This is a genomic window from Bradyrhizobium sp. GW821-FHT13H06 (assembly GCF_058803975.1).
This window is the reverse complement of record NZ_JBXAPN010000011.1, coordinates 56,234-230,464: the sequence shown is the minus strand read 5'-3', so window position 1 is coordinate 230,464 and position 174,231 is coordinate 56,234. Positions and strand designations below refer to the sequence as shown.

Here is a 174,231-nt window from a genome sequence, read left to right as displayed (position 1 = left end):
ACGCAGCACAAAGAACGTGGATGCCCGGGACAAGCCCGGGCATGACGACCTCTGCAATATTCATATGCGATTGCCCTGCCCGCTCGCGGGGGAGGGGGCGGACCTTTTGTGTGGCTGCAGCTGGGCTCATCTGACTAGCCCCGCTTGATGCGCGGGTCGATCGCGGCTTGGGCGATGTCGACCAGCAGATTGAGGAACACAAAGAACAGCGCCAGGATCAGGATCGTACCCTGCAGCAGCGGCAGGTCGCGCTGGAAGATCGCGGAGTTGAGCAGGAAGCCCGATCCCGGCCAGGAGAATACGGTCTCGATCAGGATCGAGCCGCCGAGCATGTAACCTAGCTGAAGACCCATCACGGCAAGCGCAGTGGGCGCGGCGTTCTTGACGACGTGGCGGAACACACCGCGCTCGTGCAGACCCTTGGCCCGCAAGGCTTCGACGAAGTCCTGCGAGAGAATGTCACCGGTGAGGGCACGCACCGTGCGGGTGACGATGCCCATGGGAATCACCGATGTCGTGATCGCCGGCAGCACGAGATATTTCAGATGCGCCCAGTCCCAGGCCCAGGAATTGGAGCCGCTGGGCCCGGCGCCGACGGCGGGCAGCCAGTTCAGCTGAACCGAGAAGATGATGACGAGCAGCATGCCGAGCCAATAATGCGGCACGGAGACGCCGGCGATGGCAAAGGACGTTGCGACCTTGTCGATCCAGGTCTCGCGAAAATAGCCGGCGATCAGGCCGAGCAGGATGCCCATGGTGAAGCCGATGATGGCCGCGGCAATCGCGAGCGTGACGGTGTTGCCGACCGCGCGCATGACCTCGGCGAGCACGGGGCGTCCGGTCGCGATGGAATTGCCGAGATCGCCATGCAGCGCGCGCAAGAGCCACAGGCCGAACTGCACCGGCAGCGGCCGGTCGAAGCCATAGGCGGCGCGGAGCTGCGCGGCGAGTTCCTGCGAGGCATCGGCCGGCAGCACCGCAACGAGCGGATCGCCCGGCGTGATGTGCACGAGCAGGAAGCACACCAGCGCCACGCTGATGACGATCGGGACGACATAGACGATGCGTCGGGCGATATAGGCGAGCACGTTGTCTCTTTTCTTCCCTTCTCCCCTAGTGGGAGAAGGTGGCGCGAAGCGCCGGATGAGGGGTTGTTTCCGCGGTTACAGCATTTCAAACGAGAGATAGAGTCCCCTCGCGGAGAGAGACCCCTCACCCGTCTCGCCGCTGTCGCGGCGATCCACCCTCTCCCACATCCGCCTTCGCCAAGGCTTCGGCGGACAGGAGGGGAGAGGGTGCACTGAGCAAGTCGAGACTATTGCTTGATCGATACCGGCGAGAAGTCGATGAACCAGCTCTTCGGCTGCACGACGCCCGTCACCTTCGGGCTCATCGCGCGCGGGCCGACGTCGTGGGCGACGTAGAGGAAAGCCGCGTCATCGACGGAGGCCGCATGCAGTTCGGCGAGCGCGGCATCACGTGCGGCGGGATCGAAAGTCTGGCGCGCCTTCTTCACCAGCTCGTCGAATTTGGGGTTGTTGATGAAGCCCCAATTGTTCGAGACCGGCGGCGCCATGCCCGATTGCAGGAAGCGCACCAGGGCGAAGAACGGGTCCATCGCCGCGTAGGTGACGTTGGTCGCGTTCGAGCCGTTGGCCGAGGGGTCCTTGGCGCCGCGGCGCCAGTTGGTGAACAGCGTGTTCCACTCGATGACGTCGAGCTTCACATCGAAATAGCATTCGGCGAGGGCCTGCTGGAGATATTCGTTCATCGCCAGCGGCTGCATCTGTCCCGAGCCCGACGCGGACGTCTGCGTCTTGACCGTCAGCTTCTTGTTGGGACCAAAGCCCGCCTCCTGCATCAGCTTTTGCGCTGCCGCCTTGTCGTACTTGATCTCGAAGGTCGGCTTGCCGCGCCAGGGATGGCCGGGCTCGAAGGTGCCGGTCGCGGGCACCATCAGGCCGGCGAGCAGGCCGTCCCTGAGGCCTTCGCGATCGACGCAGAGGTTCGCCGCCTTGCGCACGCGGATGTCGTTCCAGGGCGAGCCCTCGACGCGCGAGAATTGCCATGGCCAGACGTGCGGCTGCTCGTTGGCGTAGAGCTTGAAGCCGCGCTGCTTGAGCTCGGGCAGCGCGTCGGGTGCCGGCGCCTCGACCCAGTCGACCTGGCCCGAGAGCAGCGCTGCGGTGCGCGCATTCGCCTCCGGCATCGGCAGGAGCACCATCTTGTCGATCTTGGGCACGCGCGCCTTGTCCCAATAGTTCGCGTTCTTGACCAGCTCGAGCCGTTCGCGCGGCGTGAAGCTCGACATCTTCCACGGGCCGGTGCCCGAGGCGTCCTTGGCGAACGCGGTCCAGGCGGCCTGCGACTTCGCCTTGGCATCGGCGCCTTCGGCCTTGTCGTAGAAGGCCTGCCACTTCGCCGGGCTCGCCATGAACAGGTTGGTGAGGTTGATCGGCAGGAAGCTGTCGGGCTCCTTGGTGGTGAGCTCGACCGTCATGTCGTCGATCTTCTTTGCCGAGGCCAGCGTCGGCATGCGCGAGGCGGTGACGCCGACCTGGCTGGCGTCGAATTGCGGCGCGTCCTGCTTCAGCACCTTTTCGACGTTCCACACGACGGCATCGGCGTTGAACGGCGAGCCGTCATGGAAAGTGACGCCGGGGCGCAGCTTGAAGGTCCACTTGGTCTTGTCGGCATCGTCGACCTTCCACTCGGTGGCAAGACCGGGGATCACGACGCTCGCCTTGTCGGCAGAGGACAGGTCCCAGCCGGTCAGCGCGTCGTACATGGTGAGGCCGGTGAAGCGATTGCCTTCAAAGCCCTGATCGGGCTGACCCAGGGTGCGCGGAATATCGGCAGCGGTCATGCCGATGCGCAGCACGGTCTCGGCGCTGACCGCCCGCGGCCATGCGGCCACGCTCCCGAGCGCCAACAGCGCGATCAGCGCCGCGCGGGTCTTGTTGTTCTTGATAAGCATCGCCTCAGTCCTTTTCCGGCTTTCGATGATTAATTTTGATGCACTCGTATGCAATGGCTATGCCAAGGAGAAACTTATTCTGCAAATTGCCTCCGCGACGACAAGTACTTGTGATGACGCACCGGCGAAATCGGCGCACTGCCTATTCTGGCATCAAGATTGCAGGTTCGGCCCCAGATCCTCCCTGGAGCTTTGATTCATGCGTATTCGTCTGTCGACCTGTCTCGCCGTGCTTGCGCTGGCAGTTTCCGCAATCTCGGCGCGCGCCGAAACGGTGGTGCGTTACGGCATCTCGATGGCGGACATCCCGCTGACGACAGGCCAGCCCGATCGCGGCGCCGGCGCTTACCAATTCACGGCCTACACGATCTACGATCCCTTGGTCGCCTGGGAGATGGACGTCGCCGATCGCCCAGGCAAGCTGGTGCCGGGCCTCGCCACCGAATGGAAAGTCGACGATGCCGACAAGACCAAGTGGCGCTTCACGCTTCGCAAGGGCGTGAAGTTTCACGACGGCAGCGAGTTCAACGCCGATGCGGTGATCTGGAATCTGGACAAGGTGCTCAACGACAAGGCGCCGCAATTCGACAAGCGGCAGAGCGCGCAGGTGAAGACCCGCCTGCCCTCGGTCGCCAGCTACGCCAAGATCGACGACTTCACCGTGGAGATCACCACCAAGACGGTCGATTCCTTCTTCCCGTATCAGATGCTGTGGTTCCTGGTGTCGAGCCCGGCACAGTATGAAAAGCTCGGCAAGGATTGGGACAAGTTCGCCAGCCAGCCCTCGGGCACCGGCCCGTTCAAATTGACCAAGCTGGTGCCACGCGAGCTCGCCGAGCTGACCAAGAACCCCGACTACTGGAACAAGAAGCGGATTCCGAAGGCTGACAAGATCGTGCTGGTGCCGATGCCGGAAGCGTTGACGCGCACCAATGCGCTGCTTGCGGGACAAGTCGACCTGATCGAGACGCCGGCGCCGGATGCCGTGCCGCAGCTGAAAGCGGCCGGCATGAAGCTCGTCGACAACGTCACGCCGCATGTCTGGAACTATCATCTCAGCGTGCTGCCCGGCTCGCCCTGGACCGACATCCGCCTGCGCAAGGCGCTCAACCTTGCGATCGATCGCGAGGCGGTGGTCGGCCTGATGAACGGGCTGGCCAAGCCAGCCAAGGGCCAGGTCGACCCGTCGAGCCCCTGGTTCGGGAAGCCCACTTTCGAGCTGAAATATGATCTCGCAGCAGCCAAGAAGCTGGTCGAGGAAGCCGGCTACTCCAAGGCGAAGCCGCTCAAGACCACCTTCATCATTGCGCAGGGCGGCACCGGCCAGATGCTGTCGCTGCCGATGAACGAATTGCTGCAGCAGAGCTTCAAGGAGATCGGCATCGACGTCGATTTCAAGGTCGTCGAGCTCGAGACGCTCTATACGCATTGGCGCAAGGGCGCGGCCGACGAGATGAACGCCGGCATCACCGCCAACAACATCGCCTATGTCACCTCGGACCCACTCTACGCCATCGTCCGCTTCTTCCATTCCGGGCAGATCGCGCCTGTCGGCGTCAACTGGGGCGGCTACAAGAACCCGAAGGTCGATGCGCTGATCGACGAGGCCAAGCAGACCTTCGACAGCGCCAAGCAGGACGCATTGCTGGCCCAGGCGCATGCGCTGATCGTGGACGATGCCACGCTGGTCTGGGTGGTCCACGACACCAACCCGCACGCGCTGTCGCCGAAGATCAAGCAGTTCGTGCAGGCGCAGCACTGGTTCCAGGATCTGACGACGATCGGGATGGAGTGAGGGCGGCGGGCTGAGCGCCAGGCTCAATGAACGCGGTCGTCGCGGCTTTCGCCGGGACGATCGCCCGGAATGATCGCGCGCAATCGCCTCGATACTCGTCATTGCGAGCGGAGCGAAGCAATCCAGAATCTTTCCGCGGAGGGATTCTGGATTGCTTCGTCGCAAGGGCTCCTCGCAATGACGGAGTGTGGGTGACTGCACAACCCACTCACTTGCAGCCTACTTCGTCAGCAGCGCATACGCGCCGGTCCAGCCCTCGGGCGGTGGATTGACCTGGAATTCCTTGATCCGCACCTCGTAGAGCCTGAACAGCTTCTCGAGCGTGTCGGCGTCCTCGCTGCGGCGGCCGCGCTCGATCGCGTCCAGTGCGCCCTGCCAGTTGCGGCTGCGGTAGCAGCCGAGCATCTCGATGGTGATGTTGCGCAGGCGCTGGAATGCGCCCGAATGCATCACGTCTTCACGGCCCGCGATGGCATAGATGACTTCCGGCTCGGTCTTGCCCTTGACCATGATGAAGTCGAGCTCGAGGATCGCGAACTTCTCCTTGGCCGCGAGCGCGGTCCTGGATCCGACGATGATCGGGAAGCCGTATTCCTTGGTCTGCCCTTCCAGGCGCGAGGCCAGGTTCACGCTGTCGCCAAGCACCGAATAGTTCTTCTTCAGGTCGGAGCCCATGTTGCCGACGACGCCGATGCCGGTATTGAGACCGATGCCGACGTTGAGCGGGATGTAGATGTGGCCGCCGTCGGCGGCTTCCTGCTCGCGCTCCTTGTTGACCACGTCGATCTGCTCCAGCATCTGGATCGCCGCCTCGCAGGCGTTGACCTCGTGCTCGGCATCGTCGAGCGGCGCGTTCCAGAACGCCATGATGGCGTCGCCCATGTATTTGTCGATGTAGCCCTTGCGCTCGATGATCACGTCGGTCAGCGGCGTCAGGAAGCGGTTCATCAACGCGATCAGCCCTTGCGGATCGTGCTTGTAGCTCTCGGAGATCGTGGTGAAGCCGCGCACGTCGGAGAACATGATCGTCATCTCGCGCTCCTCGCCGCCGAGCACGAGCTTTTCCGGCGACTGCGCCAGCTGCTCGACCAGCACCGGCGACATGTATTGCGCGAACATGCCGCGGATCTGCACGCGCTGGCGCTGCTCGCGCACGAAGCTGGCGAAGATCAGCGTCAGATAGATCGCCGTGGTCGAGAGCAGCGGATAGGTGAAGTCGATGAGGTAGCGGCGCTGCGCGTAGAAGAACCAGGACGTGCCGACCAGGATCGCTGCGAACGTCGCACCGGCGAGCACGAGGCGCACGGGACCGAGATTCGGGGTGAAGATGATGACGAGCAGGCCGATGACGAGCGCAGCGATCAATTCGATGCCGAGCGCGTAGTTCGGCTGGGAAATCACCGCGCCGCTCAGCAGGCTCTCGAGCACCTGGGCATGGATCTCGACCCCGGGCATGGTCGAGGACACCGGCGTGGTCTTGATGTCATTGAGCCCGACCGCGGAGGTGCCGACCAGCACCAGCTTTCCGGCGAGCTTGGCTGGCGGGACGGTGTTGTCGAGGACGTCGGCCGCCGAGACGTAGATCGAGGGGTCCTGGCGCGCATAATGCACCCAGAGCTGACCGTTCTTGTCGGTCGGAATCTCGACGCCCTTGAGGCGAATGGCCCGCACGCCGGTCTTGTCGGTCCGGATCAGCAGCGTCGGCGTGCCCGTGGCGACGCGGAGGATCTCGAGGCTCAGCGAGGGCATGATGTTGCCCTGGGCGCGCATCACCATCGGCACGCGGCGGATCAGGCCGTCGCGCTCGGTCTTGATGGTGAACAGGCCGCGGCCGGCCGCGACCTTCTCGATGACCGGCACGTTGCGGAGCAGGCCGGGGAATTCGAACAGGAAGCGCTCGGCGCCCTCCTCACCAACCGTCGCGATGCCGGTGAACGGCAGCGACTTGTCGATCTCGGAGGAGATCGCCGACTGTCCGGTCTCGCCCAGCACCACGCGCGAGCGCTTGATCGCATCGGCAAGGATCTGGTCGTTGGTCGGCAGTTCGCGCAGCTTGGCGCGGGTGGCATCGTCGAGAGAGCGCATCTGGCCCGCGACCAGATCCGGATTGAGCCGGTCGGGCTCAGAAAACACCACGTCGAAGCCGATCGCCACCGCGCCGTTGCTGGTGAGGTTCTGGATCATATCGGCGATCCGCGTCCGCGGCCACGGCCACTGGCCGAGCCTGGCGAGGCTCTTGTCGTCGATGTCGACGATGGTGACCGGCCGCGCCGTCTTGTGGCGCGGATCGATCAGCTGGAACATGTCGAAAGTGCGCAGCCGCAATTCCTGGATCGGCGGCGGATCCCAGAGGCGAACGCCGGCAAACAGAACCAGCAGCGCAAGGCACATCAGCCGCGCAAGGCCGAACTTCCGCGCAAACCACCGCCGCAGGATCTTGAGACGTTTCATGGGGGTTGGATATCACGCTTTGACGGCGAGCGGCAGCGCAGATCGGCTTGCAGACGATCGTGGCCCATCGCGCCGCGATCAGGCATGGACGATGAAGTCGCTCGCCTGGACCTGGGCGATGCCCTTCAGGAGGATGGTGTCCGTCGCATTGATCGTGATCAGGGTGTCTGCCCCTGAGGCCGCCGCGTGCTGGGCTATCCATGCCGAGTCGATATCGGTCGCCACAACCGCCGTCAGATTGATGTGGTCCTGACCGTGCTCAAAATCGAGGATCGTGTCGTGGTTAGAGTCGGCGGCGAATACGAACTGATCCTGATAGCCGGTCCCGAACAGCACATCCTTGCCGTTGGTGCTGGCGAGGGTCACCGGGCCTTGTTCGGTCAGGTTGAAGATCAGGTTGACCGTATCGGTCGCGCCGTGGCCGTCGGTCACCGTGACCGCCAACTTATCCGTCGCAGCCCCGCTCTGGCTCGGCTCCGTATAGGTCAGCCCCTGGAGTGCTGAATTGACGCTCGCCAGCGTATCGGACGTCGGTTCAGGCTCCACATACGTGCCCGAATCCGCCGCCACGGTGAGTGCGAAGGTTTCATCGGGAGTAGCGTCGGCGTCGGTGACCGTGATGCCGTGGATGAAGACCTGGACGCCTTCCTGCGATACGCTGATCTGGTTCACGTCGATCACCGGTGCGACGTTCCCGTCGTCCGCGCCGGTCACGTCCACCGTGAGCGTTGCCGTGCCGGTCGCGCCATGAGCGTCCTTGGTCTGGACGGTGAACGTATCCGTATAAAATCCTTCCGGCAGCGCGTCGATCGCCGTCGCGTTGGGAACGTAACTGTAGCTGCCGTCGGGGTTGACCGTCAGCGAGCCGTACAGTCCTGCAACCGTCGTCACCGCATGATGATCTGCGTTCAGAACGGCATAGGTCAGCGTCGCCGTCTCGCCGCTGTCGACATCCGTTCCGGACAAATGGCCAGCGAGATTGGCGAAGGTGTCGGCCGCGGCAGTATCCGTGAGCGGACCAATGTCGAGATCGGCGAGCACCGGCGCGTCGTTCGTGCCGGCAATCGTGACGGTGACATCCTGGCTCACCTTGCCGCCATGCTGGTCGTCGAACGTGACGGTATAGACCTGGATGATGGTCTGGCCCTGCGCCAGCGACTGCAGCACCGCATTGCTGTTGTCGAGGCAGAAGTGCCAGCCCAGCGTCGCGCCGTCACTGGTATCGGTGTTGCATTCGAGCACCGACGGATCGATCGTGAAGCTGCCGATGTTCGCGCCGGCACCGAACCCCGGCAGAGCCGAGCTGACGGACGATGACTTGAACACAGCCTGCGCGGTGTGGGTATCGATCAAGTCGAGATCCTGGATCGCCAGCGTACCGCAGATCGCCAACGTCGCACTGGCATCCTCGGTCACCGCTCCAGTGGCATCTGCGGCGCTGCTGGTGACGGTCGGCGCGTCGTTGACGCCGTTGATCGTGACGGTCACGTCCTGCGAGACCTCGGCACCGTGATTGTCGATGACCGTGATCGTGTAGACCTGGGTGATGGTCTGGCCCTGCGCCAGCGACTGCAGCACCGCATTGCTGTTGTCGAGCGTGAAGTGCCAGCCCAGCGTCGCACTGTTGTTGGTATCGGTGCTGAATTCATGCACCGACTGATCGATCGTGAAGGTGCCGAGCGTCGTGCCGTCGTCGAAGCCCGGCAGATATGCGCTCGACGTCGACGACTTGAACACGGCCTGCGCGGTATGAGTGTCGATCAGGTCGAGATCCTGGATCGCCAGTGTGCCGCAGATCGAGAGTGTCGGGCCCGCGTCCTCGGTGACACAGCCCTTCGCCGCGTCTTCATCGCTCGTGATGGTCGGGGCGTCGTTGGCCCCCGTGATGGTGACCGTGACGTCTTTGGTGACCGTTCCACCGTGGAGGTCGTCGACCGTAACGGTGTAGACCTGGGTGATAGTCTGGCCTTCGGCCAGTGACTGCAGCATCGGATCGCTGGCGTCGATCGTGAAGGTCCAGCCCACGGCCCCTTCCGTGCCGGCGCCCGGGTTCTCGCTCACCGGTCCAAGCACGAACGTGCCAATATGCGAGGTACCATCGCCGAATCCGGGCAGATGCGCGCTCGACGTCGTCGACTTCAGGATATAACTCGCGGTGTGCGTATCCGTGAGGTCAGGATCGCTGAAGGCAATGGTACCGCTCGCCGTCAGGACTTCCGTATCCTCCGTCACCGCGCCGGTCGAGATCGTGTCGTCCTCGATGATCGTCGGTACGTCGTTGGTGCCCTCGACATTGACATCGGCACCATTGATGGAAACCGTGAGCGGCGTGCTGACGATGCCGCCGTGCCCGTCATCGACCTGCACCACGTAATTGAGGATCAGCTTCTCGTCCTCGGCAAGGAAGTCGAAGAGATGGTCGGGAACGCTGTAGGTCCAGGCGGCCGAGCCGTTGTTGCCGTTCCCTGCACCCTGCACCACCGTCAGCGGCACCTTGACGGCCGCGATCGCGGCGAGTTGCTGCGGCGTCAATGTCGCGGTGATGTCGTTGCCTTCGGCATCGAGATATTTGAACGGCTGGGTGGAAGAGAGCGCCGCGCTCACGATCGGCCGGTCCGTCAGATCGACGTCGGTGAAGGTGACGGTGCCCGTGATGGTGTCCAGAGCCTCATTGCCGGTCCCGACCTTCTCGATGACGATTCCGCCCGACGTCGCCACGGTGGGCTTGTCGTTCGTACCCGTGATCGTGATGGTGATCGGTATGAACCTGGACTCTGGGTTCACCACGAAATTGGTGTCGACGCGCACCATATAGGTCAGCGTCAGGGTTTCGCCGGCCGCGAGGAAGTCGAAGACTTTGTCGGGGATCGTGTAGGTCCAGACCGCCGAGCCATTGTTCTCGTTGGCGGGGTCGGCAACGACGCTGATCTGGATCTGCGTCGCTGCGATGCCCTGCTTCTGGAGCTCGGTGAGCGAGCCGGTAACGTCCTGCTGACCGGCGCTCTTGTAGACGTAGTTCGGCGCTTCGGCGAGGCTCACCGACACCGTCGGCCGGTCGCCGAGGTTTTGATCGACGAATCTGATCAGGCCGGTGACAGTATCGGCCGTCGTGTCGCCCGTTGTGGCTGCGCGCTCAGTCAGCGCGAAGGCCGTCTTTAGATTCCCGCCGGCGTCGAAGCTTTGCACGATCGGCTGGCCGGGAACACGGGTGGCCTGCTGCGTTGAATTGCCGGAGCCGTCGCGTTGCGGCGCACTGAGAGTGACGAATGTCGCGATTGCGGCAGTGCCGGACCCCGACTTGAACACGAAGTCCAGGCTGATCGGCGTGATCGTGTCGGTGAAGTTCGTGGTCAGCTTGGTATTGGTGTTGTTGTCGGTGAACTTCAGCGAGAACACGTCCGTGATCAGCTTCTGCACCTCCGGCGACATCAGCGCGTTGGTGACGGAGACGTTGCCGCCGCTGATCTGGATCATCTGGCCGGCCTGGTTCACCGTCGCGATCGGCAGCAGCGTGATCTTGTCGAACAGGATGTAGGAGCCGGTCGTGCCGTTCGGCTCGACCAGCACCTGGAAGCTCGCCTGCGGCTGCGGATCGCCGCCGCCGGCGGGAACGACGAAGTTGATCTGGGTCAGCACCGCCGTGCCGCGGATGCCCAGGGTGGCGACCGGCGTGTCGACCTTCATGTCGCCATGCTTGGCGGTCTCGCCGGCGACGAAGGTGATGGTGCCCGCAACCAGGCTGAGCAGCGAGGAGTTGCTCGACCCGTTGGGGTCGTAGACCATCTCGTTCAGCACCATCCGCGCATTGGAGGACAGGCCGAACACGGTGCCGTCGATGAAGGTGATGCCGAGCGTCGAATCGGCGCCGGTCGAGACCACGTCGCCCTTCTCGACATTGTCGCCGTTGTTCAGGATGACCGAGACGCCGTTGCGAATCGCGGTCGCACTGCCGGAGAGTTTTGTGACGTGGCCGATGACCTGGGCCGCAGCGGCGCCGGGCGCGGCCTGGGCAACCTGGACGTGGCCGGTGAGGGCATTGACGATGTCGCCGGTGAGGTGGGCGCCGTCAGGCGAGGCAATCGCGGCGCGCTTCTCGCCCCTGAAATAATCGTGAACCACGAACTCCTGACCTTCGTGGGACAGCACGAGATCAAGGCCGGCGCGCTTGAACTCGCCGTTGAAGATCAGGTTGGGATCGGGAACAACGAACGCGCCATCAGGCACATGGCCCTGTCCCTTCGCGATGAAGGGCTTGGCCGCAAGGGAATCGGCATGGACGTGGCCAGACGTACCGGAAACCTGGCCGTCCAAGGACGTCGCGGCGTCGAATTTGCCAGCGTAATTCAACCGGGGCACCGCAAAAGGGTTAAAATTTAAGTAAGTATCATTGCCTAAGCTTGCTTAGCATTACCAAGTCCTTAGCGAAACCATCTATTGCTTGTGTGATTTCGCGTCACTTGGCCGTAAGAGCCCCGCAGGCCGGCGCCTTCCCAGAGAAGCTGAAGTAACACTCCAAGCATTCTGAAGTCGAAACGAGCTTAGATGCACGCATTCCCCATCATCCCAAGTCGTTTTTGGTAAAATTGGTCGAAGAGATACTTGCGTCATCTTCATTGCTTGATGCCCTGCAACATCCTGCGCCAAATATGGAACAAGATCTGTGACCTAGCTAACAGAACCCGTGAAATAGCGCGCCGTTAGCCATAGGACGCAGAATCAGCCACCTCGCAACTCCTGCCTGCAACCGGATCCATATCACGACAGCGCCCTCCTAGCTCCGGGATCGTAAAATTTTAGGCAATTTAGGCAGGCCTGTTTCAGCCTGTCCCACGGTTCTGGGACCCCTGCCGGGCGCGTTAAGCAGAACAAAACGGCCCGCCTCGCACTATCTCCAGGAAAGCAACACAGCCCGGCACGTCGAGATCGAGGGGGATCTCGCGAAGCCTGGGAAGGGGATGTCAGATGGAGACCGCTGCTCGCTCGCGCGCCTGGCGCGCAATCCTGATCTTGTGCGGCTTGATCCTGCTCGGATCGGCCGCCGAGCTTCGCGCCGGCACGCTGCTGTCGCCCGGCGCCGGCCTCCTCGTACGCAAATCCGCCGAACCGTTCGGCGTGTTCGCCTTCGCCATCTCATCCGGCGGCCTCCAGCAGAAATGGTCCACGCTGAAGGACAGGCTCGACGACGACATGGTGCAGCTCGCGCTGTGCGACGGCGACCGGGACAATTGTGCATCCCCTGCGGCCCTGAAGCTGCTCGCCATCGTCGACCAGGCCCGCGCCCGTGAGGGCCGCGCGCGCCTCGGCGAGACCAACCGAGCCATCAATCTCGCCATCCACGCCGCCAATGACGGCATCGACGACGCCTGGAGCTCGCCGCTCGCGACCTTCGCGCGCGGCGCCGGCGATTGCGAAGACTACGCCATCGCCAAGCTCGCCGCGCTGCGGCTGGCGGGCGTAGCTGCGGAAGACCTCCGCATCGTCGTGGTGCGCGACACCCGCGTCGGCGAGGAGCACGCGATTGCTACTGCACGGCTCGACGGCCACTGGCTGATGCTCGACAATCGCCGCATGGCGATGGTCGAGGACGACGCTGAGCGGAGCTATCAACCGCTGTTCGTGCTCTACCAGTCGGCCGTGATGAAATATGTCGACGAGCCGGTAATGGCCTCAGTGCACTAAGCGATGAGATCGGGATAAATCATCGCGCTTTAGCTTCTTGATCGCGCATGATCTTTTCAGAAAACCGCTGCACACTTTGCGCTAGCGCGGCGCTTCGGGTCCGGATCATGCACCACGCGTTCACTCGCATCGCTCATCGGAGCAGCTCGACCTTTGCCGCCATGTCCGGGGCACGCGAGACCCTGTAGGTCGCGTTGCTGCATTTGAGGACCCAGACAGCGTAGTCCGGCCGGGAGCGCTTCTCGTCCCGTGTTGCACCAAGCGCCTTTTCGCAGGCGAAACCTTGCAAGCGGATCTGGGCGGACAGCTCATCCTTCGGCGTTTCGGCCGCGACCTGTTGCGCCCTCGCTGGGTAGCCGCAAACAACAGCAATGATGGCCAACGACAACAGTGATGCAAGTGTCTTGTGCATGACTCCGAACCCCAAAACAGGCACCTCGCGCGCGCGTAGAACTATACACAAGAATACCGGTGTTGTCCGCCGACAGTCAGAATCAGCGATGCTCTGATCAGGCACGGGATTTCTGCTTAACGCCCGACGGCCGGCTTTGCCCATCGCCGCGCCGCCCTTTTCCTGCGACAGCTTCTCGCCCACAACAGCCGGCTGTAGGGCGCCTCACTCTTTACTTCCTTCTCCGTTTTGGGAGGTGGCGCGCGCACTGCGCGCGCCGGATGAGGGGTTCTATCGGCGCGCTCGAAGGACAACGCCTCGCGGAGAGAACCGCTCACCCGGCTTCGCGTTGCGCGAAGCCACCCTCTCCCGCAAGGGGCCCGCAAGGGGAGAGGGTGCACCGAGTTCTCCGCAAGAGAGCATCAGAACATCAGATTGTCCTTCACCAGCACCCAGCGGCCGTTCTTGACCTGCTGGACCTGTGTGATGGTGGTGGCGAGATGGTTGGTCTTCGAGAACACCGTCGGCGGCGAATTGAAGATGTCCTGGAACTTGTCGCCGGACTCCAGCGCGTCGAGCATCTTCTGGCCAGTGAGATCCTTACCAGCCTTGTTGGCATAATGCGCGAACGTCATCACCGCATTGTAGCCAATGATCGCCTGGGTGTTGGCATCGGCGTTAAACATCTTCTTGTAATTGACTAGCCAGTCCTTCACCTTTCCTTTCGCGGTGTCTTCATAGGGAATTTCGAAGTTCGAAGCGGAATACAAGCCCTCCACCACTTCCTTGCCGAGCGCCGGCACTTCGAGCACGTTAACGGGCGTGGCGCCGAGGAAGGTGACGTCCCATCCGAGCTTCTTCGCTTCACTCATCGTGCCGATCGGCTCACGGAGGACCGCGCCGAGCACGACGAGGTCGCAGCCGTCGGACTTCATCTTGGCGACCTGCGCCGAGAAGTCGGAGGCGCCGCGCTTGTAGCTCGTGATCGAGGCCGGCTGCACCTTCATGGCAGCGAGCTGCTGGTTAAAACCATCGAGCACGTTCTTCCCGTACTCGTCGTCCTGATGCATGATGCAGGGCTTCTTGAAATTCTTTGCCTCAATCATGTATTTGAGCGCGGCCCGCGTGCTCTCGACATAGGGCAGGAGGTTGTTGAACTTCAGCCGCTCCTGCGGCTTGGCCGGATCGAACTTGAAGGTGAACTCGGCCGCCGTCAGCGGAAAGAGCTGCAGCACGCCGGCGTCGAGCAAGATATCCTGCGCAGCAAGCACGGTCGGCGATCCCATCGGCCCCACCATCGCGAAGATCTTGTCGCGCTCGATCAATTTCTGCGAAGCCAGCACGGCCTTCTTCGGATCGTAGCCGCTGTCTTCGACCACCAGGCGGATCTTGCGGCCGTTGATGCCGCCGGCGGCGTTGACCTCCTCGACCGCCATCTTCATGCCGTTGGAGACGGGGACGCCCCAGCCCTTGATCGGACCCGACAGGTCCTGATGGGTGCCGATGACGATCTCGGTCGCCGAGATGCCTTCGTTGGTGACCTTGGTTTGCGCCGCGGCTGGCAAACAGGTGAGCACCACGGCGCCCAAAGCAAGGCCGAATGCGCTGAACGATTTCGACATTGACGTCTCCTCTCCTAAAGGCCCGTGTTGGACGAAGGGCGAGGGCCACGGCTCCTTCGCTTTCTCGAATCGACTGGCTCGTCACGCCACTGCACGCTCGCGATACATCGCCTCGATCTCGGCGGCGTAGCGCTTGTTCACGAAGCCGCGCTTCAACTTCATGGTCGGCGTCAGCTCCTCGTCCTCCGGGGTGAGCTGGCGTTCGATCAGATAAAACCTCTTGATGGTCTCGACGCGGGCAAAATTGCCGTTGACCTGTTCGATCTCGCGCCAGATCAAGTCCTGGATTTCGCTCGCCCGGCACAGGCTGGCGTAATTGGTGAAGGGGATGTCGTGATCCTGGGCGAACTTCTCGACGTTCTCCTGGTCGATCATCACGAGACAGGTGAGATACGGCCGCTTGTCGCCGATCACCACGGCGTCGGAAATGTAGGGCGAGAACTTGAGCTGGTTCTCGATCTCGGACGGCGTGATGTTCTTGCCGCCGGAGGTGATGATGATGTCCTTCATCCGATCGGTGATGCGGACGAAGCCTTCATTGTCGATGGTGCCGACGTCGCCGGTGTGCAGCCAGCCGCGCGGATCGATGGTTTCGGCCGTCTTCTCCGGCTGGTTCAGATAGCCCATGAACAGGAAGTCGCCCTTGATCAGGATCTCGCCGTCGGGCGACAGCGCGACCTCGCCCCAGGGCACCGCGGTGCCGACCGAACCGAGCTTGATCCTTTCCGCCGGCATCATGGTGGCGACCCCGCAATTCTCGGTCTGGCCGTAGACCTCGTGCATGTCGATGCCGAGCGCCAGATACCAGCGGATCAGCTCCGGTGCGATGGGTGCCGCGCCGGTGAACGCGATGCGGCAACGATCGAGCCCGATCATGCGGCGAATGTTGCGGAACGCGACCTGGTAGGCGATGCGATTGGCTATCCGCAGCGACAGCGGCGGGGCCCTGCCCTCGAGCCGGCACTCGACCATGCGGTAGCCGATGCCGATCGCGCGCCGATAGACCCATTGCTGCAGCGGCGTCGCGTCCTTCAGCGCGATGGTGATGGCGGAATAGAACTTTTCCCAGATGCGCGGCACCGCGAGGAAGACGGTCGGCTGCACCTCGCGCAGATTGTCCGGCACGGTTTCCGGGCTCTCGGCGAAATTCATCACCGAGCCGAGCGCGACCGAGATGTAGTAGACGCCGATTCGCTCGGCGACATGGCAGAGCGGCAGGAAGATCAGCCGGTCCTCGTCCTCTCGCGCCGGGATGAAGTCGTTGGCGTGCCGCATCTGGTGCGTGACGCTGCGGTTGGCATGCATCGCGCCCTTGGGCGGACCGGTCGTGCCGGACGTGTAGACGAGGATGGCGAGATCGCCGGCGCTGCGGCTGTCGATCATCTCCTGCCACAGTGCTTCGCGGCCGACCATGTGGTTGCGGCCGAGCGCGCGAAGCTCGTCGAGCGACAGCACCATGTCATCGCAGAAGCCGCTGAGGCCCTCCATGTCGAACACGATGATCTTCTGCAGGGACGGACAGCGTGCGCGGCAGGTGAGAATCTTGTCGAGCTGCTCCTCGTCCTCGGCGAAGATAACCCTGGTGCGGGAATCGTTGACGAGATACTCGACCTGGGACGAGGAATCGGTCGGATAGATTCCGGAGGAGACGCCGCCGGCGCACAGGATGCCCATGTCGGCATGGACCCATTCCGGGACGGCGTTGGCGACGATGGAGGCGACGTCGCCGGGCATGAAGCCGATCGCGCGAAGCGCGTAGGCGATCTCCTTCGAGATCTCCAGCCATTCGCGCCAGCTCGTCGGCTGCCAGATGCCGAACTTCTTCTCGCGGATCGCCGGCCTGTCGCCCCGCGTCTCGGCGGCGCGCAGGAAGCTCTTCGCGATCGTATCAGCGACCGTCAGCACCGCCGGTCGGGCCATGCGCCTCTCCTCCCTCCTTGTCGCCAGCCTCCGCTGCCTGCCTTGCCGGCGGTCTATGTTGCGGATGGCAGGCTCATCTTACTGCCAGCTCTTCCTCACCGCCACGTCTTCTTCTTTTTCCAGCGCCGCTCGCCGCGCGCGCCCGCTTCCTTGGCGCCAAGGTAGAACTCCTGAATGTCCTGGGAATGCATCAAGCGGTCGCAGCTGTCGTTCATCACGATACGGCCGATCTCCAGCACATAGCCGTAATGTGCCGTCTCCAGCGCCACCTTGGCGTTCTGCTCGACCAAGAGGATCGACATGCCCTGCTCCTCGTTGACCCTGCGGATGATGGTGAAGATCTCCTTCACCAGCAGCGGCGACAGACCGAGCGAGGGCTCGTCGAGCAGCAGCAGCGTCGGCCGGTTCATCAGCGCGCGCCCGATCGCGAGCATCTGCTGCTCGCCGCCGGAGAGCTGCCCGGCCGGCTGGTTGATGCGCTCCTTCAGCCGCGGGAAATAGCCGTAGACACGCTCCAGATCCTCCGCGACACCGTCCCGATCCTGGCGCGGATAGGCGCCCATCATCAGGTTCTCGCGCACGGAGAGGAACGGGAACACCTCGCGCCCCTCCGGCACATGGCTGAGACCAAGCCGCACGATCCGGTCGGCCTCCATGCGCTGGATCGGCCTGCCCAGAAACTCGATCGTTCCCTTCTGCGGATCGAGGATGCCCGAGATGGTCTTCAGCACCGTGGTCTTGCCGGCCCCGTTCGCCCCGAGCAGCGTGACGATTCGGCCGCGCGGCACTTCCAGCGAGATGCCCCGGATCGCCATGATCGGCCCGTAATAGCTCTCGACGTTGGAGAGCTTCAGGATGGTGTCCGGGGTCGTGGCGGCATCCATCGGTCAGGCTCCCAGATACGCGGCGACGACGTCGGGGTGCTGCTGCACCTCGGCGGGCGAGCCCATCGCCAGCACCCGGCCGTAGTTCAGCGCAATGACCCGATCGGAGACGCGATTGACCAGCGACATGTCGTGTTCGACCATCAGCACGGTGACGCCGAGCTCGTTCTTCAGGTCGCGGATCCAGAACGACATGTCGCCGGTCTCCTCGACATTGAGGCCGGACGACGGTTCGTCGAGCAGGATCAGTTTGGGCTCCGAGCACAGGGCGCGCGCCAGCTCGATGACCTTGCGCACGCCGTAAGGCAGCCCCGAGATCAGCTTGTCGCGATAGGGTTCGAGATCGAGGAATTCGATGACCTGCTCGACCCGGCGGCGATGCACCTTCTCGTTGGCCCGTACGCTCGGCAGGAACAGCAGTTCCTGCCAGAGCTGCGTGGTCGAGTGCCGGTGGCGGCCGACCAGGAGATTCGACAACACGGTCGCATTCTCAAACAACTCGATGTTCTGGAAGGTGCGGGCGATGCCGAGCCTGGCGATGTCGTAGGGCGGCTCCTCGGTGATGTCCTGGTCCTCGAAGAAGATGCGCCCCGACGTCGGCCGGTAGATCCGCGAGATCAGGTTGAAGATCGAGCTCTTGCCGGCGCCATTCGGCCCGATGATAGAGAGAATCTCGCCCTTCTCGACCGCGAACGAGACCGCGTCGACGGCCTTGAGGCCGCCGAAATGCAGCGACAGGTTCTCGGCACGGAAATAGCTCATCGATTGCGCTCCGACTTCACGTAGATCTTCTGCCGCTTGAAGGTGGCGCGCTTGTAGAGCGGGAACAGCTGGAAGAAGAGCTTGATCTTCAGCCAGCGGCCGTAGAGCCCGAGCGGCTCGAACAGCACGAACAGCACGATGATGATGCCGTAGATCGCACCCTTCAGGCCGTTGAGCGAGGCAAAGGCCGCGACGTTCGACTGGATGTTTCCCGCAGTCGCCGTGCTCGCCCCGAAGGCTGCGGCGATGCCGGCGATGATGCCGGGCATGTCGTCCTTGAGATAGGTCAGGAACGGATCGATCATCACGATGAAGATCGCCCCCAGCACCGCGCCGTGCAGGCTGAAAGTGCCGCCGATCAGGATCACGATGATGAACTCGATCGAGAGCTGGAGCGTGAACATCTCCGGCGAGATGAAGGAGAGCTTGTGCGCGAACAACACGCCGGCAAAGCCGGTGATCGCCGCCGAGATGGCAAAGGACTTCACCTTGTAGAGCGCGACATTGACGCCCATGCTGCGCGCCGCCGTCTCGCTGTCGCGGATCGCGACGAAGGCGCGGCCGGTCGGCGAGCGCAGCAGATTGAGCGTGCCGACGATGGTCAGCACCAGCACGGCAAGGCAGAGGTAATAGAAGGTCGGGCTGTCGCGCGGCACCGCGACGCCGAGCAGCGACAGCGTCTTGACCCGCATGCCCTCATTGCCGTGGGTCACGCTCTCCCAGCGCGCCAGGATCTCCTCGACGATCAAGGCAAAGGAGATGGTGGCGATGACGAGGTAGATGCCGGTGAGCCGCAGGGCAGGAAAGCCGACCATCGCGCCGATGATGCCGGTCAAGAGCCCGGCGGCGAGGAAGTAGACCGGGAACGGCACGTTGTATGTCTGCAAATAGGCCGCGGTGTAGGCCCCGATCGCGAGGAACGCGGCGTGCCCGAGCGAAGCCTGGCCGGTGAAGCCGGTCAGGATCAAGAGCGCCACGCCGACGATTGCATAGATGCAGACGAAGACGAGCTGGCTCATCAGATAGCTGGACAGCACATGCGGTGCGATCAGCAGCAGGGCGAGCAGGACGCCGTAGGTGACGACGTAGCCCGAATGCGGAAACAGCCTGATGTCGTCTTCATAATCGGTCTTGAACATGAAGCGCATGGCGTTCAGACCTTCTTGCGGACGTGGAGGCCGAACAGGCCTTCGGGCTTCAGGAGCAGCACCGTCAGCAGCACGACATAGGGCGCGACGTCCTTCCAGCCCTCCGGCAGGTAGAAGCCGGCCATGCTCTCGATCACCCCGATCAGGACGCCGCCGACCACTGCACCGGGGATAGAGCCGAAGCCGCCGAGCACGGCGGCGGGAAACGCCTTCAGGCCGAGCACGAGGCCGACATTGGAGTGGATGAAGGTAATCGGCGCCAGCAGCACGCCGGCGCAGGTCGCGACCGCCGCGCTGATCGCCCAGACGACCGACACCACGCGCTTGACCGGAATGCCCATATAGTAGGCTGCCAGCATGTTCTCGGAACTGGCGCGCATCGCAGTGCCGAGCATGGTCTTGTTGAAGAACAGCCAGAGCAGCGCGCACAGGATCATCGTCGCCGCGATCACCGAGAGCTTGTCATAGGCGAGCACCAGCGAGCCCATGCGCAGCACGCCCTGGCTGAACGGCGTCTCGATCTTCAGGTCGTCGGTGCCCCAGATCATGCCGGCGACCGAGCGCAGGAAATAGCCCAGCCCGATCGTCGCCATGATGATCGAGAACTGCGGATAGCCGAGGATCGGCCGCACCACCACGCGCTCGGCCACCATGCCAAACAGCGCCATCGCGGCCACCGCACCGGCAAAGCCGATCCAGTAGTTCAGGCCCATCATGCCGATGAAGGTGAAGGCGAAGAAGCCGCCCAGCATCATCAGATCGCCCTGGGCGAAGTTGACGACCTCGGTAGCCTTGTAGACGAGCACGAACCCGAGCGCGATCAGGCCGTAAACGCAGCCGAGCGCAACACCGCTGACCAGCTGCTGAACAAAATCCAGCATCGACGCGTGTCCTCCCGATGCAACCCGCGGTTCTTCCCGACCGCCTTGCCGCATCTTGTGTCCAGTCGCTACGCAGTCGTTTCGCTGCGTCAGCGCCATTTGTCCCGGCGCCAATTCAGCCTGAACGCCCGCGCGCTGTCAACAAACGGTGACTTGCCTTTGGTCGATCCCGGATGAGGAATTTGAGGCAAAGCGATTCACCGTGCCGAAATATCTTCGGGTCATGGTCTCGGACGATGCAAAACCGGATGGTGTGGCCGTCATGAAGCCGGACAACTCGGCACTGGAAGTCCGAGGGTTAACGAAGCGTTTTGACCGTCCGGCGGTCGACGGCCTCGATCTCACCATTCACGCCGGCGAATTCTATGCGCTGGTCGGCCCCAACGGCGCCGGCAAGACCACCAGCCTGCGCATGGTTGCGGGCCTGCTGCGCCCCGATGCCGGCGCGATCTCGATCTTCGGCGTCGATGCGTTACAGAGGCCCGCCGCCGCCAAGCAGGTGATGGCATGGGTCTCCGACGAGCCCATGATCTACGACAAGCTGACCCCGCTCGAATACCTCGAATTCGTCGCCGGCCTCTGGGGCATCGCCCCCTCGGCCTCGGAACCGGTCGCGCAAGAGCTGCTCTGCTCGCTCGGGCTCGCGCCGCACCGGCACGAGCGCTGCGAGGGCTTTTCCAAGGGCATGCGCCAGAAGGTCGCTCTCGCAGGGGCACTGGTGCACGATCCCCGCCTCATCATCCTCGATGAGCCGCTGACGGGGCTCGATGCCGTCTCCGCACGCCACGTGAAGGCCCTGCTCAGCGAGCGCGTCCGCGCCGGCTGCACCGTCATCATGACCACGCATATTCTCGAGGTCGCCGAGCGTATGGCCGACCGGATCGGCGTGATCGCGTCCGGGCGCCTGGTCGCCGAGGGCACGCTGGCGGAGCTGCGTCAACAGAACGGCCATGCCGACACCAGCCTTGAGGATCTCTTCATCGCGTTGGTGACGCTTCAGGCCGCAGCATGAGCTCGGCAACGGCGCTGTCCTGGTTTGCCCGCCACGAGCTGCGGCTCGCCTGGCGCGAATGGTTCGCCATGATGACCGGCGGGCGGCGCAAGCGGACGCGCGCTGCCGTTATCGGCCTGCTCTGCTTCGCCGCGCTGCTGCACCTGCCCGCCTGGGCGGTGATCGGCCGTTTCGCCGACCTGCAGCTGCCGCTCGCCAAATCCTCGCTGATCGTGATTTCGACGACGATTTTTCTCGCCTGGACCTTGATGCTGTCGCAGGCGATCGAGTCAGTGACGCGGGTATTCTACGCCCGCGCCGATCTCGACCTGATCATGTCCTCGCCGGCGACGCTGACCAATCTGTTCTCGGTCCGCATCGCCGCGATCGCGCTGACCGTCACCGTGCTGGCGCTGCTGTTCTCGACGCCCTTCATCGACGTGCTGGTGATCGGCGGTGGCGCGCGCTGGCTTGCCGCCTTCGGCGTCGTCATTGCGATGGGCCTGTCGGCCGCGGCGATCGCGATCGCCGTAACCATTCTCTTGTTCCGCCTGATCGGGCCGGCGCGAACGCGCCTGATCGCCCAGGTCCTCGCTGCGATCATCGGCGCGGGCTTCGTGATCGCGCTGCAGGTCGCTGCGATCATGTCCTACGGCACGCTGTCGCGCTTCACCATCCTGACGTCAGGCAGCCTCGCCGCCTACGCGCCCGACGTGGACAGCATCTGGTGGTGGCCGGCGCGGGCGACCATGGGCGACACCGAGGCGCTGCTGCTGTTTCTCGCGCTCGCCCTGGTGCTGCTCGGCAGCGTGATGGCGATCTTTTCGCACCGCTTCGCCGACACCGCGATTGATGCGGCGGCGTACGGCACGTCCGGCCGCGCCCGCGCGAAGGAGCGCCCGTTCCGCGGCGGATCGCACCAGCAGGCGCTGCGGCGCAAGGAATTCATGCTCCTGTGGCGCGATCCCTGGCTGATCTCGCAGACGTTGATGCAGCTGCTCTATCTGGTGCCGCCGGCACTCCTGCTCTGGCGCAACTTTGCCGACAGCTCCGCGGCGCTGACGCTGATCACACCCGTCATCGTGATGGCGGCCGGACAGCTTGCCGGCGGGCTCGCCTGGCTGACGATCTCGGGCGAGGACGCTCCCGATCTCGTCGCCACCGCGCCGCTGACGTCGTCCAGCGTCATCCGCGCCAAGATCGAGGTGGTGCTGATCGCAATCGCCGTGATCTTCAGTCCGCTGGTCGCGGCGCTGGCCTTCGCCTCGCCATTCCAGGCGGCAATCAGCGCCGGCGCGATCATCGTCGGCGCGGCCTCGGCGACCGCGATCCAGCTCTGGTTCCGGGTGCAGGCCCGTCGCAGCCAATTCCGCCGCCGCCAGACGTCTTCACGTCTTGCGACCTTCGCCGAAGCGTTCTCCTCGATCGGCTGGGCCGCGACTGCCGCTCTGCTGCTCGCCCTGCCGCTTGCCGGCCTCATCAGCGGCCTGATCACAGCCAGCCTCGTCGCCGCCACCTGGAGGTTCAGCCCCAGGCGGGCGTGAAGGTGCGACACTGACGCGCTGTTGATCGCGGCCCATTGGCCACGCACCGCGTTGCGCGCTAGACTTGTTCCGAAGTCATCGGGGACGGATTCATGCGGCGACTGGTTTCGGCGGCCCTTGCGCTGTTCGGCGTATCCCTCGCACCTGCGCTCGCCCAGCAGCCATCTCAACGCAGCGAATGCCTGGCGATGGCCAACGCGGCGCCCCGCGTGATGCCGGCCGCGTTCCGACAGGCGGCAGCCGCGGCCGAGGTCCAAATCACCTATGCCGGCCATTCCACCTATTTCATCGACACGCCCTCCGGCTTGCGCATCGCGACCGACTATAGCGGCGCGTACCAGGTGGGACGGCTGCCCGATGTCGTCACCATGAACCGGGCGCACAGCACGCACTATTCTTTATATCCCGACAAACGAATTCCCCATGTGCTGCATGGCTGGAGCGAGGACGGCAAGCCGGCGATCGTGTCGGAGCGCATCAGCGATACCTTCATCCGCAACGTCACGACGGACATCCGTCGCTATTTCGGCGACGATGCCGGCAGCGACATGATCCGCGACGGCAATTCCATCTTCATCTTCGAGGCGGCCGGGCTCTGCATCGGCCATCTCGGCCACCTTCACCACAAGCTCGACGACAGCCATTTTGCCCAGATCGGGCGGCTGGACATCGTGATGGTGCCGATCGACGGCACCTACACCATGTCGCTGGACGGCATTTCCGAGATCACCAAGCGGCTTCGCGCCTCGGTGGTGCTGCCGATGCACCGCTTTGCCACCCCGCTCGACGACTTCATGCGCCGGATCGGCCAGCAATTCGAGATCGACCGGCGCCTCGAGCGATCGTTCCGGATGTCGCGGGATGCACTGCCGCCGAAGCCGACAGTGATCATCCTCGACGGGGTCTGAGGCGCAATTTTCTCCAAGCCGGCTGTTGGCTTTTGGTGTTGATCTCCCCGCGACAGGAGCTCGACATGACCGAATTTGCGAGATTGTTGCACGCGGACGGACCGAATCCCGAGCACGCGGCGGCGCTTCAGCTTTACGGCCGCTTCGTCGGCGACTGGGAGGCCGAGATCACGGCCCATGGACCCGGCGGAACGAAACACGTAGCGCCAGGCGATATCCATTTTGGCTGGGTGCTGGAAGGGCGCGCCGTGCAGGACGTCTGGATCATCCCCCGCGCTGCAGGCGGGGCGGCCTTCCCGATCGCCGGAAACTGGTACGGCACGACGCTGCGCGTCTATGACCCCACCATGTCCGCGTGGCGGATCTCCTGGTTCGACCCCGGCCGCAGCGTGTTCCGCCAGCAGATCGGCCGTCCGCGCGGTGAGGACATCGTGCAGGAAGGCACGACCGAAGCCGGCGAACTGACGCGGTGGAGCTTTACCGAGATCACGGACGATTCCTTTCACTGGCTCGGCGAGTCCAAAGCGGCCGCCGCGGCCGATTGGCGACTCGTCGTCGATGTGAGGGCGAAGCGGCGCAAGGGCTGACGACAGCGCCGCTGTGCTCGCGACGACGGACGCGGTTGCAGAACGCGCGCTGCTGCGTGAAGAGATCAGATGCTAGGTTCGTCCCACAAGAACATAGAGGGAGCGAACGCCGATGGCCGCGAGCGGTCTGCCTGCCAACACGAGCGGGCTATTCGTCGAGCCGCGCGAGGACTGGCTCGCGCTGCACCAGGAGGAGATCATCGATCCGGCCCGGCCGATCGTCGATCCCCACCACCATCTCTGGAATCGCGGCCATCGCTATCTGATCGAGGAGATGGCCGCCGACATCGCGTCCGGCCACAACATCATCGCCACCGTCTATGTCGATTGCCGCTCGATGTATCGCGCGCACGGACCTGAGGCATTCCGGCCCGTCGGCGAAGTCGAGTTCGCCAACGGCGTCGCGGCGATGAGCGCCAGCGGAGCTTACGGCCCGGCCGCCATCTGCGCCGGCATCGTCAGCCACGCCAATCTTCTGCTGGGAGACGCCGCCAAGCCGGTGCTGGAAGCCGAGATCGCGGCGGGCAATGGCCGCTTCCGCGGCATCAGGCATTCGTCGGCCTGGGACGAAGACCCTGTCGTCGCCGGCATGTATGCGAACAGGCCGAAGGGGCTGCTGCAGGATCCGGGCTTTCGCAAGGGCTTTGCCTGTCTGGCGCCGCTGAACCTCAGCTTCGATGCCTGGCTGTTCCATCCGCAGATCGGCGAACTGACCGAGCTGGCGCGCGCCTTCCCCGATACCAGGATCGTGCTCGATCATTGCGGCGGCCCAGCCGGCGTCGGTCGCTTTGCGGGCCGGCGCGACGAGGTGTTTGCGCAATGGCGCGCGTCGATCCAGGCGATTGCGACGTGCGAGAACGTGGTAGTGAAGCTCGGCGGGCTCGCAATGTGCCTGCTCGGCTACGACTTCCATCTGCGCGAGAGACCGCCGTCATCCGAGCAGCTTGCCGCGGCATGGCGCCCCTATATCGAGACCTGTATCGAGGCATTCGGCGTGAAGCGGGCGATGTTCGAGAGCAACTTCCCGCCGGACAAGGGCCAGTGCAGCTACCAGGTGATCTTCAACGCGTTCAAGCGCATCGCCTCGCCCTCAAGCGAGGCCGAGAAGACGGCGCTGTTCTCGCAGACCGCGACCGACGTCTACCGGCTCGAGCTGCCGTCATGACGAAAAGAGGGGCCGGGATGTTGATCCCGCCCCCTCTTCATCGTGGCCGCTGGGAAGCGTCCTTGAAACCTTATTGTCCGCTTTAGCCGGCACCCATCAGCGAGGCCGGCCGGCGTTCGCCGGTGGAGGCGAACATCTTCTTCAGCTTGTTGACGACGCGGATCAGGAAGCCGATCATCACCGGATTGGTCTTGCGGCAGAACGCGATCTTCTTGACGTGCCCTTCGACATGCCATTTGGCATGCGCGCCGTCGCGGAAGAAAATGACATCGCCGGGGCCGTAGCGCTTGGGCGGCATGCCGTCGCTTTCGAGCACGATCGATCCTTCCATGATCATGATCGTCTCGTCGATGTCGTAGTACCAGTTGAAGCGCCCTTCGGTGCAGGACCAGATGATCGTCTGGGCGGTGCCGTCGGCGCTGGTCGACAGGACGCGGGAGCGGGAAACCGGATCGCCTTCGATGATCCAGGACGGCTCGATCGGCCGCAGCTCGAGGTCCACATTGCAATTACCGACTTCAATCAATGCGCGCGACATCTGCTTCCTCGGGAAATGATATTTGCGGCCGGATCCGGGCCCGGATTGTTTCGAAAGATGCCCGGACGCTAGTGTTCCGTTTTTAATTCTTTCTTACGCCGGCTTCGAGAATCAGCCGGAAGCGGCCAGTGCAAACCGGTTAACGTCCCGATTCCCTTGCAAATCCGCCCACATGCCCCGGTCCTCTCCCGGGTGCGACAAAATGCGCGAAGACACTGGAGCGGAGCCCGCCAATGACTCAACGCCCAAGGCTCTGGTAGCCGGCTCCGGCGGCGGGCTCGTGTTGCGTCCGCCGCAGGATGCGCACCAGCGCTCTCGAACGAACCGCGCAGGAGTTAAGGCCGGTAGATGGGCGCAGCGAGAACCTGTCGCCGTCGCGCTCACCTTCTCCCTTCGAGGAGAGTCACGCCGGCTATTTCGCCCATTCGCCCTTGCGGAACACGGGCACCTTGCTGCCGTCGGCCTGAATGCCGTCGATGTCGGTCTCGGCCGAGCCGATCATCCAGTCGATATGGATCAGGCTCTGGTTGCCGCCTTGCGCCGCGATCTGCTGCGGCGTGAGCTGGGCGCCGTTGACGAAGCATTTCGAATAGCACTGGCCGAGCGCGATGTGCGACGCTGCGTTCTCGTCGAACAACGTATTGTAGAACAACAGGCCGCTCTGCGAGATCGGCGAGGAATGCGGCACCAGCGCCACTTCGCCGAGACGCCGCGCGCCCTCGTCGGTGTCGAGCACCTTGTTCAGCACCTCCGCGCCGCGCGAGGCTTTTGCGTCGACGATCTTGCCGTCCTCGAAGCGCACGGCGATGTTGTCGATCAGCGTGCCCTGATAGGACAACGGCTTCGAGCTCACGACATGGCCGTAGACGCGACGGCAATGCGGCGTGGTGAAGACCTCTTCGGTCGGGATATTGGCATTGCAGCTGATGCCGTTCTTGGAGAGCGACGCGCCGCCTTCCCATTCGTGGCCGTCGGCAAGTCCGATGGTGAGATCGGTGCCGGGACCCGAATATTGCAGCGCGCGAAAGCGCTGGCCGTTGAGCCAGTTGGTGCGCTCGCGCAGCACCGCATTGTGGCTTGCCCAGTTGCCCATCGCGTCCTCGCGATCGACGCGGGACGCTGCGAAAATAGCGTCCGCGAGCTTGCCCACCGCGACGTCCTCGGGATCATCCGGGAACACCAGCTTCGCCCAGGACGGGCTCGGATAGGCGATGATGTTCCAGTTGGTGTCGAAGTTGACGATCTTCTCCAGCGCGGGCTGATAGGCCATCGAATTCGCCTTGCTCGCGCGCGCCACCTTGGAGGGATCCTCGCCCGACAGGAGCATCGGGTTGTCGCCGACGATGGCGAGCCGTGCGGTGTTGTCCGAGAAGGCCTTGGCCATGCCCTCGTAGAGCCAGCCGGCGGCACGATCGAAACTGGCGTCGTGGCCATGGCGGTAGCGCGCCAGCGTCATCTCCTCGTCCGACAGGATCGGCGTCACGAGGCCGGCGCCGGCCTTGTAGGCATGCACGGCGATCCGCCGCACCAACGGCAGCGCAATCGCGGGCGCCGTCAGAAGCAGATCCTGTCCCGGCCGCAAGCCCAGGCCCACCTTCACCGCCACCTCGGCCAGCCGGTCGAGCTTCGCGGGATCGATGGGAGTGGAGGTGTTGCGTTGATCAGTCATGCCGGGCCCTCTGCCGAAAGTCTCTCGCTCAATCTAAGTCTAGCATCGCGAGACACAAGTGTGCGAGCGTCTTGCAACGCACGAAAGATACGCAGTTTCACGCATTTTGGTTTTCAACGCGTTGCCGATTTCAGCACCCGGTCGACCATGGCGGGCGCGAGTCCGAGGTAATTTTTTGGTGAGGTGAGCGCCTCGATCGTGGCACGGTCGATGCGGCTCGATATCCGTGAATCTGCGGACAGCGCATCGGCAAGGCTGATTCCCTTCTCATTGGCCTGACGGCATGCATCATAGACCACGTCGTGCGCCTCCTGCCGCCCGATCTGCGGCGCCAGCCCCATCATGACCGCTTCGGCCACAATCAGGCCGCGGCTGATGGCGAGATTGTCGTTCATCTTCGCCTCGTCCACGATAAGGCCTGCGAGCGCGAACTTCGCCTGGTGCAGCGCGCCGGCGGTCAGGACGAAGCTTTCGGGGATCGCCATCCATTCGGCATGCCAGGGCCCCGTGGCGCGCTCGAAATCCTGTACCATGGCGTCGAGCATCAGGCCTGCGTGCTGGCGCACCGCCTTGGACGCCGCAAGCATCAGTTCGGAGGAGATCGGGTTGCGCTTCTGCGGCATGGTCGAGGAGGCGCCGCGCCCCTTGACGAAGGGCTCGTAGACCTCGGCGAACTCGGTCGAGGCCATGATCATGATGTCGAGCGCGATCTTGCCGAGCGAGCCGGTGACCAGGGCGAGGAAGTTCACGGACTCCGCAAAGCCGTCACGCGCGACGTGCCAGGTCGAAGCGGGAACGCCGAGCTTCAGCTCGGCACAGAGCGCCGCCTGCACCTCGAATCCCTTGTCGCCAAGCGAGGCCAGCGTGCCGGCGGCGCCGGCGAACTGGCCGACCAGAACGCGCGGCTTCATTTGCGCCAGACGCTCGGCATGGCGATCGAACATCGCGAGCCAGATCGCGGTCTTGTAGCCGAAGGTCACCGGCAGCGCCTGCTGGAGATGGGTTCGGCCCGCCATCGCCGTGTCGCGATGGCGCTTCGAAAGATCGGCAAGGATCCTGCGCAGCTCGGCGATGTCGCGTTCGATGATCTCGATCGCGGCGCGCAGCTGCAGCACCACAGCCGTGTCCATGATGTCCTGCGTGGTCGCGCCCCAATGCACGTAGCGGCCGGCCTCGCCGCATTGCTTCACCATCTGATGCACCAAAGGCAGGATCGGATAGCCGACGACATCGGTCTCCTGCCTGAGCAGATCGAAATCGAACGCAGCGACGTCGGTCCGCGCCGCGATCGCTGCGGCCGCCTCCAGTGGGATCACGCCGCACTTCGCTTCCGCCTTCGCCAACGCCACCTCGACCTCGGCATAGCGCGCGACCGTCGCGACGTCGGAGAACACCTCGCGCATCTCAGGCGTGCCGAAGGCGTCGCGAAACAGCATGGAGTCGAGCACAGTAGTGGAGGCGGGGAAAGCTGGCATGGGCGTTTCTTCGTGGTTGGTGTTTTGCGTGGGCGGCAGCTTACGCAGGCCGCGCATTTCGGCAATGGACATTCACCGTTCGCCACATTTGCCGCGTCACGACATTATGACGGCACGTCATCCCGTGACTCCGTCATCCCAAGGTGCGAGGCGTGCGATGCGCGGCAGCGCGGGAAGCCTCGGTATGACGGTGAGCGGCGAGCATGGTCCCAGCCCCGCGGCGATCCGCCGGCCGCAACATTCCAGCTGCGGTTGTATTCCCCGCCGGAAAGGGCATGGCTGCCCTCACGCAATCGCGATGAACCAAGCGCCGCCTTCGAGAGACACACGGTTTTCGACCTAAATTTCATTTAGTCATTTTGCTTGCCCGATTTCACAATGAGGCCTGAGTTTTCGACGTGCAGTTTCTGTTCCGGGACCACCTTCTGGATACCGACCGGCGCGAGCTGAGCCGCGAGCAGGTTCCCATTGCCGTGGAGCCGCAGGTGTTCGATCTCGTCGTCCACCTGATGCAGAACCGCGACCGGGTGGTCAGCAAGGACGAGCTGATCGACAAGATCTGGCACGGGCGTAGCGTGTCCGAATCCACCCTGACCAGCCGGATCAACGCGGCGCGCAAGGCGATCGGCGACAATGGCGCAAGCCAGACGCTGATCCGCACCATCGCCCGCAAGGGTTTTCGCTTCGTCGGTGATGTCCAGACACAGCTCAGCGCGGTCACGCCGGAGCCGGTTCGTGTCACCCAGACCCAGGCAGCCTTCGCGCTGCCCGAGCGGCCCGCGATTGCCGTGCTGCCCTTCACGAATATGAGCGGCGAGGCCGGGCAGGATTATTTCTCCGACGGCATCAGCGAGGACATCATCACCGCGCTGTCGAAGCTGCGATGGTTCTTCGTCGTCGCGCGCAATTCCTCCTTCGTCTACAAGGGCCGCGCCGTGCACATCCACGAGGTCGCGCGGGAACTCGGGGTGCGCTACGTGGTCGAAGGCAGCGTGCGGCGGAGCGGCGAGCGGGTGCGCATCTCGGCCCAGCTCAACGACGTCTCGACCGGCAGCCATCTCTGGGCCGAACGCTACGACCGGGAGCTCGCCGACATCTTCGCCGTGCAGGACGAGATCACCGAGGCGATCGTCGCCGCGATCGAGCCGCAGCTCTATGCCGCCGAAAGCTTCCGAGCCCAGCAGAAGCCGCCAGGCAGCCTGGATGCATGGGACCTCGTGATGCGCGCCCTGTCGCATTACTGGCGCATTACCCGCGAAGACAATGCCGCCGCGCAAGGGTTGCTGGAACAGGCCGTCAAGATCGATCCCGCCTATGGCAAGGCGCTGGGCCTTCTTGCGACCAGCCATATGTTCGGCGCGCATATGGGCTGGGCCGACATGGCCGCGACCGTGCCGGTCGCCGAACGAGCGGCGCTCGCGGCGGTGGAGGCCGATAGCGAGGATGCCTGGGCCCATCACGGCCTCGCTTACACCTATCTGTTCCGCCGCCGCTTCGACGACGCGCTGGCAGAATTCGAATTGGCCCTGAGGCTCAATCCGAATTTCGCGATGGCGCATGCCTTTCACGGCGTGACGCTTTGCTATGCCGGACGATGGCAGGACGGCGATGCCGCCGCCCGTCGCGCGCTGCGGCTGAGCCCGCGCGACCCGCTCGCGGCGATCTATTGCGGGGTTGCGGCCTATGCCCGGTTCGTCGGCCGCGACTACGAGGGAGCCGTCCAGATGGCACGGGAATCGATGCGCCAACGCGGAGATTTCGTCGGCGCGCACCGCGTGCTGACGGCCGCCGCCGGCATGCTGGGCGATCCGGCGCTCGCGGCGTCCGCCCTGGAAGGCCTCCTCCGCGCCCAGCCGGAGGTCTCGCTTGCCTGGATCACCCGCGAGCTGCCGATGCTGCGGGAAGAGGACCGTGCGCACTATCTCGAAGGCTTGAGGCGCGCGGGCATCAAATAATAGCGGCGCGACGAGGCGAACGCCCGAGCGCTGAAGCGGTCAGCGATCCCGAGATCGCCGATCTATATCCGCGGCCATTGCAGGACGCTCGATCACGCCGCCTCGACCTGCCGGACGGGCACGGACGATCTGGCCATCGTCGATCCCAAGCCATTGCAGGTGCGCGGCATCAGGGGTCTGCATGTCGCCGACGCCTCGGTGATCCCGGTCATGATCTCAGGCAATGTCCAGACGTCGACCATCCTGGTCGCGGAGTGCGCTGCAGCTTGCGATCCTGGGCCAAGTGCTAGTCGTCATCAGATCCGAACAGCCTGATCTGCGGAAAGCCGCTGCGTGGCCGGCCTGCATAGTCGCGCGCATCGGAATCTTCGCGGACGTTGCGCGCGACGTCGTCCCAATCGGTGCGGTCGCGCATGCCGCGCGGTTCGCGCAAGTCATAGTGCCGGCGCTCGGCCCAGCGCTCGCGGCGCTCCGCCCGGCGCCGTTCGGTCGCGGCGCGCTTCACGTCGGAATCCCTCGCCTTGGCATAGGCATTGTTCGAAGAGGATGACGGCTCGGTCGAGGCCTGCTGCTCGGCAGGTCTTGCTGCCTGCGCGGACGCTGCCGGTGCCGGCCTGGGCGGCTCGACTGCAGCGGCTTGCGAAGGCTGCGGCGCCGGCGGTTCAGCATTCGCCTGCGTGGTTTGCGTGTCAGACTTTGCTTCGGCCCGCGCTGGCGCAGCGATCATCGCCCCGAAGGCTTGCGAGCCGGTGAGATAGTTCACGCGCTCGGACGGCGCATTCGTGGTCGCCGGCGTGGCGCCCTCGGTGCGCTGTGCCATCTTGCTGGTGTCCGGGCCCTGCCTGGATGCGACCGGATGCATGATGTTGCCGGCAACGATACCGCCACCGAGACCAATGGCGATGGCCGCGATGATGGTTCCGGCACCGACAAAATAGGCTGTCGAGGCGCGCATTCATCCACTCCCTCTTTGGAGCGGGCAACGCCTGGGGATTGCCGGATGTTCCTGATGGCCGCGGCTCCTGAAACAGGAAACCGCGCGGATCAGATCTGCTGCGCGACCTTCTCGAGCCCGATGAGGCGAGCGAGCTTGCGCACTTCTTCCTTCTGGTCGTCACGCAGCTGGAACAACAGCGGCATCGCGGCCGACTTCAACTGCTGCACCTCGTCGCAATTCGGGTCGATCTGCGAACTGGGCGGCGCGTTCGGATTCGACAGCTTGTTCGCCTGGATCTTGCGGGCGACGTTGCGAAGCGCGGTCTCGACCGAGGGCCAGTAATATTCCTGCGACGACGACAGCTTCAGGCGATCCCTGATGCCCGCGATCTGCACGTCGGACAGCAGCGAATAGGCCTTCTGCGGCTTGGCGACGACCTTCGGCTTGGCCGGAACCTCGACGGCAGGAACCTCCGTCGCGGCGGGCGCCTCATGTGCGCTTGCCTTCGGCATCGGGAAATCGGAGGGCGTGGCGGCGGCGAAGGCCTGACGCAGCGGCTCGGTCAGGACGGGCGCCTGGGAAAGCTTGTCGGCGGCCACCTGGACCGGCTCGATCGCGGCCGAGGCCAGCGCGAGCGTCGGAACCAGACGGTCGGCCTTGGCGGCGCGGTTGGTTGCGAGCGGCTTGGCCGGGGGCGTCTGGGCAATCATCTCGGCGCTGACGCTGGGCACGCTGTCGCGGCCAAGAATGGCGGTGGTGGCGGCGCCGAGGACGAGGAAACAGGTCAGCGCGACGATGGTGATGGCTTTGGACAAACGTCTCTCCGCGTCCGACTTCAAGTCCACGTGATCACTGCCCCGAAACTGGGCGATAAATAAGGCTTAACCGTGTAATTGCAGCGGCAATCGCGCGGACTGCAGCGACACCGCCTGAAAAGTTCAAGGAAATCAAGCCGCTGCCGCGAGGTCATAGGCGTCCTGGATGTCGGCCACGATCTCCGAGGCCTCCCAGACCGCGCGCGGCTCGACCGATTGCAGCGTCACCGTCCAGTTGCCGCCACGGCGGGTCCGGGGGACGCTGACGACGTCGAAGCGGACGTTGCGGCACAGCGGGTGGCGGGCCAGGGCATGGGCGACCCGGACGCGGATTTCATCCATCGTCGCAGCTGTCTTGCTGTTGAGAAAATCGAAGTCCATCGCCTGTCCCCTCTCGGTCCTGGTTGGCGGCCGTGAAGGGGATTCTTGGCGGGCGATGGTTAATCTGCCGTTAAGTGCGGGCGCGCAGGGGCGCGCTCGATTAACTGTGATCGGGGCTGGGAGAACGTCGATGACCCGGCAGGGCTGGATCGGCTACCGCCCACCCGCCTTGCGATATTCCGCACCCGTCCGTGCGACCAGATCGTCGACCGCGAGCACCTCCGTCACCCCGGATGCGGAGTGCCCGGCGCTCCAGATGTCGCGCCAGCGCTTCGGCCGATTCTCGCGCGCGGCGACGTCGATGTCCTTGACGATGTCGATCGCGCCGCGCACCGGCAGGTCGTCCGGATCAAGTCCGGCGGCGACGATCGACGGCCGCAGCATGCTGGTCTGCAAGCCCGTGAACGCGGTGGTGAGCAGGACGTCGTCGGCGCCGCTCTCGACCAGCATCCGCTTGTAGCGATCGTCCGCCATGCTCTCCCGCGTCGCAATGAACTTCGTTCCCATATAGGCGAGATCGCAGCCGAGCACTTCCGCCGCATGCAGCGCGTAGCCGTCACTGATGCCGCCTGCCAGCACGATGATGCCGTCGTAGAATGCGCGCACCGCGCGGACGAAGGCGAACGGGTTGAGCCAGCCGGTCTGCCCGCCCGCGCCCGCCGTGAGCAACACCAGCCCGTCCGCGCCGGCTTCCGCCGCACGCTCCGCATGGCGGATCGAGGCGACGTCCGCCAGCACCAACGCGCCGGCATCATGGAGCGGCCCCAACACCTGCGCGGGCGATCCGACCGAGGTGATGACGATCTCTGGCCCGTGCCGCAGCAGCACGGCGAGATCCTGCGCGAGCCGCGCATTGGAGCGGTGCACGATCAGGTTCGGACAGAGCGGCGCGACCTTGCGGCCGGTCTGATCTTCGTGCCGTCGCAGCCGCGTCCCGATCTCGATGAGCCATTCGTCGAGTTGTTCCGTGCCGCGGCAATTCGCGGTGGGAAAGCTGCCGATCACCCCATTGCGACAGGACGCGACCATGAGCTCGACGCCCGACACCAGAAACATCGGCGCCGCGATCAGCGGCAGCGCGAGACGATCGTGGAAGCGTTGCAGTCGATCCGATGGCATGCATGCCTCCCTGCGTGGGCTTTATCGTTTCCTCCCGCATTCGCTGTGCTAGCGTCATCGGCAACATTGGCACGCCAGAAGCCGGTGACAAAGCAACGAGGAAACATATGTCTGATCCGCTCCACGCATCGCCTCCAGCTTGTGCGCAGACGCTACGGGCGCTGTCGCGCTACCCCGACCGCACCGCTTTCGCCTGGCCCGAGGGATCGCTGAGCTATCAGGGCACCATCGACCTGATCGGACGCATCCAGGGCGTGTTCATGCGGCTTGGATTGCAGCCCGGTGCGCGCGTCGCCTTCCTCACCGCGAATCGCGCCGATACCTGGTGCGCCGGTGTCGCCGCGCAATTGGCTCGGCTCTGCATCACCTGGCTGCATCCGCTCGGATCGCTGGAGGACCAGCTGTTCCAGCTCGAGGACTCCGAGGCCGAGATGCTGGTGGTCGATGCCGCCGCCTTCCACGACCGCGGCGGCGAGCTTGCTGCGAAGGCGACCCGGCTGAAGGCAGTCTTCACCGCGGGCCCCGCCGGCTACGGCGTCGATCTGCTGGCCGCCATCGAGAATGCAGGACATGCAAGCCCGCTGTGCCTTGCCGGCCCCGACGATCTCGCCACGCTGAACTACACCGGCGGCACCACGGGCAAATCCAAGGGCGCACTGCGCTATCATCGCGAGAACAGCGGGGCTGCCGGCGCGATCCTCGCCGACTTCGAGATTCCGGAGGCTGCGCGCTATCTCACGGTCGCGCCGATCAGTCATGTCGCCGGGACGAAGGTGCTGCCGACCCTGATGCGCGGCGGCACCGTGCACATGCTGAAAGGCTTCGATCCCGAGGCGGTGCTGTCGACGATCGCGCGCGAGCGCATCAACTTCACGCTGTTCGTTCCGACCATGATCTATGTGCTGCTCGATCAGCCCGCGCTGAGCAAAACCGACCTCTCTTCGCTCGAGCTCGTGCTCTATGGCGCCTCCGCGATGTCGCCGAGCCGGTTGCTCGAGGGCATCGAACGCATCGGGCCCGTGTTCTCGCAGCTTTACGGCCAGACCGAATGCTATCCCGTATCGGTGCTGCGCAAGGCCGACCACGATCCCAGGACCCCGGAGCTATTCCTGTCCTGCGGTTTCCCGATCTCGGCCTGCGAGGTCAGGATTCTCGACGACGACGACCAGGAGGTGAAGACGGACGAGCCCGGCGAGATCTGCGTGCGTGCCCCGCATGTGATGGCGGAGTATTGGAAGCGACCCGACATTACCGCCGAGACGCTGAAGAACGGATGGGTCCACACCGGCGACATCGCGCGCAGGGACGAGCGCGGCTACATGTTCATCCTCGACCGCAAGAAGGACATGATCGTCTCCGGCGGCTTCAACATCTTCCCGCGCGAGGTCGAGGACGTGCTGTCGCAACACGCGGACGTGGCGATGGTGGCGGTCGTCGGCATCCCCGACGAAAAGTGGGGCGAAGCCGTCACCGCCATCGTCGTACCGCGCGAGGGCGCAAGGCCCGATCCGGACGAGCTGATCAACCTGGTCAAGACCCGAAAGGGCTCGGCGCATGCACCGAAGCAGATCCAGTTCGTCAAGCAATTGCCGATGACCGGCGTCGGCAAGGTCGACAAGAAGGTGCTGCGCGCGGGCTTCTGGAGCGGGCGGGACCGGATGGTGGGATAAGCACCCCGGAATTCTACGGGGGCGTTGTGGCCCGGACACCACAACACGCAACGGAGTGGGTGGCGGCGACGTCCACGTAATTGCCGGCGAATCAGGGAATCACCTAGACCGCTGATGGGGCTGGGAAGCGGAGTGAGAGATGAGAGTCGCTTCCCTGGAAAGTGCAATCGCCGCGATCGCGTTGATCACGGCGATCGTCGTGGTGCTGTGGGAGATCAAGATCTTCTACGGAGTGTGAACCGGCAGGATGCCAAGCATCCCTTCCGCGGCGGCGGAAGCCTGCCGTTCAATCGGCTCCAAGAGCGACGCTCGCCGTCACGCTCACCGCTTCTCGATCACCAGGCTCTGCACCGCGCGGCCAAAATAGCCCCGCCGGTCCGCCAGCCGAGACATCGCAAGGCCGGCGCCGTCGGGACCGATCCACGACTCGCCGTCGAGCAAGATCCACTCACCGATGGGTTGGCGCGAAAAGTTCACGGTGAGATCGGCGTTGATGTAGGTCCAGGCGCGAAAGTCGAGCGTCGAGGCGGTGCCGTTGGAGAAATCGGCAGCGACCACGGCGCGCATCGCCTGCGAGAGCGCCTCCCCCTCGATCAACGGATGGTCGACCCGGAACCAGATCGCGCCGGCGCCGGCTTGGCCGAAGCGCCCGCGTGCGGCGCGCATCGAGACCGATCGCACGAACGGGCTGGTGGCCGCGTGACCGTCCTCGACCAGCGAATCCTCCGGCGACGGCAGCGTGACCGGCAGCTCCTCGACGTCTTCAGGCAAGGTCAGCACCTGGCGCCTGATCTTCAGCACGGTGGCGCCGACGACCTGCACGTCGTCGGCGAGCAGCTTGATCCCGCAGAGCTGGATCTTGCGGCCCTCGCGCAGGACCTCCGTCGCGATTGTCAGCGGCGCCACCGGGACCGGGCGCATCAGATCGATGGTGACGCGCGCGATCTCCATCGGGACAGGCGTCGGAATGCGTTCGGCCGCCCACGTCACCAGGGAAGCAGGCGCCGAGCCGTGCTGCATGCGCCTGTCCCAGGGACCGGCGGCATCCGGGCTGGTGATGACGCTGTTGCCGTCGACGCGGTAGATGGCGGTCATCATTTCAATCAGTCTCGATTGACGTTCCCCGGCTCTGCGGGGCAATGCTACGCATTGCACCGCGTCCGGGACACGAGAACTACAGCGGCGGATCGACGGCCTCGTCGTATTCCTTCTTGAAGCGCGCGATCAGGTCGGCGGCGGGCACGATGCCCTCGATGCTGCCGATACCCTGGCCGGAGCCCCAGATTTCCTTCCAGGCCTTCGGCTTGGCGCGCTCGCCGGAGGCGTCGGTGCCGAAGTTCATCTTGGAGGGATCCGAGGTCGGCAGGTCTTCGGGGTCCATGCCGGCGGCGACGATCGAAGGTTTCAGGTAATTGCCGTGCACGCCGGTGAAGAGGTTGGAGTAGACGATGTCGTCCGCGCTCGAGCTCGCGATCATCTCCTTGTACCGCTCGACCGCGTTCGCTTCCTTGGTGGCGATGAAGGCCGAGCCGATATAGGCGAAGTCGGCGCCGAGGATGCGCGCGGCGCGGATCGCCTTGCCGTTGCCAATCGCCCCCGACAATGCGATCGGGCCGTCAAACCATTTTCGCGTCTCCGCGACGAAAGCCAGCGGCGAGATGGTGCCGGCATGGCCGCCGGCGCCGGCTGCGACCAGGATTAGGCCGTCGGCGCCCTTCTCGATCGCCTTGTGCGCGAATTTCTGGTTGATCACGTCGTGGAAGACGATCCCGCCCCAGCCGTGCACGGCCTGGTTCAGCTCCTCGCGCGCGCCGAGCGAGGAGATGATCATCGGCACCTTGTACTTGGCACAGAGCTGCATGTCGTGGTCGAGCCGGTTGTTCGACTTGTGCACGATCTGGTTGACCGCGAACGGTGCCGACGGCCTCTCGGGATGGGCGCGGTCATAGGCCGCGAGCTCCTCGGTGATCCGCGCCAGCCATTCGTCGAGCAGCTCCGGCGGCCGCGCATTCAGCGCCGGAAACGAGCCGACCACACCCGCCTTGCATTGCGCGATCACGAGATCGGGCACCGAGATGATGAAGAGCGGCGAGCCGATCACGGGGATCGACAGGCGCCCTTTGAACAAGGCAGGCATGGACATTGCGGAACGATCCTCTGTTGGCGGTCAAATCGAAGGTTGGCCGTCATACCAACAAGGCAATCTTTCCACTGTCAAGTATTGCGTTTTGACGCCGGTGCGGATGCGGCTGGCGCAATTCCAAGCAGCGGAATTCTTAACCCCACATCTCTCCTCCGTCATTGCGAGCGTAGCGAAGCAATCCAGACTGTCTCCGCGGAAGCAGTCCTGGATTGCTTCGTCGCAAGGGCTCCTCGCAATGACGAGGAGAGAACTGTGGTCACTGACAGCTACCCGATCAAATCCGGATTGATCAGCCGCTCGAACGAGAACATCTCGTCCCACTTCTCCTGCGTGAGCAGTTTGCGCTCGACCACGACGATCTGGTGCAGCGACTTGCCGCTCTTGTAACCTTCGCGCGCGATCTCGGCGCATTGCTTGTAGCCGAGCAGCGGCTTCAGCACCGTGACGATACCGAGAGAGTTCAGCACCATGTTCCGGGTGTGCTCCTCGTTGGCGGTGATTCCGACCACGCAGTTCTCGCGCAGGCTGTTGACCGCGCGCTCCATGGTACGGATCGAGAAGAACAGCGCGAACGAGATCACCGGCTCCATCACGTTGAGCTGGAGCTGGCCGGCGGAAGCCGCGAGCGTCACCGTGGTGTCGAGCCCGATGACCAGGAAGCTGGTCTGGTTGACGACCTCGGGAATAACCGGATTGACCTTGCCGGGCATGATCGAGGAGCCCGGCTGCAGCTGCGGCAGGTTGATCTCGTTGAAGCCGGCGCGCGGGCCCGAGGCGAGGAGGCGGATGTCGTTGCAGATTTTCGTCAGCTTGCTCGCCGTGCGCTTCAGCACGCCCGAGAGTTGCACATAGGCGCCGGTGTCGGAGGTCGCCTCGACGAGATCGCCGGCGAGGATGAAATCGACGCCGGTCAAGGCGCTCAAGTGCCGCACGGCAAGCTTGGGATAACCGACCGCCGCGGTGACGGAGGTGCCGATCGCGGTGGCGCCGAGATTGATCTCGCGCAGCAGCGCGCGCGCTTCCGAGATGCGCTCGACCTCCTCGCCGATGGTGGTGCCCCAGCCGCGGAATTCGGCCCCGAGCGACATCGGCACCGCGTCCTGGAGATGCGTGCGGCCCATCTTCAGCACGCGGTCGAATTCGCGGCCCTTGGTGAAGAAGGCCTCCTGGAGCTGGCGCAGCGCCGTCATGTAGCTCTCGAGCCGCAGGATCAGAGCCAGCCGAAAGGCGGTCGGATAGGTATCGTTGGTCGACTGGCCGTAATTGACGTGATCGTTGGGACTGACGTGCTGGTAGTCGCCCTTGCTGAAGCCGAGCGCTTCCAGTGCGAGGTTCGCGATCACCTCGTTGGCGTTCATGTTGGTGGAGGTACCGGCGCCGCCCTGGATGAAGTCGGTGACGAACTGATCCATCATGTCGCCGGCGATGACGCGGTCGCAGCCGAGGATGATGGCCTCCGCGACCTTGGCGTCGATCGCACCGAGATCGCGATTGGCCATCGCGGCAGCCTTCTTGACGTAGCCGAGCGCCTTCACGAAGTAAGGCTCCTGGCTCATCGGAATGCCGGTGATGTGGAAGTTCTCCTTCCCGCGGATGGTCTGGACGCCGTAATAGATGTCGTCGGCGATCTCACGCTGCCCGAGGAAGTCCTGCTCCGTCCTGCTCATGGGCACTCCTTGTTGCTCGCGATGTCCTCTAGTTCTGGCACAGCGCGCTGGTCACGAACGTATCGGTGCGGCAGTCGTCCGGTTTGCGTTGCCTGCCCGGAATGAGAACCTTGGCCGAGCATTTCTCCGCGGAGTCGGCGTTCAGGCTCTTGCCTTCCTTGTAGCCCTTGCCCTGGCAAAGCTGGTCGGCGGCCTGCTTGCAGTCGGGGGCGCCGTTCGACGAGATGGGGCAGACCACGCGCCCTGATACCATGGTCGAGGGCGTGGCCAGCCGCGACAGGTCGCTCATAGTCTCGCTCGGGCTTTTGATGGGCGGCAGGATCGAAGGCAGCTTGTCGAACAGCTTGCTCATTTCATTGATGAGCCCGGGATTTTCCTCGCGCGCCGGCGCGGCGGAAGAGGCCGGCGTCGAGGGCGACGGCGCGGCCTGGCCCCCCTGCTGCTGGAGGCCGAGCGATGGCGATGCAGATTGCGTCCATCCGATGCCGCCGCCACTGAGGAGGAGCAGCAGCGCCGCTGACATCAGCGTCCCGAGCCGCACCGCCGGATTGCCGGATCGAACCATCATGGCGGCAACCGTAGCCGAAGCCGGCCCTGCGGCAAAGCCGCCAGCGCCTAGATCAGCTTGACCGCCACCACGAAGCCGAGCACCAGCACGATGGCACCGAGCGCGACCCACAATCCGAGATGCCGCTCGATCCTGACCCGGATCCAGTCGCCGTAGCGGTTGAGCAGGATCGCGACGACGAAGAAGCGTCCGCCGCGCGCGATAATCGAGCAGAGGATGAACAGGATGATGTTGTAGCCGGCAAAGCCCGAGGTGATGGTGACGAGCTTGTAGGGGATCGGCGTCAGCCCCTTGAGCAGGATGATCACCGCGCCCCATTCCGCATAGGAGGCGCGGAAGGCGTCGACCTTGTCGCCGAGGCCGTAGACTTGGATTAGCCATTGGCCGACCGAGTCGAACAGCAGCGCTCCGATGGCGTAGCCGACGATGCCGCCAAGCACCGAGGTCGCGGTGCAGACCGCCGCATAGAGCCAGGCGCGCTGCGGGCGCGCCAGGGACATCGGAATCAGCATCACATCCGGCGGGACCGGAAAGAACGAGCTTTCGGCGAAGGAGACGACACCCATGATCCAGAGCGCGTAGGGCTTGTGGGCGGCGTCGATGCACCAGTCGTAAATACGTTTCAGCATGGCGCCGCGATGAAGCACCATAGGACGGATTTGTCCATGCCGAGATTGAGGCGAATTGTGACGTTTCTAGTGGCGCTTGCGCGTGGCACGGCTCTCAAGCGCGACAATTGGCCGCCTGGCCGCAACGCGGGGTGACGCGACTTTGGGCAGTTTCATCGGTGATTTCGGCAGCTTCTCGGCAATGCCGAGCATGTCTTCACGCCGCGTCATCTCCCGCCAGACGTCCTCGGGGCGTACCCCGGCCGAGGCCCACAGCACGGTGAGATTGTAGAGCAGATCGGCACTTTCCCGGATCACGGCCTCGCTATCGCCGTTGACCGCATCGATTACGACTTCGATGGCCTCTTCGGCCAGCTTCTTCGCCATTTTGGAAGGGCCGCGCTGAAACAGCCGGGCCGTGCGCGATGTTGCCGGATCAAGATCTCTGGCCGCGAGCACAGCCAGATATAGCCGCTCAAGCGAATCACTCATGGTACTCAAACTACTCTAAACCAATGGCGAGCGCGTTAACGCGCGACAATAAAAGCAGAAAACGGGCCGGCGCAAGCGCGACGGCCCGTCATGGTCAACCCATGGATGCCGAACTAGTAGCAGTTCTGATAGTAGCCCTGGCCGCAGAACTCGGACGGAGCCGTGCCGCCATAGCGCTGATACTGGTAGTTCGGGCCCGGACCATAATAGGGACCGTAGGCCGGAGCGCTGTAATAGACCGGACCGCCGTAATAGCCGTAGCCCGGACCGTAGTCATAGGCATAGGCGTTGCGGCTGGCCGCGATGGCGAGACCCGTGCCGATGGCGGCGAAAGCCGCAGCTGCGGCCGCGCCGCCTCCACCGCCATGCCAGTGGCGGCCGCCCGCATATGAAGCGGTCGGGGCAATCGTGGTCAGCGCCAGCACCGCGGTGGTGGCAAGAACGGCCTTTCGGCCCGCAAATTTGGAGACTCGCTCGAACATGTCTTGGCCCTCCTTTGGGACCTGGAATGGACGCCTGCGGACAGGCTCATGCCTCTCAAAACCCGCATAACCTAAGTTAGGTTCCCCAAGCCCAATACAAGCTGAACGAGGTTGCGTAACGATGCCGCAACGCCGCTCATCCTGCGTTCATGTTGGCGCGCGCACGGTCGCGGGCTGCGCGCTGCAAGCGTCACGAAACCATAACAATGCGGGACCGGCGCAACCGATGTCAGGATTCAAGACGACCGCACTTCACGGCCTGGTGGCTCTCTCGATCTTGCTTGCGACGCTGTTTGCACGCGATGTCAGCGCGACCGAGACCAACGCGCCCGTTGCGATCCACTTCACCTTCGACCGCCCGCCGGACGCAAGCATGGCGCCGTTTTTCCTTGCGGCGAAGGACGGCAGGTTCGGCGCCGAGCGTCTCAACGTGTCCTTCAACGGCGCAAGCGGATCGCCGGAGGCGCTCGCACGCGTCGCCAGGGGCGACAGCGAGCTTGCGCTCGTCGACATCAACGAGCTGATCCGCTTTCGTGACAAGGACGACGCGGCGCCGATCAAGGCCGTGTTCGTGCTGTTCAACCGCGCGCCCTACGCGATCGTCGCGCGCAAGAGCCGCGGGATCCAGCTGTTGACCGATCTCGACCGCAAGGCCGTCGGCGTCGCCGACAGCGATCTGTCGATGCGGCTGTGGCCGGCGCTGGCGCGGCAGAACGGAATCAATCCATCGCGCGTCAAATTCCACAAGATCAGCGCGGCGGTGCGCGAGCCGATCCTCTCCGCGGGCCAGGTCGATGCGGTCGCCGGCTTCGGCTATCTCACGGCGGTGAACCTGCGCGACCGCGGCGTGCCCGACGCCGATCTCGTCGTGCTGCGCTACGCGGACTACGGCTGTGAAGCCTACGGCTTTGCCGTGGTGGTCAATCCCGCCTTCGCCGCAGCAAAGCCGGACGCCGTGAAGGGCTTCGTCCGCGCCTTGATGGCCGGCATCACCGCGACCGTCAGGGAGCCGGGACGAGCGGCGGAGGAGGCGGCGAGCCGCATCGACGACGGCGACCCCAGCCTGGAGCTCGAGCGCCTGCGCGCCGTGCTCGCCGACAACATCCTGACGGACGAAGTCAGGCGCAACGGCCTCGGCGGCGTCGACCCGGCACGCTTCGATCGTTCGATCGGCCAGATCGCGCAGGACTTCAAATTCCGCAAGCTGCCCACGGCTGGTGATATCTTCGACGACCGGTTCCTGCCACCGGTTGCCGGGCGGCTGATCAACTGAGCAAAACTGACAGCTTCCGCTATATCTCCCGCACGATCCCTGCTTAGAATGCGGGCTCCGTTACTCGCCCGAGTTCGTCCCCCGCATGTCCATCCTCCGTCTCTACACCCGCGTTCTCGAGCTGCTCGGCAAGGAAGCGCGGCTGGGCTGGCTGCTCGCGGTCGCCAATCTCCTGCTCGCAGCCTCGCAATTCGCCGAGCCTGTGCTGTTCGGCCGTATCGTCGACGTGCTCTCGGGCAAGGCGGTGGCCGGGTCTGACTCGGCCTGGCCGTTCCTGGCTGCCTGGGTCGCGTTCGGGCTCTTCACCATCGCGTGCAGCGCGCTCGTGGCCTTGCAAGCCGACCGGCTCTCGCACCGCCAGCGTCAGGCGGTACTGACGAGCTATTTCGAGCACATCCTGCAGCTGCCATTGACCTTCCATTCCGGCACCCATTCCGGCCGGCTGATGAAGGTGATGCTCAACGGCACGGACGCGCTGTGGCGGCTCTGGCTCGGCTTCTTCCGCGAGCATTTTGCCGCGATCCTCTCGGTCGTGGTGCTGCTGCCGCTGTCGCTCTACCTGAACTGGCGACTGGCGATTCTGCTGTTCGTGCTCTGCATCGTCTTCACCGCGCTGACCACCTTCGTGGTGCGCAAGACCTTCGGCATGCAGATGGCGGTCGAGGAGCACTACAGCGAGCTCTCCGCGCGCGCCTCCGACGCGCTCGGCAACGTCGCGCTGGTGCAGAGTTTCGTGCGTGTCGAATCCGAGGTGAAGGGGCTGCGCTCCGTCGCCGACGAGCTGCTGGCCGCGCAGATGCCGGTGCTGTCGTGGTGGGCGCTGGTCACCGTGATCACACGCGCCTCCACAACCATCACGGTGCTGGCGATCTTCACCTTCGGCATCGCCCTGCACGATCAGGGGCTCACCTCGGTCGGCGAGATCGTGATGTTCGTGAGCTTCGCGACGATGCTGATCCAGAAGCTCGAGCAGGTCGTGAGCTTCATCAACAACGTGTTCATGGAAGCCCCGCGCCTGCGCGAGTTCTTCAATGTGCTCGACGCCGTGCCCGCCGTGCACGACCGGCCCGACGCAATCGATGCCGGCCGGCTGTCGGGCCTCGTCGAGTTCAACGACGTCACCTTCTCCTATGACGGCAAGCGGCCTGCGATCGAGGACCTCACCTTCACCGCCCTGCCCGGCCAGACCATTGCGCTGGTCGGCCCGACCGGCGCCGGCAAGTCGACCGCGATTGCGCTGTTGCATCGTGCCTTCGATCCGCAGTCCGGCGTCATCAAGATCGACGGCATGGACGTGCGCGGCGTCACGCTGACCTCGCTGCGGCGAAACATCGGCGTGGTGTTCCAGGAAGCGCTGCTGTTCAACCGCTCGATCGCCGATAATTTGCGCGTCGGCAAGCCGGACGCGACCGAGGCCGAGATGCGCAAGGCGGCGGAGCGCGCGCAGGCGCTCGCGTTCATCGAGCGCAGCGGCGGCTTCGAGACCAATGCCGGCGAACGCGGCCGCATGCTCTCGGGCGGCGAGCGCCAACGCCTGTCCATCGCCCGTGCGCTGCTGAAGGATCCGCCGATCCTGATCCTGGACGAAGCCACCAGCGCGCTCGACGCCGTCACCGAGGCCAAGGTGAATGCCGCTCTCGACGAAGTGATGAAGGGCCGAACCACCTTCGTGATCGCCCACCGCCTTTCGACCATCCGCAACGCCACGCGGATCCTGGTGTTCGAGAATGGGCGCGTGATCGAAAGCGGAACTTTCGATGAACTCGTGGCCAAAGGCGGCCATTTCGCCGAGCTCGCCAAGGCCCAGTTCATGGTTCAGGAGAACGCGCGGGCCAGCGTGACGGCGGCCGAGACTGCCGCGACGGCTGCCAAATCCCCATAGCAAGTCCCCACGGCGCCGTCGAAATTCGGCCTATTTCATTGCGGAATACCGCGCCGATCCCCCTATTCTCGACGCACGAGCCGGTATAGGTTTGCGACGCCGCAAGCGGCGGCGCTGGATTTCAGGAACCGACCATCAGATCACGAGAGCCGACCGGAACCGGCGGATCTCCAAGGACCGGAATCGGATAGTGCACGCCCTTCGCCCGCTGCTTCGCAAATCGCTGTTCAACCTGTTCGCTGCGAGCCTCGCATGCGCCGCACTGCTCGCGCCGCGTGCGGCGAACGCCGAAGCGCTGCTGCTGATCGAGGCCGACAGCGGCAAGGTGCTACAGGCGGACAACGCGACCATCCCCTGGTATCCGGCCTCCGTCACCAAGATCATGACCGCCTATGTCACGCTGAAGGCGGTCAAGGACGGCAGGCTGACGCTCGACACGCTGCTCACGGTGTCGCCGACGGCGGCCTCGCAGTCGCCCTCGAAGATGGGCTTCCGCCCGGGAACGCAGCTCACCGTCGACAACGCGCTGAAGATGATGATGGTCAAGTCGGCGAACGACATGGCCGTGGTGCTGGCCGAAGGCGTCGGCGGCTCGATCGACGGCTTCTCCGCGATCATGAACGACACCGCGAAGAAGCTCGGCATGATGCAGACGAGCTACGTCAATCCGAACGGCCTGCCCGCCGACGGCCAGATCACGTCCGCGCGCGATCTCGGAATCCTGGCGCGCGCCTTCCTGCGCGACCTGCCGGAATACGAGTACTTCGTGCACATCCCGGCGATCCGCTTCGGCAAACGCGTCACCGGCAATTTCAACAAGCTGATCGGCCGCTATCCCGGCGCCGACGGTTTCAAGACCGGCTTCATCTGCGCCTCCGGGTACAATCTGGTGGCCTCGGCCACGCGCAACGGCCGCCGGCTGATCGCGGTGGTGCTCGGCGCCAGTTCCGGCACCGCGCGCGCGGTGAAAGCCGCGCAGCTGCTCGAGCGTGGCTTCGCTCAGGACAACCTCACCTGGCTCCGCCCCTCGCTCGGCACCGTCGACAATCTCGTGCCGATTGACGCCTCGCCGCCGAACCTGCGCGACGAGATGTGCGGGCCCCACCGCAAGCGGCCGGCCAGTGACGACGACGATGCGCTGATTGCGGCCAATGGCGGTGCGACCGGATCGGCCTCGGCCACCGGAGGAGAAGCCCAGGTCACCTTCTTCACGGCGGGCCTGCAGCCGCCCCTGATGATGAAGGCTTCCGAGCTGATGGCCTCGGCCCCCGCGGCGGCCGAACCCGTGCTGGTCTATACCGGCCCGACCCGCACCGGCACCGCCCTGATCGCGGCGGTCGCGGCCGATGCCGACCAGCAGGCCGCGTCCAAGCCGCGTGGCAAGAAGTCGCGCGTCGCCAAGAAGCCTGACGCCGCCGACAAGCCCAAGGATGGAAACAAGGATGGACACAAGGACGCAGGCAAGGACACCAAGACGGCGGCGGTGAAGCCGGATGCCAAGTCTGAATCCAAGTCCGAAGCCAAATCCGGTGCCAAGGGTGACGCCAAGACCGACGCCAAGACCGCAGCCAAGCCGGCCGGGTCCAAGCATGCCGGGACCAAGCATGATGCGGCCGCGAAGCCCGCCGAGAAGCCTGCGGCAGGCGGCGATCAGGCGGCCAAGCCCGCCAAGCCCAAGGCCGCGACCAAGCCCGCCGCTGCCGCCAAGCCGGCGAACAACAGTTAACGTTCCTCGGGATTGAACCGCAGCCCGCGCTTCGCACGCGCAGCAGCGCGGTTTGCGACGATTCCAGTAGCTACGCCCGGACCTTTGCCCTAAGCCACGACGGCTTGCCACCAGTTCCGGCAGGCTGGATACTGGCGGCAATGCGGCAAGCCCGTGACACAACGGGCTCTGGTCAATGAGGGGAGTTTTCCATGGAGCGCATCTGGCTCAAGCAATATCCGCCCGGCGTGCCCGCCGATATCGAGCCGACACAATATGCATCGCTGGTCGACCTTCTGGAGGAGAGCTTCACCAAGTTCGCCGACCGCAAGGCGTTCATCTGCATGGACAAGTCGATCAGCTATCGCGACCTCGACCAGATGTCGGTCGCGCTCGCCGCTTACTTGCAGGACCGCGGGCTCCAGCGCGGCGCCCGTGTTGCGATCATGATGCCGAACGTACTGCAGTACCCCGTCGCGACCGCCGCCGTGCTGCGCGCCGGATACGCGGTCGTGAACGTCAACCCGCTTTACACCCCGCGCGAGCTCGAGCACCAGCTCAAGGATTCCGGCGCCGAAGCCATCATCGTGCTGGAGAACTTTGCCCACACGGTCGAGCAGGTGATCGCGAAGACGCAAGTGAAGCACGTCATCGTCGCCAGCATGGGCGACCTGCTCGGCTTCAAGGGGATCATCGTCAATCTCGTCGTCCGCCGGGTCAAGAAGATGGTACCGGCCTGGTCGCTGCCGGGAGCGGTGGCCTTCAACGACGCGCTCTCGGCCGGCCGCGGCATGACGTTCAACAAGCCGAAACTCTCGCCGGGCGACGTCGCGTTCCTGCAATATACCGGCGGCACCACCGGTGTCTCCAAGGGCGCGACTCTGCTCCATCGCAACATCGTCGCCAACGTCCTGCAGAACGACGCCTGGCTCCAGCCGGCGCTCGCCGCGCCGCCGCATGTCGACCAGCTCATGATCGTCTGCGCGCTGCCGCTCTATCACATCTTCGCGCTGACGGCCTGCTACCTGCTCGCGGTGCGCGCCGGCGGCTGCAATCTCCTGATCCCCAACCCGCGCGACATTCCCGGCTTCATCAAGGAGCTGGCGAAATACCAGGTCAACAGCTTCCCGGCCGTGAACACGCTCTACAATGGGTTGATGCACCATCCCGACTTCAAGAAGCTCGACTTCTCCAAGCTGAAGATCTCCAACGGCGGCGGCATGGCGGTGCAGCGACCCGTTGCCGACCAGTGGAAGGCGATCACCGGCTGCTTCATCGCCGAAGGCTACGGCCTGTCGGAGACCTCGCCGACGCTGACCTGCAATCCGGCGACCGCGACCGAGTTCTCGGGATCGATCGGCATCCCCGTGCCATCGACTTACATCTCGATCCGCGACGACGACGGCAACGAAGTCCCGCTCGGGCAGCCCGGCGAGATCTGCGCCAAGGGCCCGCAGGTGATGTCGGGCTACTGGAACAGGCCGGAAGACACCGCCAAGGTCATGACGGCGGACGGTTATTTCCGCACCGGCGACATCGGCATCATGGACGAGAAGGGCTACACCAAGATCGTCGACCGCAAGAAGGACATGATCCTGGTCTCCGGCTTCAACGTCTATCCCAACGAGGTCGAGGAAGTGATCGCGAGCCATCCGGGCGTGCTCGAATGCGCCGTGATCGGCATGCCCGATTCCAAATCGGGTGAGGCGGTGAAGGCCTTCGTGGTCAAGAAGGACCCGAACCTCACGGCCGAGGCGATCGTCACGTTCTGTCACGAGCAGCTCACCGGCTACAAGGTGCCCAAGCACATCGAATTCCGCACCGACCTGCCGAAGACCAATGTCGGCAAGATCTTGCGCCGGCAGCTCCGCGACGAGCAAAAGGCCGAGGCGGCGTAAGCCGCGCCTCCGGTTCATGACTGACGTCGACGACATCTCGCCGTCAGGCATTCTCGCCTTCTGGCGCAAGGCCGGCCGCGAGCGCTGGTACGCGCGCGACGAGGCTTTCGACGCAAAGATCAGGCGCCGCTTTCTCGCGCTCTGGCACAAGGCGGCCGCCGGGGAGCTGGCGGGCTGGGAGACGAGCGACGAGGGCGCGCTGGCGCTCGTCATTCTGCTTGATCAGTTTCCGCGCAACATGTTCCGCGGCACGCCTCAAGCCTTTGCCAGCGATGCGCTGGCGCGCGACGTTGCCCGCCGCACCATCCATCGGGGGAGCGATCGCAGGATCGATCCCGCCCTGCTCGAATTCCTCTACATGCCTTTCATGCATTCCGAGCACCTTGCGGACCAGGAGCGCTGCGTCGCGCTGTTCGAGGGCGCCGGGGACGCCGAGAGCCTGAGATACGCCCGGGAGCACGCAGACATCGTCCGCCGCTTCGGCCGCTTTCCTCACCGCAACCGGATCCTCGGCCGCGAGACCTCGCCGGAAGAACAGGCTTTCCTGGACGGTGGCGGCTTTGCCGGCTGATGACGCAGCCGTGAAGGCCGGTCGGTCTTGCTGCTTCCCCGGCCGGCAATATTGTGCAGTCCCGCCGCACGGTCTAAAACGCGGGACCGATTTCCAGGGAGACTGATGATGGCGATCCAGATTGGCGACAAGCTACCCGAGGCGAAATTCCGCGTGATGACGGCGGAAGGCCCGCAGGTGAAGACCACCGACGACATCTTCAAGGGCAAGAAGGTGGCGCTGTTCGCGGTGCCCGGCGCCTATACCGGCACCTGCCACAAGATGCATCTGCCGAGCATCTTCCTCAACGCCTATGCCATCAAGGACAAGGGCGTCGACACCATCGCCATCGTCTCCGTCAACGACGCCTTCGTCATGAACGCCTGGAAGCGCGACACCGACCAGCGCGACGAGGCCGTCTTCCTCGCCGATGGCAATGCCGACTTCACCAAGGCGATCGGCATGGAGCTCGACGCCTCCGCCAACGGCCTCGGCATCCGCTCCAAGCGCTATTCGATGCTGGTCGAGGACGGCGTGGTCAAGAAGCTGAACCTCGAGGCGATGCCCGGCAAGGTCGAGATCTCCGGCGGCGATACGCTGCTCGGGCAGCTCTGAGCCGCGACGAGAGTGCCGTAGGGTGGGCAAAGGCGCGTCAGCGCCGTGCCCACCCATCTTTCCCCGATTGATAAGAAGCCGTGGGCACGCTTCGCTTTGCCCACCCTACGAAACCCGACGATGACGGAGAGACCGAGGGCTCTGCCGCCGCCGACAGCCCGCCTACTCCCGCACCCGCTGCTGCAACCGCGCCATCGCGATGCCGTCGCGCGCGAGCTGATCGGCGCGCTCGTTCTCCGGGTGCCCGGCGTGGCCCTTGACCCAATGCCAGCGGACCTCGTGCTGCTTCAGCGCGGCATCCAGGCGCTGCCACAGCTCCACATTCTTCACCGGCTTCTTGTCGGCGGTGCGCCAGCCGTTGCGCTTCCAGCCGAAGATCCAGCCCGTGATGCCCTGCCGGACATACTGACTGTCGGTGTAGAGATCGACCGTGCACGGCTTCTTCAGCGCCTCGAGCGCGGAGATCGCCGCCATCAGCTCCATCTGGTTGTTGGTGGTATGTCGCTCACCGCCGTTCAGCTCCTTTTCCTTGTCGCCGAACTTCAGGATCGCGCCCCAGCCGCCCGGCCCGGGATTTCCCGAGCAGGCGCCGTCGGTATAGATCGTGACATTGGGGAGCTCGCTCACGCCACCAGCCCCGACGGCATCAGCCCATAGTCGCGCACGCTCGTCACGCTCTGGTGGAAGCGCAGCTTGCGGAAATATTCCAAGGGATCCTTCGGCCTGACCAGCGCGCCCGGCGGCACGTTGAGCCAGTCGACCAGCCGCGTGAGCAGGAAGCGGATCGCAGCGCCGCGCGCCAGCAGCGGCAGCGCCGCCTCTTCCGTCTCGGAGAGCTTTCGCACCCGGCCATAGGCGTTGAGAAAAGCGCGCGCCTTGGTGACGTTGAAGGAGTGATCCGGCTCGAAGCACCAAGCGTTGAGGCAGATCGCGACGTCATAGGCCAGCATGTCGTTGCAGGCGAACGTGAAGTCGATGATACCCGAGAGCTTGTCGCCGAGGAAGAAGACGTTGTCGTTGAAGAGGTCGGCGTGGATCACGCCCTCCGGCAGATTGGTCGGCCAGACGCCGCTCGAGAGATAATCGAGCTCGGCGGCAAGAAAATCGCGCAAGCCCGGCTGCACCTCATCGGCGCGGCTTGAAGCCGCCTCGAACAGCGGCCGCCAGCCGGAAACCGAGAGCGCATTGGTGCGCTTGATCGCAAAGTTCGCGCCCGCCAGATGCAGTTTCGCCAGCCCGTCGCCGACCCCGGCGCAATGCGTCGCGTTCGGCTTGCGCGGCCAGACGCCTTCGAGAAAGGTGATGATCGCCGCGGGCCGGCCCGCCAGCTCGCGCAGCGCCTCGCCATCTTTCGCCTTCACAGGCAGCGGACAATTGACTCCGTGCTCGGCCAGATGCGTCATCAGCGCGAGGAAGAACGGCAGATCGTTCTTCGCCACGCGCTTCTCGTAGAGCGTGAGAATGAACGAGCCCTTGCTGGTGTGCAGCAGGAAGTTGGAATTCTCGACACCCTCGGCGATGCCCTTGTAGGAGAGCAATTCGCCGAGATCGTATTGTTTCAGGAAATCCGCAAGCTCGTCGGCGGCGACGTCGGTGTAGACCGCCATAAAGGTCTACTCGGCGGCAGCTTCGGGGCGCACCGAGCGCGGCAGCGGGAAGAACTCGTTCTCCTCCGCGGCCGAGACCGTCTCCACATGCAGCGTGTAGCGCTCGGCGAAGGCGTCCATGATCTCCTCGACGATCACTTCAGGCGCGGAGGCGCCCGCCGTGATGCCGAGACTGGCGATGTTGCCGAACCTGGTCCAGTCGATGTCGGTGGCGCGCTGCGCCAGCACCGCGATCTTGCAGCCCTCGCGCTCGGCGACCTCGCGCAGGCGCTGCGAGTTCGACGAATTCGGCGCGCCGACCACGATCAGGGCGTCCACCACCGGCGCCACCTTCTTCACCGCGAGCTGGCGGTTGGTGGTGGCGTAGCAGATGTCTTCCTTGTGCGGGCCGTTGATGTTCGGGAAGCGCTCCTTGAGCAGCGCCACGATCTCCGCGGTGTCGTCGATCGACAGCGTGGTCTGGGTCACGAAGGCGAGGTTGTTGGGGTCCTTCGGCGTGATCGTCTTGGCGTCCTCGGCGGTCTCGATCAGGGTCACGGCACCGGGCGGAAGCTGGCCGAGCGTGCCGACCACCTCGGGATGGTGGGAGTGGCCGATCAGGAAGATCTCGCGGCCGCGCTTGAAATGGATTGCGGCCTCGCGGTGGACCTTGGTCACCAGCGGGCAGGTCGCATCCAGCGAGAACAGATTGCGGGACTGGGCGTCGGCCGGAACCGACTTCGGCACGCCGTGCGCCGAGAACACCACCGGAGCGGTGGTGTTCTCCGGGATTTCAGCGAGCTCCTCGACGAAGATGGCGCCCTTCTTCTTCAACCCATCGACGACGTACTTATTGTGCACAATCTCGTGGCGAACATACACCGGGGCGCCGTACTTATCGAGCGCCCGTTCCACGGTGTCGATCGCCCGGACCACGCCGGCACAGAAGCCGCGGGGAGAACAAAGCACGATCTTGAGGTCTGGTTTGGCTGACATTGAGCGATCTCGGGACCGAATCGCCCGTTTCGCCTTCTGGCGGGGGCGGTCGATGGATTGAATAGGGGCTTAAAACGGTCGGCTTGAACCCTACAGCGGTTCAAAGGGAATTGGGCCCCCTTTCGGGCGGTGTCAAGGCACTATCTATAGCAGAACCATTGCGTGGCTGCCCCCACCCGGCTTATATAGCGCGAATTCCCTGTCATCGCTGATGACCACCGGTTTCGCCTCCAGAGGGGTGGGCGAAGCACAAAGGAGATTTGCCATGAGCAACGCACCTCTGATGCCCAAGGCGACCGCCGTCTGGCTGCTCGACAATACCGCGCTGACCTTCGACCAGGTCGCCGATTTCACCAAGATGCATCCCCTCGAGGTCCGCGCGATCGCGGACGGCGACGCCGCCCAGGGCATCAAGGGCATGGATCCGCTCTCCAACGGCCAGCTGACCCGCGAGGAGATCGAGAAGGGCGAGAAGAACCCGGATTACCGGCTCCGCCTCCAGGAGAGCAAAGTGGTGCTGCCGCCCCAGCCCAAGCGCAAGGGACCGCGCTACACCCCTGTCTCGCGCCGCCACGAACGTCCGAGCGCCATCCTCTGGCTGCTGCGCAACCATGCGGAACTCAAGGACGCCCAGATCATGCGCCTGGTCGGCACCACCAAGAGCACGATCGCGAGCGTGCGCGACCGTACCCACTGGAACACGTCGGCGCTGACCCCGATCGACCCCGTCACCCTCGGCCTGTGCTCGCAGATCGAGCTCGATTTCGAGGTGCAGCGCGCTGCCAAGGAAAAGCCGATCGATGCAACCTATGGCGGCGCGACCCTGCTGCCGGCCTCCGAGACCACCCGCAAGGACGAGTACGAGCCCGCGGAAAAGTCCAGCGACGACCTCAATGTCGATGCCGTGTTCGCCAAGCTGAAGACGCTCGGCGGCAAGAAGCACGAAGACGAGGAGGAGTGAGGCGCTCCGGGTAATTCGACGATCGATCGCAAAAAACGCGGCAGGGGAACCTGCCGCGTTTTTGGCTTTATAAGATCCGCGGGCGTCGAGACGACGCCGCAACCGCCTCAGAACTTGTACGTCACGCCCGCGCCGACCAGCCACGGATCGATATGCGCGGTACCGGTGACCGGGATCGCGCCGTTGACCATGGCCGAGTAGTTTGGCCGCAGCCACAGCTTCTTCACATCAACGTTGAGACCCCAATGCTTGTCGAGCATGTAGTCGAAGCCGAATTGCACGGCACCGCCCCATTGATTGCTGACATGCAGGTTGGTCACGGCGAGGCCGTTGAACGGAACGTTGGACGCCGAGTTGTTGAAGAACACCGTGTAGTTCACGCCGGCGCCGATATAGGGCTTGAACGCGCCGAAATTAGTGAAGTGGTACTGCAGCGTCAACGTCGGCGGCAGCAGCGTGGTCTTGCCGATATCGAGCCCCTGGAGCGTGCCAGATCCGGTGAGGTGATGCCGCGTGACGCCGAGAATCAATTCGGCCGCGATGTTCGGCGTGAAGAAATAGGAGATGTCGAGCTCGGGAACAACCTGGTCGCTGATGTGAAGGCCCGAATTCGGCGACGACAGCGCAGGCACACCCGCAACATTGACCGAGCTGCCACCGCCGTCCGGCAACACGCCGAGGACGCGCAGACGGATCATCCAGGGATTCCACGCCTCCACCGCCGGCGGTGCCTTGGTATAGACCGGCAGATCCGCAGCCTGCGCCGATGCAAGCGCCCCGCCGAACGCGGCGGCAAGCACCGCCAGCCGTGCGGCATTCCGAATTGTCCTTCGCATTGAATTCCCCTTGAGTGCCATGCGCGCCCCGTTGCGCGATCACACGTGTCAGAGCAGAAAGGGGGTGCCTTCGGATTTGACCTGCATCAAATCTGGACTGATGCGTCGCAATTGAGCGACGACGTTGCACATCTGCCACGGCAGACGACATTGCGAGCGACTTGCGGGGTAACTCAGTACTTGGGCGCGCGGCGATGGTACTGAGCACCGCGAGGCGCGTCAGTTCAACACGTCGAACGTGATCACGGCCGCTCGGGATGGTTCAGCATGTACTCGCCGAGGTCGCGCTGGCGGCGGTCGGCGCGGGCAATGGCGGCATTGCGCTGGACGTCGCGGTCCTTGCGGCAGGCCGCGTATTCCGGCGAGCCCTGCGCATAGCCCCGGCTCTGGCAGACCGCGTCATCGTCGTCGCCGCCCATCGCCACCGGCGTCTGGTAGCGCGCGGAGCAGGCGGAGAGAGCGATGGCGAGAGCTAAGGCGATCAGCAGGCGCGGCGCGGCGGAAAGCGGCATCAGGGGTCCCTTGTTGGCCGGCACTGTTTAGCGCGGAATGCGGAGAATGTAAGTCCCTGGACGCCGCTCCCGCCCGGTGTCATTCCCCGCGAAAGCGGGGAATCCAGTACGCTGCGGCCTCTCGGCTCTAACCTCACCGTCTCTGGAATACTGTCATCGCCCGCCTTCGCGGGCGATGACAGTAGCAATTGTTGGGGCGGCGTCACGCCTCGCGGGCAAATGGCGTTAGCATCACACCCTCCCCTTCAGCGCCTCCCCGATCTCCTCGAGTGCCTTGGGATCCTCGATGGTCGCCGGCATGGTCCAGGATTCGCCGTCGGCGATTTTCTTGATGGTACCGCGCAGGATCTTTCCGGAACGCGTCTTGGGCAGGCGGCCGACGGTGATGGCGAGCTTGAAGGCGGCAACCGGGCCAAGCTTGTCACGCACCAATGCGATGATCTCCTTCTCGATCTCGGCCGGCGGGCGCTTCACGCCCGCTTTCAGCACCAGGAAGCCGCAGGGCACCTCGCCCTTGATCGCGTCCCTGACGCCGAGCACGGCGCATTCGGCGACGTCGGGATGCGAGGCCAAAATCTCCTCCATGCCGCCGGTGGAGAGCCGATGGCCGGCGACGTTGATGATGTCGTCGGTGCGGCCCATGACGAAGACATAGCCGTCCTCGTCCTTGTAGCCGGCATCAGAGGTTTTGTAATAGCCGGGGAATTCGCTGAGGTAGGCCTCCTTGAAGCGCTCGTCCTGATTCCACAGCGTCGGCAGACAGCCCGGCGGCATCGGCAGCTTGATGACGATCGAGCCCATGGTGTTGGGGCCGACCGGCTTTGCCGCTTCATCGACGACATCGACCTGGTAGCCCGGCATCGGCACCGTCGGCGAGCCGTGCTTCACGGGCAGCATGCCGAGCCCGACCGGATTGCCGGCGATGCACCAGCCTGTCTCGGTCTGCCACCAATGGTCGATCACCGGCACCTTCAGCTGCTGCTCCGCCCACTCCACCGTCGGCGGATCGGCGCGCTCGCCGGCAAGGAACAGCGTGCGGAATTTGGAGAGGTCGTACTGCCGGATGAATTTTCCCTCCGGATCCTCCTTGCGGATCGCACGGAATGCCGTCGGAGCGGTGAAGAAGGCCACTGCCTTGTGCTCGGAGATCACGCGCCAGAACGCGCCGGCATCGGGCGTGCCGACGGGCTTGCCCTCGTACATGATCGTGGTCGCGCCATGAAACAGCGGGCCGTAGACGATATAGCTGTGGCCGACCACCCAGCCGATGTCGGAGCCGCACCACCAGACCTCGCCCGGCTTGACGCCATAGAGGTTGAACATCGACCATTTCACCGCGACGAGATGCCCGCCATTGTCGCGCACGACGCCCTTCGGCACGCCGGTCGTGCCCGAGGTGTAGAGGATGTAGAGCGGATCGGTCGCGGCGACGGGCACGCAGGGCGCCTTCTTGCCGTCGTTCAGCGCCTTGCGGCGCAGGCTGGCCCAGTCGTAGTCGCGGCTCGGCGTCATCTCGCAGGTGAGCTGCGGACGCTGCAGCACGATACAGGCTTTCGGCCTGCTGCCGGCGAGCCTGATCGCCTCGTCGAGCAGGGGCTTGTAATGCACGATACGGCCGGGCTCGATACCGCAGCTTGCGGACAGGATCAGCTTCGGCTGCGCGTCGTCGATGCGGGTGGCGAGCTCTTTCGCCGCAAAGCCCCCGAACACGACCGAGTGCACCGCGCCGATGCGCGCGCAGGCCAGCATCGCGACCACCGCTTCCGGCACCATCGGCATGTAGAGGATGACGCGGTCGCCCTTGGCGACCCCGAAGTCCTGCATGACGGCGGCGAGCGCCTGGACCTCGTTCAGCAGTTCGGCATAGGTGAATTTGGTGACCGAATTGGTCAGCGGCGAATCATGGATCAGCGCGACCTGGTCGGCGCGGCCGCGTTCGACATGGCGGTCGAGCGCGTTGTAGCAGCTGTTGACGACGCCGCCGGCGAACCAGCGGCCGTAGGTTCCCTGCGAGGGATCGAAGATCCTGGTCGGAGGCTCGATCCAGTCGATCTCCTTCGCCGCCTCGGCCCAGAAGCCTGCGGGATCGGCCAGCGAGCGCGCATGGACCTCATGATAGCGACTTTTGCCGTCGGCGTTTCCCTGGACGTTCATTCCCGCGCTCCCGTGCCTTTATTCGCCTGCCCTTGACCCTTGTGGCAGGACAGGCGCCCCGCCATGACCAGGATCAATTGCCGGCCTTGTTGTGGGCTTATTTTCGCGGGAACGGGCCGCGGTTCAAGCTCAAAAGGATGGGGCTTTCGGGGAAGACACAGCTACCGCCGCGCGGGCGGTGCGCCCCCTCGCCCCGCTTGCGGGGGGGCGGGGGTCTCCGGAAGGACGGTGGCGGTTCGACTCGAGGAGAGACGACGAGTTCGGAACGTTTGTCAGCTCTCCATCGCGTTCAGCTTCTGCAACCGCTGCTTCATGGTCTTCTTCAGATCATAGTCGGGGCGGCCGAAGCTGGCGTTGCGCGTGGCGAGGAAATCGCGCTGCGTCTTGCGCAATTCGCCGGCCGAGCGCTTGTTCGCCAGTTTCAGCACGCGCTCGTAGGCCTCGGCGATCTGGCGGTCGATCACGCCGAGCTGCGGATCGGCACAAATCACCTTCTCCACCTCGCGCTTCGCCGTCGCGCAATCGAACGACGGGCCGTTGCCGGAAGCCGCATTCAGCGGACGCAGCGGCTCGGCACCGAACTTCGCGATCTCGGCGATCATGGCGCGGCGGCCGTTGGCTGCATTCTCGTTGCCCGGATCGAGCTTCAGCGCCGTCTCGTAGTCCGCCAGCGCCTTCTTGCGCTCGCCCATCTTCTTGTAGAGCACGGCGCGGTTGTTGTAGGTCTTCGCAAAATTCGGATCCAGCTCGAGCGCGGCGTCATAGTCGCTCAGCGCGGCCCCGAGCTCGCCCTTGAACTGGTAAGAATCGCCGCGGTTGGTCAGGAAGTTGGCGCGCCGCTCACGCCGGATCGCTTCGTCGTAATCGGCGATGGCCTTGTCGTACTCGCCCATCGCGGCATAGGCGAGGCCGCGATTGTCGTAATATTCCGGCTGTTTCGGGTCGAGCCTGATGGCCTCGGTGTTGTCGGCGACCGATTTGTCGTTCTGGCCGAGCTTCTTCCAGGCCGCGCCGCGGTTGGTGTAGGTGCGAGGCCGGTTGGGGTCGAGCCGCAGCGCCTCGTCGAAATTCCCGATCGCCTTCTCGTTGTCTCCGCCGAGATAATAGGCCACGCCGCGGTCGGACCAGGCCTGCGCATCGTCCGGCTTCAGCTTGATCGCCTGGTCGTAATCGGCGAGCGCGCGGTCGAGCCGGCGCTGATTGGTGTAGACCACGCCGCGCGACTCGTAAGCCTCCGCATCCTTCGGATCGAGCTCGATCGCCCTGGTCAAATTCGCCGCAGCGCGGCTGAGATCGCCGCCGGCCTCGCGCAGGAGGTCGCCGCGCAGGCGCCAGGCCTTTGCGTTCCTGCCGTCGAGCGCGATGGCGCGGTCCAGATCTCGCAGCGCCTGCGATTGCCCTCCAAGGGTTCGCGCATTGGCTTCGGCGCGGACAACGAGGGCCGCGCTGCGATCGGAGGCTGGATTTGCAGTCTTGTCGATGATGGCGCTGCACGCCGGAATCAACTCTGCCGGGGCAGCCTTGCTGCCCAGCACGCACTCGGTGCTCGCCACGGCTGGGGAAGCGAGAACAAGGCTGATCGCCGCGCTGAGGAAAAAGGCGCGAAGCGAGATTTTGGCAGGCGAAAGCGCTTGCGCGGAGGCTTGAGTGCCGCACATGACATTGGGCTCCGTGACGTCGGGTTCTCACCGTTGTCGCGGCTGGCAAGGGATGGGTTCAAATCGGGTCCGTCCGCGCCGTCATGGCCGGGCTTGTCCCTGCCATCGACGGCTTACCCGCGGCACACAGACCGTGGAGGCCCACGCCTTCAGCGGCCCCGCAGGCGGGACAAGCCCGCGCATGACGGCTCCTCGTGAGCCGAAGGCCCGTCAATATCCGTCGACCCCGTTCAGCCGTTGCAGGCGCTCTTGCATCGCCTTCTTGAGATCATAGCCCGGCCGGCCGAAACCGGCATTTCGGCGCGCGATGAATTCATCCTGCTCGCGTTGGAACGCTTTCGCTTCATCCGCATTGCGTGCCTCGCGAACCACGCGGGCGTTCGATGCAAAAATCTCCCGGTCGAGATCGGCGAGCTCGCGATTGCCGCAGATCGCCCTTTCCACCGCGCGGCGCGCTCGCGCGCAATTGAAGCTGGGCTTGCCGGCGACCGCCATCTGCGCGCCGATCCGCTCGAGCTCGCGCGCCATCGCCTTGTGATTGGCCTTGGCCTTCGCGTGGTTCGGATCGATCTTGAGTGCTGCGCCGAAATCCTGCACCGCCCTGGGCTTGTCGCCCTTCTTCAGCCAGAGCTCGCCGCGCGCGTTGAAGATGTCGGCGAGGGTCGGATCGAGCAAGAGAGCGCGGCTGTCGTCGGCAATCGCACGGTCGACCTGGTCGTGCCGCGCCAGCAGTGCGCCGCGCGCGATCAGCGCCTTGATCAGATCCTCCTTCGCCGTCTTCTCATTGTCGATCACGGCAGCGCAGGCGGCGGCCGCCTTGTCCACGTCGTCGGCCGCGGTCGCCGCGAGGCAGAGCTCGACATCGACCTGCGTCACCGCAACCGGCTCGCCTCCGGTCGCAGCATCGGCCGGGGCGAGCGAGAGTGCATAGAGCAGCCCGGCGCCGAACAGGTGAATGAGAGAACGCATGTTCGTTGCAACCGGAAAGCCTTGTCTCAGGATCTTGTCTTAAGGTCTTGCCTTGACGCTGCACTATCCATCATACGGCCGGATTGGTGCTAGCTTGTGGCGCCGCTCAGGTCGGTCTCGGGGATCATCGTGTCGACATTCGAATGGATCATTGCGCTTCTGCTCGGCGCTGTTGCCTTATCGGCGCTGGCGCGGCGGATCAAGGTCCCTTACCCGACCTTTCTCGCCATCGGCGGCGCGCTGATCGCCTTCGTGCCGTCCAGTCCGTCCTGGGCGCTGGAGCCGGACCTGGCCTTGGCCCTTTTTGTCGCACCGGTCCTGCTCGATGCCGCCTTCGACACCTCGCTGCGCGATCTACGGAACAACTGGGTTCCGGTCTCGACCCTGGTGGTCGCCGCAGTCGGCCTGACCACGGCCGCCGTGGCCTATATCGCGCACCGGCTGATGCCCGACATGCCCTGGGCCGCCGCGGTCGCGCTCGGCGCGATCGTGGCGCCGCCGGATGCGGCCGCTGCCGTCGCGATCCTGAGCCAGGTGAAGCTGCCCCATCGCATGGTTAAGGTGCTGGAGGGCGAGAGTCTGCTCAACGACGCCAGCGCGCTTCTGATCTATCGCATCGCGGTCGGCGCGGTCGCCACCCAGCATCTGACATGGAGCCAGGTCGCGCCGACCATGGCGCTGGGCTTGGTCGGCAGCGTCATCGCCGGCCTGGTCGCGGCCCGCATCATCCTGCCCATCATGGAGCGCGTGACGGAGGCCCCGAGCGCCATCATCGTGCAGTTCGCCACCACCTTCATGATCTGGATCGCCGCCGAGCATCTCGGTCTCTCCGGCATCCTCACCATCGTGGTCTATGCCATCGCGATCGCGCGCACGGCGCCGGCACGCATGCCGGCGCGGCTGCGGGTGCCGTCCTATGCGGTCTGGGAGACGATGGTGTTCGTGCTCAACGTGCTCGCCTTCATGCTGATCGGCATGCAGATGCGGCCGATCTGGACGCGGCTGGACGCGGACGTGCGCTGGGAATATTGCGTGGCCGCCGGCTGGATCCTGCTCACCGTGGTGCTGGTGCGGCTGTTCTGGGTGACGTTCTACCGCGCCACGTTGCGCGCGCTGGTCGCGCGCGGGATCTACCATCCGAAAGATCCGAAACAGGTCGCCTCGGCGAAGGGCGGACTCATCATCTCCTGGTGCGGCATGCGCGGCCTCGTCACGCTGGCCGCCGCTTTTGCCCTGCCCGAGAACTTTCCCTATCGCGACTTCATCGTCTTCATTGCGTTCGCCGTCGTGCTGGGTTCGCTGGTGATCCAGGGCCTGACGCTGCGGCCGCTGATCCTCGCCTTCAACCTCGAGGACGATGATCCGGTCGGAGTCGAGGTCGCGCGCGGGCGCGCGGTCGCCTATCGCGCGGCGCTCGATGCGATCGAGAGCGATCCGTCGGAGGAAGCGGAAATCCTGCGGCTGGAATATCGCGCCATCCTGATGCAGGCCGAGACCGATCCGAACGGCGGCATCGCCAATGGCGAATTGCCCGCCGATCCCCTGCGCCGCCGCGCCATCGAGGCCGCGCGCAAAGCGATCTTCGACCTCCGCACCACCGAGGTGATCGGCGACGACGCGTTTCATCGGCTGGAGGAAGAGCTCGATCGCGCAGAATTGAGTGCGGGCGGATAGATCGACGGCGACGGTGGGGTTTGAACCAAATTGCCCTTCCTCAGACTCACCCCTCATGACCACTCTGATCGACGACCGTCGTGTACGCGCGCGTGAGGCGTTGCCAGCACGGTTCTTTTATTTCCACATGGCCCTGGCCTGCGCGGCCACCGCCTTTCTCGGCTTCGCACCGACCTATTGGGTGCCGCTCGCCAACCGGACGCTCTCCGCAAGCCCCGTGATTCACTTTCACGGACTGTTGTTCTTCACCTGGTCGCTCTATTTCGTGCTCCAGACCTGGCTCGCGGCCTCGGGCCGTGTGGTCAATCACCGCTCGCTCGGCATCGCCGGCGTATCGCTCGCGACCGCGATGACGATCTTCGGCTTCCTCGCCTCGGTGCACGTGATGCAGCATTCCGCCGCGCTCGGGCAGAAGGAAGCCGGCATCGGCTTCTCGATCGTGCCGATGAGCGGAATCGCGTTCTTCGCCGTGGTGTTCGTGCTGGCGATCATGAACACGCGCAGACCGGAGGTCCACAAGCGCCTCATGCTGCTGGCGGCGGTCTCGATCCTCGATGCCGCGATTGCGCGCTGGTTCCTGACCTTCCTCGCCCCTCCCGGACCGCCCGGCCCGCCGCCGGTGCCCGTGACGATAGCGCCGGCTGTCGTCGCTTCCCTGCTGCTCGTCGTCGCCATGGTGCGCGACTGGCGCACCGAAGGCCGCGTGCATCCGGTCTACATCTACGGCACGCTCGCGCTATTGGCGGTGAAGGTGCTGAACTGGCCGGTCAGCGAGACAGCGGCATGGCATGCCTTCGCCGGCGGCATCCTGGCGCTGGCGCAGTAATCACCGCTGTCGTCCCGAGCATCAATTTCAATCCGTCACCCTGAGGCGGCCGCTTCTTCAGCGGCCCTCGAAGGGCGACGGCCCGGCAGCAACGGGGCCGTCTTCGAGGCTCCCCGCGCGCCGCGTTGCGCCGCGCGGCTCGCACCTCAGGATGACGGAACTGGTTGAAGTAATTTACGCCCCCGCCTTGCAGGTGATCCCGCCGTCGACCACGAGCTCGATTCCCGTCACGTATTTCGACTCGTCCGAGGCCAGGAACAGCGCGGCGTTGGCGACGTCGAAGGCATCGCCCATGTGGCCCATCGGCACCTGCGCATCGCGCGCGCGCCACATCGCTTCCACGTCGCCCCTGGCGTAGCTGGCGGCAAGACCCGCTGAATGCTCGACCATCGGCGTCTTCATCAAGCCCGGCAGGATCGCGTTCACCCGCACATGATGCCGTGCGAACTCGACCGCCGTGGTGCGCGTCATCATGTTCATCGCCGCCTTCGAGGTGCCGTAGGTGACGTAGGAGATGCCCATGTGGCGGATCGAGGCGATCGAGGAGATGTTGATGATCGAGCCGCCGCCCTGCTTCACCATGATGGGGATGACGTGCTTCATGGCGAGATAGGCGCTCTTGAGGTTGACGCTGAAGACGCGGTCCCAGCTTTCCTCGCTCACCTCGACCACGCTGCCCATCTCGGCGATGCCGACATTGTTGTCGAGCACGTCGATGCGGCCATAGGCCTTCAGGCACGCTGCGACCATCGCCTCGATTTCACCTGCGCGCGACACGTCGGCCGTGAACGCCGTCGCCCTGCCGCCTTCCTCGGTGATGATCTTCGCGGTCTCCTCGGCCGCAGCGCCATTGCGATCGACGCAAAACACCTGCGCGCCCTCGCGCGCGAACGTCACCGCGGTTGCCTTGCCGTTGCCCCAGCCGGGGCCAATCGAGCCGGCGCCCACCACCATCGCAACCTTGCCCTTGAGCCTATCCATCATGATCTCCCCTTGCTGTTTTTGTAGCCCGGATGAGCGCAGCGATATCCGGGGCCACCATTCCCGGATATCGCTGCGCTCATCCGGGGCTACGGATCGCTGCAAATCTTCATTGTGGTGACGTTAGCACCGATCGGATGGCCGACAATCTCCGACAACGTCCGGCACTTCCCGTCATGGCACAGCCGCCATTCCCCGGCCGCGCCGGAATTGCCGAGCACGACCTCTTGCATCGGCGCCCGCTTCGGCTGCCATTGAAACCAGCCATCGACGAGCCGCGCCTCGGGCGGCGGCTCCATGCCGGGGCCGGTGCCCTTGACGCGGGCCTGCACCAGTTCGAGGCCGGCAGGCGTGACACGCCAATCTTCCTGCCATTCGACCTTCGCGACCGAATGCGTCCAGGCCAGCGTGAAGGCGGACAGCGCCAGTGCCTTCACGCCTGATGCCGTTGCGAAGCAGAGGCTCACGCCGCCTCGACCGCCGCCGGCGGGCGCTGCCGCCATTGCCACAGCGCCAGCGCAGCGGCGAGCACGAAGCCCGCGGTGTCGCTGAACGGGAATTCGCCGAGCAGGCAGAACGCGGCGCCGAGCGCGACCAGGCGCTCGATCAGCGTCAGCCGCGTGAACAGGAAGCCGATCGCAACCATGCCGAACAGGCCGATCGCCACCAGCGCCTTGGTGGCGGCCAGCGCCACCGCGCCGTAGAAGCCGAGCTTGGCCGCCATGGGATCGCCCGTCTGCAACAGCAGCGCCGGCGAATAGACGAAGATGAAGGGGATGACATAGCCGGCAAGCGCGATGCGCATCGCCTCCCAGCCGATCTTGTCCGGGTTCTCCTTGGCGATCGGTGCCGCCGCCAGCGCGGCGAGCGCCACCGGCGGCGAAAGGTCGGCCATGATGCCGTAATAGAACGCGAACATGTGGCTCGCGATCAGCGGCACGCCGAGCTTGGCGAGCGCCGGCGCGGCGAGCGCGGCGGTGATGATGTAGGTCGGGATGGTCGGGATGCCGGTGCCGAGCAGGATCGACAGCAGCATGGTCATGACCAGCGCCAGGAACAGGCTCTTCTCGCCGAGCCCTATCACCCAACCACCGAAGATCGTGCCGACGCCAGTCTGCGACATCATGCCGATGATGACGCCGACGATGGCGCAGGCCATGCCGACGGTGATGGCGGATTTGGCGCTCTCGGCCAGCGCATCGCGGCAGGCGCGCAAGGCCGCAAAGCCGCCGCGGACGAAAGCCGTGATCACGATCAGGCCGACCACGACGCTTGCGACCGGCACGATCTGCAAGCCGTCGCGCGACAGCGCGGCGACCACGAGCGCAAGTCCGATCCAGAAGATGTAGCGAATCGCCGTTGCGGAGACGCCGGCCGTGATGGCAGCGCCAAGGATCAGCGTCACGGTCAGCGCGAGGCCCATGCTGCCGGCATAGAGCGGCGTGAAGCCCTCGAACAGCATGTAGACGAGGGCGGCGAGCGGCAGCACGAGATACCAGCGCGTCACCAGCGCCTTCCAGGCGCTCGGGATTTCCGAGCGCTTCATGCCGACGAGGCCGTGCTTACCGGCTTCCAGATGCACCATCCAGAAGGCCGACGCGAAATAGAGGATCGCAGGGATCGCCGCCGCCTTGACGATCTCCGAGTACTGGACGCCGAGCGTCTCGGCCATGATGAAGGCGACCGCGCCCATCACCGGCGGCATGATCTGGCCGCCCATCGACGCCGTCGCCTCGACGCCGGCGGCGAAGGCGCGGCGGTAACCGAACCTGATCATCAAGGGAATCGTGAACTGGCCGACGGTGACGACATTGGCGACGCCGGAGCCGGAGATCGTGCCCATCATGCCCGAGGCGAACACCGCGACCTTGGCGGGTCCGCCGCGGGTGCGGCCGAACAGGCCGAGCGAGACGTCGGTGAAGAGCTGGATCATGCCGGCACGCTCCAGGAACGAGCCGAACAGGATGAACAGGAAGATATAGGTCGCCGACACGTAGATCGGCACGCCGTAGAATCCTTCGGTGCCGAACGACAGATGCGTGACGATCTGGTCGAAATCATAGCCGCGATGGTTGAGCGGCGACGGCAGGTACTGGCCGAAGAACCAGTAGAGCAGGCACGCGCCGCACATCAGCGGCAGCGCCGCGCCCATCAGGCGCCGCGTGCCCTCGAAGATCAGCACCGCGAGCAGCGTGCCGACCACGAGATCGAGCCGGGTCGGATCGCCGTCGCGCGCGATCAGGTCGGCGTAGAAGATCCACTGGTAGAGGCCGCAGAGGAAGCCGGCGCCGCCGATCACCCAGCCGAGCGCACGGCCGAAATTGCTCTTCGCAGTGAAGTTCGCGATCAGGCCGAAGGTGAGCAGGACGAGGAAGCCGACATGGACGCCGCGCACAACCTGGCTCGGCAGATAGTTGAAGGCGGCGACATAGAGCTGGAAGGTCGCGAATGCGATGCCGATCCAGTAGGCGAGCCGTCCCCACCAGCCCGGACCGAAACCTTCGGGGAAACCGTGCTCGAAATTGTCGAACTCGACCTTGACCTTGTCGGGCGCCGTCGCCGTGCCCTCTACCTTTTCCAGCATTTCAATCCGTCCCCAACCGTCCAGCGCTTATAACATTGCGCAGCGTCTCCAGACCGTCATGCCCGGGCTTGTCCCGGGCATCCACGAGCTTTCTCGCCCAGCCTAAGAACGTGGATGGCCGGGACAAGCCCGGCCATGACGTCCGATACCGAGAGCCGACCTTACTTGATCAGCCCTTTTTCCTTGTAATAGCGGATCGCGCCGGGGTGCAGCGGAACCGGGCTGCCATTGGCTGCGGTCTCGAGCTTGATCTCCTTGCCGGCCGCGTGGGCGTTGACGAGCTCGGGGAGCGACTCATAGACCAGCTTGGTCATCTGATAGGCGAGATCGTCCGACACGGCGGAGCTCGTGACCAGATAATTGATCACGGCCGCAGTCGGCACGTCCTTGTCCTGACCGGTATAGGTCTTGGCCGGAATGATCGCGGAAACGAAGGGCGGCCCGATCTTGTCGACGGTCTCCTTCGGCACCGACACCACCGTGATCGGGCTCGAGGTCGACAGGTCCTTCAGCGAGGCGACGCCGAGCCCGGCCGATTGCAGCGTGGCGCTGAGCTGCCGGTTCTTCATGAGATCGACCGATTCGGCGAAGGGCAGATATTCGACCTTGCCGAGATCCTTGTAGCTCATGCCGGCGGCCGCGAGGATCGCACGCGAGTTCAGCTCCGTGCCGGACTTCGGCGCGCCGACCGACAGGCTCTTCCCCTTGAGGTCTGCCAGCGTCTTGATGCCGCTCTCGGCGGTCGCGACGATCTGGATGTAGTTCGGATAGATCGCGCCGATGGTCCTGAGCTTGTCGAGCTTGGTCTTGAAGCCGGCCTCCTCCTCGCCGTCCCAGGCCGCTTTCAGCGAATCGCCCAGCGTGAACGCCAGCTCGCCGCGCCCCTGCTGCAGCAGGATCAGATTCTCGACCGACGCCTTGGTGGCCTGCACCTGCGTCTTCACGTTCGGAATCTTGTCGCCGTAGATCTTCCCGATTGCGACGCCGAGCGGATAGTAGACGCCCGAGGTGCCGCCGGTCAGCACGTTGATGAAGGATTGCGCATGCGCGCAAGGCGCCGACGCCGCCAGAGCAAGAGCCGCGGCCACGCCGAAGGTCGTCCGTTTCATGGTTGTTGTTCTCCCCAAACCGGCGGCGAAATTGGCCGGATGAGGGGTGCGGGTCAACCCATCCAAAAGGCAAAACAGGACTGCGGCGAACGGCCGATCCGGCTCGACCTTGGGAACCGGTGGGTGCGGCGAGGTGGCGCAGTCAGGAAAAGGCGGGTCACCTCTCGCGCCGTCTCCTTCGCTCCCCCGCAAGCGCTGGGTTATCGCATTTGAGAGCTCTTCCCTGCTGCCATCCTTCGAGACGCCCGCCTTTGGCGGGCCCTCAGGATGAGGACCGAGTGCGTGACGGCAGTTTCAGCGGGCGCCGCTGGCACTTAGCCTCATCCTGAGGAGACCGCGAAGCGGTCGTCTCGAAGGACGAGGCGCGCGCTCAGTTCGCGAATGATGCAATATGCGATTGCCCTGCCTGCGGGGGCGGGAGCGCACCGACTACGAAGCGACGATTGAGCCTAGCCCGTCCTCACTGGAACGTCATGTCCAGGCATTTGGAGATGTCGGAGCCGAGGCCGGAGGAGATGATGATGCAGCCGCGCACTTTCTGCGCCGTGACGTCGGCGGCCCAGACCGAATAGCCGCCGGGGCCGAAGAACGAGTTGGTGTTCGGCGGCTCGGTCTCGGTCGCGTCGAAATCATACTTTCCGTCGGTCTCGAAGATACGCGGCTTCTTGGTGCAGCCGCCGTCGGTCTGGACGTTGATGACTTCCTTGTTGTCGCGGGTCAGCGCCAGCGAAACCTGGCAACGGAAATATTCCGAGGTCTTGGTGTTGAAGAGATAAGTGTAGGACTTGCAGGTCGCCGTGTTCAGCTTGCCCGGGGCAAGGCCGCGGCTGCATGAGATGCGCTGATTGTGGCTGAGCTGGTAATCATCGGCCCGCGCGGCCGGGGCCAACGCCGTCAACGACAATGCAGCAGCCCAACTAAGCTTGATCACATGGCGCATCCGAATCATCCCTACCAGTAATTTTGTCGAATTGCGTTCTAGACGGAAAGCGGAACATAGTCGCGAGGGGACCGAGGGAAAATCACAAGCTGCTGGGCAGGACGTGATGCGCTGCGGCGCTTTCGCAAATTGACCCGGACATGCCGTTCGTGATTTGTTCAAGCCCGGAATGTCCCGACCGTGGGAGGATGGGATGACGGCGTTTTCAACAAAGACATTTGCAATCGCAGCCGTGCTCGGCGCATGGGCGGGGCCCGCATTGGCGCAAGCCGGAGCGACGCCCTGGGAGCTCAAACCCGACATGGGCTATGCCTATGACAGGGACGGCAAAACCTATTCCTACAAAATGGGTACCAGCAACGCCGGCGAGCTGCTGAAGGGAGCCAAGAAGGTGCCGAAGGGCACGCTGTTCTTCATCGGCCAGAACGGCCAGCTCTACATGCGGAGCGGGCCTTATCTGGAGGGCGACGGCAAGTTCAAGTTCGGGCCGGATCAGTAGGGACTTGATTGGGCTGCGGGCGATTGCAGCGCTGCGGCTCTTGCCACAAACGAAGCTGCCGTAGGGTGGGCAAAGGCGCGGTAGCGCCGTGCCCACCATCTAGCATCGCGTTCAAATCGATATGGTGGGCACGCTTCGCTTTGCCCACCCTGCGGCAGCTCGCCAGCAGCTAAAACGCCGCCGCCAATTCCCTGGCGCCGGGTTTGCCGCTGTTCACGTCCATCCGATCGTCCGTGACCGCCAGCAGCTTGGCCACCGTGTTGTGGCGGATCGCGACCGGATTGCGCTCGTAGCCGCCGCGCTGGAAGAAGTTCGAGGTCGGCACCTTCTCACGCATCGCCTGCGGCATCGTCACCATGTCGAGACCGGTGCCGTCGCCGGTGAGGTTCATCATTTCGAGCTCGGCCGCGGAGAGCGGTCGGGTGTAGCCCTTGGCGCGGGCGAACAGCACCGACGTCAGCAGCTTGTGGGTCTGCAGCATCGGGCCGATATCGACGTCGAGCACCATCGCATGCATGGCCCAGCCCTGCGGAGTATTGCCGATCTTCTCGTGCTCCGACCAGGTATCGGGCACCGACTTCGCATGCGTCACCATTTTCTTCAGGACACCGAGCTTGTGCTCGAGCGCATGCCGCGCCGGCCCCGAGGTCCGCGCCACTTTCTCGGAAAGCGCACGGATGAGTTCATGGCCCTGCTCGGCCAACAGCTCGACGCTGTTGGTGGTCAGCAGCTGGTTGTAGCCCATCGCGGTCGAGATCGCGCGCTTGCCGCCATGCTCGATGCCCGCCTGCACGTCGTAGCTGCCGGTGCCGCCGGTCTCGAACGAATAGACCCGCACCGCCTGCTCACGTGTCAAGCCGTTGGCCAATGCGTAGCGCGCATAGGCGCGCTTGAACTCGAGCTCGCTGGTCGGGCGCTGCGGCGTGAACTGGTAGAGCTCCTGCGCCGCGCGCAGGAAATCGGCGACCACCGGAATAGGCTTTCGCGGCGGCCGCTCCGGCGTTTCCTCCGGTTCCGGGTTCACCGGGCGCTTCGGCCCGGCATAGAGCGGCGGATGCTCCAGGACGTAATCGTCGAGCGTGATCTGCTGCCCATTGCGCCGCTTGGCGTTGCGCGTCTTCCGCTTCTCGGAGATCTGGCTCCAATAGGCGCCGGCCTCGGCATCGAAGGCCGCGCGCGCGGCCTGATATTCCGCGAGCTTGCGGCGATATTCGAGCACGGCCGGCGAGACACCTTGCGCGAAGAACTGCGACAGCAGCTGGGCGTTCGCATTGCGAACGGCCGGCGGCAGCCCGTCGGCTTCGGCGCCGCGCGCGGCGGGTGAGATCAGGACCAGCGCGAGTGGAACCAGCGCCAGGTTTCTTCGAATCGATCGATGCATGCTGCCCTCTTAGCAGGCATCCGGTAACCGTCACGTTAACGCGCCGTTTACCATCACTTCCAGGCAAACACCGGTTGTTCCAGGTCGGTGACGCGGGTGTGCCGCCCCGCCAGCACCTCGCGGAACTGGTAGATCAGCGCCGCCGTCGGGGCGTGGATCAGGCTCATTTGGTGATGGAAACGGATCACGCGGCGGCTGCTTTCGGGGATCGCGACGAAATCGAAAGCGTCCTCGCGCTCGATGGTGGCCAGCGCGATGCGATGCACGGACGCGACCTCCTCCGGGTTCGGCCGGATCGCGCCGCTGCCCGCAGCCCAGACCACGACCGGCGTGATCAGATAACCGGACCGCGTCGGATAGTCGTCGAGCGTGCCGAGCACATCCGCATTCGTGAGGCGAAGGCCAAGCTCCTCGTCGAGCTCGCGCAGCGCCGCTCCGACCGGCGTCTCGCCGGGATCGCAGCGGCCGCCCGGCAGCGCCCATTGACCGCGATGGGCACGCAGATGCGACGCACGCAGCGTGAGCAGCAGCGCAGTGTCGTCGCCCTCGCTCGCGGTCAACGCGACCGCGACTGCGGCGCGCTTCAGCGTCGCTTGCGCATCATCCTCCTGCAGGCGCGTGAAGGCCGCGCAGGCATCCGCGATATTCCGCCGTGTGGCATCATCGAACGGTCTCATGATGCTTGACTACACCACGTCCGGCCCCGATGAAATGCGCTCGCAAGGCCCGCACAGGAACGGACGACGACATGACCACCAAGGCCGCCGCAAGGCTGAAATCAGACGGCTGGAGCATCCTGGAGACCACGGGCTTCCTCCACCTCGTCGGTCCCTTGTGGGAGCGCAAGGTCGACGGCCATTACGAGTTCGCCCTCGCGACCGAAGACAAGCATCACAATCGTCGCGGCATGGTCCAGGGCGGCGTGATGATGACCTTCGCCGACCGCACCTGCGGCATGACGGCCCGCTATGTCTCCGGCAAGGAATATCTGGCGACGGTGCAGCTCGACACCCACTTCGTCGAGGCCGGCCAGATCGGCGACATCCTGATCTCCCGCCCGCGCGTGGTACGCTCGACCCGCAGCCTGATTTTCATGAGCACCGAAGTCAGCGTGGACGATCGTTGCGTCGTGATGGCGAATGGCGTGTTCAAGATATTGAAGGGGCCGGCGTAGGCGAAGCGGTCAGGCTGCCACTGCTGCGTATCACCGCCTTCGCGTCATTCACCCGCGAAGGCGGGGAATCCAGTACGCCGCGGCTTCTAGGCTCTATCACTGCGGCCTCTGGAATGCTGGATCGTCCGCCCCAGTGCGCAATTGCGCACAAGGCGGACGATGACACCGAGTATGGCACGGGCGTCCCCACGCTGCGCTCGCAATGACGAAACCGGATGGCTATGCTGCACCCCATCGCAGCGTTGAGGACCCGCCCATGCAATACCGCCAACTCGGCCGCAGCGGCCTGAAAGTGTCGCCGATCTGCCTGGGCACCATGATGTTCGGCGGGCCGACCGATGAAGCCGCATCGAAGCGGATCATCGACAAGGCACACGGCGCAGGCATCAACTTCATCGATACCGCCGATGCCTACTCGAAAGGCGCATCCGAAGAGGTTGTGGGGCGCGCGATCGGCAACAACCGTCACGCCTGGGTGCTCGCTACGAAGCTCGCCAACCCCATGGGTAACGATCCGAACCGTGGCGGATTGTCACGACGCTGGGTCTTGCAGGCCGCAGACGAAAGCCTGACGCGGCTCGGCACCGATCACATCGACATCTACTATTTGCACAAGGAAGACCACGCGACACCGCTGGAGGAGACGGTGCGCGCGATGGGCGACCTGATCCGCGCTGGCAAGGTGCGCTATTTCGGCGTCTCCAACTACCGCGCCTGGCGCGTCGCCGAGATCTGCAACATCTGCGACCGGCTCGGCATCGATCGACCCGCGGTGAGCCAGCCTTACTACAACGCCATGAACCGCATGCCGGAGGTCGAGCACTTCCCGGCCTGTTCCTATTACGGTCTCGGCATCGTGCCCTATAGCCCCTTGGCGCGCGGCGTGCTCACCGGCAAGTACAGGCCAGATGCAGCCCCCGACAAGGAGACGCGCGCGGGCCGCAACGACACCCGCATGATGCAGACCGAATGGCGGCCGGAATCGCTGCGCCTCGCGCAGGAGATCAAGACGCACGCGGAGAAGAAGGGCATCACCGCCGGCCAGTTCGCGGTCGCCTGGGTGCTGAACTCTGCCTTCGTCTCGTCGGTGATCGCCGGTCCCCGCACCGAGGAGCAATGGGACGGCTACATCAGCGCGCTCGATTACTCCTTCACCGCGGAGGACGAGGCCCTGGTCGACCGGCTGGTGACGCCGGGCCATCCCTCGACGCCGGGCTACAACGACCCGGCCTATCCGATCGAAGGCCGCCGCGCGCGGACGGCATGAGAGCGGGAGACGACGATGGCGCTTGAAGACCGCTACGGCCTGCCGCTCTCCACCACCTCGCAGGAGGCGGCGGCCGCCTATCGCGAAGGCGTCGACCTCATGCTCGCGGGCTGGACCGGCACGGCGGAGACGCTGGAGCGCACGATCGCGGCCGACCCGGATTTCGCGCTTCCCCATATCGCCCGAGGCCGCGTGCATGCCTTCTACCAGCAGGGCGATCTCGCGCGGCAGAAGGCGACGCTCGCGCGCGAGCTCGTGGCGAAGCGCGGCACGGAGCGCGAGCGCTCGCATGTCGAGACGCTGGCGCTCGCGATCGAGGGCCGGCTGCCCGAGGCGATCGCATCGACGCTGAAGCACATCGACGCATGGCCACGCGACGCCTTGGTGCTGTCACTGCCGCTCGGCGCGTTCGGCCTGTTCGCATTCTCCGGCATGGCCGACCACGATCGCGCCCGGCACGAGCTCTGCGAGCGCGTCGCGCGGCATTATGGCGAGGACTGGTGGTTCCTCACCATGTCCGGCTGGGCGATGACGGAGAATGGCGACGTCGCCCGTGGCCGCGCCGTCACCGAGCGCGGCTTCAATCTGCGCCGGCAGAACGCCCACGCCGTGCACGCGGTGCTGCATGCGATGTTCGAGGACGGCTCGATCGATGCGGCCGACCGTCTCGTCGACGAATGGATCCCCACTTACGACCGCGCCGGAATCCTGCACAGCCATATCCGCTGGCACCAGGCGCTCGGCGCGCTCGAGCATGGCGATGCGGCGCGGGCGCTGTCGATCTATGCCGACGTGCTCCAGCCCTCCGCCACGCAGGCGCCGCCGCTCAACGTCGTCACCGACAGCGCCTCGCTGCTCTGGCGCCTGTCGGCCTACGGCCACGCCGTGCCGAAGGCGCTGTGGCGCGAGGCTGATGCCGCCGCGCAAAAGCTGTTTCCAAAGTCGAGCCTGTCCTTTGCCGACGTCCACATGGCGCTGTTCGCGGCCGCCACGCAAAACCGCAAGGCGCTCGCCGCGCGCCTTGGGGCGATCGAGCAGCGGCTCGCTGACGGCAAGCTGCCCACCGGTCCCGTGGTACCGGCAATCTGCCGCGCGCTCCTGGCTTTCGCCGATGAGGATTACCGGACTTGCGTCCAGGTGCTCGCGCCGGTCCTCGGCGAGGTCGTGCGCATCGGCGGCAGCCATGCCCAGCGCGAGCTGATCGAGGACACCTTTATCGTCGCGCTCATGCGCAGCGGGGAGCTGCCCCGCGCCCGCGCCCTGCTGGATGCCCGCCTGCACCGCCGGCCCTCGCTTCGGGATGCGCGCTGGCAGGCGGCGACAGGCTAGCTCCGCCACGAAAAAAACACTGCCCTGATGGCATGTGCTGGCCATACGGATTGGGCAATTTGGGCGAAAGCGCCGTCGGGGGTAACGCGGTGGTATTCCAGGCGGGAATTGCGGAGCAAACGGGATCGCAACCAATTTGCGGTTCGATTGTTGTTGGACGGACCTTGTCCGCCGCCACGGCCCCCTGGCACACGAGCCCGACGATGCGCCTCTGCCGACCGGTCCTCGCCGCCCTGATCATGATCTTGGCAAGTCCTTGTTTTGCCGAGACTTCTGGACCCATTCTGGTCAACAATCCGCAGCCGCAGCAGAACGCCTTCATCGATCTCCTGGCGCTGATCTCCGGTCACTGCAAGACGTTCAAGGTCGCAGGCCGCACCTATGCTTGCAAGACGGTGGCCTACGCCCACGGCGACAAGGGCCGGGTCAATTTCGCGGTCGCGGTCGATGATCCCGCAGATGCGAACCACGTCGTGTCGTTCTCCGGCGAGAACGGCAAGCGCGCCGACGACAATTCCTACGAGCTGCCGATCGACCGCATGCTGCTCAACTCCAAGCACCGCCCCAGGGTCGACGGCCTCCCGGTGCCGGCCGAGCAGACCTCCACCGGCGTCTGCCGCCAGACCGGCAATTTCGCCGCCAGGAAGGTCAACGACGTCACCTGCTCGGCGACCGACAACGAGGGCCGCAAATACGAGCTCTTGTTCGTCTCTGACGGCACGCCGGTCAGCGTGCGCCGCATCCGCCAGTCGGCACCGGCGATCCAGGACCCGTTCAAGTAGCCATCACGCGAACGCCTTTTCCAGCGTCGCGAAGATCACGGCGAGCGACTTGTCGTGCCGCGTCACCGGCGGCACCGGGCGATCGATCTTCATGAGCCGATAGACCGCCATCTGCGCCGCACGAACCGAATATTCGACGGTGAACACGACGTCATCGGGGACTTCGACGAACTGGCTGACAAAGGCGAGATTGACGGAATTTTCCGGCACCGGCAGCGGCCGGTCGGTCGCGCTGCGCGGCATGAACATGCTGGTGATGTAAGGCATGCGGCAGGGAATGCAGGTCGCATCCTCGAACACGGCGGGATCGAAGTTCAGGTGACCGCAGAGCTCCTTCAGGATGTCGGCGCCGCCGCACTCCGACATCGGCTTTGCAACGAAATTGCCGATGCGGTCGGGATGCAGCGCATAGCCCCAGAACACCTGCACATTCTTGGGCTGTCCCGTGAAATGCGGCTGGTGATAGAGCACGACCGACATCAGCCAGTTGGAATCCTTGAACGTGACGAGTCCGCCGGTGCCGGCCCTGTTGCCGGAGAACGCCTCCATCCGGTCGAAGAATCGTGGATCGCGGCAGGTGACGGTGAAGGACAGCCAATAGGACTCGGGGATCGAACTGTTGAACGCGGACGGATTGCCGAATTCGGGACGTCCTTTCGCGATCGTCTCCCACAGCGCCCAGCCCTGACTATCAGCCTTGGTCAGGCGCGGCGGCGGCTCGGTCATCGTGCCCAGGCTCGAAGCGTCCGTCATCGAGCCGTTCTGGAAGAAGACGAGATCGCCGTCTTCGACCCGGACGTTGGCGGTGCGGCTGTCGCGGTCGAGCGTGAGCTGACGCACGCGCAAGCGCGCGCCGTCGGCCTCGAACGCCATGTCGGTGACGCGCGTGCCGCGCACGAACTGCACGCCCTGGCGCTTGAGCCAGTCGGCGAGCGGCCGCACGATCGCGTCATATTGATTGTAGACGGTGCGCTTGACGCCGCCGAGCGTCTCGATGCGCGGAAACTCGCTCATGAAGCGGTGCAGATAGCGCTTCAGCTCGACCGCGCTGTGCCAGGGCTGGAAGGCGAAGGTGGTCTGCCACATGTACCAGAAATTGGATTCGAAGAATCCGGGCGACAGCCAGTCGGTGATGCGGCTATTGCCGAGCGTCTCCTCCGAAGCTTCAGTGAGCCGCAGCAGCTCGATCCGGTCGCGCGCGGAGAAGCCCATGTGCGAGACGTCGACCTTGAAGCGGTTTCGGTCGACCAGACGCGCGCGGGAATGCGCCGGGTTCTCCTCATTGAAGGCGATGGTCTCGTCGCGCACGCTGAGGCCGGGATGTTCGAGCGAGGGAATGCTCGAGAGCAGATCCCAGGTGCATTCGTAATGGTCGGTGGTGAGCATGCGCCCGCCGCGCAGCGAATAGGCGCCGTTCGCGAGCTGCGCGCCGTCGAGGCTGCCGCCAACCAGCGGCTGCGTCTCGTAGATCACGATGTCGCGCCCCGGCAGCTGCGCATCGCGAACCAGGAACGCCGCGCCTGCGAGCGATCCAATGCCACCGCCGATGAAATACGCCTTCATGATCTGCCTCGATTGCATTTCGAATGTCGCGGCCACATTGCATCGGGCGGCGACGGCCGAAGTTGCGCTGGATCAAGGGCGACCGGAGGCGAAATCACGTCGACGTTATCGGCGCCGGCTTCCTGGCGTAGATCTGCTCGATCTCGGCGGCGAAGCGGCGCTCGAGCGCGGGGCGCTTGTTCTTCAACGTCGGCGTGAGCAGGCCGCCAGCAATGGTCCACGGATCCAGCGTCCACCATACCGCGCGCGGCGTCGCGTAGGACGGATAGGCCTTCACGGCGGCCGCAATTCTGGCCAGCAGCACGGCCCGTTCCGCCCCGGCGCCTTGCTTGCCGCTCGCCGCGAGCCTTTCTTTTTCCTGCGTCCAGGCTTTTGCATTCAGCACGACCAGCGCGGCGAGGAACGGCCGCTGTTCGCCGATCACCAACGCCTGCTCGAACAAGGGATCGGCGAGGATGGCGGTCTCCAGATCCACCGGCGCGATCTTCTCGCCGGTTGAAGTGACCAGGATGTCCTTGATGCGGCCTGTGATGGTGATGCGCCCGTTCTCGATGCGGGCCTGATCGCCGGTGTGCAGCCAGCCGTCGGCCTGCTTGACCCTGCGCGTCTCCTCCGGCTTGCGCCAGTAGCCGAGCATCACGCTCGGCCCGCGAACGAGCAGCTCGTCGAGCTCGCCGAGCCTGACCTCTATGCCGTCCAGGACGCGGCCGACCGAGGACGGATCGTTGTCGCCGGGCGTGTTGACGGAAACGACCGGCGAGGTCTCGGTCATGCCGTAGCCCTGAAGGATGTCGAGCCCGAGCGCGAGAAACAGGCGGATGACCGGCTCGGCAATCGGAGCACCGCCGGAGACCGCAACGCGCAGGCGCCCGCCGAACTGGGCCAGCACCTTGTCGGCGACGAAACGCTTCAGGAGCGGCCAGGCGAGCCGGTCGAACAGCGCCGGCGAGCCGCGACCCTGCCGCGCATCGAAGCGCCGGCCTCCGACGGCGAGCGCAAGATCGAGCAGCGCGCGTTCTGCGCCGCCGGCCGCCGCGCGATGTTGCATGATCAGGGCGTAGATGCGCTCATAGATGCGCGGCACCGAGACAAGCACCGTCGGCCGCACCGTTTTCAAGTCCTCCGCGAGCTGCGGCACCGAGCGGGCATGGGCGACGGAGGCCCCCACCGCGATCGGATAATAATAGCCGCCGGTACGCTCGAAGGTGTGCGAGAGCGGCAGAAAGGACAAGAAGACGTCGTTCGGCACGGCCGCGATGCGCCGCGCGACGGCCTTCACGTTGGCGACGATGTTGCCATGCGACAGCATCACGCCCTTGGGCCGGCCGGTCGTGCCCGAAGTGTAGACGATGGCGGCAAGATCGCCCGGCTCAACCGCGACGTCGGCCAGCGGTGCACCGGCGCTTCGGGGCTCTGCAAGCCAGCGGTCGAGCGCGACGATACGGGCATCGGCTGCAGCGAGCCCCGTCGCATCGGCGCAGACGATGCGCTTGAGATGGTCGAGCGGCTGACCAGTGGCGGTGATCGCCTGCCAGCGCGACAGCGTATCCACGAACAGCAGCAGCGCACCGGAATCGGCGAGGATGTAGGCGATGCTGTCGGGGTTGTCGACGGCATGCATCGGCACCGGAACGAGCCCACGCGACAGCGCCGCCTGGTCCATCGCGACATGCGCAATGCCGTTCGGCACCAGGATGGCAACGCGCTCGCCGGCCGAAAAGCCCTCCGCAGCCAGCGCCCGCCGCCAGCGCTCGAATTCCGCATCGATTTCCTGCCAGGACTGACTGATCCAGCATCCGGCAGCGCTGTCAAAATGGCGATAGGCCTCCGCCGCCGGCGTCGCACGGACGCGCCAGCGCAAGAGCTCCGGCAGTGTCGTCACGTCGGCGAGTGACTGCGGTTGACTGATCGGCCCCGGCATGGCGTCCTTTCTTAACCCTGTCGATCCCCAACCATTTGGGGCCTCGACACTAGGCCGGCCAGACCGTGCCGCCTTGATCCTCAGCAAGGCGGCCATGCTTCGGAGCGACCCATGACGCGCGACCGCCTGTTTCTGCTGCGTCCCGGTTTCGAGGATCCGGCCTTTCCGAATCGTCGGTTCTATTGCTGGCATTGCGCGCTGATCGAGGGCGTGCTGGCCTCGTTTCCGGCGCTCGCCGAAAAGCTCGACGTCGAGCGGATTCCCTGGCCGCTACCGCGGCAAGCCGTGGTCGCGCTGGTCGGCGAGGAGAACCAATCGCTGCCGCTGCTCGTGCTCGCGACTGGAGCGACTTCGCCGCACCAGACCGGCAGCCATCATGGCCGCGCCTTCATCGCCGACAAGGACGCGATCCTCGCCGCGCTCTCCGAGCGCCACGGCTTTCCCGATCCCCATCCATAGAAAGAATTCCCGCGGCCCGCGTAGCCCTATTCTGATGTCGCGGCTCTGCAGACGCGCGCGCATTCGACGAATGGGAAGCTGCGGGCAAGCGACGCAACAATCCGGATGCGGTCGCGCGCATCGTCGATCTGCTGAAGGCCTTCAGGACGAATCGCGTGCCGATCCTCCACATCCGCCACGAAGGCACGACGCCGAATTCGTCGTTTCTGCCATCGCGTTCCGGCTACGCGGTCAAGGACGAGGCGCGCGAGCAGGACGGCGAGCCCGCAATGACGCTGTCGAATCTCAACGGCGAATTCGCGCGTATCGTCACGACGGACGAGGTGGTCGCATCATTCGCGGCGAAGTGATGGCGATCGCGCGACGAACGTCGGTAATGCGACAATACATCTCACGATGAACGAATCATCCGCGTGAACATCACACACTGCGTCGTTTCGACGCCCGCATTGGCTGGAACGCAGCCGGCACCCATGTGTTGTCACACGACATTCAACTGGAGTGACGACATGAAGTATCTCATTGCCGCGATCGCCCTCGGTGCTGCGGCGTTCGCCGGCGGATCGGCGGCCAACGCGGCGGGCAGCGTAAGCGCCAAACAGACCGCGCAGGAGAGCCAGTCCACCGACATCAGCGCGCACCGCAGGCACCATCACTGGCACGGTCACCATCATCACTGGCGGCATCATCACGGCCACTACCGGCCCCATTACAGAAGCTACGGCTACTATCCGCGGCACCACGGCTATTACGGCGGCGGACCGTACGGCTATTACGGCGGCGGTCCCGGCGTGACGTTCAGCTTCGGCGGCGGACGCTGGTAGGACAAGCGGACGCTGGTAAGACAAAAGGCCCGCAGAGATGCGGGCCTTTCTGCTATCCCTGCAAGATTCTCTCCGCGGTCTCCAACCCACTCGCGAGCGCCGCCTCGACCGTGCCCATATCGCGGCCGCGATAGAGCGCTTCACCCGAAAACAGCACGCGCCCGTCGGCACGTGCGAGGATCGCTTGTGCCTCCCGCGTCCGCGGCGTCGCCCACGAATAGGCGCCGCGCGCGAATCGATCATGCGCCCAGTTGATCGCTGCCGCCGCCACGAGCTCGCGCGCGACATCATCGCGCGGCAGACCGAACACGACGGCAAGCGAGCCGAGCCCGGCATCGATCAGTCCTTGCGGATCGAGGCTTTCCAGCTCCGCCGTGCGCGGGCCGCCGAACCAGCCCGTGAGCACGGGTTGCTGGTCCGGATAGCGCGTCCACCACACCGGGATCGCTTGGTCGGACAGGAGGAAGGTCATATCCGCGAGATTTTCCTTGCGCTCGCGCCACCATGGCCGGGCGAAGCGCAGCAGGATCTTGATGACGTTGCCGAAGCCGATGTCGTCGGCAGCGGCAAGCTTCGCGCGCGCCTCCGCCGGCAGCGCGATCTCGCGCAGCAGCGGCAGCGGCACGGTGAGGATCACGCGATCGCAGGCGTGCACATCGCCGCCGGCGCAGCGAACGGTGACCGCGCTGCCCTCCTCCGCAAGGGCCGACACGACACAGCCGAGGCGGATGGTTGCGCCGTGCCTGCGACAGTCGGCCGCCAGCACGTCGATCATGGCGCCGTATCCGCCGTCGATCCGCGCCTGCGGAGCGTGTCCGCCATCCATCCATTCCGCGCGCAGCGCCAGCGTGGACGCGCGCTCGGGATCGGCCGCATCGTAACCCTCGACCATCCGTTCGATCGAATGACGCATCGGCGCATAGTCGTCCCCGGCAAAATGCCGGCGCAGGAAGTCGGCGACCGTGAGATCGTCCTTCAAGCCCCGTAGCGTGGCCTGAAGCTCTGCCTCATGGAGATCGCGGCGATCCTCGCGCGAGAGCCTCGTCCCGTCAAAGCTCCACTGCTCGCCTTCGATCTCCTGAAGGGACAGCCCGGCGTCGCGCAGGAGTGCGCGCGTGACCGGCGCCTCGCCATGGACGAATTCAGCGCCGCCATCGGCGGGATAGCCGAACTCCGAGGCCGGCAGCGGATGAATGCGACCGCCGCAGCGCTGGCGTGCCTCCAGGATCGTCACCTTCCGGCCGGCACGCGCCAATTCGCGCGCCGCCATCAAGCCGGCCGCGCCGGCGCCGACAATGACGATGTGCTGGGATGGATCGGACATGCCGCGCTTACCGGCTCGCTGCCGGAGGGTCGTTCTTGATCAGATATCGCAGCAGCAGGACGCCGCCGCCGAGCTCGCGCGTGCTCTCCAGCGTCATCGCGGTGATCGGCGCACGCCGGTCGCTGTCCGCCTCAGTCGAATCGAACACGAAGGGGGCGCCCTTTGCGCCGTCGATCGCGGGGCTGAGGATCAGGTTGAACTCGTCGATGAGACCGGCGCGCAGGAACGCGCCATTGGCAACGCCGCCGCCCTCCACCAGCAGGCGCTTCACGCCGAGCTCGCGGGCGAGGATGTCCAGCGTCAGCCCCAGGTCGATCTCGGACTTGCCGGCAAAGATGTAGGACACGCCCTCGCCGCGCAGCCCGGCGAGATGCGAATCCGGCACACGCTCGGTCAGCACGACGACGATCGGGTCGCCGCCGATGTCCGAGCGTCCCCAGCCGATCTTGCCCTGTGCATCGAGCACCACGCCATAGGTTTCCGCATCGCGCGAAGCAAACCAGCTTTCGCGCGGGAATGTCGCGTCCGTCGCGGGATAGGGCTCGCCCTTGGCGAACTCCGCCCCGGTGACGCGGCCGATCACCCAGGCATCGCCGCCGAGCTCGTCATGGATCTTCTCGAACCAATCCGTGCCTGCCCCCTTCGGACGCCAGCGGCTCGGATGCGTGCGGCCGTCGAGGCTGGAGTGCATCAGACAGATGACATACGGCTTCATGCAATTCTCCGGGTAGCGCTCAGGCCGCGGATCCACCGCCAGTCGCTGCATTCTCCTTGGCGCGATCGTTGACGATCAGCGCCAGCGGATTGAGCTTTGGCGGCGCGACGAGCTGGAGCGTGTTGGTGTCGCGATGATTGAACGGCGCGCCGCGCACGAACAACTCGGTCTGGATCAGATAGGTCCAGCTGCCGTCGTCGTTGAAGGTGATGTCGCAGCGGTAGGCATCGGTGCGGAAAGCCTGTTCCAGGAAGTCGGTCGAGCAAATCCCGTAAGCGGTGTCGCCGCGTTTGGCGGTGACCGCGATTGTCCTGTCATCGGGCCCTGCCTTGCCCGAGGCCAGCAGCACCTGCCCGCGCGGGATCGCCAGCGTCTGCATGATCAGCCCGGTCGCGGGTTCCCACAGCCAATAGCCGACCTGGTCGTGGAAGGTGATGTCTTCCTCGGGCGTGTTGATGTGGATGTGATAGCGCAGACCGTACAGCAGCTGCGGCCCGTTGGCCTGCGGATCGATGGGGTCCATGCGGATGCGCTCGATGAAGGTCCGCCGCTCCGGCCCTTCCGCCTTCGGATTGATGTCGATGCCCTTATCCGCCTGCCAGGTGCCGGCGAGCCGCCGCAGCGGGCCGAGATTGGCAAGGCCGTCGGGCGAGACGTCCTCGGGCTCGGTGAAGATATCGGCGGGAATGGGGAGCATGGAGGCCTCGCGGGATTGCAGAGGCCAGCAATATCACAGTCAGGCGCGGCGTGAATTCAACTCATGCCCCGACAAGCGCCGGAGGCATTCGAGCCATGCGACGATGCTCGTTGCATCCCGCGCGCCGGCGGCCGCGGCGTGGCCGCCGGCCGGGAGACCGCTCTCAAGCCGCTTCCGACATTGCTCTCGCGCGCTGCTCGAGCACGCCGATCGTCGACACCAGGTTGTCGCGCCGTGTGCGCAGGTTGAGCGCGAGCAGCGGATAGGTCGGCTGGTTCACGTCGAACACCCTGGCCCGAGCCTCCTCCTCGAGGATGTCGGTGTTCAGGAGCCGAACGCGCCACCACAAATCGGCGATCAATGCATCGAGCCGGAGTTCACCGGCAGCACCAGAACGGGACATTTTCTGCATCACTTGCCTCAACCTGAAACGGCCTCTCGCCGAGACCTTGGCTTGGCTCCTGAATGAGCAAGCGGAATGCCAGGAATGGCCGGGTGCCGGCCATGCGGGTTGGAACCAACAATTGGGCACTGCACAGTGATCCGGGGCCTGTTCCCGCTCGTTCTCAGTCTCGGAGATCGCTTGTCGAGGCGCTATGATCGCTGCTATCCGGGCTATAGATGTGCCAATCCGGGCTGAAGCTCGCGTGCCCCGGCGGGGTGAGGCGCGGCTGTCCATTGGTGCGAGCAAAGGGCCGAAGGCAAAGGTGGACTGGGCTGATTTGATCGGACGCGTCGCCTCTCACGGTGACCGGGCCGCTTTTAAGCGGCTATTCGAGCATTTCGCGCCTCGCATCAAGGGACTGATGCAGAAAGCCGGGTGCAGCTCCGACGAGGCGGAGGAGATCGCCCAAAACGCGATGATCGCCGTGTGGCGGAAGGCGAGCCTTTTCGATCCTGCGACAGCGGGCGCGGCGGCCTGGATATTCACGATCGCGCGCAACCTGCGGATCGATTTATTCCGTCGCAGAGCGCGGGCAAACCGTCTGCATGCCGATTCCGAGCTGCCCGATGCACCGGATCCAGCCGAACCGGCAGATGCCGTCATTTCGCGGGTGCAGGATGCCACACGGATCGAGTCGGCCATCAAGCAACTCTCGACAGAGCAATCCATGGTGGTGAGGCTGTCGTTCATCGAGGAAAGGGCGCATCCGGAGATCGCGAGCCAGCTCGGTATTCCGCTCGGAACGGTCAAGTCTCGGATCAGGCTGGCGATGAACCGGTTGAGAGACATATTGGACGCAGAAGCATGACGATCAGCCACCATCCGCCTGAAGATCTTCTGGCCGATTTCGCGGCCGGCAAGCTGGAAGAGGCCCATCAGCTGGTCGTGGGAGTTCATGTGGCAGGTTGCACGCGGTGCGCCCGCTTTGTGCAGGCCATAGAGCAGCTTGCGGGAGCCGCGCTGGAGGATGTCGAGCCGGTGCCGATCGCACCAGATGCGTTCGACCGCGTCATGTCGCGGATTGACAGCTCTCCGGAAGGCGAAGCGGCGCCGCCCCTCACGTCCGACGCCAATCATGATCTTCCGCCGGCACTGCGAAAGTATCGCATCGGCAAGCGCCGGCGCATCGCGCCGGGTCTGAGCATGCGGCCGATCGAGCTTTCCGGTTCGGGCAAGGCGCGCGCCTTTCTGCTTCGGTCCGCACCAGGCTCGCGCATGCTTGAACACACGCACACCGGCACCGAACTGACCCTCGTCCTCGAGGGCAGCTTCAGTCACGAGGGCGGTCGCTTTGGCCCTGGTGATTTCGATTACGGTGATGACGAGATCGAGCACCGTCCCATCGTCGGGGACGAAGGCCCATGCGTCTGCCTGGTTGCGATGACCGGCGACCTGCGCATGAACGGTTTTCTCGGCCGACTGATCGGGCCATTCGTGCGGCTTTGATTCTCTCGAGTCCTTCTCCCCGGGGGTGATCCAGACACGCGCCCGGAGCGTTTCGAAACAAACGCAAGGGAGACAGGACATGGCCGGTTCAAGCCTGGCGAGTCAGGTGCCGAGCGAGAGGCTGCCTGAACTACTGGCACGCGTTTCCGCAGGCGAGACACGTGCCTTCGCAGAGCTCCACACGCTGACACGGGGCCGGCTGCGCAGGACAGCGCTGGCCGTTGGAGCCTCACCTCACGACGTCGACGACATCCTCCAGGAGACCTTTCTGAAGATCTGGCGCAAGGCTGGTCGGTTCGATCCCGGACGAGCCCCGGCGATGGCCTGGATGTCCGCGATCGTCCGGAATACCGCAATTGATCATCGGCGGACCAGAAGGCAGCCAACTTACGAATTGGACGAAGCGCTCTTGGTTCCGGCGGGAGCCGGCGCGTCATCGATCGAGGATTTCGACTACGCCAGCGCCGAACCGATTGCGCGCGGAGCATTGGCTCGTTTGCCGGAAGATCGCCGCAGGCTGGTGGCTCTCGCTTATCTCGAAGGCGAGAGCCGCGCCAGCTTGTCACGACGCTTCGGTGTGCCGGTCGGCACCATCAAGACCTGGCTGCATCGAACCATCCTGGCGGTGCGCAAGGATTGCCTTGCGGCATCGGCCGCGGCCTGAAGCCGGAGAACGCGCATGGCTGCAGAGATCATCGCATTTCCGGAGCCCGATCGCGGGGATCGGCTCGTCTCTTCGATCGCACGGCTCGAAGCGGTTTTGAGAGATGTCGAACGTGTCGGAGCCGACGATCCCGGAGCCAGCCTCGATCAGCTGCTTGCTGCCATGGAGCACATGAGCGATCAACTGGTCGATCTCGCCTGCCTCCTGCTCGACGAAGATGCGAAGCTGCAGGCTCAAAGCGCATTCAGGTCCTTGTCCGACAAGATCGCGGAAACCAGAGACACGTTCGACCAGCTTGGAGGGCGAAGTTATACCTAGCTCGGCCTGGCACGCTTGCTCCCCGCTTAGTGGGCCAGCTTTCGAGCGACGAGAAATCCGATCCAGGCACTGACGCCGGCAAGAAACGATCCCCAGCAAACATCCGCAAGTGTCAGCCCGGTCGACCAATTCCGCAGGGTCGCCTGATTGGTGAGATCATAGGTCGCATAGCTGAAGCAGCCGAGCATCATGCCGGATGTGAAAGCGCGCAGCGCACTCCCATCCTGCTGCGCGGGCAGCACGGCGAACCAGATCAAACCGATGGGATACAACAAGTAAAATGCTGCAGCGGCCGCCAGATTGGGCTCGGCCCGCAACATATCGCCCAGCACCGGCCGGTAAAGTCTTTCAACCATGATCTTGAGCCAGACCATGTCGATTGCAACGAAGGTCAAGGCCACCGAGAGATAGGTGAAGAGAGGATTCATGTCCGCGTTCCCGTCCGGTTGCACCTGGCCGGCTTGTCGAACCCGGCACCGGATTAACGACCGGCGAGCCGCGCCGGATCATATCCGCGCACTCACACCCGCTTGCGTCCAGTCAACACAGCAGGCACCGGTCATCAATGTGCGTGTTTCGGCGGCCACGGGAAGAATGCATTGGTTCTTGCCTGATACTCCCGATACCGATCGCCGCGCGATCGCAGCATCTGCTCCTCGAGCGGGGGTATCCCCGTCACATGCACGAGTATCCAGTACATGATCGCCGGCGCCGCCAGGCTGGCCCACCCCCATGCATATCCGGGCGACAGCGCGATGACCGGGTAAGCCCACCACCCCAGCCATTCGAAGAAATAGTTCGGATGACGGGACCAGCGCCAAAGGCCGGCATCGCAGACGAGCCCGGCGTTGGATGGGCAGAGCTTGAACCGGCGCAATTGCCGGTCCGCCAATGCCTCGCCTGCGACGGCTGCCAGAATGATGACGGCTCCGGCGTAGTCCTGCAGTCGCAATCCGGGCTCGGGAGCGTGCGCCGCGAGGAAGACGGCGAACGGCAGCGGCACCGAGACCAGCGCCTGCGATTGCAGGAAAAAGAACATCCGGCGAGGGGCCGCAGCCCCCCATTGACGCGCATAGTTCGCATACCGCGGATCGTCGATGCCTGCTGCGGCCCGGCGCGCAATGTGCGTGCCGAGTCGCACCGACCAAAGCAGCACGAGCCCTGCGACGAGCACCCGGCGCGCCGGCGTGTCGGCGGCGAGAGGCCACAGAGCGGCGACCGCGCCAACGAGGCCGGTCGCGTAGGACCAGATTGCATCAACCCATCCGGAGTTTCCCGTACGCTGCTGAACGACCCAGGCCAGTCCCATCAGGAGACAAAGGGCCAGCGCAATGCCGCCTATTGCCTGAACATTCACCAAAACCACGCCCTCACCAGAATTGCCCTCTCCTCGATACGTCGGCTGCAGGAGCCGGTTTCGCGTTCGGCGGCGGGGCGGCCGATGGTCCGCAAGGTGATCCGCGCCATCTCGCCGAACGTTTCCTTGCACAGCGACCGTTTCGAGCACCGTATTGACGGTATCCAGTGGGGGCGACAGGGAATGCGTTTGGCCGTGATCGGGACAGGAATTGCCGGCAATGCCGCCGCGTGGCTCCTGTCGAAACGCCATGCCGTGACGGTGTACGAGCGCGAGCTGCGCCCGGGCGGACATAGCCATACCGTTCGCGTCGACTATGATGGCGAGGCCGTTGACGTCGATGTCGGCTTCATCGTGTTCAACGAGGCGAACTATCCGCAATTGACCGCGCTGTTCGCGCGGCTGGGCGTGAGGACCGTCGAGACTTGCATGAGCTTCGCCATGTCCGCCGATCAGGGCCGGTTCGAATGGCGGGGTGGCGGCGAGACCTTTCTGCAGACTGTTTGCGGCCTGTTTGCACAACCGCGTAACCTCTCATCGCCATCCTATTTCCGCATGCTGGCCGAGGTCCTGCGATTCAACAGGCAGGGCGCGGCCGACTTGCGCGCCGGCCGGCTGCACAACCTGACGCTCGGCGAGTATTTGCGCAAGGAATCGTTCGGGCCGCGCCTGTTCTCCGACTATCTCGGACCGATGGGGGCGGCCATCTGGTCGTCCTCGTCGGCCGACATTCTGTCTTTCCCAGCGGAAAACTTCGTCGCCTTCTTCGACAACCACCGGCTCCTGCACCTGGACCGGCCGCGCTGGCGGACCGTGGAGGGTGGCAGCCGGCGCTATGTCGACAAGCTCACCGCTATGTTCAGGGACAACATTCGGCTAGGCTGTGCGGTGACGTCGATCCATCGAACGGAGCATGGCGTGACGATCCGCGACAGTCATGGTGGTGTGGAGACTTACGATGCCGTCGTGATGGCCTGTCACAGCGATCAGGCCTTGGCGGCGCTGTCGGATGCCGACGCCCAGGAGCGGTCCGTTCTCGGCGCGATCAGATATGCCCCCAACACCGTTTATCTGCACCGCGATCGCAATCTCATGCCCAGGCGCCGCCAGGCATGGGCATCCTGGAACTTCCTGCAATGGCCGCGACAAACGCCCGTCCATAACGACGTCGCGGTGACCTATTGGATGAATCGGCTGCAGGGCATAGACGACCGCAAGCCATTGTTCGTCAGTCTCAACCCGCCTTTCGAGCCAGCGGCCCATCTGACGTTTGGAAAATTCAGCTTCGCCCATCCGCAATACGACCTGGCAGCGTTCGCGGCGCAGCGACGGCTCCCCGCAATTCAAGGGCGCCGCCGGACGTGGTTCTGCGGTGCCTGGACCGGCTACGGCTTTCACGAGGATGGCTTGCAGTCCGGCATCTCCGTTGCCGACGCGCTTGGCGGCCAGGTTCCATGGCGTCGGTCGGCCCCCTTGCTGGTTCAGGCTGCCGAGTAGCACGATGGTCCGAACGAAACCGACGAGAGCGGAGAATGCGATAGCGCCCGCCGCGCTCTACCGGGGAAAAGTGATGCACGCCAGATGGCGGCCCGTGCAGCACAGGTTCAGCTACCGCGTGATGAGCCTGCTGATCGATCTCGACCGGTTGGACGAAGCAAACGGCCAGTCCAGGCTGTTTGGAGTCAATCGCGCAGCACCCTTCAGCTTCCACGAGCGCGATCACGGTGAGGGCAAGAGCGCCAGCCTCGGCCAGCACGTCCGAGGACTGGCAGCGGAGCACGGAATCGATCTCTCCGGAGGCCGCATTCTCCTTCTCTGTTATCCCCGGGTTCTGGGCTACGTGTTCAACCCGCTTTCGGTCTATTTCTGCTACCGCGCGTCCGGCGATCTCGCACTGTTGATCTACGAGGTCCGCAACACCTTCGGGGACATGCATTCCTACATCCTGCCCGTGCAGGATGCGCGACCGGGCTGCACAATACGGCAGAGCCAGGCGAAGGAATTTTACGTTTCTCCTTTCATGGCGATGGAGACGCATTACCGCTTCAGCATTTCTCCACCGGAGCGAGATGTGATGGTCAGGATCGTGCAGACGAGCGAGCAGGGCGCGATGTTTGCGGCAGCGTTCCGCGGACGCCGCCACCCTCTGACCAGCCACGCGCTATTGGCGGCGCTGTTCGGTCTGCCCTTCCTGACGTTCAAGGTGATCGCAGCCATCCACTGGGAAGCGATGCGGCTTTGGCTGAAAGGTGCTCCGTACGTGCCCCGGTTGAAACAACGCGAGACTTGAACCATGGACCTCGCAGCCACGCATCAGGCCGTTCAATTCGATGGTGTCCCATTCCTTGCCCGACTGGCGCTGCGCCTTGCATCGCAGATCAGATACGGCACGGTTCATGTGCGCCTTCCCGACCAGAGAACCGTCACGTTGCGCGGCCGGCTTCCGGGTCCGTCGGCCACCATCGAGCTCAACAACTACAGGTTCGCGCGCAGTCTCGTCATGGGCGGTGACATCGGCATGGCCGAGGCTTACATTCGAGGCGATTGGAGCACGCCCGATCTCACCCAGCTTCTCTACGTGTTCTGTCTCAACGAAGAGCTGGTCGACAGTGCCTTTGCCGGGAACATGCTGGTCCGGCTCTGCCGGCGGGTGCTTCATCGACTGCGCCGGAACACGAGACAGGGGTCGAGGCACAACATCCATTCGCATTACGACCTCGGAAACGAGTTCTTCGCTGCGTGGCTCGATTCGAGCATGACCTACTCATCGGCCCTGTTTCCGGCCGAGACGGCCGACCTGCCCGCGGCTCAACAGCACAAATACGAACAACTGGCAAAAGCCATCGAATTGCGGCCCGGTCAGAGCGTGCTCGAGATCGGATGCGGCTGGGGCGGCTTCGCCGAGTTTGCCGCGAAAACTTACGGCGCCAGCGTGGTGGCACTCACCATCAGCAAGGAGCAGCACGAATTTGCCCGTCGACGAATCCACGAAGCCGGGCTCGGCGAAAAGGTCGAGGTCCGGTTGCAGGATTATCGCGACCAGGAGGGTCATTTCGACCGCATCGCCTCCATCGAGATGATCGAGGCCGTCGGCGAGCAATTCTGGCCAGCCTACTTCGATCAGTTGAACCGGCGGCTCAAGCCCGGCGGTCTGGCAGGCATCCAGGCCATCACGGTCCGCGACGAGCTCTTTGACAGCTATCGGCAGCGTGTGGACTTCATCCAGAGATACATCTTTCCGGGAGGGATGCTTCCCTCGACGAATATCCTGCGCTCGCTCGGCGAACGCTTCGAGCTGCCTGTCATTCGTGAGCGCGTGTTTGGACAAGACTATGCAAAGACGATCGCGCTGTGGCGAGAGAACTTCGGGCAGGCATGGAGCGACCTGACCTCGCTCGGGTTCGACGAGCCCTTCCGCCGGCTGTGGGAATACTATTTGTGCTACTGCGAGGCAGGATTCAGGGCCGGAAAGATCGACGTCCGGCAGCTGGTTTTTGCACGCCGGAGCTGACGCGGCTCAGGGGACCGCGGCCCCCGCCAGCAGCGGGCGGAATATCAACGCATGATCCGGAGAAAGTGCGCAGCGGTTTTCCGAAAGGATCATCCTCAGACAAACATCCAAAGCGCGATGACGATTCATCCCAGTCTCATCGCGCTTCGGCAGCGCTGACGGTTTCGGGCCTCACACTGCGTGCGCAAGAACGATCGCGCCGGACAGGATGAGGATCCCGCCTGCCGCATAGCTCAATCTTCGGCCGAACGGCAGCAGCTTTTCGCCGGCGACATAGAGCATGAGGCCGACGATCCAGACCAGGTTCATCACGCCGCCGACAAACAGCAAGACCATCAGAACCCAGCAGCAGCCGACGCAGTAGCTGCCGTGGCGCAGCCCCATGCGGAATGCCCCGCGCGCGCCGGGCCGCCAATGCCGGCTGAGAAACAACAGCGGGCTCTCGCAGTAGCGCAGGCAGGCGCGTTTGAAGGGCGTGAACTGGTAGAGTCCCGCGGCAAGCAAGATGACGCCGCCCAAGACCGCGCTGGTGCTTGCCATCGCCATCGACAACAAGCCGAGGCGTTCAAGCGCCCATTGTGCCAGGACTGCAGCGAGACTGAACCCAGCCCACGTCACGAGGTACCCGGCGAGAAAGATCCAGGCATCGATTGCTGCGCGGGATCCAGTCTCGTCCTTGTGCCTGATCGTCGCATACAAGAGGACCGTGGGCCCCGCGCTCGGCGCCATCATCGCGATCATCATCACCCACCACATGGCGAACAGCAGCGCAGCAGAACGCAGCGTCCACGGCATTGGCGCCATGTCCGGCATCTCGGCCATCATGTCGGTGTCCATGCCGGCGCCGCCCATGAGATAGGCCCAGGCGAGCGCCGCCACGACGGCGGTCCCGATCGCGACGATCAAGCGATCGCGGTGGAGCACATGTTCCAGTATCGCACGCCCGTGCATAGCTTGATCTGCCAGCGCAATGACCTATCCCAGGGCCGGATATTCATCCGTCGCGCCGCGCCTATCGCTCCCCGGAACCTAACGAGCTGACACCGAAGATGCGGCCTCGGTGTCAGCGCTGCATCACGCCGCGACGCCCTCGGGCGTCTGCACGACGTTGGCGAGCGAGCTGTGCGTGCCCTGGGTCTCGAATGGTATCGCACCGGCCGAGCGGATGTTGGCGGACGCGATCTCGGCAGCCCTGTGCTCGAAGCCCTCGGGCATGACCACTTGAATTCGATGTGGAGCACCGGTCACGGGATTCTTGATCGGCTCCACCTCGGTCTCGAGCACGTCGCCGGCGACCAGTTTTGCGACACGGCCATCCTTGTCGAAGGAAAATTCGAACGGCGCGAAGATCGGATCGTGAATGGTCGTCACGATCAGGCTGAAGATGTGGAACAGCGTACCCTCGGCCGAATGCTTGCCCGACAGAATATTGAACAGCGCCTGTCGCTGCTCCGGCGTCGCGCGCTGGTCGACGATGGGCTGCATCTTGCCGTTGCCTTGATGCAGCGCGCCGGGGAAATCCACCACGACCGCAAAACAAAGGCCATCGAGCTTGACGCCCTCAAAATGCCCCGTCGTGATCCGCATGCCGACCATGCCTTTGCAATAGCCGTGGGTCGGTAGAGCGTTGAAATCGCAAGGGCAGCCAAACGCGCAATTGCAATTTTTCATCCATTCGCCTTCGAGACGCCAGTCCGATGCAGCCATGGCACATCTCCAAATGTGAGCGAGGACGCGGCAGCCGTTGACGAATTTGTTCAGCGTTCTTGTCGAGGCAATGCGGAAAGGCGCGAGCGGGATCGAGGTCCGATCAGAAAGGCCGGCATCGCAGAAAAGTTGGTGGCGAGCTGCCGTTTACCGTCCAGTGGCGAGGATCATATCAGCGACAGCGTGGCTCGTATAGCGAACCAGGGTGGCGGCTCGGGAGGAGCCACATCTCGGAGATGTCAGGAGAATGGTGCCCAGGGGCGGAATCGAACCACCGACACTGCGATTTTCAGTCGCATGCTCTACCAACTGAGCTACCTGGGCGTGCTCCAAGAGAGGGGCCAAAGCCCATCGAGCGGGCGGTTTATAGTGGGCTCGGGGCGGCCTGTCCACCCACGCTTCGCCTTTGGCTTCGCGGGGTTCGGCCCGGCTGTGCACAAGGTGCGGCCGTCCGGCCATCGCCTGCGCGCGGCGCGGCGCCCATACCTGTAATTGATTGATATTACTTATCTATTCAACGTCATCCACCTCGTCGTCGCGGCCGGGGATGACGTAAGAGCCTTTCAGCCAGCGGTTCAGGTCGACGTCGCGGCAGCGCGAGGAGCAGAACGGGCGGGTGGCCTGCGCCTGCGGCTTGCCGCAGATCGGGCAAGTCTTGAGCGGGGAGGCTTGCTTTTTGGCTTCGTCGTCCATGATGTCGGCGGCAGCTTACACGCGGTGAAGTTCAAGCGCCTGTCGGCAACCGGGTTCCCTGGACGGCAACGGATGCGGTCCGCGGGTGTCCGGAGCGACGATCCTGCTTTGCATGGGCTTGTCTTCGCATGGGCTTGTCTTCGCGATTTTTGCTGGGGCGCCCGCCGGCGCGGCGGCCGTATTCACACCGCAGTGGTGTTGAGCCAGCCGAAACGGATCGGAAAACCTTCGCCGCCGAGCAGCGTCGTGGTCTCGTACAGCGGCAGGCCGACGACGTTGGTGTAGGACCCCACCATCTTCACCACGAAGGAGCCGGCGATGCCCTGCACGGCGTAGCCCCCGGCCTTGCCGCGCCATTCGCCTGAACCGATATAGGCCTGGATGTCCTCCTCCGACAGACGCTTGAAGCGCACGCGGGTCTCGACCAGGCGCTGGCGGAACGCCTCGCGCGGCGTGACGAGGCAGATCGCGGTGTAGACGCGGTGGTTGCGGCCCGACAGCAGCCGCAGGCATTGCGCGGCTTCGTCGACCAGATTGGCCTTGGGCAGGATGCGCCGACCGACCGCCACCACGGTGTCGGCGGCAAGGATGAAGGCGCCGCGCAGCTCGTCGTCCAGCTGCACCGATTTCAGCGCCGCATCGGCCTTGGCCCGGGCGAGGCGGTTGGCGCAGGCACGCGGCAGCTCGCCCCGCTTCGGCGTCTCGTCGACGTCGGCCGGCCGGAGCGCGTCAGGCTCGATGCCGGCCTGGTTGAGCAGCGACAGGCGACGCGGCGAACCGGAGGCAAGTACGAATTTGGGGCGGCCGAGCATCAGGTGATTTGCGGGATGAAGCGGAGGGGTGAATTGCGCGCGGAACCTATCGGAAGGGGGCTGATTTCACAACCGGGAACCGGAGGTTTGGTGATTCGAGGTGTCCGACATGCCTGTGCCTGCGCTCTGTGACGCGGGTGTTACGGCTTCTTCGCCTCTCCCCGCTTGCGGGGAGAGGCCGGAATTCAAGCGTGCTTGAATTCTGGGTGAGGGGGACTCTCCGCGAGTCTCACTGTCACCGTCCTCGCGGAGACTCCCCCTCACCCCGACCCTCTCCCCGCAAGCGGGGCGAGGGGGAAGAGCCGCAGCGTCCGGGGCGCGCGCCCTACCCGCTCGCCGCGCCCGACTTGGCGAAGCGCCGGCGGATGCGCATCAAGAGCTGATCGCAGACCTCGCGGTAGGCAGCGAGCTTCTGGTCGCGGCTGCCTTCGATGATGGTGGGATCCTGCGTCGGCCAGTATTCGACCTCGGCCGCGAGTGTCCGTGTCAGCTCCAGTGCCTTGTGATGCGCCTCGGGCGAGAGCGTGATGATGAGGTCGAAATTCAGCCCCTCCCAGTCCTCCAGCTCCTCGAAGGTCTGGGGCTTGTGGGCCGAGATGTCCTGGCCGAGCTCGGCCATCACGGAGACCGCGAATGGATCCAGCTCACCCTTCCTGGTACCGGCCGACTTCACGTAGAGGCCCTGCGGAAACATGTGCAGCAACAGGCTCTCGGCCATCGGCGAGCGTACGCTGTTCATCGCGCAGGCGAACAGCACCGATTGCGGATCGCGTGCGCGTGGCGGACCCGCCATCGCGCCTAGTCCCTTTTGATGGGGGGCATGGTCTCGTCGGAAAACCGCTGCACACTTTTCCGGGCCATGCCCTAGCCCTTCCAGTGCAGCACGGTGATCAGCGTGAACAGGCGGCGCGAGGTCTCGAAGTCGACCCGGACCTTGCCCTTCAGTCGCTCCTGGAGCGTGCGCGATCCCTCGTCATGAATGCCGCGGCGGCCCATGTCGATCGCCTCGATCTTGTCGGGGGTCGCGGTGCGGATCGCCTGGTAGTAGCTGTCGCAGATCATGAAATAGTCCTTCACGATCCGCCGGAACGGCGTCAGCGACAACAGATGCGCGACGACAGGCGAGCCGTCCTCACGGCGGATGTCGAACATCAATCGGTTGCCGGTGATGCCGATATGCAGCGTGAACGGGCCCTTGCCCTCCGCGCCCTCGGGCGCGAACAGATTCTGCTCGATCAGATCATAGATCGCGATCGCACGCTCATGCTCGATGTCCGGCCCGGAACGGCCGATCGAGTCCTCGTCGAGCGTGACCGCGACGATGCGATTGGTCGAGTCGTCCTGTTCGGGCGGCTTTGTCATGACAGATTGAGGCGCAATCCAATCGAACGCGAATGGGCGTCCAGCCCCTCCGCCTTGCCCAGCGTCATCGCGGCCGGACCCAGCGCACGCAATTGATCGGGTCCGCATTTCAGGATCGAGGTGCGCTTGATGAAGTCGTGCACCGAGAGCCCCGAGGAAAATCGCGCCGAGCGCGCCGTCGGCAGCACGTGATTGGAGCCGCCGACATAGTCGCCGATCGCCTCGGGCGTATGGGGCCCCAGGAACACCGCGCCGGCGTTACGGATCTTTTCGGCGAGCGCCTCCGGATCGGTGGTCATGATCTCGAGATGCTCGGCAGCGATGGCGTCCGCGAGCGGGATCGCCTCGGCAAGGTTCTTCACCATGATGATGGCGCCGAAATCGGCCCAGGAGCTGCCTGCGATCGCCGCGCGCGGCAGCGTCTTCAACTGCGCCTCGACCGCCTTTTCGACGTCGGCGGCAAGGCGTGCCGAGTCCGTGATCAGGATCGACTGCGCGCTCGCATCGTGCTCGGCCTGCGCCAGCAGGTCGGCGGCGATCCAGTCGGCGTTGCCGGTATCGTCGGCAATCACCAGCACCTCCGAGGGGCCGGCGATCATGTCGATACCGACCTTGCCGAACACCAGCCGCTTTGCGGCGGCGACATAGGCGTTGCCGGGGCCGACGATCTTTGCGACCGGCGCGATCGTCGCGGTGCCGTGCGCGAGCGCGGCGACGGCCTGCGCGCCGCCGACACGGTAGATCTCGGTGACGCCGCCGAGATGCGCGGCCGCCAGCACCAGCGGATTGAGCCTGCCGTCCGGCGAAGGCACCACCATCACGAGGCGCGAAACGCCGGCGACTTTCGCGGGCACCGCATTCATCAGCACCGAGGACGGATAGGCGGCGGTGCCACCGGGCACGTAGAGGCCGGCGGATTCGATCGCGGTGTAACGCCAGCCGAGTTCGACGCCGAGCGGGTCGGTGAAACGCTCGTCCTTCGGGAGCTGACGGCGGTGATAGGTCTCGATGCGGTCCCGCGCGAGCTCGAGCGCATCCAGCGTCGCGGCATCGCAGGCCTTCACGGCGACCTCGATCTCGGCGGCGGAGACGCGCAAGGAGGATGCGTCCAGCGTCAGCCGGTCGAACTTTGCCGTGGCTTCGAGCAGGGCGGCATCGCCACGCCTGGCCACGTCGTCGACGATCGCGCGCGCGGCGGCCTCGACATCGGCCGAAACCTCGCGCTTGGCGGCGAGGAATGCGGCGAATCGCTGGTCAAAATCGGCGCTGCTGCGGTCGAGGCGAACGGGCATGTTTCGCTTGGCTTCTGGCTGGTATTTTGGGGGCGGATCGGCGCACCGGGTCCCCTGCTCAATGGCGCGGCGGGGAAGCTGCGTCAACCCTCGGAAGATGCCGTTCCGGCGAGGGCCTCAGCCCATTCGGCTGGTATACCGGCCACTTCATCCCTCCCCCTCGATGCCCGTTCCCAGCGCGTCGTCCCCGAGGTCGGTCAGCTCGCATTCCAGGCACTCGACGTCGAGGCGAATGGCGCCGCCCTGGGCGAACAGAAGCAGGGCGCTGCCGCCGGGCTCCTCGTGGCGCCCGTCCTGGGAGTGAAATTCAATGCCGACGAGGTCCAGCACCTTGTCCGGTGCGGCGAGATCGATGTTGCGCGACTTGCAGGCGAGCACACGGTCGAAACGGAGCGCGGCGACCAGCCGGCGTGGCTCGGCCTCGCCCTCCAATGTCTGCTCCCAGTCCAGCCGGCTCATTCCGACCACGAGCCGCTTCTCGCCCTGCCGCCAGATGATGTCGGAGGTCTGGACTCGGGCGTCCTGGACATGGGTCGAGATCACGGCGAGGTCGTCGGCGTCGAGCGCGATCAGTTTGAGCTGGGGCGACATTTCCGACGCTTCTCCATTGGGGGGGCAGGGCTCAACGCGTGCGGGCCCCGAAATTTCCGCGCAAACTAACCGGCCGGCAGGTTAGAGGCTATTGATATCCTCCATTTCCAGCACCCTGCGCGGATACCCCTCCCGGGCAACGCGGATCATGGCGCGGCCGATCTGCTCGGTCGAGGTGACGAGCCGTGGCGAAATCCGGCGCAGCACCGACCAGAGCGGCCCGCTCACGGCATAGACGGCCTGCACCCAGGGGGTCTTGGACCGGGCGCCGTGCAGGGGCTGGATCGCGCCGGGCCGAAACATGTAGGCGGCCTTGAACGGCAGCTTGAGAAGATCATTCTCGGTCTTGCCCTTGATCCGCGCCCACATCCGCCGGCCCCGCTCGGTGGAATCGGTGCCGGCACCGGTGACATAGGTGAAGATCATCTGCGGATTGAGCCGCGCCAGCGTCGTCGCGGCAGCGAGCGTGAGATCATGGGTGAGGTGGCGGTAGCGCTGCTCGCTCATGCCGATCGAGGAGACGCCGAGGCAGAAGAAGCAGGCATCGAAGCCGGTCAGCTGCGGCTCGATCGCCGAATAGTTCAGAAAATCCTCGTGGATGATCTCGGCGAGCTTGGCGTTGCGCACGCCTGTCGGGCTGCGGCCGACCACGAGCACACGGTCGATGCCGGCATCGACCAGGCATTCGCGAAAAACGCCCTGCCCCACCATGCCGGTCGCGCCGAAGATGATGACCTTCATCGGAATGTCTCCAGCGACCTCGCGGCTCATGCGGCGGCCGCGATCTCGTCGAAGGATACACCGGTCAGCGCTGCCGAGGCATCCCACAGCATGGCCGCAGCAACGAGATCCTTCGCCTGCGGCATGATCCTCGCCGCCCCAGGTGGTCCCTTCAATTCGTAGAAGCCGTTTGGACCGTAATAGCCGCCGGGCTCGGCGTCCGGAGAGGTCGCCGCAAACAGCGTGGGCAGCGCGCCTTCGGCTGCGGACTGGCTGATCAACGGCTGTAACAATCGGCCAAGCCGCTCCTGGACGCTGTTGGTGCCCGGCCCGTTGGCGATGAGGTCGGTCCGCGCGTAGCCGGGATGGGCGGCAACGCTCGTCAGGCCCCAGCCGGCGGCAAGGCTGCGACGCTGCAGCTCGAGCGCGAACATCAGCATCGCGAGCTTGGACTGGCAGTAGGCGCGCCAGGGACGATAGGAATGCTTGCTGTGCAGATCGTCGAAATTGATCGCGCCGGAGCGGTGGGCAAGGCTCGAGAGATTGACGATGCGAGGCGCCCTGGCGCGGCGAAGCTGCGGCAACAACCGCGCCGTCAGGGCGTAGTGACCGAGATAGTTGGTGCCGAGCTGCATCTCGAAACCATCCTCCGTCTGCTGCCGCTTCGGCAGCGCCATCACACCGGCATTGTTGACGAGGAGATCGAGCCGTTCGTTCTCGGCGGCAAAGCGCCCGGCGAAATTGGCGATGGAGGCAAGGCTTGCGAGGTCGAGATGCTCATAGGCGATCAGAGCGTCGGGAAACCGCTCGCAAATGCCCTCGATCGCCCGCAGGCCCTTTGCGTCGTCGCGTCCGGTGAGTATGACGATGGCACCAGCGCCCGCGAGCACCATCGCCGTCTCGTAACCGAGGCCGCCCGTCGCCCCCGTCACGACGACGGTCTTGCCGCTGAGTGAGGGGATGTCTGCCGTGGTCCAGTCGGTCATGCCATGTCTCCGCGGCTTTCAGGGATGGAAAAGGCCCGCGACCGGTCTAAATGTGCACTGAGTGCAAGTTTGCAAGAGGTGAAACGATTTGAAGGCTTCGAAGCTCGCCGGGAAAGGCGTCAAGTCATTGTCCGCAGGGGAGAAATCTCCGTCCGCAACCGGCCTGCGCCAGCGCAAGCGGCAGGAGACCCGCGAGCGGCTCGGCCGCGCGGCGATGACCCTGTTCATGGAGCGCGGCTTCGAGGCCACCACCATCGACGACATCGCGGCGGCAGCGGACGTGTCGCGGCGCAGCTTCTTCCATTATTTCGCGTCGAAGGAGGACGTGGTCGCCGCCTGGCAGGAAGGCGCCGCAAGCGCGCTGGTGGCCGAGATCGTCGCCCGGCCCGCGGACGAATCCATGCTGACGGCGGCGGAGAATGCGATGGCGGCGGTGGCCAAACGGCTCGATCCGGCGGAGGCTGCAGCGATGTCACGGCTCAAGCGCGACAATCCCGCGCTGCAGGCGCGCGACCAGCTCAAATACGAGAAGATCGAGCGCGCGCTGGCCGACGGCCTGGCACAGCGCGCACGCACCAAGCCGGACCGACAGAAGGCGCGGCTCGTCGCCATGATCGCCACCGGCGCCATGCGCGTCGGCGGCGAGAGCTGGATCGGCGAAGGCGCGCGGGAAAAGCCGGAAGCTTTCGTCAAGCGCACCTTCGATGCGATCAGGGCGATCTTGAAGTGAGGTCTCTCACTCCCTGAAGAACGCCAGGAGATCGGCGTTGATGGTTTCCGCGTGCGTGGTCGGCATGCCGTGCGGAAAGCCCTTGTAGGTCTTCAGGATGCCCTTCTTGAGCAGCTCGGCCGAGAGCGGCGCGGAATCGGCGTAGGGCACGATCTGGTCGTCGTCGCCATGCATCACCAGCACCGGCACGTTGATCTTCTTGAGGTCCTCGGTGAAATCGGTCTGCGAGAACGCGACGATGCCGTCGTAATGGGCCTTGGCGCCGCCCATCATGCCCTGGCGCCACCAATTCTGGATCACCGCTTCCGACGGCTGTGCGCCCGGGCGGTTGTAGCCGTAGAACGGGCCGGCGGGGAGGTCGCGATAGAATTGCGTGCGGCTGGCGGCGAGCTGCCTCTGGAGATCGTCGAACACGCTCTTCGGCAGGCCACCGGGATTGGCCGCGGTCTGCACCATCAGCGGCGGCACGGCAGAGAGGATCGCGGCTTTCGCCACCCGGCTCTCGCCGTGGCGCGCGATGTAGTGCACGACCTCGCCGCCGCCGGTGGAATGGCCGACATGGATGGCGTTCTTGAGGTCGAGATGCGCGGTGAGCGCGGCGAGATCGTCGGCATAGTGATCCATGTCGTGGCCGTCGGCGACCTGCGCCGAGCGGCCGTGGCCGCGGCGGTCATGGGCGACGACACGGTAGCCGCGCGCCACGAAGTACAGCATCTGCGCGTCCCAGTCGTCCGACGACAGCGGCCAGCCATGGCTGAACACGATCGGCTGGCCAGAGCCCCAATCCTTGTAGAAGATCTCGACGCCGTCTTTGGTGGTGATGGTGGGCATTGCAGGCTCCTGTAGTGAGAGAGTCATTCCGGGGCACGCGACGCGTGAACCCGGAATCTGGAGATTGTTAAATCGAGATTCTCAGGTGCGCGATTACGCACCAGAGTTCATCGCTGCGCGATGCCCCGGAATGACGCGTGAATGCGTTGCGCGTGCGAACCGGTCAGGCGAACGCCATCGGTCTGAAGCGGCGCCAGGCGCCGATGGTCAGCACCACGAAGAACACCAGCACGATGCCCTGCACCACGGCGAACACCGGACCGGACGGCGGCGCCGGCGGCACGGCCGGTGCGAGGGCGGCGAGCGCCGGCACCTTCAGGAACGACTGGATGACCAGCACGAAGACGTTGAAATAGAGCGAGATCATCGCGGTCACGATATAGACCGGGCGCCAGACTCCGGCGAGCTTCATGCCGTACAGCGCGACGCAGGCGATCGCGAGCAGCACCAGCGAGATGATGCCGATGATATGCGAGGGCAGCAGCTCCTTGAACGGAAACAGGAAACCGGTGGCGCTGGTGAGGATCGTGGTCAGCAGGAAGATCGCGGTAAGGGCCGGCATCGGCTTCGAGCCGAGCAGGCCGAACATCACCACGAGGCCGGCGACGATGGCGATCAGGCTGATGATGACATGGATCAGCGTAAGGGCGGGCAGACTCAACCCAAGGACCATGACATTTCTCCTGTTCTCCGCATTGAGATGCTGAGAGTAGTATTACGGTCCTCATGGGATTGCCACCTGCGTTGTCGTCACATGCAGAGGCGCGGCCATGCGTCATCGTGCGAATCGACAAACGCATGGCTGATTTTCTTGCACCGCCGTCACGACGGACGGCCGTTTCCGACGAAAGTCGAATCGATCCTTCACACTTCCTTGGTGTCGAAGATCAAGAGGTCGGCACCGCCGCTGGCGAACTTGGGCACGTCGGCGCCGGTCGCCTTGCCTTCGGGGCTGGCGAATGCCGCCTGAATGTCGGCCACGCTGTCGAAGGTGAGAATGGCGACGAGATGGATCCCGGAAGGACCTGCGGGAGATGCGACCGGCCCCTTGCTGACGGCGTATTTCTTCAGGCCGGGAAGTTTCTTGGCGAGCGGGATGTGCGTCTCGGCATAGTACTTATCGAAGGCGGCAGTGTCCTTGGGTGTTTTGTACAGCACGACGATTTCAGCCATTTGGTCCTCCCGTGAAAAATTTGTTGTGTTTGGATCCTCATGGTGAGGAGCGTGCGAAGCACGCGTCTCGAACCATGAAAGGCCCGGGTCGTCGCTCCGGGCCTTCATCCTTCGAGACGCGCGCTCAGGCGCGCTCCTCAGGATGAGGGGATAGTCTGCAGGATGTGGCGCAATGGCAAGTCCCATTTGACTTGCCATTCGCTTGTCTTCTCCTTGTCTAAAGCGTCGGTTTTGCGACGTCGCCGAGATAGCCGTGCAGGGACGCCACGACCTGCGCGCCCTCGCCGATGGCGCCGCCGACGCGCTTGACCGAGCCGGAGCGGACGTCGCCGACGGCGTAGACGCCGGGCACGGAGGTTTCCAGCGGCGCCACCAGCTTGCCCTGGTTCTGTTCGGACTGCGCACCTGTCACGACGAAGCCGCCGCGATCGAGCGTCACGCCGCAGCCGTCGAGCCAGGAGGTGGCGGGATCGGCGCCGACGAACAGGAAGAGATTGCGGATGTCGGCAGAATCCTCGTCGTCCGACAACCGGCTCTTCCAGCGGATGCGCCGCAGCAGCGAGGCCTCGTCGCCCTCGAGCGCGGTGATCTCGGTGTTGAACATCAATTCGATGTTCGGCGTCGCTTCGATGCGCTCGATGAGATAGCGCGACATGCTGGCGCCCAGGCCGCCGCCGCGGATGATCATCAGCACGCGTCTGGCATGGCCCGAGAGGAACACGGCGGCCTGCCCTGCCGAATTGCCGGCACCGACGAGGGCCACCTCCTCGCCGGCGCAGAGCCGCGCCTCGACCGGCGAGGCCCAGTACCAGACGCCGCGTCCCTCGAACTTGTCGAGGTTCGCGATGTCAGGCCTGCGATAGCGCGCGCCGCTCGCGACCACCACCGCGCGCGAGCGCAGGGGATCGCTGCCCTCGAGCGTTACCGAAAATGCGCCATTCCCGCGCGTGCAGTCCAGCGACTTCACCGTCACCGGAATCATGATGTCGGCGCCGAATTTCTGCGCCTGGGTGAACGCACGCGCGGTCAGGGCCTGGCCCGAGATGCCGGTCGGAAAGCCCAGATAGTTCTCGATCCGCGCGCTGGCGCCGGCCTGGCCGCCGAAGGCGCGGGTGTCGAGCACCGCGACCGACAGCCCTTCGGACGCGGCATACACGGCGGTGGCGAGCCCTGCGGGTCCGCAACCGACGACCGCAACGTCGTAGATGCGGTCGCCCTTCGCGCCGCCGATCATGCCGATGGCGCGCGCGAGCTCGGTCTCGTTCGGGTTGCGCAGCACCGCGCCATCGGCGGTGACGACCAGCGGCCAGTCCTCGGGCTTCGGCAAATACCGCGCGATCAGTTCGGCCGCATCGCGATCGCGATCGGGGTCGAGCAGATGATGCGGCTGGCCGTTGCGGGTGAGGAACCCCTGCAGCCGCACCACGCCGGCGGAGTTCGACGGCCCGATCAGCACGGGACCACCGGCGCCGTCCTGGATCAGATTGACCCGGCGCAGGATCAGCGCCCGCATGATGCGCTCGCCGAGCTCGGCCTCGGCGACCAGCAGCGCACGCAGCCGGTCCGGCGGCAGCAGCAGCGTCTCGACATCGCCCTCGGCGCGGCCGTCGACCAGCGCAGGCCGGCCGGAGAGCTGGCTGAGCTCGGCCAGGAATTGTCCCGGCCCCTGGTCGATCACCGGGGTGACGTGACCGAGCCCGTCGCGCTGGGTGATCGCGACAAGGCCCTTCAGCACGACGAACATGCCGGGGCCGGGCTTGCCGGTCTCGAACAGCAACTCGCCATCCACGAAGGTGCGGATTTCGCCGAAGTGCCTGATCCGCTCGATCTCGGCGGGTGACAGCGCCGGAAAGGTCTGCTCGGGGCGAATGAAGCGCGACAGCTGCGCGTCACGGTCGGTTCGTTGCGGTTCGTCCTGCCCCATGGCCACCTCATGCACTCCAAAAATTCCAGCCGCCCGCCTTCAATGACCGGTCTTGCCGGCGGCCCCCTCATTTAGGGAACCATCGTCGTTCTGCGAGGGGTCGGTGCTTGCGGCGCGTTCGCGCGCCTGCACCTTCCGCCGCTTCAGGTTCTCGCGCAGCGCCGATTTCAGGCGGTCGTCGCGGGACGGCCGCGCCGGGCTCGCGCTCTTGTCGTTCTGGTCGGTCATCAAGGGTCCATTCACGGAAATCGGGGACAGGATGCCACCGAAGTGTGGCAGCTCAAGAGGCCGACGCGATCCGATCGTGCGAAACGCGAAATGGAGCAAGTCCAGCGTCCCGGGCAACTGGCCAGTTGGCCGGGATATCGAGCCCCGAATCGGCGGGAAGTCGGTGATTTCCCATCAAATGGGGCATTTTGGCCCCGATATCGGCTCGATTTTCTCGTTTCGGCGGGGCTTGCAAGCTTGCACAGGAGGGGGGCTTGTGGCAGATATCGGCCCGCTTGGTAGGCCCCCTCGGGCGCCCGATTCTTTCACCAGCACATGCTGCCGTAGCTCAGTGGTAGAGCACTCCATTGGTAATGGAGAGGTCGACAGTTCAATCCTGTCTGGCAGCACCAGCTTCCCCCATTGAAGCGAGCCTTATTGAAACAAGCCTTGCGCCTGGCCAGCGAGCCCGCAACTCCCCGGATGCCATCGTGATCAAACGTTCCCTGCCCTATGAAGGACTGCTCCACGAGATCGTCGAGCATAACGGCGTGCTCTATCTCGGCGGCATCGTTCCCGAGGACGTGAGTGTGGACATGGCAGGCCAGGCCGACGATGTGCTTCGACAGTTGAAGACGCTGCTTGATGGGGCCGGCTCCGACCTTTCCTGCGTTCTGCAAGTGACCATCTTCATGTCTGATCTCGCCGACAAGGCGGCGTTCAACCAGGTGTGGAAGCGCTATTTCACCGCGGACCATCTGCCGGCGCGTGCCGCCATCGGCGTCGCGGACCTCGGCCCAGGCGTCAGGCTGGAGCTGACGGCGATCGCCGCCCGCCGCTGATCCTCGAGCGGCATCGGCGAGGCGAGAAAGCTCGGTCATTCCTGCGCTCACACATGAAGCAGCGTTCTCGCGGCGCGAAGCGTCCGAGTTTTGCTGTTTTCCTTGACCCTCTCCAAGTGAAGAGAGCGCAGGGAAGGCCGGGTGCCGGCTGGCACCCATGATCCGCCGCGCGAAGAATTTGCACACGCAAATGCGCAGGCGGGACGACAGGTGGGCCGGAAAAACACCCGGCCTTCCCTGCGCGATGGTTTGACGGCTTATGCGCGCTCTCCCCGGAGCCGAGTTCCTTCTGGCCTCCGTCACCTCGCGAATTGGCGATGTCCCGAGACCCGGTTGAGCCCCGACCCATCTCCGCAAGACTTGACCGTAGCAACGACGGTCAGGACCACGCGCTTTCGCCGTACGCAGCCGGCCCGGCTCCGCCCGAGGGCTTCGCCGGACTTGAGCGCCGTTCGTCCGCACGCAGTCGGGGGCCTCACGAGGTTCATCTCGCCCTGGTCCCACTTCGCGTGCCCGGCGCTGCCGCGTCCACCGCACCCCGGCCCACGTTCGTGACGACGTACGATCGCCCCTCTCCCTGGACCGGGATGGCGGGAGAATGCCGCAAAACCGAATTTCGGTAAAGTGGAATATTTTCGTGGAAGGGGGTTGACGGGATTTTGGGAGAGGCGGGTGTTTTGCCCGACGGGTCAAAAGTCGTTGCGATCGATATCCGCTTGCGGCGGCGCTCTTCGCAAAGATGCAGTCACGCTGTCCTTTTGACCCCTGAATTCATGGTGATAATGTCGTAACCTGCGGTCCGTCCGGGAGGACACCATGGAATGGTTTGACCGGCTGTTTGGAAGGACGTCGTCACCTCCGACCCGGCTCTTTGCGAGATTCAGGCGGAGGGCACCGACTGATCCCGACCTTCTGAAAATCGCCAAAGACCGGAAAGGGCATGTTTCGCGAAGAGCCGTGCGAGATGAATATGATCGGCTGGTCTTGGAGAAGTACGCGCACGATAAGTCGTGATTTCCAGGACCCATCGAGCCTTGCTCAGTGGCGAAACATGATGGTTTCGCAACAGCTCTAGCCGTCCTGCGCACCATCGATCGAGCCACCCACCTGCAGTGTTGCGAACCGCTCATCCGCCCGTCGCAGCCGTCGGCAGAGCTCGCGGTTGATGTTCTGCAGGACGATCACATAGGCGTGGATATCTCTCTTGTAGCAGGCGTAGAGCTTCTGGGCCGTCAGCTCGTACAGTTCGGTCGCGCTCTCCGCGACCACCGTGGCGGAGCGGTTCTGCATTTCGATCAGCGTCATCTCGCCGAAGAAATCGCCAGGCTCCAGGCCGGAAAGCGGAATGACGCTGCCCGAACCGGCCCGTTTGCTCACCGCCAGCCGACCGGATTTGACGATGAACATCGAGCGTCCCGGCTCGCCCTCCGCGACGACGGTTGCTCCGGCATCGAAGCGGCGCTCGACCAGCATTGAAATCAGGAGGTCGAGGCTCGGCTCCGGGAGACCGCCGAAGAACGGTGTGGCGAGCAGGAACGCCTTCAGATCGGGAGCGCTGGCGGCCATTACGCAAAGATACGGCCCCTCGCCACCTGCGGCAAGCAGAGTGCACCGACGCTGACGCCGCCCAATGAGTGAGGTCCAATGTGCTCGAACAGGGAGGTCTGCGACGCGCGGTCAATTCCGCGCGGTTCACTGCCGCGCAACACTCTCGCCGCGCAACGTCCGCCGTCTCCAGAGGTCAGCCATGACCTTCGCAGCCGCCGCAAGCACAAGCGCGCAAAGCGCCGCTTTCGAGATCGTTTCCATCGTCCCCTCGATCAGCAGGCAATGCACCACGCTGCCTGCGACGATGACGATCGCAAGCGGAATGTGGACGATGCGCCAGGTCCGCAGCCGCAGTCCCAACCGCCGACGCAGCAGAGCCAGCAGCGCGACGATGAAGATGGCCCACATCGCGGTCACGCCGAAGGGGGAGAACGGCGTCGGCGATGCGTAGGTCAGGGCATCGATCATGTCGGGCGGGCTGGTGAACCAGAGGCCGGCGACGTGGATCACCACCACGAGCACCAGCGCGCCGCCGATCCAGTGATGGGCGCGCCGTCCGCGATAGGCCGGCAGGCCCGGCAGATATCCGCCGATCAGCAGGGGTTGCACGAGCACGAGAGCGAGCGCGACGATGCCTGCGAAACCGGCGAGGATGTAAACCGGGCCGCGCCATGCGAGCTGCTCGCTTGCCGCAGCCGCGGCGATCGGCACGCCAATGGCCAAGGCAAGGGCGGCCCAGATCAGGATCGCCCGGGCCGATCTCCATCCCCTCATTTGCAGAGTCGGCTCAGGCCGGCTGCAGCACGAAGTGCGCCTCGAGGCTGGTTTCCTTGGCGCTCCGCATCACCGGCCGCAGGAAGACGGTCCTGAATTCACCACTGTCATAGGCGAGATGGCCGTGCGGCTGGCCGAAGATCGGAATAATCTGCGGCATCTCGAGCCGGAACTTGCCGTCCTTGTCGGTGAGCGTGGCGCCGTGGCTCTGCGGTTCGTGCTCCTGCCCTTCGACCGTGTGCGCCCAAATCTGGATGCGCTGCCCGGCGAGCGGAGCACCATCGCCGGCGCGGCGCACCGTGCCGCTCATCCAGAAGCCGCCCTTGCCGATCCGCTCCACGGTCGCCGCGCCCTTGCGGTAGTTGTTCGCCCCGCCCGACATCGACTGGGTCGGTGCGAGGCCGTCCGCGCGCGCCGGCACCAGGAGGCCGGGGAAGGCTGATACCAAGGCCCCGGTTGCGAGGACGGAGCCGCCGGCGGCGAGGAGGCTGCGGCGGTCGAGTACGACGTTGGTCATGTCAGTTCCTCCCGGCAACGGGGCTCTTGCTCGCGCAAGCTACAACAACAGGCGCAGAACGCCCAGTTGAGACGAAGGGCGCCATAGGTCGCAATAACAGTGTTGTGATCCGGGGCAGTCGCGGCTCATGGCGGGCAGGATGGGTCGCGTGGTGGAGAACCCACCAGCCCTGGTGACGAAACGTGCGAGGGCTCTACCCATCCTGCGCGCTGCCACTACATGTCTTTCCTCAAAACGCGCATGATCGCGCAGCCCTCCACACCGGCAGCCCCCCATATGATCCCCTTTTCCGTGCTCGACCTCGCTCCCATCCGCCAGGGCGGCGATGCGGCGCAGGCTTTCCGCAACTCGCTCGACCTTGCCCGGCATGCCGAGGCGTGGGGCTACAAACGGTTCTGGCTCGCCGAACATCACAACATGACGGGAATCGCGAGCGCGGCGACGTCGGTCGTGATCGGGCATGTCGCGGGCGGAACCAAGACGATCCGCGTCGGCTCCGGCGGGATCATGCTGCCGAACCATTCGCCGCTCGTCATCGCCGAGCAGTTCGGCACGCTGGAATCGCTCTATCCCGGGCGGATCGATCTCGGGCTCGGCCGCGCGCCGGGCACCGACCAGTTCACGGCACGGGCGCTACGGCGCGACCTCGCCACCACCTCCGAGAATTTTCCGCATGACGTGCTGGAATTGCAGGCGCTGCTCGGCGACGTGCAGCCGAACCAGGCGATCCGCGCCGTGCCGGGCATGGGGACCAAGGTGCCGCTGTGGATCCTGGGATCGAGCACCTTCGGCGCGCAGCTTGCCGCGATGCTCGGCCTGCCGTTCGCGTTCGCCTCGCATTTCGCGCCGCAGATGATGATGCCGGCGCTGCGCGAATATCGCGCGCGGTTCGAGCCCTCTGCGCAGCTCGACAAGCCCTATGCGATGATCGGCGTCAACGTGTTCGCCGCCGACACCGACGACGAGGCGCAGCGGATGTTCTCGTCGCTGCAGCAGCAGTTCATCAATCTGCGCCGCGGCACGCCGGGGCCGCTGCCGCCGCCGGTGGACGACATGGACGCGCTGTGGTCGCCGGCGGAGAAGGCCGGCGTCGGCCAGTCGCTGTCCTGCTCCGCGGTGGGCTCGCCGGCCGTGGTAGAAGAGAAGCTGAAGGCGCTGATCGCAGCGACCGGCGCGGATGAACTGATGACGACGGGGCAGATCTACGACCACGCCGCGCGGCTGCGCTCGTTCGAGATCGCGGCCGAGGTGCGGGACCGGCTGGCGGTGCAGCCGGCGGTGTGAGCAGGCCCGACTTTTACGACGACGGAGGTGCGCTCCCTCCCCCGCTCGCGGGGGAGGGTTGGGGAGAGGGTATCTCCGCAATGGGACAATCCCCAAGAGGAGAGAGCCCTCACCCCAACCCTCTCCCGCACGCGGGAGAGGGAGCGCACCGTCTTCCGAGCGAGCTTAGAGCCTTCTAATCCGGAAAGCCGAACAGCTTGGCCGGATTGTGCACCAGGATCTTCTCAAGCTCCGCCTGGTCCGGGGCGTAGCGATACATCAGCTCGAGCAGATCGGCATCGTTCGGCGGCTGCTTCACCGAGACCGGATGCGGCCAATCGCTGGCCCAGACGCAGCGATCGGGAGCGGCCTCGATATAGGCGCGCGCGATCGGGATCACGTCGTCGTAGGGAGCCCCGGTCTTCGAGGTCTTCTCGCCGAGCGAGAGCATCACCCAGAAATTGCCCTTGCCGAGCAGCTCGAGCATCTTGCGCAGGTTCGGATCGGCCTTGCCGGCTTCGGGATCGGGGCGCGCCATGTGGTCGATCAGCACGGGCACGTCGAGCGTCTCGTACTTGGCGACGCTCGACATGATGCCGTCCTTCTCCGGCTGGATCTTGGCGTACCAGCCGAGCTCGCGGATGCGCGCGATCGCGCGGGCGAAATCGGCATCGGACAGCACGGCGCCGAGTTCCTGGCGGAAGCTGAAGCGCGCGCCGCGCACGCCTGCATCATGCAGTTTGGCGAGGTAGGAGTCGCTCGCCTCGGCGAACACCAGCGCATTGGCGCAGCCGCGATAGTTCGGCCCCATCGCAGCGAGACCGTCGAGCACGACGGCATGGTCGGCGCCGTAGGTCGTGGTCTGCACGATGATGCCGCGCTCGATGCCGAGCGCCTTGTGCATGCGCAGCGCCGCTTCCCAGGTCGCGGTCGGCATCCGATAGGCGGCGCCGGGACGCTCTGGATATTTGTCGATGGGACCCAGCACGTGAAACTGGCTGTCGACGGTCTTCGGCGGCGGCGCCTTCACCGGGCGGCGCGGATTGGGATCGAACGGCAGATAGGTCGGCATGCGCAAAACTCCTCAGTCGATCACGGCGGTGAAGTCGCACTGCACCAGCGCGCCGCCGTCCATGTTGTCCATCGGCAGCGCGTGGCGCGCCGGGCGCGAATGCTCGTCCGGAAACATCTTGAGCCACTCGACATTGACGGGGCCGCGCTGCGTGCGGTCCTTCAGCCACACCGTCATCTTGATGATGTCGTCGGTGGTGCCGCCCGCGGCCTCCACCGTCGCCTTCATGTGCGCGAACATGTTGGCGCACTGCTCGTCGAGACTCTCCGGCATCGTATTGCTTGCGGGGTCGCGGCCGAGGATGACGCCCGACATCACGAGATTGCCGATGCGGCAGGCGTTCGGAATCGGATTGACGTGCTTGAAGCCGCCGATGTGGATGCTCTTGCGCCGCGTTTGACCCGTCATGGTGCGCTCCCTGCTTGTTGTTGGTTCAGACGAACTGGCACGACACCGAGCCGAACGTGCCATAGTCGGCATGAAACGTGTCGCCGCGGCGGATGTCGACGGGCCGCGTGAACGATCCCGCCAGCACGACCTCGCCGGCGGCGAGATGCTCGTCATGCGGCGCGAGGCGGTTGGCGAGCCAGGCGATGCCGTTGGCGGGATGATTGAGCACGCCGGCGGCAAGCCCGGTCTCCTCGACCTCGCCGTTGCGGAACAGCAGCGCGCCGATCCAGCGCAGATCCGCATCCATCGGGCGGATCGGCCGGCCGCCGAGCACCAGCGCGGCATTGGCCGCATTGTCCGAGATGGTGTCCATGACCTTGCGCGTCTTGCCGGTCTCGGGATCGACGCGATGCATGCGCGTCTCCAGGATCTCCAGCGCGGGCGTGACGTAGTCGGTGGCGTTGAGCACGTCGAAGATGGTGCAGTCGGGCCCGCGCAGCGGTGCCTTCAGCACGAAGGCGAGCTCGACCTCGATGCGCGGCGCGTGAAAGCGGTCGAACGGAATCGGCGTCGCATCGGCATAGAACATATCGGCGAACAGCACGCCGTAATCGGGCTCGGAGATGCCGACCGCGTTCTGCATCGCTTTCGAGGTCAGGCCGATCTTGTGGCCCTTGATGACGCGGCCGCGGCCGAGCTGAAGCCTGGTCCAGGCGCGCTGCACGGCGTAGGCGTCCTCGATGCTGAAGTCGGGGTACTCCTTCGTGAACATCGGGATCAGCGTCTTGGTGCGCTCGGCCTCGTCGAGACGCGCGGCAAGGCGTTCGATCGTCGCAGCATCCTGCATGATCTATTGCTCCGCCGCCACGGTGTTGCGCAGCACGCCGATGCGGCTCGACTCGACCTCGACGACGTCGCCGACCTTCAACCAGCGCGGCGGGTCGAAGCGGGCGCCCGCCCCGGTCGGCGTGCCCGTCACGATCATGTCGCCGGGCTTGAGCGTCGCGAAGGTGGAGAGATAGGAGATCAGGACATCGAACGGGAACATCAGCCGCTCGGTGGTGTCCTGCTGCCGGACCTCGCCGTTGACGCGCGTGATGATGTCGAGCGGCCCGCGCGGATCGAGCTCATCCGCAGTGACGATCCACGGACCGATGCTGCCGGAGCGGTCGAAATTCTTGCCCTGCGTGACGTTGAACTTGCCGTGGCGCAGCCAGTCGCGGATCGTGCCCTCGTTGCACAGCGTCATGCCGAAGATGTGCGACCACGCCTGTTCACGCGGGATGTGGCGGCCGCCCTGCCCGATCACGATGACCAGCTCGCCCTCATAGTCGAGCTGGTCCGAGACGTTTGGCTTCTCGATCGGCTGGCCCGAGCCGGTCATCGAGGACATGCTGCGCACGAACAGGCTGGGATATTTGGGCAGGTCCGAATTGTCCTTATATTCGGCGTTGCGCTCGGCGTAGTTGACGCCGATGCACCAGAGCTTTTCAGGCGCCAGCACCGGCGGCAGCAGGACGAGTCTTTCCAGCGGGTAGTCGGGCTTCTGCCCGGCCGCCGCTTCCTGCGCATCGGACAGCGCGTTGGCTGAGATCAGCGCCTTCACATCGGAGAAGTCGCGGCCGATCCGCTTCGTCAGATCGATCACACCGCCTTCGACGGCAGCACCATAGCGCGGCTCTCCGTCCAGGAGATAGCTCAGGAGTCGCATTTTATTTCCTCCAATGATCTTGAGGCAGCTGGGCCCGAGACAGACCCGCGCGCTCAGTCTTTCGACTTGGGCGTCTGGAACACGGTGTTCAGCGTCACGATCTCGCCGAGACGGGCGTAGCGCGGCCCGCCGATCCGCGCGATCGGGTCGAGCGCCCTGGTCTCGACCTTGCCGTCGTTCACGAGGCCGTCGCGCAGATGAAACATCACAACCTCGCCGACGATCAGCCGGCTGCGGGCCTCGCCGAACTCGAGGCACTGCCGGAAGCGGCACTCCATCGCGACCGGCGCGGCGGCGAGCCGCCGCACCTTGATGAGGTCGCAGGGCAGCGTCTCGAGTCCGAGATGCTCGACCTCGCTGATTTCAGGCGGATGCTCGACCGAGCTGTCGTGCACCGCGGACATCAGAGGCGTGTCGGCGATGTGGATGACGTATTCCTCGGTATCGAGGATGTTGTGCGCGGTGTCCTTGTAGTCGGCGCCCTTGCGGCCGACGCTGATAGCGAGCATCGGCGGCTTCTGCGAGACGAAGGTGAAGGCGCTGAACGGGGCGAGGTTGAGCACGCCGCTCCGCGACAGGCTCGTCACCCAGGCGATCGGGCGCGGCACCACGATGCCGGTCATCAGCCGGTAGATGCGCTCGGCGCCGAGCTCGGCGGGATTGATCCGCATCGATCAATCCGCCCTGATGTTGGCCTTGCGCACGACCGGAATCCACTTGGCGTCCTCGCGCGCGAGATAGGCCTTGAATTCGTCCGGCGTCATCGGCGTCGCTTCGCCGCCGAGCTTCTCGAACTTGTCGATCACGGCGGGATCTTTCAGGATCGCAACCAGCGTCTCATGCAGCTTTTCGACGACAGGCGCCGGCGTGCCCGCGGGCGCGAACAGGCCGGTGAAGGTCTGGCCGTCGAAATCCTTGTAGCCGAGCTCGGCGAAGGTCGGCACGTCGGGCAGCGACTTCAGCCGGTGCGGGCTGGTGACCGCGAGCGCGCGGAACAGGCCGGCCTTGATGTGCTGGAGGCTGACCGTGAGCTGGTCGAACGCGAACTGGACCTGGCCGCCGAGCAGATCGTTGATCGCAGGCGCGTTGCCGCGGTAATGCGCGGTGACCCACTGCAGCTCAAGGTTCGACTGCATGAGCTCGCTGAGCAGGTGGTTGGTGGTGCCGGGGCCGGGCGAGGCCATGGTCAGCTTGCCGGGCTCGCGCTTGGCGAGATCGATGAACTCCTTGAAGTTCGTCGCCTGCACCGACGGATGCACCTCGAGCACCAGCGGCGTCATCGAGATCGTCGAGATCGGGAGGAAGTCCTTCTTCCAGTTGTAGGCGTCGCGCTTGTTGATCTCGGTCGCGAACAGCACCGGGCCGTTGGCGCCGACGAACAGCGTATAGCCGTCGGGTGCCGACTTCGCGAAGGCCTCGCCCGCGATCATGCCGCCGGCGCCGGCCTTGTTCTCGATGATGAAGGGCTGGCCGAGCTTTTCCTGCAGCTTGTCGGCGACGATGCGCGCGGCGCTGTCGACATTGCCGCCGGCGGGATAAGGCACGATCAGCTTGACGTTGCGCGCCGGCCATTGCTGGCCCGACGCCGGCCCCGCCAGCATCGCAGTGACGGCGGCTATGGCAATCCAGATTAATCTCATGTTAACCTCCCGGCAGCGCTACAAACTCACTTCGAATGCCTGACGTTTCGCATGGCATTCCGATCGGAGCGCAATCTCCAGATGCGCGCTTGCCCTGTCGAGGGAATTATGGCGTTCTTGTCCATATTATGGACAAGAGGCGTTCAACGAAATCCGCCCGTGGCGCCGCGGAACCGCGACAGGGCGCGCAGGCGATCCGGCGCGCGCTCGCGGTGCTGCGCATCCTTGCCGCAGGCCGCGAAGACGGTGTGCCATTGGCCGAGGTGGTCCGGGCCACCGGCCTCACCCGCCCGACCGTGCATCGCATCGTCCACGTGCTGATCGAGGAAGGCATCGTCGAGCGGCATGGCAGGAGCGGCCGCTACGCCATCGGCAACCAGGTGCCGGAGCTGGCGCTCGCACGGCCGCGGCCGTCGCGGCTGCTGGTCGCAGCAAATCCGTCGCTGCAGCGCGCGTCCGCCGAGATCGGCGACACGCTGTTCCTGACGGTGCGCACCGGCAACGACACGCTGTGCGTCGATCGCCGGATCGGCGTCTATCCGATCCAGGTGCTGTCGATCGAGATCGGCGCGCGCCGGCCGCTCGGCGTCTCCAGCGCAGGCGTCGCCATCCTTGCCGCAATGCCGGCGCAGGACGCGCGAAAGATCGTTGCAGCCAACGAGAAGCGGTTCGAGGCCTACCAGACCGACGTGGGTGCCGTGACGAGCCAGGTCACCGCAGCACGGCGGCGGGGCTACAACATGAGAGAGATCGGCCTCGTGCAGGGCACCAAATCGATCTCGACCTGGATCAAGACCCCGGACGGACAGCCGACCGCCGCGATCACGGTCTCCGCCGTTCGAACCAGGCTCGGCCCCCGCCGCGAGCAGGAGGTCGCGGAGATTCTGTTACGGGAGGCGCGCGCCATCGAGCAGGCGATCCGGGGCTAGGCGGCGTTGTCAATGGGCTGACGCGGCGCGCCGTTTTATGGCACAAGAGCCGCCATCGCCGACCGACCAACGAGGCCACGCATGCCCGCGCCAAAACCGCCTGCTTTCGAGACCCTGAGCCTGCATGCGGGCCAGCATCCGGATCCCGTGACCGGCGCCCGGGCGGTGCCGATCTACCAGACCACGTCCTACGTGTTCCAGGATTCCGATCACGCCGCGGCGCTGTTCAACCTGGAGCGCGCCGGCCACATCTATACCCGCATTTCCAATCCGACCACGGGCGTGCTCGAGGAGCGGCTTGCGGCGCTGGAGGGTGGCGTCGGCGCCATCTGCACCGCGAGCGGCATGGCCGCGCTGCATCTGGCGATCGCCACGCTGCTCAATGCCGGCGACCATATCGTGGCGTCGAGCTCGCTCTATGGCGGCACCATCAACCTCTTGGCGCACACGCTGCCCCGCTTCGGCATCACCACCACTTTCGTCAAGCCGCGCGATCTCGACGCGTTCCGCAGCGCCATCAAGCCGAACACCAAGCTCGTGATCGGCGAGACCATCGGCAATCCCGGGCTGGAGGTGCTCGACATTCCCAAGGTCGCTTCGATCGCGCATGACGCAAAGATTCCGCTGCTGATCGACAACACCTTTGCCACGCCCTATCTCAGCCGCCCGATCGAGCTGGGCGCCGACATCGTCATGCATTCGGCGACCAAATGGATCGGCGGCCACGGCATCGCGATCGGCGGCGCCATCGTCGACGGCGGCCGCTTCGACTGGCGGGCGTCCTCCAAGTTCGGCGTGCTGACCGAGCCCTATGGCGGCTATCACGGCATCGTCTTCGACGAGCAGTTCGGCACGGCGGCCTTCATCATGCGCGCGCGCACCGAGGGCTTGCGCGATTTCGGCGCCTGCCTGTCGCCGACCAACGCGTTCCAGCTGCTGCAGGGCGTGGAGACGCTACCCGTGCGCATGGACCGCCACATGCAGAACACGCATCTCGTGCTGGAAGCACTCAAATCCAGCAAGGCCGTCGACTGGGTGCTGCACCCCTCGCTGGAGACGCATCCCGACTATCAGCTCGCAAAGACTCTGCTGCCGCGCGGCGCCGGCTCGATCGTCTCCTTCGGCATCAAGGGCGGCCGACCGGCGGGGCGCAAGTTCATCGAATCGCTGCGCATGATCAGCCATCTCGCCAATGTCGGAGACGCCAAGACGCTGGTGATCCACCCGGCCTCGACCACGCATCAGCAGATGGATGCCGAGCAGCTTAGGGACGCCGGCATCGGCGAGGAGCTGGTGCGGCTGTCGGTCGGCATCGAGACGGCAGGCGACATCATCGACGATCTCGCCCAAGCGCTGCGCATTTCGCAAAAGGTCTGACGCCATGAAGCTCTCCGTCAACGGCACTGAAGTGTTTGCGGCAACCGGCGGCCGCGACTTCGACAAGTCGCTGCCCGCGGTCGTCTTCATCCACGGCGCCGGCTTCGACCATTCCACCTGGGCGCTACACACGCGCTGGTTCGCTCATCACGGTTTTACCGTGCTGGCGCCCGACCTGCCCGGCCACGGCCGCTCCGCCGGGCCTTCACTCGGCAGCATCGCGGAGATGGCGGATTGGACCGCGGCGCTGCTGGATGCAGCAGCCGCCACGAAGGCGCATCTGATCGGCCATTCCATGGGCTCGCTGATCGCACTGGAGACGGCGGCGCGCCATCCCGACAAGGTCGCCGCGCTCAGCCTGATCGGCACCGCCGCGACCATGACGGTCGGCCCGGATCTCTTGAAGGCGGCCGAAGCCAGTTCGCAGGATGCAAACGACATGGTCTCGATCTGGGGTCTCGGCTTCAAGGCCGAACTCGGCGGCAGCCTCGCGCCGGGCCTGTGGATGCATGGCGGCGCACAGGCCGTGCTTCAGGCCTGCGAGCCCGGCGTGCTGTTCAAGGATCTGTCGGCCTGCAATGCCTACACGAATGCGCTTGCCGCCGCGGCGAGCATCAAGGTGCCGACGACATTGATCCTCGGCGAGCGGGACATGATGACGCCGGCGAAGGCGGGCAAGGCGCTTGCGGCCGCGATCCCGCACGCGAAGACCGTCGTGGTGCCCGGCGCCGGCCACATGATCATGGCCGAACGTCCGGACGAGCTGCTGGCGGCGCTGAGGAACTGACTGGATCGATCTTCTGCCTTGCGCGTTGCGGTGAGATATCCCTCTCAATCAAGAAGGGGAACTCGACCATGCCAAGACAGGAAGTCATTCGTAAAGCCAGGCAGGACAAGCGCGCCGGCAAATCGCCGAGCACGCAGGCCGGCGAATTCGTCAAGGACGAGATCGACAGGATCAGGAAGGGCAAGCACGGCGCGCGCTCGACGAAGCAGGCCATCGCCATCGGCCTTTCCGAGGCACGCCGCGCCGGTGTCGATCTGCCGCCGCCACGCAAGGGGCGCACCAGGAAGGCGACGCTCCGCAGCGCCAAATATGCCTATGAGGTCGGCCAGGGCAAACGCACGCCCAAGCGCCGCCCGCGCGTCTCGCGTGCGGTCGAGAACGTCCTGAAGAAGGAGCCGCGCTCGACCGCATCACGCAGTGCGCTGTCGAAGCAGAGCAAGCGGGCCGCGAGCCGGCGAACCGCGGCGTCACGTTCCACCGCTGCGCGCAAGGCGAGCCGCACCAAGGGCGCCAAGGTCCGCTCCGCCGCCGCAAAGAAGGCGGCGCGCACCAGGGCGCGCCGCAGGAGCTGATCAGTCGCGCTGCTTCAGGAGCCCGGCGTCCATTTCCAGACGATGTCGGACACGTTGACCGGCTTCGGGATGAGGCCGAGCTTTGCAAAGCGGTCGGCAACCGCTTGCTGCGTCTTGATCACCTCCGCGTCGAGCGGCACCACGCTGTAGGTCGAGCGATTGACGAAGCGGCGGACAGCCTCGATGTCCACGCCCGTTGCCTCGGACTGCGCCTTCGCGACCTCCTCGTGATGCGTCTCTGCCCACACGCCTTCGGAGGCGAAGCTGGCGTTGAGCTTGGCGACCAGCGAGGGATACTTTTCGACGAAATCCGTGTTGGCGATGTAATAGGCGTTCGGCTTGTGGACATCCTTGTCGAAGGCAAGAACGCGCGCGTTCTCCTTCAATTCCGCGAGCGCCAGATAGGGATCCCAGATCGACCAGGCCTCGACCGAGCCTTTCACGAAGGCCGCTGTTGCGTCCGCCGGCGCGAGCGGCGCCGGTGTGATGTCGGACCAGGACAGGCCGGCCTTCTCGAGCGAGGCAACGAGGAGATTATGCGCACTGGATCCCTTGCCGAAGGCGACGCGCTTGCCTTTGAGATCGGCGAGCGTCTTGATCGGTGAATCCTTCGGCACCACGATCGCCTGTGTGTTGCCTTCCGATTTCACCGCGGCAACGTAGCGGATCTTGGCGCCGCCGGCCTGCGCGAAGATCGGCGGCGTATCGCCAACGAAACCGAAATCGACGCTGCCGACATTGATCGCCTCCAGCAACGGCGGACCAAACTGGAAGTCGATCCACTTGATCTCGATACCGAGCGGCTTGAAGGCGTTCTCGAGCGTCTGGCGCTGGCGCACAGCCGGAAAGAACCCGCCCTTCTGCGTGCCGATGCGGATTTCCGCCGGCTTGTCCGCGGCGCGCACGGGGGCGGCGACGGCGGTGGCGATGAGCAGCGCTGCGGTCAGGATATGTCGTCGTGGAATCATGTTGCGGTCCTTTCGGTGAGATCAGCTGGCGAGGAGCGGGGAACTCGCGCGACGGCTCCGCTGCGAGAGCACGGCGCGTGCGGCACGTTCGGCGTCGCGGGCCGAACGGAACTGGCGGCCTTCGAGACTGTCGAACAGGCGCTCGGAGGAAAAGAAGCGAAAACCGCGCTCATCTCGCGTGATGATGCCGGCGGCACGGTCGTGGATTTCGATGATGTAGGCATTCGACGGGGTCTGGGACATGACTGCTCGTTCGCCGAAGTCTCGGCGTTCCTGTTTGGGGATGTTCGATGTGAGGTGCTGCTAGGAGGCGGTCAGCAACGACAACAGGCGCCCGTTGCCGCGGAGAAACAGCGCCGCGTCATGCACGCATGCATGTCGCCTTGGTTACGCTGGTGATCCATTCTCATATCGCGGCATCAAGCTCGAGGAGCAGTTTCGATGCTCCGAATATCGAGCGGTTGTCACGATCGGTCAATGAAATGGCTATCCATATTTACGGCCGGCGCGCTGGGGCGCTTCTCTCGGCGGAAGCACTGGCAGACGGATTCATCTCGCGATGAGTTCATCACAGGCGCACGGGCGGCATGATACGCTTCTGGAGCCAAAACGCACGCAATTCGGGAGGTCCAGAGATGGCTGATGATCTGAAGGGGCGCACCGCGCTCGTGACTGGCGGCTCGCGCGGAATCGGCGCCGCCGTCTGTCGCGCGCTGGCCCAAGCGGGCGCCGCCGTGGCGATCAATTGCCGCGAGCGGATCGGGCAGGCCGAGCAGCTGGCTGGCGAGATCGGCAAGCAAGGCGGCCGCGCCATCGTCGTCGCCGCCGACGTCTCGCAGCGCGAGGCCGTGGCCGCAATGGTCGAGCGCGTCACGGCCGGGCTCGGGCCGATCGACATCCTCGTCAACAATGCCGGCATCGCCATCACGCGCGGCATCGACGATCTCACCGAAGACGATTTCGACCGCACCATCCTGGTCAACCTGAAATCCGCCTTCCTGTGCACGCAGGCCGTGTTGCCGTCGATGCGATCAAGGAAGTGGGGCCGCATCGTCAACATTTCCTCGGGAGCAGCGCGCGGCGCCGGCTCGATAGGCCCGCACTACAATGCGTCCAAGGCCGGCATGGAAGGCCTCTCGCGAGGCTATGCCGCGCGGCTGGTGAAGGAGGGCATCACCGTCAACGCAGTGGCGCCGTCGCTGATCGAGACCGACATGATGAGCGGCCAGCCCCAGCTCGTCAGCCGCATCCCGCTCGGCCGCTTCGGCACGGCAGAGGAGGTGGCGAAAGCGGTGATGCTGCTGGTCGACAACGCATACATGACCGGACAGACCGTGGCGCTCAGCGGCGGGATGGCGTTTAACTAGGTAAGCAGCTGGTCTCCTTCACCTCTCCCCGCTTGCGGCAAGGCTGTCGCATATGAGCTCTTGGCAGGGCCTGAGCGCGCGCCTCGTCCTTCGAGACGACCGCTTTGCGGTCTCCTCAGGATGAGGCTAAGTGACATTGGAGCCCACCGAAACTGCTGCCGCGCACTCCGTCCTCATCCTGAGGGCCCGCCAACGGCGGGCGTCTCGAAGGATGGACACAGAGAAAACGCTCCCATTAGCGATGGCCCCGCACAAGAAGGGGAGAGGGTGAGAAGAATCACCACATCGTCGCGGCCGCGCGTTCGGGCCAGATGCGGTCGTACTCCGCGCCGCCGACCTTGTTCTCGCTCATCTCGGCGAGGATCTGGCCGGGCGTCGGCAGCGTTCTTGGATCGACGCGCTTGTCGGGATTCCAGAGGTCGGAACGCACGATGGCGCGGGCGCACTGGAAGTAGATTTCATCGACGTTCATCACCATGACGCTGCGCGGCGCCTTGCCTTCAACCTTGAACGAAGCCAGCAGCGCCGGATCGATCGAGAGATGCGCGCGACCATTGGCGCGGACGGCGTTGCCGGAGCCGGGAATCAGGAACATCAGCGACACCCTGGGATCGCGCACGATGTTGCGCAGGGAATCGACCCGGTTGTTGCCGCGGCGGTCCGGCAGCATCAGCGTCTTGGGATCATGGATGCGGACGAAGCCGGGGAGATCGCCGCGTGGCGAGCAATCGATGCCTTCGGGCCCGATGGTGGCGAGCGCGGCAAACGGCGCCTTCTCGATGAAGATCCGGTAGAGCGGCGTAACGTGGTCGGCGACTTTCACGGTCGAGGCGTCATTGGTGGCGCCGTAGATGGCTTCCAACTGTTCGACCGTTTCGATCACCGTCATTCCGTTCTCTCCTGGTCGCATCGGCAGCTATTCCTGCCAGCATTCATTCCTGATCACGCGCGCGAGCTGGCGGCCATGATAGTCCGCGCTGCCGGCGTTGAGGATGGTGACGTCGGCCCGCACCGACGCGTCGTCAACGCTGCGCGACAGCCGCTCGGCGATGTTTCCGTCGCTGTGCCGCGCCCGCGCGGCAAGCCGCTGTGCCAGCACGTCGGGCGGCGCCGTGATCGCAACGACCACGACGTTGACATAGGCTCGGCGCAGCGCGGCGATCACCGTGCGCGAGACGTTGGCAACGACGGCTCGGCCGGCCCGGATGTCGTCGTTGATCTCGAGTGGCAGAGCATAGGAGTGCCCGTGCGCCTCCCAATGCACGGCAAAATCGCCGTGCTCCCGCACGCGACGGAATTCTTCCTGGCTCACCGCAATGTTGTCCTCGTCCGCAGAGGACTCCCGCGTCACGACCCGGCGCGGGAAGCTGATGTCGGGATCGTCGGCGCAGGCCGCTTGCGCGAGCCGCAGCAAAGTGTCCTTGCCTGCGCCGCTGGGACCGACCACGAGCACAAGTCGCCCGGGGCCGATCGCCCCCCCCTCGTCCTGCGCCGTGGTCACGGTCTCGCTCATGCGACGCGGTTCCCTTCGCGCCAGACGCTGCGGACGACGGGAACGCTGCCGGCAACGTGCACACGGATCAGGTCGGCGCGCTTGCCGGTCGCGATCTCGCCGCGGTCGGTGAGGCCGACCGCCTCGGCGGGCGCTTTCGTCACGGTGCGAACTGCCGCCGGGAGGCTGATTGCCGGCACATGCTCCGGCAGTTGCAGCGCGCCCATCAGGAGGCTTGAGGGGATGTAGTCCGACGACAGGATGTCGAGCAGGCCTTCGCGGGCGAGATCGACCGCAGCGATGTTGCCGGAGTGCGAGCCGCCGCGCACGACGTTGGGCGCGCCCATCAGGATGTCAATGCCGGCCTGGTGCAGGCCGCGCGCGGCCTCCAGCGTGGTCGGGAATTCCGCCACCGAGACACGATCGCGCACGGCGTCCGCGACGTTCTCCTCGGTGGTGTCGTCGTGGCTCGCCAGCGGAATCTTGTACTGATGCGCCAGCGCCACGATCTCGCGCATGTTGTTCGCCGCATATTGCTTCTGATACTCGAAGCGCTTTGCGAACAGCTCGTCGAGCTCGGCATCGGTCTTGCCGCCGCCCTTGCCGCGATAATAGTCGCGCAGCTTGACCTCGTCGCGGAACTGGCGCTGGCCGGGCGTGTGATCCATCAGCGACATCAGCTTGACGTCGGGACGGTCGATCAACTCCTTCGCTTCCTCGACCACGCTCGGCATCGGGATCTCGCAGCGCAGGTGCAGGAAGTGGTCGGCACGCAGCAGGCTGGCGTCGCGCGCAGTCGTGATCGCGGCGGCGAGCACGCCGGCGCGACCATCGACTTCCTCGGCGCCGTCCTCACGCCAGACCCGGAGCGAATCGAAAACCGTGGTGATGCCCGAGGTCGCGAGCTGGCCGTCATAGGAGATCACGGCGGCGACCGGATTCCAGAACACCTTCGGCCGCGGCACGTAATGCGCTTCGAGGTGGTCGGTGTGGAGCTCGATCAGGCCGGGCATGATCAGGTCGCCGCCCGCGTCCTCGGCACCTGCAGGCGCCCTGCCCTCGCCGATCTCGGCGATGCGTCCGTCGGCAAGAGCGAGCCAGCCCTGTTCGATCACCCGGTCGGCCAGCACGATCCTGGCGTTGGCAATGACGGCATCCTTCGGCTTGGGGTTCATTTCCTCTTCCTTCAGGCCGCTGCAGCGAAGCTGGCGACATCGACGATGCGGTCCGCAATCAGATGACGGATTTCGTCGTCATGGACAATAGCGACCATGGCGACGCCCTGACGCTTCTTTTCAGCGACCAGCTCGACCACGACGGCGCGATTGGCGGCATCGAGCGAGGCGGTGGGCTCGTCCAGCAGCAGGATCGGCAGGTCCGAGATGAAGCCGCGCGCGATGTTGACGCGCTGCTGCTCGCCGCCGGAGAATGTGGCGGGCGGCAGTTGCCAGAGCCGCTCGGGGATGTTGAGACGATGCAGCAGTTCGCCGGCGCGCGCCTGTGCGTCGGCACGTGCCATGCCGTTCACGATCAGCGGCTCGGCGACGACGTCGATGGTGGCGACGCGGGGCACGGCGCGCAGGAACTGGCTGACATAACCGATCGTGGAGCGGCGGACGTTGAGGATCTGCCGCGGCTCGGCGGCGGCGAGATCGATCACCGCGCCGCGATGACGGATGCCGATGCGGCCGCTATCGCAACGGTAGTTGCCGAAGATCATCTTCAGGATTGACGATTTGCCGGCGCCCGACGGCCCCGACAGCACGACGCACTCGCCGGGATTGACTTGGAACGTCACGCCGCGCACGACCGGCAGCTCGATGCCGCCCTGCAAGTGCATCGTAAAGGTCTTCTGGGCGTCGGCAACGTCGATCATGGCGGTCATCGAAAAGCTCATGGCGGGAGAATCGAGGAGACGAGGAGTTGCGTATAGGGTTCGCGGGGATCGTCGAGCACCTGGTCGGTGAGACCGGTCTCGATGACGCGGCCGCCCTTCATCACCATCACGCGATGCGACAGGAGGCGCGCGACCGCGAGATCGTGGGTGACGATGATGACGGCGAGATGCAGCTCGGCGACGAGACTGCGCACGAGATCGAGCAGGCGCGCCTGCACCGACACGTCGAGCCCGCCGGTCGGCTCGTCCATGAACACCAGCCGCGGCTCGGTGACGAGGTTGCGGGCGATCTGAAGACGCTGCCGCATGCCGCCGGAATAGGTGCGGGGAGCATCGTCGATGCGCGCGACGTCGATCTCGACGCGGGTGAGCCAGTCCGACGCGGTCTCGCGGATGCGGCCGTAGTGGTTCCAGCCCACGGCCATCAGCCGCTCGCCGACATTGGCACCGGCCGAGACTGCCATGCGCAGACCCTGCGCGGGGTCCTGGTGCACGAAACCCCAATCGGTGCGGAACAGGAAACGCCGCTCGGCTTCACCGAGCGTCGTGAGATCGCGCGTGACGCCGTCGCGCATCCGGTAGGACACATGGCCGGCGCTCGGTGCCAGCTGGCCCGACAGCATCTGCAGAAGCGTCGACTTGCCCGAGCCCGACTCGCCGACGATCGCCAGCACCTCGCCGGGATAGAGCGCGAAGGAGACGTCGCGGCAGGCGGCGATGCGACCGAAGGACTTGCTGAGGGACTCCGCCACCAGCAGCGGCTGGTCGTTTTCAAGCGTATCGAGATTGGCCAAGCCTTGATCAACCATGTGAGCCCGCCTTTTCCCTGTACGGCGCAGCGCTGAGACTGCCGTGATGGCCGGCGGCCTGGCGGCCCTCGCAATAATCGGTGTCCGAGCAGACGAACATCCGCCCGCCCTTGTCGTCGGTGACGATCTCATCGAGATAGGAATTTTCCGCCCCGCAGAGCGCGCAGGGCGCGTTGAAGCGGTAGGGCTCGAACGGGTGATCCTCGAAATCGAGCGAGACCACCTTCGTATAGGGCGGGATCGCGTAGATGCGCTTCTCACGGCCGGCGCCGAACAATTGCAGCGCGGGAGAATTGTCCATCTTGGGATTGTCGAATTTCGGCGTCGGGGACGGATCCATCACGTAGCGCGCGTTCACCTTCACCGGATAGGCGTAGGCGGTCGCGATATGGCCGAAGCGGGCAATGTCCTCGTAGAGCTTCACATGCATCAGGCCGTACTCGGCGAGCGCGTGCATGCGCCGCGTCTCGGTCTCGCGCGGCTCGAGGAAACGCAACGGCTCGGGGATCGGCACCTGATAGACCAGCACCTGGTTTTCCCTCAGCGCCGTCTCCGGGATGCGGTGACGGGTCTGGATCACCGTCGCCTCCGCCGTCGCGGTCGTCGTCGCAACGCCCGCGGTCTTGGCGAAGAACTTTCGGATCGAGATCGCGTTGGTGGTGTCGTCGGAGCCCTGGTCGATCACCTTGAGCACGTCCTGGGGACCGAGGATCGCGGCGGTGACCTGCACGCCGCCGGTGCCCCAGCCATAGGGCATCGGCATTTCGCGGCTGGCGAACGGCACCTGATAGCCGGGAATGGCGATCGCCTTCAGGATCGCACGGCGGATCATCCGCTTGGTCTGCTCGTCGAGATAGGCGAAGTTGTAGGCGGGCGCGTTCATTCCGCGGCTTCCTTCATGGCATCAGGCGCATTGGCATCCGCGAACTCCTGCCGCAGCTTGCGCAACAAGCCGAGCTCGGACTGGAAGTCGACATAGTGCGGCAGCTTCAGATGCTCGACGAAACCGGTCGCCTGGACGTTGTCCGAATGCGACATCACGAATTCTTCGTCTTGCGCAGGGGCGAGTGCCTCCTCGCCGAGCTCGCGGGCACGCAATGCGCGATCGACCAGCGCCATCGACATGGTCTTGCGCTCGCTCTGGCCAAAGGCAAGACCATAGCCGCGAGTGAAGCACGGCGCTTCCGTCGCAGAACCCTTGAACTGGTTGACCATCTGGCACTCGGTCAGTTCGATCGAGCCGAGCGGCACGGCGAAGCCGGCGTCTTCCGCGATGAATTCGACCTCGACCTCGCCGAAGCGGATCTCGCCCGCGAAGGGGTGGTTGCGGCCATAGCCGCGCTGGGTGGAATAGCCCATCGCCAGCAGGAAGCCTTCGTCGCCGCGCGCCAGATTCTGCAGGCGCAGGTCGCGATCCGCCGGGAAGTTCAGCGGCTCACGGGTAAGATCGCCGACGCTGGCGCCGTCCTCGGCTTGGGGCGAGGATTCGATCAGCCCGTCGCGTCCGAGAATGTCGGTCACGCGCGGCGTTGGCGCGTCGGGCGCTTCAGCCGTCGCTGGCGCGTCGGGAACGAAGCCTTCGGCGAGCGAGGGGTCGAGCAGGCGATGGGTATAGTCGAAGGTCGGCCCGAGGATCTGCCCGCCGGGAATGTCCTTGAAGGTCGAGGACACGCGCCGCTGCACCCGCATGGCGCCGGTGTCGACCGGCTCGCTGGTGCCGAAGCGCGGCAGGGTGGCGCGGAAGGCGCGGACCAGGAAGATCGCCTCGATCAGATCGCCGCGCGCCTGCTTGATTGCGAGCGCCGCGAGCTCGCGATCGTAGAGCGAGCCTTCGCTCATGACGCGGTCGACGGCGAGGCCGAGCTGCTCGGAGATCTGGTCGAGCGTGACCTCCGGAACGCTCTGGTCGCCGCGCCGCTTATGCGCGAGCAGGCGATGGGCGTTCTCGATGGCGCGTTCGCCGCCCTTGACTGCGACATACATGCTTCAGCTTCCTTTGCTCACGACGCGCGTGGTGCGCGGGATCGCAACCACGGCGTCATCGGCGACCAGCACCACGTCGATGCCCCGCGGAAACAGCGCCTCGTTGATTCGCAGGCGCTCGAACAGGTCGAAAGGCTTGATCGACGCCTGCAGCGTCGCGACCCCGTCGATGCCGGGGCCGCGCAGCTCGAAGCTGCGCCCGGAGGCAAGGCTATCGACCTGAATGATCACCGTGGTCGATCGATCCGGGTATTCGCTCGTCCCGAGCGCAAACCGGTCGAGCGGCGGAAGCGCCGTGCCGTCGCTGATCAGCGCGAAACTCGCGATCGAGCAATCCCGCACCACCGGCGCGCCGGTATGAAATTTCAGCCACTTCACCAGGTCGGAGCTCTCCACCATCCGCGCATCGAGCCAGAGCGGCGTGTCGTGGTCGAACAGCGTGAGGGCGATTGCGGCGGTGCCGCGCATGATCGGCCCTGGCGCCCCCGCCATCGGCACGATGCGCTGAACCGAGCCCGGCCGCGCCATGGCGTCCATGACGGAGCGAAAGGTCGATTGCGCCGACAGCACCTTGTCGGCAAAACCCGGCGGCAGTTCCGCAATCGTGGTCATGATCTCAGCCCTCACCGCGCACCATGGTGTAGAAATCAACCTTCGTCGCGGCGGTCTCGGCCGCCGCCTGCTTGCGCCGAATCATAAGCTGCTCTCGCAAGGGCGCGATGACACCCCGCTCCACCGCGCCGCCGTAATCACGGGACTGGACCAGCGCATCGCACAACGCGATCAGCCGCGCCTTGTCTCCGTCACGGCCGAGCGTGTAGCCGAACCCGACCTCGCCGCTCGCAAGCCGCACCGCGGCACGCGACACCGTCGCCTCGCCGAGATTGAACGGCGCGCCGTCGCCGCCGACCCGGCCACGCAGCATGACGAGGCCGTTTTCGGGCGCACGCAGATCCTGATGGGCCGGAAGGGCCAAGTTGCGGAGGCGAGCGGCGATCTCGCCCGCCTCCGCTTGCGCCAGCACCGCCATCGCGGCCCTGCGCTGGGCTTGCTGATTGTTGTGCTGCGTCACCTGGTCCACCGAACTTGCCGCATCTAAGTTGTCTATGATAATAGACAACTTCATACGGATACGCCATGACTGTTTCGTGACAATGATGTGATTTCTGGGGTAGGTTTCCCGCGACATGAGCATGCAGGACACAGCCTCCTCGGGCGTCGCGCTATGGCGCCTCGTTGCCGACGGCATCGAACGCGGCATCGCCGACGGCCGCTTTGCGGCCGGCGACAAGCTGCCGGGCGAGATGGAGATCGCCGAAACCTATCGCGTCAACCGCCACACCGTGCGGCGCGCGCTGGCGGCGCTCGCCGAGCGCGGCCTGGTGCGGGCCGAGCGCGGCAGCGGAACCTATGTCGAGGCGCAGAAGCTCGCCTATCCGCTGCGCTCGCGCACGCGTTTTTCCGAGATCGTCGGTGCGGGCGGCCGGGAACCGCATGGGCGGCTGATCGATGCAACCGACGAGGTCGCGACGCGCGAGCTCGCGCGGGAGCTGGGACTGAAGACCGGCGCGCCTTTGATGCGGATCGAGGCGATCCGCCTCGCCGACCGCACGCCCATCTGCGTGTCCACCACCTGGCTGTCGGCGGAACGGTTTCCGGACGCCGGCGCCGTGTTCGCGGCGACACACTCGATGACCAAGCTGCTCGCGCATTACGGCGTGCGCGATTATCGCCGCGGCGCGACCCGAATCACGGCCGGCATCGTCGATGCGACCGATGCCTCACGGCTCGATCTGGCGCTGGGCCGGCCGATCCTGGTCGTCGATGCCACCGACAACGATCTCACGGGCAAGCCGCTGCTGACGAAGCACTCGCGCTTCGCGGCGGAACGGGTGGAATTTCTGGTGGAGTCGTAGCTCTTCCCTCTCCCCTTGTGGGAGAGTGCCGTAGGGTGCGCAAAGGCGCACTTGCGCCGTGCCCACCATCTATCCTGTTCTCGGTAGAAAGGGTGGGCACGCTGCGCTTTGCCCACCCTCCGGCATCGACGATCAGGCCACAGCCCGCCTGCCGATGATCGCAAAGCGCAGCTTGCCCGAGATGAAATCGATCGCGGCCACCGCAACCAGGATCATCAGGATCAGGAACGAGACCTTCTGCCATTCCAGCACGCGGATCTGCTCGGCGAGCTGGAGGCCGATGCCGCCGGCGCCGACGATGCCGATGATGGTGGCCGAGCGCGTGTTCGATTCGATGTAGTAGAGCACCTGGCCGGCGATGACGGGCAGCACCTGCGGCATCAGGCCGAAGCGGATCTCGTGCAGGGCACTGCCGCCGGAGGCGCGGATGCCCTCGACCTCCTTCTGGTCGGCGCCCTCTATCGCCTCCGAGAACAGTTTGCCGAACGCACCGAAATCCGACACCGCGATCGCCAGCACCCCGGCAAACGGCCCGAGCCCGACCACGTTGATCCAGACCAGCGCCCAGATCAGCGTATCGACCCCGCGAATCGAATCGAGGAAGCGCCGGACCGGGAAGCGAAAGAAACCCGACGGCACGATGTTGCGCGCCGCAAGCAGGCTCACCGGCAGCGCGAACAGTGCGGCGAGCGTGGTACCGAGCAGCGCGATCGACAACGTCTCGCCGAGCGCCTTGAGATACAGCGGCAGCGATGAGCCGGGATCGGGCGGGATCATCATCATCGTGATCCAACCGAGCTGGCTGATGCCGGCAACGAGACGCGACGGTGAAAAGTCGAGGTCGACCAGCCCGTACACCAGAAGTGCGAGCGCGGCAGCGATCATCGTCGGCGTCGCGAGACGCGCGGACGCCGGCCGGCTGAAGACATCAGGATAGCGCGCGCGAAGCTGTGTCGTATCGACCTCGGGATGGCGGCTCATGTCCGTGCCTCCCTGCCGAACAGGCGGCCACGCAGCCAGCCGGTGCCGATGTCGATGAGGAAGACCGTGACGATGATGGTCAGGAGGATCGCGCTGACGTCGGAATAGTAGAACTTGCGGATCGCAACAATCAGCTCCATCCCGATGCCGCCGGCCCCGACAAAGCCCATCACCGAGGCTTCTCGCACATTGATCTCGAAGCGCAGCAGCGCGTAGCTAACATAGCCCGCGATCACCTGAGGCAGCACGGCAAAGCGCATGCAGGACAGCCAGCTTGCCCCGGTCGAGCGCACGCCTTCGACCGGCCTCATGTCGGCATTCTCGACGATCTCGGAGAACTGTTTGCCGAGCGCGCCGGTCGAATGGATGGCAATCGCCAGCACGCCCGCCATCGGTCCCAGACCGAAGGCGATGACGAAGATCAACGCGAACACGATGCTCGGCACGGTACGGGCGAATTCAAGCAGACGGCGCACCACGAACAGCAACCAGCGCGCCGGCGCGGTGTTTTCGGCGGCGAAGAAGTTCAGCGCGACCGCGAAGAGCGCGCCAATCAGCGTGCCGACATAGCTGATCAGCAGCGTCTCGCCCAAGAGCTTCAGCCATTTGTGCCAGCCCCAGAACCATTCGCCGAGGTCGGTCCAGACGCGCTGGCCATTGTCGAGCGTGAAGATGCGATCGAAGTAGCTGACGAAATTGCCGAAATGGGCGAAGAAGGTGCGCAAGTTCACTTCGGCGCCGATTGCAGCGACGAGCAACGCGGCGACGAACAGCGCAGCGCCAAGCAGCACGCGCAACCGCTTGCGCGCGACGGCCTTGCGGTAAGCCGCATTCAGCGCAGCCAATTGTTGCTCGGGAAGGATCGAGACTGCGATGGTCATTCGGTCGGAGGCGAGCCAGTCATGGAAAGAGCCGGGTCGATTGACCCGGCTCGAGGTGCGTTGTCCCGAACGATCAGGACGCCTTCTTGCGCAGATGGTCGACGAACTTAATCAGCTCGATCGTCTTGTTGTAGTCTTCGTTCGTGACCGGATCCCAGGGCTTGTTCTTGCCGTCGGAGAGCTTCTTGAAGGCTTCGGGGTCCTTCTGCGCGGCGTCCAGGAACGTCTTCTTGATCGCAGCCTTCATGTCGTCCGGGAGATCGCTGAGATAGGCGACGGGCGAGTTGATGATCATGTCCGACTTCACGACGATACGGAAGTCCTCCTTCTTCATCGGCGTGCCGTCGGCATTCTTCAGCATGCCCTTGGTGAGCATGCGGGTCAGGTTGGAATCGTCATCCGCGTTCCACCAGTTGGCGGCGACATCCACGGTGCCTTGCGCGAGCGCCAGCACCGCATTTTCATGGCTGCCGGTGAAGACGACCTTGGAGAAATAGGCCTCGGGATCTACGCTTAGCTGGTTCAGCTTGAAGCGGGGCATGTTGTTGCCCGATGTCGAGTTCGGATCGACGAGCCCGAGGTTCTTGCCCTTGAGGTCTTCGATCTTCTGGTAGGGCGATTTCGCCAGCACGTAGAAGACCGAGTAGTAGCCCTTTGAACCGTCAGCATTGACCTCGATCGCGAAAGCATCGGTCTTCACACCGGTCAGCCGCGCGCGGGCGAAGGCCGCAGGGCCGTAATAGCCGATGTGGATATTTCCGGCGCGCTGGCCTTCGATCACGGCGGCATAGTCGTTGGCGACGCGCAGCGTGACCTTCGTGCCTAGCTCCTTCGACAGATAGTTGATGAAGGGCGTAAAGCGCTCGGTAACGCCGGAGGCATTCTCGGCGGGAACGACGGCGAGAGTGATCTCCGGGTATTTCTTGCGCCAGTCTTCGGCGGAAGCGGAGGTGGAGAAGGCCAGGGCCGCAGCACCGGCAAGAACCAATCGACGAGTAATCATGACACCCCTCTTCTTGAGCTCGAGTTCGTTTGACGTGAAACGTTGAGTGTGCGCTTCTGCCACTCAGGCGGCGGCAGCGCTGCCGAGCGCCGGGACGCCCTCGGGCGCGGCGGCCGGCGCAGCGCCCATGGCCTCGTTGGCCTCGAGATCGTAGAGCTCGCGCGCGACGTGGTCGGTCAGCGCGGACGGCGCGCCGTCGAACACCACGCGGCCCGCGGCCATGCCGATCAGGCGGTCGCAATAGCTGCGGGCGAGATCGAGCGAATGCAGGTTGCAGAGCACGGTGATGCCGAAATGCTTGTTGATGCGCAGCAGCGCATCCATCACGATCTTGGTGTTGCGCGGGTCGAGCGAGGCGATCGGCTCGTCGGCCAGAATGATATCGGGCTGCTGCACCAATGCGCGGGCGATCGCCACGCGCTGCTGCTGGCCGCCCGAGAGCTGATCGGCGCGCTGGGCGGCGAGCGAGGCGATGTCGAACTGTTCCAGTGCGGACATCGCCAGCGCCTTGTCCTGCTCGGGCCAGGCCTGCAGCAGCGAGCGCCAGGCCGGCATCGTCGCGAGGCGCCCCATCAGCACATTGGTGAGCACGTCGAGCCGGCCGACCAGGTTGAACTGCTGGAAAATCATGGCCGAACGGGCACGCCACTGCCGCAGTCCCTTGCCGCGCAACGCGGTGACGTCGAGGCCGTCGAACAGGATGCGGCCCTGCGACGGTGTCGCAAGGCGGTTGATCGTCCGCAGCAATGTCGACTTGCCGGCGCCCGAGCGCCCGATTACACCGACGAAGCCGCCGGGGGAAACCTCAAACGAAGCGTCGTCCACCGCGGCTTTCGCGCCGAAGCGACATGTCAGACCATCGACCACCAGCATGCAGGGCTCCAGAGTAGCTGGAGGCAACCGCTAACGTCCGTGCTTAACACTTGTGTGACAACGCCGTTGCAGTGCGGCGATCCTGCGCGCTTCATCCCCTGTCATCTCGGCGTCATGACACCGTCATCAAGCAGCTCGAAGAGGAACGCCCGCCCTCGCAGCTCGGATGCAACATGGCCGCCAAAGCTCTTTCGGTTCAGCCGACCATCGACCCCTCGGCCAAACTGCATGAGACCCGGCTCGGCGCCTATACCGAGGTTGGCGCGCGCACGATCCTGCATGAAGTGGCGATGGGCGATTACTCCTATGTCGTCAACGATTCGCAGATCACCTACACCACCATCGGAAAGTTCTGCTCGATCGCGGCGATGACGCGCATCAATCCCGGCAACCATCCGATGCATCGCGTGACCCAGGCGCACTTCACCTACCGCTCCAGCGCCTATTTCGAGGGTGAGAGCGACGATGCCGAGTTCTTCGACTGGCGGCGCCAGCATCATATCCATATCGGCCACGACGTCTGGATCGGCCATGGCGCGATCGTGTTGCCGGGTCGCAACATCGGCACCGGCGCGGTGATCGCCGCCGGCGCCATCGTCACCAAGGACGTGCCGGCCTACACCATCGTCGCCGGCAATCCGGCCCGTATCGTGCGGCGGCGGTTCTCGGAGGAGATCGCCGGGCGCCTTGCGAAGCTCGCCTGGTGGGACTGGGATCACGACAAATTGCGCGCGGCGCTACCCGATTTCCGCAAGCTCGGGATTGAAGATTTTCTTTCGACATACGAAGCACGGGCGAGTTCTCTCACCAATCCTCCTGCCAGCAAACGAAGCGCGATCGCGTGACAGACATATTCCTCGAAGGCGGCCGGACCCTGATCGGCGCCGAGTTCGTCGAAACCTCGCTTCTCGTGTCAGGAACGGATATTGCGCGGGTCGATGCTTCGCGCGGCCGTGCGCGGCTGGCGATCGATGCCCGCGACCTGCTGGTGCTGCCCGGCATCGTCGATCTGCATGGCGATGCCTTCGAGCGACAGATGATGCCGCGCGCCGGCGTCGATTTTCCGATCGACGTCGCGCTCGCCGACAGCGACCGTCAGGCGATCGGCAACGGCATCACCACCGTCTTTCACGCCACGACCTGCTCCTGGGAGCCGGGCCTGCGCAGCGCCGACAATGCGCGCGGCCTGATGGAGGCGATCGAGCGGCAGCGTCCGCAATTCGCCGCCGACACCCACTTCCATCTGCGGCACGAGACCTACAATCTCGACGCCGAGGCCGAGATCGCCCAGTGGCTCGCCGAGGGCCGCGTCGACCTGTTCGCCTTCAACGACCACATGGACGGCACCGTCGCCGACATGTCCAAGCCGCGCAAGCGCAACCGCATGGTGGAGCGCACTGGCCTTTCGAGCGAGGAATTCGACGGGCTGGTCGAGCGCGTGGTTTCGCGCGCCGACGAGGTGCCCGCCTCGGTGTCGCGCCTCGCCGCTTCTGCCCGCTCGGCCGGCGTGCGGATGCTCTCGCACGATGACGCAACGCCGGCGATGCGCCGGGAGTTTCGCGATCTCGGCGCTGACATCGCGGAGTTTCCGGTCAACGAGGAGACGGCGCGGGCGGCAGCGAGCCACGGCGATGCCATCGTCTATGGCGCGCCGAACGTCGTGCGCGGCGGCAGCCACACCGGCTGGACCAGGGCGTCCGACATGATCGCCAAGGGGCTCTGCTCGGTGCTGGCGTCGGACTATTACTATCCCGCGCAGCTGCTCGCCGCTTTCCGCCTTGCCGCCGATGGCGTGGTGCCGTTGACCGAGGCCTGGAATCTGGTCTCCGCCGGCCCTGCGCGCGCGACCGGCCTCACCGATCGCGGCATGCTCGCGCAAGGCAGCCGCGCCGACATTCTGCTGGTCGACGACACTGCGCCGCTGCGGCCGCGGCTGATCGCGGTGATATCAGGCGGCAAGCTCGTCCATCTCACCGATGCGACGCGGCTGCTGAGTGCGGCGGCGATGCCGCGCGAAGCTGTCGTCGCGGCCTAAACCGGCTATGCTCGGGCGATGACAGATCTTCCCCGCTACGCGATCTATTTTGCCGCCGGCAGCGACAGCCCCCTCTCCCGCTTCGGCGCCGAGCTGCTCGGTTACGATGCCTATACCGGCAACGAACTGCCGTTTCCGCGCGAGGCGCTGGAGGTCGCGCCTGATTGGCGCGACCTTAGCGCCGATCCCCGCAAATACGGCTTCCATGCCACGCTGAAGGCGCCGATGGCGCTGGCATCGGGCAGGACCGAAGCCGGGCTGATGGAAGCCTGCGCGACCTTCGCCGGCAAGACGCGGCCGCGTCCCGTGATCCGGCCTGTCGTCGATTCCATCAGCGGCTTCATCGCCGTCATTCCAGCCGAGCCGGTCGATACGCTTCAAGAGCTCGCCGCCGATTGCGTCCGCGATTTCGATCTGTTTCGCCCCGCTCTGACCGCGGAAGATCGCGCGCGGCGCAAGCCGGAGAAGCTCAGCGAACGGCAGCGCGACTATCTCGACCGCTGGGGCTATCCTTACGTGATGGAAGAATTCCGCTTCCACATGACGCTGACCGGGCGGCTGGATGCGGAGCGGCGCGGGCCGATCCTGGAGATGCTGCGCGCGCGGTTTGCGACGCTGAGACTTGATGCACTCGCGATTGATCGCATCGCGCTGTTCAGGCAGGACGACGCAAAGGCCCGGTTTCGCATCATCGGCGAGTGGGGATTGGCGCGGGCGGACCTCAGCGCCAGCTCACGAGATTGAAGGCGAGCGCCACCGCGCCAACCAGGACGAGGCTGGTCGCCCAGACTGCGTCAAGATTGAACCAGCTTCGCGAGACGAACCTCAACCCCAGATAACGGTAGACCAGCCAGGCCAGACACCCGCCGGCGCTGACCATGGCGGCAACGTGCACCAGGGACACCAGCGCCGCCATCCCGACGCTTGCCTTCATCAACTTGCCCGCCGCCTCATGTCCGGCATCGAGCTCGAAGGCCTGGCAGAGCCCAAGATAGATCGGCACGAGCATCAAGGCGGCGCCGTGAGCAATGGCGACGGCAAACGACCAGAGCACCAATTGCGTCGGCGGAATTCGTGCCAGCGCGCGGGGATGGCGCCGAATGATCAACCGATAGACGCCGAAGCCGATGACGAGAAGGCTCGCACTGATCTGGATCGGACGCTGCCACTCCGCCAGCACGAGCAGGAACGCGAATGGCAGCAGCACGAGAAACGTTGCGAGCAGATGCCCGGCCGACAGGGCCCACAAGGCGCGGAAAAGCGCGCGCGGGCTCTTGTCCATGAGCCCGGCCGAAACGGCGAGCGGCCATCCCATGCCCGGATTGACTCCGTGGTAGAGACCGCTCGCAACAAGCGCGAGCCACAGCCAGCCGAGTGCCGGGCTCGCGTGCCCCCAATCTAGACCGATGGATAGCAAAAGGAATCCGTCGAGCAATCGCCGCCCTCGAGCCTGATCTGGTGCGCACGATATCCGTCGGGGAAGCTCACGAAATAGTCCTTGTCGAGCTCGAGGCCGCCGTTGCGACCGACATTGGCCATGACCTCCACGCCCGGAACCCCATCGGGATAGAACTGGTCATCCCAGCTGGAATAGAGCGAATTGGTCCAGTAGACGCGCCTGCCGTCGCGGCTGATCTCGACCATCTGCGGACCCGCCGCAAATGCCTTGCCGCTCGGATGCGGCGTGCGGCGGGCGATACCGCCGATGTGGACCGAGCCCGCGTGCTTCGGCTTGCGCGGATCACTGACGTCGTACTGGCGCATTTCACCCGTGCCCCAGCACGAGACATAGAGAAACCGGTCATCCATCGACAGGTCGATGTCGGTCACCAGCGGCGGCACGGCGCCGAAGCCTTGGAGCAGCGGCGGGAGCTTCTCCTTTGGCGCTGGCTCGGGTGGGATCGTCGCCGTCTTCTCTGCATGGAATTTCCCGCCTTCTCGCCACCACGTCCAGATCGATGCTTCGAGATTCGTGGTGTCGACCACGACGCCGACGAAGCCATACTCGCGAACCGGATCGTGCGCCGGTCGTACCTCCAGCGCCATTTGGTGATTGGCGCCGAGGTCGATGGTCTGGACGTTGCGACGTGCGCGAAGATCCCAGAAGTGGAGACGATGTCCGTATTTGTTCGCGAGCAGATCTTCCGGGACGATCCCGTTCTCGAACTGCGGCGGCAAGGCCCATTCGCTCGTCACCATGTAGTCGCGCGGCAGATTCCACCAGAAATCATAATGCAGCGTCTGTGGACCGCGGTCGATCTCCCATCGTCCGAGGACCTCGAAGGTCTCGCAATCCATGATGAAAACGCCGGGAGGGCCGTCGGTACCGTCCTTGCCGCCGCCGCCCAGCGTGCTCACGTAGATGCCGTCCGGCCCGCAATGGATCGTGTGTGGCCGCGAGTAGCCGGTCTTCTTGAAGACTTCCTCTGGCTCGATGATCTTGTGGATCTTGGCTTTGGTCGGATCGGGCTTGGTATCGATGATGTAGATGCGCGACGAGCGCAGCCCGGGAATGATGAGATAGCGCCGCTCGATGAAGGCGTGTCCGGCGAGCGGCGACAAGGCGGAGGAGCACGCATTCCAGCCGAAATGATGAAACTCATCGCCCTTGTTGGGCATCGTCACGGTGTGGACGATCTGGCTATAGGTCGGCGATCCCGGCTTGACGTCGATGACCGCGAGAGCATCCGGCTTCGAGAAGTCCGGACTGAGCAGCAACGTGTAGGCAAAGTTCTCCGCAGGCGCTTCCATCGCAAGCTTGGGCGATGCGTGAAAGGTGGGATCCGGCCTCATCGTCATGCCACTGCCTCCCTGTTCTGTCGGTTTGCGCCAACCTGGCCTGGGATAACGGCATCGTGAAGAGGTATTGCGCGAGGTCTCGATACTGCTCCGCAGAGTCTGGTTGGTCAGCGTACGATACTTGATCGCGAGGTCCGGGGGAACTGGCGGAATTGCGTCAATTCGAAACCTCTAGCCGAAATGGCCGGCCCCATCATTGCGGGCGCAGCGAAACAATCCAGACCGTCTCCGCGGAACCGGTCTGGTTGCTTCGTCGCTTCGCTCCTCGCACTAACGACGGAAAGGCCGAATTTCGGCGGGAGAAGGTTACCTCCCCCACCGCAGCGCCAGTGCATCGCGCTCCCTGGCGAGCTCCAGCAATCCCGCGCGCGTTGCCGGATGCAGCGGCTGCAGCGGATGCCGCACGGCTTCCGACTTGATCACACCGCCGGCCTGCATCATGACCTTGCAGGCGATCAGGCCGCATTGGCGGTTCTCGTAGTTGATCAGCGGCAGCCAGCGCTCATAGGCGGCCTTCGCTTCCTCGCGCTTGCCGGCCAAATAGGGATCGATGATCTGGCGGATGCCGTCGGGATAGCCGCCGCCGGTCATGGCGCCGGTGGCGCCGGCGTCGAGATCGGCCAGCAGCGTGATCGCCTCCTCGCCGTCCCAGGGGCCTTCGATATCGCTGCCGCCCGCCTCGATCAGGCTGCGGAGCTTCGAAGCCGCGCCTGCTACCTCGATCTTGAAATAGCGGATGTTGGCGAATTCGCGCGCCAGCCGCGCCAGCAGCTCAACCGAGAGCGGCGTGCCGGCCACAGGCGCGTCCTGGATCATGATGGGGATGTCGATCGCGCCCGAGAGCACCTTGAAGAATTCGACGATGCCCTTCTCGGGGACACGGAAAGTCGCGCCGTGATAGGGCGGCATCACCATCACCATGGCGGCGCCGGCCGCCTCGGCCTGCTTGCTGCGCGCCGCGCACACGGTCGAGCTGAAATGCGTGGTGGTCACGATCACGGGAACCCGGCCAGCCACATGTTCCAGCACCGCATGCATCACGGCCTCGCGCTCGGCGTCGGTGAGCACGAACTGCTCGGAGAAATTGGCGAGGATGCAGATGCCGTGCGAGCCGGCATCAATCATGAAATCGATGCAGCGGCGCTGGCCCTCGAGATCGAGCTCGCCGCGCTCGTCGAAGATGGTGGGCGCGACCGGGAACACACCGCGATAGGGGCGCTGGGCCTTGTGTTGTGGCGCGACCGGCATCGAACTCTCCATCCCTGATATTGTCTTACGTCTGTCCCAGCACTCGCGGAGCGAGGCGCCACAGATGTACCCGCCATGCGGACCGACGGCAATGCCCGCGCGACGTTGGATGGAGAGAGAACGAAACTACGCGGTCTTCACGGCTCCCAGGAAGCCCTCGACCGCGACGCGCAGGCGATCGGCGTCGGCCGACATCTTCTTGACGGACTCCGACAGCACAGTGCCGGCGTTGCCGGTCTCCTGGTTGAGCCTCGCGACGCTGCCGATGGTGTCGGTCACCTCGCGGGTGCCTTGGGCGGCCTGCTGGAAGTTGCGCGAGATCTCCGTGGTCGCCGCGCGCTGCTGCTCGACCGCGGCCGCAATCGCCGTCATCTTCTCGTCGATGCCGCCGATGGCGCCGCCGATCGAGCGGATCGCGGCAACGGCCTGGCCGGTGGCGCCCTGGATTTCCGCGACCTGGCGCGAGATCTCTTCCGTCGCTGCCGCGGTCTGGGATGCGAGGCTCTTGACCTCGCCCGCGACGACCGCGAAGCCGCGGCCGGCCTCGCCCGCACGCGCGGCTTCGATGGTGGCGTTCAATGCGAGAAGGTTGGTCTGGCCGGCGATGGCGTTGATCATCTTCACGACCTCGCCGATGCGGCTTGCGGTCTGGTCGAGGATCTCGACCGTCGCGTTGGTCTGCTCGGCCTGCGCCACCGCCTCGCGGGCCTCGCGGGCGCTCGACTGCACCTGCGCGGAGATCTCGCCGACGGATGCGGAGAGCTCTTCGGTCGCGGCCGCGATGGTTTCGAGATTGTTGGTGGCCTGCTCGGCGGCGGACGAGACCGCGGCGGTCTGGCTGCTGGAGTCCGAGACCAGCGAGCGCACGCCGGTTGCGGTGGCGTCGAGCTCCCGCGTCGAGGCCACAACACTCTGGATGACCGCCTGCACCGTATCATCGAAGCTGCGGCAGGCGGCGTCGACAGTGCCCGACCGGGCGAGCTGAAGCGCCTGTTGCGATTCGCGTTCCCGGCCCAGCCGTTCCGCGGTCGCCGCGCTCTCGCGCAGGCTCTCGAGCGCGGCGGCCATGGTGCCGAACTCGTCGGGGTGGCGGGATTGCGGAACCGGCGTCGCATAATCGCGCGCGCCGATGCGCGCGATGGCATCGAGGATGGCGCGCACCGGACGCATCAGGCGATGGCGCACCACGAACACGCCGGCCACGGTCACGGCCAGCGCGAGCAGGAATGCGAACGACTGCACGATGAGGTTGGTGAGGGCTTTCGCCTGAACCGTCTCCGCACGCGCGATCGACAGGTCGAGCGCCTTGTTGGCGACCGCGACGATGGACGCGAAGGGCGACTGGCACAACGCATTCCATTCCGAGGCGGGCATCGCGGGACGGCCGCTGCCGTCGAAGTTCCTGGTCAGCTCGCCGATCTGCTTGAGAACCCCGTCGGTCCTGGCGCGGGCCTCCCTGGCGGTGTTGACGAGATCCGCCGTCACGTCAGGCGCAGCCAGCAGTTCCTCCATGCCGGTCCATCCGGCAGTGATGGTACCATTCCATCCGGCCACGGTCTGCTTCTGGGTCTCGTCGAGCGGTTTTGAGCCGTTGACGTTCGGGCGCAGGGTCGAGCACTGGATGCCGTAGCGATCACGCACCTGCCAGGCGAGGCGGCGGGCCTGGATCATGCGGGCAATGAAAGGATCGTTCATCCAGGCGCGGTTGGACACCGCGGTGGACGCGAGGTTCGCGGTCTCGATCACCTTGGTGACGGAATCGTACCAGGGTGCGGTGCGCTCAACCTTGCGTTCCGCGCGCGGCAACCTGGCTTCGTCGTAGAACAGCTGGAACTTCGGCGCGGCCTCGCTCCAGCGCTGCTTCAGGGTGCCGGCGAGTTCGTCGCGCCGCGCGAATTCGACGGTCGAGAGCGCGGCGGCGATGGCGTCGAAACCGGCCTGCTCGGCCTTCTCGGCGGCGCCGAGCTTGGCGCGCGGATCATCCTCGCCGAGCAGCGCGCTCTGCGCATCGCCGCGGTTGTTGCGCAAGGCCAGCACGCCTTGGAAAATCGTCTTGTCGGCATTCGCGAGCCGCTCGGTCTCCAGGCTGTCGCTGTAGCGGCTGAAGGCCCCACCCATCTGAATGGCCGTGCTGGTCAGCGCACCGAGGGCCAGTAGCGCCATCAGAACCAGGAGGAGCGTGCTTACCGATTTCTTAAAAATTGACATGGAGCAAAAGACCTACTCGCCACGAGCGGTTATCCTGCACGGGGACATGCCAAAGTTTCGTTAAGGTTTATTTCAAATGATATGGACCTCGGAAGCTGCCACTCTGTCGGGAAATCGCCTCACGCCACCTTCGTGAAATCCGGCGGGCGGCGCTCGGCGAACGCCGTGAACGCCTCGCGTGCTTCGGCGGTGCGCAGGCGCTGCGCGAACTGCTCGCCTTCGGCCTGCATCTGGGCGACCAGCGCCTCGCCGTTGCGCATCAGCTTCTTGGTGGCCGTGAGCGCGCCGAGCGGCTGACGGGCGAGACGTTGCGCGAGGGCGAGCGCCTCGGCATCGAGCTTGTCGAGCGGCACCACACGGTTGGCAAGGCCCCATTCCAGCGCCGACTTGGCGGGCACGGTCTCGCCGAGCGCGAACATCTCATAGGCGCGCGCATAACCGATGCGCGCCGGCATCAGCAGGCTGGAGGCGGCCTCCGGCACCAGCGCGAGGCTGACGAACGGCGTCGACAATTGCGCGTTGTCGGCGAGCACGACGAGATCGCAATGCAGCAACATCGTGGTGCCGACGCCGACGGCACGGCCCTGCACGGCTGCGACCAGCGGCCGGGTGCAGCGCGCCAGCGACTGGATGAAGCGCACGACATTGCGGCTGCCTTCGGACTTGCCGGCTGCGACCGCGGCGAATTCGCCGACGTCGTTGCCGGCGGTGAACATGTCGCCCTCGCCGCGAATCAGGATCACGCGAGCGGACGGATCGAACTCGGCGGATTCGATTGTGTCCGCCAGCTTGCCGTACATCGCATCGGTCAGCGCGTTCTTCTTGTCGGGACGCGCCAATGTCAGGGTGAGAATTCCGCCGTTGCTCTCGATTCGGACGTGCTCGGTCATTCGTCTGCTCCGTGTTGTTCGTCTGAACTTCTTGGAAACTTGTCCTGAATGCTCGTCAGCCAGCGTGCGACGATGTCGATCTCCGCGGCCGTAAATCCCTCCGTCAGCGCAGCGTTGACCTCCGCCGCCGAGGTCTTCGCCTGCGCCAGCGCGTTGCGTCCCTTGGGCGTCAGCCAGATGCGCCAGGCGCGGCCATCCTCGCGATCGGCGCGCCGCTCGACCAGTCTTGCGGCTGCGGTGCGGTCGACCAGGCCGGAGATGCCGGCCGGCCCCATGTCGAGCGCCGCGCCCGCCTCGCCGATCAGGACGCCGTCCTGCTTGCCGAGGATGAACAGCAGCCCGGCCTGCGCCGGCGTCACCGTGCTCTGCGGCTGCGCCGCCATCCAGCGCTGCAGGCGCCGGTGCGCGACGCTCAGCAGGTAGATCAGCCGATGATGCTTCGCTGCGGCCTCATTATTTCGCATGCGAAGTATGTAGTCGGACACGGGGCGATTGTCAAACCGGCCGTTTCGCTATGGCGCACAGGTGAAGCTCGACGCCTCCTTCACCGCACCCGCCTTGTAGTGCGGCCAGGCCGGCCAACGGCACAGCGGCAGTGCGCGCAGCGTCGCGAACGACGGCGCCTCGACCTTCTGCTCGCTGACTTCGAGATCGCCGGGCGCCTTGCCGTTCTCGACCCAGTCGATCAGCACGCTCAGCATGTCGACATTGGCCGGCGCGCCGGAGCCGACATGGTCGACACCGGGCGCGGTGTAGAGCCGCACGAATTCCGCCGTCTCGGCCTTGCCCATCCTGCGTTCGACGCTCTCGAAATAGCGGATGCCGGCATAGGGGCTCTGCGCATAGTCGGCCATGTGCTCGAGCATGATCAGACGGCCGCCGCGCATCCGGAAGCGGCTGAGGTCAGGATCGGTCGAATCCATCAGCTTCGAGACCTCGAGCAACCGCGCCTTGTGTTCGTCAGGCTTGTAGGTGGTCACGTCAAGCTTGGGATCGCGCGCGAAGACATATTGAATGCCGCCGGCTCCGTAGATCCAGGCGATGCCGTTGTTGGGCGCAGGCGGCTGCGCCGGCGGCGCGGTGCCGAGCCACCACGCGACCCAGCCGCCGGTCGGCCCGATCGCCGGCGTGTCCTCGCCCGAGACGCCCCAGCCCGGATAGTCGTCGAGGCCATTGGCGAGCGCGAACGGGAATTTGCAGGTCGCATGCAGCGTGTTGATCGCCTTGATCTGGGGATCGGTGAGGCACTGATCGCCGCTCTGGCCCGCCGCGCAGCGCAGCGTCTCGACCTTGAATGCCGCCTTGCAGGCGACCGGATCCTGCACCAGCGCATCATCGGAGCCGTCGGCCTTGTCGCAAGCCGCCCGCACGGCATCGCCGACCAGCTTCACCTGCGCCGGATTGATCCAGCCCTCCCCCATGGTCACCAGGCCCGAGCGCGTTCCGGCATGCTGCAGGCCGACCCAGTTGATGACAGGCACCCGCGCGAAGATCCCGTCGAAATCATCGGGGTAGCGCTGCGCCATGGTCAGGCCTTCGCGGCCGCCTTCGGACGAGCCCATGAAGTACATCTTGTCCGGCTTCTTGCCGTAGGCGCGCTGCATCAGGACCACGGCCGCGTCGCGCACCTTCTTGTAGGCGCGATGGGCGAAGTTCTCGAAGGCCTCGTCGTTCAACGCAAACAACTGCGGCGGCTCGCCCGGCCTGGATTCGTGGCCGGAGTCCGTGCCGTAGGTGACGAAGCCACGCGCGAGCGGCGACGGCTTGTCGAAGGGATAGGCCGGCGGCAGCGCAAGGCCGGTGATCAGCACGCCATTGAAACCGCCTCCGCCATATTGCAGCGAGCGGCCGTTCCATTCGACGGGGAGGTTGACCTGGAATCTGATCGGCGGCGCCTTGGGATCGGTGGGGTCGATATGGCCGAGCACCTTGCAGAAGCGCGGATTGGCCGGCGTGATGCGCCCGGACGGGGTCGGCCCACGTTCGGCAACAGCGAGAGTCGATGGCGACTGAAACGTCGCGGCATCGATCTTCACGGCATCGGTGCCGCCGACCAGCCCCTTGCAGACCGTCTCGGCATCCTCCGCCAACGCACCGCTCGCGCTCATTGCGGCCGCAGTACCCACGAGCCATGCACACAGATTCGCTCTGTTTCGCTTCATCGTTTCCAGCCGGCTTGTTCTGTTGCGTTCAGAAGTTGGCCGGATTCAATGCAACCTTCGCCCGTCCGTCAATCGCTGACGCCGGCTTTCCGTCAGAACGATCCCAGCGCGCTGCCCAGGGCGATCACGGCCACCAGCGCCAGGAGCGACGTCGCGATGCCCACCATGACGATGTCGAAATAGCTGTCGCGATGGGTCAGGCCGCAGATCGCGAGCAGGCTGACCACCGCACCGTTGTGTGGCAGGATGTCCAGCGTGCCCGCGCCGATCACCGCCACGCGATGCATCAGCGCAAGGTCGATGCCGGTCCGCGCGGCAAGCTCGACGTAGGTCGGGCCGAGGGCGTCGAGGGCGATGGTCAGGCCGCCCGATGCCGACCCTGTCAGTGCGGCCAGGATGTTGGTCGCGACGGCGAGCGAGACCAGCGGTCCCCCTTCGATCGCCAGCACCCAGTCGCGCACGATCGTGAACGCCGGCAGCGAGGCCACGACGGCGCCGAAGCCGACGAGGCTGGCGACGCTGAACGCAGGCAGGACCGACGCATTGGCCCCGGCGTCCATCGTCCGGCGTAGCGCCGGCAGGCGCGCCCAGTTCAGCGCGATGGTCGTAACGATGGCGGCAGCCAGCGCCACCGCGACCGACCACACGCCTGCAACGGCCGCAAGCGTCGTGTCACCAAAGCGCGGCTCGGCGAGATAGCTGACATCGAGCCGCGGCAGCACCACCAGCGACATCACCAGATTGACGGTCACGACGACGACGAGCGGCGCCATGGCGTTCAGCACAGGCGATGGCCGCTCGCTGCGATGACCGTGCTGTAGCTCCGCCGGATCGAACTCGCTGGCAGTCGTCGCGCGCTCGCGCACGAGCTCGTCGGCAGCGGCCTGCTCGATCGCGCCCTCGGCATCGTTGCCATAGCCTTCTCCGGCGCGGCGCGCCGCAGCTTCAGCGCGATGCAGCCACCACAATCCGGTGCCGAGCATGATGAGCGAGGCGACGATGCCGAGGCCCGGCGCGGCAAACGGCGTCGTGCCGAAGAACGGCATCGGGATCGCATTCTGGATCGACGGCGTGCCAGGCAGGGCCGACATGGTGAAGGTCGACGTTCCCAGCACGATCGCGGCCGGGATCAGACGACGCGGAATCGAAGCGGCACGAAACAGCGAGCGTGCCATGGGAACGATGACGAAGAACGCAACGAACAGGCTGACACCGCCATAGGTGACCAGCGCGCCGGCGAGCACGACCGCCAGGATCACGCGCCGTTCGCCGAGACGCTCCGCCATGAAGCCGGCGACCGACGTCACCGCACCGCTGTCATCCATCAACTTGCCGAAGACGGCGCCAAGCAGAAAGATCGGGAAGAACTGCGCCAGAAATCCCGCCGCGTTCACCATGAACACCTGGGTCAGGTTCGCGAGCAGCGGCTCACCGCCGAACAGCGCGGCAACGAGTGCGGCGAACGGCGCGAGCAGCAGGACGCTCCAGCCGCGGAAGGCGAACAGGACGAGCAGGCCGAGCCCGACGAGGAGGCCGAGCAGACCCATGCCTCAGCACTCCGACAGCAGGACATCGAGATCGGCGGTCGAACGACGGCCGATCTCCGCGCCGTGCTCGGCGAGGAAGTCGTCCGCGGCCATGCGTCCCTCGGCGCGCAGCATCGAGACGAACTCCCACTCCGCGTTGAGCTTCGAGGAGGCCCCGAACTTCGCCAGCATGTCGCTCTTGATCCGGTGTATGCGCATCTTCGCCCAGCGCGCGCCCTCGCCGCTGCCGGGGTCCGCCGCCTGTCGCAGCAGCGCGATCATGCGCAGCTCCTTCATCAGCGGCGAATTGAATGAGATTTCGTTGAGCCGGTTGAGGATTTCCGCAGCCGTCCGCGGTTCCTCCAGCCGCTCGGTGGGATTGATCTGGACGAGAATGGTGTCGTGCGCGTCGCTCTCCCGAACCAGCGGCGTGATCGTCGGGTTGCCGGCAAAGCCGCCGTCCCAATAGGGCTCGCCGTCGATCTCGATCGCGCGGAACATGGTCGGCAGGCAGGCCGATGCCAGCAGCACATCCGCCGTGATCTCCGCGTTGCGGAAGATACGGCCGCGCCCGGTGCGCACCCGAGTCGCGGTGATGAACAGCCGGATCGGCGAGCGCACGAGGCGTTCGAAATCGATACTCTCGGCCAGCACCGCGCGCAGCGGATTGTAACCGGTCGGATTGAGGTCGTAGGGCGACAGCACACGCGACATCAAATCGGTGAGGATGTAGAAGGGCGACGTATCGAGGGTCCAGCGCCCCATCAAGCGATCGAGCGGAGAGCGTTGTAGCGGGCTGAAGGCCGCGGCCTTCGAGACACGGCGCCAGTATCGGTGGAGCGCCTCTCGCGCGCCCTCGGCGCCGCCGGCCGTCCAGCCGTCCGCCAGAACCGCCGCATTCATCGCGCCTGCGGAGGTTCCGGAGATTGCGGCGATCTCCAGCCATTTCTCTTCCAGGAGACGGTCGAGCACACCCCAGGAGAAGGCGCCGTGCGAACCGCCGCCCTGAAGCGCGAGATCAATCAGTACGGCGTCCCGTTCCATGGCGGACACTCACGCAGCTGAAGCTCAAATTCGACGCGATTTTGACCGGGCCGAATTCGACGACAGTGTGGGAGCAGTTGCTACAAGTTGCAACCGGAACGTGGGTAGTCTAGAGCAATTTCCGTTCCGATGCGATCGGAACGGAAATAGCTCTAGATTCTGGTTGACGCGTTTTCTTTATATCCACTTCGCTCGAAAACGCTTTAGTGCTCGAACACCAGCCGGGCGCCGACGGTGCCGTCGAGGGCGCGGATCTGCTGAAGCAACTCGCCGGAGTCCTGGCCGCCGAGATCGGCATCGAGCACGACATAGCCGAGGTCGCCGGCGGTCTCCAGATATTGCGCGGCGATGTTGATGTCGCGCTGGAGGAAGACCTCGTTCAGCCGCCGCAGCATGCCCGGCACGTTGCGATGGACATGGCTGAAGCGAGCGCCGGAGGGGCGAAGATGCAACTGCACTTCGGGGAAGTTCACGGCGCCCATGGTCGAGCCGGTGATGAAATAGTCGACCAGCTTGCGAGCGACCTCGCCGCCGATGCGCTCCTGGGCCTCTTCGGTCGAACCGCCGATATGCGGGGTGAGGATGACGTTCTCCAGGCCCTGGACCGGGCTCTTGAAGCGATCCGCGTTGGAGGAGGGCTCGACCGGAAACACGTCAATGGCCGCGCCGGCGAGATGCCCCTCTCGCAATGCGGCGGCAAGTGCATCGAGGTCAACCACGGTGCCGCGGCTGTTGTTGATCAGGAACGAGCCGGGCTTCATTGTCCGCAGCTCTTTCTCGCCGATCATGCCGGCCGTTTCCGGCGTCTCGGGCACGTGCAGACTGACGACGTCGCTCTGCGCCAGAAGCTCACTCAGCTTCTCAACGGGCTCGGTATTGCCGTGACGAAGCTTGTCGGTGCGGTCGAAGTAGATCACGCGCATGCCTATGGCTTCGGCCAGCGTCGAGAGCTGCGAGCCGATATTGCCGTAGCCGACGATGCCCAGCGTGCGGCCGCGCACCTCGCGGCTGCCGGTCGCCGACTTGTCCCAGCCTCCCTGATGGGCCGACACCGAGCGCGGAAAGATCCGCCGCAGCAGCATCACGATCTCGCCAATCACGAGTTCGGCGACGCTGCGCGTATTGGAGAACGGGGCATTGAACACGGGAACACCACGCTTGCGCGCAGCCAGGAGATCGACCTGGTTGGTGCCGACGCTGAAGCAGCCGACGGCGAGAAGCTGGTCCGATGCCGCGAGCACCTCATCGGTGATCTGGGTCCGCGAGCGGATGCCGAGCAGCGATACGCCCTTGATCGCCCGCCGCAGATCCTCACCGTCCAGCGCCTTGGTCAGCCGCTCGACGTTGGCGAAACCCGCGCTCCTGAACAGGTCCACGGCGCTGTCATTGACGCCTTCGAGCAGCAGCGCCTTGGCGCTTCGCTCAGGGCTTTGGCTTGGGGCTGAGGCTGGCATGGAATCTCCGTAAGTCACAGCTTTTGCCGCAGCTCTTAGACCGCGGACGGCGCACGGCACAATAGGGCTTGCATAGGGGAAGAAGATGGCGGGAGCCCGTCACGCCTGCGTCGGCAACTCCGCCATGTGAGGCTGAGCCCTGTGGTGCGAAAGCACCGCGGGGCGGAGCCTCGAAGGATCCACGGCCGAGCTGGCAGCCGGGCCGTCGCCCTTCAAGTACCACTAAAGGAGCTGACACCTCAGGGGGACGGAGACGGGTTCGCGCCCGTCGTCGCCATCAGATCACGTAGAACCCATGCGTGCTGTCGCGGCGGAGCTGCTCGACGAGGCCGTATTCCCAGTCGAGATAGGCCTGCATCGCAGCTTCGGCCACATCAGTGCCTTCATAGGGCCGGCGGTAGCGGTGTGCCGGATCCGGCTTCGGCAGGATCTGCGGCGGGCCGACCTCGAGCGCACCGTCATAGCCGCCCTCGAGCACATAGACTTCCCAGCCCATCTGCGCCAGCCAGGACGCCGTCATGTCGGCACGAACGCGCTTGTCGTCGGTCAGGAGAATGCGTGCGCCGCGCACGGGCGCGGCCATGTCGGTCTCCTGGACGAGCTGGCCGCCGGGATAATGCCGGAAACCGGGGAGATGGCCGGCCGCATATTCCTCAGCGTCGCGCACGTCGAAGCGATAGAGCGTACGATGGGTCTGCGCGGCAAGCGCCGACATCTCGTTCGCACCGATATGGCGAACACCTGCGCGGTAGGCGGCATCGCGGGCATTGGCCGGTCCGCCCTCGAACGGGCCGATTGTGCCGCGCCTGTCAGCGCCGTGATCGAGCTGATGCCGCGCCAGCGTCCAGCCGATGGTGCCGTTGCGCAGCGCGCGCACCCTGTTGGGCACGCCGGCATTGATCAGTGACTGGGTGCCGATGATCGAGCGGGTGCGGCCGGCGCAGTTGACGATGATCGTCGTCTCGGGATCGGGTGCGGCTTGCCCTGCCCGCAACACCAGCTCCGCGCCGGGCACGCTGACCGAGCCCGGAATGTTCATGGTCGCATATTCGTCGAAACGGCGGACGTCGAGGATGGCGATGTTGGCCTTGTCGGCGATGAGTTTGGCCACCTCGTCGGCGCTGAGCGAGGGCGTATGGCGTCGCGACTCGACCAGTTCGCCGAACGCCTTCGAGTAGGAATTGACGTCCTCGAACACCTCAAAGCCCGCCGCGCGCCAAGCCGTCAGCCCGCCCTCGAGCGCGCTGATGTTGGTGTAGCCGAGCGCGGCGAGACGTTCGGCGCCGGGCCCGACCAGCCCATCACCGCCATCATAGAGCACGATCGCCACATCCTTGCGCGGCAGCCTGACCTCGGCCTCGACTGCAATCCGATCCACGGCCATATTGGCGGCGAACAGCGGATGTCCGGTCGCGAAGGCGGCCTCGTATCTGAGGTCAAGCAATGCGATCTCCTCGCGCAGCAGCAGCGCGCGGCGGATGTCGGCGGGCGTAACGGTGGGAAGCTTCATGGCGAGGACCTTGGGAACAGGGCCAGGAGCTTTTGAACCATTGCGACGGAGTTGGCTAGCTATATCGGAGAACAGGACAATCGCGAGGTCTCCGCACTAACGTCAGATCAGTCGCATTCGTATGTGGCGACGACTTGCGAAAAGTCACGCCGGTCGAGAGCATCCCGATCAATCCAAAAATGCAGCACACCGCCGACGTCGGAGTGCCAATTGAAGAACGCAGGATCGCCTTGTATCTGGAGCAATAACATGTCCTCAAGATGCACCTCGGTCGCATCCTGCGGGCCGCTGCCATATCCCAGCATCTGGTGAAGCGCCGTGCTGAAGCGGCGCCGCCGGCCATCCTCCACAGTCGGCGTCTTCCAATGATTCTGCCGCGCGAGATTCGCAACATGGCTGAGAGGGGCATCATCGCAGGCATCAGCATGTTGAGTGGCCATGCAACGAATCGTGTGGTTGATGGCATTACCCAGGTCCGCCGGGAGTTCGCTCGTATATGTGCGCACCTGCCCGTCCAGCTTCTCGTAGGCTCGCACGACGTCGAACCACCAGAACCTGAAGGCCGCTTTTGTGTCCGGATCGACACCATCCATCGGCGTCAGCGCCCGACACCGCTCAAGCCAGCCGATCGCACCGGCACGAAGGCGCTTCAATTCCGCAGTTACATCGTCGGTGTACGGCTTGTCATGATATCCACCCCTCAGGTCGCGTTGGACGTGCGACAATACCGACCGAACCACATAGGTGATCAAGAGCCAGTTGAAGGGCCAATCCTCATCCTTCTCGTATCCGGCCGAACCTCGAAATTGAAGCAGATCGTCCTCCGGCGGCTGCCCCGGACCGAGTGCCTTGCACAATTCCTTGATCATGAGCTCACCTCCGACGGTGTCGGAGTGGAAATAAAAGTCGCGGAACAGCCGGAACGAAAGCGGGTACTTGAACTCGACCTTGGAATGAAAATCGAGCGCCGGATCGAGCCACTTGACCTGGGCATCGCCGTGGGCGCCTGCCAGCGGCATCAGATTTGGCGGCGGAGCACGGTCAGGATAGGCACTGCCGTCGGTGGGGCTATAGAGTACACGGCAAGGTGGACGCCCTTCGCCGACGAATACCGAGCTGCAGAAGAAGTAGAGCGTTCCTCGATCCGGAAGCGGCGACCAACCCGAACCAGGCATCTCGGCCAGATCAATCTGAGCCACGAAGGTCAGCCCAACCGTTTCAAGAGTTTCGTTTGCTCTGACTTGCCCCGTCGGCCATTCGAATTGCGGAGGCAGCTTGGGAAGACCGCCGAAGAAGCTCCGCGCAGGATGGGCAAGGGGCACGGGCAGATCGCTACGTCGGACGAGCACCGCGGGCAGCGCCGTTTCCTCAATCTCGTCTCGTTCCGACCGTGCCATCAAGCCCTCCCGCGACCTTCGCGTGCATCGATGCCATCTCGCGGAACCGCAGACAAGTGCTTCCGCGTTCTCTGCGAAACTCGGGGGTCACTGTGCCGTGCGACGGGCTGTTCGGGGCCGCTGGACGGCGGGACAAGTCCGCTCACTCGCCGGGAACGAGCCGCCCGACCGGCAGCTGCGCCGGGCGCCGCAGCTTGCGGCGCGAGAGATAGAGCAGGATTCCCGTAACCGAGAACAGGGGCATGAGGACCGCGGCAATCATGAAGGCGAGCTTGCCCGGCCATCCCAGGATCGCGCCGCGATGGATGTCGTAGATGGCCGCGATGATCTTCTCGCCGAATGTCTTGTCGTCATAGCGCTCAGCGGAGACCATCTGCCCGGTGACCGCGTCAATGCGAAATTCATCGCGTGTGGTTTCGAGGGTCCTATCCTTCCTCCACGACCGTATCCGTATGACTGTGGCCGCGCCGGCCGGCAGCGTCAGCAGGGCCCTGGAGAAGCGGCCGCCTTCCTCGCGCTGGAACGTCGTCCATGCCTGATCGAATCCGATCGGTTGCGCGGTCCCGGAACGGTCGACCGCCCGCGGCGACTTTGCGGGCATCTTCGCTGCGGTGACGTGAGGACGTGCCAACAGCCAGGTCACGCCGTCCTTGTACCATTCGAAAGAGAACCACAGCCCGGTGAGCGTCATCGCCAGATAGACCGGAAACACCCAGGTGCCGATCACCGCATGCAGCGACCGGTGCAGTCCGCGGCCGCTCAGCGCGAGATTCGGCTTCAGCCACGTCTTCACGCTGCTCGCGCGCCGCGGCCAGCGCAGCACGAGGCCCGAAATCAGCATGACGATCAGACCGAGCGCAATGGTGCCGGTGATCGGACGCCCCCAGCCCTTGGCGTCGCCTGGGATCAGCAGCCAACGGTGCAGCTTGCGCACCGTCGCGAAGAACGCCTCGCCGCGGGGCGAGCCCAGCACGCGCGCGTCATAGGGGTCGACATAGAGCGAGCCCGGCCGGCTGCCCTGGTCGTCGCGCGCGAAGCGGACATGGACCGCCGCCGCCGGATCGCTCGACAGCGTGACGGCCGAGACCTTGCCGACCTCCTCAGCCGCTTTCAGGCGGGCGATCAGCGCATCCGGCATCAGCGCCGGTGTCTGACGCGGCGCGACCTGCATGATCCCGGCGTTGAGATGGTCGACGATCTCGTCCTCGAAACTCATGATCGCGCCAGTCAGCGCGATCAAGGCGAGCAGCAGCGCGAGGACGAGGCCCGCGATGGAATGGACCTGGAACAGGACGGCCTTGACCGTATGCCCGATCCGCACCGTCATCGCTAGAACTTCACCGTTGCCGACAGCGAGAACCGCCGCGCATCGCCGATGGCGACGTTCAAGGCATTCCCGGTGCTGGATGTATAGTAGAGCTTGTCGAACAGATTCTTGACGTTGAACTGATACGTCACGGGCAGATTGTCGATCTTCGTGTCGTACGTCGCAAAAATGTCCGCCACGGTATAGGCCGGCATGAAGAACGTGTTGGCAGAGTCGCCCGCCCGATCGCCTACATAATGCGCGCCGCCGCCCAGCCGCAGGCGTCCGGGGAGCCTGTCGCCGAAATCGTAGACGAGATAGAGCGAAGCCGTGTTCATTGGAACATTGAACAGCTTGGCATTGCCGACAACGGGGTCGTTGATCAGGCGTGCGTCGGTATAGCCGTAACTTCCGATCATGCTCCATTCGTCGGTCAGCCTGCCGGTCACGTCCAGTTCGACGCCGCGAGACCTGGCCGCACCGGACGTGCGCGCCGCCGACTTGCCGCCGCCGATGTCGTCCAGCACCAGCACGTTCTTCTTCTCGATGTCGTAGACCGCCAGAGTGCCCGACAGCCGCTTGTTGACGTCGAATTTCAGACCGGTCTCCCACTGCGTTCCCTCTTCGGGCGCAATGGTGGAATCGACGACGAAGCCGGCGGTGAACGGCGGGATGACCGATGTCGGCTTGAGCGACTGCGTATAGCTCACGTAGTAAGAGAGCTGGTCGTTGAGTTTGAAGATGACGCCGCCGAGCGGCAGAACCTTGTCGCCCGCCAGATTGGTGGCGGTGACGAAGAGGGGCCGCCCTTTTCCCGCGAGTTGCTCATATTCCATCCAGCGAACACCGCCGACCACGGACAGCCAGTTGGTCAGGTGGAACGTGTCCTGGGCGAAGAAGCTGCGGGTGCCGAGCTTGTCGGTCTGCTCGCTGTCGGTTGCCGAAACGGTCGTGCCCGGCACGACCAGTCCGTAGACGGGGTTATAGAAATTGAAGCTCGGCGTCGCCTGGCGAATCAAATCGTGGCGATCGATCGTACGATACAGCGCCTCGCCGCCGAACAGGATCTCGTTGCGGAAACCGCCCACCCAGACGTCGCCTTGCAGATAGGAGGTGCCGTAGCTGGCGTTGCTCAGCGAGTTGCGCGTACCGTCGTTGCTGCGGGTCTCGACGCCGGTCGTGGCGTTGACGCTGGTGATACGAAGCTGGTTCGCGCTGAAAGTCTCGGTGTTGTAGCTGTAGGCCGCCGTGACCTTCCAGTTGTCGTCGAGCTTCTGCTCGACGGAAGCCTGCACCAGGTCGGACGTGCCCCACATGTTGTTGAAGGGCTCGTCGAGCCGGCGCGTCTTCGGGATCGCCAGCGGAGCGCCTTTGACGAAGGCCGTGCCGCGGTCGAACGGATAGATGAATTCGCGGTGCTCATAAGTGAGCTGCACCGTCGTTGTCTCGCCGTACCAGGCCAGCGACGGGTTCACCAGCATTTCGCGGTGGCGGCCGAAATTGCGCCAATAATCCTCGCTGACGCCATAGCCGATGAAGCGATAGGCAAGACCGCCGTCGCCGATCGGACCGGTGATGTCGAGCGTGCCGTCGGCGCCGCTGCGGTTGTTCGCATAGGTCGAACCGAGCAGCGTGACCGAACCGTGCTGATAGAGCTCCGGACGCTTGCTGATGGTGTTGACGATGCCGCCGGGATCCATGATGCCGTAGAGCAGCGAGGCCGGCCCTTTCAGCACCTCGACGCTTTCGACCGCGGCATTGAGGCTGCGGCCCTGCACCAGCGGCATGCCGTTGCGCATGATCGAGCCGTCGCGATTGTCGCCGAAGCCGCGGCGGATCACGGCGTCCTGAGTGCCGGCGAGCGTGTTGGTCTGCGTGACCCCGCTGATGTTGACCAGCGCATCGTCGATGTTGCGCGGCAGCTGGTCCTTCAGCACCTGCGCGGGCACGACGTTGACGGTCTGCGAGGTATCAAGCGGCGATGCGCCGCTGCGCAGCGTGGTCGAACTCGGCATCGCGCGATAGCCCAGCTTTGCGGCCTGTTGCGCGGCGGCATCCGCGGCCGCGCGCTCCGAGAGCGTCGGCACCGCAGGTGCGGAATTGCGATTGGGCTGGCGGCGAGCTGTCGTTTGCGTGCGGCGCGACGGCTGCCCGGATGCGCGGTCCGGCTTCGACCGCGGTGTTGAGGCCTCCACCGTCACCGGCGGCAGCGCCGATTGCGCCTGGGCGGTCGTCATGTTGGAGGGGCATTCGGCGAGCAGCACAGCCGCTGTGATGAGAAGACCGGCGTGGCGCTTGCCGGCGCGATGACGATGGCCGCTGGCGCATTGGCCATCCAGATAAGCACGCACGTTCGATTCACTTCCAAGTCAGACGCAGCATTGAAGCTGGCGCGTCTAACAGGCACGGAGCTCGAGCGGAACCGTAAGCGGACTTGAATCGCTCTAGTATTGAATGGTTCTAAGAAAGGATCGGCGCTGAACGGCAATCTCTAATGGCCGTCTCGCCGAGCACGGCACGCAGCACGCGAATTCGCGGCGGCGCGTCGCGATCTTGCGCGGGCTCACGCCATCGCAGGCGCCACCAACGCGTCGAGCTTCCGCTTGAGCGCGGTGCCGTCGGACAACGCGCGGAGCGGGGGGCGCACGCGCAGCCAGCCTGCATCGCCCGTCTGCGCCGCGAGGATAGCCTTCAAGGTCACGACCAGGGACGGCGTCTTCACCACGGCATCTGCCGCTGCCTGCATGCGCTCTTCGACATCCTTGCCGTCAATCATGCCCTTGACCAGCTCCGGTGCGATGTTGGCCATGCCGCAAATGGTGCCGGCGCCGCCCGCGGCGATCGCGCGGGCGATGTCGGGCTCGTTGCCGACGGTGATGGCGAGCTCGGGCGCGGCCGCGCGGAATGCCTGGAACTGCTTGAAGTCGCCGCTGGAGTCTTTCAGGCCGGCAACCTGCTTGCCGTAGCGCTTGCGCAAGTTCGCGGCGACCGTCGTCGGGATCGCGACGCCCGACACCTGCGGGATGTGATAGAGCGAGGCGCGCAGCCGATCGTCGGCGACGCCATCGATGATCGCGGCGAAGGCACCCTCGATGCCTTCGGGCGTGACGCTGCGGTCGAAATAGGGCGGCAGCAGCAGCACGTGGCGCAGGCCGAGGCCGAGCACGGCGCGCGTCAATGCAATGCTGTCGGTGATGGCGGGAAAGCCGCCGCCGATTCCGATGCGCTCCGGCGCGACGCCGGCCTTGAGCATGGCTTCGATCGTCGCGACGCGTTCGCCGACATTGAACGAGGTGCCCTCGCCCGTGGTGCCGAACAGGACGACGCCGTCGACGCCCTTGCTGAAGAGTTGCTTGGCGTGGGCGGCGAGCCGAGCGTGATCCACGCTGCCGTCGGCCGCCAGCGGCGTCGCCGACGCCACCCAGAACCCGCGAATTGCCTCCGTCATGACACCGCCCTTTGCTGCCGCCCCAAACTAAGCCGCTGATCTCCAATGATCTTCCGCGCTTACCGGGATCCTGTTTTTACTTTACTTTTCACCTTGTACCTTACATACAAGAACGATGCAAATCCCCGGCGCCCCGGGGCGCAGCGAAATATTGAGGAGGTCTCGCATGGACATGGTGACCCCCGCCGGACGGCCCGACCAGCTGCTCGGCGCGTTGCGCGACAGGCTCGGCGCGGCTGCGGTGCTGACCGGCAGCGAGGTGCCCGCCCGCAATTGCAACGACTGGAGCGCGAGCCTGCCGCAAGCGCCGCTCGCGGTGATCCGGCCGCTCGATGCGAAAGGCGTGGCCGATGCGATTGCGACCTGCCGGCAGGCGCGGCTTCCCTTCGTGCCGCAGGGCGGACTGACCGGGCTGTGCCGCGGCGCCGCGCCCGAAGCCGGCTGGGTGGCGATCTCGCTGGAGCGCATGACCGGCATCGAGGAGATCGATCGCGCCTCCGCGACGATGACGGTGAAGGCGGGCACGCCGCTGGAGACGATCCAGAAGGCTGCCGACGAAGCCGGCTTCCTCTTTCCGCTCGACCTCGGCTCGCGCGGCTCCTGCGCCATCGGCGGCAATCTCTCGACCAATGCCGGCGGCAACCGCGTGATCCGCTACGGCATGACGCGCGAGCTGGTGCTTGGCCTGGAGGTCGTGCTGCCCGACGGCACCATCATCACCAGCCTCAACAAGCTGATGAAGAACAATGCCGGCTACGACCTGAAGCATCTGTTCATCGGCTCGGAAGGCACGCTCGGCATCATCACCCGCGTGGTGCTCAGGCTGTTTCCGAAGCCGCGCTCGACGATGGCGGCGCTCTGTGCACTGAAGGACTATGCCGCGGTGGTCGCGCTGCTGGATGCGGCGCGCAGCGGACTCGGCCCGCTGCTGTCGGCGTTCGAGGTGATGTGGCCGGATTATTGGGACGTGATCACGAATCGCGCCGGGGTAAAGCCGCCGGTCGCGCCAGGTCACGGCCTTTACGTGCTGGTGGAGGCGCAGGGCACCGATGAGAGCCTGGACGCACCGCGTTTCCAGAACTGGCTCGAAGAGCTGATGGAACGTGGGCTGCTCGCCGACGCCGCCGTGGCGCAGTCGCTGGCGCAGACGCAGGCCTTCTGGCGCGTGCGCGACATCTGCGCCGAGTTCGGCCAGGTGCTGGGGCCGCACATCTCCTACGACATCGGCCTTGCGGTGGCGCGGATGGACGAGTTCGTCACGCGCTGCAAGGCCGCACTCGCTTCCGGCATCAAGGGCTGCGAGAGCGTCTATTACGGCCATATCGGCGACGGCAATCTGCATCTCGTCTCCTGGGTCGCCGGCCTCTCGGTCGCGCAGCAGCCGAAGGACGCGATGGACGCCATCATCTACGGTCTCGTCCGCGAGATGGGCGGCAGCGTCTCCGCCGAGCACGGCATCGGTACGCTGAAGAAGCAGTGGCTGGGCCATGCCAGGAGCGATGCCGAGATCGCGCTGATGCGGACGCTGAAGGCTGCGCTCGATCCCGAACAATTGCTCAATCCCGGCAAGGTGATCTGAGCGCGCCATGCGATCACTCAAGCTCGATACGCCGAAATCGCTGTCGCAGCGCGTGATGCTGCGGCTGCGCCAGGCGATCATCGACGGCGAGTTCGCGCTGGGCGCAGCCATCTCCGAGGAGATGGTGGCCAATTCCTTCGGCGTCAGCCGCACGCCGGTGCGCGAGGCCATGGGCCAGTTGCAGGCGCAAGGCCTGGTGGTGATCCGGCCACAGGTCGGCAGCTTCGTGTTCACGCCGAGCGCCGAGGACATCAATGCGCTCTGCACCTTCCGCATCGCGCTGGAGCCCAGGGCGGCCGAGCTCGCCTTCCGCCACGATCGCGACGGTGCGATTGCGGCCATGAGCGCGGCGATCGCGGCGATGGAGCCGGCGGTCGCGGCGAAGGACAATATCGCCTATGGCCGCGCCGACGCCGCCTTTCACGAAGCCTTGTTCGCCCATTGCGGCAACCGCTACCTCGCCGAATCCTATCAGCTCGTCTCCGGCCGCGTCGCCGCGCTCCGCACCAATCTGACCTCGCCGATCGACGTGCGTACCCGCACGTCCTTCGACGAGCATCGCAAGCTGCTCGATTTCTTCACACGCGGCGAGTTCGCCGCCTTCGACGGCCTGATGACGACGCACATCACCAATTCGGGAATCGTCTACGCAAAAGCGCTTAAAGTGGATTGAGCGCGTCTACCGCCCTTCCTTCGCTTCCGGCCTGTCCAGAAAATCCAGCGCGGTGTTGATCTGCTCGAGCTGGTGCTCGATTCTATCGCGGTCCTCGACCGATGGCGCCTTCTCCAGCTGTTCCACGAGCTTCTGCTTCCGCAACAGCAAGTTCTCTATGACCGTGCTCACAACTCCCCCATCGCCAGAGGCGACGTCAGCGGACGCCAGAATGATCCAGACGCGCCCAACCCGGGCCCGCGCCGAACCCTCAACAGAATGTTCGCGGGCGCGGTTGGTTCCTATGGCCGAGATTCGATCGGCGCCGTTACGAGGATGGAACCTCCGGTCACCACATCGCGACGCCAGAACCATGGATCACGGTCCCCGCACGGCATCACAATCGGCGGTGGCGGCACACCGATCGGTTGAATTCGCCCGCCCGGAGTCCTATGCGTAGGCGCCATGGACACTCAGATGATCACCGCCGAAAAGCCGCTGATGGCCCGGGCGCAACCGCGCAAGCCGGCGCCGTTCCTGCCGATGAGCCGCGCCGAGATGGATGCGCTCGGCTGGGACGCCTGCGACATCGTGCTGGTGACCGGGGACGCCTATGTCGACCATCCGAGCTTCGGCATGGCGATCATCGGCCGGCTGCTGGAGGCGCAAGGCTTCCGGGTCGGCATCATCGCCCAGCCGGACTGGCACTCGGCCGAACCGTTCAAGGCGCTCGGCAAGCCAAAGGTGTTCTTCGGCGTCACCGGCGGCAACATGGACTCCATGGTGAACCGCTACACCGCGGACCGCCGCATCCGCAGCGACGACGCCTATACGGCCGGCGGCGAAGGCGGCAGGCGGCCGGACCGCTGCACCATCGTTTACGCCCAGCGCTGCCGCGAGGCGTTCAAGGACGTTTCGATCGTGCTCGGCGGCATCGAGGCGTCGCTGCGCCGGATCGCGCATTACGACTACTGGTCCGACAAGGTGCGCCGCTCGGTGCTGGCCGACGCCAAGGCCGATCTCCTGCTCTACGGCAATGCCGAGCGCGCCGTGGTCGAAGTCGCACAGCGGCTCGCCACCGGCGAAGCACCACGCGAGCTCGACGACATCAGGGGCGTCGCGCTGTTCCGCAAGGTCCCTGCTGACTACACGGAGCTGCACGCCGACGATCTCGATTCCGCCGACGAAGGCGCATCGCGTCAACGCGGGCCGACCGTGATCCGCCTGCCGGCGCTGGAGCAGGTCGAGCAGGACCGCGAGGCCTATGCGCGCGCCTCGCGCGTGCTGCACCGGGAGAGCAATCCCGGCAATGCGCGGCCGCTAGTGCAGCGCCATGGCGACCGCGATCTCTGGCTCAACCCGCCGCCGATCCCGCTCACCACCGAGGAGATGGATGCGGTCTACGATCTGCCTTACGCGCGCGCCCCGCATCCGTCCTATGGCGATGCGCGAATCCCCGCCTGGGAGATGATCAGGTTCTCGGTGACGATCATGCGCGGCTGTTTCGGCGGCTGCACCTTCTGCTCGATCACCGAGCACGAGGGCCGCATCATCCAGAACCGCTCGGAGGGCTCGATCCTGCGCGAGATCGAGCAGATCCGCGACCGGACGCCCGGCTTCACCGGCGTCATCTCCGACATCGGCGGCCCCACCGCCAACATGTACCGGATGGCCTGTAAGGACCCGAAGGTCGAGGCCGCGTGCCGGCGGCCGTCCTGCGTCTTCCCCGAGATCTGCCCCAACCTCAACACCTCGCATGACGACCTGATCCGGCTCTATCGCAAGGTGCGCGAGACCAAGGGCATCAAGAAGGTGATGGTCGCCTCCGGCGTGCGCTACGACCTCGCGGTCGAAAGCCCGGAATACATCAAGGAGCTCGTCACGCATCATGTCGGCGGCTATCTGAAGATCGCGCCAGAGCATACCGAGCGCGGCCCGCTCGACAAGATGATGAAGCCGGGCATCGGCGCTTACAACAAGTTCAAGCGGATGTTCGACGAAGCGGCCGAGCAGGCCGGCAAGAAATATTACCTGATCCCCTATTTCATCGCGGCGCATCCGGGCACGACCGACGAGGACATGATGAACCTCGCGCTGTGGCTGAAGAAGAACCGCTACCGCGCCGACCAGGTGCAGACCTTCCTGCCCTCGCCGATGGCGACCGCAACCGCGATGTACCACACCGGCGTCAATCCGTTGCGCGGCGTGCGCCACGGCGGCAGCGACAAGGTCGAGGCGATCAAGGGCCTGCGCCAGCGCCGCCTGCACAAGGCCTTCCTGCGCTATCACGACCCCGACAACTGGCCGGTGCTGCGCGAGGCCTTGATCGAGATGGGCCGCCGCGACCTGATCGGCTCGCAGCCGCACCAGCTCGTCCCCGCGCACCAGCCGCCCGGCACCGGCAAGGCCGCCGGCACGCGGCGACCGGTCCGTCCCGGCGGCAAGACGCAGCGGTTCACGACCAAGGGCCTGCGGGTGATGAAGTAGCGCGCGAGAGCCGGGTTTGGCCCGGTTCGGCGGCGCTTTCGCACCTTCCAAAACAAAAGTTCGAAAACAACCCCATGCACAGTAGCCGGGGGCAGCAAGATCAACGGCTTGCGGGCGCGATGAGATCGGCGCGGTCGCCGAGCGCAAATCGAGGCAGGATCTCCCCCGGGAAACGGTCAATTTCCGTTTTTACGAAATTTGCTTGATCGTCGGGCAAAACAGGCGTATGATGCCACCATCGCGGAACGTGGGCGATCGAGGGCTAACCGCACCTGGTCGTCGCCACGCCCTGCCCGATCGAGCGCGATCTCGTCGAACGACCGTTACGCATTGCTGATTTTACGAATACACTGCGCCGTCGGGCAAATCAGGAGCAGAATGGCAGCATCGGAAGGACCGGGTCAGGACGCCCCTTCCGTTGCTCAGTGCCAGCGTCGTCGAGATCACGACCGCGTCACGCGCGCAATCCGCTCCGCGGATCGACGCACTGCAGGGGATGGCGCTCCTGATCGCATGATCACCTTGCAGTCCAGCAAAAGCCTGCGATACCCGCTGCTGGCTTTGCCCTAGCTGCACGGCGCTTAAGGTGCTCGCCGCTGGTGACCCATCTACGAAGTTGTGTGGGGTCTGGCGGAGGTCCGCTCATCGCGGCAGAGCGGATCAGATTTGCTAAACCTTAGTTCTTCGGATTTTGACCCTTAACAGACCAACGGAAACTCCAAGCTTCCCCGCCGGAACCATCCATGAATTCTTCACGAGATGTCACCCACTTCGCTATCTCAGAAAGCGCTGGACAGAGCCCCTGATTCCAATCAGTCAGGCCATGTTCGCTTGGCGGCCGACCGGGTTTGGTGCCCTCGCGAGTTGATCCTTATCAATAATCCCGCTGCGATTTGAGAGTATGATGTTTTTTTGGCGTGTAATTCGAATTGCGAGGAGCTCGCCATGTTTAAGTTTAAGCGCGTTCCATTTACCCTTGGGGATCTAACCGACCATCAACGGGGCACTGATGACATCCTCGCAGGTGATCCAAACAGAACTATTTTGATCGGAGATGCTGGCGGCAGCATGTTCGATTTTTCCAGGGGCGGCAACGACACCTTTACGGGGCCCGCGTTTACGGAGGACGCCCCCATTCACTACACTTTCTACGGTGACGCGGCCGGCAGCATGTTCGACTTTTCCAGGGGCGGCGACGATACCTTCACGTTCGCCTCCCTGAGCAACACCGCTTACGGTGACGTGGGCGGCGATATGTTCGGTCACAGTAGGGGCGGCAACGACATTTTCAGCGGAGCTAACACCGCTACCAATACTTTCTACGGTGATGCGGGCGGCAACATGTCCGGCCATGCTCAGGGCGGCAACGACACCTTCACGGGCGGCAGTGGAGGCCCCCCCAACACTTTCTATGGCGATGCGGGCGGCGACATGTCCGGCCATGCTCGGGGCGGCAACGACACCTTCACGGGCGGCTCCTTCTCCTTCTCCCCCTCCAATATTTTCTACGGTGATGCGGGAGGCAACATGTCCGGCCGTGCTCAGGGCGGCAACGACACTTTCACGGGCGGCTCCTTCACCTTCAACATTTTCTATGGCGACGCGGGCGGCGACATGACCGGCCACGCTCAGGGCGGCGACGATATCTTTACGGGCAGCTTCCTTCCTGCCCCCGCCTCCAACACTTTCTATGGTGATGCGGGCGGCGACATTTCCGACCGTGCCCAGGGCGGCGACGATGCCTTCACGGGCTCCAGCGAGGCTACCAACACTTTCTATGGCGATGCGGGCGGTAACATGTCCGGCCATGCCCAGGGCGGCAACGACACCTTCGAGGGCGGCGTTTTCACCTCTCACACTTTCTATGGTGATGCGGGCGGCAACATGTCCGGTCATGCTCAGGGCGGCAACGACATTTTCAGCGGAGGTAACGACGCCACCAACACTTTCTACGGTGATGCGGGCGGCAAAATGTCCGGTCATGCTCAGGGCGGCAACGACACCTTCACGGGCGGCAACAGCTCCGGCACAGGCTCGAGGAGCAACATTCTTTTCGGTGACGCACAATCCATGTCTGGGTCCGCCAAGGGCGGCAACGACATCTTCACGGGCGGCAGCAACTCCGGCATCGGCTCGACGAGCAACATTCTTTTCGGTGACGCACAATCCCTGTCCGGCTCCGCCAGGGGCGGCGACGATACCTTGTCCGCCGGAGCCGCAGCGCCGGGCGGGACGGTCAGCAACGTCATGTGGGGCGACGGGTTATTGCTTGGCGGCGCTCGTGGCGGCAAAGATCTGTTCGTGTTCAAGGACGAGGGCCCGATGACAGTCGGGACCCAGAACACCATCGAAGACTTTAGCCAAAGCCAACATGATCAGATTGAGTTCAGCAATGTGGCAGGCGTGCAGTCATTCAACGATCTTGTCATCGCCCAATCGGGAACTGACACCCTCATAACCGCAGGAGCGGATCAAGTGAATCTCCACAACTTCGGAGGTTCGCTCACAGCAAACGACTTCTTGTTCACCTGAAAACGAGATGCGTTTCATGAACGGTTAGCGGAACCTTGAGGTGACTTCGGCTCAAGTCTGCTAGTGGGCCCGTAGCTGACCTTTACGGCGATGCCGGCTCAGGGCCGCTTTTGACCCACAAGAGACATTTGGCGAGAGAGAAAAAAGCCGAGGAGTGTCAATCCAGAATTGGTTAGAGCGGCGCATTCACCGTTCGACTGCAAAGATGCGCCAATCTCCCGGGATACCCTTGAGCGAATGATTGCCGCGATCACCAAAACGCAAGCCGGAACCCGCCACTAGGTCCCTGACCGTGCTCGATACCAACACCTCGCTCGCGCCGGCGAGCGCCGCCACGCGCGCTCCGATGTGAACGGCAATGCCGCCGATATCATTGCCGATCACTTCGCACTCGCCGGTGTGAAGCCCGGCACGGACTTCAATGCCCAACGGCCTGATTTCTTCGGCGATGGCGCAAGCGCAGCGCACGGCGCGTGCGGGACCGTCGAAAGTAGCGAGAACGCCATCGCCGATCGTCTTGATTTCGTGGCCGCGGAAACGTGAAAGGGTGCGCCGTATCGCAGTGTGATGAATCTCTAGGAGGTCGCGCCAGCGATGGTCTCCGAGTGCGGCGGCTTTCTCGGTCGAGCCGACGATGTCGGTGAAGAGCACCGTGGCAAGCACGCGGTCGACCGCAACGGGCGGACGCGAGCCGGTCAGGAACTCCTCTATCGCATCGGCGATATCGCCGGCATTGTCGCCGACGAAGGGAAGGTGGTCGACCCCAGGGAATTCAAGATGGCGCGAGCCTGGAATTTGCTTGGCGAGAAACCGGCCGCCCTCGACGCTGACGACCCTGTCTTCCGTCCGGTTGATGACGAGGGTCGGGACCCGGATCGTCGGGATGATGTCGCTTATGTCAATCAGATGGTTCATGCGCGCGTACGCGGCAACGCCAGCGGGGCTATTGGATACCCGCTCGTTCTTGCCCCACCAGCGTTTGAACGCCGAGTCGGTCATGCGGGAGGGCGCATACATTGCCACGCTGCCGCCGCTGCCCCAGTCGCGCTCGATATAGTCGAGAGCTTGCTCCAGCGTCGACTGAGCAAATCTCGATGCCGGATAGGCGTTGCAGAGCACCAGCGCGCGGCAGCGACTGGGATAGGTCGCGGCGAACAGCGCCGACATCGTGCCGCCTTCAGAAATGCCGAGAAGCGCCGCCTGTTCTATGCCGGTGGCGTCCATGACCGCCCGCAGGTCGTCCATTCGCTGGTCTAGGCCCAGGGAATCAGCGACCCGATCCGACAAGCCCGTACCGCGCTTGTCGAACATCACCACCCGGGCGTAACTCGCCAAGCGCAGCAGCCAACGGCTCACCTCCGGTTCGTCCCACCAGTGCTCGACGTTAGTAAAGGCCGGTGGAGCGAAGACAACGTTGAGCGCGCCCTCGCCGAACACCTGATAGGCGATGTGAACGTCGCCGCTCTTGGCGTATCGGGTGTCTGGCTGCATTGACGACCCCCCACGCTTGCCGGGACTTTCTGGCCGACCGGAATTATAGCAGCAGCTTAGATTGTCGGGAACGGCTCAATGTCCCCTGTTGGCCCATCAGCGAAGTAGCGGCGCAGCCCATTGAGGTCCGCTCAGTGAGGCATTGCGAACCAGATTTGCTCAGGTTGAGTTCTTCGCATCTTGACCCTTAGCGGAAATTAATGTTGTGCAGTCAAGATGCTGGACATGCACCCCGAATGGCTTCGTCAGCTTCCCTATTTGGTCCACACCAACAGAGAACTCGGCCTCATGCTGAGGGGTGCAAAGCCCCTTGCTTACTTTATGGACATCGTCGGTCGTGAGCCAGACGTCTGCGTTCGGTATTGGCGGATGTTCGATAGGCATGTTGATCTAGGTCGCCTGATAAGGCGCGAAGTAATTGAACCGTGCCCTGACCTGCCGCAGCTCGAATATCGGATGCTGTTCTACAGCTTGCCGGGCCACGAGTGGCGGGTTGATGCCATGCTTGCACTCCTGAAGGAACCTGAAGCCTGGTCCGATGGCCGCGAACGGCGCTTCGGCGAACTACTTGGCTACGAGGATTGGCAAATCGACTATTGGCTGACGCACCGTCGCCTGCGAACGGATGCTCAGTCCGTTATTGGCCCTTGACTGTCGCCAGCCCGAAGCGCCGCAACGTCCGCTTTCCGTAGATGACCTGAACAGAGCATGTGAGCGGGACAAGGCGGCCTTTGACCTATGACCGACCCCATGAGCGTCTTCCGCCAGGAGCCCGCACGCGCCCCAAAGGGGACACATCGGGTTGCGAGGCAAAAAGCTCTCGTTCACCACATTTAAACCTTAAGATTCTACGAAGAGTACTCACCCCACAGGCCGCAGGACCATGCGAACAGCCTTCGTACAGAAGCCATCCGTGGACTTCGGGCAATGAAGGCCTGGCAGACCAGCTGCATCGTGGTTGTTCTCGCATCCGTGGGACTCTTTCTGACCGCCGCCAAAAGACCGGCCGCGACTATGCCGGATCTCATGTCGGAAGCGACAGCGAGCATACCGGCTGCGGCGCGCATGGCGGCTCCTGCGAACCTGGTGACGCCGGCCGCGTACGCAGACGCATCCGCCAGACTCGCGGCAGCTCTTCGGGCGGAAAGAGCAGAGCTCGGCGCGGCGACGTCGGCCGGTTCCGGGCCGCTACGTACCGAAGCCGAGATTGTCGATGAACCCGCCGCGCCGAAATTGGCGTCGTTGGGACAGGATGTCGTCCACTCGCTGCCGCCGGAACGCGATGCGACCAACGGTGCTCCGAAAGCGGCGTCGACGCAGGATTTCCGTCATCTGGTCTACTACGTCTGGTCCGAATTGCCGCCCGCCGAGAAACCGGCGGAGATCGTCTTGCGTGCGTTCAAGGACATTCCGCTGGGGACGCCGACTGAGGAGATCAAGCGCGCTGCCGACGCGTTTGGTCTCGATTTCAATTTCATGATGGCGGTTGCCAAGATCGAATCCGGTTTCAACCCCAATCAACGCACCGGCTCGTATATCGGGCTGTTTCAGCTGAGCCATTACGAGTTCGGGAAGTTCGGCTTCGGCGAGATTCGCAGTCCGCGGGATAACGCCGTTGCGGCCGCCTACAAGGTCATCACCGAAGGCGTCCTGTTCCAATGGATCACGCACCGCAAGCCTGATATGAGCGACCTCTACCTGATCCATCAGCAGGGCTGGGAAGGCGCCGCCGAGCACATCAGCAAGCCCGCGCGCCTCGCATGGAAATCAATGTGCGCCACCAGCGAAGGCAGGGAGAAGGGTGAGAGGTGGTGCAAGCGCGCGATTTGGGGCAATGCACTTCCAGCCTTCAAGCGCACCTGGAAATCGGTCGACAACGTGACGTCAGAGGCGTTCGTCGGCATGTGGCGCGGCCGGGTCGCCGAATTCTACACGAAATATGTGGCGACTGCCGCTGCGGCGGCAAACCCATGATTCCGTCCTCGGCAGCGCCACGCCTGCTTTGCCTTTGGCTCGTAGATCGGTAGAGCGCCAGCGAACCCATCAACCCTCCGCCTGTGGCGAGGCATGATGGGTTTCGCCATCGCGGGGCCGCTCGCCCGCCTACAGCGCCAGCACCACCTCTCCCGACACGGCATCCGTGACGCCACGGCCGTTGCCCTGGTCCTCGAGCACGGACCTGAAACTGTCGAGCGTCTTGATCATCGCGGCGCGCGCCGCGACCATCGCCTCCTGGCTGGACCAGGTGCCGATGAGGCAAAAGCTCTGTTCGCCGGTCTTGATGATGACGCCATGCTCCAGGCCCGGCCATCTGGCCTTCCCGTCTCGGTGCGCGTCGAGGAAGGCGGCTTCCGCGCCGGGCTTCACCTTGAACTTCACCACATTGTAAACCTGCATGGTGGGCCTCCTGAAAAAATGGATGGATGAAAATGGGCGCCACGCAAGGTCAGGACGAAAAGTCCACGCGGGTCGCCCCGACGGATTGTCGTCCCCGCGCGCGGCGGCGTCACCGTGACAAATCGGCTGCTCAAACAAAAACGCAAAAACCCCATGGCACAGTAGCCGCCCCTAGCGGGATCAATGGCTTAGCGGGATTGCTGAGACGATTGACCCGTCGGGCAGAAATCCGTTGCTGCGTCGGGCAAAACAGGCGCATGATGGCACCATTGCAAGACGTGGGATGGGACGCGCCCCTCCGCCACTTCGTATCGACATCCTCGAGCGCACACCGCATCTCCCCCGCGCACAATGTTCCTCGCCTGTTCGACCCGCTGCAGGGGATCGCGTTCTGATCGCCGGCTCAGCTGGCAGCCCAGCAACGTCTGCGAGATAACCGCACCAGCCCTTGCCTCGCCCGCACCGCGCTCAAAGTGCTCTCCTATCCCGGTTCGCTATGCTCATGGAAGTCGGGCTTCCAAGGCAGTTTCCCGACCGGTCCCGCGGCACCATCGTCCGATCCGCGAAAGCAGCCATGGTATGACCTGGAGTGACCGCGAGAGCGTTTGATGCAGTGGCGACGACGGGGGCAAGCCGGTCAAGAGCATCGCCGGGAGCCTGCCCCGACCAGGATCAATGCGTTGGCTAAGTTCACTATACCCCCAGCTTGCCAACTGTCTTAGACATTTCGCTTGAGCGAGAGCCCTATCATGGATCGGAGCCCCAAGTGAACGACGTCGAACGAACCATTAGCCCAGACTCTTTGCGAGGAAAGCTGATTCCACGAGCCTCATATCGTCAGCTTCTTGACGGGCGGGAGCTGATATCTAGCTGGCAGACGGTTGACCAATCGATGATCGATACGTTCGCCGATGCAACACATGATCATCAGTTTGTTCACACAGACCGGCAACGCGCCGAGAAGGAGACGCCATTTGGAGGCACGATTGCGCACGGTTTTCTTACGCTATCGCTTCTTTCAACTCTCGCCTTCGATGCGATGCCCGCGGTCGAGGGGACGCGGATAGGTATGAATTACGGGTTCGAGCGGGTCCGCTTCCTCAGCCCGGTTAAGTCTGGAGCTCGGGTGCGAGGAAAGTTTCGACTGATAGCACTGACAGAGCGCGCGGTATCGATCCAATCTGCATGGGATACCATCATTGAGGTTGAAGGCGCGGTCAGACCTGCCATCGAGGCACACTGGATCACCCTGGCGCTGCTCGATCAAAATGAGCCGCAACCTCTTTGATCGTCTGCTTCTGACCCCATAAGAGACATCGGCGGCACGCCTACGCCCCTCCACCGAAGATCTTAGCGGGACGTGGCAGACCGCCGGCGTGATCCGTCGCTGAGGTGTTTGTAAAAAGCTCGTCCCGTGAGTATGAATTCAGACACATTAACGGGGTAGCGAATGACGATTTCAAGTGATGACGAGTTCGACAGGCTCAAGGAGATCGGCCGCATTGTCGCCAACACACTGGCCGCAATGGGAGCGGCCATCGAGCCAGGAATGACGACGGGCGAGCTGGATGAGTTCGGTCGAGGTCTTCTGGAAAGAGCAGGGGCCGCGCCTGCTCCCGAGCTTTGCTACGGCTTTCCGGGTGCGACCTGCATCAGTGTCAATGAAGAGATCGCTCACGGCATTCCGGGGAACCGTCGGATTGCTGCGGGTGACCTGGTCAATATCGACGTTTCCGCACAGAAGAATGGTGTTTTTGCCGACACAGGCGCATCTTTCGCCGTGCCGCCGGTCTCCAAAGCGATCGAGCGGCTTTGCCGTGATGGACGACGAGCTATGTGGACTGGCATCAGGCAGATTGGCGCGAACAAGCCGCTCAGCGACATCGGAAAGGCGATCGGGGCGTTCGCTCACCGAAACCACTATACGCTCGTTCAAAATCTTGCCAGCCACGGCGTCGGGCATTCGCTGCATGAGGAGCCTACGGAGATCGCGACCTGGCCGGTTCAATCCGAGCGGCGGATCATGAATGAAGGCCTCGTCTTCACCGTGGAGCCGTTTCTTTCGCTGGGCGCCGAGTGGGCGGAAGATGGGGGCGAAGCTGGAGATTCGTGGACGCTCTTCAGCAGTCCGAGAGCGCCGACCGTGCAATACGAACACACCGTCGTCGCAACGCGGAACGGACCACTCGTCGTGACTTTACCCGGGTAACTCTCACGTTACGGCAGCTTCTGGCCCCCAGCTGCCTCTCTGTCTCTACGCCCTGACATCGGCTTGCGGGTACAAACGGACCAATGACGATATTGCCGCGACGCCCGCATGTGACCCCAGGAAGACGTTCGCGGCCGGCAGACTGCTCCTCTCGGAAATCGCGAAGTCGAGACGGCGCGTCTGCTATTGGACCATGCCGACGACGGCAACCACGGCTTGGCCGGAAATGACGGACGCATCGCCCATAGCGTCAATAACTCATGTCAGACATTCGCATCGGGATTTGCGCAACAAGGGCAGGCTGGCGGCGCGGCTCTGGCAGGACGGACAGCATGCATCATCGTGTTTGTATTGCATGAAGCAACTCAGGCGTGGACGACTGGGCGGCAGCTCCCGTTCGCGACTCCCGACGCACCGACGAGTGAAATCACGCGCAAGCCGCGAATCTCAATCATCCCTCTCCGCGTCGGCATATCGGCGAAGCGCATTGACGTCATTTACAATGATCGAGCGATAGGTGTGCGTGAGCCAGCCGGCGTCCTTGAACTGCTTCAATGCGGCATTCACCTGCTTGCGTGATGCATTGGCCATGACGCCCAGCTCGCTTTGAGTCAAGGGCAGAGGAACTTCACCAATTCTTATCGTCCGCTGCAGGACGGAAGCGATGCGACGATCCGCCTGGGGCTTCTGCAAGTCATGCACGACCTCGAGCAAAGTTTCGACGCTCATCATCAGGATCTGCGCGATGTGGTGCGACACCGTGGGGTCTTTCGCCGCCATTCGGTCCAGCGCATCGAGCGGCACGTGCAGCAGCGTCGTATCAAGGGCAGCTCTCACCTCTCCTCGTCGCGGCTTCCTCGTTAGAAAGCAAGCCTCTCCCGTCCAGTGGCCAGGTATACCGAGCAGCATCAAGCGCGGTGCGTGATCGAGGGGCGCCAGACTGACGCTAATGGTGCCGGCCACGAGCCCGTAAATTCCGCCGGGCGGATCGCCGACGTGAAACAGCGCCTCTCCCTTCTTCAGTTGAATCAATACCGAATGATCCAGCACGTCCGCCCTAAACTTGCTTGGTACCCGGGTGAGCCAGCCCGACGCGCTTGCGATCTCTTCGGACTCAACCTTAGATATTTTTTGCATCAACGCTCACCCTTTGTCCGATTCCGGACAATCTTGCATTTTGAGGTCGTTAAACTCAAGCGCGCCTACAGCTCGGAAGAGAGAGGTTCGAGTGATGACAACGCCTTTGACCCGTCGCGACTTCGTACTCGGGACGGCTGCCATATCCGTCGGCGTGAACACGAATGCCGCCGCGGCCACATCGCTTGCACCGAGCGATGCGCGAGCTATCGCCAGGGAAGCGACCATCTACGGCGTGCCGATGCTGGAAAACTATCGCATCATGAGGTCGTACTTCGTCGATCGCGATGATCCCGAGTTCAAGGCGCCGTGGAATACAATCAACAACGTCGCGCGCGTCTTTACCCCGGACGACAAGGCGATCCAGACACCCAATTCCGACACCCCATACTCTCAGCTCGGCGCAGACCTGCGTGCCGAGCCGCTGGTGCTGACAGTGCCCGCCGTTGAGAAGAGGCGGTATTATTCACTGCAGTTCATAGATCTCTACACCTTCAACTTCGCCTATGTAGGAAGCCGCGCCACGGGCAATGATCCCGGAAGTTTCCTGCTGGCCGGCCCACGATGGCAAGGCGAGAGGCCGAAAGGCATCAAGGCGGTCATCCGTTCCGAGACCGAGCTCAACCTGGTGCTCTACCGGACACAGCTGTTCGACTCATCCGATCTCGACGGCGTCAAACGAGTTCAGGCTGGCTACAAGGTCCAGACGCTATCCAGCTTTCTGGGTCAGCCGGCTCCGCCCCCAATGTCCGCAACCCATTTTCCAGCACCACTCGTGCAAGACGAGCAAAAGAGCTCGCCCGAGTTCTTCGTTCTGTTGAACTTCCTGCTGCAGTTCTGTCCGACGCATCCGTCCGAAAAATCTCTCATGGTTCGCTTTGCGAAACTGAACATCGGGGCCGGGAACAACTTCGATCCAGGCAGCCTTTCGCCCGAAATGCGCAAGGCCGTGACGGACGGAATGGCAGACGCCTGGAAGGCGTTTGCCGAGTTCAAGGCGAAGGAGGTTGATACCGGCAAGCGCACCGCGGCGGACGGGTTCGGTACGCGGGCCATGCTGAAGAACGACTACATGGCCCGGATGGCATCCGCCGTGCTCGGCATCTACGGCAATACCAGGGACGAGGCGATGTACCCGGCCTATTTCCGGGATGCAGACGGCGGCATGCTCAACGGTGCAAACCGCTACGTGCTTCGCTTCAAGCCAGGACAATTGCCGCCAGCCAATGCCTTCTGGTCCCTCACGATGTACGAGCTGCCGTCGAGCCTGCTCTACGCCAACAAGATCAACCGCTATCTGATCAATTCGACGATGCTCGATAGCCTCAAGCGCGATCCCGATGGCGCTTACACACTCCACATTCAGAATGAAGCGCCCGGAGCGGATCGCGAGTCGAACTGGCTGCCCTGCCCCAAGGGACCGTTCTGGACGACGCTTCGCATATACTGGCCCAAGGCAGAGGCTTTGAACGGCCAATGGAAGCAGCCGCCGTTGCAGCGCGTCGTCTGAGCGTAAGGGAGATTGGCATGAAGATCGGCCGTGTTTCTGTTCTTGCAGTAATGATCACGTCAGTGCAGTTCGGCATGGCGCAAAGCGGATTCCCCGCAGAACATAAGCCCGCTCTGGTCACGCCCGAGAACTTTGCCCGCGCGGAATCGGATCTGTATTTCGGCGGCGTCGTGAAGAGCGGTGGTTTTGGAAAATTCGACCATACCCGTTCGCCCGCGCCGCTGGACAAGCAGACTATCATCCGTCTCAACCGAGACACCCTCTATTCGGCCGCCGTGTTCGACCTCGATGCCGGGCCCGTCACGATAACGCTGCCGAACGCTGGCAAGCGATTCATGTCGCTACAAGTGATCGACGAAGACCAGTACACCTTTGGTGTGTTCTACAAGCCCGGCTCCATCACGCTTACACGAAAGGACGTTGGCACACGGTACGCTTTGGCCGCCGTTCGAACGCTCGTCGATCCGGCCGATCCTCAGGACCTCAAGGAGGTGCACGCGCTGCAGGACGCGATCAAGGTGTCGCAAAAGCAGGCCGGGAAGTTCGAGATTCCCGATTGGGATCAAGCAAGCCAGAAGAAGGTGCGTGATGCATTGCTGGCGCTGGGAACCACACTTCCCGATACGAGCCGAATGTATGGACGCAAGGGGGAGGTTGATCCCCTCCGCTTCGTGATCGGCGCTGCCCTTGGCTGGGGGGCAAATCCTCCAAAGGAGGCACTCTACCTCAACGTCGTCCCTGGCCGGAACGATGGCACAACGATCTACAAGCTGAATGTGAAGGATGTGCCGGTCGACGGGTTCTGGTCGATAAGCCTGTACAACGCGGAAGGCTATTTCGAGCCCAACCAGTACAACGCCTATTCACTCAACAACATCACGGCACGAAAGAACGAAGACAATTCGGTATCCGTGCAATTCGGCGGTTGCGACGGAAAGAGTCCCAATTGCCTGCCCATCATGAAGGGCTGGAACTATATGGTCCGGCTTTACAGGCCGCGGACGGAGATCTTGAACGGAAAGTGGAAGTTTCCGGAAGCCCAACCCGACAAGTAGATTTCGGCAACGACAACCATCCTTCGATGGAAGAAGGCTGGAAACGCAATCAAAGGCTCGCGAGCATCACCCTGTCGATGCTTGGCCTGGGTGCGGCTTTGCTGGCGCGACCGGAGCCCTTATTCGCAGATGAAAGCGGCGTCAGCTTCTGGGTTCCGGGCTTTTCGGCAATCTCGCCGCGACACCGAGTGTGCCCGGATGGTCGTGGGCGACAGTCTACTACCATACGGACGTCAGTTCGGGGGCAGGCGCCGCGTTTGAGGTCCGCCTCACAGGGGTCTGGCGGCCTGGAATTGCTCGCGTTGAGCTTTTCTTGATGTGCCCACCAACGGACCTTCCGATGTCTGCTTGCTACAGCAGACGGTTCGCAGTTGCGGATGCCAGGGGTTTCAGAATTAGGACAGTCATTCTGGCGAACCATGACAGCGGGCTCAAAGAGACCCACCTCCGGGCGGGGCCTGGGAAGGCTGATGGATTTCGAGCTTCAACCGACGACAATCCGTAAGTCTGCGGCCTCGTCAGACGTACAGCCCGACGCAGCCATCGCGTCCCTGGAGGGGAAATATAGGTTCGTTCGCGGCGGGGAATCAGGACAGCGATACAATGTCGCTGATGATTGAACCTTGGTTTCCGCATCGCAGACATAGCAGCAGCCGGAGACTCCAGGAGCCACCCAGCCGGTCTGGAGTTGGCGCATCATGTGAAGCGGTTCATATCAGGGCGCCCGGTGGTTCGATTACTCTGATTGCGGAAGTCGCGGCGCAAATCTCTTTGCTTGCTTGAGGAGATTGCAGTGACGAAGACAATTCTGACGACCGCCACCAGGGCGGTAATCGTGCTGCTGGTGGTCCCTCGCGGCGCACGCGCATGATCAGAGCCGCCCCGAGCTCAATGGCTGGTTCGAGAGCCCAGAAGGCGGCAGCTTGTACGATTGGACGCTCGGCAAGGCGCCGCGGATCGAGATCCGTTGTTTCATCCCCCGGGGCCATGATGTGACCGACATAGCGTTTTCAAACGAAGCCTGTCCTACGCCTGGTGATCGTTGTTGGCCGAAGCTGTTCTGGCGGAACGATACTGAAGCAGTTTTCTGATCGTCGATAAGCGCGCGCCTTGCACAAGAGAGGCTGCCATGGGCTTAGTTCTTCATCAGGAAGTTGATTGCCGCGTACGACATGATCGTTCGACAAGGGGGCATCGCAACCGCCGTCTTGTTTGCGCGATGCTCTGCGCGGTGTGCATGTTCCAACTCGCGAGTGAAGCTCGGGCACAATGCACCGCACGAGATGTCTTGCAGAACCATTTGACGCTCAAGAAAGCTCCTTCGGCTGGCATACCGCAGGTGCCGGTCAGATCCGCCACCGATGTCCCAACGTGGAAAACGATTGCGCTGGGGACTTTTGCAGACTCGCTCGCTCTCCGTAGCGCGCTGGACAAGAAAGGCTGCAGCGTCGGAGGGCTGGCTGCGGAAATTCTCGCTCGACCGGCCTTCGTCGTTGGTTCTACGAGAACAGACGTGGAGCTCGTCGCGGTATCGGCGGTCGAACTCGGCTTCCGAACCGACGTCGCAACTCTGGCTTCGATCTATGCGCGTGCTCAGCGATTCGGTTTTGAACTTGCGGCTGCGGAGGTCGGTCCACAATTGAGGCTTCAGTATCTGGACCAACCCATGGGTGAATTTCTCATCATCGGAATGGAACCAATCAAGACGTGGAGCGGCGAGCCAGTCATTCTAAATGTGGCAAATGGCGGGGCCGGACTTATCCTCATTGGTCAAGATGGCCGACCTGACGCAGAAATAGCCGCAGTCTCCCGCATTGTATTCGTACGGTCCAACAGAACCGTGCTTGACGAGCTTGCCAAGGCGGCAGCACTCCCGCCGCCCTGAACACGATGCGCCGGCAGCGCCGGATGCCTTTCGAGCCGACCGCAGTGTGCGACCGGTGGCATATTTCCGCACTTCGGCCGGCCCTCAGCGATCGAACTCCATGTCCGCTCGCAGTCGGCATTAAAGGCAAGATTTGTTTCGGTCTTCTAGGCTGACCCTGGCAGTTGGGGCCGATTCAGAAGCGTCAGTCACTGGTGCGCACACCGGCTGACGACCGCTCAGCCGTAGTACCGCTCGAGCAGGCTTCGTTCGACCTTGCAAATGTAGGTGTACTTTGGATTGACCACCTGCGTGCACCGGGCTTCCGCAATCTGACCGAGCAGCATGTATCCCTCCGCAGCTGGAATCTTCCAGTCGTCCTCCATCCAGTAGACCATCTCCTCGAAAGCCATGCGCATCGCGTCTTCGAGCGGGCGAGCGCATCCCAGCGTGCAGATGTGGGTCGCGGTCTCGATGCGCGGATGATTCAATCTCGCGGGGGCCTTGGCCAGCGAGACCTTGACGGTGAGATTGGCCGCGATCTCGATCGCTCCCATTCCGTTGCATTCGCCGTCACCCTGGATGGCGTGACAGTCGCCCAGGAAGAGATGCGCGCCGTCCTTGTTGACGCGGAAGAAGATGCTGTTGCCCGTGGTGATTTCCTGGACGTCCATGTTGCCGCCATGCGTCCCGTTGTCGACGGTGAGAACCGCTCCGTGCACAGGGGCGACACCGGCCACGCCGATCATCGGTTTGACCGGCAGGCGGAGATGCTCGTTCCAATGCACGTGGCCGTCCTTGACCTCGACGACGCGTGTCTGGATGCCGAATTCCTTGCGCCTGACCCAATCGGGAAACATGCCAATGCCCGGCCAGAGCGCCGTGAAGCCGAGTTTGTCGAGCTCCATGTTCATGACATCGAGACGCAGCATGTCGCCCGGCTTTGCGCCGCGCACCTCGATCGGTCCGGTGGCACCGTTGACGAACGGCATCGTCACGTCCGCCTCGGTCAATTGCTGTCCGAGATGACGGATGGTGCCGTCATTGGCATTGATGGCGCATTCCACCACGAAGGTTTCGCCGGGCTCGACGCTAGCGATGAACTTGTCGTCGCCGGACAGTGCGTATTTGATGTTACCGGCCTTGCTGATGCGCTTGGACATGGTCTCTCCATGGACATTTGCGGATGTGATGAGGTTGACGCGCGAAGCGGATGAGAGTCGCAGACGATCTTCACTATGCCTGTCGGCGCCAGGGCATCAGCAGCCGTTCGATCTTGCCGACCAGCCAGGTAAGAACCAGCGCAAGCACGATCGTCACGACCAGCGCGGCGAAGACCTTGGGAATGATGTAGAGCGATCCGGCTTTGAAGATGGCGTGTCCCAGCCCCTCCGACGACGACATAAACTCACCGACGATGGCGCCGATCAACGCGAAGCCGACCGTCAGCTTCAGCCCTGCGAAGATATCGGTGAGCGACGCCGGGATCACGAGCTTCCGGAAGATCTGGAATTTCGAGGCACCCAGGGTCTTCATGAGATTGATCTGGTCTCCATCGACGCCGACCGCTCCCTTGTAGGACGTTACCAGCGCGACGATCACCACCGACAGGGTCGACATTGCAACCTTCGAGACCAGTCCGGTGCCGAACCAGATGATCACGATGGGCGCGAGCGCGATGATGGGGATCGAGCCGAGTGCGATGACGAACGGTTCGACGACCCGGGACACGAAACGCGAATACCAGAGCGACAGGCCGAGCAGAGTGCCGACCAGGTTGCCCATGAAGAAGCCGAGCAGCGTCTCCATGCCGGTGACCGCCGCATCACGCCACAAGCTGCCGTCCTGTGCCATCTGCATCAGGAAACCCGCGATTGCCGACGGCGATCCGAACATGAAGGCGGCCGGGCTGCCCTTCGGCGTGGCGCGTTCCCACACGACAAGAAGAGCGGCCAGAACGAGAACTTGAGTCGCCAGCACGGCGATGCCGAAGCGCAAGCGCTTCCACTTTGCGCGTGCCACCGGCGACGGAACGCTTCCGGCAGACTTCGACGCGTCAACC

Annotated in this window: 164 protein-coding genes, 2 tRNA genes and 2 pseudogenes (1 of these 168 running past the window's edge); 58 read left to right on the top strand and 110 right to left on the bottom strand. The window is 64.6% G+C overall.

The features are described 5' to 3' along the window. Nucleotides 1-134 precede the first annotated feature (134 nt). Both AC1RQP_RS34040 and AC1RQP_RS34035 read right to left on the bottom strand, forming a co-directional pair. Complete coding sequence (locus AC1RQP_RS34040) at nucleotides 135-1,088, bottom strand: ABC transporter permease (protein WP_239627528.1); 954 nt, start codon at nucleotides 1,086-1,088, stop codon at nucleotides 135-137. A 227-nt stretch (nucleotides 1,089-1,315) separates the two neighbouring features. Further along, complete coding sequence (locus AC1RQP_RS34035; RefSeq protein ID WP_492941483.1) at nucleotides 1,316-2,977, bottom strand: ABC transporter substrate-binding protein; 1,662 nt, start codon at nucleotides 2,975-2,977, stop codon at nucleotides 1,316-1,318. A 199-nt stretch (nucleotides 2,978-3,176) separates the two neighbouring features. On the opposite strand from AC1RQP_RS34035, the gene AC1RQP_RS34030 reads away from it, so the two are divergent. Beyond that, complete coding sequence (locus AC1RQP_RS34030) at nucleotides 3,177-4,772, top strand: ABC transporter substrate-binding protein (RefSeq protein ID WP_492941481.1); 1,596 nt, start codon at nucleotides 3,177-3,179, stop codon at nucleotides 4,770-4,772. 219 nt (nucleotides 4,773-4,991) lie between these two features. Here the strand turns inward: AC1RQP_RS34030 and AC1RQP_RS34025 are convergent, their stop codons facing one another. The 3 genes and pseudogenes from AC1RQP_RS34025 to AC1RQP_RS34015 form a co-directional block, all read right to left on the bottom strand. Beyond that, complete coding sequence (locus tag AC1RQP_RS34025; RefSeq protein ID WP_492941479.1) at nucleotides 4,992-7,223, bottom strand: CHASE2 domain-containing protein; 2,232 nt, start codon at nucleotides 7,221-7,223, stop codon at nucleotides 4,992-4,994. Nucleotides 7,224-7,301: 78 nt separating this feature from the next. After that, nucleotides 7,302-9,230, bottom strand: a pseudogene (locus AC1RQP_RS34020) (VCBS domain-containing protein); the annotation flags it as partial. 393 nt (nucleotides 9,231-9,623) lie between these two features. After that, a pseudogene (locus AC1RQP_RS34015) lies at nucleotides 9,624-11,570 on the bottom strand (FecR family protein); the annotation flags it as partial. Between the two features lie 615 nt (nucleotides 11,571-12,185). Here AC1RQP_RS34015 and AC1RQP_RS34010 point away from each other — a divergent pair. Beyond that, a complete protein-coding gene (locus AC1RQP_RS34010; protein WP_239627538.1) occupies nucleotides 12,186-12,902 on the top strand; it encodes a transglutaminase-like cysteine peptidase in 717 nt (238 codons plus the stop codon). Between the two features lie 133 nt (nucleotides 12,903-13,035). Here AC1RQP_RS34010 and AC1RQP_RS34005 read toward each other — a convergent pair whose 3' ends face one another. From AC1RQP_RS34005 to AC1RQP_RS33975, 7 genes are all read right to left on the bottom strand, one after another. Next, entirely contained in the window at nucleotides 13,036-13,497 is a 462-nt protein-coding gene (locus AC1RQP_RS34005; RefSeq protein WP_492941477.1) for a hypothetical protein, read from the bottom strand. 218 nt (nucleotides 13,498-13,715) lie between these two features. Beyond that, nucleotides 13,716-14,915 (bottom strand): ABC transporter substrate-binding protein, encoded by a 1,200-nt coding sequence (locus AC1RQP_RS34000; protein WP_492941475.1) that lies wholly within the window; start codon nucleotides 14,913-14,915, stop codon nucleotides 13,716-13,718. Between the two features lie 81 nt (nucleotides 14,916-14,996). Beyond that, nucleotides 14,997-16,835, bottom strand: coding sequence for an AMP-dependent synthetase/ligase (locus AC1RQP_RS33995; RefSeq protein WP_492941473.1), 1,839 nt, complete (start codon nucleotides 16,833-16,835; stop codon nucleotides 14,997-14,999). A gap of 95 nt (nucleotides 16,836-16,930) precedes the next feature. Further along, nucleotides 16,931-17,719: an ABC transporter ATP-binding protein gene (locus AC1RQP_RS33990; RefSeq protein WP_239627546.1), complete on the bottom strand. Its 789-nt coding sequence runs from the start codon at nucleotides 17,717-17,719 to the stop codon at nucleotides 16,931-16,933. A 3-nt stretch (nucleotides 17,720-17,722) separates the two neighbouring features. After that, nucleotides 17,723-18,481 carry an ABC transporter ATP-binding protein gene (locus AC1RQP_RS33985; protein ID WP_028179065.1) on the bottom strand — a complete coding sequence of 253 codons (759 nt, stop codon included), beginning with the start codon at nucleotides 18,479-18,481 and terminating at the stop codon, nucleotides 17,723-17,725. Further along, on the bottom strand, nucleotides 18,478-19,629 hold the full coding sequence (locus AC1RQP_RS33980; RefSeq protein WP_492941470.1) for a branched-chain amino acid ABC transporter permease: 1,152 nt from the start codon (nucleotides 19,627-19,629) through the stop codon (nucleotides 18,478-18,480). Before AC1RQP_RS33980 ends, AC1RQP_RS33985 begins: the two co-directional genes overlap by 4 nt. A gap of 5 nt (nucleotides 19,630-19,634) precedes the next feature. Beyond that, complete coding sequence (locus AC1RQP_RS33975) at nucleotides 19,635-20,510, bottom strand: branched-chain amino acid ABC transporter permease (RefSeq protein WP_028179067.1); 876 nt, start codon at nucleotides 20,508-20,510, stop codon at nucleotides 19,635-19,637. Nucleotides 20,511-20,772: 262 nt separating this feature from the next. Here AC1RQP_RS33975 and AC1RQP_RS33970 point away from each other — a divergent pair, with 262 nt between their 5' ends. From AC1RQP_RS33970 to AC1RQP_RS33950, 5 genes are all read left to right on the top strand, one after another. Beyond that, nucleotides 20,773-21,522, top strand: coding sequence for an ABC transporter ATP-binding protein (locus tag AC1RQP_RS33970; RefSeq protein WP_492941511.1), 750 nt, complete (start codon nucleotides 20,773-20,775; stop codon nucleotides 21,520-21,522). Beyond that, a complete protein-coding gene (locus AC1RQP_RS33965; protein ID WP_492941468.1) occupies nucleotides 21,519-23,045 on the top strand; it encodes a permease in 1,527 nt (508 codons plus the stop codon). Before AC1RQP_RS33970 ends, AC1RQP_RS33965 begins: the two co-directional genes overlap by 4 nt. Before the next feature lie 92 nt (nucleotides 23,046-23,137). Further along, the gene (locus tag AC1RQP_RS33960) at nucleotides 23,138-23,953 is read left to right on the top strand and encodes an MBL fold metallo-hydrolase (RefSeq protein WP_492941466.1); all 816 of its coding nucleotides are present in this window, start codon (nucleotides 23,138-23,140) and stop codon (nucleotides 23,951-23,953) included. 65 nt (nucleotides 23,954-24,018) lie between these two features. Next, entirely contained in the window at nucleotides 24,019-24,540 is a 522-nt protein-coding gene (locus tag AC1RQP_RS33955) for a hypothetical protein (protein WP_492941464.1), read from the top strand. Nucleotides 24,541-24,652: 112 nt separating this feature from the next. After that, nucleotides 24,653-25,705, top strand: a complete 1,053-nt coding sequence (locus tag AC1RQP_RS33950) for an amidohydrolase family protein (protein ID WP_492941462.1) — start codon at nucleotides 24,653-24,655, stop codon at nucleotides 25,703-25,705. An 82-nt stretch (nucleotides 25,706-25,787) separates the two neighbouring features. On the opposite strand, the gene AC1RQP_RS33945 is transcribed toward AC1RQP_RS33950, so the two are convergent. The 3 genes from AC1RQP_RS33945 to pcaB all read right to left on the bottom strand — a co-directional run bounded on the left by AC1RQP_RS33945 (nucleotide 25,788) and on the right by pcaB (nucleotide 29,387). Continuing rightward, nucleotides 25,788-26,243, bottom strand: coding sequence for a cupin domain-containing protein (locus AC1RQP_RS33945; protein ID WP_239627557.1), 456 nt, complete (start codon nucleotides 26,241-26,243; stop codon nucleotides 25,788-25,790). 412 nt (nucleotides 26,244-26,655) lie between these two features. Then, nucleotides 26,656-27,912 carry an aminopeptidase gene (locus tag AC1RQP_RS33940; RefSeq protein WP_492941460.1) on the bottom strand — a complete coding sequence of 419 codons (1,257 nt, stop codon included), beginning with the start codon at nucleotides 27,910-27,912 and terminating at the stop codon, nucleotides 26,656-26,658. A gap of 113 nt (nucleotides 27,913-28,025) precedes the next feature. Beyond that, complete coding sequence (gene pcaB, locus AC1RQP_RS33935) at nucleotides 28,026-29,387, bottom strand: 3-carboxy-cis,cis-muconate cycloisomerase (protein WP_492941458.1); 1,362 nt, start codon at nucleotides 29,385-29,387, stop codon at nucleotides 28,026-28,028. 398 nt (nucleotides 29,388-29,785) lie between these two features. Between pcaB and AC1RQP_RS33930 the strand changes: the two genes are divergently transcribed. Together AC1RQP_RS33930 and AC1RQP_RS33925 are read left to right on the top strand one after the other, a co-directional pair. Next, nucleotides 29,786-31,342, top strand: a complete 1,557-nt coding sequence (locus tag AC1RQP_RS33930) for a winged helix-turn-helix domain-containing protein (RefSeq protein ID WP_492941456.1) — start codon at nucleotides 29,786-29,788, stop codon at nucleotides 31,340-31,342. A gap of 30 nt (nucleotides 31,343-31,372) precedes the next feature. Then, nucleotides 31,373-31,657 carry a GMC oxidoreductase gene (locus tag AC1RQP_RS33925; RefSeq protein ID WP_492941509.1) on the top strand — a complete coding sequence of 95 codons (285 nt, stop codon included), beginning with the start codon at nucleotides 31,373-31,375 and terminating at the stop codon, nucleotides 31,655-31,657. Here the strand turns inward: AC1RQP_RS33925 and AC1RQP_RS33920 are convergent. From AC1RQP_RS33920 to AC1RQP_RS33905, 4 genes are all read right to left on the bottom strand, one after another. After that, entirely contained in the window at nucleotides 31,629-32,297 is a 669-nt protein-coding gene (locus AC1RQP_RS33920; protein ID WP_492941454.1) for a hypothetical protein, read from the bottom strand. The genes AC1RQP_RS33925 and AC1RQP_RS33920 overlap by 29 nt on opposite strands. 89 nt (nucleotides 32,298-32,386) lie before the next feature. Continuing rightward, a complete protein-coding gene (locus AC1RQP_RS33915) occupies nucleotides 32,387-33,094 on the bottom strand; it encodes a hypothetical protein (RefSeq protein ID WP_492941452.1) in 708 nt (235 codons plus the stop codon). Between the two features lie 132 nt (nucleotides 33,095-33,226). Then, on the bottom strand, nucleotides 33,227-33,475 hold the full coding sequence (locus AC1RQP_RS33910) for a hypothetical protein (protein WP_061024145.1): 249 nt from the start codon (nucleotides 33,473-33,475) through the stop codon (nucleotides 33,227-33,229). A gap of 153 nt (nucleotides 33,476-33,628) precedes the next feature. Further along, on the bottom strand, nucleotides 33,629-34,594 hold the full coding sequence (locus tag AC1RQP_RS33905; protein ID WP_492941450.1) for an NAD(P)H-dependent flavin oxidoreductase: 966 nt from the start codon (nucleotides 34,592-34,594) through the stop codon (nucleotides 33,629-33,631). Between the two features lie 107 nt (nucleotides 34,595-34,701). Here AC1RQP_RS33905 and AC1RQP_RS33900 point away from each other — a divergent pair, with 107 nt between their 5' ends. After that, nucleotides 34,702-36,264 (top strand): AMP-binding protein, encoded by a 1,563-nt coding sequence (locus AC1RQP_RS33900; RefSeq protein ID WP_492941448.1) that lies wholly within the window; start codon nucleotides 34,702-34,704, stop codon nucleotides 36,262-36,264. A gap of 321 nt (nucleotides 36,265-36,585) precedes the next feature. Here AC1RQP_RS33900 and AC1RQP_RS33895 read toward each other — a convergent pair whose 3' ends face one another. The 7 genes from AC1RQP_RS33895 to AC1RQP_RS33865 all read right to left on the bottom strand — a co-directional run bounded on the left by AC1RQP_RS33895 (nucleotide 36,586) and on the right by AC1RQP_RS33865 (nucleotide 42,224). Further along, entirely contained in the window at nucleotides 36,586-37,359 is a 774-nt protein-coding gene (locus AC1RQP_RS33895; RefSeq protein ID WP_492941507.1) for a thioesterase family protein, read from the bottom strand. Nucleotides 37,360-37,438: 79 nt separating this feature from the next. Then, nucleotides 37,439-38,407 carry an NAD(P)H-dependent flavin oxidoreductase gene (locus AC1RQP_RS33890; protein WP_492941446.1) on the bottom strand — a complete coding sequence of 323 codons (969 nt, stop codon included), beginning with the start codon at nucleotides 38,405-38,407 and terminating at the stop codon, nucleotides 37,439-37,441. A gap of 266 nt (nucleotides 38,408-38,673) precedes the next feature. Continuing rightward, the gene (locus AC1RQP_RS33885; protein WP_492941444.1) at nucleotides 38,674-40,074 is read right to left on the bottom strand and encodes an aspartate ammonia-lyase; all 1,401 of its coding nucleotides are present in this window, start codon (nucleotides 40,072-40,074) and stop codon (nucleotides 38,674-38,676) included. A gap of 28 nt (nucleotides 40,075-40,102) precedes the next feature. Then, entirely contained in the window at nucleotides 40,103-40,642 is a 540-nt protein-coding gene (locus tag AC1RQP_RS33880; protein WP_492941442.1) for a hypothetical protein, read from the bottom strand. A gap of 47 nt (nucleotides 40,643-40,689) precedes the next feature. Further along, on the bottom strand, nucleotides 40,690-41,271 hold the full coding sequence (locus AC1RQP_RS33875) for a YqaA family protein (protein WP_028179086.1): 582 nt from the start codon (nucleotides 41,269-41,271) through the stop codon (nucleotides 40,690-40,692). Nucleotides 41,272-41,337: 66 nt separating this feature from the next. Next, on the bottom strand, nucleotides 41,338-41,742 hold the full coding sequence (gene hisE, locus AC1RQP_RS33870; RefSeq protein ID WP_239627582.1) for a phosphoribosyl-ATP diphosphatase: 405 nt from the start codon (nucleotides 41,740-41,742) through the stop codon (nucleotides 41,338-41,340). Nucleotides 41,743-41,855: 113 nt separating this feature from the next. Further along, nucleotides 41,856-42,224 carry a hypothetical protein gene (locus AC1RQP_RS33865; protein ID WP_194390102.1) on the bottom strand — a complete coding sequence of 123 codons (369 nt, stop codon included), beginning with the start codon at nucleotides 42,222-42,224 and terminating at the stop codon, nucleotides 41,856-41,858. A 226-nt stretch (nucleotides 42,225-42,450) separates the two neighbouring features. Here AC1RQP_RS33865 and AC1RQP_RS33860 point away from each other — a divergent pair, with 226 nt between their 5' ends. The 6 genes from AC1RQP_RS33860 (at nucleotide 42,451) to AC1RQP_RS33835 (ending at nucleotide 50,147) form a co-directional block, all read left to right on the top strand. Next, nucleotides 42,451-43,497 carry an ABC transporter substrate-binding protein gene (locus AC1RQP_RS33860; protein WP_492941439.1) on the top strand — a complete coding sequence of 349 codons (1,047 nt, stop codon included), beginning with the start codon at nucleotides 42,451-42,453 and terminating at the stop codon, nucleotides 43,495-43,497. Between the two features lie 85 nt (nucleotides 43,498-43,582). Further along, a complete protein-coding gene (locus AC1RQP_RS33855; RefSeq protein ID WP_492941437.1) occupies nucleotides 43,583-45,379 on the top strand; it encodes a glucan ABC transporter ATP-binding protein/ permease in 1,797 nt (598 codons plus the stop codon). Between the two features lie 190 nt (nucleotides 45,380-45,569). Then, nucleotides 45,570-47,105, top strand: a complete 1,536-nt coding sequence (locus tag AC1RQP_RS33850; RefSeq protein WP_492941435.1) for a D-alanyl-D-alanine carboxypeptidase family protein — start codon at nucleotides 45,570-45,572, stop codon at nucleotides 47,103-47,105. A 191-nt stretch (nucleotides 47,106-47,296) separates the two neighbouring features. Beyond that, entirely contained in the window at nucleotides 47,297-48,982 is a 1,686-nt protein-coding gene (locus tag AC1RQP_RS33845) for a long-chain fatty acid--CoA ligase (protein ID WP_239627589.1), read from the top strand. 16 nt (nucleotides 48,983-48,998) lie between these two features. Then, nucleotides 48,999-49,553, top strand: coding sequence for a DUF924 family protein (locus tag AC1RQP_RS33840; protein ID WP_492941433.1), 555 nt, complete (start codon nucleotides 48,999-49,001; stop codon nucleotides 49,551-49,553). A gap of 108 nt (nucleotides 49,554-49,661) precedes the next feature. Next, nucleotides 49,662-50,147, top strand: coding sequence for a peroxiredoxin (locus tag AC1RQP_RS33835; RefSeq protein WP_492941431.1), 486 nt, complete (start codon nucleotides 49,662-49,664; stop codon nucleotides 50,145-50,147). 162 nt (nucleotides 50,148-50,309) lie between these two features. On the opposite strand, the gene rnhA is transcribed toward AC1RQP_RS33835, so the two are convergent. The 3 genes from rnhA to ispH are packed head-to-tail and all read right to left on the bottom strand — an operon-like array spanning nucleotide 50,310 to nucleotide 52,729. Then, nucleotides 50,310-50,774 carry a ribonuclease HI gene (gene rnhA, locus AC1RQP_RS33830; protein WP_091895107.1) on the bottom strand — a complete coding sequence of 155 codons (465 nt, stop codon included), beginning with the start codon at nucleotides 50,772-50,774 and terminating at the stop codon, nucleotides 50,310-50,312. Further along, on the bottom strand, nucleotides 50,771-51,754 hold the full coding sequence (locus AC1RQP_RS33825) for a homoserine kinase (RefSeq protein ID WP_492941429.1): 984 nt from the start codon (nucleotides 51,752-51,754) through the stop codon (nucleotides 50,771-50,773). Before AC1RQP_RS33825 ends, rnhA begins: the two co-directional genes overlap by 4 nt. Nucleotides 51,755-51,760: 6 nt before the next feature. Beyond that, nucleotides 51,761-52,729 carry a 4-hydroxy-3-methylbut-2-enyl diphosphate reductase gene (gene ispH / locus AC1RQP_RS33820; protein ID WP_239627595.1) on the bottom strand — a complete coding sequence of 323 codons (969 nt, stop codon included), beginning with the start codon at nucleotides 52,727-52,729 and terminating at the stop codon, nucleotides 51,761-51,763. Nucleotides 52,730-52,994: 265 nt separating this feature from the next. Between ispH and AC1RQP_RS33815 the strand changes: the two genes are divergently transcribed. After that, nucleotides 52,995-53,690, top strand: a complete 696-nt coding sequence (locus AC1RQP_RS33815) for a DUF1013 domain-containing protein (protein WP_239627597.1) — start codon at nucleotides 52,995-52,997, stop codon at nucleotides 53,688-53,690. A gap of 107 nt (nucleotides 53,691-53,797) precedes the next feature. On the opposite strand, the gene AC1RQP_RS33810 is transcribed toward AC1RQP_RS33815, so the two are convergent. The 5 genes from AC1RQP_RS33810 to AC1RQP_RS33790 all read right to left on the bottom strand — a co-directional run bounded on the left by AC1RQP_RS33810 (nucleotide 53,798) and on the right by AC1RQP_RS33790 (nucleotide 59,819). Beyond that, nucleotides 53,798-54,526 (bottom strand): OmpW/AlkL family protein, encoded by a 729-nt coding sequence (locus AC1RQP_RS33810; protein ID WP_239627599.1) that lies wholly within the window; start codon nucleotides 54,524-54,526, stop codon nucleotides 53,798-53,800. A gap of 242 nt (nucleotides 54,527-54,768) precedes the next feature. Then, the gene (locus AC1RQP_RS33805) at nucleotides 54,769-55,038 is read right to left on the bottom strand and encodes a hypothetical protein (protein ID WP_239627601.1); all 270 of its coding nucleotides are present in this window, start codon (nucleotides 55,036-55,038) and stop codon (nucleotides 54,769-54,771) included. 231 nt (nucleotides 55,039-55,269) lie between these two features. Then, nucleotides 55,270-57,192: a propionyl-CoA synthetase gene (locus tag AC1RQP_RS33800; protein ID WP_492941426.1), complete on the bottom strand. Its 1,923-nt coding sequence runs from the start codon at nucleotides 57,190-57,192 to the stop codon at nucleotides 55,270-55,272. A gap of 272 nt (nucleotides 57,193-57,464) precedes the next feature. Beyond that, nucleotides 57,465-58,850, bottom strand: a complete 1,386-nt coding sequence (locus AC1RQP_RS33795) for a tetratricopeptide repeat protein (RefSeq protein ID WP_492941424.1) — start codon at nucleotides 58,848-58,850, stop codon at nucleotides 57,465-57,467. A 210-nt stretch (nucleotides 58,851-59,060) separates the two neighbouring features. Next, nucleotides 59,061-59,819, bottom strand: coding sequence for a tetratricopeptide repeat protein (locus tag AC1RQP_RS33790; protein WP_239627607.1), 759 nt, complete (start codon nucleotides 59,817-59,819; stop codon nucleotides 59,061-59,063). 96 nt (nucleotides 59,820-59,915) lie between these two features. Here AC1RQP_RS33790 and AC1RQP_RS33785 point away from each other — a divergent pair, with 96 nt between their 5' ends. Beyond that, nucleotides 59,916-61,493, top strand: coding sequence for a cation:proton antiporter (locus AC1RQP_RS33785; protein WP_492941422.1), 1,578 nt, complete (start codon nucleotides 59,916-59,918; stop codon nucleotides 61,491-61,493). A 55-nt stretch (nucleotides 61,494-61,548) separates the two neighbouring features. Beyond that, complete coding sequence (locus tag AC1RQP_RS33780) at nucleotides 61,549-62,319, top strand: hypothetical protein (RefSeq protein ID WP_492941420.1); 771 nt, start codon at nucleotides 61,549-61,551, stop codon at nucleotides 62,317-62,319. Between the two features lie 174 nt (nucleotides 62,320-62,493). Here AC1RQP_RS33780 and AC1RQP_RS33775 read toward each other — a convergent pair whose 3' ends face one another. The 5 genes from AC1RQP_RS33775 to AC1RQP_RS33755 form a co-directional block, all read right to left on the bottom strand. Then, nucleotides 62,494-63,300 carry an SDR family NAD(P)-dependent oxidoreductase gene (locus AC1RQP_RS33775; RefSeq protein WP_492941418.1) on the bottom strand — a complete coding sequence of 269 codons (807 nt, stop codon included), beginning with the start codon at nucleotides 63,298-63,300 and terminating at the stop codon, nucleotides 62,494-62,496. An 89-nt stretch (nucleotides 63,301-63,389) separates the two neighbouring features. Further along, nucleotides 63,390-63,803: a DUF1850 domain-containing protein gene (locus AC1RQP_RS33770; protein ID WP_492941416.1), complete on the bottom strand. Its 414-nt coding sequence runs from the start codon at nucleotides 63,801-63,803 to the stop codon at nucleotides 63,390-63,392. Continuing rightward, entirely contained in the window at nucleotides 63,764-65,884 is a 2,121-nt protein-coding gene (locus AC1RQP_RS33765) for a TRAP transporter permease (protein ID WP_492941414.1), read from the bottom strand. The genes AC1RQP_RS33770 and AC1RQP_RS33765 overlap by 40 nt, the downstream gene beginning before the upstream one ends. Nucleotides 65,885-66,045: 161 nt before the next feature. Then, nucleotides 66,046-66,993, bottom strand: a complete 948-nt coding sequence (locus AC1RQP_RS33760) for a TAXI family TRAP transporter solute-binding subunit (protein WP_492941412.1) — start codon at nucleotides 66,991-66,993, stop codon at nucleotides 66,046-66,048. Between the two features lie 460 nt (nucleotides 66,994-67,453). Next, nucleotides 67,454-67,933 (bottom strand): hypothetical protein, encoded by a 480-nt coding sequence (locus tag AC1RQP_RS33755; protein WP_239627623.1) that lies wholly within the window; start codon nucleotides 67,931-67,933, stop codon nucleotides 67,454-67,456. A gap of 193 nt (nucleotides 67,934-68,126) precedes the next feature. Here AC1RQP_RS33755 and AC1RQP_RS33750 point away from each other — a divergent pair, with 193 nt between their 5' ends. Continuing rightward, a complete protein-coding gene (locus AC1RQP_RS33750) occupies nucleotides 68,127-68,432 on the top strand; it encodes a hypothetical protein (RefSeq protein WP_239627625.1) in 306 nt (101 codons plus the stop codon). 169 nt (nucleotides 68,433-68,601) lie between these two features. Here the strand turns inward: AC1RQP_RS33750 and AC1RQP_RS33745 are convergent, their stop codons facing one another. Both AC1RQP_RS33745 and AC1RQP_RS33740 read right to left on the bottom strand, forming a co-directional pair. Next, nucleotides 68,602-69,813, bottom strand: coding sequence for a hypothetical protein (locus tag AC1RQP_RS33745; RefSeq protein WP_492941409.1), 1,212 nt, complete (start codon nucleotides 69,811-69,813; stop codon nucleotides 68,602-68,604). Between the two features lie 53 nt (nucleotides 69,814-69,866). After that, nucleotides 69,867-70,493, bottom strand: a complete 627-nt coding sequence (locus AC1RQP_RS33740) for an NUDIX hydrolase (protein WP_492941505.1) — start codon at nucleotides 70,491-70,493, stop codon at nucleotides 69,867-69,869. Nucleotides 70,494-70,561: 68 nt separating this feature from the next. Here AC1RQP_RS33740 and AC1RQP_RS33735 point away from each other — a divergent pair, with 68 nt between their 5' ends. The 4 genes from AC1RQP_RS33735 to AC1RQP_RS33720 all read left to right on the top strand — a co-directional run bounded on the left by AC1RQP_RS33735 (nucleotide 70,562) and on the right by AC1RQP_RS33720 (nucleotide 74,365). Further along, entirely contained in the window at nucleotides 70,562-70,987 is a 426-nt protein-coding gene (locus tag AC1RQP_RS33735) for a PaaI family thioesterase (protein ID WP_131871677.1), read from the top strand. Between the two features lie 256 nt (nucleotides 70,988-71,243). Beyond that, the gene (locus AC1RQP_RS33730; protein ID WP_239627631.1) at nucleotides 71,244-72,254 is read left to right on the top strand and encodes an aldo/keto reductase; all 1,011 of its coding nucleotides are present in this window, start codon (nucleotides 71,244-71,246) and stop codon (nucleotides 72,252-72,254) included. A gap of 15 nt (nucleotides 72,255-72,269) precedes the next feature. Beyond that, nucleotides 72,270-73,583: a tetratricopeptide repeat protein gene (locus AC1RQP_RS33725; protein WP_492941407.1), complete on the top strand. Its 1,314-nt coding sequence runs from the start codon at nucleotides 72,270-72,272 to the stop codon at nucleotides 73,581-73,583. A gap of 203 nt (nucleotides 73,584-73,786) precedes the next feature. Then, nucleotides 73,787-74,365: a hypothetical protein gene (locus AC1RQP_RS33720; RefSeq protein ID WP_492941405.1), complete on the top strand. Its 579-nt coding sequence runs from the start codon at nucleotides 73,787-73,789 to the stop codon at nucleotides 74,363-74,365. Between the two features lie 3 nt (nucleotides 74,366-74,368). On the opposite strand, the gene AC1RQP_RS33715 is transcribed toward AC1RQP_RS33720, so the two are convergent. Next, nucleotides 74,369-75,946: an oleate hydratase gene (locus tag AC1RQP_RS33715; protein ID WP_492941403.1), complete on the bottom strand. Its 1,578-nt coding sequence runs from the start codon at nucleotides 75,944-75,946 to the stop codon at nucleotides 74,369-74,371. Nucleotides 75,947-76,022: 76 nt separating this feature from the next. Continuing rightward, nucleotides 76,023-77,849, bottom strand: coding sequence for an AMP-dependent synthetase/ligase (locus AC1RQP_RS33710; RefSeq protein WP_492941503.1), 1,827 nt, complete (start codon nucleotides 77,847-77,849; stop codon nucleotides 76,023-76,025). A 111-nt stretch (nucleotides 77,850-77,960) separates the two neighbouring features. On the opposite strand from AC1RQP_RS33710, the gene AC1RQP_RS33705 reads away from it, so the two are divergent. The 3 genes from AC1RQP_RS33705 to AC1RQP_RS33695 all read left to right on the top strand — a co-directional run bounded on the left by AC1RQP_RS33705 (nucleotide 77,961) and on the right by AC1RQP_RS33695 (nucleotide 79,132). Further along, on the top strand, nucleotides 77,961-78,308 hold the full coding sequence (locus AC1RQP_RS33705; RefSeq protein WP_239627636.1) for a DUF3088 domain-containing protein: 348 nt from the start codon (nucleotides 77,961-77,963) through the stop codon (nucleotides 78,306-78,308). A gap of 155 nt (nucleotides 78,309-78,463) precedes the next feature. Beyond that, nucleotides 78,464-78,658, top strand: coding sequence for a hypothetical protein (locus AC1RQP_RS33700; protein ID WP_492941401.1), 195 nt, complete (start codon nucleotides 78,464-78,466; stop codon nucleotides 78,656-78,658). 159 nt (nucleotides 78,659-78,817) lie between these two features. Next, nucleotides 78,818-79,132 carry a hypothetical protein gene (locus tag AC1RQP_RS33695; RefSeq protein ID WP_492941399.1) on the top strand — a complete coding sequence of 105 codons (315 nt, stop codon included), beginning with the start codon at nucleotides 78,818-78,820 and terminating at the stop codon, nucleotides 79,130-79,132. 52 nt (nucleotides 79,133-79,184) lie between these two features. Here AC1RQP_RS33695 and AC1RQP_RS33690 read toward each other — a convergent pair whose 3' ends face one another. The 4 genes from AC1RQP_RS33690 to AC1RQP_RS33675 all read right to left on the bottom strand — a co-directional run bounded on the left by AC1RQP_RS33690 (nucleotide 79,185) and on the right by AC1RQP_RS33675 (nucleotide 82,271). Further along, entirely contained in the window at nucleotides 79,185-80,456 is a 1,272-nt protein-coding gene (locus AC1RQP_RS33690; protein WP_492941397.1) for a flavin monoamine oxidase family protein, read from the bottom strand. 7 nt (nucleotides 80,457-80,463) lie between these two features. Beyond that, on the bottom strand, nucleotides 80,464-81,171 hold the full coding sequence (locus tag AC1RQP_RS33685; RefSeq protein WP_492941395.1) for a RibD family protein: 708 nt from the start codon (nucleotides 81,169-81,171) through the stop codon (nucleotides 80,464-80,466). A gap of 19 nt (nucleotides 81,172-81,190) precedes the next feature. Then, nucleotides 81,191-81,868 (bottom strand): FABP family protein, encoded by a 678-nt coding sequence (locus tag AC1RQP_RS33680; RefSeq protein ID WP_492941393.1) that lies wholly within the window; start codon nucleotides 81,866-81,868, stop codon nucleotides 81,191-81,193. Between the two features lie 163 nt (nucleotides 81,869-82,031). Continuing rightward, nucleotides 82,032-82,271 (bottom strand): hypothetical protein, encoded by a 240-nt coding sequence (locus tag AC1RQP_RS33675; protein WP_492941391.1) that lies wholly within the window; start codon nucleotides 82,269-82,271, stop codon nucleotides 82,032-82,034. Between the two features lie 304 nt (nucleotides 82,272-82,575). Here AC1RQP_RS33675 and AC1RQP_RS33670 point away from each other — a divergent pair, with 304 nt between their 5' ends. From AC1RQP_RS33670 to AC1RQP_RS33655, 4 genes are all read left to right on the top strand, one after another. Next, nucleotides 82,576-83,121, top strand: a complete 546-nt coding sequence (locus tag AC1RQP_RS33670; protein ID WP_492941501.1) for a sigma-70 family RNA polymerase sigma factor — start codon at nucleotides 82,576-82,578, stop codon at nucleotides 83,119-83,121. Further along, on the top strand, nucleotides 83,118-83,759 hold the full coding sequence (locus AC1RQP_RS33665) for a ChrR family anti-sigma-E factor (RefSeq protein ID WP_492941389.1): 642 nt from the start codon (nucleotides 83,118-83,120) through the stop codon (nucleotides 83,757-83,759). Before AC1RQP_RS33670 ends, AC1RQP_RS33665 begins: the two co-directional genes overlap by 4 nt. A 79-nt stretch (nucleotides 83,760-83,838) precedes the next feature. Next, on the top strand, nucleotides 83,839-84,423 hold the full coding sequence (locus AC1RQP_RS33660) for an RNA polymerase sigma factor (RefSeq protein WP_239629412.1): 585 nt from the start codon (nucleotides 83,839-83,841) through the stop codon (nucleotides 84,421-84,423). A 15-nt stretch (nucleotides 84,424-84,438) separates the two neighbouring features. Beyond that, complete coding sequence (locus tag AC1RQP_RS33655) at nucleotides 84,439-84,741, top strand: hypothetical protein (RefSeq protein ID WP_239627650.1); 303 nt, start codon at nucleotides 84,439-84,441, stop codon at nucleotides 84,739-84,741. 26 nt (nucleotides 84,742-84,767) lie between these two features. On the opposite strand, the gene AC1RQP_RS33650 is transcribed toward AC1RQP_RS33655, so the two are convergent. Both AC1RQP_RS33650 and AC1RQP_RS33645 read right to left on the bottom strand, forming a co-directional pair. Next, nucleotides 84,768-85,169, bottom strand: coding sequence for a DUF2177 family protein (locus AC1RQP_RS33650; protein WP_239627651.1), 402 nt, complete (start codon nucleotides 85,167-85,169; stop codon nucleotides 84,768-84,770). 134 nt (nucleotides 85,170-85,303) lie between these two features. Then, a complete protein-coding gene (locus AC1RQP_RS33645; protein WP_492941499.1) occupies nucleotides 85,304-86,050 on the bottom strand; it encodes a DUF1295 domain-containing protein in 747 nt (248 codons plus the stop codon). 231 nt (nucleotides 86,051-86,281) lie between these two features. Between AC1RQP_RS33645 and AC1RQP_RS33640 the strand changes: the two genes are divergently transcribed. The 3 genes from AC1RQP_RS33640 to AC1RQP_RS33630 are packed head-to-tail and all read left to right on the top strand — an operon-like array spanning nucleotide 86,282 to nucleotide 89,609. Beyond that, nucleotides 86,282-87,595: an NAD(P)/FAD-dependent oxidoreductase gene (locus tag AC1RQP_RS33640; protein ID WP_492941497.1), complete on the top strand. Its 1,314-nt coding sequence runs from the start codon at nucleotides 86,282-86,284 to the stop codon at nucleotides 87,593-87,595. 4 nt (nucleotides 87,596-87,599) lie between these two features. Next, nucleotides 87,600-88,388, top strand: a complete 789-nt coding sequence (locus AC1RQP_RS33635; protein WP_492941386.1) for a DUF1365 domain-containing protein — start codon at nucleotides 87,600-87,602, stop codon at nucleotides 88,386-88,388. Nucleotides 88,389-88,391: 3 nt separating this feature from the next. Then, nucleotides 88,392-89,609 (top strand): class I SAM-dependent methyltransferase, encoded by a 1,218-nt coding sequence (locus AC1RQP_RS33630; RefSeq protein WP_492941384.1) that lies wholly within the window; start codon nucleotides 88,392-88,394, stop codon nucleotides 89,607-89,609. Nucleotides 89,610-89,780: 171 nt separating this feature from the next. Here AC1RQP_RS33630 and AC1RQP_RS33625 read toward each other — a convergent pair whose 3' ends face one another. The 11 genes from AC1RQP_RS33625 to AC1RQP_RS33575 form a co-directional block, all read right to left on the bottom strand. Further along, a complete protein-coding gene (locus AC1RQP_RS33625; RefSeq protein ID WP_345946189.1) occupies nucleotides 89,781-90,488 on the bottom strand; it encodes a DUF2182 domain-containing protein in 708 nt (235 codons plus the stop codon). Between the two features lie 195 nt (nucleotides 90,489-90,683). Continuing rightward, on the bottom strand, nucleotides 90,684-91,316 hold the full coding sequence (locus tag AC1RQP_RS33620) for a DUF1326 domain-containing protein (RefSeq protein WP_492941382.1): 633 nt from the start codon (nucleotides 91,314-91,316) through the stop codon (nucleotides 90,684-90,686). A gap of 248 nt (nucleotides 91,317-91,564) precedes the next feature. Then, nucleotides 91,565-91,640 (bottom strand) — tRNA-Phe (locus AC1RQP_RS33615). A gap of 186 nt (nucleotides 91,641-91,826) precedes the next feature. Beyond that, a complete protein-coding gene (gene yacG / locus AC1RQP_RS33610; protein ID WP_492941380.1) occupies nucleotides 91,827-92,009 on the bottom strand; it encodes a DNA gyrase inhibitor YacG in 183 nt (60 codons plus the stop codon). A 182-nt stretch (nucleotides 92,010-92,191) separates the two neighbouring features. Further along, nucleotides 92,192-92,821 (bottom strand): Maf-like protein, encoded by a 630-nt coding sequence (locus tag AC1RQP_RS33605; RefSeq protein ID WP_028176536.1) that lies wholly within the window; start codon nucleotides 92,819-92,821, stop codon nucleotides 92,192-92,194. A gap of 325 nt (nucleotides 92,822-93,146) precedes the next feature. Beyond that, a complete protein-coding gene (locus AC1RQP_RS33600) occupies nucleotides 93,147-93,614 on the bottom strand; it encodes an arsenate-mycothiol transferase ArsC (protein WP_239627665.1) in 468 nt (155 codons plus the stop codon). Nucleotides 93,615-93,685: 71 nt separating this feature from the next. Beyond that, nucleotides 93,686-94,183: a UPF0262 family protein gene (locus AC1RQP_RS33595; RefSeq protein ID WP_194390144.1), complete on the bottom strand. Its 498-nt coding sequence runs from the start codon at nucleotides 94,181-94,183 to the stop codon at nucleotides 93,686-93,688. Continuing rightward, nucleotides 94,180-95,475 carry a histidinol dehydrogenase gene (gene hisD, locus AC1RQP_RS33590; RefSeq protein ID WP_492941378.1) on the bottom strand — a complete coding sequence of 432 codons (1,296 nt, stop codon included), beginning with the start codon at nucleotides 95,473-95,475 and terminating at the stop codon, nucleotides 94,180-94,182. The genes AC1RQP_RS33595 and hisD overlap by 4 nt, the downstream gene beginning before the upstream one ends. A 147-nt stretch (nucleotides 95,476-95,622) precedes the next feature. Further along, nucleotides 95,623-96,066, bottom strand: a complete 444-nt coding sequence (locus AC1RQP_RS33585) for a DUF2948 family protein (RefSeq protein ID WP_028176540.1) — start codon at nucleotides 96,064-96,066, stop codon at nucleotides 95,623-95,625. Between the two features lie 81 nt (nucleotides 96,067-96,147). Then, nucleotides 96,148-96,807: a Rossmann-fold NAD(P)-binding domain-containing protein gene (locus tag AC1RQP_RS33580; protein ID WP_492941375.1), complete on the bottom strand. Its 660-nt coding sequence runs from the start codon at nucleotides 96,805-96,807 to the stop codon at nucleotides 96,148-96,150. A gap of 26 nt (nucleotides 96,808-96,833) precedes the next feature. After that, on the bottom strand, nucleotides 96,834-97,772 hold the full coding sequence (locus AC1RQP_RS33575) for an SDR family oxidoreductase (RefSeq protein ID WP_492941373.1): 939 nt from the start codon (nucleotides 97,770-97,772) through the stop codon (nucleotides 96,834-96,836). An 88-nt stretch (nucleotides 97,773-97,860) separates the two neighbouring features. On the opposite strand from AC1RQP_RS33575, the gene AC1RQP_RS33570 reads away from it, so the two are divergent. Continuing rightward, a complete protein-coding gene (locus tag AC1RQP_RS33570) occupies nucleotides 97,861-98,502 on the top strand; it encodes a TetR/AcrR family transcriptional regulator (protein ID WP_492941371.1) in 642 nt (213 codons plus the stop codon). Nucleotides 98,503-98,508: 6 nt separating this feature from the next. Here the strand turns inward: AC1RQP_RS33570 and AC1RQP_RS33565 are convergent, their stop codons facing one another. The 5 genes from AC1RQP_RS33565 to AC1RQP_RS33545 all read right to left on the bottom strand — a co-directional run bounded on the left by AC1RQP_RS33565 (nucleotide 98,509) and on the right by AC1RQP_RS33545 (nucleotide 102,658). Beyond that, the gene (locus AC1RQP_RS33565) at nucleotides 98,509-99,333 is read right to left on the bottom strand and encodes an alpha/beta fold hydrolase (RefSeq protein WP_492941369.1); all 825 of its coding nucleotides are present in this window, start codon (nucleotides 99,331-99,333) and stop codon (nucleotides 98,509-98,511) included. Between the two features lie 163 nt (nucleotides 99,334-99,496). After that, on the bottom strand, nucleotides 99,497-100,006 hold the full coding sequence (locus AC1RQP_RS33560; protein ID WP_061881159.1) for a hypothetical protein: 510 nt from the start codon (nucleotides 100,004-100,006) through the stop codon (nucleotides 99,497-99,499). A gap of 191 nt (nucleotides 100,007-100,197) precedes the next feature. Beyond that, complete coding sequence (locus AC1RQP_RS33555; protein WP_239627675.1) at nucleotides 100,198-100,506, bottom strand: EthD family reductase; 309 nt, start codon at nucleotides 100,504-100,506, stop codon at nucleotides 100,198-100,200. A 217-nt stretch (nucleotides 100,507-100,723) separates the two neighbouring features. After that, on the bottom strand, nucleotides 100,724-102,430 hold the full coding sequence (locus AC1RQP_RS33550) for an FAD-dependent oxidoreductase (RefSeq protein ID WP_492941367.1): 1,707 nt from the start codon (nucleotides 102,428-102,430) through the stop codon (nucleotides 100,724-100,726). 39 nt (nucleotides 102,431-102,469) lie between these two features. Further along, on the bottom strand, nucleotides 102,470-102,658 hold the full coding sequence (locus AC1RQP_RS33545; RefSeq protein WP_492941365.1) for a hypothetical protein: 189 nt from the start codon (nucleotides 102,656-102,658) through the stop codon (nucleotides 102,470-102,472). Between the two features lie 317 nt (nucleotides 102,659-102,975). Here AC1RQP_RS33545 and AC1RQP_RS33540 point away from each other — a divergent pair. Both AC1RQP_RS33540 and AC1RQP_RS33535 read left to right on the top strand, forming a co-directional pair. Further along, a tRNA-Thr gene (locus tag AC1RQP_RS33540) sits at nucleotides 102,976-103,050 on the top strand. Nucleotides 103,051-103,128: 78 nt separating this feature from the next. Beyond that, entirely contained in the window at nucleotides 103,129-103,479 is a 351-nt protein-coding gene (locus AC1RQP_RS33535; RefSeq protein ID WP_492941363.1) for a RidA family protein, read from the top strand. 1,071 nt (nucleotides 103,480-104,550) lie between these two features. On the opposite strand, the gene AC1RQP_RS33530 is transcribed toward AC1RQP_RS33535, so the two are convergent. From AC1RQP_RS33530 to AC1RQP_RS33520, 3 genes are all read right to left on the bottom strand, one after another. Next, nucleotides 104,551-105,045 (bottom strand): Crp/Fnr family transcriptional regulator, encoded by a 495-nt coding sequence (locus AC1RQP_RS33530; protein ID WP_492941361.1) that lies wholly within the window; start codon nucleotides 105,043-105,045, stop codon nucleotides 104,551-104,553. 126 nt (nucleotides 105,046-105,171) lie between these two features. Continuing rightward, nucleotides 105,172-105,801: a ferric reductase-like transmembrane domain-containing protein gene (locus tag AC1RQP_RS33525; RefSeq protein WP_492941359.1), complete on the bottom strand. Its 630-nt coding sequence runs from the start codon at nucleotides 105,799-105,801 to the stop codon at nucleotides 105,172-105,174. Nucleotides 105,802-105,814: 13 nt separating this feature from the next. Then, complete coding sequence (locus tag AC1RQP_RS33520) at nucleotides 105,815-106,318, bottom strand: peptidase associated/transthyretin-like domain-containing protein (protein ID WP_239627684.1); 504 nt, start codon at nucleotides 106,316-106,318, stop codon at nucleotides 105,815-105,817. Nucleotides 106,319-106,594: 276 nt separating this feature from the next. Between AC1RQP_RS33520 and AC1RQP_RS33515 the strand changes: the two genes are divergently transcribed. After that, nucleotides 106,595-107,602, top strand: coding sequence for an LLM class flavin-dependent oxidoreductase (locus tag AC1RQP_RS33515; RefSeq protein WP_492941356.1), 1,008 nt, complete (start codon nucleotides 106,595-106,597; stop codon nucleotides 107,600-107,602). Nucleotides 107,603-107,777: 175 nt separating this feature from the next. Here the strand turns inward: AC1RQP_RS33515 and AC1RQP_RS33510 are convergent, their stop codons facing one another. The 6 genes from AC1RQP_RS33510 to AC1RQP_RS33485 are packed head-to-tail and all read right to left on the bottom strand — an operon-like array spanning nucleotide 107,778 to nucleotide 112,394. Next, nucleotides 107,778-108,653, bottom strand: a complete 876-nt coding sequence (locus tag AC1RQP_RS33510) for an amidohydrolase family protein (protein ID WP_492941354.1) — start codon at nucleotides 108,651-108,653, stop codon at nucleotides 107,778-107,780. 12 nt (nucleotides 108,654-108,665) lie between these two features. Beyond that, the gene (locus tag AC1RQP_RS33505; protein WP_492941352.1) at nucleotides 108,666-109,061 is read right to left on the bottom strand and encodes a RidA family protein; all 396 of its coding nucleotides are present in this window, start codon (nucleotides 109,059-109,061) and stop codon (nucleotides 108,666-108,668) included. A 25-nt stretch (nucleotides 109,062-109,086) separates the two neighbouring features. After that, nucleotides 109,087-109,890: a 2-oxo-hept-4-ene-1,7-dioate hydratase gene (gene hpaH, locus AC1RQP_RS33500; RefSeq protein ID WP_492941350.1), complete on the bottom strand. Its 804-nt coding sequence runs from the start codon at nucleotides 109,888-109,890 to the stop codon at nucleotides 109,087-109,089. 3 nt (nucleotides 109,891-109,893) lie between these two features. Continuing rightward, nucleotides 109,894-110,754: a fumarylacetoacetate hydrolase family protein gene (locus AC1RQP_RS33495; RefSeq protein ID WP_492941348.1), complete on the bottom strand. Its 861-nt coding sequence runs from the start codon at nucleotides 110,752-110,754 to the stop codon at nucleotides 109,894-109,896. 53 nt (nucleotides 110,755-110,807) lie between these two features. Further along, nucleotides 110,808-111,425: a flavin reductase family protein gene (locus AC1RQP_RS33490; RefSeq protein WP_492941346.1), complete on the bottom strand. Its 618-nt coding sequence runs from the start codon at nucleotides 111,423-111,425 to the stop codon at nucleotides 110,808-110,810. A 3-nt stretch (nucleotides 111,426-111,428) separates the two neighbouring features. Then, complete coding sequence (locus tag AC1RQP_RS33485) at nucleotides 111,429-112,394, bottom strand: Bug family tripartite tricarboxylate transporter substrate binding protein (RefSeq protein WP_492941344.1); 966 nt, start codon at nucleotides 112,392-112,394, stop codon at nucleotides 111,429-111,431. A 128-nt stretch (nucleotides 112,395-112,522) separates the two neighbouring features. Here AC1RQP_RS33485 and AC1RQP_RS33480 point away from each other — a divergent pair, with 128 nt between their 5' ends. The 4 genes from AC1RQP_RS33480 to AC1RQP_RS33465 all read left to right on the top strand — a co-directional run bounded on the left by AC1RQP_RS33480 (nucleotide 112,523) and on the right by AC1RQP_RS33465 (nucleotide 116,059). Further along, nucleotides 112,523-113,323 carry an IclR family transcriptional regulator gene (locus AC1RQP_RS33480; RefSeq protein ID WP_239627697.1) on the top strand — a complete coding sequence of 267 codons (801 nt, stop codon included), beginning with the start codon at nucleotides 112,523-112,525 and terminating at the stop codon, nucleotides 113,321-113,323. Nucleotides 113,324-113,404: 81 nt separating this feature from the next. Then, on the top strand, nucleotides 113,405-114,700 hold the full coding sequence (locus tag AC1RQP_RS33475) for an O-acetylhomoserine aminocarboxypropyltransferase (protein ID WP_492941342.1): 1,296 nt from the start codon (nucleotides 113,405-113,407) through the stop codon (nucleotides 114,698-114,700). Between the two features lie 4 nt (nucleotides 114,701-114,704). Then, complete coding sequence (locus AC1RQP_RS33470) at nucleotides 114,705-115,487, top strand: alpha/beta fold hydrolase (RefSeq protein WP_492941340.1); 783 nt, start codon at nucleotides 114,705-114,707, stop codon at nucleotides 115,485-115,487. Nucleotides 115,488-115,555: 68 nt separating this feature from the next. After that, entirely contained in the window at nucleotides 115,556-116,059 is a 504-nt protein-coding gene (locus tag AC1RQP_RS33465; RefSeq protein WP_492941338.1) for a DUF6496 domain-containing protein, read from the top strand. A 14-nt stretch (nucleotides 116,060-116,073) separates the two neighbouring features. Here AC1RQP_RS33465 and AC1RQP_RS33460 read toward each other — a convergent pair whose 3' ends face one another. Then, nucleotides 116,074-117,027, bottom strand: a complete 954-nt coding sequence (locus AC1RQP_RS33460; RefSeq protein WP_492941336.1) for an aliphatic sulfonate ABC transporter substrate-binding protein — start codon at nucleotides 117,025-117,027, stop codon at nucleotides 116,074-116,076. 21 nt (nucleotides 117,028-117,048) lie between these two features. Further along, on the bottom strand, nucleotides 117,049-117,270 hold the full coding sequence (locus AC1RQP_RS33455; RefSeq protein ID WP_492941334.1) for a hypothetical protein: 222 nt from the start codon (nucleotides 117,268-117,270) through the stop codon (nucleotides 117,049-117,051). A gap of 392 nt (nucleotides 117,271-117,662) precedes the next feature. Here AC1RQP_RS33455 and AC1RQP_RS33450 point away from each other — a divergent pair, with 392 nt between their 5' ends. Beyond that, nucleotides 117,663-118,394: an SDR family NAD(P)-dependent oxidoreductase gene (locus tag AC1RQP_RS33450; protein ID WP_492941332.1), complete on the top strand. Its 732-nt coding sequence runs from the start codon at nucleotides 117,663-117,665 to the stop codon at nucleotides 118,392-118,394. A 277-nt stretch (nucleotides 118,395-118,671) separates the two neighbouring features. Here AC1RQP_RS33450 and AC1RQP_RS33445 read toward each other — a convergent pair whose 3' ends face one another. From AC1RQP_RS33445 to phnG, 9 genes are read right to left on the bottom strand one after another with little or no spacing between them, the layout of a single operon-like run. Further along, complete coding sequence (locus AC1RQP_RS33445; RefSeq protein WP_239627709.1) at nucleotides 118,672-119,283, bottom strand: pyridoxamine 5'-phosphate oxidase family protein; 612 nt, start codon at nucleotides 119,281-119,283, stop codon at nucleotides 118,672-118,674. A gap of 27 nt (nucleotides 119,284-119,310) precedes the next feature. Next, complete coding sequence (gene phnN, locus AC1RQP_RS33440; RefSeq protein ID WP_239627711.1) at nucleotides 119,311-119,907, bottom strand: phosphonate metabolism protein/1,5-bisphosphokinase (PRPP-forming) PhnN; 597 nt, start codon at nucleotides 119,905-119,907, stop codon at nucleotides 119,311-119,313. After that, nucleotides 119,904-121,061 carry an alpha-D-ribose 1-methylphosphonate 5-triphosphate diphosphatase gene (locus AC1RQP_RS33435; protein ID WP_492941330.1) on the bottom strand — a complete coding sequence of 386 codons (1,158 nt, stop codon included), beginning with the start codon at nucleotides 121,059-121,061 and terminating at the stop codon, nucleotides 119,904-119,906. The genes phnN and AC1RQP_RS33435 overlap by 4 nt, the downstream gene beginning before the upstream one ends. An 11-nt stretch (nucleotides 121,062-121,072) precedes the next feature. Continuing rightward, nucleotides 121,073-121,771, bottom strand: coding sequence for a phosphonate C-P lyase system protein PhnL (gene phnL / locus AC1RQP_RS33430; protein ID WP_492941328.1), 699 nt, complete (start codon nucleotides 121,769-121,771; stop codon nucleotides 121,073-121,075). A gap of 8 nt (nucleotides 121,772-121,779) precedes the next feature. Continuing rightward, nucleotides 121,780-122,592: a phosphonate C-P lyase system protein PhnK gene (phnK, locus tag AC1RQP_RS33425; protein WP_492941326.1), complete on the bottom strand. Its 813-nt coding sequence runs from the start codon at nucleotides 122,590-122,592 to the stop codon at nucleotides 121,780-121,782. Continuing rightward, on the bottom strand, nucleotides 122,585-123,475 hold the full coding sequence (locus AC1RQP_RS33420) for an alpha-D-ribose 1-methylphosphonate 5-phosphate C-P-lyase PhnJ (RefSeq protein ID WP_492941324.1): 891 nt from the start codon (nucleotides 123,473-123,475) through the stop codon (nucleotides 122,585-122,587). Before AC1RQP_RS33420 ends, phnK begins: the two co-directional genes overlap by 8 nt. Next, nucleotides 123,472-124,575, bottom strand: coding sequence for a carbon-phosphorus lyase complex subunit (locus AC1RQP_RS33415; RefSeq protein ID WP_492941322.1), 1,104 nt, complete (start codon nucleotides 124,573-124,575; stop codon nucleotides 123,472-123,474). The genes AC1RQP_RS33420 and AC1RQP_RS33415 overlap by 4 nt, the downstream gene beginning before the upstream one ends. A 3-nt stretch (nucleotides 124,576-124,578) precedes the next feature. Next, a complete protein-coding gene (gene phnH, locus AC1RQP_RS33410) occupies nucleotides 124,579-125,187 on the bottom strand; it encodes a phosphonate C-P lyase system protein PhnH (RefSeq protein ID WP_492941320.1) in 609 nt (202 codons plus the stop codon). Between the two features lie 4 nt (nucleotides 125,188-125,191). Then, on the bottom strand, nucleotides 125,192-125,656 hold the full coding sequence (phnG, locus tag AC1RQP_RS33405) for a phosphonate C-P lyase system protein PhnG (protein ID WP_239629416.1): 465 nt from the start codon (nucleotides 125,654-125,656) through the stop codon (nucleotides 125,192-125,194). Nucleotides 125,657-125,762: 106 nt separating this feature from the next. Between phnG and phnF the strand changes: the two genes are divergently transcribed. Beyond that, complete coding sequence (gene phnF / locus AC1RQP_RS33400) at nucleotides 125,763-126,491, top strand: phosphonate metabolism transcriptional regulator PhnF (RefSeq protein ID WP_492941318.1); 729 nt, start codon at nucleotides 125,763-125,765, stop codon at nucleotides 126,489-126,491. A 132-nt stretch (nucleotides 126,492-126,623) separates the two neighbouring features. On the opposite strand, the gene phnE (AC1RQP_RS33395) is transcribed toward phnF, so the two are convergent. The 4 genes from phnE (AC1RQP_RS33395) to phnC all read right to left on the bottom strand — a co-directional run bounded on the left by phnE (AC1RQP_RS33395) (nucleotide 126,624) and on the right by phnC (nucleotide 130,229). Beyond that, entirely contained in the window at nucleotides 126,624-127,472 is an 849-nt protein-coding gene (gene phnE, locus AC1RQP_RS33395; RefSeq protein WP_492941316.1) for a phosphonate ABC transporter, permease protein PhnE, read from the bottom strand. Beyond that, nucleotides 127,469-128,353, bottom strand: coding sequence for a phosphonate ABC transporter, permease protein PhnE (phnE, locus tag AC1RQP_RS33390; RefSeq protein ID WP_492941314.1), 885 nt, complete (start codon nucleotides 128,351-128,353; stop codon nucleotides 127,469-127,471). Before phnE (AC1RQP_RS33390) ends, phnE (AC1RQP_RS33395) begins: the two co-directional genes overlap by 4 nt. Before the next feature lie 73 nt (nucleotides 128,354-128,426). Continuing rightward, the gene (phnD, locus tag AC1RQP_RS33385; RefSeq protein WP_492941312.1) at nucleotides 128,427-129,356 is read right to left on the bottom strand and encodes a phosphonate ABC transporter substrate-binding protein; all 930 of its coding nucleotides are present in this window, start codon (nucleotides 129,354-129,356) and stop codon (nucleotides 128,427-128,429) included. 63 nt (nucleotides 129,357-129,419) lie between these two features. Next, nucleotides 129,420-130,229 carry a phosphonate ABC transporter ATP-binding protein gene (gene phnC / locus AC1RQP_RS33380; RefSeq protein WP_492941310.1) on the bottom strand — a complete coding sequence of 270 codons (810 nt, stop codon included), beginning with the start codon at nucleotides 130,227-130,229 and terminating at the stop codon, nucleotides 129,420-129,422. Between the two features lie 173 nt (nucleotides 130,230-130,402). Here phnC and AC1RQP_RS33375 point away from each other — a divergent pair, with 173 nt between their 5' ends. Genes AC1RQP_RS33375 through AC1RQP_RS33365 form a run of 3 tightly spaced genes read left to right on the top strand, consistent with a single transcriptional unit; the run spans nucleotide 130,403 to nucleotide 133,008 of the window. Further along, a complete protein-coding gene (locus tag AC1RQP_RS33375; protein ID WP_492941308.1) occupies nucleotides 130,403-131,074 on the top strand; it encodes a transferase hexapeptide repeat family protein in 672 nt (223 codons plus the stop codon). Beyond that, nucleotides 131,071-132,264, top strand: coding sequence for an alpha-D-ribose 1-methylphosphonate 5-triphosphate diphosphatase (locus tag AC1RQP_RS33370; RefSeq protein ID WP_492941306.1), 1,194 nt, complete (start codon nucleotides 131,071-131,073; stop codon nucleotides 132,262-132,264). The genes AC1RQP_RS33375 and AC1RQP_RS33370 overlap by 4 nt, the downstream gene beginning before the upstream one ends. Nucleotides 132,265-132,282: 18 nt before the next feature. Continuing rightward, entirely contained in the window at nucleotides 132,283-133,008 is a 726-nt protein-coding gene (locus AC1RQP_RS33365; RefSeq protein WP_492941304.1) for a DUF1045 domain-containing protein, read from the top strand. Here AC1RQP_RS33365 and AC1RQP_RS33360 read toward each other — a convergent pair. From AC1RQP_RS33360 to AC1RQP_RS33290, 15 genes are all read right to left on the bottom strand, one after another. Continuing rightward, a complete protein-coding gene (locus tag AC1RQP_RS33360; protein WP_492941302.1) occupies nucleotides 132,986-133,579 on the bottom strand; it encodes a hypothetical protein in 594 nt (197 codons plus the stop codon). The two genes, AC1RQP_RS33365 and AC1RQP_RS33360, sit on opposite strands and share 23 nt — an antisense overlap. Nucleotides 133,580-133,662: 83 nt before the next feature. Continuing rightward, nucleotides 133,663-135,063, bottom strand: a complete 1,401-nt coding sequence (locus tag AC1RQP_RS33355) for a selenium-binding protein SBP56-related protein (RefSeq protein WP_492941300.1) — start codon at nucleotides 135,061-135,063, stop codon at nucleotides 133,663-133,665. A 306-nt stretch (nucleotides 135,064-135,369) separates the two neighbouring features. After that, on the bottom strand, nucleotides 135,370-136,311 hold the full coding sequence (locus AC1RQP_RS33350; RefSeq protein ID WP_492941298.1) for a dihydrodipicolinate synthase family protein: 942 nt from the start codon (nucleotides 136,309-136,311) through the stop codon (nucleotides 135,370-135,372). Nucleotides 136,312-136,437: 126 nt separating this feature from the next. Beyond that, entirely contained in the window at nucleotides 136,438-138,519 is a 2,082-nt protein-coding gene (locus tag AC1RQP_RS33345) for a methyl-accepting chemotaxis protein (RefSeq protein WP_492941296.1), read from the bottom strand. A 119-nt stretch (nucleotides 138,520-138,638) separates the two neighbouring features. Continuing rightward, nucleotides 138,639-139,409: an enoyl-CoA hydratase gene (locus AC1RQP_RS33340; RefSeq protein WP_239627736.1), complete on the bottom strand. Its 771-nt coding sequence runs from the start codon at nucleotides 139,407-139,409 to the stop codon at nucleotides 138,639-138,641. Next, nucleotides 139,406-139,873, bottom strand: coding sequence for a MarR family winged helix-turn-helix transcriptional regulator (locus tag AC1RQP_RS33335; protein ID WP_492941294.1), 468 nt, complete (start codon nucleotides 139,871-139,873; stop codon nucleotides 139,406-139,408). The genes AC1RQP_RS33340 and AC1RQP_RS33335 overlap by 4 nt, the downstream gene beginning before the upstream one ends. 48 nt (nucleotides 139,874-139,921) lie before the next feature. Beyond that, entirely contained in the window at nucleotides 139,922-141,571 is a 1,650-nt protein-coding gene (locus tag AC1RQP_RS33330) for a tannase/feruloyl esterase family alpha/beta hydrolase (protein ID WP_492941292.1), read from the bottom strand. A gap of 92 nt (nucleotides 141,572-141,663) precedes the next feature. Beyond that, nucleotides 141,664-143,118, bottom strand: coding sequence for a GntP family permease (locus AC1RQP_RS33325; protein ID WP_492941290.1), 1,455 nt, complete (start codon nucleotides 143,116-143,118; stop codon nucleotides 141,664-141,666). 3 nt (nucleotides 143,119-143,121) lie between these two features. After that, nucleotides 143,122-144,141: a patatin-like phospholipase family protein gene (locus AC1RQP_RS33320; RefSeq protein WP_492941289.1), complete on the bottom strand. Its 1,020-nt coding sequence runs from the start codon at nucleotides 144,139-144,141 to the stop codon at nucleotides 143,122-143,124. Between the two features lie 203 nt (nucleotides 144,142-144,344). Then, the gene (gene serA, locus AC1RQP_RS33315; RefSeq protein WP_492941287.1) at nucleotides 144,345-145,595 is read right to left on the bottom strand and encodes a phosphoglycerate dehydrogenase; all 1,251 of its coding nucleotides are present in this window, start codon (nucleotides 145,593-145,595) and stop codon (nucleotides 144,345-144,347) included. Between the two features lie 277 nt (nucleotides 145,596-145,872). After that, a complete protein-coding gene (locus AC1RQP_RS33310; RefSeq protein ID WP_492941285.1) occupies nucleotides 145,873-147,105 on the bottom strand; it encodes a rhodanese-like domain-containing protein in 1,233 nt (410 codons plus the stop codon). 107 nt (nucleotides 147,106-147,212) lie between these two features. Continuing rightward, nucleotides 147,213-148,502 (bottom strand): DUF1963 domain-containing protein, encoded by a 1,290-nt coding sequence (locus AC1RQP_RS33305; protein WP_492941283.1) that lies wholly within the window; start codon nucleotides 148,500-148,502, stop codon nucleotides 147,213-147,215. Nucleotides 148,503-148,644: 142 nt separating this feature from the next. Next, the gene (locus AC1RQP_RS33300; protein WP_492941281.1) at nucleotides 148,645-149,829 is read right to left on the bottom strand and encodes a PepSY-associated TM helix domain-containing protein; all 1,185 of its coding nucleotides are present in this window, start codon (nucleotides 149,827-149,829) and stop codon (nucleotides 148,645-148,647) included. A 2-nt stretch (nucleotides 149,830-149,831) separates the two neighbouring features. Further along, the gene (locus AC1RQP_RS33295) at nucleotides 149,832-152,159 is read right to left on the bottom strand and encodes a TonB-dependent siderophore receptor (RefSeq protein ID WP_492941279.1); all 2,328 of its coding nucleotides are present in this window, start codon (nucleotides 152,157-152,159) and stop codon (nucleotides 149,832-149,834) included. A 212-nt stretch (nucleotides 152,160-152,371) separates the two neighbouring features. After that, nucleotides 152,372-153,256, bottom strand: coding sequence for a dihydrodipicolinate synthase family protein (locus AC1RQP_RS33290; protein ID WP_492941277.1), 885 nt, complete (start codon nucleotides 153,254-153,256; stop codon nucleotides 152,372-152,374). Nucleotides 153,257-153,422: 166 nt separating this feature from the next. Between AC1RQP_RS33290 and AC1RQP_RS33285 the strand changes: the two genes are divergently transcribed. Beyond that, nucleotides 153,423-154,835 carry an FAD-binding oxidoreductase gene (locus AC1RQP_RS33285; RefSeq protein WP_492941275.1) on the top strand — a complete coding sequence of 471 codons (1,413 nt, stop codon included), beginning with the start codon at nucleotides 153,423-153,425 and terminating at the stop codon, nucleotides 154,833-154,835. A 7-nt stretch (nucleotides 154,836-154,842) separates the two neighbouring features. Next, nucleotides 154,843-155,508 (top strand): GntR family transcriptional regulator, encoded by a 666-nt coding sequence (locus AC1RQP_RS33280; protein ID WP_492941273.1) that lies wholly within the window; start codon nucleotides 154,843-154,845, stop codon nucleotides 155,506-155,508. 6 nt (nucleotides 155,509-155,514) lie between these two features. On the opposite strand, the gene AC1RQP_RS33275 is transcribed toward AC1RQP_RS33280, so the two are convergent. Then, nucleotides 155,515-155,679: a hypothetical protein gene (locus AC1RQP_RS33275; RefSeq protein WP_454643047.1), complete on the bottom strand. Its 165-nt coding sequence runs from the start codon at nucleotides 155,677-155,679 to the stop codon at nucleotides 155,515-155,517. A gap of 273 nt (nucleotides 155,680-155,952) precedes the next feature. Here AC1RQP_RS33275 and AC1RQP_RS33270 point away from each other — a divergent pair, with 273 nt between their 5' ends. Beyond that, on the top strand, nucleotides 155,953-157,974 hold the full coding sequence (locus AC1RQP_RS33270; RefSeq protein WP_492941271.1) for a YgiQ family radical SAM protein: 2,022 nt from the start codon (nucleotides 155,953-155,955) through the stop codon (nucleotides 157,972-157,974). 945 nt (nucleotides 157,975-158,919) lie between these two features. Further along, entirely contained in the window at nucleotides 158,920-160,506 is a 1,587-nt protein-coding gene (locus AC1RQP_RS33265; protein ID WP_492941269.1) for a hypothetical protein, read from the top strand. Nucleotides 160,507-160,692: 186 nt separating this feature from the next. Here AC1RQP_RS33265 and AC1RQP_RS33260 read toward each other — a convergent pair whose 3' ends face one another. Then, nucleotides 160,693-161,997 (bottom strand): adenylate/guanylate cyclase domain-containing protein, encoded by a 1,305-nt coding sequence (locus AC1RQP_RS33260; protein ID WP_492941267.1) that lies wholly within the window; start codon nucleotides 161,995-161,997, stop codon nucleotides 160,693-160,695. Between the two features lie 216 nt (nucleotides 161,998-162,213). On the opposite strand from AC1RQP_RS33260, the gene AC1RQP_RS33255 reads away from it, so the two are divergent. Beyond that, nucleotides 162,214-162,648 (top strand): hypothetical protein, encoded by a 435-nt coding sequence (locus AC1RQP_RS33255; RefSeq protein WP_239627763.1) that lies wholly within the window; start codon nucleotides 162,214-162,216, stop codon nucleotides 162,646-162,648. A gap of 276 nt (nucleotides 162,649-162,924) precedes the next feature. Next, nucleotides 162,925-163,971, top strand: coding sequence for a transglycosylase (locus tag AC1RQP_RS33250; RefSeq protein ID WP_492941265.1), 1,047 nt, complete (start codon nucleotides 162,925-162,927; stop codon nucleotides 163,969-163,971). Between the two features lie 129 nt (nucleotides 163,972-164,100). Here the strand turns inward: AC1RQP_RS33250 and AC1RQP_RS33245 are convergent, their stop codons facing one another. Continuing rightward, complete coding sequence (locus AC1RQP_RS33245; RefSeq protein ID WP_239627767.1) at nucleotides 164,101-164,394, bottom strand: antibiotic biosynthesis monooxygenase; 294 nt, start codon at nucleotides 164,392-164,394, stop codon at nucleotides 164,101-164,103. Nucleotides 164,395-165,208: 814 nt separating this feature from the next. On the opposite strand from AC1RQP_RS33245, the gene AC1RQP_RS33240 reads away from it, so the two are divergent. Further along, nucleotides 165,209-165,682, top strand: a complete 474-nt coding sequence (locus AC1RQP_RS33240) for a MaoC family dehydratase (protein WP_239629419.1) — start codon at nucleotides 165,209-165,211, stop codon at nucleotides 165,680-165,682. Nucleotides 165,683-165,844: 162 nt separating this feature from the next. Further along, nucleotides 165,845-166,603 carry a type I methionyl aminopeptidase gene (gene map / locus AC1RQP_RS33235; protein WP_492941263.1) on the top strand — a complete coding sequence of 253 codons (759 nt, stop codon included), beginning with the start codon at nucleotides 165,845-165,847 and terminating at the stop codon, nucleotides 166,601-166,603. A 447-nt stretch (nucleotides 166,604-167,050) separates the two neighbouring features. On the opposite strand, the gene AC1RQP_RS33230 is transcribed toward map, so the two are convergent. Beyond that, a complete protein-coding gene (locus AC1RQP_RS33230; RefSeq protein WP_492941261.1) occupies nucleotides 167,051-167,653 on the bottom strand; it encodes a Crp/Fnr family transcriptional regulator in 603 nt (200 codons plus the stop codon). Between the two features lie 181 nt (nucleotides 167,654-167,834). On the opposite strand from AC1RQP_RS33230, the gene AC1RQP_RS33225 reads away from it, so the two are divergent. The 3 genes from AC1RQP_RS33225 to AC1RQP_RS33215 all read left to right on the top strand — a co-directional run bounded on the left by AC1RQP_RS33225 (nucleotide 167,835) and on the right by AC1RQP_RS33215 (nucleotide 172,190). Next, nucleotides 167,835-169,250: a DUF1254 domain-containing protein gene (locus tag AC1RQP_RS33225; protein WP_492941495.1), complete on the top strand. Its 1,416-nt coding sequence runs from the start codon at nucleotides 167,835-167,837 to the stop codon at nucleotides 169,248-169,250. 74 nt (nucleotides 169,251-169,324) lie between these two features. Beyond that, nucleotides 169,325-170,305 (top strand): DUF1254 domain-containing protein, encoded by a 981-nt coding sequence (locus AC1RQP_RS33220; protein WP_492941493.1) that lies wholly within the window; start codon nucleotides 169,325-169,327, stop codon nucleotides 170,303-170,305. Nucleotides 170,306-171,593: 1,288 nt separating this feature from the next. Next, complete coding sequence (locus AC1RQP_RS33215) at nucleotides 171,594-172,190, top strand: hypothetical protein (protein WP_492941259.1); 597 nt, start codon at nucleotides 171,594-171,596, stop codon at nucleotides 172,188-172,190. Nucleotides 172,191-172,408: 218 nt separating this feature from the next. On the opposite strand, the gene AC1RQP_RS33210 is transcribed toward AC1RQP_RS33215, so the two are convergent. Then, nucleotides 172,409-173,332, bottom strand: coding sequence for an acetamidase/formamidase family protein (locus AC1RQP_RS33210; RefSeq protein ID WP_492941257.1), 924 nt, complete (start codon nucleotides 173,330-173,332; stop codon nucleotides 172,409-172,411). Between the two features lie 73 nt (nucleotides 173,333-173,405). Further along, a protein-coding gene (locus AC1RQP_RS33205; RefSeq protein ID WP_492941255.1) for an ABC transporter permease crosses the window boundary here: on the bottom strand, nucleotides 173,406-174,231 show its 3' portion. 2 nt of this gene lie beyond the right edge of the window; only the last 826 of its 828 coding nucleotides appear in the window; its start codon straddles the right edge of the window (only 1 of its three bases is visible, at nucleotide 174,231); it ends in the stop codon at nucleotides 173,406-173,408.

Bases quoted from the DNA above. Each gene is read 5' to 3' on its own strand.
- AC1RQP_RS34035 (WP_492941483.1), bottom strand. From the start codon at position 2,977: ATGCTTATCAAGAACAACAAGACCCGCGCGGCGCTGATCGCGCTGTTG.
- AC1RQP_RS34030 (WP_492941481.1), top strand. From the start codon at position 3,177: ATGCGTATTCGTCTGTCGACCTGTCTCGCCGTGCTTGCGCTGGCAGTT.
- AC1RQP_RS34025 (WP_492941479.1), bottom strand. From the start codon at position 7,223: ATGAAACGTCTCAAGATCCTGCGGCGGTGGTTTGCGCGGAAGTTCGGC.
- AC1RQP_RS34010 (WP_239627538.1), top strand. From the start codon at position 12,186: ATGGAGACCGCTGCTCGCTCGCGCGCCTGGCGCGCAATCCTGATCTTG.
- AC1RQP_RS34000 (WP_492941475.1), bottom strand. From the start codon at position 14,915: ATGTCGAAATCGTTCAGCGCATTCGGCCTTGCTTTGGGCGCCGTGGTG.
- AC1RQP_RS33995 (WP_492941473.1), bottom strand. From the start codon at position 16,835: ATGGCCCGACCGGCGGTGCTGACGGTCGCTGATACGATCGCGAAGAGC.
- AC1RQP_RS33990 (WP_239627546.1), bottom strand. From the start codon at position 17,719: ATGGATGCCGCCACGACCCCGGACACCATCCTGAAGCTCTCCAACGTC.
- AC1RQP_RS33985 (WP_028179065.1), bottom strand. From the start codon at position 18,481: ATGAGCTATTTCCGTGCCGAGAACCTGTCGCTGCATTTCGGCGGCCTC.
- AC1RQP_RS33980 (WP_492941470.1), bottom strand. From the start codon at position 19,629: ATGCGCTTCATGTTCAAGACCGATTATGAAGACGACATCAGGCTGTTT.
- AC1RQP_RS33975 (WP_028179067.1), bottom strand. From the start codon at position 20,510: ATGCTGGATTTTGTTCAGCAGCTGGTCAGCGGTGTTGCGCTCGGCTGC.
- AC1RQP_RS33970 (WP_492941511.1), top strand. From the start codon at position 20,773: ATGAAGCCGGACAACTCGGCACTGGAAGTCCGAGGGTTAACGAAGCGT.
- AC1RQP_RS33965 (WP_492941468.1), top strand. From the start codon at position 21,519: ATGAGCTCGGCAACGGCGCTGTCCTGGTTTGCCCGCCACGAGCTGCGG.
- AC1RQP_RS33960 (WP_492941466.1), top strand. From the start codon at position 23,138: ATGCGGCGACTGGTTTCGGCGGCCCTTGCGCTGTTCGGCGTATCCCTC.
- AC1RQP_RS33955 (WP_492941464.1), top strand. From the start codon at position 24,019: ATGACCGAATTTGCGAGATTGTTGCACGCGGACGGACCGAATCCCGAG.
- AC1RQP_RS33950 (WP_492941462.1), top strand. From the start codon at position 24,653: ATGGCCGCGAGCGGTCTGCCTGCCAACACGAGCGGGCTATTCGTCGAG.
- AC1RQP_RS33945 (WP_239627557.1), bottom strand. From the start codon at position 26,243: ATGTCGCGCGCATTGATTGAAGTCGGTAATTGCAATGTGGACCTCGAG.
- AC1RQP_RS33940 (WP_492941460.1), bottom strand. From the start codon at position 27,912: ATGACTGATCAACGCAACACCTCCACTCCCATCGATCCCGCGAAGCTC.
- pcaB (WP_492941458.1), bottom strand. From the start codon at position 29,387: ATGCCAGCTTTCCCCGCCTCCACTACTGTGCTCGACTCCATGCTGTTT.
- AC1RQP_RS33920 (WP_492941454.1), bottom strand. From the start codon at position 32,297: ATGCGCGCCTCGACAGCCTATTTTGTCGGTGCCGGAACCATCATCGCG.
- AC1RQP_RS33910 (WP_061024145.1), bottom strand. From the start codon at position 33,475: ATGGACTTCGATTTTCTCAACAGCAAGACAGCTGCGACGATGGATGAA.
- AC1RQP_RS33905 (WP_492941450.1), bottom strand. From the start codon at position 34,594: ATGCCATCGGATCGACTGCAACGCTTCCACGATCGTCTCGCGCTGCCG.
- AC1RQP_RS33900 (WP_492941448.1), top strand. From the start codon at position 34,702: ATGTCTGATCCGCTCCACGCATCGCCTCCAGCTTGTGCGCAGACGCTA.
- AC1RQP_RS33895 (WP_492941507.1), bottom strand. From the start codon at position 37,359: ATGACCGCCATCTACCGCGTCGACGGCAACAGCGTCATCACCAGCCCG.
- AC1RQP_RS33890 (WP_492941446.1), bottom strand. From the start codon at position 38,407: ATGTCCATGCCTGCCTTGTTCAAAGGGCGCCTGTCGATCCCCGTGATC.
- AC1RQP_RS33885 (WP_492941444.1), bottom strand. From the start codon at position 40,074: ATGAGCAGGACGGAGCAGGACTTCCTCGGGCAGCGTGAGATCGCCGAC.
- AC1RQP_RS33880 (WP_492941442.1), bottom strand. From the start codon at position 40,642: ATGATGGTTCGATCCGGCAATCCGGCGGTGCGGCTCGGGACGCTGATG.
- AC1RQP_RS33875 (WP_028179086.1), bottom strand. From the start codon at position 41,271: ATGCTGAAACGTATTTACGACTGGTGCATCGACGCCGCCCACAAGCCC.
- hisE (WP_239627582.1), bottom strand. From the start codon at position 41,742: ATGAGTGATTCGCTTGAGCGGCTATATCTGGCTGTGCTCGCGGCCAGA.
- AC1RQP_RS33865 (WP_194390102.1), bottom strand. From the start codon at position 42,224: ATGTTCGAGCGAGTCTCCAAATTTGCGGGCCGAAAGGCCGTTCTTGCC.
- AC1RQP_RS33860 (WP_492941439.1), top strand. From the start codon at position 42,451: ATGTCAGGATTCAAGACGACCGCACTTCACGGCCTGGTGGCTCTCTCG.
- AC1RQP_RS33855 (WP_492941437.1), top strand. From the start codon at position 43,583: ATGTCCATCCTCCGTCTCTACACCCGCGTTCTCGAGCTGCTCGGCAAG.
- AC1RQP_RS33845 (WP_239627589.1), top strand. From the start codon at position 47,297: ATGGAGCGCATCTGGCTCAAGCAATATCCGCCCGGCGTGCCCGCCGAT.
- AC1RQP_RS33840 (WP_492941433.1), top strand. From the start codon at position 48,999: ATGACTGACGTCGACGACATCTCGCCGTCAGGCATTCTCGCCTTCTGG.
- AC1RQP_RS33835 (WP_492941431.1), top strand. From the start codon at position 49,662: ATGGCGATCCAGATTGGCGACAAGCTACCCGAGGCGAAATTCCGCGTG.
- AC1RQP_RS33825 (WP_492941429.1), bottom strand. From the start codon at position 51,754: ATGGCGGTCTACACCGACGTCGCCGCCGACGAGCTTGCGGATTTCCTG.
- ispH (WP_239627595.1), bottom strand. From the start codon at position 52,729: ATGTCAGCCAAACCAGACCTCAAGATCGTGCTTTGTTCTCCCCGCGGC.
- AC1RQP_RS33815 (WP_239627597.1), top strand. From the start codon at position 52,995: ATGAGCAACGCACCTCTGATGCCCAAGGCGACCGCCGTCTGGCTGCTC.
- AC1RQP_RS33810 (WP_239627599.1), bottom strand. From the start codon at position 54,526: ATGCGAAGGACAATTCGGAATGCCGCACGGCTGGCGGTGCTTGCCGCC.
- AC1RQP_RS33805 (WP_239627601.1), bottom strand. From the start codon at position 55,038: ATGCCGCTTTCCGCCGCGCCGCGCCTGCTGATCGCCTTAGCTCTCGCC.
- AC1RQP_RS33800 (WP_492941426.1), bottom strand. From the start codon at position 57,192: ATGAACGTCCAGGGAAACGCCGACGGCAAAAGTCGCTATCATGAGGTC.
- AC1RQP_RS33795 (WP_492941424.1), bottom strand. From the start codon at position 58,850: ATGTGCGGCACTCAAGCCTCCGCGCAAGCGCTTTCGCCTGCCAAAATC.
- AC1RQP_RS33790 (WP_239627607.1), bottom strand. From the start codon at position 59,819: ATGCGTTCTCTCATTCACCTGTTCGGCGCCGGGCTGCTCTATGCACTC.
- AC1RQP_RS33780 (WP_492941420.1), top strand. From the start codon at position 61,549: ATGACCACTCTGATCGACGACCGTCGTGTACGCGCGCGTGAGGCGTTG.
- AC1RQP_RS33775 (WP_492941418.1), bottom strand. From the start codon at position 63,300: ATGGATAGGCTCAAGGGCAAGGTTGCGATGGTGGTGGGCGCCGGCTCG.
- AC1RQP_RS33770 (WP_492941416.1), bottom strand. From the start codon at position 63,803: ATGGCGGCAGCGCCCGCCGGCGGCGGTCGAGGCGGCGTGAGCCTCTGC.
- AC1RQP_RS33765 (WP_492941414.1), bottom strand. From the start codon at position 65,884: ATGCTGGAAAAGGTAGAGGGCACGGCGACGGCGCCCGACAAGGTCAAG.
- AC1RQP_RS33760 (WP_492941412.1), bottom strand. From the start codon at position 66,993: ATGAAACGGACGACCTTCGGCGTGGCCGCGGCTCTTGCTCTGGCGGCG.
- AC1RQP_RS33755 (WP_239627623.1), bottom strand. From the start codon at position 67,933: ATGCGCCATGTGATCAAGCTTAGTTGGGCTGCTGCATTGTCGTTGACG.
- AC1RQP_RS33750 (WP_239627625.1), top strand. From the start codon at position 68,127: ATGACGGCGTTTTCAACAAAGACATTTGCAATCGCAGCCGTGCTCGGC.
- AC1RQP_RS33745 (WP_492941409.1), bottom strand. From the start codon at position 69,813: ATGCATCGATCGATTCGAAGAAACCTGGCGCTGGTTCCACTCGCGCTG.
- AC1RQP_RS33735 (WP_131871677.1), top strand. From the start codon at position 70,562: ATGACCACCAAGGCCGCCGCAAGGCTGAAATCAGACGGCTGGAGCATC.
- AC1RQP_RS33730 (WP_239627631.1), top strand. From the start codon at position 71,244: ATGCAATACCGCCAACTCGGCCGCAGCGGCCTGAAAGTGTCGCCGATC.
- AC1RQP_RS33725 (WP_492941407.1), top strand. From the start codon at position 72,270: ATGGCGCTTGAAGACCGCTACGGCCTGCCGCTCTCCACCACCTCGCAG.
- AC1RQP_RS33720 (WP_492941405.1), top strand. From the start codon at position 73,787: ATGCGCCTCTGCCGACCGGTCCTCGCCGCCCTGATCATGATCTTGGCA.
- AC1RQP_RS33715 (WP_492941403.1), bottom strand. From the start codon at position 75,946: ATGCAATCGAGGCAGATCATGAAGGCGTATTTCATCGGCGGTGGCATT.
- AC1RQP_RS33710 (WP_492941503.1), bottom strand. From the start codon at position 77,849: ATGCCGGGGCCGATCAGTCAACCGCAGTCACTCGCCGACGTGACGACA.
- AC1RQP_RS33705 (WP_239627636.1), top strand. From the start codon at position 77,961: ATGACGCGCGACCGCCTGTTTCTGCTGCGTCCCGGTTTCGAGGATCCG.
- AC1RQP_RS33695 (WP_492941399.1), top strand. From the start codon at position 78,818: ATGAAGTATCTCATTGCCGCGATCGCCCTCGGTGCTGCGGCGTTCGCC.
- AC1RQP_RS33690 (WP_492941397.1), bottom strand. From the start codon at position 80,456: ATGTCCGATCCATCCCAGCACATCGTCATTGTCGGCGCCGGCGCGGCC.
- AC1RQP_RS33685 (WP_492941395.1), bottom strand. From the start codon at position 81,171: ATGAAGCCGTATGTCATCTGTCTGATGCACTCCAGCCTCGACGGCCGC.
- AC1RQP_RS33680 (WP_492941393.1), bottom strand. From the start codon at position 81,868: ATGCTCCCCATTCCCGCCGATATCTTCACCGAGCCCGAGGACGTCTCG.
- AC1RQP_RS33675 (WP_492941391.1), bottom strand. From the start codon at position 82,271: ATGTCCCGTTCTGGTGCTGCCGGTGAACTCCGGCTCGATGCATTGATC.
- AC1RQP_RS33665 (WP_492941389.1), top strand. From the start codon at position 83,118: ATGACGATCAGCCACCATCCGCCTGAAGATCTTCTGGCCGATTTCGCG.
- AC1RQP_RS33660 (WP_239629412.1), top strand. From the start codon at position 83,839: ATGGCCGGTTCAAGCCTGGCGAGTCAGGTGCCGAGCGAGAGGCTGCCT.
- AC1RQP_RS33655 (WP_239627650.1), top strand. From the start codon at position 84,439: ATGGCTGCAGAGATCATCGCATTTCCGGAGCCCGATCGCGGGGATCGG.
- AC1RQP_RS33650 (WP_239627651.1), bottom strand. From the start codon at position 85,169: ATGAATCCTCTCTTCACCTATCTCTCGGTGGCCTTGACCTTCGTTGCA.
- AC1RQP_RS33645 (WP_492941499.1), bottom strand. From the start codon at position 86,050: ATGGGACTGGCCTGGGTCGTTCAGCAGCGTACGGGAAACTCCGGATGG.
- AC1RQP_RS33640 (WP_492941497.1), top strand. From the start codon at position 86,282: ATGCGTTTGGCCGTGATCGGGACAGGAATTGCCGGCAATGCCGCCGCG.
- AC1RQP_RS33635 (WP_492941386.1), top strand. From the start codon at position 87,600: ATGGTCCGAACGAAACCGACGAGAGCGGAGAATGCGATAGCGCCCGCC.
- AC1RQP_RS33630 (WP_492941384.1), top strand. From the start codon at position 88,392: ATGGACCTCGCAGCCACGCATCAGGCCGTTCAATTCGATGGTGTCCCA.
- AC1RQP_RS33620 (WP_492941382.1), bottom strand. From the start codon at position 91,316: ATGGCTGCATCGGACTGGCGTCTCGAAGGCGAATGGATGAAAAATTGC.
- yacG (WP_492941380.1), bottom strand. From the start codon at position 92,009: ATGGACGACGAAGCCAAAAAGCAAGCCTCCCCGCTCAAGACTTGCCCG.
- AC1RQP_RS33605 (WP_028176536.1), bottom strand. From the start codon at position 92,821: ATGCTCGGCCGCCCCAAATTCGTACTTGCCTCCGGTTCGCCGCGTCGC.
- AC1RQP_RS33600 (WP_239627665.1), bottom strand. From the start codon at position 93,614: ATGGCGGGTCCGCCACGCGCACGCGATCCGCAATCGGTGCTGTTCGCC.
- AC1RQP_RS33595 (WP_194390144.1), bottom strand. From the start codon at position 94,183: ATGACAAAGCCGCCCGAACAGGACGACTCGACCAATCGCATCGTCGCG.
- hisD (WP_492941378.1), bottom strand. From the start codon at position 95,475: ATGCCCGTTCGCCTCGACCGCAGCAGCGCCGATTTTGACCAGCGATTC.
- AC1RQP_RS33585 (WP_028176540.1), bottom strand. From the start codon at position 96,066: ATGTCGCCCCAGCTCAAACTGATCGCGCTCGACGCCGACGACCTCGCC.
- AC1RQP_RS33580 (WP_492941375.1), bottom strand. From the start codon at position 96,807: ATGAAGGTCATCATCTTCGGCGCGACCGGCATGGTGGGGCAGGGCGTT.
- AC1RQP_RS33575 (WP_492941373.1), bottom strand. From the start codon at position 97,772: ATGACCGACTGGACCACGGCAGACATCCCCTCACTCAGCGGCAAGACC.
- AC1RQP_RS33565 (WP_492941369.1), bottom strand. From the start codon at position 99,333: ATGCCCACCATCACCACCAAAGACGGCGTCGAGATCTTCTACAAGGAT.
- AC1RQP_RS33560 (WP_061881159.1), bottom strand. From the start codon at position 100,006: ATGGTCCTTGGGTTGAGTCTGCCCGCCCTTACGCTGATCCATGTCATC.
- AC1RQP_RS33555 (WP_239627675.1), bottom strand. From the start codon at position 100,506: ATGGCTGAAATCGTCGTGCTGTACAAAACACCCAAGGACACTGCCGCC.
- AC1RQP_RS33550 (WP_492941367.1), bottom strand. From the start codon at position 102,430: ATGGGGCAGGACGAACCGCAACGAACCGACCGTGACGCGCAGCTGTCG.
- AC1RQP_RS33545 (WP_492941365.1), bottom strand. From the start codon at position 102,658: ATGACCGACCAGAACGACAAGAGCGCGAGCCCGGCGCGGCCGTCCCGC.
- AC1RQP_RS33530 (WP_492941361.1), bottom strand. From the start codon at position 105,045: ATGGCCGCCAGCGCTCCCGATCTGAAGGCGTTCCTGCTCGCCACACCG.
- AC1RQP_RS33525 (WP_492941359.1), bottom strand. From the start codon at position 105,801: ATGAGGGGATGGAGATCGGCCCGGGCGATCCTGATCTGGGCCGCCCTT.
- AC1RQP_RS33520 (WP_239627684.1), bottom strand. From the start codon at position 106,318: ATGACCAACGTCGTACTCGACCGCCGCAGCCTCCTCGCCGCCGGCGGC.
- AC1RQP_RS33515 (WP_492941356.1), top strand. From the start codon at position 106,595: ATGATCCCCTTTTCCGTGCTCGACCTCGCTCCCATCCGCCAGGGCGGC.
- AC1RQP_RS33510 (WP_492941354.1), bottom strand. From the start codon at position 108,653: ATGCCGACCTATCTGCCGTTCGATCCCAATCCGCGCCGCCCGGTGAAG.
- AC1RQP_RS33505 (WP_492941352.1), bottom strand. From the start codon at position 109,061: ATGACGGGTCAAACGCGGCGCAAGAGCATCCACATCGGCGGCTTCAAG.
- hpaH (WP_492941350.1), bottom strand. From the start codon at position 109,890: ATGCAGGATGCTGCGACGATCGAACGCCTTGCCGCGCGTCTCGACGAG.
- AC1RQP_RS33495 (WP_492941348.1), bottom strand. From the start codon at position 110,754: ATGCGACTCCTGAGCTATCTCCTGGACGGAGAGCCGCGCTATGGTGCT.
- AC1RQP_RS33490 (WP_492941346.1), bottom strand. From the start codon at position 111,425: ATGCGGATCAATCCCGCCGAGCTCGGCGCCGAGCGCATCTACCGGCTG.
- AC1RQP_RS33485 (WP_492941344.1), bottom strand. From the start codon at position 112,394: ATGAGATTAATCTGGATTGCCATAGCCGCCGTCACTGCGATGCTGGCG.
- AC1RQP_RS33480 (WP_239627697.1), top strand. From the start codon at position 112,523: ATGGACAAGAGGCGTTCAACGAAATCCGCCCGTGGCGCCGCGGAACCG.
- AC1RQP_RS33475 (WP_492941342.1), top strand. From the start codon at position 113,405: ATGCCCGCGCCAAAACCGCCTGCTTTCGAGACCCTGAGCCTGCATGCG.
- AC1RQP_RS33470 (WP_492941340.1), top strand. From the start codon at position 114,705: ATGAAGCTCTCCGTCAACGGCACTGAAGTGTTTGCGGCAACCGGCGGC.
- AC1RQP_RS33465 (WP_492941338.1), top strand. From the start codon at position 115,556: ATGCCAAGACAGGAAGTCATTCGTAAAGCCAGGCAGGACAAGCGCGCC.
- AC1RQP_RS33460 (WP_492941336.1), bottom strand. From the start codon at position 117,027: ATGATTCCACGACGACATATCCTGACCGCAGCGCTGCTCATCGCCACC.
- AC1RQP_RS33455 (WP_492941334.1), bottom strand. From the start codon at position 117,270: ATGTCCCAGACCCCGTCGAATGCCTACATCATCGAAATCCACGACCGT.
- AC1RQP_RS33450 (WP_492941332.1), top strand. From the start codon at position 117,663: ATGGCTGATGATCTGAAGGGGCGCACCGCGCTCGTGACTGGCGGCTCG.
- AC1RQP_RS33445 (WP_239627709.1), bottom strand. From the start codon at position 119,283: ATGACGGTGATCGAAACGGTCGAACAGTTGGAAGCCATCTACGGCGCC.
- phnN (WP_239627711.1), bottom strand. From the start codon at position 119,907: ATGAGCGAGACCGTGACCACGGCGCAGGACGAGGGGGGGGCGATCGGC.
- AC1RQP_RS33435 (WP_492941330.1), bottom strand. From the start codon at position 121,061: ATGAACCCCAAGCCGAAGGATGCCGTCATTGCCAACGCCAGGATCGTG.
- phnL (WP_492941328.1), bottom strand. From the start codon at position 121,771: ATGACCGCCATGATCGACGTTGCCGACGCCCAGAAGACCTTTACGATG.
- phnK (WP_492941326.1), bottom strand. From the start codon at position 122,592: ATGGTTGATCAAGGCTTGGCCAATCTCGATACGCTTGAAAACGACCAG.
- AC1RQP_RS33420 (WP_492941324.1), bottom strand. From the start codon at position 123,475: ATGAACGCGCCCGCCTACAACTTCGCCTATCTCGACGAGCAGACCAAG.
- AC1RQP_RS33415 (WP_492941322.1), bottom strand. From the start codon at position 124,575: ATGTATGTCGCAGTCAAGGGCGGCGAACGCGCCATCGAGAACGCCCAT.
- phnH (WP_492941320.1), bottom strand. From the start codon at position 125,187: ATGACCACGATTGCGGAACTGCCGCCGGGTTTTGCCGACAAGGTGCTG.
- phnF (WP_492941318.1), top strand. From the start codon at position 125,763: ATGAGCATGCAGGACACAGCCTCCTCGGGCGTCGCGCTATGGCGCCTC.
- phnE (WP_492941316.1), bottom strand. From the start codon at position 127,472: ATGAGCCGCCATCCCGAGGTCGATACGACACAGCTTCGCGCGCGCTAT.
- phnE (WP_492941314.1), bottom strand. From the start codon at position 128,353: ATGACCATCGCAGTCTCGATCCTTCCCGAGCAACAATTGGCTGCGCTG.
- phnD (WP_492941312.1), bottom strand. From the start codon at position 129,356: ATGATTACTCGTCGATTGGTTCTTGCCGGTGCTGCGGCCCTGGCCTTC.
- phnC (WP_492941310.1), bottom strand. From the start codon at position 130,229: ATGCTGGTGGTCGATGGTCTGACATGTCGCTTCGGCGCGAAAGCCGCG.
- AC1RQP_RS33375 (WP_492941308.1), top strand. From the start codon at position 130,403: ATGGCCGCCAAAGCTCTTTCGGTTCAGCCGACCATCGACCCCTCGGCC.
- AC1RQP_RS33365 (WP_492941304.1), top strand. From the start codon at position 132,283: ATGACAGATCTTCCCCGCTACGCGATCTATTTTGCCGCCGGCAGCGAC.
- AC1RQP_RS33360 (WP_492941302.1), bottom strand. From the start codon at position 133,579: ATGGGATGGCCGCTCGCCGTTTCGGCCGGGCTCATGGACAAGAGCCCG.
- AC1RQP_RS33355 (WP_492941300.1), bottom strand. From the start codon at position 135,063: ATGACGATGAGGCCGGATCCCACCTTTCACGCATCGCCCAAGCTTGCG.
- AC1RQP_RS33350 (WP_492941298.1), bottom strand. From the start codon at position 136,311: ATGCCGGTCGCGCCACAACACAAGGCCCAGCGCCCCTATCGCGGTGTG.
- AC1RQP_RS33345 (WP_492941296.1), bottom strand. From the start codon at position 138,519: ATGTCAATTTTTAAGAAATCGGTAAGCACGCTCCTCCTGGTTCTGATG.
- AC1RQP_RS33340 (WP_239627736.1), bottom strand. From the start codon at position 139,409: ATGACCGAGCACGTCCGAATCGAGAGCAACGGCGGAATTCTCACCCTG.
- AC1RQP_RS33335 (WP_492941294.1), bottom strand. From the start codon at position 139,873: ATGCGAAATAATGAGGCCGCAGCGAAGCATCATCGGCTGATCTACCTG.
- AC1RQP_RS33330 (WP_492941292.1), bottom strand. From the start codon at position 141,571: ATGAAGCGAAACAGAGCGAATCTGTGTGCATGGCTCGTGGGTACTGCG.
- AC1RQP_RS33325 (WP_492941290.1), bottom strand. From the start codon at position 143,118: ATGGGTCTGCTCGGCCTCCTCGTCGGGCTCGGCCTGCTCGTCCTGTTC.
- AC1RQP_RS33320 (WP_492941289.1), bottom strand. From the start codon at position 144,141: ATGGAACGGGACGCCGTACTGATTGATCTCGCGCTTCAGGGCGGCGGT.
- serA (WP_492941287.1), bottom strand. From the start codon at position 145,595: ATGCCAGCCTCAGCCCCAAGCCAAAGCCCTGAGCGAAGCGCCAAGGCG.
- AC1RQP_RS33310 (WP_492941285.1), bottom strand. From the start codon at position 147,105: ATGAAGCTTCCCACCGTTACGCCCGCCGACATCCGCCGCGCGCTGCTG.
- AC1RQP_RS33305 (WP_492941283.1), bottom strand. From the start codon at position 148,502: ATGGCACGGTCGGAACGAGACGAGATTGAGGAAACGGCGCTGCCCGCG.
- AC1RQP_RS33300 (WP_492941281.1), bottom strand. From the start codon at position 149,829: ATGACGGTGCGGATCGGGCATACGGTCAAGGCCGTCCTGTTCCAGGTC.
- AC1RQP_RS33290 (WP_492941277.1), bottom strand. From the start codon at position 153,256: ATGACGGAGGCAATTCGCGGGTTCTGGGTGGCGTCGGCGACGCCGCTG.
- AC1RQP_RS33285 (WP_492941275.1), top strand. From the start codon at position 153,423: ATGGACATGGTGACCCCCGCCGGACGGCCCGACCAGCTGCTCGGCGCG.
- AC1RQP_RS33280 (WP_492941273.1), top strand. From the start codon at position 154,843: ATGCGATCACTCAAGCTCGATACGCCGAAATCGCTGTCGCAGCGCGTG.
- AC1RQP_RS33270 (WP_492941271.1), top strand. From the start codon at position 155,953: ATGGACACTCAGATGATCACCGCCGAAAAGCCGCTGATGGCCCGGGCG.
- AC1RQP_RS33265 (WP_492941269.1), top strand. From the start codon at position 158,920: ATGTTTAAGTTTAAGCGCGTTCCATTTACCCTTGGGGATCTAACCGAC.
- AC1RQP_RS33260 (WP_492941267.1), bottom strand. From the start codon at position 161,997: ATGCAGCCAGACACCCGATACGCCAAGAGCGGCGACGTTCACATCGCC.
- AC1RQP_RS33255 (WP_239627763.1), top strand. From the start codon at position 162,214: ATGCTGGACATGCACCCCGAATGGCTTCGTCAGCTTCCCTATTTGGTC.
- AC1RQP_RS33250 (WP_492941265.1), top strand. From the start codon at position 162,925: ATGAAGGCCTGGCAGACCAGCTGCATCGTGGTTGTTCTCGCATCCGTG.
- AC1RQP_RS33245 (WP_239627767.1), bottom strand. From the start codon at position 164,394: ATGCAGGTTTACAATGTGGTGAAGTTCAAGGTGAAGCCCGGCGCGGAA.
- map (WP_492941263.1), top strand. From the start codon at position 165,845: ATGACGATTTCAAGTGATGACGAGTTCGACAGGCTCAAGGAGATCGGC.
- AC1RQP_RS33225 (WP_492941495.1), top strand. From the start codon at position 167,835: ATGACAACGCCTTTGACCCGTCGCGACTTCGTACTCGGGACGGCTGCC.
- AC1RQP_RS33220 (WP_492941493.1), top strand. From the start codon at position 169,325: ATGGCGCAAAGCGGATTCCCCGCAGAACATAAGCCCGCTCTGGTCACG.
- AC1RQP_RS33210 (WP_492941257.1), bottom strand. From the start codon at position 173,332: ATGTCCAAGCGCATCAGCAAGGCCGGTAACATCAAATACGCACTGTCC.